We start from the raw sequence: 227533 nt of genomic DNA on the forward strand, positions 1-227533 counted from the left end.
CGACGGCGGCGGGCTCGGTCAGGAGGACGGCCGCGAGCGCGGCGATCGGCGCGAACAGAATGACGCTGTAGCCGCGATAGGCGGCGAACATCAGAAACGCCAGCGCAGCGAGGACGATGACAAAGGACATTGAGTCTCCATTACTGAGTTGCTTTCCATTCACCGGACGGAGGGTGCGCGGGCGCCTGCGGTTGGCCGTATCGGCTCGCGGGCCGCGTCTCGCGTGCGGCGTGTTTCAATGCTTGCTATGTCGAAAGAAATCGCGAGCGATTGTACAGAAACACCCTTTTTCGTGCTCCGCAGCGGGCGTGTGTTCTGTCGGTTTGAATGGGCGAATGAACGTGAACGGCTGGAGGGGGTGTCATGAAGCGTTTTTTTGTCGCGAGTATGCTGGCTGTGTCGAGCGTGGCGTCTTATGCACAGGAGGCGTCGACGGCAGTCGCGCCTGAGCCGGCTGCGCCGGAAATACGGAACTGGTTCAACGATCCGTTCTTCACGCTTTCGCAAGACTTCGCCGGCTGCCCGGTGCCGCTCGGCCCGTTCACGGACCGCGCTGAAATGGAAGACGACGCGCATTACCGAGTCGAGCGCGGCACCACCTGCTGGCTCGCGCACAAGTGCACGAAACCGAATTCGTATATGTACGACGCGGATATCGCCGGCGCAGTGCGCGCTCGCTTCACCGGCGACCCAACGCTGCACGGCGCGAGTATCTGGATTACCGTGCAGCGGCGTTTCATCTACGCGGAAGGCTGCGTGCCGGCCGCGTTCGACCGTGGTGCGCTCGAAAAGCAATTGGAGGCCATTCCGGATGTCGAACAGGTTTTCATTCGCTTGAGCACCGATCCGCACGCGCCGCTGCCTTATAAGCCGTTTCCGGCACGGAAGTAACGGCGAGTCACGCACACATGGCATACTCCGGCAGACCAAAATAAGAACACTGAAGGGGTGATTCGATGAAGCACACGCAATTTTTTACGGTTCGCTTTAGCGTCGCAGCGCGCGCGATGGCGGTTGTCGCATTCGCGGCGGCGCTCGGCGGTTGCGGCGGCAGCGCGCCGCTCTTTACCGGCGACGGCCGGGTGACGACGCAAGTCCAATGTTCGTCCGCCGGCCCGTGGGATACCTGTCTGCAGAATGCGCGCGGCATATGTCAGGGTGATTTCGACGTCATTCAGCAATCGAGCAGCGGCGACACGCGTACTTTGCTGTTTGCCTGCCGGGCGAAATAACGCGCGTTTTTTTGCGCGACAAGTGGACTGGACCAGAAAGCCATAAATCGGTTAAATCGCCAAACCAGATTTACCGGATGCACAAAACTTTCATCGTGTTTCGCCAATAATCGATTGAAAGCCCGTCTTGCCGGCAGCGCCGGCGGGACGCCAAACGTCGAGGCAGCATGTGCAATCCGGGGGCGGTAAATGGATCATTGCCACGTCGAACTAGATCTTGAGCATTTAGAGCGGATCGTCGCCCGCATTTCTGCCGGCGACCGGATTCCGTTGTCATATTGGCGCAAGCGCGTGAATTCCGTTTTGGCGGCGGCGCGCTTGCCTTCGCAAATCGAGCGCGCAAAGAGATTAAGCGGCGCGCTGGAATCGCTTGAATTGAGCGCTCACTAAAGTCTGTTACTAGCGCCAACTGATCCTGGCGAGTAGTCAGTTGCGCTAATTGCCTATCATTCCGGCAATCGCATTTGCGCGGCTTGCCGAGTCGAGGCGCACCCATACCGGCACGAGCGGACCAAGTTGCGCACCCCGTGCGGCACTTTTTGTTCATGGAGCAGTCACATTGCTGTAACCAATCACGATGATCGGAGGCAGTGCTCCATGGCGACGTACAAACAGCTCACCCTGCAACTTGAAAAGCTTCAGGTCCAGGTCTCCGCGGCCCGCGAGAAGGAAATAGAGGCCACGATTGCAGAGATCAAAGAAAAGATTGCGGAATATGGCATTACGGCCGAAGAACTTGGCTTTTCCAGCAAACGCCCGGCAGCGCGCAAATCCGCGTTGCCCGCTAAATACCTCAATCCGAAAACTGGCCAGACTTGGAGCGGCCGCGGCCGCGTGCCGGCCTGGATCGGCAAGAATCGCGAGCGGTTCCTGATCGAAGGTTGAGGGCGAAGTGGCTCCCGAATCCGCTCACCTTTGGCATGACGGCTCAGTCGAGTGAGCGCGAGAGAGAGGTGCGTGTCACCGGTTCGGCAAGCATTGCTTAACGTGCTCAACCCGTCGTCGTGACGGATGCGGCGAGTCGCGCAACGTACTTCGGCAGCGCAGTGGCGCATTCAGGGCGATTCTCGGAAAGCCTTATCTGACAACGGTTTTCAGCGGATTGATCGAGCGCTTCACGCTATTTCCGGCACCGCCGGCAGCGGCTCGACGCGCAAATTCGTAGCGCTATCCATTGTCGAAGTCCTGGTCGCTACCGGTGCGTCGCCGTCCGTCGACATCCATCACCGATCACCTCTCGCGAGCCATTTTGTCCCCGCTCCCGAATTTCCTCACCTTTCCCGCCGCCGCACCCGCTTCCGCCCGTTAAAACTCCGTAAAAACCCGAACTTGAGTCGGCCTCATACCCCAGATCAAAAAACATCGCTTCATCCGCTATTCGGCCCGATAGCACAATCGTCTCACCCTCTTTAACCTCCAACGGGTTCACACACATGAGCGCAGCAACGGACAAGCAACTCTATATCGGCGAAGGCTTCGAAGGCCCGGGCGTCAATCTCGCCCACATCAACGTGCTGGTCGGTCCGCGCAACGGCCCGGCGGGTCAGGCGTTCGCCACGGCGCTCTCCACGCCGTCGGCGGGTCACGCGCCGTTCGTCGTCATCGCGCGCCCTGGCGTGCCGACCAAGCCGCTCACGCTCTATGTGAACAAGGCGCAGATCGAGGGCGATTTCCACGGCAACGCGACGTGGGGCGCATCGCAGGCGGGCATCGCGAAGGCCGTGGCCGAGTCGCTCGAAAACGGCACGCTGCCGCCCGAAGCGGAAAACGACTGGGTCGTCGTGTCGGCGAACTGGGTCAATCCGAAGACCGACGATCTCGACGCCGTCTTCGAGAACAACTACCGCGCTTGCAAGAACGCGATCCTCGCCGCGATGAAGGGCCTGCCGCACAAGGAAGAAGTCTTTGCCGCCGCGCGCGAAGTGTCGAACCCGTTCTATACCCCCAAACAACGCTAATACGAACACTGCGGCTTGGGCGTCGTTCGAACCGCCGCCGCCTTGTCTTAGGAGACATCAATGGAATACGTCCGCCTCGGCCAATCCGGTCTGAAGGTTTCGCGCCTCTGCCTCGGCACGATGAACATGGGCACGCCGCAGTGGAAGCCCTGGATTTTCGACGAAGCGCAAAGCGAGCCGATCGTGCGCCATGCGCTCGAAGCCGGCGTGAACTTCATCGACCTCGCCGACTTCTATTCGACCGGCGTGGGCGAGGAAGTGGTCGGCCGCATCTTGAAGCGCCTCGCGCGGCGTGAGGAGATCGTGGTGACGACGAAAGTCGGCTACGACATGGGCGCTTATCAGAATGCAGGCGGCCATTCGCGCAAGCACGTGATGGACGGCATCGACGGATCGCTGAAGCGCCTCGACATGGATTACGTCGACATCTTCATGCTGCACTTCTTCGACGTGAATACGCCCGTTGAAGAAACGATGGGTGCGCTCAACGATATCGTGCGCGCGGGCAAGGCGCGCTATGTCGGCGTGTCGACGATGTACACGTGGCAGCTCGCGAAGATCATGCAAGTCTGCGATCGCAACGGCTGGGCCAAGCCGATCAACATGCAGCTGCAATACAACCTCGCGTACCGCGAGGAAGAGCGCGAGATGATTCCGTACTGCCTCGATCAAGGCATCGGCGTTTCGGTGTTCAGCCCGCTCGCGCGCGGCCTGTTGACGTCCGACCCGAACTCCACGCGCAATCAGACCGACTTCTTCACCGCGCAAATGTACGGCGATAAGGCGTCGATCGAGATCGCGGCATCGGTCGCGCGTGTCGCGAAGCGGCGCGGCGTGAGCCCGGCGCAAATCGCGCAGGCGTGGGTGCTGAATCAACAGAGTGTGTCGAGCATGCTGGTCGGCGCGGATACGCCTGCGCAATTCGACAGCGCGCTCGCCGCGCTGGATACGAAACTCGACGCCGACGAGCTGTATGAGCTGGAACGCAATTACACACCGTGCGATCTAATCAACGATTACACGGCAGGCAAACGTATTGCTCGCGATGCGCGTCCCGCGCAGGGCGTGTTTGCCGACAACTTGGAAAAAGCAGCATGAGCGATTTTCTCCGTACTGGGCATTACATCAACGGCGAATGGCTTCCAGCCAAGGGCCAGGGCGAGGGCACCTACCCGGTGCTCAACCCGGCTACCGGCGAAGTCATTACCCACGTGGCGAAGGGCGGCGCAGCCGAAACGGCGCAAGCGATCGCCGCCGCCGAACGCGCATTCCCGGCCTGGCGCAAGCTGACCGCCAAGGAACGCGGCGCGCGCGTCAAGCGCTGGGGCGAGCTGATGCTCGAACACCGTGAAGCGCTCGCCGAATTGATGGTGCGCGAACAAGGCAAGCCGCTTGCCGAAGCGCGCGGCGAAGTCGGCTACGCGGCGAGCTTCCTCGAATGGTTCGCCGAGGAAGCGAAGCGCATGTACGGCGACGTGATTCCGAGCCCGAAGCCGGATTCGAAGATCATCGTCACGCGTGAGCCGATCGGTGTGGTCGCCGCGATCACGCCGTGGAATTTCCCGCTCGCGATGATCACGCGCAAGGCGGGCCCCGCGCTCGCGGCCGGTTGCACGATGGTGCTCAAACCCTCAGAGGAAACGCCGCTGTCCGCGTTTGCGCTCGCCGTGCTGGCCGAGCAAGCGGGCATCCCGGCCGGCGTGTTCAACGTCGTGTCCGGCGATGCGGTCGCGATCGGCAACGTGCTGACCGCGTCGTCCGTCGTGCGCAAGCTGTCGTTCACGGGTTCGACGCGCGTCGGCAAGCTGCTCGCGAAGCAGTCGGCCGATACGCTCAAAAAGCTCTCGCTCGAACTCGGCGGCAACGCGCCGTTCATCGTGTTCGACGATGCCGATATCGACGCCGCCGTGCAAGGCGCGATGGCGTCTAAGTTCCGCAACACCGGGCAGACCTGCGTGTGCGTGAACCGCTTCTACGTGCAGGACGGCATCTACGACGCGTTCATGCAGGCGCTCACTGTCGCTGTGAAGAAAATGCGCGTCGGCAATGGGCTCGAAGGCGAGACCGAGCAGGGACCGCTGATCAACGAAGCGGCGCTTAGGAAGGTGGAGCTCCACGTCGATGACGCGCTGAAAAAGGGCGCGCAACTGTTGACGGGCGGCAAGCGCCACGCGCTCGGCGGCACGTTCTACGAACCGACGGTGCTCGTGAATGCGTCGAAGTCGATGCTGCTCGCCGATGAAGAGACGTTCGGCCCGGTCGCGGCCGCGTTCCGCTTCAAGACCGAGGAAGAAGCGATCGCAGCGGCCAACGACTCGCCGTTCGGCTTGTCCGCGTACTTTTATACGCGCGACCTGGGCCGTGCGTGGCGCGTCGGCGAGGCGCTCGAGAGCGGCATGGTCGGCATCAACGAAGGCATCATCTCGACCGAAGTGGCGCCGTTCGGCGGCGTCAAGGAATCGGGCCTCGGCCGCGAAGGCTCGAAGTACGGCCTCGATGAATACGTCGAACTGAAGTACATGATGATGGGCGGTCTCGGCCGCTGACGCGCCAAGCGCGTAGGCCCGCGTCGCGTCGTCCAGCAGTTGGACGCGGCGCGGGCCGTTCGTTTTTTTGCCTGTCTGTTTTTGGGATCGGTTTCAATCGAGGCGTGTTGAAATAAGGCCCGCCTCAATAACAAAAAGGAGACGACTTGAGTCATCCGCCGAATCAAATGGAAGTGGTTGGTCTTTCACCCACGGCGCCACGCGCCGACGCACATTCCCCCCGCCAAGACTCGAAGAGCCACATAGCGCTCGACGATGTTCCCCTCAATTCCTTTCATATCAAGATAGCCGGGCTCACGTTCGGTGCGCACCTGACCGAAGGCTTTGCGCTCGGCACCGTTGGCTATGCGCTGGCATCGATGAACAAGCAGATGCCGCTCGACGCGTTCTGGATGGGCATGATCGGCAGCTCGGCGCTGATGGGCATCTTCTTCGGCAGCCTTGTGTTCGGCTGGCTGTCGGACCGCATGGGACGCCAGAAGATCTTCCTGACGAGCTTTTTGATCATCACCGTCGCTGCGTTTGCGCAGTTCTACGCGACCTCGCCGCTCGTGTTGTGTTTGCTGCGCGTGGCGATCGGCGTCGGCATGGGGGGCGACTTCACCGTCGGCCACGCGATCCTCGCTGAGTTTTCGCCGCGCAAGCATCGCGGCGCGCTGCTCGGTTCGTTCAGCGTCGTGTGGACAGTGGGCTATGTGGCGGCCAACGTGCTCGGCATGCTGTATGCCGACGCGTCGCCCGATGCGTGGCGGTGGCTGCTGGCGTCGGCTGGCGTGCCCGCGTTGATTGTGCTGGTGCTCCGCATCGGCACGCCGGAGTCGCCTCGGTGGTTGCTCGGCAAAGGCCGTGCGGCTGAGGCGCAGGCAATCGTGCACAAGTACTTCGGGCCGAACGTGAAGCTCGAAGTCGAGGGCGCACAGTCGCGAGCGGCTCACGCGATGCACGGCACGCAGGGTTTCGCGCGGCTGTTCGAGAGGGATCTGATTCGCCGCACGATTTTTAATTGCGCATTCTTCGTGTGTCTCGTGATTCCTTACTTCGCGGTGTACACGTTCTTGCCCAGCATCCTTAAGGTGGTCGGTCTTAGCGAAGGATTCGGCACGGATCTGCTGCTTAACGCGTTCCTTGTGCTCGGCGCATTGATCGGCATTTGGCTCACGATCAAACTGCCGCGCCGCACGTTCCTGATCGGTTCGTTCGCGGTGACGTGTGCGTCGCTCGTGGCGTTGAGCGTGTTGCCGCAATCGGCGGCGATCGCGATGATCGTCGCGTTTGGCATCTTTACGTTGACGATGTCGGCGTTCAGCAATCTCGTTGGCGTGTTTCCGCCGGAGTGCTTTCCGACCGAGGTGCGTGCGCTTGGCGTGGGGCTCGCGATTGCGTGCAGCCGGCTGGGATCGGCCGTTGGCACGTTTTTGCTACCGGTGGGAATTGCGAGTTTGGGCTTTCAAGCGACGATGATGGCGCTCGCCTTCGTGCTGTTTGCCGGGATGGTGGTGTCGATTGCGTGGGCCCCTGAAACGCGCAATTTGACGTTGAATGAGGCGAGCGGGCACTAAAGGCGCGCGAGTTTTTAAAGAGTGAGCTTGGGTAGGTTTGGCCTCTCGGTTTCGTTACCGAGAGGCTTTTTTTGCTCATGCGCTTAGGCGAGGTATGCCTGTCAGCCAGCCTCTGATTCGTTGCGCTGAAGCGTGAATCCTTCACGCATCGCCGCGGCCTCATACATCCATTCAAGCGTCTCCGCGAGCGGCGTCACCGGCACGCGTCCAATCGCCCGCTGCAGCTTGCGATTCGACCCAACCAGCCGATGCACCTCATTCGCCCGCAAAAACCGCGGATCGACGAACACCTCGATCTCGTAACCAGCGATGCGCGCAAGCATCGCGAGCACCTCGCCCAGCGAGTGCCCGACGCCTGAGCAGATGTTGAACGTCTCGCCCGCAGGCGCGGCCTCCAGCAGGCTGCCGTAAATCGCCACGACGTTGCGCACGTCGGAGAAATCGCGGCTCACGTTGAGGTTGCCTAGCGAAATCTTCGCCTCACGCCGAGCATGGTGGCCGACGATCTTCGGCAGCAAATAATCCTCGCGCTGCCCCACACCCGTGTAATTGAAAGGCCGCGCGACGATGATCGGCAAGCGGTCCGTCCAAAGCCGTGCGGCGTGTTCCATCGCCAGCTTGCTGACCGCGTAGTCGTTAGCAGGCGAGGGAGCGATGCTTTCGTCGAGCAGCTCGACGGGCGTATTGCCATAGACGTTCGCGCTGCTCGCGAGCAACACGGCGCGCGGCGGCTTATCGAGCGAGGCGAGCGCCGACAGCAAGTTGCGCGTCCCGACGATATTCACGAGGTACGTATTGCCCGCCGTGCCGTTCGCGACGTGCGCCGCGCCCGCGAGATGCACGACCACGTCGGGCCGTGCATCGGCGACCAGTGCTTTCATGCCTTCGGCGTCCAGCAGGTCGACGGAACTCACGAGATGCCGGTTCGAATCGGCATCCGTCAATTCGGGCGACACCGTGCCCCACACTTCATAGCCGGCGTCTTCGAGATAGTCGGCCATGTGCTGGCCGGTGAACCCGGCCAGCCCGGTGACGAGCGCGCGACGCCCTTGGCGCTCAGAAAGTCTCATGGTGCTGATTGCGTTCGAGATCGGCTTTGACCATCAGCTGGCACAGTTGCTCGAGCGTCGTCTCGGGCTGCCAGCCGAGCTTGTCCTTGGCCTTGTCCGCGCAGCCGATCAACAGATCGACTTCGGCGGGCCGGTAGAATTTCGGATTCACTTGCACGAGTACCTTGCCCGTCGACACGTCGAGCCCTTTCTCCTGCTCGCCTTTGCCCGTCCACTCGATCTGATAGCCGGCCGCCGAAAACGCCATGTCGACGAAGTCGCGCACCGTCTCCGTGCGATTGGTGGCGAGCACGTAGGTGTCCGGCTCGTCGGCCTGCAGCATGCGCCACATGCCTTCGACATATTCCTGCGCGAAGCCCCAGTCGCGCTTCGCATCGAGATTGCCGAGCTCGAGCTTGTCCGTTTTGCCGAGCTTGATCTTCGCGACGGTGTCGGTGATCTTGCGCGTGACGAATTCGCGTCCGCGCAGCGGCGACTCGTGATTGAACAGAATGCCGCTGCAGCCGAAGATGTTGTACGACTCTCGGTAATTGATCGTCGTCCAATGCGCGAACAGCTTGGCAACGCCATAGGGGCTGCGCGGGTAGAACGGCGTGGACTCCGATTGCGGAATCGCCTGTACCTTGCCGAACATTTCTGAGGTGGACGCCTGGTAGTAGCGCATGCGCGGATTGAGCAAGCGGATGGCTTCAAGCAGGTTCAGTGCGCCGATGCCGGTGACATCGGCCGTCGTCGCGGGCTGATCGAACGACACGCCGACGAAACTCTGCGCCGCGAGGTTGTAAAGCTCGCTCGCTTGCGCTTTTTCGAGCAGGCGCATGCTGGACCCGAGGTCGGTCAGATCGTGCTCGACGAGCGACAGGTTCGGATGCTGGCTGATGCCAAGTTCATCCATGCGCCAGAAATTCACGGAGCTGGTTCGCCGGTACGTGCCGGTGACGTGGTAGCCCTTTTCAAGCAGCAGCTTGGTGAGATACGCGCCGTCTTGTCCTGAGACACCGGTGATGATCGCTTTGCGTTGCGGGTCCATAGCGTTTCCCTAAGAGTGATGCGAGTGTTTTATTCGACGGTCAGCAGTTGGCGCGCTTCGTGGCGGGGCCCGCCGTGAATGAGCCGCTTTTCGAAGCCAAACCAGGTGAGGCTCGCGTAGGCGAGCGTGATGGCGAGCGCCGCCGCGGCCGCCGCGTAGCGGTTGTGGATGTGCGGCCAGAGCGCGTAAAGAATGCTCAAGTGAATGAGGTAGATCGTGTAGCTGATCGTGCCGATATAGACGAGCACGGGATGGCTCAAGAGGCGCTTCACGATCCCTTTGCTTTGCAGCGCGATCACGACCAGCGAGGTGCACAGAACCAGCGACACGCTATAGAGCCCGGCATTCGACAGCGGCGTATTGGCGGCGCGAAAGCGCGGATAGTGAAGATGCAGCCACGCGAGCACCGCGAGCGCTGCGAGAAAGCCGATATAGGCCACTACTTTCAAACGCGCGAGCGCATTGGCGTCTTGCCGTACCAGCACGGCCAGCAAGGCGCCTGCAGAGAGCAAGTCCATGCGAAACGGCGTGAGGTAGTAAATCGGCCAGAACGTATCGAAGAACGGCGTCGAGACCGCGCGCAGAACCGGCACGATGACGATCAAGGCCGCCGCGACGAAGAGCAGTGCGCGCTCCGACGCAAACAACACGACAAACGGCCAGAACAAATAAAACTGCTCTTCGACGGCAAGCGACCACAACACGTTGAGGCTCGGGTGGCCCGCTTGATCGAGCGCATCGCCGATGTTGGTGGCGAAGAACGTGTACCACTGCCAATGCTCGGCCCAGCCGAGACCAAACAGCAGCGACGAGACGACCATCAACAACAGATAAGGCGGCAGGATGCGGCGCGCACGACGCGCGTAGAAGTAGCTGAAATAGGACTGCCCGCGCGCTTTGCGATCGAGCAGGATGCCGGTGATCAAGAAACCGCTCAGCACGAAAAACAGGTCGACGCCCATCCATAACGGCGCTTTCAGCGCGTGCTGCGCGAATACGGCAAGCACGGCGATGGCGCGCAGGCCGTCCAATTGAACGATGCGTTCACGACGCGTAGCGGTGGGTAGTGCGCTGACAGTCATTGAGCGATCTATACGGTTTCGAGAATAAGCATGTGGCAATGGATTGGCGAAAGGGATTCGCGTATTGCCATGAGCGTGCTTGACGCTTTGCAGGCGCAATCGATTCTAGGGAAAAGAAATTGACGAAAAAACCGCTCAGTAATGAATGGGAATTAGGCCTGGCGGGCGGAATTTTCTACCTGGATGCTGCCTGGCGGGGGCGCGAATCGGTCGATATTGCGCGCAAAAAATCGCCCCGGTATATGCGTTTTTTTGTGCCGGGATCAAAAATTACGCGCATTCGCGAAACAAAATTCATTCGAAATTCTCGGAATTATTTGTCAATTCCTGCAGATATTTTTGCTTGTACTCTGAGTCGCCTTGAAAGGATTCCCCGATCAATCCCGGCTCAACTGGACCAGTGGGCCTCGAATGGAGGAACGCCTTGTTCCGCGCAATATCCTGTTCAACGCTTGCCGCCGTGCTGTGCGTCAGTTTCACGCTCGACGTGGGCGCTGTGCCTACGGAAACCGTGCTGCCTGCGTCGACGTCCTGGATCGGCAACAGCTTTGGCTATGGCGACGGCGCGTGGACGCCGATCAATATTGCCGCGATCGCTGTCGCGCCGGACGGCCGCGTCTATACGAACGCGCCCTGGGATGAAAGCGGCGCTGAAGTCAGCATCGTCAAGGACGGCAAGATGCTCGGCTTCGCGGGCGGCACGCACGGCTGGGGCAACACGGGCGGCAGCGCGATTGCGATCAACAGGCAGTATGCGTATATCGCGACTTCGGTCGGCAACGAGAAGGGTCGCCTCGTCGCGCAAGGCGTGTGGCCCGAATCCGGACAGCAATGGTTTGGTATTTCGCGCCGCGTGATCAGCGACGTCAAAGAGGTCGCGCCGCTGCGCTCCGTGAGCATGGAGCCGCGCGCGCGGCTGGCGGCGAGTTTCCTGATGATGAACCAGGTGCCCGTCGGCACGCGTGCGGAAATCGGCGGCCTGGCGGCGAACGATTCGATGCTTTACGCGGCGAATACGACGCGCGATGAGGTCGATAGCTACGACGCGGCGTCAATGCAGCCGAAGAACAAATGGACCGTGCACGAACCGGGTCGCTTGGCGATCGCTGGCGACGGCACGGTTTGGGTGTTGGCCGGCACGCTGACCGATTCGGCGCCGCATGTCGAGCACTATTCGGCAAGCGGTCAAAAGCTGGACGATACGCTGCCGCTGCCTGCCGATTCGGTTGCCGTGGACATCACCGTCGACGACAAAGGCCGCGTGCTGATCGCCGATAACGGTCCGCGCCAGCAAGTGCTCATTTTCAGCAAGCGGGATGGCCGCTACGCGCTCACCGACACGCTCGGCGAGCGCGGCGGGATCTACGCCGGAGCGCCGAGCCAGGCAGGGCGTCCCGGGCCGCTGCGCTTCAATGGCCTGACCGGCGTGGGCGTGGATGCCGCGGGAAATATCTACGTGTCGAGCAACGGCATCGGGCCGAAACTCGGCACGACAGGCGCGGGCCTCGGCGCGACGCTCGAAAGCTACGCGCCCGGTGGCCGCTTGCGCTGGCAAGTACAGGGGCTCTTGTTCGTCGACGGCGCGTGGGTGGACCCGGGCCGGCCCAACAGCGTCTTCACCGGCAACAAGCGTTTCGAACTCGACCTATCGAAGCCGGCAGGGCAGCAATGGAAGTACGCAGGCTTTCTCACGAACCGCTTCAAGTATCCGCAAGACCCCGTGCTCAGCACGGACCAATGGCCCGGCCTGCCGATGGCGCGCAAGCTCGACGGCCGCACGTTCCTGTATCTGACGGACATGTACGCGGATCACTTGAAGATCTACCGCTTCGATCCGCGGCGCGACGGCGAAACGGCGATTCCGTCGGGCTTCATCGCAGGGCGCGCGCGGCCTGTCGACAAGATTCCAAATCGTCCGCCGGGCGGCGACTGGATCTGGCGCGATACGAACGGCGACGGCAAGTTCGACAGCAGCGAATTCACGCTGAACACGACCAAGACCAAGCTCGCAGGCGGCTGGGGATGGTGGGTCGATGTGAAGGGCGATATCTGGCGCACGAGCGATCAGCGCGGCATTCACCGCTTCCGTTATGGCGGGCTCGATAGCGTCGGCAATCCGATCTATTCGTACGCGGATATGACGACGTACCCGATGCCCGCGCCGTTTTCCGAACTTCGGCGCGCGATCTACGAGCCGCAAACCGACACGCTCTACGTGACCGGCTACACGGCCGATGCGCCCGCAGGCGCGCAAGGCACGTGGAAGGAAGTCGGCCGGCTGCTGGTGCGCTACGACAAGTGGTCGACGGGTTCGCCCGTGCAGCGCTATGCGATCACGCTGCCGTGGGATACGAGCGCGAAGCCGATCCAGACGCTCATCAGCGTGACGGTCGAAGGCAAATACATCTTCGCGGTCGAACCGGCCGGCGACGTCCACGTGTACGACAAGGCGACAGGCGTGGCGATCGGCGTGATCAAGCCGGGGCCGGAAGTGGGCAACGCGTCGGGCTGGATCGACGTGCCCAACGGCATCAGCGCACACCAGCGCGACAACGGCGAATACCTGGTGTTCGTCGAAGAGGACGCGCGCGGCAAGGTGATGATGTACCGCTGGAAACCGCAATGAGCGCAGTGACCGCCATGACGTTGGCTTTCGCACGCATCAATCGATAGGGCATTCGATGGACAAGAGCATTCTCAAGAACGTCTCGATCAATTTTTTGGGGCTGATCCTGCCGACGTTCGTTTCGCTCGTGACGGTGCCGGCTTATATCAAGCTGCTCGGCGTCGAGCGTTACGGCGTGATCGCGCTCGTGTGGACCTTGATCGGCTACTTCGGGTTTCTCGATCTCGGCATGAGCATGGCCGCGCAGAATCAGATTTCGAAGGCGCGCGCGTCGAACGACGAGAGCTTGAGCGCGCGCGTGTTCTGGAGCGCGTTCTGGCTCAATCTGGCGACGGGCATTGCGGGCGGCTTGCTGATCTATTTCGGCGCGTTCATTTATACGGCCTACTTCACGAAGGTGTCGGCCGAGCTTCAGCATGAGGTGTATCGCGCGTTGCCGTGGCTTGCGGTCGCGATTCCGATTGCCAACGTGTCGTGGGTGTTCGCGGGCGCGATCAATGGCGCCGAGCGCTTCGGCGTCTACAACACCAATCAGACGATCGGCACGTTCCTCTTTCAACTGTTGCCGCTCGGCGCCGCGTGGCTGATTGCGCCGACGCTGCAGAGCGTGCTCGCCGCAGCGGTGGTCGCGCGCATTCTCGCGGCCGTGCTGCTCGCGCAGGCGAGCTTGAAAGTGCTCAATATCCGGCACATTGAGATGCCGCAACTCGGCGTCGCCAAGGGGCTCTTCAGCTTCGGCGGCTGGATGCTCATTGCGAGCATGACGAGCATGATCTCGGACACGCTGGATCGCGTGATGCTCGGCGCGGGGCTCGGCGCGCGCTTCGTCACGTACTACACAGTGCCGCAGAATCTCGTCACGCGGCTGAACATGCTGCCGAATGCGCTGATACGTACGCTGTTTCCGCGCTTGTCGGCTGTCGAGCGCGACCATGCCGACGAGCTCGTGCGGCAGTCGCTCGAATTCCTGAACGGCGTGTTCACGCCGGTCGCCATCGTCGCGATCATTGTGCTTGGGCCGTTCCTGCAAGTTTGGGTGGGCAGCGATATCGCGACCGCTTCGTCGCCGGTGGGCCGCATTCTGATCATCAGCGTCTGGCTCGTCGGGCAAGCGAGCGTGACGCGCATTCTGATCCAGTCGCAAGTCAATCCGGCGCGCGCCGCATGCGTAGGCCTCGTCGAGTTGCCGTTCTTTGTCGGGGCATTGTGGTTCGGCATCGCGCATTACGCGCTGGTCGGCGCGGCCGTTGTCGTCGCGAGCCGCGCGCTCGTCGACTATGGCGTGCTGCTGTATCTGTCCGCGATTCGCATGCGCCCGATCGTGCTCGACATGCTCGCGCACCTCGCCTTCTTGCTCGCGAGCCTCTATGCCGCGAATGCCGTGTCGAATCTCGCAACGCTCGCCGCCGTGGGGATCGTGCTGCTCGTGGCGAACGTCGGCTGGTCCATTTCGATGACGCCGGCGCTGCGCAATCTCGCGCGCGATCTGCTGCTTCGGTTGAATCTGAGGAATAGCGCATGAGCGATAACGTCTACGCAGACTATGACGAGGCCGCCGCGCGCGCGGTGGCCGTCGACGTCGATGGCGGCGCGAACCGCGTCGCACTCACCGAAACGAAAGGCCGTCCGCAGGCGGTGCCCGCCGCGCGCGCGTTGCGAGTGGCGATCGTGCACGACTGGCTCGTCACCTACGCGGGCGCGGAGAAGGTGCTCGAGCAGATCATCGCTTGCTTTCCGGACGCCGACGTATTCAGCCTCGTCGATTTTCTCGACGACAGGTCGTTCCTGCGCGGCAAGCGCGCGACGACATCGTTCATCCAAAAGCTGCCGATGGCGCGCAACAAGTACCGCTCGTACTTGCCGTTGATGCCGCTCGCGATCGAGCAGCTCGACGTCAGCGCCTACGATCTCGTCATCTCGAGCAGCCACGCGGTCGCAAAGGGCGTGCTGACCGGGCCGGACCAAGTCCACATCAGCTACGTGCATTCGCCGATTCGCTATGCGTGGGACTTGCAGCATCAATACCTCGTACAGTCGAAGCTGACTAGCGGCCTGAAATCCGCGCTTGCGCGCGTGATTCTTCACTACATCCGCAATTGGGACATTCGGACGTCGAACTCGGTCGATCACTTCGTCGCCAACTCGGCGTTCATCGCGCGCCGCATCAAGAAGGTGTATCAGCGCGACGCGCAGGTGATCTTTCCGCCGGTCGATGTCGAAGCCTTTTCGCTGAATACGCATAAGGAAGATTTCTATCTGACCGCGTCGCGCATGGTGCCGTACAAGAAGATCGATCTGATCGTCGAGGCGTTTGCGCGGATGCCGGGCAAGCGCCTCGTCGTGATCGGCGACGGCCCGGAAATGAACAAGATCCGCGCGAAAGCGGCGGGCAATGTCGAGATCATGGGCTATCAGCCGTTTGCGGTGCTGCACGACTGCATGCGTCGTGCGAAGGCGTTCGTGTTCGCGGCGGAAGAGGACTTCGGTATTTCGGTGGTCGAGGCGCAGGCGTGCGGCACGCCGGTGATCGCATTCGGCAAGGGCGGGGCGCTGGAGACGGTGCGCGATTTATCGCAGCCGCAGCCGACCGGCATGTTCTTCAACGAGCAAAGCGCGGGTGCGATCGAGGCCGCTGTCGATGCGTTCGAGCAAAACGCCGGGCGTTTCTCCGCGCAAGACTGCCGCGCCAATGCGCAGCGTTTCTCCGCGGCGCATTTCCGTCAACGCTTTACCGAGTATGTCGAGCGCGCGATGCCGGCGGTGTCGGCGCGTTCGTGGCCGGTTGCCGCGCCCTCGACGGCACGCGAGACGGTGTCGGGAGTCAAGGTGCTCGCAGTCGATCAAACGGGCTTGCTCGGCGGCGCGGAATTGTCGTTGCTCGAAATCGCGAAGAACCTCAAGGAAACGATGAACGTCGTGCTGTTTAACGACGGGCCGTTCCGGATCGCGTTGGAAGAGGCGGGCGTGAACGTCGACGTGCTCGATGCGCCCGCGTTGCACGGCATCAGCAAGGACGGCAAGGGTCTGCCGAAGATGCGTTCGCTGACCGGACTCGTCTCTTTGGTGCGAGAAACCTGCAAGCGTGCGCGCGATGCCGACATCATCTATGCGAATACGCAGCGCGCGATGGTGATCGGCGCGGTGGCGGGCGTATTTGCGCGCAAGCCGGTGGTGTGGCACTTGAGGGATATCGTCAGCGCCGAGCACTTTGGAGGCGCTCAGCGCACCATCATCAAGTGGGCGAGCAAGCTCGGCGTCGATCATGTGATCGCGAATTCGGACGCGTCGGCGCGGGAGTTCATTGCGTTGACGAAGGCCGATTCGAAGCGCGTCGATGTCGTGTTCAACGGTATCTCCGAGGGGCCGTTTGCGGAGCTCGAAGGTGTCGCGAACGGCGAGCTTCGCGCGCGCTTCAATTTGCCTTTGGACGCGTTTCTGGTCGGCGCCTACAGCCGGCTCGCGAGCTGGAAGGGACAGCACGTCTTGCTCGAAGCGATCGCGGCGAATCCCGGCATGCATGCGGTTCTCGTTGGCGCCGCGTTGTTCGGCGAGGACGAATACGAGGCTCAGCTACACGCCTATGTACAGGAACAGGGAATTGCCGACCGCGTGCATTTCCTCGGGTTCCAGCGCGATATTGCGGCGTGCATGAAGGCCGTCGACGTCGTCGCTCATACGTCGATCACGCCGGAGCCGTTCGGCCGGGTGATCGTCGAGGGCATGCTGGCGAAGCGGCCGGTGGTGGCGTCGCGTGCGGGCGGCGTAGTCGAGATCGTCGATGACGGCGTGAACGGCATGCTGTGCAAGCCGGGCGACGCGCAAGCGCTCGCCAAGACGCTTGCTGAGTTGCAAACGAATGCGCAGCTGCGTGCGCGGCTTGTCGAGAATGGCTATGCGACGGCGCGGCGCAGGTTCGGCACGCGGAACTATGTGCAAAGCGTCGAGCGGGTGCTGAGTGATGTGGCTGGGAAGAGGGGCAAGCTCAAGAAGTAGCCAAAAAACTAAAGGCGTAGCCCCGTGAGGGGTACGCCTTTAAGCGTCTTCAGCCAGCCAGCTAATGCACAGGACCTACTTCAAGACTTAAGGCATTGACGGGCGCGGGCTGATCAAGCGCCACGCCGAGACGACACGCCGCGCGGCTTGATACTCGCCGACCACTGCATCGCAGGCAATTCAACGAGCCGGTAAAACACATAGGCCACGGCGATCGCGACCAGCATGAAGCCGAACGACGGCCAGATCGAAAGTTGCAGCGTCGAACGAAACAGCACCGACGCGAGGCACACGAAAATCGGCAGGTGAATGAGGTACAGCGAATAGCTGAAATCGCCGAAGCGCCCGAGCACGCGCGCCACGAGATTGGGTTTTCCGGCACTGTCCAGCGCCTTGTACAGATAGCATGCAAAACCAAGCGCCCAAAGCTGGAACGCGCCGTATTGTCCAAAGTGGAAGGCGACGCAGCCAAGCGCGATCAGCACCGCTGCGGCGGCGTACCAAAGAAAGGTTTTGTGCGTGTCGGTTTTGGCCGTAGAGCGAATGTCGGCTATATACGCGCCGATCGTCCACGACAGCCAGTAGGACGTGAAGAACTGCAGGTCATGGCGTTCCAGCACAAGGGCCGATACGACATTCACCACCGCCACGGCGCCCAGCACCGCATTGATCCCGAACCGCCGCCGCGCGGCGAAGAGCAGCGGGTAAATGGCGTAGAACTGCACCTCGAGCGACAACGTCCAAAGCGCCCCATTCGAGCCATACGTATACCCCGCCACGCCTTGCAGCGAAAACAGGTTGACGAGAAACGGCATCAGGCCGATCTCGCGAATCTTGTGGCTGACCGGCGGGAAATGGAGGCTGATCGTATCGAGCGCGAACGTGAGCAGCAATGCGGCGAGCAACACCGGATAGATGCGTGCAAAGCGCCGCGCCCAGAAATTCCCTGCGTCGAGCCGGTATTGCGGGTTCGCGGCAAGCCGCGTCGCTGAATTGCGATGAATACAGTAGCCGCTGATGACGAAGAAGATCGGCACGCCCGCCGAGCCCCAGGCAATCGGCAGCGTCAGATAGCCGGCGATGGCGCTGAGATTCAAGGCGTGTCCGACCGTGCGGTGAAACTGCTCCATGCCGACCCACACGACTTGCCGGCAATGAAAGTACGCGACCAGGAGCGCTGCGAAGCCGCGCATCGCGTCGATGACGAAGTCTTTCGGGGCCGCCGCCGCTCTCGCCTCGGGCTGACGGATGGCGGAGAACGCGGGGTTCGCGACGGCAGTCTGCAACGCTTGGGAATCGCTCATTCGAGATCGTCGTCCGTGCTGTTGGGAAGTCTTGGCGCGGCGCGCATACCGGATCGCCAGGGAGCGCAAGCCGCCCTTCATCCTAGCGCAGCGAGAATGCGCGAAATAAGGAAATTAATTCGCAAGCTTTACTCATTTTGATAAGCCAGCTGGAAATGATTTCCGGAAAAAATCGCGCACGGGAAGCGTCAATTATTTGCCGATTTTTTCATGTTAGTTTGACGTTCGGAACGATCAGACAAGGAGTTGCGTCATGGACTTGCATTGGATTGCTGGCGTCGCGGTGCTGTTGGTCCTGGTGGCGATCTCGGCCTATCGAGACGCGCTGAAGAACGAGCCGATCGGTCATTTCGGCATGGCCCACGGCGATCTTCCGCAAATGGAAGAAATCGAATAGCAAATGAATTGTTGAAGCAGGTCAAATTTACTCGATTCATTTTCGTATATCGGTAAATTCGAATTGAAGACATGAATTGGAGACATGAGCGGGTAAAAGCGGCGGCCCGCTCATTTCATCAGCACGTTTTTACAAACCGACCGGGAATTCTCACGATGTTGAAAGTCACCAAAGCCGTGTTCCCTGTGGCGGGCCTCGGCACACGGTTCCTTCCGGCCACTAAGGCAAGCCCCAAGGAGATGCTGCCCATCGTCGACAAGCCGCTCATTCAGTACGCGGTCGAGGAGGCGATCGCGGCGGGGATTACCGAAATGATCTTCGTCACGGGGCGCAGCAAGCGCGCCATCGAAGATCACTTCGACAAGTCGTACGAGATCGAGGCAGAGCTCGAGGCGCGCGGCAAGCAGAAGCTGCTCGATCTCGTGCGCAGCATCAAGCCGAGCCATGTCGACTGCTTCTACGTGCGGCAGCCGGAGGCGCTCGGCCTCGGGCATGCCGTGCTGTGCGCCGAGAAGCTCGTCGCCGACCATCCGTTCGCGGTGATTCTCGCCGACGACTTGCTGCATGGTCCTCAGCCGGTGATGAAGCAGCTCGTCGACGTGTTCAATCACTATCACAGCTCCGTGGTCGGCGTCGAAGCGATCGCGCGCGAAGACAGCCGCTCGTACGGCGTGGTCGAAGGGCGCGAGTGGGAAGAGGACGTCATCAAGCTCTCGGGCATCGTGGAAAAGCCCGCGCCGGAAGTCGCGCCGTCGAATCTCGGCGTGGTGGGGCGCTACGTCTTGATGCCGAGCATCTTCGATCACATCAAGAAGCTGAAGCCAGGTGCGGGCGGCGAGCTGCAATTGACGGACGCGTTGCAATCGCTACTCACCGAGGAGCAAGTGCTCGCCTACCGCTACTACGGCACGCGTTTCGACTGTGGCAGCAAGCTCGGATATCTGAAGGCGACCGTCGAGCTGGCGCTGCGTCACCCTGAAGTCAGCAAAGAATTCGAAGCGTACTTGCGTGGCTGTCTGCCGGCTTTTGCGACTGCCGCCTGAGGCCGCTTCACTTCATTGATCGCGTTCCCCGTTGGCATTGCCGCCGCAACGACGTTGCGGGGCGATGCCTTTTTTCTTTGTCTTGCGTGTTCGAAGATACTCAGAGGAAGGGCCCGCATTCGCGGTCCCTCTTCTATCGCCCGGAAGCGAATCAATATGGCTGCGGCTGCGGGCGTACGCGCACGCGGCTCCTCAGTGCAGCCTCGATCGGCTTCTTGAGCGCGAGCACGCGCTTTTCCAGCAGATGCCACGACAAGTGCGCCAGCAGGAATGACAGCTGAAATTGCAGCACGATGGGCAGCGCGTGCTGGAGCGCGATCGGCACATGCAATCGCGCGTAGAGCGCGGGCGCCTCGCCGAGCTTCGTCGGGATGAGGTTGTGAAACAGATAGAACCCGTAGCTGATCTTGCCGAGGTAGTCGAGGGCGGGTGTTTCCAGTGCGGTAACGAGCGCGCTGTCTTGCCGGCTGACGACGTGAAGAAAGACCGCGCACAGCGAAACCGAAAGGCCGAGATCGACCCATCCGAGCGCCACGGGCCCCAGCGTGGGCGCCCATAGCGGCTGCGAAACGCAGGCGCATGTTCCGGCGAGCGCGATCGCCAGCCACGACGTACGGCGCGCATGTGAGGCAACTTGGACGCCAATTCGCGCATCGTCGCGTGCCATGCCGCACATCCCGCCTAACGCGAGCAGCGCGAAATTCCACGGCGAAAGCGCGTAAATCAACGGCTGGCTTGCGCCGCGCGCGTAGAGCACGAGATGCAGCACCGCGCAGACCAGAACGATCGCCGCGCACATCCGCAAGTGCCGCGATGCGCGCGTGAGGACCAGCGCGAAAGGCGCGACGAGATAGAACTGCTGCTCGATCGCGAGGCTCCAGAAGTGCGAGACGGTCCCGGGCCACTTATCGATGACGAGGGCGATCCAGAAATTCGACAGAAACGCGAAGTGCCATAGGAGCCCAAGATGGACGCCGCGCTGATAGAAGAGGCGATGGGCGATCGTCAACGCGATCAGCAGCAGGTAGTAAACCGGAAAGATGCGCAGCGCGCGCTTGACGAAGAACACCGCAATGACGGTGCGGCCTTGCTGCGTGCCGTGCTCGATGCCGACGCGGTTGCGATGCAGCTCGCCGACGATCAGAAACCCGCTGATGAAGAAGAAGATCCAAACGCCGAGCTTGCCCGCATCGATGGCCTCGAAGTGCGCCTTGTGCGACAGGAAGACCAGTATGACCGCCAGCGCTCTGAGACCGTTCAAGCCCTTCACGTGCTTCGTACTGTTTTCCATGGCTGTTCCAGAGTACGAATGACGCGAAAGTATAGGCAGGCATTTATTCGCGATTAATTCTGAAGACTTCTACAAAGACGACATTCGTCTTTCGCGGTTGGGACGAATATTGGCGATTTGAAAGATTGTGCAAGGTTACGCGGGCCTAAGCCGTGCGGTCTTAATAAGCCGCTCTGTCATCGGCATGACACAAGCATGCGAATGCGCGCAGGCGCGGTAGCGCTTACGGCGAGCAGCAAGCGTAAATTTTCGTAACCCGAATATGCGGCGCTGTAACGTGGATGACAGCAGGTGCGGGTATGCTTCGGGCGCCCCCACCCGGGCCCCACGAACGGATTCAACCCCTACGGCGATGACACGAGACTCCGACTCCGCCAGCGGCGAGCCGCAAGCGGCCCAGCCGCCCGACGCGCTGGTGCGCGCGCTCGCCGCCGCGCCGCGAGACGCCGCGTTGCATCGCTCGATGGCGGACGCGCGGCGCACGCTTGGCGACGAGCTTGGCGCGCTCGCGCACTTGATTGCCGCGCAAACGCTCGATGCTTTTGCGGCGGGGTCGCCCGATGCGTCGGTCAGCGAGTTATGCACGGTCGCCACGGGTTACTTCATGAAGGGCGATAGCGATACGGCTGCTAACTGGTACCGCCTGGTGCTTGCCATCGATCCGCGCGCCGCGATCGCTTATCAGAATCTCGCCGCCATTCATGCGAACGAGGGCCATATTGCGGAAGCCGAAGCGTGCCGCGCCAAAGCCTATGAAATTCAGCGCGTGTTCGTCGAACGCTCGGGCGAGCCGGTTCGCGACGTGCTGATCCTTTGCACGGGCGCGAGTAGCGGCAATGTGCCGTTTGACGCGCTGCTGCCGAGCGCAAAGTGCGGCCGGATCAAATACGCGATCGACTACGCGCACGACGGCGAAGACGCGCATCTGCCGCCATACGATCTCGTCTTCAACGCGATCGGCGATCCGGATATCGCCGCTCCGCTCGCCGACAGGCTCAAGCGCTTCGCGGCGCGCTGCGAGCGCGCCTTGCTCAATCCGCCCGCCGCGATAGAGCGGACGTTTCGCGATCGGCTTCCGGGCTCGCTGAGCGATCTCGAAGGCGTTGCTACGGCCGCTTGCATTCGCTCGGAAACGCCGCCCGCGTCACGCGCCGAACTCTACGCGCGGCTGGCGGCCGGCGGGCTCGCGTTGCCGGTATTGGCGCGTCCCGCCGCGACGCATGGCGGCGAAGGTCTCTCGCGCTGCGATTCGCTCGACGCGCTCGAAGCTGGACTAAAGACGTTTAAAGGCGCGCACTATCTGACGGCGTTCTCCGACTATCGCTCGGCCGACGGCTACTACCGCAAGTACCGGATGATCTTCGTCGACCGCGAGCCTTACCCCTACCATCTCGCGATTTCGCCGCATTGGATGGTGCATTACTTTTCCGCCGAGATGGAACAGCACGCCTGGAAGCTCGCCGAAGAGCGGCGCTTTCTCGAAGACCCGCGTGCCGCGCTCGGCGGCGGCGCGATGGACGCGGTCGCGGCCATCGCGCGCAAGCTCGACTTGGACTACGGCGGCATCGATTTCACCGTGCTGCCTGATGGACGCGTCTTCGTCTTCGAAGCGAACGCGACGATGCTGGCGCACTTCGAACGCGCTGACGGTGTGCTCGCCCATAAGAATCGGCACGTGCAGCGTATCGTCGACGCGTTCGAGCGGATGCTGGCGCGTCGAACCATCACTAAGGACGGCGCGTGAACGAGCAAAAGAATTTCTCGGGCGGCCCCGGCGCACTGCCGCTTGCCGTATTGCGCCAAACGCGCGATGCGATCGAGGCGTTGCCCGAGACGGGGCTGTCCGTGCTCGGCATGAGCCACCGTTCCGCGTGGTTCCGCGCCGTGCTCGACGAAGCCGAACAGAACCTGCGCACGCTGCTCGGCATTCCAAGCCACTATCACGTGCTGTTCATGCAGGGCGGCAGCAGTCTGCAATTCTCAATGCTGCCGATGAATTTTTTGCGCGGCACGAAGCAGCGCGCCGAATACATCGTCTCCGGTTACTGGAGCGCCAAGGCGCCGCCGGAAGCGCGTCACGAAGGGCAGGTGAGCGTCGTCTGGGACGGCTATGACGGTGGCTACACGCGCTTGCCGCATGCGGACGAATTGCCGTTGTCGCGCAATGCCGCGTATCTGCATTACGTGTCGAACGAAACGGTCGAGGGCCTGGAATTTACCGAGGTGCCCGGCTTGCCCGATGTGCCGCTCGTGTGCGATATGTCGTCGAATCTGCTCGCGGGGCCGGTCGATATCGAACGCTACGCAATGATCTACGCGCATGCGCAAAAGAACCTTGGACCGTCCGGCGTCACGGTCGTCATTCTGCGTGACGACTTCGCGCGCCGCGCGCGCGGCTCGTTGCCGACGATGCTCGATTACCGCACGCATATCGACACGCGCTCGCTCTACAACACCCCGCCTGTGTTCGCGATCTACGTGCTGATGCTCGTCACGCGGTGGCTGCGCGATGATATCGGCGGCGTGGGGGCGATGGCGGAAATCAACCACGCAAAAGCGCGCGCGGTGTACGGCGCGCTCGACGCGCATCCCGGCTTTTATCGCGTGCATGCGGAGCGGCCCTACCGCTCTTCGATGAACATTGCGTTTCGCTTGCCCGATGCGGTGACCGAGACGCTCTTCCTCGATGCAGCGAAACGCGACGGCTTGCATGGGCTAGAAGGGCACCGCTCGATTGGCGGCTTGCGTGCTTCGCTGTACAACGCGGTGACGCCGGAAGCCACAGCAACGCTCGCGCAATGGATGACCGAATTCGCGCAGCGATACGGCTAATCGGCATTCGCACGCGCGTCAATCGCGAGCGGTCTATATTCCAAAAGCCACTTCTAAAGTCGCATGGAAAATACCGCTTCGCTATTTTTAAAGTGGTCTACTCCAATTCATCAATTGGACATGATCGCTTTCTATCCTTAAGCGCCAAACCGTATGGCGCCTTTCCAATTCTTGTTGCGCCGACGCTCATTTCGCGTGTGGAGAGAGATCGTGCACATCAGGTCCCGTTTCGTTTGCGTTTGCGCAGCGGCATTCGCTTGCGTAGCCGTGTCCGCTTGCGGCAATGACGACGGCTCGAGCGCGCAAGGCCAGCAGAATGCGGCCGTTCGCTCGCCCCAGTTGCCCGGTGCGTCGCTTGCAGGCGCACGCGTGAACGCGCCACAGGCTCCGCTTCTCGCGCAAGGATTCGATACACCTCAGCCGAGCGCCGCAACAGGCGCCTCGGCAGCGCGCCCGCTTCTTCCGCCCGTCTTCCACACGGCGGATTGAATTAGACGCAGCAGCCTGGTTTTATTCGCTTTGCCGTTGTCCGCTTTTTCGTGCTTTTCGCAGTTCGGTTGTCCCCCCAAAAGGCTGTATTCACCGACGCGTATCGCCCGCTCGCGTGCCGTCTTATTCCATCCTTATCTAAAAGAAACGAATATGACTTCGAATAGCCGACGTGACTTTCTGCGCGCCACCGCTCAAGCGGCTGGCGCTGCAGCCGCGATGGGTGCGTTGCCCGCTGGCATCCGCAACGCACTCGCCATTCCCGCCAACAATGCGACCAAGAGCATCGAGGACGTGCAGCACATCGTCGTCCTGATGCAGGAGAACCGTTCGTTCGACCACTACTTCGGCACGCTGCGTGGCGTGCGCGGATACGGCGACAAGCGCACGATCACGCTGCCCACGGGCAAGCCGGTCTGGTATCAGCCGCTCGCGGGCGACCTCGGGTATGTGCTGCCGTTCCGCCCGAGCGCGCCCGATCTCGGCCTGCAGTTCATCCAGGACTTGCCGCACGACTGGAACACGACGCACACGGCGTGGAACAGCGGCAACTACGACCAGTGGGTGCCGGCCAAGGGCACGACGACGATGGCCTACCTGACGCGTCAGGACATCCCGTTCCACTACCAGCTCGCCGACGCGTTCACGATTTGCGATGCGTACCACTGCTCGGGCATGACCCCGACCGATCCGAACCGCTACTACATGTGGACCGGCTGGGTGGGCAACGACGGCAGCGGCGGCGGCCCCGTGATCGACAATGCGGAAGCGGGCTATGGATGGTCGACCTATCCGGAAGTGCTTCAGAAAGCGGGCATTTCGTGGAAGATCTATCAGGACATCGGCACGGGCCTGAACGCGGCCGGTTCGTGGGGCTGGGGTAGCGACGCGTACATCGGCAACTACGGCGACAACTCGCTCCTGTACTTCAACCAGTATCGCAACGCGCAGCCGGGCAACCCGCTCTACGACAACGCGCGCACGGGCACCAACGTCGCGGTGAGCGGCGGCTATTTCGACATCCTCAAGCAAGACGTGGCGAACGGTACGCTGCCGCAAGTGTCGTGGATCGTCGCGCCGGAAGCCTATTCGGAGCATCCGAACTGGCCCGCGAACTACGGTGCGTGGTACGTCGATCAAGTGCTGCAGATCCTGACGTCGAATCCCGACGTGTGGAGCAAGACGGTGCTGCTCGTCACCTACGACGAGAACGATGGCTTCTTCGATCACGTCGCGCCGCCGTATGCGCCGTGGTCGAGCGCGGCGGGCTTGTCGACGGTCGATACGAACAACGAATACTTCCCAGGCAATTCGACGTATTCAGCGGGCCCCTATGGCCTCGGACCGCGCGTGCCGATGCTCGTGGTGTCGCCGTGGTCCAAGGGCGGCTGGGTGTGTTCGGAAACGTTCGACCACACGTCGATCATCCGCTTCATCGAGCGCCGCTTCGGCCATCATCACAACCTCTCCGAGTCGAACATCACCGCGTGGCGCCGCACGGTGTGCGGCGACCTCACGCGCGCCTTCGACTTCACGAACCCGAACGCCGCGCTTCCGACGTTGCCGAGCACGAGCGGCTACGTGCCGCCCGATCAGAATCGTCACCCGGACTACGTGCCGGTTCCGCCGCTCGTCCAGGCGATTCCACAGCAAGAGCCCGGCGTGCGTCCGGCGCGCGCGCTGCCGTACGAACTCTTCGTGCGTGGTCTGCCGCAAGCGAACCAAGGCAAGTTCAATATCGAGTTCGTCAACTCGGGCGAGGCCGGCGCCGCGTTCTCCGTCTACGCCGCGCACAGCACGGGCGCGCCGCGCGCGTACACGGTCGACGCGGGTCATCGTCTCAAGGATCAGCTCGCGTTGAACTCGGACGGCAGCTACGGCTTCGCCGTGCATGGCCCGAACGGGTTCTTCCGCCGCCTCGCCGGCAAGGCGGTGGCGATGCACTGGTGGAACGGGACGGAGACGGCGATTCCGGATGTCGCGGAAGGCTATGACGTCGCCAACGGCAATATCCAGTTGACGCTCAAGAACATGGGCAACGCGGCGTGCCAGTTCACGATCTTCAACGCGTACGACCGCGGCAATCTGATCCGCCGGTCGGTGGCGGGCGGCGACAGCGTCAACCTGTATATCGATCTGCGTGCGCAATACGGCTGGTACGACCTGCGCGTGACGGTCGATACGGATGCGTCGTTCGAGCGTTGGCTGGCCGGTCACGTCGAAACGGGCAGCGACAGCATGAGCGATCCGTCGCTGGGTCAATCGTGATCGGGTGTTGCGGTTGTTGAACTAACGACGCATCGGACCCGCGCTTGCCGCGGGTTCATGGAAGGGGGCCCGATGGGCCCCCTTCTTTTCGCCGATGCTCAGCTTTTTCTCGTCGTCTGCGCGACAAATGGCGTGGGTACGTGTTGAACCTGCTCGCTTCCGCACTTGGGGCAAGGCGGATGAGCCTTGTCATGTTCGGCGAGGTGTTCGATATGCTCGAACGTTTCGCCGCACTTTTCGCAACGATATTGGTAAGTCGGCATGGCAGTCCTCCGGCACGAGTCCTGCACGTACTTGGCCCCTACGCGCTGCGGGCGGTGTGCGGCACTCTAACGATTCATTGTAGTGCAGGAAAATGACCGGGTCGGACGGCGTCTAGTCTTAGTTAGCAGCGCGCCCGCACGCAAATAAAAGCCGGCGCGTGCGACAACTCCGCATGAAGCCGCGCCGATACGGCCTTCATTTCCGCCAGCGGCCGTGGTTCGACGAACTGGTCGAGTATCCAGCCGCTTTCGGCAAGCCCATTGAGAATGTCCGATATAGGCCGGCGATACGCTTGCACGTACGGCTTGGGCTCGCCGAACCCCGACCAATGCAGCCCGAACCGGGACGTGTCGAAATACGTGCCATGCCCTCGCGTGCGCTCGTCCATCCAGTCGCGCATCGGGTGCGCCATCGAGAACACGAGCGTGGCGCCCATCCGCGCGACTCGCTTGAACTCGCGAAATACGGGGTTCAGGTCTTTGATGTAGTCGAAAGCGAGCGAGCAAAGAATCTTGTCGAAAGAATGGTCCGGCAGCCAATCGAGCGGCGCCGTGAGATCGCCCGTGATCACCTCGACGGGCAGGTCCGCGCATCGCACGCGGGCGAGTTCGACCATCTCGGGCGTAACGTCGAATGCGTGAACGGTTGCGCCGCTGCGCGCCAAGTGCTCGCTGCAGATGCCGGGGCCGCACCCCGCATCGAGAACACGCAGGCCGCTCACATCCCCGAGCAGCGCCATCGTCGCAGGGCGCTCGTACAGCGCGTTGTGCGCCTTGGTCGGCGCAAAAGCCGCGTAGCGCTCCGCGAATTCCGAATACGCCATGCGGCCGATTTGTTCTTTCGGTTCGTTCGAGTGATTGCCGTCCGTCACGCGTCACCTTTCGCTCGAATTGCGGAGCGTGCAGTGTTGCACATTCATGACGGGACGGCAGCGCTTCCTAGTGGCTTAGGGATTGCTCTGCGGCGCGTCTTCCGCGACGCGCAGCGCCGCGTTAGCGGCGACGAGCAACATGGCGTCGTGATCGCGCAGGGAAGCGTCGACGGCGTTCAAAGCCTTATGAAGTTCGTGACGTCCTTCCTCGGTCGAATTGCCGTTGACGAAAACGAGGTCGGCTTCCTTTCTTAACCGTTTAATGAGCTTGGCGGCACAGCGGCTGTCGAGCGTACCGTTATGAACGAATGCACTGATTTGGAGCGTCAGCGCAGCTAGTGTGGCCTCGGTGGTTTGGTTCAGATTTTCTAATTCATCAGACGACGGCCGATTACTCATTGCGCTTCTCCACATTGTGGTGCGTTCGTTTGAAAAAACACGGGACCGACGCCGCCGCATTTGAAACGCCGCGGACGTGCATTGGATAGGAGCGCTCTATTCTAGTAGACGATGCTGTATTTATCGACGTCGGCGTGGGTACGCATCGAAAAGGGCCTTACCTCACTTCATCACGCTTTCGGCCTGCATCTCGCCAGCCTCGTCTTCGAGCGCAGGCACGCCGTGCGCGCACGACACCATCCCGGGCTGCAGCAGCAACGCGACCAGTCCGCTCCAGCCGGTCTGATGCGAAGCGCCGACGCCGCGCCCGTTGTCGCCATGAAAGTATTCGTGGAAGAGTACGAGGTCGTCGCAGCGCCGGTCCGCTTGCAGCTTCGGATACGCGCCCATGACCGGGCGTTTGCCGTCTTCGCCCTTCAAGAACAGCGTCGTGATGCGGCGTGCGAGGAAGAACGCGATCTCGCGCAGCGAATACTTTTGGCCGGACCCGGTCGGGTACTCGACGCGGAAATCGTCGCCGTAATAACGATGGAATTCGAACAGCGATTCGATCAGCAGGAAGTTCACCGGCATCCAGATCGGCCCGCGCCAGTTCGAATTGCCGCCGAACACGTGCGAATCGGATTCGGCAGGAAGGTATTTCACGCGGAAGCTGTCGCCGTTGTGCTGGAAAACGAAGGGATTTTCGCAATGCGCTCGCGATAGCGCACGCACGCCGAACGGCGACAGGAACTCGCTTTCGTCGAGCATGCGTCTTAGCAGGCATTTCATCCGATGGCCGCGCAACAGCGAGAGCAGCCCGCTATTGCCGACGCCCTCTTCATGCCAGCGCGATACGAGCCGCGCGAGATCTGGGCGATGCTCGAGGAACCACAAGAGACGGTCGCGCAAGCCGGGCAGGTTGCCGTGCCGGCGCTGCTCGAGCACGCGCACCGCGAACAGCGGAATCAGGCCGACGATCGAGCGCATTCTCAGCGGAATGCTGCTGCCGTCGGGCAGGCGCAGCTTGTCGTAGTAGAAGCCGTCTTCGTCGTCCCAGAGGCCCGTGTCGCAGGCGTCGTTGCAGCCCACCGCTTCCGCGATGTACAAGAAGTGCTCGAAGAACTTCACCGCGATATCGACGAACACCGCGTTTTCGATCGCCAGTTCGAGCGCGATCTGCATCAGGTCGAGTGCGTAGGCGGCGACCCATGCGGTGCCGTCGGCCTGATCGATGCGCCCGCCGGTCGGCAGGGGCGCCGAGCGGTCGAAGATGCCGACGTTGTCGAGCCCGAGAAAACCGCCTTGGAAAATGTTGTGGCCGGCGGCGTCTTTGCGGTTGACCCACCACGAGAAGTTCAGCAACAGCTTGTGGAAGATGCGCTCGAGAAACACACGGTCGCCGCGGCCCGTGAGCCGCTTGTCCATTTCATAGACACGCCACGCGGCCCACGCGTGGACTGGCGGGTTCGCGTCGGAAAACGCCCACTCGTAAGCGGGCAATTGACCGTTGGGGTGCTGGTAGCGATCCTTGATCAGCAAGACCAATTGATGCTTCGCGAACTCGGGGTCGATCATTGCGAACGCGACCGCATGAAACGCGAGATCCCACGACGCGTACCACGGGTACTCCCATTTATCCGGCATCGAGATCACATCGCAATTCGACAGATGCCGCCAGTCGGCGTTGCGCGCGTTGCGGCGCGTGCGCGGCGGCTTCGGCTGCGCGGGGTCGCCGTCGATCCAGCGCGTCACGTCGAACTGGTAGTACTGCTTGCTCCACAGCATCCCGGCAAGCGCCTGGCGCTGGACGAGCCGCGCGTCGGCATCGTCGAGGTCCTCCTGCAGCGCGGCGTAGAACTCGTCGGCTTCCGCACGGCGCATGGCGATGACGACGTTCGCGTCGACATGCGCGGAGCGTTCGGCCGAATCGGCGCGGACGCGCAGATGCACGACGCGCTTTTCGCCTGCGGCAAGCGCGAGGTGCACACGCGCCGCCGCCCGCGTGCCGTGGTCGCGCCGGATCGCGTGCTTGTCGCCGGCGACGAGGTAGTCGTTGAAGCCGTCCTTGAACGGTCCCGCACTTTCATTGCCGAACAAGCGCCGCACGTTGGTGTCGTTTTCGCAGAAGAGCCATTCGACCGGCGCGTCGGCGCTCGCTGTGACGATGAGCGTTTCGTGGCCGGCATGGCGCGCGACCACGCAGGTCTTGCCGTCGAGCGCTTCGAGCGTGAGCGCCGGTTTCGCCTGATCGGGCCACCACGACCAGAAGTTGCGCGCCCAGAGCTGCGGCAGCACGTCGAGTTCGGCGGGCTCGCTCGCGCGATTCTCGACGGTCACGCGCATCACGATGTCGTTGGGGTCGCCCTTCGCGTATTCGATCAGGATGTCGAAATACCGGTTCGAGTCGAACACGCCGGTATCGAGAATTTCATATTCGGGCTGGTCCGCGCCGCGCCGGGCGTTTTCTGCGACGAGCTCCCCGTAGGGAAACGCAGCCTGAGGATACTTATAGAGCATCCGCATGTAGGAGTGCGTCGGCGTGCCGTCGAGATAGAAATACAGCTCCTTCACGTCTTCGCCATGATTGCCTTCGGCATTGGTCAGGCCAAACAGGCGCTCCTTGAGAATCGAATCGCGTCCGTTCCAAAGCGCGACGCTCATGCACCAGTTGAGTTTTTCGTCGCCGAAGCCGCCGATGCCGTCCTCGCCCCAGCGGTAGGCGCGGCTGCGCGCCTGGTCATGCGGAAAGTAATCCCAGGCGGTGCCGTTCGCGCTGTAATCCTCGCGTACGGTGCCCCACTGGCGTTCGCTTAGATAAGGACCCCAGCGCCGCCAGCGCAGGATTTCGGGCCCATGGAGGCGGCGGCCTTCGACGGTGTCGAGGAGCTTGGAACGGCGCGGACTGAGCATGGCGACTTCCTCGGGTGAGGAGCGGAAGAGGCCAATTTAGCGCATTCGAGACGTGATGTCTTATGTGCCCGCCCGATCCCGCGGCTTACGCGCGGACCCCGGGCCCGCCGTTCGGCTGCACCGACGCCAGCAGCGCCTCGACACGCAGCAATTCGCCGAGCGACCACGCCTGGAACGGCGTGCCGCGCGGCGTGTGCGGCGCGTCGCCGTCGGCGATTTCGCAGATGTGGCCGAGGCCGTCGCGACGCAGATGCGTAAAGAGCGGCGCGAGGAAACGCCGCCGCGCTTCGGCGCGCGTATGGGGCGAGCTGCCGTGCACCTGCAGCCACGCTTCGACGAACGGCCCGATCAGCCAGGGCCAGACGGTGCCTTGGTGATACGCCGCGTCGCGCTGCCGGACGTTGCCCGTGTAAGTGCCTGCATAGTTCGAATCGGACGGCGCAAGCGTACGCAGACCAAGCGGCGTGAGCAGATGCGTTTCGACCTGCTCGACGATATGACGCGCTGTTTCGCCTGTGAGGAGCGTGAACGGCAACCCACCGGCCGCGAAGATTTGATTCGGCCGGATGCTGGCGTCGACGCGGCCCGGCACGTGATCCGCATCGACCACATCGAACAGCGCACCAGTCTCCGGATTGACGAAACGCGCTTGAAAAGCGTGGCTCGCGCGTTCTTCGAGGTTTTGCCACTGCGCGGTCCAGCCGAGCGAAATACGCAGCGCGTTGATCCACAGCGCCTGCACTTCGACCGGTTTGCCGATGCGCGGCGTCACGACCCAGCCGTCCACTTTCGCATCCATCCACGTCAACTGGACGCCAGGCACGCCCGCGCGAACGAGGCCGTCTGTATCGGCGCCGATCGCATAGCGGGTGCCGTGCGCGTAGCCGTCGAGCACTTCATCGACGGCGTTGCGCAACGCCAGGCGGGTGACGTGGCTCGCGTGGTCGGTGCGCAGGTAGTCGTGCACCGCGACGACGAACCACAACGACGCATCGACGGCGTTGTATTCCGGCTCGTTGCCGTCGTCGGGGAAGCGGTTCGGCAGCATGCCTTGCGACACCGTGTGCGACCAGTCGAGCAGAATCGCTTCGGCGTCGGCATAGCGGCGCGTGACGAGCGCGAGACCGCGCATCGCGATGAACGTGTCGCGGCCCCAATCGGTGAACCACGGGTAGCCGGCGACGAGCGTTTGGCCCGTGCCGCGCGCGACGAAATACGCGTCCGCGGATAAACGCGTGCGCGAGCGGAACGCGGCGCGCCGCGCGTGCTCGGCGCGCGCGAGTGCGGCGGCGCGCGTATCCGCGTCATCGGCGAGTTCGCCGTTCGAGCGCAGGATGATGACGGCGTGGCGCGCGCCGATGTCGAACGAAAACACGCCAGGGGTCGCGAGATCCTCGCTGTAATCAAGTCCGCGCTCGCGCTCGCGGACGTACAGGAAGTTCCGGTACCAGTCCGGCGCGTGCAGGTAGACGCCGCTCGTCAGCGCGGTTACGGCAGGCAAATCGCCGTACGGGCGCCACGAAACGTTGCTGCCCGAATTGCTACCTATCGCGCCGGCAGCTTCACGATAGGCGAAGCTGAACGCCGCGTTTTCGTGGTGCAGTGCATGATGGTCGCGGCCGGAAAGCAGCAATCGCACCTTCAACTGAAGGGATCCCGCGATGTCGTGCGCCCCTTCGAGGCGCCAGCGCAGCACCGTTTCGCCATGGCCCTTCGCGACGAACAATTCGTAAACGAGGGTGGCGTCGTCGTCGATACGGAAGCGCCAGGTGGGCCACGGCGCGACGTCGAAAGCGATCAGGCGCGACGCGAGATCGGGGTGGACGACGTCGGGAAGATAGCGCTGCGTAGAAAGCGGAACCGGGCCGTCAGGCGTTTCGAGCCATGCTTCGAGTCCGTTGACGAGCACCACGCGGCCAGTCGGCGGATGCGTGGCGGCAAGCAATAGCGCGTGATAGCGGCGCGTGCGCTCGCCGCCTGCAGTGCCCGACGCAAAGCCGCCAAAGCCGTCCGGCTCGAGCCATTCGGCGTCGGCATCGAACTGCTCGGCCAGGAAATCGGGCGTGCCGCCGGCACCTCGCGCGGTGCTGCTGCCGTCGTCCGGCAGGTGTTCCGAAGGGATCGTTCGTGTCATGTCGGAGCCTTTCCGTATCGCTCGAAACGCGCAATGAGCGCACAAAGAGCGCGCAACGTACGCATCAACGCATCGTATCGCCTCGCCGTGGAATCGGTTCGCCGACTCGGGAAAACACGGTGTCTGCCGAGAGGCTAGCGGCAGGCTGAACTCGCTTTGAACTCACTTTGACACCTGAAATAAGGCTCAAAATGCATCGGACAGTCTGCGCCGCGCAACACATCAAGCGATAAAGCAGCGAGAAAAACACAAAAGAGATGCACGAAACGTTGTGGCGCTTGTAGAATCCGCCGTTGAAGCGCACGCATACCGCGCGCTCTTCGGTTAATCACTGACCACAACAGGTAGGAGAAACATGGCGACTTCCGCAAAAAAGGTAGCCAAGAAGGCTGCCCCCGCACCGGCTAAGAAAGCAGCCGCAACGAAGGCTCCCGCGAAGAAAGTAGCGGCTAAGAAGGTCGCCGTGAAGGCGTCCGGCGCACCGTCGCCGATCAAGGACACCTTCACGAAGGCCTCGCTGGCTGCTCACCTCGCTGAGCGCGCTGCTGTCGAGCCGAAGTCCGTCAAGGCTGTGCTGGCTGCACTCGAAGACACGATCCTCGGTACGGTTCACAAGAAGGGCGCTGGCGAATTCACGCTGTCCGGCCTTCTGAAGATCGTCGTGCAAGCTGTGCCGGCGAAGAAGAAGCGCTTCGGCAAAGATCCGTTCACGGGCGAAGAGCGTTGGTTCCCGGCTAAGCCGGCAAGCGTGCGCATCAAGGCACGTGCACTGAAGAAGCTGAAGGACGCAGCAGCGGCGTAATTGCCGCACGCGTTTGCTTGACGGCGAACGCATTGCTGAGGAATCCCCGCGAGGCGCAAGCCCGCGGGGATTTTTTATTGACTGGCGAGAGGCGCGCGCGTGGGCAGGCGCGCGTAAGTGCCGGGCGTCACGCCATAGGCGCGCTTGAAAAGACGGTTCAAATGGCTTTGATCGTAGAGTCCGGCCTCGGCGGCGGCGACGGCCGGGCTGTGGCCGGCGGCAAGCATCTTCCTCGCCTCGATCAGTCGCCGCTGACTCGCATACGCATGCGGCGGAATGCCGAATTCCTTGCGAAACGCGCGCATCAGATGAAAACGACTGAGCCCGACGAGCGCCGCGAGTGCGTCGATCGAGACGTCTTCGCGGTAGTTCCAGTCTTCCCGCACGCGGCCGCTGTGATATTCGCCCGGCGCGAAAACCAAGATCGTCCCGGGGCCGGAAACGTCGCTGCCGGTGCGCGTTTCGCATCGGCCTGCGCCGCCTTCGGTCATCACGATCACCAGTTCGTCGTGGACGTGGCGCTCGAATTCATGCGCGCCGTAGCGTGCAGTCGCGAGGCAAGCGCCGGTAAGCGCCTGGTCGCGCCAGTACGACAGCTCGTTTTTTGCCGGGCGCTGCATGCTTTCCTCTATGGCTGCTCATCAGCATAGTTCGATTCGCACGCGGCGGTTACGCCGGCCCTTGTTTTCGATCTTGGCGATGCGAACCGGGCGCGATTGCGCCGTGTTGGTCAGATGCGTGCCGCCGCACGCCTGGCGGTCGAGCGCGCCGATTTCGACGATGCGGATCTTGCCGTCGGGCGTCGGCGGCGGCGCAACCGACAAGCTGCGGATCAGCCCCGGCGTGCTGCGCGCGTCGCTCGCGCTGAGGTAGGTTGCGCGCACGTCGAGGCCCTGGCGGATCACGTCGTTGAGCGGGGCCTCCAGCGCGCGCAGCAGGTCGTTGTCGGCGTCGGGCAGATCGAAGTCCATGCGGGCGGTGCCGTCGCCGTTGATCTGCGCGCCGGTGACCAGCGCTCCCGCGAATTGCTGATAGACGAGCGCGTTGAGGACATGGGTATCCGTATGAAGTTGCGCGACGGTCGAGCGCCAATCGGCATCGATCGACACGTGCACGTCGCCGCTCAATTCAAGCGCCGCGTGTTCCGAATCGAGCAGATGCCAGTAGCGCCCGTTTTCGAGCGATACGCCGACGATGCGCGCGACCCCATGCGCGTGCGTGAGCGTCGCGACATCCGACACCTGCCCGCCGCCGCCGGGGTGCAGCGCCGAGCGTGCGAGCACGATCGCGCCGGGGCGCGCGTCGATCACGCCGGTGTCGAATTCGAGCAGGTCGGGGGCTTCATGGCATAAGTAGTGCGGCATCCCGGGTTCCTTGGCGAAGTCAGCGGAAAACGCCAGTGTAGGACTGCCGCGCGGCCGGGGGATTGGTGAAAAGTGCTGTGCCGCGGGGCGGGCGCCGCATGCCCGTCCCGCGGTTTTTTTGCGAACTACTGCTTCTGGTTGGACGCCACCTTCGGATCCGGCTGATAGCCGTCCGTCAGCGTTTTCAGGAACGCGATGATGTCGCGGATATCGTCGTCGCTCATCGAAGGCTTGTCGCCAAACTTGCGGTCGAACGGCGCATCGGCATGATCGATGTTCGCGCGGTAGCGGGCGGGCAGGTCGTTGTACTTGGTGACCTTGCCGTGCGCATCGCGCGGATAGATCTTCGCCGGGTCGATGTCACGCAGGTTGTAGAACGCCATCACCTGATCGAGCGAATGGTAGACGCCGTTATGGAAGAACACCTCGCGCGTCGCCGCATTGCGCAGCGTCGGCGTGAGGAACATGCCGCAGTACTGCGTTTGCGTCTTGAGGTCGGTCCGGTACGGGCCGCAGATCCCCATGTCGTAATACTTCGGGTTCTTGTCCGCGGCGAGGCTCGTATTGCGCGGCACGCCGAGCGCTTCGTACTGGTAGTCGGTAAACATCGGCGGCAGGCCGTCCTTGCCAGGCTTCGACAAGTGGCAGCCGGCGCAATTGGCCTTGTCCGGATCGTTGAAGAGCTGCAGGCCGTGCAGCTCGGCCTGGGTCAGCCGCGCCTTGCCTTCGAGCCAGTAGTCGTACTTGCTCGTGTAAGGATGAAACGCCGAATCCTCGAACTGATAGCGCGCCACCGCGAACATCGCCTCCGACACCAGCATGTTCGGATTGTTGAAGATGCCGGCTCCGAAGAGCTGCGCGAAGGTGTTGTGGTACGCGCTGGTCTTGAGCTTGGCGGCGATCGCGTCGACGCTCGGGTTCGCCATTTCAGTCGGGTTCAGCATCGGGCCGAGCGCCTGCGCTTGCAGCGTGTCCACGCGGCCGTCCCAGAACAGTCCGCCTTGCGGCACCATCGCGGGCGCGGCCGGCGCGACGCCGGCCGTTTTCTGCGCGCGCGCGACGCCGCTCGCGGCGGTCGCGGCTTGCGTCAGGCTGGGCGCTTGTTCGTCGTCGCCCTGGTCTGGTCCGATGCTGAAATTCGGCTGCCGATAGAGATACATCAGCGACGGCGGCGGACGATCGCCCTGCAGCGTCAGATTTGGGCCGCCCATCTGCACGGACAGGCCGTTGGGCGGGCCGTACGCGTGATCGGGGCTATGGCACGAAGCGCACGACATCTTGCCCGAGCCGGATAGCGTCTGGTCATAGAAGATCTGCTTGCCGAGCTGCGCCATCACGGAGAGCTGCGCCGGCGCGGGCGGACGCAGCAGGTGCACGGGATGCGGATTCGCGCCCGTCAGTTGTTCCACCATCTTGCCGACCGTGGCCGGCGCCTGATCCGGCGCGTTCAGCGCCCAGACCGACAGGGCGGCGGCAGCGCACGCGGCGGCGATCGCGCCGCTGACGATCCAATGCGCGCGGCGGCGCGCGACGCGAGGGAAGGCGTCCGCGGACGGAGCGGCGTTCTGCGATTCGTTCATCGAAGTCGTTGTCGTTAGCGAGTATCAGAAACGGCTACAGCCCGTCTCCGGGCTGTGGGCATGCATGCACTGCGGTAGCGGTTCCTGAGCGCTCGGGCTGGTCTAGACGTTGCGCCGCAGGAACCGCGTTGGCTTCAAGCGCTCATCAGCTAGCCGGCGGCGTCGCCACTTGCGTGCCCGAGGTCGGATCCAGATAGATCACCGGGTTGTTGCCGCTGCCGCTGAAGTTGAACATGCTCATGATGCTGCCCGACGTGGAGTCGAACGCACCGCCGCCAAGACGCTGGCCGCCGAGCCAGTTGTCTTCGATGAAGCGCACGACCGACGCTTGCGTGAGCAGCGTGTGGTCGACGTAGTTCTGCTTCGCCCACGGCGAGATCACGAGGAACGGAATGCGCGTGCCCGGACCGCAGCGGCCGTTCACCGGCGTGCCGGAGAGGCCATTCGGCGCGCTACCGGTGCCGCAGATGCCCGAGCCGTTCACCTGGTCGGCGACGGAATCGAACGAAGCGCTGGTCGGCTGCGTGTACTGATGGTCATACCAGCCGTCCGAGTCGTCCCACGCCACGATGACCGCCGTGTTCTTCCAGTCCGGCTGCTGTTGGAGGAAGTTGACGACCTTCGTCACGAACGCCTGCTCGTCGAGCGGATCGGAGTAGCCGGCGTGGCCGTCCTGATACGCCGGCGCCTTCAGGAAGCTCACCGACGGGAAGTTGCCCGCCTTCACCGATGCGAAGAAGTCGTCCGTGTCGTACTGGTGGTTCGCGGGATCGACCGTCTTGTTGTCCGCCTCCAGCGTGAAGCCGATCGCGTTCGTCGAGCTCGGACGCGAGTGTTGCGGGTTGGCCGTCGAGGCGAAGTACTGGAACCAGTTGTGGTGCGGGATGTAGTCGGCCGTGCTTGCGCCCACCACGGTCGAGAGCGTGCTGCGCTTGCAGCCCGTCGTGCCGTTGGTGTTGGTGGTCGACAGGTTGAAGCCGCCCATGAAGCCGCCCCACGTGACGCCCTTGGCGTTCAGCAGGTCGCCGATGTTCTTGCCGGTCATCATCGCCTGGTCGGTCGTGCTCGAGCAGGTGTCGAAGCCCGGGTCGACGTCGTTGATCATCGTGAAGCCGCCTTGACCGTCATTCACGTAGTACGAGCCCGTCACCGACGGCTTCTTCGTGGTCTTGACCACGCTCATGCCGTTGGTCTGGCCCGAGACCACTTCGAGCGCGCCCGGCGTCGACGGACCATAGGTCGACGTGTAGGTGTTGTCGCTCATCGCGAAGTTCTGTGCGTAGTTCCACATGGCCGTGACGGTATTGCCGTCGAAGTAGCCGAGCACCTGCCACGGCGTGCCGAACGCGCCAGCGCCGCCGCTCGTGCCGTTACCCGTGTACTTCGGGAACAGGTCGGCCGCGCCGTTGTTGTAGGCCAGCTGCTCCGCGGTGTACGCGTGGTTCTGGTCGGCCGTCGCTGCCTGCGTGCGGTCTAGACGAAACGGGTTCGTCGCGCCGGTCGTCGGGTTATTCGTGTTCAGCAGGTTCGGATTCGACGTCAGGAGCGTGCCGGATAGACCAGCCGGCGTGGACGTGCCGGCGGCGGCGTTGAACGCCGGCTCGCCGGACGGGTTCGTCGCCACCGGATACGTCGCGAAGTAATGATCGAACGAGACGTTTTCGTTATAGATCACCACCACGTGCTTAATCGGCGTTGCGGTCGTTGCCGCATCTTGAACCGACGCGCCATTCGGAGTCGGACTGCTATTGCTGCCACAGGCAGCGAGTGCGATCAAACCAGCCATCGCAAGAGAAACGGGAACGAGCTTACGGCGGAACATCGACGGAACTCCTTTTGTAATTGAATTACCGAATTCCCTCTGTCCTGAGCGCTTGTCTGTCCTCTCGAGCGGACTTGAACGGGGGGCTTGGTAATGCGGTGGTTGTTTTACGGAATTGCGCGGCATTGGACCATGCGCGTGTTAAGGCTTGGAGGCATGTTGCTTTCGAATGGGTTTCAATCATTTACAGTGCATGATTTGCTAATTCGACGTGAATCTTTTGTGACGGAAAAATCAGACCACGCGATTTGTTTTCAGAATGATCTGAAAATCAGGCGCTTGTCTTAAATAACGGGCGTTCGATTTGTGTTGGGTGAATCTTCAAAATCGAAATCGCACGGAATTAAATTGATAAGGATTTCGTATTAATGAGATGTCGATCGTGTTACCGTGTTCCATCGCAGCGGGATTAATCCCGAATCACAAAATCGGCTGCACCGGCTTGAGCATTCGTGTTGGCGCAGTTCGAGGAACCAACACGTGCGGGGGTGCAAGAGATGCGATGCTTCGACGAAATGCGCGGCATAGACCAAACGGTGAGGCCGCATTACGCCCGGTTCGACCACTGGCTCGGGCAACAGAGTGCGGACGCCATCGCCCGCAAGCGCGCCGAAGCCGATCTGCTGTTCAGGCGGGTCGGCATCACGTTCGCGGTCAACGGCGACCTGTCCGGCACTGAAAGACTCATCCCCTTCGATCTCATTCCCCGCATCATTCCGCGCAGCGAATGGCACACGCTGGAAGCCGGCCTGCACCAGCGGGTGCGCGCACTGAACCTCTTCATCCGCGACGTCTATCACGAAGCCAACATCGTGCGCGCGGGCATTGTGCCGGCCGATCAGGTCTATACCAATGCGCAATATCGTCCTGAGATGCAGGGCGTGAAGGTGCCGCTCGATGTCTACGCGCACATTGCCGGCATCGACGTGGTCCGCGCCGGCGAAGCAGGCGAGTTCTACGTACTGGAAGACAACTTGCGGGTGCCGTCGGGCGTGTCGTACATGCTCGAGAACCGCAAGATGATGATGCGGCTCTTTCCCGAACTCTTCGTGCAGAACCGCATCGCGCCGGTGGCTCACTATCCGGATCTGCTGCTCGATACGCTGCGTTCGGTCGCGCCCGAGGGCGTCGATGATCCGGTCGTCGTCGTGCTCACGCCGGGCATGTACAACTCGGCCTACTTCGAGCACACGTTCCTCGCGCAGCAAATGGGCGTCGAGCTCGTCGAGGGCAAGGATCTCTTCGTCGACGACAACTACGTGTTCATGCGCACGACGCAGGGGCCGAAGCGCGTCGACGTGATCTACCGCCGCGTCGACGACGACTTCCTCGATCCGCTCGCGTTTCGCACCGATTCGGCGCTCGGCGTGCCGGGGCTCCTCACGTCGTATCGCGCGGGACGCGTCGCGCTCGCCAACGCGATGGGCACCGGCATCGCCGACGACAAATCGATCTACCCGTACGTGCCCGACATGATCGAGTTCTATCTCGGCGAGAAGCCGATCCTGAATAACGTGCCTACCTATCAATGCCGCAAGCCCGACGATCTCGCCTACGTGCTCGCGCATTTGCCCGAGCTCGTCGTCAAGGAGGTGCACGGCGCGGGCGGCTACGGCATGCTCGTCGGGCCCGCTTCGACGCGAGCCGAAATCGAAGCGTTTCGCGAGCGGCTCGTCGCGCGGCCTCATGGCTACATCGCGCAACCCACGCTGGCGCTTTCCGCGTGCCCGACGTTCGTCGAATCCGGCATCGCGCCGCGCCATATCGACCTGCGCCCGTTCGTGCTGTCCGGCAAGACCGTCAAGATGGCCTCGGGTGGACTGACGCGGGTGGCGTTGCAGGAAGGCTCGCTCGTCGTCAATTCTTCGCAAGGAGGCGGGACGAAAGACACCTGGATTGAAGAAAGCAAACCGGCGAAGGAGGGCGCGCCATGCTAAGTCGTACTGCCGATCATCTTTTCTGGATGGCTCGCTATATGGAACGCGCGGAAAACACCGCGCGGATGCTCGATATCAACCTCAAGGCGATGCTGTTGCCGCAAAGCGCCGAGCACGAGACGCGCGGGCAGCGGGCGATGCTGCGTATTTCCGAGCTCGAAGGCGCGTTCGCCGAAAAGCACGGCGAGCCGACGCGAGAGAGCGTCATCGAGTTCATGGTTGCCGATCCTTCGAATCCGTCGAGCATTCATTCGTGCCTGCAGGCCGCGCGCGAGAACGCGCGTGCTGTGCGCGGCACGCTCACAACCGAATGGTGGGAGACCATCAACGATACCTGGCTCGAGTTCAACGAGCGCACCGCGCAAGGCCAGCTCGCCGCGAATCCCGGCGCGCTGTTCGAGTGGGTGAAGTTCCGTTCGCACTTGTCGCGCGGTGTGATGATCGGCACCGCGTTGCAGGACGATGCGTTCTTCTTTTCGCGGCTCGGCACGTTTCTCGAACGCGCGGACAACACCGCGCGCATTCTCGACGTGCGCTTCGCCGATGCCGAACCGAACTCGCGTGACGCAGCGCGTCAGCTCGAAGACTTTTACTACTGGACGTCGATCCTGAGTTCGGTGTCGGCGCTCGAAATTTATCGCAAGGTGTATCGCGACGTGGTGTCGCCTTCGCGCGTCGTCGAGCTGATGATCCTCAATCCGCAGATGCCGCGTTCGCTGCTCGCGTCGCTCGAGGGCGTCTGCACGAATCTGACGATGCTGCGCACGCCGGGATCGAACGAGTGCGAGCGGTTCGCCGGCAAATTGCGGGCCGAGTTGCTCTATGCGGATATCCGCCAGATCTTCGAGGCGGGCCTCCATGCTTATCTGACGCAGTTTCTCGCGCGCGTGTTCGAGCTTGGGCAGCTCATCGCACGCACGTATCTGATGTTGCCGGTTGCTTGACTCAAGAGGGTCCCTCCATGTATCTGACGATCCGCCACCAGACCGTCTATGGCTACGAATCCCCGGTCCACTACTCGATCCAGCAATTGCGCCTGACGCCGGGAAGCGGCGGCGCGCAGCTCGTGCGGCGCTGGACCGTCGATGCCCCCGGCAAGCTCCACGCGACGCGCGACGCGTACGGCAACGTGCTCCATACCGTCGTCCTCACGAAACCGCACAGCGAGATTCGCGTGCGCGTGGAGGGCGAAGTGGAGACGACGGCGCTCGTCGACGGCCGCTTGCCCGATGGGCCCGGGCCAATCCCGCTCGAGCACTTTACGTGCGCGACGCCGCTGACCGAAGCCAATGATGCCGTGCGCGAGCTGGCGGCGCGCGTGCCGGCGCTTGAAGCGCCGCGCGATCTCATCTCGCTCGCGGACGAAATCGTGCAGCGTGTGCAGTATCAGCCGGGCGTGACGGAAGTGACGAGCACCGCCGCCGATGCGCTCGCTCTGGGCAAAGGCGTCTGCCAGGATCACGCGCATCTGTTGCTCGCTTGCTGCCGAGCGCGCGGCGTGCCGGCGCGCTATGTAAGCGGCTACCTCGAAGCCGGCGATGCGCCGCATGGCGCGAGCCACGCGTGGGCCGACGTCTGGCTCGCGAGCGAGGGCTGGGTTTCGATCGACGTGACGCACGCGGCGTTTGCGAGCGAGCGCTATTGCCGGCTGGCCGTCGCGCGCGACTACAGCGCCGCGGCGCCGGTGCGCGGCACGCGGATCGGCGGGCGTAAGGAGAGCCTCGAGGTCTCGGTGAGCGTCGCAGAGGCATCCCAGTAGGGCGGCGCGGCGCCGGGTGGGGGTCGACTGTGGTTCGAAAGCGACTCTTGCCCCGCCGAAACCGCACAAAACCCAGCAAAAGAGGCCAATGAGCGCTCAAAAAGTGGCCCAAACCACGCCCGGATATCTATCCCGCATCGCCCGCGGTTTACAATAGCGGCGTTTGGTTGGCTTCCGATTACGAGAAAAATCCATGACTTACTGTGTGGCGATGTCCGTCAACGATGGGCTCGTCTTCTTGTCCGACACGCGGACCAACGCCGGTGTCGATCACATCAGCACCGCGCGCAAGATGACGGTGTTCGAGCAGCCCGGCGAACGCGTGCTGGTTCTGTTGGGTGCAGGCAATCTCGCGCTGACCCAGTCCGTGCTGCACGAGCTGTCCGAGCCGACGAATCCCGAGCGGCCTTCACTGTGGACCGCGCCGACGATGCCCGATGCGGCACGTGTCGTCGGTCAGGCGGTGCGCGACGTGCATCAGCGCGAAGCGCGCGCGTTGCAGGAATTCGGCGTCGACTTCAATTGCAGCTTCATTCTCGGCGGGCAGATCGCCGGCGCGGCGAACGGCCAAGGCGCGAATGCCGAGGGCAACAATGGCCGCGCGCAAAATCGTCCGCGTCTGTTCATGATCTATTCGGCGGGCAACTTCATCGAATCGTCGAGCGTGAGTCCGTATTTCCAGATCGGCGAGTCCAAGTACGGCAAGCCGATCATCGATCGCGTGCTGACGCCGGCCACACCGCTCGGCGAAGCGGCGAAATGCGCGCTGGTGTCGATGGATTCGACGCTGCGCTCGAATTTGTCGGTGGGCTTGCCGCTCGATCTGCTGGTCTACGAGACGGATGCGCTGCGCGTCACGCGTTTCGCCTCGATCGATCAGGACAACGCTTATTTCGACTTGATTCACCGGACTTGGGGTGAGCGGCTGCGTCAGGTGTTTGCCGAGATTCCCGATCCGAATTGGCAGGATGGGGCCGAAGTGCCACTGCAGCGGCCCGAGCGCGCGCCCGTACTGCACCGCTCGCCGTTGGGCGGAACGGAAACGGGTCACAAGTCCGTGCCTGCACAGACGCTTGCGCAGGACGATAAGGCCAAGCCACAGCGCTGAGCGCAGGATAGGCGAGAGCGGTCCACAGCGAAAAAAAGCCCGTCACCGGCGTGAGCCGGGACGGGCTTTTTAACAGCGTGAAGCTTTAGCTGTCGATCAAGTCCAATTAGAACTTGTGACGCAGGCCAAGGGCGACCAGCTCTTGCGTGTTGGTGCCGCCATCGTAGCCGTACGAACCGATCGAAGCGACTGCGTTGACGGTTTGCGTACCGGACGCGTTAAGCGTACTGCCGCTCGCGTGCTGGTAAGCGCCAACCAGATACACGTCGGTGCGCTTCGACAGGCTGTAATCCGCGCCCAGCGAAACCTGGTGGTAGGCCGCGCTCGTGTCGCCGCGCGACTTCGTGTAGCTGTAGCCGAGGCCCAGCAGCAGCGCAGCGTTGGCTTGGTAGTTCAGGAAGCCTTGTCCGGTGTTGAACTTCTCGGTCGAGGCGAACACCGAGTAGCCGTCGTTCTTGTACTGCGAGTTGCTGTAGGCGGCGCCGAACGTGAACGGACCCGCCACGTATTGCGCTGCCACGCGGGCGATGTTGATCGACTTGGCCGACTGGTAGCCCAGGTTGACCAGCGAACCGTCGAACGTGCCGCCCGACGTCGCGCCGCTGCTCCAACCGTCGCCGGCGGCATCCGACTTGCGCGGGCCGTCGTTGTTGTCAGCGACGAAATAGCCGGCTGCCACGGAGATCGGACCATTGTTATACGCCGCAGCGAGCGACCAGGTCTGACCCGAGCCGGTCTGGCCGGCTACGCCGCCCAGCGCGTACATGCCTTCCACTTGCAGGCCGGCGTACGTCGGCGACACGTACTTGATCGCGTTGTTCGTGCGCGAGCTGTTGTCGTAGTTGTCGACGTCGCCGACGGTCGCGAACGGGCTGCCGAAGTAGTTGTCGCCCGTGATGCCTTGGACCATGTCGACGAGCGGGTCGTACTGACGGCCCAGCGTGAGCGTGCCGAACTTGTCGCTGTCGAGGCCGACGAACGCTTGACGGCCGAACTCCCGGCTGCCTTGGAGCAGCTTGCCGGTGCTCGGGTCAAAGCCGTTTTCCAATTGGAAAATCGCCTTCAGGCCACCGCCCAGGTCTTCCGTGCCCTTCAAACCCCAACGCGTGCCGGACAGGTCGCCGCCGCTGGCGTTGCCGAGCGCCCAAAGGTTCTGGCTCTGGCCTTGCGAGTTCTGCGCTGCGTTATGAACATAAGTCAGCGACGTATCGATCGTGCCGTACAGCGTGACGCTGCTTTGAGCGTGCGCTGCGCCAGCGGCGCCGAGCATGGCTAGCGAGAGGGTAGACAGTGCGATTTTTTTCATCATTTCTCCACGCGAATGAATAGTTTCTTTGTTGCGGAGGGGAGAATAGCGCAATGATGTGACCGCTTAGAACTGGAAAAAAACGACTGTCTCGAAAATGAAACATGCGTTCAAGTCGCTGATATATAAGGCAGATAAAGAATTGTTGCCGCAATCGAAATATTGAGTTGTGGCGGTCGAGATGTGTTCGCTTTAACGATGCATTTCGCCACCTTTTTGGGGCGTTTATTAATCTATTTGTAAGAAACGTGCACCGAATAATAAATTCATGTGATTAATTTGGGAGCGCGTGCACGTAAAACGGCGTTTGCATCGCAAAGTCCGGTAAGCCCTGAGCGCTAGACAGAATAGGCGCAGTGTGTTCGACGCGCCTCGGGCGGCCGTCGTCGGTTAGCGTCAACGCTCGTTGCGTGAAGTCTCGCCGTTGCCGCGCCCGACAACCGACGTGAGAAACAGCGCCGCTCCGGCAGCCAACATCACCGCCCGCCACGGGTGCTTGCGTACGTAGCGGTCCGCCGCGGCGGCGTGGCGCTCGGCTTCCAGCAGCGTCGCCGCAGTGGCGCGCGTGGCCTGGCGTTCGGCGCGCGCCACCTTGCGTCCCAATTCCAGCGCCTGTTTGGCCATGTTCAGTCGGGCGGCGTTCCGTCGGGCCGCGTTAGTCCGCGCCAAGGTGGGCGGCGCGGCATCGGCTGCGGACACGGCAGTGTCGCCATCGCGCGCATCGCCCGATCCAACCGACGTCACCGCACCGCTCGCCGCGCCGGACACCGGTGTTCCCGCGGCCCGAGGCGCGCCGGCAGAAACAGTCGAAGCGGCAAGCGCCGACGCCAGCATCGCGCGGCTGCCCGTGGGCGTGTCGTTGTCCTGCAGCCCCCAGGCGCCGCGCGGATCGTGCAAGTGACCGCGGGCCGAGGCGAACTCCGCACCGAGCAGCAGCACCGCCGCCGAGAAGTACAGCCACATCAACAGCACCGCGAGCGACCCCGCAGCGCCGAATGAGTTCGCCATGCCCGCATGGGCGAGGTACAGCGCAAAGAGTTTCTTGCCGACGGAGAACAGCACGGCGGCGACGATGCCGCCCGTGAACGCGTCACGCCAGGCAACCGGCGCATCGGGCAGGAACTTGAGCAGCGCGGCGAACGCGGTGGCGAGCACCAGCAAGCCGACGGCGAACTGCAGCACGTTGCCGATCACGATGTATGGCGTGTTGCCCCACAGCCATTGGCCGACGAACGTGATGGCCGTATCGAGCACTAGCGAGACGATCAGCAGGAACGCGACGCCGAGCACGAGCCCGAACGAAATGAGCCGCACTTTGACGAGCGCAACGACCGTCGACGTGCGTGAGCCGGTCGCGGGCCAGATGATGCTGAGCGCGGTGTTCAGCGATGAGAACGTCGCCGACGCGCCGACGGCAAGCAGTGCAAACGAAATCATCGCGGCGATGCCGCCCGCGCTGCCGCTGCGATGCGCGTTCTGGACGATGGTCTGCACGCCGGCGGCGGCCTCGTTGCCGAGCAGCCCGTGGACGTGGCTGAAGATCTGCCCGCGCGCGGCCTCGTCGCCGAAGAACCAGCCTGCCACGGCGATCACCATCACGAGCATCGGCGCGAGCGAGAACGCGGAGTAGAACGCGATGCTGGCCGCCATCGCGGCGCAGCGGTCCGCGCCGAATTGCTTGAATGCACGAAGGCCCCAGGATGCTTCCCTGCGTATCGATGCGTGCAGTTTCTGGGGGGAGAGTGTGCTCATGGCTCGGCTTTAGTGCTTCAAGAGGCCTAGATGCTACCTGAACTGAGCAAGATGCAGTTGGGTTGCGGGCAGTTGGGCGCCGTTGTTCGCTGATTCGTGTCAATAGGCGTGCCGGCCGCGATATCGCAGAAGTCTGCCGCTCGCTTGGCGCAGAACGAGTGAAGGACCGATGGCTATATCTATTTGGTGTTTTGCCGGCGCGCCCGGCGCTCCGGTCAAGCCAATAAAAAAACGCGGCATGCCCCCGAAATGGAAGCGATGCCGCGTGACAGAGAAAAAATCAGGTCAGGAAACCAGTGCCTGCCGGATGGCGGTAGCCAGATCGCCTGCCGCGAATTTCGCCACATAGCCGGTTGCGCCGGCGTTCTTCACGTGCGCTTCGTTCGCCGCGCCCGTCAGCGACGAATGAATGACGACCGGGATATCGCGTGTGCGCTCGTCGCCCTTGATGAGGCGGGTCAGCATGAAGCCGTCCATCTCGGGCATTTCGAGGTCCGTCAGCACGAGCGCGACCTTGTCGCGGGCGCGCAGGCCCTCGGCCTGCGCGTCGCGGGCGATCTTGTCGAGCATGTCCCAGGCTTCCTGCCCGGTCTTCGCCATCAGGTGATCCGCGCCGATCGCGGTCAGGCTCTGCTCGATCAGCTTGCGCGCGAATCCGGAATCGTCGGCGGCGAGAATCTTCGTGCCGGGCCGCATGCGGATCGACGTGCCGACGTCCTTCGCTTCGACGCTCGGATGCTGCGCCGGGAACACGTCGCGCAGCACTTGCTCGACGTCGACCACTTGCGCGAGGCGCGAGTCGCCGGTGTTGCCGTCGATGCGCGCAATGCTGGTCACCGAGTTGCCGCCCGTCGCCGCGCCTTCGGCGGCGAGCACCTGGTTCCATTCGAGCCGCACGATATCGTCGACTTCCTCGACCGCGAACCCTTGCGTCGTGCGCGCGAACTCGGTGACGAGCAGGATGTTGAGGCCGCGCGTCGGGTTGCAGCCCAAGAGCTTCGGCAGGTCGATGACGGGAATGATCTGGCCGCGGATATCGACCGCGCCGATCAAGTGATCCGAGGCGCCGGCGATCGGCGTGACGGCCGGCATCGTCATGATCTCGCGGACCTTGAAGACGTTGATGCCGTAGAGCTCGTGTTCGTCGCCGTCGCCAACCGTGCCAAGGCGAAACAGCAGCAGTTCGAACTTGTTCGAACTCGTCAAATTGGTGCGTTCGTCGATCGAATGATGATCTGCCATCGAAGTGTTCTGTTCCACCATTGCGCCGCCTGGCCCCGTGCCGGCCCGGCTCGCAAGCGTGCGAAACCGGTGCGCAGTTCTCAATCTCAGATATCGGCGCGGCGGGCGAAAAGTTGAATGGATTCAGGGCTTTCCCGCAATTTTTTACTCAGGGTTTGCTTACTTATGAAATATTGCCCAAGAAATTAGGGCGGGTTAAGTTTGCAGCCTTCAAGCCTTCAAGTTGAGGCATCGATTTGACGTTATCCCGTAGGTGAGACGAACGGGCGCGCTGCGACTAGGCAAGCAGCGCTGCCACTGCGCCCCGCACTTTATCGACTTCATTAAAAAACGCTTTCATGAGCGATGCGCAAAACCCCAGCCTGCCGACCATAGAGAGCGCGTTCCAGCCGATCTTTTCGCTCGCGCATCAAGCGCCCGTGGGCTACGAGGCGTTGCTGCGACCGTCGCATCGCGGCGAGGCGTGCTCGCCCGTCGCCGCGTTCGCCATCGCCCGCCGGCTCGCCTTGAGCGGCGAGTTCGAGCGAGCCTGCGCGCGCAACCACGTCGGCCGTTTTCTTGGCATGGGCGACAGCGATAGCGTGCTGTTCCTCAACGTGCATCCGGACGTGCTCGTTCACCCCGTGCACGGCCAAGGGCTGATCGACGACATCCTCGCCTGCGGGATTGCGCCGTCGCGCATCGTGATCGAGATTCTCGAAGCGCCCGAGGACACCGCGGCTTTGCTCGCGGATGCCGTCGCGCGGTTGCGTCTTGCGGGCTTTCTGATCGCGCTCGACGATTTCGGCGCCGGCCTCACGAACCTGGGCCGCGTGTGGGATTTGCGCCCCGATGTCGTGAAGCTCGACGGCGAACTGATCCGCAAGGCCGTCACCAGTTATCGCACGGCGCGCAGCCTGCTGCGGCTCATCGAATTGCTGCACGACATCGGCACGTTCGTCGTGGTGGAGGGCATCGAGACCGAATCGCAAGCGCTCTTGAGCATGGATTGCGACGCCGATTTCGTGCAGGGCTATTACTTCGGCCGACCCGAAATACTCACCGGCGGCAAACACAGCGCGCTGCCAGTGACGGAGCCGCTCGCGCGCCGCTTCATGGACGCGCGGAAGATTCCGCAGGTCGCCGACATGGAGGAGCTGACGCCCTACCGTCACGCGTTTCGCACCACGATCGAAGCGTTTATCAACGGGCAAAGTCTGAATGAGAGCGCCGCGCATTTTCTGGCGCTCGAATGGTCGATGCGCCTGTTCCTGATCGACGAGCAAGGCGTGCAAGTCGGCAACAACATTGAATCGCTGGCGCACAGCAAGCGCCGGCGCGTCACGTTTCCGTTGCTGTCGCGCCCGGCCGGCGCCAATTGGTCGAAGCGAGCCTACTTCAGGAATGCGCTGGCTCACCCGGGAACGGTCATGGTGAGCGAGCCGTATATGTCGTCGAGTTCGACGAATCTGTGCGTCACGCTTTCCGTCCACATCAAGACCGCGCAGGGCGGGCGCGTCGTGGGCGGGGATGTGTTGTTCGAGGGGTTGAGCCGGTTGCTCGAATAGCGCCTTATCGCTTGTTCGATAAGGGCTGGCAAATCTACGTTTGGTTTTGGGAATAGTCCGATAGTGAATGCTGGGCAGGTGCAGCAAATTCACGCCGGTGAACGATTCTTGTGCTTTTCAAGCAGAGATGGTCGATTGCGTCGGCTGATGACCAGCTGATTTTCCAAAGCATCGATCATTCACTTCAATCATCCAGCGGGTTGATATTTCAATCGGATAGGGGCAGCGCGGGCGAAGCGCAGGGACGACATCACACGGCAAGGCTTGAAGCCGATCCGCTCACTGAATGACGACGTGAGCGGGTTTCCGGCGAGAGCCTCGATTGACGTTGTGTTCCTGGATCCCGAATGAAAAAGAAGCCTCTCGTTTATCCGCGCTCGATCGCGGTCGCGGTTATTGCCATTTTCCTCGCAGCTTGTGGCGGCGGTTCCGTCGACACCACTCCGCCGGCAAAGGAGCCGTCCAAGTCCGATTCCGGTGGCACTGGCTCCAACTCCGATTCATCGTCTTCAGATTCCGAGACGCCACCGCCAGATTCAGGATCGAATACGACGCCCCCCGATTCAGGATCCGACACAACACCTCCCGATTCCGGATCGGACACGACGCCGGGGCTGACGTTGAACGGCGCGTCGTACTCCATCGCCGTAACGGGTGCTCCGTACGACTGGAGCAAGCAGAATGTGGCGTCGCTGGCGAAAGCCGGCGATAACTTCTTCTACCGTTACGGGGCTGCGCCGGAGATGGTGCTCCGCGAAGTACCCGGCAAGGGTTACGCAATTGCATGGAGCGATCCGAGCAACCAGTCGATCAAGGTGACGCAGGTCGATTCGACGTTTGCGAATCCGTCCACTGATGTGCATTCGGTCGCGCCGGGCATATTGGGACCTCACAAATACATGGGCGACGAGGCTTGCAAGGGGCCGGTGGTGAACGGGTTGACCGATACGCCATGCGACGTTCTGGCTGGCTTCGAGGTCGTCGACGCGAACAACTATTACCTCTCCTATTCCGACTACTCAAAGCGGTGGGAAACCGCGCCTGCTGATTCGAACTACAAGACCCGAGGGGGCCAACTGGTCGTCAAGAAAAACAATGGTTCCATTGCGTTTCAGGATGCGATGGTGGACCCGTCAAACGGAAAGGTCGATTTGCCGGTTTCCACGGAGGGTACACTCGTGTCCCCCTTGCAGATGTCGAGCATGCGCATGGTGTACGACGGTCAATATATTGCGTACATCCTCGGCCTCGAGTCGTACCTGAGCGGTAATTTCCATGAGGGCGGGTTCCTCCGGTATATCAAGGACGGCAGCACGCCATCGCTGGTCCCCAATAAAACGGCCGGCTATGTCTCAGACGGCTGGATGGCTAGCCACGACTTGGATCAGCGTGCCGCGCGCGTCGATCGCACGAAGTCCGGCAGTGGATTTGTTTTTGCCGGACTCGGCGACGCCTACCCGCGATCGGTCTTCGCGTACGACGGGCGCACGGGCTCGAGGATCAATGTCTTTGCTATTCCGGGATCGCTGGGCGCCAATTCGACCTACACCATTCTCGGCGGGCTCGACGTTCAGGAAGGGAACACGGTCGCGCTCAGCTTCGTATCCAAATACGTTTCGAACAGCACGAGCGACAACTCCGCCAATGAGCTGAACGTGGCCGTTGCGCTGGTGAGTCTCTCCGACTTCCCGGCGATTGCGAAAGCACAGGACTCGAACGCCAACGACGTTTCGAAAATCAAGTTCGTCTACTTGACGAAGCTGGGTAAGGACACGCTCGCTGTGGATCCCAAGCTGGCCGCCCTTGGCAAGGACAAATTCCTGGTGGCATGGCGTGAAGTGAGCAGCACGGCGACGACCACAGCGAATGCCGTACCGAAGTATGCGGTGATCGATGTCAACGGAAACGTCTTGATTCCGGCCACCGCGATGCCGGCGGGTTTTCAATTCCATCGCACGGATGACTTCCTGGCCGCGAGCGACGGGAACGTCTATTGGGCGGTTGGAGGCGGCGCCGACAAGCTCGTTGTCAATGCCTTGAAGCTCGCTCAGTAACGCTGCAACGAACGTTTCTCCCATCAAGCGATGTCGCGCGGGGCTAACGAGGGAGGCTAGGGCATGCGCGTGTCCGGCCACCGCCCCAGCCTCCGCGACAATCGCTGCACGGCCTCCCGCAGCCGATTCGCCGGTTCGCCGTGCGGATCGCAATCGAAACTCCCCGCCGAGCCCATCAGCGCGATGACCAGGCAAATGTCGCCGGTGTGATCGAACACGGGGGCTGCGAGCGAGTCGATGCCGGGCACCGGCTTGCTCAACGCGGTGTCGATGCCGTCGGCGCGGATTTGCGCCAAGCGAAGCTGTAGCGGCGCGAGCAGTTCGCCCTTCTTTGCCGCGCCATCCTCGAAGATCTCCGCGGGCGCCGCGCCCGCCAGCCGCAGACCATCCTGCGCCAACAGCGGCGCGAGCACGTCCGCGCTCAAATGCGCCGCGTACGTCCTGCCAATCGCGGTGTTGACGAGCGACATCACCGTACCGACCCGCAAGCTCACATGCTGCGGCGTCGACGACTCTTCGAGACGCACGACTGTCGGACCGAGCGGCCCGAGCACGGCCATCGCGACGCTCAATGCCGTGGCCGACGCGAGCTCCATGATTTCGGGTTCAGCTTCGCGCGTCGGCGACAGGCGCTGCAGCGCGATCAGACCCAATTCCAATGCGAGCGGACCGGCTTCGAAACAGCCGTTGTCGTCGCGGCTCAGCAAGCCGATCTTGAGCAAGCTCACGAGATGCGGAAACGCCTTCGCGGGCGGCATGTTCGCGGCAGCGCAGAGATCGCGCAGCGACAACCGCTCGCCCGAACCGACGAGCGCGACGAGCAATTCGCCGGTCGTGTCGAGCGAATGGATGCCGCGTTGCGGCTTCGCGCCGGACGCGGATTCATCGCGCTTGCGCGAGGTGGCGGTTGAGGAGGGCGTGGATGGCATCGCTTGGGTCAGTCAATCGTGGTCAGTCGATCAAGGCGTCGAAACATCGTCAGGACGCGGACGCGAGTTCGCGGCCGATCGCATCGCTGGCCGCTCGCATGGCGCGGGCGATGGCGCCGTCGAAGCCGACGTCGATCGCGCCCGACGAGCCGATGACGGTCAGCGCGGCGCCAAGCTCGCCGTTCGCGTCGAGCACGGGCACGCTCAAGCTGCTGACGCCGGGGCTCGGCGTATCGACCGCGCGGTCGATGCCGCGCTGGCGGATCTCGCCGAGCGTCGCTTCGAAGGCGCGTTGCTCCTCGGCCGAGGCGAACGCGTCGAGCGCTTGCTTGGTTTGTGTCGCCCACATCGCTTGCACGCGCTCGGCGGGAAGGAACGCGCAGAAGACGCGTCCCGTAGCCGTTTTTGTGAGCGACATGACCGTGCCGACGTGCAAGTTCACGTGCAGCGGAAACCCCGAGCGCTCGTAGCGCACGATGGTCGGGCCTTGCGGCCCCGCGATGCAGATCGCGACCGTATGGCCGATCGCTTCGGCGAGCGCCGCCGCATGCGGGATGGCGGCGCGATAGACCGGCTGATGTTCGAGATGCAGGAGGCCCAGGCGCAGCGACAGCGGCCCCGGCTCGTAGCGGCCCGACAGTTCGTCGCGCTTGATGAGGCCGAGGCGGGTGAGGCTGACGAGATAGGTATGCGCCTGGGCAGGCGAGAGTTCGGCGCTTTCGGCGAGATCGGTCAGCGCAAGCGGCTCGCGCGCGCGAGCGAGTGCGTGCAGCAGGCGGCCGCCGACTTCGGCGCTTTGCACGCCGCGTTGCGCTTTCTCCTTCTGCTCGCTGCCGGCGTCGCTCGCTGCCGAATTCTTCATACGCTAAACACCTGGTTGAAAAACGGCGAGTGTAATCGATCGACTTGCGATCGCCCCTGCTCACGGAACTGGCCCTGCCGCAGCCTTGCCGCCGTCGCGCGTCTCACAATATTAGCAAATAGCAACACGATTTGTTATTGACAAATAATTCGGCCACCCGCATGATTGACTCCACCCCGGCATAGCAGCCGCATACTTAGAAACGGGGCGAGACACCTGCCGTTCCCACAACCCGCGCACCTCAGTGTGCCGAGTGTCCCGCCGCCGTCTGCCCAACCTCTTGACGGAGACAACCATGGCGAAGGCATTCGCATCTCAGGCCGATCTCGAAGCGAAAAAAGTCACGTTCACGCAGCTCTCGGAGAACGCGTATGCGTACACGGCCGAGGGCGATCCGAACTCGGGCGTCATCATCGGCGATGACGGCGTGCTGATCGTCGACACCACCGCGACGCCCGCGATGGCGCAAGACCTGATCGCGAAGATCCGCACCGTCACCGACAAGCCGATCAAGTATGTCGTGCTCTCGCACTACCACGCGGTGCGCGTGCTCGGGGCGTCGGCGTATTTCGCCGAAGGCGCGCAGCAGGTGATCGCGAGCCGCGGCACGTACGAAATGATCGTCGAGCGCGGCGAGGCCGACATGAAGTCGGAAATCGAGCGCTTCCCGCGCCTCTTCGCGGGCGTCGAAACGGTGCCGGGCCTCACGTGGCCCACGCTCGTGTTCGAAAAGGAAATCACGCTGTGGCTCGGCAAGCTCGAAGTGAAGATCGCGCATCTGGGCTCGGGCCACACGAAGGGCGATACGGTGGTGTGGCTGCCGTCGCAGAAGGTGCTGTTCTCGGGCGACCTCGTCGAATACGACGCCGCGTGCTACTGCGGCGACGCGCAGCTCGAGCAATGGCCCGCCACGCTCGAAGCGCTGCGCGCGCTCAACGCCGACAAGCTCGTCCCGGGTCGCGGCCCCGCGCTCTTGAATCCAGCCGAAGTAAACCAAGGCCTCGACTACACGAAGGATTTCGTCACGACGCTGCTCGCGCAAGGCCGCAAGGCGGTCGAGCGCAAGCTCGACCTGAAGGCCGCGATGGCGCTCACGCGCGAAGCGATGGACCCGAAGTTCGGCCACGTCTTCATCTACGAGCATTGCCTGCCGTTCGACGTGTCGCGCGCATTTGACGAAGCGAGCGGCATCACGCATCCGCGCATCTGGACCGCCGAGCGGGACAAGGATATGTGGTCGGCGTTGCAGGACTGAGTGCGGCAAGCGTAGGGCGTAGTGCGGACAAAAGCTAGAGACGTTGGACGGAGACAAGGCATGAGCATCAACTACCAGACCGTGTCGTTCGAATACGGCCGCAGTGTGGAGCAGGAAGGCAAGGAGGCGCCGCTGCATCCGGTGATCGTGGTCGGGGCCGGGCCCGTGGGCCTCGCCGCCGCCATCGACGTGGCGCAGCGCGGCGTGCCGGTGGTGCTCGTCGACGACGATTGCACGCTGTCCACAGGTTCGCGCGCGATCTGCTTTTCGAAGCGCTCGCTCGACATCTTCGACCGGCTCGGCTGCGGCGAGCGCATGGTCGAGAAGGGAGTGCGCTGGCACGTCGGCAAGGTGTTCGTGCAGGACGAGCATGTGTATACGTTCGACTTGCTCCCCGAGAGCGGGCATCGCCGCCCAGCGTTCATCAACTTGCAGCAGTACTACGTCGAGGGCTTTCTCGTCGAACGCGCGCAGGAGCTGCCGAATCTGGAGATCCGCTGGAAGAGCAAGGTCACGGGCATTCGCCAGGAAGAGGGCGACGGCGGCGCGTTGGTGACGCTCACGATCGATACGCCCGATGGTTCATACGATTTGCGCGGCCGCTACGTCGTGGCGGCGGACGGTTCGAGAAGCCCGTTGCGCAGCATGCTCGGGCTCGACAGCAAGGGACGGATTTTCAAAGACCGCTTCCTGATCGCCGACGTGAAAATGAAAGCGGACTTCCCGAGCGAACGCTGGTTCTGGTTCGATCCGCCGTTTCATCCGAATCAATCGGTGCTGCTGCATCGCCAGCCCGACAACGTCTGGCGCATCGATTTCCAGCTCGGCTGGGACGCCGATCCGGTGCTCGAAAAAACGCCTGAGCGGATCATTCCACGCGTGCGGGCGCTGCTCGGTCCCGATGCCGAATTCGAGCTGGAGTGGGCGAGCGTTTATACCTTTGCTTGTGTGCGCATGGAAAGCTTTCGCCACGGCAACGTGCTGTTCGCCGGCGATTCCGCGCATGGCGTCTCGCCGTTCGGCGCGCGCGGCGCGAATAGCGGCATTCAGGACGCGGAAAATCTCGCGTGGAAGCTCGAAATGGTGCTCGCCGGCCGTGCGCCGGACGCTTTGCTCGACACCTATGGGAGCGAGCGCGAATATGCGGCCGACGAGAACATCCGCAACTCGTCGCGCTCCACCGATTTCATCACACCGAAAACGCCGGTCTCGCGCGTGTTTCGCGACGCCGTGCTCAAGCTCGCAAAACAGCATCCGTTTGCGCGGCAACTGGTGAATACAGGGCGTTTGTCGGTGCCGGCGGTACTCAGCGAATCGACGCTCAATTCGCCCGATCGCGATCGCTTCGATGGGCAGATGGTGCCGGGCGCGGCGTGCGTCGATGCGCCCATGCGATGCGGCGGCAAGGACGACTGGTTGCTCTCGCAACTGGGCGGCGAGTTCACCGCGCTGGTGTTTAGCGGGGCGGAGGGTGTCGACGCCGCGAGCGTTGCTGTTCTGAGTGCGTTGCGTGATTCGGCGCTGCCGGTGAAGCGAATCGTCGTTAGCGCCGGACCGCTCGACGCCTACCACCAGGCAGGCGCGGCGTTTGCCGATGTCACGCTGCTCGAAGATACGGAAGGCATTGCGGCGCAACGCTATGACGCGCGCCCTGGCACGCTCTATCTGATACGTCCCGATCAGCACGTCTGCGCGCGTTGGCGGCGCGCGGAGGCAGGCGATCTCGAAGCGGCGTTGAAGCGCGCGCTGGGCGTGCGAGGCGTTGCCTAAGCGCTGAAGCGCCAAGTCCGATCACAGGAGACAACCATGCCACTGAACACACAACCCAATCTGACGCGCCCCGACGACTTCTACGAGGCGCTGCTCGACATGCATCGCGATCTCGACGATGCCGCGAGCCAGTCGGCCAACGCGCAGTTGATCCTGCTGCTGGCGAACCATATCGGCGATTACGCGACGCTTGTCGAAGCGATTCGGCACGCGCGCGAAGGCGTCGTCAGCCGGCAGGAGCCGGCGTTGACGCACGCGCTGTAGTCGACGTGCTGACGGCGGCGTGCGCGCAATCCCTCTGATATTTGGCTTGCAGCGCCCGCTGCGCACGATTGAGGTTCGTGGGGTAATCGGGATCTTCCGCAGTCGGGTCGTACCCGACCGACTCCAGCTCGCCAAGCTCCTGTATCAGCTGCGCGTGCGTGACTTCACCGGAAAGGGGCTTGAAAGGGTAACTGTTGCATTCGTGCGGCGTAAGCGGCGCCGCCATGGCGGAAGCGCTGGCGAGCGACAGCGCCAAAAGCGCGATCGCAGTCGGGGTCGATCTCATGTTCGTGCTCCATCCTTCTCGTCGCGTCTTGCCGGATTCGATCCGCCGGTGGACGCGGCATCCGGCGGCAAGCTCACGATAAGCGAGCAGCCCCTCCGGAACGCTGTCATGCAAATGAAGGATGTTTCATCGAAGACTTGGGGAATAGGGCACAGCACACATGCTGCCGCGAAAATTAAAAAATCTTTAATGAAGCGGATATTCGGCGTTTAGCAATAGGCGCGTAGTCTGCATTGAGGCAATGCACGTCATGCGCCGACTACCCCTTTGAACCGCCCGGCCACACGCTGATCGCTCGAGCCAAATATGGCATCATGTCCCCCTGCTGATAACCTGTTGCGCCCGGTAAATCCGCATGCCGGGGCGCTCGACCTGATCATGTCGAGAGTCCTCACGATTGAAGACGACGAAATCACCGCGAACGATATCGTCGGCGAATTGAAAAGTCGTGGCTTCACTGTCGACTGGGTTGCGAACGGCCGCGACGGCATGGCGCGCGCAATGAGCGACGAATACGACGTCATCACGCTTGATCGCATGCTGCCCGGCGTCGATGGTCTGACGATACTCACCACGATGCGCAGCATCGGCATCCAAACCCCCGTATTGATGTTGAGTGCGCTTGGCGACGTCGACGAACGCGTGCGCGGCCTGCGCGCCGGCGGCGACGATTACCTGACCAAGCCGTTCGATCCCGAGGAAATGACCGCGCGGCTCGAAGTGCTCTTGCGCCGCCGCCAGGCCCCCACTGCACAATCCGAAACCACGCTGCGCGTCGGGCCGCTCGAACTCGACCTGATCTCGCGTAAAGTCCAGCGCGACGGCGAAGAAATCGCGCTCCTGCCCACCGAATATCGCGTGCTCGAATTCATGATGCGTCACGCGGGGCAGACCATCACGCGCACGATGCTGTTCGAAGCGGTATGGGGCTATCACTTCGACCCGGGCACGAATCTCATCGATGTCCATATGGGCAGGCTGCGCAAGAAAATCGATCCGCCGGGCGTGACCCAGATGATCCAGACGGTGCGCGGCTCAGGCTATATCCTCGCGTGAGCGCGGCGCCTTGACCGATATCACGACAACAACACCGCCCGCCGAGCTGGGCGGCCGCTGGCATTCGACCACCTTCCGGCTCCTGTCCGTCTACGCGGTCATCTTTTCGTTTTCGGTCATGCTGCTGCTCGGTTTCATCGGCTGGACGGTGACGGGCGACATGGAGCGCGAGACCGACGTCGTGATGGAGTGGCAGCTCATTTACTTCGACTCGCTGACCGACAATCAGCTCAGCGATGCGATTCACCGCCGGCTCGAACACGAGCACATGCATACGAACTACTATGGCCTGTTTGCGCCAGACGGCTCGCATCTCGCGGGCGATGTCGTGGCGCTGCCGGCCGGCGTGCCGGCGACCCGCAAAGGCGTGACGCTGAGCAATACGCTGCCGATCGAAGGCAACGTCGAAGCGCCCGTCGTGCGTGCGATGGCGCAAAAGCGCAAGGACGGCAACACGCTCGTCATCGCGCGCGACCTCACGCATATCCTGCGGATTCGCGAAACCATCATCAACGCGCTGATCGCGGGCGGGCTGCTGTGCTTGGCGGCGGGCGTCGCGGGCGGCCTGGCGCTGAGCCTGCGGCAGATGCAGCGCGCGAAGGAGATACGCCGCGTCACGCAGCGCATCGCGCAAGGCGATCTCGGGCAGCGGCTGCCGGTGGGCGGGCGCGACGAGCTCGACATGCTCGCCCACCTTGTCAATCACATGCTCGAGGAAGTCGAGCGGCTCATGAACGAAGTGAAGGGCGCGTGCGACGGCATCGCGCACGATTTGCGCACGCCGCTCGCTCACGTGCGCACGCTGCTCGCGCGCATTGCGGAGCGCACCGATCGGCTCGATGACGAATCGATCGACCTGCTCGTCGAGCGTGCGCGCACCGAAACCGATGCGCTGCTCGATCGCTTTCGCGCGATGCTGCGCATCTCCGAGATCGGCACGCTGCAGCGGCGCGGCGGCTTCGGCGAAGTCGAGCTTGATTCGCTCGTGCGCGAAGTCGGCGAACTGTATGAGCCGCTGGCGGAGAATCGCGGGATTCAATTTGCGGTGCACGCGGAGCCCACCGAATCGATTCACGGCGACCGCGCGCTGCTCTTCGAGATGTTCAGCAACTTGATCGACAACGCGATCAAGTTCACGCCGGACGGCGGCACCGTCACCATGGAGCTTAGGCAAACGCACGCGGGACCGCGCGTCGACGTCGTCGATAACGGTGCGGGCATTCCGCCGGACGAGCGCGAAGCCGTGCTGCAGCGCTTTTATCGCGGCGAGCGCACGCGCCATCTAAAGGGTTCGGGCCTGGGCTTGAGCATCGTATCGGCCGTGATTCGCGTGCACGACTTCACGATGCGTATCGACGATGCGAGGCCCGGCACTCGCGTGACCATCGAGTGCTGGTCGCGCACGCTCGCTTGATAGAGTAGGTAAAGCATGTCAGACAGCTGGTGCCATTGAATGCGCGTTCTATTCATTGCTCCCCCGCATCCCGAATCCGCGTGGCTCTTCAAGGCGCTGCAGGAAAGCGCGCACAGCCTGCAACGTGCCGATGACATGCGCGACGGCATCTTCCTCGCGGGACAAGAGCCGTTCGACGCGATCGTCGCGATGACACTCGAGCCCGCCGCCTACGGCGCGCTGCTTGGGGTGCTGCCTGAGTTGTCGGCGTCAGCGGGGGGCGCGGCGATCGTCGTCGTGCTGGGTCCCGCGGCCGCGCAGGAGCGCACGCGTGTGCTGCGTGCGGGCGCGGACGCTTGCTTTTGTCAGCCTTACTCGTTCATCGAGTTGCATGAGCGGATGCAGGCGCTGCATCGCACTGCGCAGGCGCGTGCCGTGCAGGACCAGCCTGGAGCGCCTGAGTTGCAGCTCGATGCGTTGACGCGAGAGCTCGTCGACGGCGGCCGGCGGCTTTCGGTGACGCGGCGCGAATACTTGCTGCTCGAATGCCTGATGCGCCAGTTCAACGCGCCGGTGCCGCGCGATCAGTTGATCCGCTACGCGTGGCCGGAGACGGAGGATGTCGATCCGTCGAGCGTCAATCTCGTCGTCTCGCGGCTGCGCCGCAAGCTGGGGCAGCACCTCCCCGAAGTCCGCATCGAGACGGTGAGCCGCTACGGGTATCAGATCAGCGCGTCGGCACGGTAAAGCGTGGAAACCGGCGGCGCAGCAACCCAGTACGCGCTCTAGTCAAAGACTGAAACGCTTCCCGACCGCCGACACTACGACTCGTTCCTTGAACCGTGTTGCCAGTGCGCCCATGGCTTGCCAACCGGTGCAATGCGCAGGAGCGATCAGACTAAGATCGAACTGCTCTAGCGCTTCGACAGTGTCCGGAATGATGCTCTCTGTTGCACCTGACAAATGGAAGCCGCCTAGTACCCCGTAGATCGGGACGTCAGGGAAGCGATTGCGTGCATGAGTCAATACGTTGATGAGACCGGCGTGCGAACAGGCTGTAAAAACAAACAAACCCTTGTTGGCGATATGCACGGCGACATATCGTTCATCTACGAGGAGTTCGTCCAACTCCCATTCGCCGTCAGGACCCAGCCTGTGCTGACCAGGCATGCCTCGCTCGAAGCTTGTCACGCGCGGAATTTCTCCGCTGACGTAGAACGATTTCGACAGAACCGACTGTTCGACTCTCGTAATAACGAGTTCCGCACCGTTGCCGGTAAGCACCTGCTGGCTTGGAATATCCTCCATCGGCATCATGCGGCCTAGTGGATTCTTGACCGCTCGCGAAGCGAACATGTCCGGATGCATATAGGTTGGGACAGGCTTTCCGTCGTTTGCCAACGTCATCATCTGCAGTGCCCGTGGCATCGCTGCGGCATGATCCCAGTGTCCATGTGAAAGCACCATCGCGCCGACCTTGCCGAGGTCGAGGCCGAGCTTGACGATGTTACGTTCGAATACCCACTCGTCAGGTCCCGTATCGAACAGAAGCGAGTGCGACGTGTCGCCAATTCGGGCTGTAATCAGGCAAGACAAGCCGTGAGCGGCGCAACAAAGACATTGCCCGCCAAGCCGTTTCATCCCGCGTCGCCAGGCTCCGGCAATCTCTGTTTCCACATACTTTGGATTGGATGAAAGGCTATCGGTAACATTGTCGACGATGACCGAAATCTCCAGGCTGTCGATAGGCTCGATCATATCTACCTCCCTAGTGCCGCTCAGCCCCGCAGCAAACCTTCCGCCAACAGTGATTCCCGGACTTGCGGGCGACTCGCCGCGCGTTGCTGGAACGCAGTGATAGCGGGTAGCCTCGATAAATCCAGGCCAACGTGCCTTGCCCAATTTGTGACTGTGAAGAGATAAGCGTCGGCTACCGAGAATTGCTCTCCCAGCAACCACGGCTTGGGCGTCAGGGTTCGCTCCAGTATTGCGTAATATTTGAAGAGCACTGCTTGCTTTGCGCTGCGGATCGGTTCGGGCGTCGCGGGATTGAAGAGCGGGGCGTAACCGGTGTGCAAATCAGAGTTGATGAAACCAAGCCATTCCTGCAGACGGTACCGTGCCATCGTCCCATTACGAGGAACGAGATCGCGTTCTGGCTTCAAGTCCGCGAGGTACTGCATGATGGCAGGACCTTCCGTCAGAAAACTCCCGTCGTCCAGTTCGAGCACGGGCACGTTTCCCTTTGGATTGATCGTGAGAAAGTCGATTTCGCCTTGCGTGCGCTTCGACGAAAAGTCCACCTTCTCGAGTTCAATTGCGATACCGGCTTCGCGTGCGACGATATGTGACGCAAGCGAGCACGCTCCCGGCGAGTAATAAAGCTTCATGTTGGATCCTGACAAGGCGTTAGCGCTTTCTACTGGGCGGAGGGGGGATTCAAAAGCTTGCTCAGCGGCTTCAGTGGGCCGATTGGGAGGAGCGAGAATGTCATTAAGTGCGCTTTCCCCAAGGGAAGCGCCTCGAGCATTTCATGCGCTTGATCGACGTCCGTAACGTTCAGGATGAACGCCACCCCGGCCCGGTCTTGCAGTGAATACCACTGGTCAAGCTTGCCCTCGAGGTAGAGCTGCGCCGTCTCGCGAACTTCGGTCGGAAGAATGGTTTGGACACGTTGCATGTCCGTGCCCGGCGGAAAGGTGCCAATCGCCAATATCTTCGTGGTTGGCGTGGCTGGCATCGGAGTGGTTTGCGACATGGAAACTCCAGCAGAAGCGAACAGCACAGAGGCTGTTGTCAATCTAAGAAGAAAGCGTTTCATTCAACGTTCAGCGACGTCGTATTCAGCGCTGCGGCTTCGGGTCCCGTCAGATAGCGATCGCGGAAGCGCTCATCGACGCATTCCCACATCCGCTTCGAAAACAGCAGCGCTGCGTTGAGCGGGCGATGATTGATGACCACGGAATCGGTCTCGCCCTGTTCGTTCAGATGCGCGACGACCACCGTTTCGATCGGCACGCCCTGGATCTGCGACCGATAGGATTCCAGGTACAAACCGTTGCCGATTTCTCCCTTGTAGCTGTGATGCTGGAATTCGTAGAGCGAGACCGCGTGTTTGATCACCGAGAGAATATCGGCGCGTCCCTCGATCGGACGCTTCAGGACGGTGGCTTCGAGCGTCGCGTTTTCGGCGAGCCTCGCGAGCCAAAGCGGCGGACCGCCTGCGGGCGCCAGCACGGGGGCCGTGTCGTTGAATTTCATGCTGGGCGCTCCTGTGACGGATTGCTCGTCATGCCTGCGCTAGCCGCATCGAGCGCGGCTTCGAGTGTGATGCGCGCCTTTTCGCGGCGGCGTCGCGCGAGGCGTTCTTCGCCTTCGGCTCGTTCGGCTTCGCCGGCTAGCAGCGCGTGAATGTCGGGCAGCGTGTAGATCGCGCCGCGGCTGCCCCACGTGCCGTCCGGAATCTCGGTCGGGAAGACCCAGACGCGCGGAGCGACTTCGTCGAACGGCCGGCTCTCGGCACGGGAGACCGCTTCGGTCACGGCTTTGACCAGCGCGCGGCGCGATTCGTCGGTGTATTGCCCTTCGGGCGCGGATGGGATGATCCGGTAGCGTTTGGCCTGCGTACGTTCGCCGCCGACGTAGATGGCCGCCGGGCGATGAAGGTGAAGCACGGTCACGGCGCGTGCGATCGGATTGGCCGGATCATAGCCTTCGGCCTTGATCAAAATGTCGGTGAGTTCGTTGATCAGAACGGCCTCCGCCTCGGGCGTCAAGGCGTCTTCGGGCCACAGCGCATCGATCATTGGCATGGTGCTGCTCCTGCTTACAGATGATTGGATGTGGCGATGATCGGGGTTTACTCGTGCGGCCGGAAGTGGCAGCATCGCCATTATTCAAGGAATTTCAGACACGCTATGACCATCGTCCGCATCTGGGTCTATGACGGGATCCTCGCATCCGGCGTCGCGGGACCGGTTGACGTCTTCAGCGCGGCCAATCAGTTCCAAGCGCGCAAGGCTGCACCGGGCACGACATCTGCGCCCGCGTTTGCATGGCGCGTGGAATCTCTCGACGGGCAACCCGTCACGGCTGCGTCGGGCCAGACTATTCACGTCGACGGCAAGATCGACCCGCGCAAACGGGCAGACGCCGTTCTGCTGACGGCGCCGTTTTTCTCGAACATCGACGAGTTCATCGGGCACCGCGAGCAGTTGAACGCGCTGTCATCCGCGCTGCGGCGTCAACGCAAGGCAGGCGCCGTGCTGGCGGCTTATTGCACGGCCAACTACCTGCTCGCCGAGGCGGGCCTGCTGGATGGACGCGCCGCAACGACGCACTGGGCGAGAGCCGCGGACTTCGCGCGCCGCTATCCGCGTGTCGAAGTTCGCGCACAGGAACTGCTGATCGCGCAAGACGGCATCATCTCGGGCGGTTCCGTGACGTCGTATCTGAATCTCGCGGTGCGGATCGTCGAAACGTTCGCCGGCGAAGAACTCGCCGCGATGACCGCGAAGGCGCTGTTGATCGACATGAACCGGACGTCGCAGGCTTCCTTTGCAACGCTGCTCGACGAACATGGGCATACCGACACGCTCGTCGCGCGCGCTCAGCAGCAGATGGAGGCGACGTTGCAGCAGGGATTCCGGTTGAGCGATCTGGCGGCGTCGCTTGCTGTCAGCGAACGCACGCTCAATCGCCGTTTCAAGGAAGCGGTCGGGCTCGCACCGTTGACCTATCTGCAGAATCTGCGCATCGAGGTCGCGAAAAGGTTGCTGGAAACGCGCCCAATAGGGCTTGAGGCGGTGAGTCAGCGGGTCGGGTATGGCGACATCAGCACATTTCGGCAATTGTTCAAGCGCAAGACCGGGTTGTCGCCGAGTGAATATCAAATGCGGTTCTCGCGCGCCGCGGCGGAGAATATAGAAGGCTAGTCTTTTGTATCTCAACGTATCTGCAACAGATAGAGATACGCGCGCTTACACACAACCGACTTTTCGGACACGAGCGAGATACGTTCATCCGCTCAAATACGCCCATCGCGAGCAAAGCACCGCACCGCAAAAACTGGGCTTACCGAAATAGTGCATATGCATGATTGACCGACGCCTGGTACCCCGCCCCCTCATCTAGGAGTCTGTCGTGAAAGTCGTCAAAGCCGCCGCCGTCCAGTTCAGCCCGGTGCTCTATAGCCGTGAAGCCACCGTCGCCAAGGTCGTGCAGAAGATCCACGAACTCGGCCAGAAAGGCGTGCAGTTCGCCACCTTCCCCGAAACGGTCGTGCCGTATTACCCGTACTTTGCGGCCGTCCAGACGGGTATCGAGCTTCTGTCCGGCGCCGAACATCTGCGCCTGCTCGAACAGGCTGTGACGGTGCCGTCCGCCGCTACCGACGCGATCGGCGAAGCCGCGCGAAAAGCCGGCATGGTCGTTTCCATCGGCGTCAATGAGCGCGATGGCGGCACGCTGTACAACACACAATTGCTCTTCGATGCCGACGGGTCGCTGATCCAGCGCCGCCGCAAGATCACGCCGACGCATTTCGAACGCATGATCTGGGGCCAGGGGGATGGCTCGGGCTTGCGTGCAGTCGACAGCGCAGTCGGCCGCATCGGCCAGCTCGCCTGCTTCGAGCACAACAACCCGCTCGCGCGCTACGCGATGATCGCCGACGGCGAGCAGATCCATTCGGCGATGTACCCGGGTTCCGCTTTTGGCGAAGGCTTTGCCCAGCGCATGGAAATCAACATCCGCCAGCATGCGCTCGAATCCGGCGCGTTCGTCGTCAATGCGACGGCGTGGCTGGACGCGGACCAGCAGGCGCAAATCATGAAAGATACCGGCTGTGGAATCGGTCCGATCTCGGGCGGATGCTTCACCACGATCGTCTCGCCTGACGGCATGCTGATGGCCAAACCGCTGCGCTCGGGTGAAGGCGAAGTGATCGTCGATCTCGACTTCACGCACATCGACCGCCGCAAGATGCTGATGGACTCGGCCGGCCACTACAACCGCCCCGAATTGCTGAGTCTGATGATCGACCGTACGCCGACCGCGCATGTTCACGACCGCGCTTCGCACCCGACGGTCGCGAACAGCCAACTTGCCGACGATCTGCGCCCCCAAGCTGCGTGACCTGCGAACTTCGATTTGTCTCTCTATCGAAGGAGGATTTGTTTTGAAAGCAATGATCAGGACCGGCTGCGCGAGCCTCGCCGTTGCGGCGCTGATGGCGGCCGCCTCGCCCGGCTACACGCAGACGTCCGCTACGGATGCACCCGTCGCAACGCATGCGCGCAAACCCGCGGCCGCAAAGACCGACGTCTCGGACAGTACGCTGGTGAAGTCGCTGCCCGGCTTTAGAAATGGTTATGCAACCGTGAATGGCGTACGGCTGCACTATGTGGCCGGCGGCAAGGGCGAGCCGCTCGTGTTGCTGCCCGGTTGGCCCGAAACGTGGTGGACCTTCCACAAGATCATGCCGGCGCTCGCCGAGCATTACACCGTGATCGTGGTGGATCTGCGCGGCATGGGCGCGTCGTCGAAACCCGCTGACGGCTATGACAAGAAAACGATGGCCGCCGATATCCATGAACTGACGCAATCGCTTGGATACGACAAGGTTGCGATCGCGGGACACGACATCGGCTCGGCTGTGGCGTTCGCCTACGCGGAGAACTATCCGGAAGCCACCGACAAGCTGGTGATGATGGAGTTTCCGCATCCCGACGATAGTCTGCAGACGTTTCCGCTGCTGCCCGCCCAAGGCGCATACGGTGACAAGCTGGGTTCGGCGCGACCGAATCTGTGGTGGTTCGCGTTCAATCAGGTCAGAGGATTGCCGGAGCAGCTGCTGGCAGGCCGCGTCCGGCTTGAACAGGACTGGCTCTTCCACTACTTTCTTGTGAATGAGAATGCAGTCGACGCGCGCGACCGCGCCGTGTACGAGCACGCCTATAACAGCGCCGCCGCGATCCGTGCGGGCAACGCGTGGTATCAGGCCTTCCCTCAGGACATCAGCGACAACAAGAATTACGGCCAGTTGCAAATGCCCGTTCTCGTGATGGGCGGCCCCGCATACAAATGGATGAAAAAGGTCGTCGGAGAAAAGGCGGCCAATATGAGCGCCGTCGACGTCGAGAACAGCGGGCACTTTATCCAGGAGGAGCAGCCCGAACTGGTGACGAAGACGATGCTCGGCTTTCTGCAAGGCGCCCGCGAATGATGATTCGATTGTCGCGTTGATCGACGTATGCACGCGCACATCTTCATTCATAAACGTGTATATGCATGCATAAATAAAGTGAAGTCTCTCCTTGAAAGGTATGTGATATGACAACGAAACCTGCCAATGATGGGCCCATTCTTGTGACGGGCGCCGGAGGCGCGATTGGTGGAATTGGCCGCAACGTGACAACGTCATTGCTTGCGAAGGGCTATAAAGTGCGGGCGCTCGTCCGGACAGAAGACGAACGCGCCGACGAGCTGCGCCGCCTTGGCGCCGAAGTCGTAGTCGGCGATCTGACCGATCTCGCCGCGATGCACCGCGCGATCGAAGGTTGCACGCGCATCTATTTCGGCATGTCCGTCTCCGCGGCCTATCTCGAAGCAACCGTCAATTTTGCTGCCGTGGCGCGTCATCATGGCGTCGACGCCATCGTGAACATGTCGCAGATGACGGTCACGGAAATGAGCATCACGGAGACGACCGACAGCCCCCAGCATAAGCTGCACTGGCTTGCCGAGCAGGTTCTGCAGTGGTCGGGGCTGCCCGTCGTCACGGTACGGCCCACGGCATTTCTCGAGAGCTTCTTCCTGACGCTTGGCGCAGCCGGCGTGCGCGACAACGACGAACTCGCGCTGCCGCTCGGCAACAGCAAGACGTCGCCGATTTCAGCCGTTGACGTTGCGGATGCGGTATCGGTGATTCTCGAAGACCCGGCGCCGCATCTCGGCAAGATCTATAACCTGACGGGCCTCGAATCAACCGATCTGGAGCAGGCCGCGCGCGTCTTTTCGGACGCGCTCGGCCGGCCCATCCGATACCGGAATGTGCCTGTCGCGCCGTGGTCGGACAAATTGCGCGAACTCGGCATTCCCGCTCACGTCGTCGCTCATCTGGCCGTGATGGCCGACCTGCACGTTCAGGGACGATACGACCGCATGACGAACGACCTGTTCGAACTCACGGGCCGCAAACCCATGAGCATGTATGACTTCGTGAAGCTGCACATCGCCGACTTCACGCCCAACGCAACACGCTGATCCAAGGCAGGAGACCCGATCCCATGTCACAAGACACGCCCCAATCCTCATCGCGCCGGAACTTCGTCGGTATCGCCGCCGCGGCGCTCGCGGCAGGCTCGCTGAGCCGGCTCGCCTTCGCGGAAACGAGTCCGGCAATCGGCACGATCACCGAACCCGCGAACGGCGACAAAACGGCGATTCGGCCGTTCCGCGTTCACGTTCCCGAAGCACAGCTCGTCGACATGCGGCGCCGCATCAAGGCCACGCGCTGGCCGGATCGCGAGACAGTGCCCGACGAATCGCAAGGCATTCAGCTCGCCACCATCCAGGGGCTCGCACAATACTGGGCGACCGGCTACGACTGGCGCAAATGCGAAGCGCGGCTGAATTCGTATCCGCAGTTCATCACCGAGGTCGACGGCCTCGACATCCATTTCATCCATGTGCGTTCGAAGCACGAAAACGCGATGCCGTTGATCGTGACGCATGGCTGGCCCGGCTCCGTCATCGAGCAATTCAAGATCATCGACCCGCTCGTCAATCCGACCGCGTACGGCGCACCGGCTTCCGATGCGTTCCATCTCGTGATTCCGTCGTTGCCGGGCTACGGCTTTTCGGCGAGACCGACCACGACAGGCTGGGGACCGGAACGCACCGCGCGCGCGTGGGTCACGTTGATGAAGCGCCTCGGCTACGAGCGCTTTGCTTCGCAGGGCGGCGATCTCGGCGGCATTGTCACGAACATCATGGCCAAACAGGCGCCGCCCGAATTGATCGGCATTCACGTGAACTTCCCTGCGTCGGTTCCGGCCGAGATTCTGAAGTCGCTGGCGGCGGGCGATCCGATGCCTGCCGGTTTATCGGACGAGGAACAGCACGCGTATGACCAATTGAGCGCGAACTTCAAGAAGAAGCGCGGCTACGCTTTCGAAATGGGCACGCGCCCGCAGACGCTGTACGGACTCGCCGACTCGCCCGTCGCCCTTGCATCGTGGCTCCTCGACCACGGCGACGGCTACGGCCAGCCCGCGGCGGCGTTGAGTGCTGCCGTGCTCGGTCATCCCGTCAACGGTCATTCATCAGGCGCGCTGACGCGAGACGACGTGCTCGACGACATCACGCTTTACTGGCTGACCAACACCGGTATCTCGGCGGCGCGCTTCTATTGGGAGTCGCACGCGAATTTCTTCCTCGCGGCCGACGTCAACGTGCCTGCCGCCGTCAGCGCGTTTCCGGGCGAAAACTACCAGGCGCCGAAGAGCTGGACCGAAAAGGCCTATCACAACCTGATTTACTTCAACAAACCCGAAACGGGCGGGCACTTCGCGGCATGGGAAGAGCCGATGATCTTCGCGAACGAAGTGCGCACGGGGTTAAGGCCCTTGCGCGCCTAAAGCGCGAAGCGCTCCGATGCGAATGCGTCGGAGCGTTCCTCGTTCGACGCACACCGGTTCGTATGTCTGATATTCCGCGAAAGATGGCAACATTGCCACTTCCGCCCGCTTCACCAAAGCCCGATGATCAACCGACCTTTTGTTGCTGGAGCCAAAACATGACTGGAAACGCTTACTTCTCGGCCAACCTGTTGCTTGCCTATGCAGCGTATTTCGTTGGCACCGCGAGTCCAGGGCCGAGCAACCTTGCAATTATTTCCATAGCAGCCAGTCATGGCCGGAAAGCAGCGTTGATGTTCGCACTCGGTGTCATCTCTGGGTCGATGTTTTGGGCGACGGTGGCAACGCTGGGCGTGTCGGCTGCTCTGATCGCTTATTCGCAGTTCATCATTGCAGTCAAGATTTTTGGTGGTCTGTATCTCTTGTGGCTGGCCTTCAAATCCGGACGCAATGCGCTTGCGACTACAGCTGCATCTGTATTGAACGTGGAACGAACACCGACATTGACGAGCGTCTACTCCCGTGGATTGATGCTCCATCTCACCAATCCCAAAGCCATCCTCGTGTGGGTTTCAATTGTTGCTCTATCGTCGAACAGCACGGGGCCTGCGCATAGTGCTTTAGTTGCGGGCTGTGCGGCAATCGGATGTCTGGTGTTCGGCAGTTATGCAGTACTGTTTTCGACGGACTCGGCTCGCAGGTTGTACGTGCGGACGCGTCGCGCCATGGAAGGATGCCTGGCCGTAGTCTTCGGGATCGCCGGCATCCGACTTCTGGCGTCGCGTATCTAGCTGGTTTCAGTACCTTCGCTTGTCCAATGTCACCCAGCGGGAGAGTCCTTATTCGTAGAGGCATTTGGAACGACAGCCGGGATCTCGCAAGGGACTTTTGTTTCGTCCGGCTCGATGGCAACGCTGAGGCCGGTTTCCGATCTGGCGTGGCGTTGAAACAAAGCGAGAAGCTCGGGACGCAACCCATCACCGCGTTGGGCTGCAAGAGCATGAAGCGAGAGGAGTGGCAACATGATTCGACTCCATTCAAAGATGGGCCGTCGGGATTCAGCAACGATCAAAAGGTTGGCGTTGGGCGACCCAGCAAGGGTCGCCCGATAGCCGCACTCAGACCGTCTTGATCAATCCCAGTTGCGTGAGAGCCGTCACACCGTCATCGAGACCGAGCTCTTCGACAATTCGGCCGTCCTTCAGGCGTAGCACTGTGGTGCCGGTGAATCGCATCTTGCGTCCCGTCGCCGCCGGCAGCGATCCAGCGAGAAAGTCGCTGAAGGCCGGGCCCGTATGCGTGCCGCCGCCTTCCCATTGACCGACGACATAGTCGCCTTCGGCGATGAGGTCGGCTGCGCCCCAGAAATTGAGGTCCGGGAAAGCTGCGCGGAAATCGGTCATGAACGCCTTGATGTCTTCACGGCCACGGCGCGGCTCGTGCAGCGAATACTTGAGCAGCATGTCCGGCGCGGCGATCTCGTCGACGATACCTAGGTCGCACTTCTCACCCCAGAAATTCGTGAACCACCGACCTACGATCGCCTTGTTGTCTTCTTCCTTCGACATGTTCGACTCCTGCTGATCTTGATCAACGGCAAAGCGGGATTGCTCCGCCTGGAATGAACGATATCGATCGACGTATCGCGCTGCTATCCGTTTCTTGCGGTGAAATTCGGCGACCTGTTTCGCTGCTTCGGCTGGCAGCCGGAATATCTACAGAAAGCGCTACGCATGCCTACACAAAACCGCCTTTCTGACACGAGCGGGATACGCTCATCTGCTCAAATACATCCATCGCGCGCAGAACAGCGCGCCTCAAAAGACTGAGAACGCAAATGAACATGCTGATCAAGACGCTTGCCGCAGTCGCGGCGGGTACCGTGCTCGCCACGAACGCCTTCGCCCAGAGCACAGGGGAGGCCGGTGTCGCCTCGCCGTACGTCGCCATCGACAACGAGCCGCCACCCAAACTGATTGTGGACCCCACGCCGCTTCCCGCAGGACTGGCGCACGGCATCGTCTGGATCCAATATCGGGTGGAGAACGTGCATATCTTGCCGGTGTTTGGGGCAGGCGCGCTCAACATCTCTCCACGAGTCGGGCATCTGCACGTACACATCGATGACTTGCCTTGGGGTTGGGTAGAAGCGAATAACGTCAATACAATCAGCGTGGCGGGTCTGCCACCGGGTCAGCACAAGATGCTGGTCGAGTTGGTCGACGCTCAACACCACGTATTCGCTGGGTGCACAGAGTGCAGGAAGACGGTGACGTTCACGGTCCCAGAGGGCGCGTCTCACACACACTGAAGGTAATGACACGAGCATCTTCGTTAGTTCGTCTTCGTCATGAGCCGAAATACGGTACGCAAAAGTCGGGCGGGCCGACACAACCGTCTGCGGTATTCGTTGGCGTGCCCGCGCAACCGGCGAGCAGCACGCCAACTGCTGTGGCCGCCCCCGCGTACAACGCGGCACGTTTGATCCAGATACGCCATTTCATTGGGTTCGGAACGCTATGAAAGTGAGGAGAGGAGGGGCGGCGGCTTTTGCCGCCACCGCGAGTCTGTCGAGCGCGCGAGAACGCGGCGGAACCGTCGGCGCTCAGTGCGAGTACAGCGTCGAGTTCAGGTAGTCGAGCTGGCCATCCTTCTCGGCTTGAACGAGTTCGTGATAGACCTGAGCGCGCGTCTTTTCCTGCACCGGTTGGCCATACGGCGGGGTCCATTGGCCAACCGCAGCGGCCGGCACATTGGCCGAAGCTACTTGCGCGGTCGAATACGTTTGCGGTTGCTGCGGGGCCGGAGCCGGAGTCGATTGTGCGAATGCCGAAGCGGTTGCGGTGGCGCCGATCATGGCAATGACGATCATTGGGAATTTCATGTTAGCTATCCTCACAATTTCAAGTTTAAGGACCGAGGAACGAATCACGAGGGGAGTGAGCGTTTCGTGGATCGGTTCATGAGTAGGATAGTCAACCGTGGATAGCGGATTGATGGTACGAATATGAAAATAGTTTTAGACGTTTTAAAGAAAGCGATGCGGATTCTATTGGCGCGATTAAACGAATTGCGTCGCTTTTCTAAAGCGCAATTTAAGAAGCGATACGGGACGCTGGCGTTAGCGCGGATTGAGACGCGCAATGAGGTGCTGAATACGAATGGCGGCGTTCAGCGCTGTAGATCGGTGAGAACGCCGCCAACGGGTCGGTTATTGCAGTCGTGAATGCGTATGTGCGGCGGTCTGTGCCGGCCGGCAATCGGCAAGATACTTCGCGCTCAGTAGCTCCTCCGCACTTCTGATGTCGTTCGGATAATCCAGGTCATCGCCTGTGGCTGGGCGGTAGCCAACCGATTCGAGCAAGGAAAGCTCTCTTATCAGATCTTTGTGCGTGACGGGTTCCGTGGTCTGGACGAACGGATAGGCGTTGCACTGCTGCGGGGTCAGCGGGCTCGATGCCAGCGCTGAAGCGCTCGCAAAAAGCAGTGAGCTCGCGAGCAGGCACATTAGTCGAAGATTCATAACAGACTCCTATTGGAAACGCCGTAGCGAAGAGACCGGAATGGCGTTGCCGATCTCGTCGTCTACGTAACCAGCATAGTGAGCCGCAGACACGCTTTCAATGTCACGGACCTGATGATCGATTCACGAAACTTTGCGCGGGGAGATTTAATTAAAGGCCAAACGACATCTGCGGCCAGCAATCGATCGTGACGCGCGCGGCAAGCGCCGCATCATCGACGCGGATCGCGAAATCGTGGCTTCGTGCGACCGCCCACGCAATGCTGAGATGAAGCCCCATATCGTCTTCCGCCGGCGCTGGTGTATCGAGAGCGGCGTGAGCGTGAAAGGCGAAGGTTCTGTCGGCGCTGTTTTCGTGAATCTGGATGCGCGGACCTTGCGGCGTGGTGGCCAATCCTATGCGGACCTCCACCCCCGGTCGCGATACGTTGACGGCGTTGCCGATCAAGATGCCCAGCATCTCGAACAGCAGCGCACGATCCGCGTGAAGCGCGGGAACCGGGCTCGCGGCCACGGTCAGCGCGATGGCGCGGCTTTCCGCCAAGGGCGCGTAGAGATCGGCAACGTCGAGCACGAGCGCTTGCAGGTCGATCGTTTCAAATCCGCCGCGATGCTGTAGTCCCGCGATTTCGGCCACGCGCAACGTGGCCTTGAAGCGCGCGAGCAACGTATCGGTTTCCGAGCGGGCTTGGTCGAGCAATTCGGTCAGCAGCACGTCCCGCTCGACTCGCGGGTGCTCTGACGTTCTTACGATCAGCGAGCGGACATGCGCGAGCGGCGTGCGCAGGTCGTGCGCGATGCCGTCGCACGCGCCTTTGACCTCGAACATCAGCCGCTCGATCTCGCCGAGCATGCGATTGACGAGATGCGACAGCATGTCGATCTCGTCTCTTCCACCGACCGGAAATCGTTGGCTCAGGTCGCCTCGCGCGACGAGTTGCGCGGCTTCGCGGATCGCGCTGATGCGGCGGTGCTGCCGGATGCCGATCGCCACGCCGACAGCGCCGCTCGCCAGCAAGCAAAGCAATCCGCCGCCAAGCAGCGCGGTGGCGATAGCCTCGCGAACCTCCAAGACATGCGTCATGTCCTGCGCGACCAGCAGCGTGCGGCCGTCGCCGCGCATTTCGACCATGACGCGCACGGTGGGCGGATCGGGAGCGATGACCGTCAACGTACGTTTGAGCGTGAGGCCGGTTTGGCGCGGCGGCAAATGCGGCGGCAACGCAAGCATATCGCCTGCCACGGGTACGCCGTTCTTGTCGAAGAGCCCGTAATAGTTCTGGTGCAAGTGCTCGAATTCGCGCCGTCTGTTGATGGCGCGCGCCAAGTCCGCGTCGGGAATGGTCCGAAAAAAACGCAGTTTCCAGGTCAAAACTCTGTCGGTTTCGTTTGTCAGCTCGTTGAACGCCATCCAGCCGATCGACGTCAGCAGCGTCATCAGCAAAGCGGCGAACACGAGGAAATAAACCAAGAGAAGCCGCAGCGACATCATGCGGTAGAGCTGCATCCCCGTCTTTGGTCTTATCGGACGCATGCGTTCTATTGGCTGGCGGTCTCGGCCAGCGCCATACGAATTGCAGGAGACGCCGGCGCGAAGCGCAACTCTGCCTCATGCCGGCGGGGAGACATGCCCAGTGTGGCGCACATGGGCGGAATCAGTGGTGGGCGTAGAGCGTCGAATTCAAATAAGCAAGCTGACCGTCGCGCTGGGCGTGAACGAGGTCGTGATAGACATCCGCGCGAGTCAGGCCTGATGTGGAGGGAGCATCCGGAGAGACCCACTGAGCGCTGCCCACTTGCGCGACGGACAGCGTTTGGTTTTGTTGCGTATCCGCATTCTGCGCGGCGGGCGCCTGGCTCTGCGCGAAAGCCCAGCCCGGAACGGCGGCGACGGCGAGTGCAAAAATGAAAGGCAATGATTTCATATCGAACCTCATATCAACGTAAATGAAAGTGCGGCTGCACGCTTAACGTGTGTTCATCCGCTGAGGCAAACAATAAGGGGCGGCGTTTGGCGTTCCGGCCGCAACAGGATGAAGAAATGTTCACCTTTGCTTCATTCGGCGTTGACGGTTCGCTGTCTGCTTCCGCTTCAGCTGCATTACCGATGCGTTACCGCTACTTAAACAAAACTTCATTTAAAGATCGCCAGTAAGCAACATTTCGGGCCGGCCGCGCGTTCCATAATTTCCACATCGCGATCGAGAGAGGAACAGTGTGATGGCACGCCCAATGAGTATCGAACTGGTCAATGAGTACGGCGCGCATGCGGTGCGCGTCAGTGTCGACAACCGCTCGGTGTTGCTGGAGGCCGACGAGGTCGATGCGATGATCGAGCATCTCAGCTTCATTCGTGCGTCGATGCGGCCCGAGGTGCCCAAAGTGCCGTCACGTACGCATCAATACGTGATCGAGATGGACCCCTGCTGGCATGCGGAAAGAAATCCGTTGTTCGATGGGGCCGTGCTGTTTATGCGGCATACGGGCCTCGGCTGGGCCGGCTTTGCGATTCCGCAGGAGAGTCTCTTGAAGCTCAATGAGGTGCTGGCGAACCATGCCAAGGCGTCGATGGAAGCCGCCGAGCGGGAACATGCGCCGATGCTGCCGAACTGAATCGCTGCTTTAGCGTGAGCCGAACGAATAGCGGCCGGCACGTCGGGATGACGTGCCGGCCGCCTGCGTGTTGCTCCGCGCGCTTTACACGCGCGTCGCATTCACGTTGAAACGTGGCTTAGAAGCGATGCCGCATGCCGATTGCCACAGCCACCTGCTTGTTGGTGGTCGAGGGATCGACCCCGGTGATGTCCGCATTGCCGAGGATGGTGCCGTCGGCGCCGACAGCGCGCTGGAAGGTGCCTTCCAGGTAGACGTCGGTGCGCTTGCTGAGCGCATAGTCGCCTTGCAGGTTGAAGGTGTGGTACTTGAGCGTGGTGTCGCCCGTGGCCGTGCCGGCCTTGCCGTCGGTGAACGTATAGGCTCCCGCAACGCTCAACATCGGCGTCAGGAAGTAGCGTGCGTTGACCTCATAGTTGTCGAAGCGCAGGCTGTTCGCTGTGAGCGATTCGAAGCTGCCGGCTTGGTTCAAGCCCGACAGCTGATCGATCTTCGTGTGCGTCCAGAGCAAGCCGACCGTTGCCGGACCGAACGCATAGTTCGCACCGGCGCCGTACGTGCGTTGACGCTGGCCGAAGAAGGTGCCCTCGCCGTCGGTGCTGCTCACGGCGCCGCCCGTGTTCGTGCCGATCCCGCCGGGGTTGTCGAGCTGCAAGTAAGCCGCCGCAATATTCAGCGGACCGTTGCTATACGAAGCGCCGGCGCTGAACGCGCGGTTATCGGCAAAGGAGCCTGCCGAGTTGGAGAAGCCGTACAAGCCGCCGAAGTGGAAGCCGGCGTAATCGGCGCTTTGGTACTTCAACGCGTTATTGATGGCGAACTGGCCGTTCAGGTTGTCGTTGTCGAACGGATGCGAGGCCAAATTGCCGCCGTACTGCGTGCCGGCCGCGGACAGCGGGCCCAGGTAGTCGACCACGGAATCATATTGCTTGCCGAGCGTAACGGTGCCGTATTGATCGCTTTGCAGCCCGACCCACGCCTGACGCCCGAAGATTTCGTTCGACTGCGTCAGCGCGCCGTTGTTCAGATTGAAGCCGTTTTCCAGCTTGAAGATCGCATGCAGTCCGCCACCCAGATCTTCGCTGCCTTTCAAGCCCCACAGGGTGTTGCTTACAGCCCCGCTGCCCAAACTATAGGATCCACCCGACGTTGCGGAGCCGGGTGCGTGTGCGTTGTTCGCGTAGACGATTCCCGCATCGAGAACGCCGTAGAGCGTGACGCTGCTCTGTGCATGGGCGGCGCCTGCAAACACACTTGAGAGGCCGGCGATAAGAATCAGTTTCTTCATGTTCTACTCCTTGAGGATAGCTTTTGCTAAAGCCACGCTTAGCCATGCGCTGAGTGGCCTTAGCGGCGTGAGTCTAAGAAAGCGTACGAAGAAACCCGATGAGAAAGATCGGAATTCACTTTTTCAGGATCAGAAACAGCGCTCGCATTGACAGGTTTCTCGCTTGTCCAGCATGGCGAAGCGCGAATTTGATCTGCACGTTCGTAATCGAAGGTAAACGGAACGATGTGGCCGTCGAGCAACAAAAATCGTGCGGTGAAATACGCAGTAACGTCGCTAGTTTGTCGTTCTTTATTTCGAAACCGGCACTAATGTATTTCAGAGTGAACCAACGCGCCTAAACGCGTGAACCCTATACTTCTCATGCCGTCGAAAGCGGCACTTTTTCATCCAAATCTCTTTAGCGCGAGCCTGGCTCGCGCTTTTTTTTGGAGAAGTGCCGATAGCTTTCGAACAGAACCCACGCAGCTGACGGTTCATGAACATTGCACAAAATTAAACAAGACTTAATGGTCCTGGCAGAAGGGATTTAATCGCCATCGTCCATGATGCACGCCATTGCGCTTTTCCTTTGTCGGAAACCATATGAATCAGCTACAAGCAATGCGGGTGTTCACGCGCGTGGTGGATCTAGGCAGCTTCAATCTGGCCGCCAAGCAGCTAGGCATGTCGGCGGCAGCAGTGACGCGCAGCGTCGGCATGCTGGAAGCGCATCTGAACATGCGCCTTCTGAATCGTACGACGCGCAGCCTCTCGCTGACCGAAATCGGCAAGGACTATCTGGACGGTTGCCGCACGATCATCGAAAAGCTCGACGAGATGGAGTCCAATCTCGTTCAGGCCACGCGCGACCCGAGCGGTACGCTGCGAATCGCGGCGCCGATGACGTTTGTCGCGTCGGGTCTTGGCGCGTTGCTCGCGTCTTACCGTGCCTTGCACCCGCGCATCGATTTCGATGTGACGACGTACGACACGCATATCGATATCGTCGAAGGCGGCTTCGACGTCTGCTTCTCGGACGACCGGCGTCTTGCCAGCTCCACACTGGTTAGCCGCCGCTTGACGAGCGTCGAGGAAGTGGTGGTCGCCTCGCCCACGTATCTCGCGCGGCACGGCGCACCGCGCGATCCGTCCGCGCTGAGCGGCCATAGTCTGCTGTGCGTGTCGGACGGCTCATCTCGCATGTGGGAGTTCAGCGACGCGAACGGCGTCTACCGCGTCTGCACCGGGCGCGGCGTCAGCGCGACGAGCAGCTCGATGGTTCGCATGGCGGCGCTCAATCATATCGGTATCGCCATGCTGGCCGCGCCGCTCGTCGCGGATGACATTGCGCGCGGCACGCTCGTGCCGTTGCTCGAGCAGTTCGAGGTGAACGGCGGGCCGCGCCAGATTTCAATTCTCTATTCGGGGCGCAGCAACCTGCCGAGAAAAATCCGCAGCTTCATCGATTTCACCGTGAGCCAGTATCGTGCGCCCGACAAGCCGGTCGCGTTGCGTGCGGTCGCCTGAAGAAGCATCGAAGAAACATGGCAAAGGTATTGACGATAGAAGACGACGAGCTGATCGCGCGGGACGTCGTGCGCACGCTCACCGCGAGCGGATTGACGGTCGACGTCGCGCACACGGGCCGTGAGGGCTTGGCGAAAGTCATGGTGGGCGACTACGACGTGGTGACGCTCGACCGCATCCTGCCCGATCTCGACGGTCTGACGATCGTCGCGACGATGCGCGGTGTGGGCATGGAAACGCCGGTGCTGGTGATGAGCGCGATGTCGGAGGTCGAGCAGCGTATTCAGGGCTTGCGCGCCGGCGGCGACGACTATTTGACGAAGCCGTTTTCCTCCGAAGAGATGTCCGCGCGCGTGGAAGTGCTGTTGCGTCGACGTCCGCGCACGCCCAAAGCTGAAACCATCTTGCGCCAAGGCGCGTTGGAACTCGATCTCCTGCGGCGCAAAGTCAAATACCGCGAAAGCGAACTCGACTTGCAGCCGACCGAATTGCGCGTGCTCGAGTTCATGATGCGGCACGCGGGCCAGATCCTGACGCGCACGATGATCTTCGAAGCCGTATGGGGTTGCCGTTTCGATCCCGGTACGAACTTGATCGACGTGCACGTCGGGCGCTTGCGCAAGAAGGTCGATGTGCCCGGCGAGCGGCCGATGATTCGCACGATTCGCGGATCGGGCTATATGTTCGGCTGACGTGTCGCGTAAGCGAAGTCCGCGAAAGACGCGCGCTTGCTAAGGCGCGCGTCTTTGCTTCAATGCGCGAAGTCCTTAAGCATCACGCGCAGCACTAAGAAAAGCTAAAACTTCTTTCATCCATTTAGTCGCCGGCTGTTAGGCCGTGCTCCTCAGAATGCTGACTCAGGTATCGCGCATGAGAGGCGATACCGCAGATCCAAGCCTGCGCTTCCATCGTGAGCGCCCCTGAACGGAGCAGTCGTAGATGTTGAAAATCGTCCGGTTGGCTTTGACCCGGCCCTACACGTTCATCGTGCTTGCGTTGCTGATCTTGCTGGCCGGTCCGCTCGCCGCGTTGCGCACGCCTACCGATATCTTTCCCGACATTCGCATTCCGGTCATCAGCGTGGTCTGGAGCTATGCGGGGCTTCAGCCCGACGACATGGCCGGGCGCATCGTGACTTACTACGAGCGCACGCTCGGCACGACCGTCAATGACGTGGCCCATATCGAATCGCAATCGTTCCGCGGTTACGGCATCGTGAAGATCTTCTTTCAACCGACGGTCGACATTCGCACGGCCACTGCGCAAGTGACGTCGGTTTCGCAGACGGTGCTCAAGCAAATGCCGCCCGGCACGACGCCGCCGCAGATCATCAACTACAACGCGTCGACCGTGCCGGTGCTGCAGCTCGCACTCAGCAGCAACACGCTCGACGAACAGAAGCTCGCCGACTACGCGGTGAACTTCATTCGACCGCAATTGCTGAGCGTGCCGGGCGTAGCGATCCCGAACCCATACGGCGGCAAGACCCGTGAAGTACAGATCGATCTCGATCCGCAGGCGCTGCAAGCGAAGAAGCTCTCGGCGCAGGACGTGGCAACCGCACTCGCCCAGCAGAACCAGATCATTCCGGCCGGCACCGAAAAGATCGGCAAATTCGAATACAACATCAAGCTCAATAACAGTCCGTTGACGATTCAGGAGTTGAACGACTTGCCGATCAAATCGGTCGACGGCACGACGATCTACATGCGCGACGTCGCACACGTGCGCGACGGCTATCCGCCGCAAACCAACGTCGTGCGTGTCGACGGACACCGCGCGGTGCTGATCAGCATCTTGAAGAATGGGTCGGCTTCGACGCTCGACGTCATCGCGGGCATCAAGGCCAAGCTGCCGCGTATCGAAGCGACGCTGCCGCCGGGACTCGAGATCGTCACGATGGGCGACCAGTCGGTGTTCGTCAAAGGCGCGGTGAGCGGTGTGGCGCGCGAAGGCATTATCGCGGCGGCGCTGACGTCGCTGATGATTCTGCTGTTCCTCGGCAGCTGGCGTTCGACGCTGATCATCGCCTCGTCGATTCCGCTGGCGGTGCTCGCGGCGATTGCGGGCTTGTCGGCGATGGGGGAAACGCTCAACGTCATGACACTCGGCGGCTTGGCGCTCGCGGTCGGCATTCTCGTCGACGACGCGACCGTGACGATCGAGAACATCAATTGGCACTTGGAGCAGGGCAAGGACGTCAAGCGCGCGATTCTCGACGGCGCCGCGCAGATCGTCACGCCGGCGTTCGTCTCGCTGCTATGCATCTGCATCGTGTTCGTGCCGATGCTGCTGTTGAACGGCATCGCACGCTATCTGTTCGTGCCGATGGCCGAGGCGGTGATCTTCGCGATGATTGCATCGTTCATTCTGTCGCGCACTTTCGTGCCGATGCTGGCGCAGTATTTGTTGCGCCCGCACGCATCGGGCGGACACGCGTCCGGCGAACTCGCCGCGATCATGTCGCCTTACGGCGCGCATGCACATGGGCACGGGGGAGGCCATCCGACGCCGCCCTCGCGCAATCCGCTCGTGAATTTTCAGCGCGCATTCGAGCGGCGCTTCGAGCGCTTTCGCGCGGTGTACCGGATTCTTCTGGGTCTAGCGCTGACAAATCGCAGGCGCTTCGTGGGCGGCTTTCTCGTGGTGGTCTGCCTATCGTTCCTGCTCGCCCCGTGGCTTGGCAGAAACTTCTTTCCGAATATCGATTCCGGTGAGATCGCGCTGCACGTTCGTGCGCCGATCGGCATGCGCATCGAAGATACCGCCGCGATGTTCGATCACATCGAGACCGCAGTGCGGCAGACGATTCCGCCCGATCAGCTCGGGAGCATCATCGATAACATCGGCCTGCCCAACAGCGGCACCAACCTGACCTACAGCAACAGCGGCACGACGGGCCCGCAAGACGGCGACATCCTGATCGCGCTGAAGGAAGATCACAGCCCGACTGCGGACTACGTCAAGACGCTGCGCGAAAAGCTGCCGCGCGAATTCCCCGGCACGACGTTTTCATTTTTGCCTGCGGACGTCGTCAGCCAGATCCTGAACTTCGGCGCGCCCGCGCCGGTGGATGTGCAAGTTGCCGGTCCCGATCAGGATGCGAACCGCCGCTATGCGACGGAATTGCTGCGCCGCGTGCGGATGATTTCCGGCATCGCAGACCCGCGCATTCAGCAAGACGCGACCTATCCGGAGTTCACGATCCACGTCGACCGCTCGCGCGCCGATCAGCTCGGCATTACGGAGCAGGACGTGACGAACTCTGTGGTCGCGAGCCTTTCGGGCACGAGTCAGGTTTCACCGACTTACTGGCTCAATCCGAAGAATGGCGTGTCGTATCCGATCGTCGCGCAGACGCCGCAGTACCGGATGACATCGCTCTCGAGCCTGAACAACTTGCTGGTGACGGGCAAGAGCGGTTCCGATCAGATCCTCGGTGGCATCGCGACGATTACGCGCGGCGTCGGCGATACGGTCGTCTCGCACTACAACATCGAGCCGCTCTACGACATCTACGCGACGACGCAAGGCCGCGATCTCGGCGCCGTGGCGGCGGACATCAACCACATCGTCAAAGCGACTGCGAAGGACGTGCCCAAGGGTTCAACCGTCACCGTGCGAGGCCAGGTGCAGACGATGAATAGCGCGTTCGTCGGCCTGCTGCTCGGCCTCATGGGCGCGATCCTGCTGATCTATCTCTTGATCGTCGTGAACTTCCATTCGTGGAGCGACGCGTTCGTGATCGTGAGCGCGTTGCCCGCGGCGCTCGCCGGCATCGTCTGGATGTTGTTCACGACGCACACGTCGCTCTCCGTGCCCGCGCTGACGGGCGCGATCCTATGCATGGGCGTGGCGACCGCGAACAGCATTCTCGTGGTGAGCTTTGCGCGCGAGCGTCTGGCGGTGACCGGCAACGCGCTCGTCGCCGCGATGGAAGCGGGCTTCACGCGTTTTCGCCCCGTGCTGATGACGGCGCTCGCGATGATCATCGGCATGCTGCCGATGGCGCTCGGCATGGGCGACGGCGGCGAGCAGAACGCGCCGCTCGGCCGCGCGGTGATCGGCGGCCTGATCTGCGCGACGTTCGCCACCTTGCTCTTCGTTCCCGTCATATTCAGTCTCGTGCATCGGCGCGATGTGGCGATCGGGGCCGTGGGCGAGTCAACTCATTCCGAATCCGAAGACTCTGGAGCCCTCCATGTCAACTGAAATCGACCTCGTCGCATCGCCGAAACGATTGCGCCATTTGAGGCTCGCCGGCCTCGCCGTGTTGCTGGCGGCTGCCGGCATCGTGACGAGCGGCGTCGTGAGCCGCGTGCACGCGAAGCAGGAGATGACCACGTGGTCCGCCGACGAGGCGATCCCGACGGTCACGACCTTCGTGCCGAGCCAGACCGCGCCGACGCAATCGCTCGTGCTGCCGGGCCATCTCGCGGCCTATGTGAACGCGCCGATCTACGCGCGCGTGTCTGGCTATCTGCATGCGTGGTACGCGGATATCGGCACGCACGTGAAGGCGGGGCAGCTGCTCGGCGTGATCGATACGCCCGATCTCGACGAGCAATTGCAACAGGCGAAAGCCGACTTGGCGAACTCGACCGCGACGGAAAAGCTCGCGGAAACCACGGCGCAACGCTGGACGAAGATGTTGCAGCAAGACTCGGTCTCCGAGCAGGCCGCCGATGAGAAGACCGGCGATCTCGCCGCGAAGCAAGCGACGGTCGCAGCCAACGAAGCGAATGTGCGCCGCCTCGAAGCGCTCGAATCGTTCAAGCGGATTACCGCGCCCTTCGACGGCATCGTGACCGCGCGCAAGACCGACGTCGGCCAATTGATCGACGCGGGCAGCGGCACGGGGCCGGAGCTGTTCACGGTATCGGACGCGCATCAATTGCGTGTCTACGTGAGCGTGCCGCAGGACGAAGCGGCCGCGATCAAGCCGGGCATGACCGCCACGCTGACGGTGCCCGAGCGTCCCGGCATGAAGTTCGACGCGAAGCTCGTCGATACCGACGATTCGATTGCTGCGTCGTCGGGCACGCTGCTGGTGCAATTGTCGGTGGACAACAGCAGCGGCTTGCTGATTCCCGGCGAATACACGGAGGTGCATTTCGCGCTGCCGACGAACGCGCATTCGCTGCTGATTCCCGCGAGCGCGCTGATCTTCCGGCAAAACGGCTTGCAGGTCGCCGTCGTCGGCAAGGACAACCGTGCGGTGCTGAAACCCGTGAGCATCGCGACGGACCTCGGCACACAGGTGGAAATCGCATCGGGTCTGAACACGGACGAACGCGTGATCGACAATCCGCCCGATTCGCTGGCGTCGGGCGATCAGGTGCGATTGGCGTCCGGCGCGGCATCGTCCGCGCCGGATACCGCTCTCGCAGATCACCGCGATGCGGAGCAAGCGCATGGTTAAACGCAGTATCTGCATGGCGCTCGCGGCGACGGTATTGACGAGCGCCTGTTCGTTCGCACCGACGTATCAGGTGCCGCCGACCGCCATGCCAACGGCATTCAAGGAAACGGGCAACTGGCAATTGGCGAAACCCGCCGACCGGATTCCGCGCGACGCGTGGTGGAGCGTCTATCGAGATCCCGTGCTCGACAAGCTCGAGACGCAGGTGGCTTTGGCGAACCCGGATGTGGCGGCGGCCGTCGCGCGCCACGACGAGGCCATCGCCTATCTCGACCAGCAGCGCTCGGGCCTGTATCCGACGATCGGCGCAGGCGCGCAAGTGTTGCGCGAGCGCCAATCGGACAACCGTCCGCTGCGCGGCAGCGGTGAGCCGTCGGCATACGACTCGAATACGCTCGATGTGGGCATCAACTACGACCTCGACCTATGGGGCAAGGTGCGCAACGAAGTCGCCGCGGGCAAGGCGGAAGCGCAAGCGAGCGCCGACGATCTCGCGTCGGTTCGCCTCAGCTTGCAGGCGAGCTTAGCGAACGCCTATTTCACTCTGCGCGGTCTCGACGAACAGCAGCGGCTGCTTACCGATACGATCAACACCTATCAGCGTGCGCTGCAGTTGACCGAAAGCCGCCACGCGGGCGGCATTGCATCGGACCTCGATGTGTCGCGCGCGCAGACGCAGCTCGAATCGGCGCAAGCGCAAGCGGAGGACGTGAAGGCGCACCGCGCTCTGTATGAGCACACGATCGCGACACTGACCGGCGTGCCGGCATCGAATTTCTCGCTTGCTCCCGCAGTAGCGGCGACGTATCTGCCATCGGTACCGGCCGGCATTCCGGCCACACTGTTGCAGCGGCGCCCCGATATCGCCGCAGCGGAGCGGCGCGTGGCGGCAGCGAACGCAAGGATCGGCGTGGCTAAGGCGGCGTTCTTCCCCGACCTCTCGCTGGGACTCGATGGAGGTTACCAAAGCGATGCGTTTTCGCCTTGGCTCATGGCGCCGAATGAAATCTGGTCGATCGGACCGACTCTCGTGGCGACGATTTTCGACGGCGGACGGCGCGAGGCGATCACGCAGCAAGCACGTGCCAAGCTCGCGGAGAACGGTGCGCAATACAAGCAGACGGTGCTGCAGGCATTCCAGCAAGTCGAAGACAATCTCGCGCTCGAACATCACTTGGGTGACGAGGCGGCTCGAGAAAACGAAGCGCTCGATTCCGCGCGGCGCACGCTGAAGCTTTCGATGTCGCGCTATCGCGATGGTGTCGTCAGCTACCTCGAAGTCGTGACCGCGCAGACCACGGAGCTTCATACCGAGATCGTCGATCTCAATCTTCATACGCAGCGACTAGCGGCTTCGGTCGGCCTAATTGAGGCGCTGGGCGGGGGATGGGAAGCCGACCAGCCTTCCAGTACAGCGCGGCAGCATGTCAGTCCGATGAACGCGTTGCCCGCCTGAAACGCAAAATCTGAAATTCTGACTTTCATGTTGGCCGCCCTCGGGCGGCCTCTATATTTGTGGAGTTCGAATCATCGGCAGATCGCGAAAGCGGAAGCTGCCGAGCCGTTCAGCCGCGCGTCGCCGGTCTCGTATGGGCGTCGCGCCGCGGCTTCGCGCCACGATTCGACGGTAGGAATGCATGTCAAACATGCTACGAAAACCATCACACACGCCTCGTCAATCCAGCAAGGTAGAAACACCATGAAGAAACAGATTATCGCCACGGCGATTTTCAGCTCGCTCGTCGCCAGCGCCGCGCATGCGCAAAGCAGTGTGACGCTGTTCGGCTTGATCGATACGGGCATTGTCTATAGCAGCGACACCCGCGTGAATGCTGCGAAGCCGTCGGCAGGCGGCGGCAATGCCTGGCAGGAGTTCGCCGGCAACGTCTATACGCCGCGCTGGGGCTTGCGTGGCACCGAGGATCTCGGCGGCGGACTGAGCGCCGTATTCTGGTTGGAAAACGGCTTCAACTCGACTAATGGAACGTTTAAGAACGGCGGCGATCTCTTCGGCCGCCAAGCATGGGTCGGTCTGAGCTCGGCTCAGTACGGCACGCTGACGCTGGGCCGCCAATACGACTTCATGGTCAGCTACCTTGCGCCATTGAGCGCGACGGGTTCGGGTTTCGGCGGCAACCTCGCCGAGCACCCGTACGACAATGACAACCTGAACAACGACATGCGTCTGAACAACTCGGTGAAGTTCAGCAGCGCTTCGTTCGGCGGGCTGAAGGCCGGCGCGATGTACGCGTTCTCGAACCAAGCCGGCAACGTGTCCAACAACAATGCCTACAGCGCGGGCCTCAGCTACGCATTCGGCCCGATCAACCTGGCGGCGGCATATCTGCAGATCAATCGCGACCCGAATGCGCAGAATGCGAGCGGCGCGGTCAGCACGGGCGATGGCGATGCCCTGACGACCGGCGGGTTGCAACGGATGTTCGGCTTGGGCGCGCAGTACATGTTCGGCAAGTCCTCGATCGGCCTCGTCTGGACGCATACGTCGACCGAGAGCGTGTCGAGCCTCTGGTTCGGCGGCAGCACGAGCAACGGCGCGCTGCCCGGCCCGTCGAACGGCGCCGGCAACTACATCAAGTTCGACAACTTCGAGATCAACGGCCGCTATTTCGTGCGACCCGACTTTAGCCTTGGTGGGTCGTACACGTACACGATGGCCTCGTTCGAGTCGTCGACGGGCAATGCCCATCCGCACTGGAACCAGTTGATGGCGCAGGCCGACTATCTGTTCTCACCGCGCACCGATGTGTACCTGGAAGGGGTCTACCAGCGTGTCGGTGGGGGCAACAACATCTCGGCGTTCGACGCGGGTGTCTACACGCTGACCCCGGCCACGGGCAACCGGCAGGTGGTCGTGGCTGTCGGCCTCAAACACCGCTTCTAGCGGACCCGTTGCCTGCGCCGTCGCTTCACGGTGTGACGGCACAGGCAGTGTGGGAAGAAAAAAAGCAGCGCCACGGCGCTGCTTTTTTTTGCGTGGCACATCCGAAGACAAAAGTGGGGAATCTGTTGTTGCGTTGCGCTGAAAGACTGAGTTTCAGGGAAATTCCGCCTCGCGGAAAAGTGACTTCTTACACTCTCAACTCAATCGCGTTTCGTCGTCCGCTGAGGCGAACCGGTACCTGTTCGTAGTCTTCAGTCAAAACCACACAGGCAATATACCCATGAAAATGAAATGGAAGGTTTGGATTCCTGCGCTTCTCGTTTGCAGCGGCGCTCACGCGCAAAGCAGTGTCACACTGTACGGCTTGATCGATGAAGGCTTGAACTTCACAAACAACGCCGGCAACGGGCAGAACTATCAGCTCAAGAGCGGCGACACGGCAGGCAGCCGCTTCGGCATCAAAGGTACGGAAGACTTAGGTGGCGGCCTCAAGGCGATTTTCCAATTGGAAAGCGGCTATAACGTGAGCAACGGCGAGCAAGGCCAGGATCAGCGCATGTTCGGCCGTCAAGCGTTCGTCGGTCTGTCGTCGAACCAATACGGCACGATCACGCTGGGTCGCCAGTACGATCCGACGATCGACATGTTCAGCGACCTGACCGCCGCAGGCAACTGGGCCGGCGACGTCGGCGCGACGCCGTTCGACAACGACAACACGGACTGGGATTTTCGCGCCAATAACTCGGTCAAGTACGTCTCGCCGACGATTGCCGGCTTCACCGGCGAAGCGATGTACGGCTTCAGCAGCACGGCAGGCGGCTTCGCCGACAACCGCCTGATGAGCGCGGCCGGCCAGTACCAGATGGGCGGACTGACGGCGGTGGTGGCGTACATGAAGATCGACAACCCCGGCATGGGCAGCTCGGGCGCGGTGACGAACGACACGGTTTTCACCGCATCATCTCAGCAGAACATCGATGCGGCCGTCGCGTACAAGTTCGACAAGGCGATGCTCGCGTTCGCCTACTCGCATACGAGCATCGACGATCCGACCGCCAACGCCTATCTGAGCGGCTCGATTACGCCGGTCAACGGCGGCGCATGGACGAACTGGAAATTCGACAACTTCCAATTGAACGGCCAGTACTATTTCACGCCGGCCTTCTGGCTCGGCGCGTCGTACACGTACACGCTGGGCAAGCTCGATGCGACCGCCGGCAACTACAGCCCGAAGTGGCACACCGTTGCGCTGATGCTCGACTATGACCTGAGCCGCCGCACGTCGGTGTACGTGCAGGGCGCGTATCAGCATGTCCAAAGCGCGAACACGGGCACGCAATTCGACAATGCGCAGATCCTCGCCAGCTCGGGCCCGTCGTCGACCAACAATCAGATGGTGTATCGCGTCGCGCTGATGCATCGCTTCTGATTTTCGCGACGTAGCGTAGGTTTGTCGCCCCGCATTGGGCCCTTGCCGGCCTGATGCGGGGCGATGTCGTTTTAACGGGCGATGCCAACGAGACACACTGCCGCTTGCTTTCCAAAGCAAATCGCGAACCGGACGCCGCTTCATGAAGTCGTCTTGCGCGGATTTGCCGCACGCGGATACTCGAACTACACAGCCGATGCAGTGCCAGAATTTCATACACCGAGGGCCTTTTTATTTTGTGTCTCATTATTAGGAGTATGGAATGTTTCCTGAATTTCGCGATTTGATTTCTCGTCTCAAAACCGAAGACGCTCACTTTTCGAAGCTTTTTCATCGACACAACGAGCTGGATCAAGAGATCATCAACATGGAGTCGGGTATCAAGCCGGCCACCAGCGTTGCGATCGATACGCTCAAGAAAGAAAAGCTGAAGCTCAAAGACGCGCTGTATGTGCTGCTGAAAAAGGCGGAAACAGCTGCCTAAGCGACATGCGGCGCACACGCCGCTTTCATTCGACATGCGATGGAAGCGGCGCGAACCCTTCGACGTGGGCAACTCGTTACAGGAGACCATGAGCTTTGACATCCGAGCAGCAGAAAAATAATCGTGGCGCGTTCTCCGAACCGCCGGCCCGGCGTACGGCACAAGGCGACGTGATACCGGGCGACTCTCCCCGCTCGGCCGAGTTCAACCAAACGCGCGACGCGATCGATGCCGCCAATGCGCTCATCGCCAACGGCATGGAGGACATTCTGTCCAAGGGCGCCGCGCCCCATGCCGACACCCTGATCGATACCGTCAAGGCCTTGATGGACGGCCTCTCGCCCGACGAAGTCCGCGCGCTGCGCACGCTGCTGCTGCAAGGCGATCCGTCATCGTGGCACGCGCATGAAACCCGTCACCCGGACGCGGAACTCTCGCCGGACTTTCGCGAAGGCGGCTACCCCTATCGCAATCTGATGTCGAGGCGTGCCTACGAGAAGCAGAAGTACCGCCTGCAAGTGGAGTTATTGAAGCTGCAGGCATGGGTGCGGGACACGGGGCAGCGCGTTGTCATTCTGTTCGAGGGGCGTGACGCCGCGGGCAAGGGCGGCACGATCAAGCGCTTCATGGAGCACCTGAACCCGCGCGGCGCGCGTGTCGTGGCGCTCGAAAAGCCCAGCGATTCCGAGCGCGGGCAATGGTATTTTCAGCGCTATGTGCAGCATTTGCCCACCGCCGGCGAGATCGTGTTGTTCGATCGGTCGTGGTACAACCGCGCGGGCGTCGAGCGCGTGATGGGGTTTTGCACGGAGCACGAGTACGACGACTTCATCGAACAGGCTCCGCAGTTCGAGCGGCATCTGGCGCGCAGCGGCATTCACTTGATCAAGTTCTGGTTCTCCGTGAGCCGGGAAGAGCAGCGCCGCCGTTTTCGCGAGCGGGAAGTCCATCCGCTCAAGCACTGGAAGCTGAGTCCAGTCGATCTCGCGTCGCTCGACAAGTGGGACGAGTACACGCAGGCCAAGGAAGCGATGTTCACGCGAACGGATACGGCGGACGCGCCTTGGATCGTGGTCCGTTCCGATTGCAAGAAGCGCGCGCGGCTCAATGCCATGCGCTTCGTGCTGCACAAGCTGCCGTACGCGAACCGTGACCTTGAGAGCATCGGTGTCGTCGATCCGCTGATTGTCGGGCGGGCGATGTAGCGAGCGCGTGCGGCGGATCGCGATTGCGGATCAAGGCGACGCTAAAGCGATTGATTGGCCGCTTCATTGACCAAGCCACGCGTAGCCGTTAGCATCATCTCCATGACCGCCTATCTCCGCTCCCTGATCCTCCTCACGCACGCGTGCTGTCGCCGCCTGCCATGGGAAGCGTGCGTGTTGAGCCGATAGTCTTTCATTTCGCTTCCTAATGGCCGCCCGTTGAAAAACCGGCGGCCATTTTGTTTTTCGAGCCGCTTATTGCGCTGCTTACCGTTTCGCCACCCGAGCGCCACCCGAGGTATCCCGATGACACTCGCCTTGTACGACACATGGACGCGCTCCGTGCGCCCTTTCGAACCGCTCCAGCCAGGCCACGTCGGCCTTTATTGCTGCGGCCCGACCGTGTACGACTACGCGCACATCGGCAACTTGCGCACCTACGTATTCGAAGACGTACTGCGGCGCGTGCTGGCGGAGAACGGCTACGAAGTGCGTCATGTCGTGAACATCACCGACGTCGGCCACCTCGTCTCCGATGCCGACGACGGCGAAGACAAGATGGAAAAGGGCAGCCGCCGCACGGGCGAATCGGCGTGGACGATCGCCGAGCGCTACACAGCCGCGTTCATGGACGACTGGCGCGCGCTGAACCTGCTCGAACCGGCGCTCTGGTGCCGCGCGACCGACCACCTCGCCGAGCAGATCGACTTCATCGCCACGATCGAACGAAACGGCTACGCGTACCGCACCGCCGACGGCATCTACTTCGACACCAGCAAACAGGACGACTACGGCTACCTGGCGCGTCTTGACCACGCCGGCTTGCAAAGCGGCAAGCGCGTGGCCATGGGCGAAAAGCGGCACGCCACCGATTTCGCGCTATGGAAGTTCAGCCCGCCCGATGCCAAGCGGCAGATGGAATGGGAGAGCCCTTGGGGCCGTGGCTTCCCAGGTTGGCATATCGAGTGCTCGGCGATGTCGGCGAAGTACTTGAGCCCTTGGTTCGATATCCATTGCGGCGGCGAGGACCACATCGCCGTGCATCACAGTAACGAGATCGCGCAGACGCAGGCGTGCCACGGCACGCGTCTCGCGAACTTCTGGATGCATGGTCGGTTCTTGACGACTGGGGACGACGCGAAGATGTCCAAATCGGCGGGCGATTTCCTGCGCATGCAGAGCTTGATCGACCGCGGCATTGATCCGCTTGCGTATCGGTATCTGTGCCTGACGGCGCACTATCGCAGCGAGCTGCGCTTTACGTTCGATGCGCTCGACGCGGCACAGGCCGCGCTTAACCGCTTGCGTAGCGCGTATGCGAGTTGGCCGGAAGGTAGCAAGGCCGATGAAGGCTATGTTGCGCGCTTTCGCGTGGAGATCGACCAGGACCTCAACATGCCGCGCGCTTTGGCCGTGCTCTGGGAATTGGTGAGAAGCGATTTGCCGCTCGCCGTGCGGCGCGCGACGGTCGATCGATTCGATGTCGTGCTTGGGTTGCGGCTCGCGGAATGGAAGGCGGACGATGCACCGGTGCCGGTAGAGATCGCCGAGCTGCTCTCCCAACGTGAGGCGGCACGGAGCGCAAAAAACTGGGCGCTTGCGGACGCATTGCGCGAGACCTTGAAGCAATTGGGCTGGCGCGTCGAAGATGGGGCGGATGGGCAGCGCGCTACGCGCGGCGGGGCGTAGCCGCCGCGCGTGCGGCTGATCGAAGCGTAGCGCGTCTAGCTACAGGCGTGGACGCGCCGCAAGCAGCCTGTCCCACTTGGAGGGCGGTATGCTGATGCTCCCATCATTGTCGAGCGCGTCCCCGCTAGAAAACGAAACGGACTTTCCTTCGTAGTCGCTCCAAGAAAGTTCTGGAACGGGAGTTCTTAGCGTAAGTTCGGCAAGCAGCTTGTCATTTTTTGAGTCGAATAGCCTGCCAACATACTCCGAGTTGCCACCACCAGGAGCCCGCTTTAGCAGACACCGCTCGGCGATGTAATTGCCGTCCGGCGAAGTGGAACGCTCGCATTCCGTGCCTTGCGAAGTATGGTTAAACAAGACGAGATAAAGCACCCCGATAGCGGCTAATGTTGCAATCTGCCTTGGGAACCTGAACAGGATCCGGCCCATCCAATCGATCCAGAAACGAGGCATTGTAAGAATGAGAAGCAAGGCAAATATTGGCCCAAAGAAAATCACGAAGGCATCGCCAAATTCGAACCTCATAGATCCACCTTGATAGGTGGGACGACTGGCACGTAACGGCGATCGGTAAATACGGTGAAGTCGCCGCGTCGCGGATTCGGCAGCCTGCTAAGGAAGCCTCGCCGTCATTCGGTCATAAAGTGACGGTGGCAGACTTATCGAGCCCAAGTCTTGGTCTTCCGGATAAAGCAGCACATCTTTCCTCCAATAGAGTTCCACAGGAACGCCAGAAGTATCCCGATAAGTTCGCTCGGCAAGCAATTGCATCTCGTCGTTTTCGTATAGTCGCAGAACGATCGTGTCCTTGAATTGGCAATAGCGGACAAGATAGAGGCCATCCGGGGATCGCTTGTTGTTGCGATCCATTGGATGACAGAGCGACCGCACTCGGGCATCTCGCCAAAAATTCCACGTATAGAATAGGACAATCGAGCTAATTAAAACGACTACTACACGCTTGATCGAAACCCGAGCTATCCGACGTGTACGTTGTTGCCGTCCATCTTTATCAATGAATATGACTCTCAGAGATCGCACTATCGAGATTACAATTATCCCAAGGAGAGCGAATGCAATCAAAAGCACCAATGTTGCAATGCCGACTCCGTCTGCTGAAATGCTCATAGAAATCGAATCTCGATCGGTTGGTGCAATTTTATGAAGCGGTAGTCAGAGTAAGCAACGAAGTCGCCTCCGCGATGATGGCGTCGCTGCCACTCACGGAACGAGCTATTTCTGACTGGATAGTAAACGTTGTCACGTACCCGCACGTCGCCAATCGCAACCGGATAATCTATCCAGCGTATGCCGGCAATACCGGCCGCGCCCGTTGCGGGGACAATAATGACACCCCTGCGGTTCCAGTGTCCGAGATATTGAGAGGGATCTCCTTTCTTATCCGTAAATGTATAGTTATCCTTTACGTAAGTAATTATTGTCGAGATTGTCGCCCGGCTGGCATCACGGTTGAAATTTGCATTGCCAATTGCCGCATAAAAATTGAATGAACCAAGCGCTCCGGTTAGATCGTCGGGTACTCCATTGCTATGAAAATACCGAGTGATATATTGCTCAAATTTTTGAGTGAGGGTGCTTTCAACCCCAGCGAACTGAAACTGGAAATTCTTGTGTAACGCCTTCATATCCCCATTGCAAAGCGTCATTGCATCCACCGTTCCGTATGAAGACCTGTGCGGCGCCAACTTACTCCGCAGTGCCTCGATAGCTCTTGGCGTAGTCAAGCGCTCGATACGTTGTAAAGCGTCGTATTGCGCGCTTGCCCTTTCGTGTCTCAGCACCCAATCGAGTTTGACTGTCGTCATGTCGTACATATCGGGCGGGTACGGCTTGCCCTCCTGATCGATTTCTAAACTTTCTTCATCATCCGTCGGCGAATAGTTCAACCTCCCCGCAAACCACCGCTCCATGAGCTTCGCGGACACCGGCATCAACTCTTTGCGCATGGCCCCCGGGATCTCCTGAATGTCGAACGGCGGCACTGTCTCAACTTTCTTGGCGGGTTTCGGCGGAGGCGGCGGCTTCGGCGGTTCGGGCGTGTTGAGCCATGTCTTGAAGCGCGAGAACGTGTTCGCCATGCTTTCGATGTTATCGAGAACGTTGACGAGAGGATCGGGCTTCGGTGGCGTGGGGTTTGGGGCTTTGGTTACCGGAGGTTCAGGCGGCGCGGGCAAAGGCGGTGGCGCTTTGTCCATGGACAGCGACGCCTCGCGCACGACCCGAGCGCCGTCTTTGCGCTTCCATCGCCACAGCAATTTGTTGATCTTGTGGTACGGGACTGCTTCGTTCCCCGAATCCATTTCAATTGTCTCCCTGTCTTGTCGGCTGAAAATGAATCAACCGACGCCAGGCTAGCCCGGACAGGGAAATCGGGTCAATTGGACGAACGCAAGGATTCGGGGCCTTTTCTATTCTTGTGCCGTTGATTTGACGGACATCAACGCGCCGCGTAGCAGGTGAGACGTTTGAAGGCAGGCGGGTTCAAGCGCGATTTAATTGATCCGCATAGTCGTAAATGCTTCGAAGATCTCTATCGCCGCAGCATCATTTCAAACCGATACGGATCCAATACGCCTTACTTCGCTTCCCCCGCGCTCTGCACAATATGCAATTCCCGCGTGCGAATCGGCAACCCACACTGCGCATCTGCGAGCGTCTGGCGCACCTTGCGCGCGAGATCCCAGCGCATGTTCCAGAACTCGTCGGTGCTGGACCAGACTCGAATGTTGAGCACGGCCGTGCTGTCGTCGAAGCGGATCACCATGACTTGCGGCGCGGGGTCCTTCAACGCGGCGGGCTCGCTCTCGGCGAGCTCGCGCAACGCTTCGAGCGCGCGATTGACATCGTCGCGCACCGACACTTCCACTTCGAGATCGAGGCGGCGAGTGGGGTTGCGCGTGTAGTTGCGAATCGAATTGCTCCATAGCGCGCTGTTCGGCACGTATTCGCAGATGCCGTCGGGTTTCGTGAGGCGAGTCGTAAAGAGGCTGATCTCCTCGACGGTACCTGCCACCGCTCCGCCGCCGCCATCGATGTAATCGCCGACCTTGAACGGACGCAGAAGCAGCAGCATGATGCCGGCCGCGATGTTCTGCATCGTGCCTTGCAGGCCCAGGCCGATTGCCAGGCCGGCCGCGCCGAGCACCGCGACGATGCTGGCGGTCTGGATGCCGAGCTGCGACAGCGCGCCGACAATCGCGACAACGCGGATGGTCCAGATGCTCGTATCGCAGACGATGGGGCGCAGCGTGGTGTCCACGCGTGCGCCGTTGGTCAGCACGCGGTTGAGCCAGCGGCCGACGCGTGTCGAAATCCACCATCCGACGACGAGCACGAGGATAGCGGTACACGCATTGATCGAGAACGTCGAGAGCGCGTTCCAGAGGAATGACCAGTTGTCCGGATGAATATGGGTGAGAAGGTCTTGCACGAAAATCGCCTCCTGGTGCGGTAGCTCCGCGGACGGCAAGCGTCCGCGGAATTCAAGAAAGGCGGGAATTCTAATCGATCTCGCCGGCCTTTTTAGAGACGCCGCCGAACGCGGCCCTATTGGACATCCCTCTCCTTCACAAACGCACGCAACGTCGCATCGCGAATCTCGAAGACATCGAAGAGACCGAGCGCGCGAAGCGCGGGCAGCAAATCGACGATATCGCGTTCGGCAAGCGCGCGCGCTGCGTCGGATACATCGGGGTCGGCGAGGGTCTTCGCATTCGCGAGAAAGGCGCCGACCGAGCCTTTGCGGACGACGACGCCATTGAATTCGCCGGCATTCTTGTCGTCGGGAAGCAGTTCTTCAGCACGCATGGTACGTCTCCGTGAGGGTCAGGGGTGAGACGAGTGTAGCCAGCGTGCGCTGGCTCAGATACGCTATTAAGGCCATTCGATACCGTGTTCAGGCCATGTCAGATCCCCTTATTTCTCCGTCGCGCGCCGAATCCGCCGGTGGGCCGCTCGTCGTCGCAGCCCAAAGGCTCGGCAAGATGGCCCGCTCGACGGCCGCGCACAGCCACGCGCGCGGGCAGTTGCTCGGCGCGTCGCGCGGGCTGCTGACAGTCGGCACGGCGAGCGGCCAATGGGTCGTGCCCGCGATCCACGCGGTTTGGATTCCGCCGCATCACGTTCATTCGCTGCGCTCGCACGGCGCCTTCGCGGGCTGGAGCGTCTATGTCGCGCCGCACGCGTGCGACGCGCTGCCCGACGCGCCTTGCACGATGCGAAGCTCGGGCTTGCTGCGCGAAGCGGTGATGCGCGCGGCGACCTGGAGCGACGCGCCGCACGACGAGGCGCAGACGCGCATTGCCGGCGTGATCCTCGACGAGATCCGCGCGTTGCCGCGCGAGCCGCTCGGCTTGCCGCTGCCGCGCGACCGACGCCTCGTGCGCATCGCGCAGGCGTTCACCGACAATCTCGCGGACAACCGTCGCATCGACGACTGGGCCGAGTGGGCCGCGATACCGGTGCGCACGCTCACACGACGCTTCGCCTCCGAAACGGGCTTCAGCTTCACCGAGTGGCGGCAGCGCGCACGGCTGATGCGCGCGCTCGAAATGCTCGCGGCCGAAACGCCGGTGACCCACATCGCGCTCGACCTCGGCTACGACAGCATCAGCGCGTTCATCGCCATGTTCCGCCGCACGTTCGGCGTGACGCCGACTCAGTACTTCTCTGCTTCGAACGTTTGACGACGCGCAATCTGCACGGGCGCGCGGCGCTCATTGGTGTGCGTATGCACGCCGATTAGAGAAAACCCGCACTCGATGAAAATAATTTTTTCTCAGGAATTTTTTGTGTAAATATATTTTCATTACAAGATGAAAGTTCTTCGTTACCGCTTCAACCGCGACAACCTTTTGATCCACATGTCCCGTCACGCTTCCACGCAGTCGCCGCCCGTCGAACAGACGATCTCCGCGCGCATTTCCGCGGCGATGCCCAGCCTCACGCCGATTCACCGGCGCATGGGCGAGTACGTGCAGGGCAACCTGTTTCGCGCGGCGACGATGCGTATCGACGAACTGGCCAACGCCACCGGCGCGTCGGTCGCGAGCGCCAACCGCTTTGCGCGCTCGCTCGGCTTCGATGGCTATCCCGCCTTTCGCGAAGCGCTCGTGCGCGGCTTCGAGGCCACGCTCGCGCCGGTCGAGCGCTTGCGCAGCGCGCAGGAGTCTCCTGCGGGCGGCGGCGAATTGCTCGACGCGTCGCTCGAGCAGACCATCGCCAACCTGCACGCGACCCAAAGCGCGATCGATGCGGCGAGCGCCGAGGCCGCCGTCGAAGCGATCCTCGCCGCGCGCCGCGTGTTCGTGCTCGGCTACGGCTCGAGCGCGTTCCTGGCGGGGCTGATGGAGCACGGCCTCGCGCCTTATCACCAGAACGTCGAATCGCTCGCGCTCGCTGGCGGTCCCACGCACGCGGCGCGGCGCCTCTTCAATGCGAGCGCCGACGATCTCGTGATCGCGATCGCGTTTCCGCGCTACGTCGACGACACGATCGCACTCGCTTCGCGCGCCGCCGGGCTCGGCGCGCGCGTGCTCGCACTGACCGACAGCGTCGATTCGCCGCTCGCACAGTTCGCTCACCTCGCGCTCTATGTGCGGGCCGAGCGGCGCCTCGCGGCGAACTGCGACGCCTCGGTGCTCGCGGTGATCGAGGCGCTTTGCGATGCGGTCGCGCACCGCACCAAGCGCTCCGCCAAGGCCGCCGCCGAGATGACCGAATTCGTGCTGCCGTGGCTCACGAAACCCCACGCGGCGACCGAACCGATGGCGGCCGGCGCGCCACCGAAAACTCGTCTTTCCAAACGATCGAAAACACCATGACTCGCACCGCCGTTCTCGCCATCCATGGAGGCGCAGGCACGATCCTGCGCGCCGCGATGGACCCCGCAGCCGAACAGTCGTATCACGCGGCGCTGAGCGACGTGCTTGCCGCCGGCCAGCGCGTGCTCGCCGATGGCGGCAGCGCGCTCGACGCGGTCAGCGTTGCCGTGCGCCTGCTCGAAGACTGCCCGCTCTTCAATGCCGGACACGGCGCGGTGTTCACGTCCGACGGCACGCATGAACTCGACGCGTCGATCATGGACGGCCGCACGCTCGAAGCGGGTGCCGTGTGCGGCGTGAAGCGCGTGAAAAATCCGATCCTCGCCGCGCGCCGCGTGATGGAGCAGAGCGAGCACGTGATGTTCGCGGGCGCCGGCGCCGAAGCGTTCGCCGAGAAGCAGGGGCTCGACATCGTCGACCCTTCGTACTTCCATACCGATGCGCGCTACCAGCAGTTGCTGAAGGCGCGTGAAGCCGGCAAGGCGCTGCTCGATCACGATGCTGCCGCGCTTGCCGGCGCGAAAGACATCCCCCATGAACCGATTGATCCGAACCGCAAGTTCGGCACGGTCGGCGCGGTCGCGCTCGATCTGCACGGCCACCTTGCCGCCGCGACCTCGACGGGCGGCATCACGAACAAGGAGCCGGGGCGCGTCGGCGATACGCCGCTGATCGGCGCGGGCTGCTACGCGAACGACGCCACCTGCGCCGTCTCGACCACGGGCAGCGGCGAAATGTTCATGCGGATGGTGGTTGCGTACGACGTCAGCGCGCAGATGGAATATCGCGGTGCCGCGCTGGAAGCCGCCGCGCAAGACGTCGTGATGAACAAGCTGCCGCGCATCGACGGACGCGGCGGCCTCGTCGCCGTCGACAAGCACGGCAACGTCACGCTGCCGTTCAACACCGAAGGGATGTACCGCGGATACGCGCGCGTGGGCGAGGCGCCCGTGACCGCGATCTATCGTTGAGCGCGGCTTTTGCTTCGCGCACCCAACCCAAGCGTCAAATCAGCGCTAAACGACGAGGATTCGATCGTGGTGACTTCATCGAATGCAACGGGGCCGCTTGCCGATTTGCTACCGGAGCCGCGCGTGATCGCGGTGGACGATCTGTCGGTCGCGTTCAGGCGCGATGCGCGCACGTTCGAAGCGGTGCGGCATCTGTCGTTCTCCGTCGATCGCGGCGAGACGCTCGCGATCGTCGGCGAATCGGGGTCGGGCAAATCGGTGACGTCGCTTGCGCTGATGCGTCTCATCGAGAACGGCGGCGGGCGGCTCACGAGCGGACGCATCGCGTTCAAGCGCCGCAACGGACGCGTGCTCGATCTCGCGCAGGCGTCGAACGCGACGATGCGCTCGATTCGCGGCGCGGACATCGCGATGATCTTCCAGGAGCCGATGACGTCGCTGAATCCGGTGTTTACGGTCGGCGATCAGATCGCCGAGGCGATCGCGCTGCATCAACACAAGAGCCGTTCGGAGGCGCGCGCCGAAGCGCTGCGCTTGCTGGACCTGGTGCGCATTCCGCAGTCGCGCCGCGTGTTCGCGCGCTATCCGCACCAGCTTTCGGGCGGGATGCGGCAGCGCGTGATGATCGCGATGGCGCTCTCGTGCAAGCCGTCGCTCCTGATTGCCGACGAGCCGACCACTGCGCTCGACGTCACGATCCAGGCGCAGATTCTGCAATTGATCCGCGGCTTGCAGGACGAGATGAACATGGGCGTGATCTTCATCACGCACGATATGGGTGTGGTCGCGGAGGTCGCCGATCGCGTGCTCGTGATGTATCGCGGCGAGAAGGTGGAAGAAGGGCGCTCGGATAGGATTTTCGCGGCGCCGTCGCATGCCTATACGAAGGCGCTGCTTGCCGCCGTGCCGCGCTTGGGATCGATGCAGGGCACGGAGCGGCCCGCGAAGTTTCCGATTCTCCAGGTGCAGACGGATTTAGCTGCGGGTGCCGCCGCGAATATTGTTGCGGGCGCAACGAACGCGAATTCCAACTCTGAATCGGCAGCGGTTCCCAGCGTGGACGCACAGCAACCGGAAGTGCATGAAAGCACGCCGCCGATCCTGCGCGTGCGCGATCTCGTCACGCGCTTCCCCGTAAAAAGCGGCTTGTTCGGACGCGTGTCGCAGAACGTGCATGCGGTCGAACGCGTGAGCTTCGATCTGCGTCCCGGCGAGACGCTTGCGCTCGTCGGCGAATCGGGCTGCGGCAAGTCGACGACGGGCCGTTCGCTCTTGAGGCTCGTCGAAAGCCAGAGCGGCACGATCGAGTTCGACGGGCGCGATATCAGCTCGCTGACGGGCGCGGACCTGCAAGCACTGCGCCGCAATATCCAGTTCATTTTCCAGGACCCGTTCGCGTCGCTCAATCCGCGCTTGACGGTCGGCTTCTCGATCATGGAGCCGCTGCTCGTGCACGGCGTCATGCGCGGCGAACAAGCGCAAGCGCGCGTCACGTGGCTGCTCGAGAAAGTCGGCTTGCCGGCCGACGCCGCGCGCCGCTATCCGCACGAATTCTCCGGCGGCCAGCGTCAGCGCATCGCCATCGCACGGGCACTCGCGCTGAACCCGAAAGTCGTGATCGCGGACGAATCCGTCTCCGCGCTCGATGTGTCCGTGCAGGCGCAGATCGTCAACCTGATGCTCGATCTGCAGCGCGAGCTGGGCGTCGCGTACCTGTTCATCTCGCACGACATGGCAGTCGTGGAGCGCGTGAGCCATCGCGTGGCGGTGATGTATCTCGGTCAGATCGTCGAGATCGGGCCGCGCCGCGCGGTGTTCGAATCGCCGCGCCATCCGTACACGAAGAAGCTGATGAGCGCGGTGCCGGTCGCCGACCCGGCGCGCCGGCACGCGAAGCGGATGCTCGCCGCCGATGAAATCCCGAACCCGATTCGCGCGATCGGCGACGAGCCGATCGTGGCGCCGCTCGTCGCGGTCGGGCCGGATCACTACGTCGCCGAGCATCGCATCGGCGGCGCGTATTAAGACCTCAAATCTGAGACCTCAATCGGACCACTAAGGAGCCCAAGGCATGACGTCGTCTCTCTTCTCTTCCCAGTTTCGCTTGCGAGCCCTGATCGCCGGCGGCGTGTGCGCGTTCGCGCTGGCAGCGGGCGGCACGGCGCATGCCGAACAGCAGGCCGTGATGGCGGTTGCGTCGACGTTCACGACGCTCGATCCGTACGATGCGAACGATACGCTCTCGATGGCGGTCTCGAAGTCGTTCTATCAGGGCCTGTTCGGCTTCGACAAGGACATGAAGCTCGTCAACGTGCTCGCGACGAGCTACGAGGCGAGCCCCGACGCGCGCGTCTACACGTTCAAGCTGCGCCAAGGCGTCAAGTTCCAGGACGGCACGGATTTCAATGCGGCAGCCGTGAAGGCGAACTTCGACCGCGTCACTGATCCGGCGAACAAGTTGAAGCGCTACAACATGTTCAACCGCATTGACAAGACCGAAGTGGTCGATCCGTACACCGTGCGCGTGACCCTGAAAACGCCGTTCTCGGCGTTCATCAACGTGCTCGCGCATCCGTCGGCGGTGATGATCTCGCCGACCGCGTTGACGAAGTGGGGCAAGGACATCGCGTTCCATCCGGTCGGCACGGGTCCGTTCGAGCTCGTCGAATGGAAGCAGACCGACGACCTGAAAGTGAAGAAGTTCGATGGCTATTGGAAGAAGGGCTACCCGAAGATCGATGCGATCGACTGGAAGCCGGTGGTCGACAACAACACGCGCGCCGCGCTGATGCAGACGGGCGAGGCCGATTTCGCGTTCCAGATTCCGTACGAGCAGGCGGGCGTGCTGAAGGCGAGTCCGAAGGTCGATCTGATTTCGGTGCCCTCGATCATCAATCGCTACGTGAGCCTGAACACGCAGCAAAAGCCGTTCGACAACCCGAAAGTGCGTGAGGCGCTGAACTACGCGATCAACAAGGACGCGCTCGCGAAGGTCGCGTTCTCGGGCTTCGCGACGCCCGAGGACGGTGTCGTGCCGCAGGGCGTCGATTACGCGGTGAAACTCGGACCGTGGCCGTACGATCCCGCGAAGGCGCGCGCGCTGTTGAAGGAAGCGGGCTATCCGAACGGCTTCGAGACGACGCTCTGGTCGGCGTACAACAACACGACATCGCAGAAGGCAATCCAATTCGTCCAGCAGCAGCTCGCGCAAGTGGGCGTGAAGGCGCAGGTGCAGGCGCTCGAAGCGGGGCAGCGCGTCGCCAAGGTCGAGAGCGCGCCGGACCCGGCGACCGCGCCGGTGCGGATGTACTACGCCGGCTGGTCGTCGTCGACCGGTGAAGCCGATTGGGCGATCACGCCGCTGCTCGCGTCCCCGTCGTTCCCGCCGAAGCTCGTGAACACCGCTTACTACAAGAACGCGGATGTGGATCAGGCGTTGTCGAAGGCGCTCGAAACAACCGATCGCACGCAAAAGGCCGCGCTGTACGGCGACGCGCAAAAGCGCATCTGGGCGGACGCCCCGTGGCTCTTCCTCGTGCAGGAGAAGATCGTCTATGCGCGCAGCAAGCGCCTGTCCGGCGCGTATGTGATGCCGGACGGCTCGTTCAACTTCGACGAAATCGCCATCAAGTAAGAGTGGCTTGGCGGTTTGGTTGCGCGCACAACGAGCGTGCAAGCAAACCGCGTTTCGACACGGACCCGCTCGTATGCTGAATTTTCTCGTCAAGCGTCTCTTCGGCCTGCTGCCGACGCTCTTGATCGTCGCCGTGCTGGTGTTTCTGTTCGTGCACATGCTGCCCGGCGACCCGGCCCGTCTTGCCGCTGGCCCCGAGGCCGACGACGCCACGGTCGCGCTCGTGCGCGCCGACCTCGGGCTCGACAAGCCGCTGCCCACGCAGTTCGCGAACTTCTTCGTCCGCATCGCGCACGGCGACTTCGGCGTTTCGACGCGCAGCAAGCGCCCGGTCGCGACGGAGATCGGCGAGCGCTTCATGCCGACGATGATGCTCACGCTCGTGAGCATGGTGTGGGCGACGGTGTTCGGGATGGCGATCGGCATCGTGTCGGCGGTGTGGCGCAACCGCTGGCCGGACCGGATCGGCATGACGCTCGCCGTCTCCGGCATTTCGTTTCCGGCCTTCGCGCTCGGCATGCTGCTGATGGAGATCTTTTCGGTGAAGCTCGGCTGGCTGCCGATCGTCGGCGACGGCACGTGGAAGAGCTACGTGCTGCCGTCGATCACGCTCGGCGCCGCGGTGGCGGCGGTGATGGCGCGCTTTACGCGCGCCTCGTTCGTCGAGGTGATGAACGAAGACTTCGTGCGGACCGCGCGCGCGAAGGGCGTGCGCGAACCGATCGTCGTCGTGAAGCACTGCCTGCGCAACGCGCTGATTCCTGTCGTCACGATGATGGGCCTGCAGTTCGGCTTTCTGCTCGGCGGCTCGATCGTCGTCGAGGCGGTGTTCAATTGGCCGGGGCTCGGGCGGCTGCTCGTCGATGCCGTTTCGATGCGCGACTATCCCGTGATTCAGGCCGAAGTGCTGCTGTTCTCGCTCGAATTCATCGTCATCAATCTGGTCGTCGACGTGCTCTATGCCGTCATCAATCCGACCATCCGCTTCAAGTGAGGTCTTGCATGAATGCGACTGCCAATGAGGACGGCGCAGTGAAGTCCTCGATGCCCACGTCGGCCGCCGTGCCTGAACCGCGCGCGATTCGCACGCCGTGGAGCGAGTTCTGGCGCAAGTTCAAGAAGCAGCCCGTGGCGCTCGCGGCCGGCGTGTTCGTGCTGCTGCTCGTGGTTTGCGCGATCGTGGCGCCGCATCTGGTGCCGTACGATCCCGAGAATTATTTCGACTACGACGCGCTGAACGCAGGCCCTTCCGCCGCGCACTGGTTCGGCGTCGATTCGCTGGGTCGCGATATCTTCAGCCGCATTCTCGCGGGCACGCGCATTTCGCTCGCGGCGGGGTTCTTCTCGGTGGCGATCGGCGCGGTGATCGGCACCTTCTTCGGTCTGCTCGCCGGCTACTACGAAGGCTGGTGGGACCGCATCACGATGCGCGTCGCCGATGTGTTGTTCGCGTTCCCCGGCATTCTGCTCGCGATCGGCGTGGTCGCGATTCTCGGCAACGGCATGGTCAATGTGATTTGCGCGGTGGCTGTGTTCAGCGTCCCGGCCTTCGCGCGGCTCGTGCGCGGCAATACGCTGATGCTCAAGCACCTCACGTATGTGGAGGCGGCGCGCAGCATCGGCGCGTCCGACTGGACGATCATCGTGCGGCACATCCTGCCGGGGACGATCTCGTCGGTGGTCGTGTACTTCACGATGCGCATCGGCACCTCGATCATCACAGCGGCGAGCTTGTCGTTCCTTGGCCTCGGCGCGCAGCCGCCGACCCCCGAGTGGGGCGCGATGCTCAACGAAGCGCGCGCCGACATGGTGACCGCGCCGCATATCGCGCTCTTTCCGAGCCTCGCGATTTTTCTGACCGTGCTGGCGTTTAATCTGCTCGGCGACGGGCTGCGCGATGCGCTCGATCCGAAGCTGGACCGGGCATGAGCGGCACGATCACCGATGTGCAAGGCGTCAGCGTCGGGCATTGCACGCTCGACGAGGGAGCGATTCAAACAGGCGTGACCGTCGTACGCCCGCATGGCGGCAATCTCTATCGCGACAAAGTCCCGGCGGCGGCAACGGTCATCAATGGCTTCGGCAAGAGCATCGGCCTGGTGCAAGTCGATGAACTGGGCGTGCTAGAGACGCCGATCGCGTTGACGAATACGTTCGGCGTCGGCGCGATCGCGCAGGCGCAGATTCGTGCGGCGATCGCGGAGAATCCGCTGATCGGCCGCGAATGGCCGACGGTCAATCCGCTCGTGTTCGAATGCAACGATGGGTATTTGAACGATATTCAAGCGCTGGCCGTTAAGGAGGCGCACTACCAAGCCGCGTTGGCGGCGGCGAGCGAGACGTTCGCGCGCGGCGCCGTTGGCGCGGGACGCGGGATGTCGTGCTTCGATCTGAAAGGCGGGATTGGATCGGCTTCGTGCGTGGCGTCAGTCGCGGGTGCTTCGTACACCGTCGGCGCACTCGTGCTCGCCAACTTCGGACGTCTGCCGATGCTGACGATCGGCGGCGTGCCGGTTGGGCGCGCGCTCGCCGAGCGGGCAGCCTTGGAGCAGGGCGCAAGCGCGCACGTAGCCAAACCCGAGCAAGGCTCGATCATCATGCTGATCGCAACCGATGCGCCACTCGACGCGCGCCAGTTGAAGCGTCTCTCGATGCGCGCAGCGGCAGGGCTCGCCCGCACCGGCTCGACCTATGGCCACGGCAGCGGCGATATCTCGCTGGCGTTCTCGACGGCTTACACGGTGCCGCACGAAGCGGACTTCGTTGCGGTGCCGCCGTGCGTGGCCGATGCGCGGCTCGATCCGCTCTTTCACGCGGCGGCCGACAACGTCGAACAAGCGATCATTGACGCGCTCTTTCAGGCGACGACAGTCACGGGCCGCAACGGTCATCGGCGCATGTCGCTCGCCGACGCGGCGCCCGATCTCACGCAAATCCTCGCTCAACCCACACGATGAAAGTCCTGATTTCAACCGATATCGAAGGCGTCGCCGGCGTCTTTCACGCCGAACAGACACGCGCCGGCAACGGAGAATACGAACGCGCGCGGCGCTGGATGACCGAAGAGGCGAACGCGGCGATCGAAGGCGCGTTCGCGGGCGGGGCGACCGAAGTGTGGGTCAACGATTCGCACGGCGGTTTTCGCAATCTGCTGCCCGATCTGCTGGATGAGCGCGCGCAAGTGGTGCTTGGCAAGCCGCGCACGCTTGGGATGATGGCGGGGGTCGAGTACGGCGCGGAGTTGGTGTTCATGATCGGCTATCACGCGAAGGCGCAAAGCCGCGGGATTCTCGCGCATACGATCAACAGCTTTGCGTTTGCGCGCGTGTCGATGAACGGCGTGGAAGTGGGCGAGGCGGGGTTATATGGAGCGGTGGCTGCGGAATATGGCGCACGTGTAGCGCTTTTGACCGGCGACGATGTGTTCGTCGAGGAGACGCGCGAGACATTTCCGGAGGCGGATTTCGTCGCGGTGAAGACGGCGTCGGGGTATGCGAGCGGCGTCACGCAGACGCCGGCGGCAGCGTGTGCCGCGATTCGTGCGGCGGCGCAAGAGGCGATGGCGCGGCGAGTGGGTGGTGGTGCCAGCCGATCTGTTCGATCAGGCATGACGCAACGGCCCACTCAATGCGAACTCCGCGTCCAATCAACCGCGCTCGCTGACTTGTTCTGCCAATGGCCCACGCTCACGCGTATCGACGGCGTGACGCTGCGCTTCGAAACGCCTTCAGTCGAACACGCGGTAAGGACGCTGAACTGCCTATCGGCGATGTCGTTTATGTTGCGGTGACTTTTCCGCCCAAATCATTGCGGTTATATTTGCCGGTCCTGGCATCCGCAACGAGACGAGGGTATGAAAAAGCAACCCGCAAAGAAAGACAAATCCACCAAGACAGAAAAAAGCACAAAGAAAGAAAAATCCGCAAAGAAAAGCCGATCCGCGACGAATGGCTCGTCCAAAATTCAGACTGCGCTGCCCTATGTCGTGAACGTCGACAACGTCAGGGAAATCGAGCGCTTGAACGGCGAGCACTGGGGCAGCGCCTGGAAGCCGCTGACGCCGACGCTCGACTCGATCCCTGGCCGCCTCGGCGCCAACCTGACACGTTTGCCGCCGGGCCGCACCGCCTGTCCGTTTCATGCGCATGCGCGCGAGGATGAGGTGTTTTTCGTGCTGTCAGGACGCGGGGTGCTGCGTTACGGCAATGCGCTCCAGGAAATTCGCGCGGGGGACTGCATCTCGTGCCCGGCCGGTATGGGCGTCGCTCACCAACTCGCTAATCCGTTCGACGAGGATTTGTTCTTTTTCGCCGTGGGCTTGAACGATCCTCACGAGGTCTGTACGTATCCCGATACCGGCAAGGTCATGATCCGCAGCTTGAACAAGGTTGGCCGGCTGGCAGAGACGCCGTACATGGACGGCGAGCCGGATACGCCGCGCGTGCTGGATATGGCGCGACCGATCGCGGATGTGTCCGTGGGGAAATCGAAAAGCAAAAGTAAGAAGCGCAAGCGCTGAGTCGCGGCGATGTCGTTTATGTTGCGGTGACGAGCGGGGACGACATAAAGCCATCGCGAAACGCGGCGAGAATCATATCGGAGCCATCCGCGAAATCGTCGAGTCTTTGCACGGCGGCGCGTTTCAGCATGTCGCTCCTGAGCGTGTCGTAGGTGCTCTCGTCGGCAAGAATCGCAATGACGGCGTCGAGGGTGGCGGGAAGTGCAATCTGCCTCGCCTGACGTCCGAGCAAGGCCGTCGAGGCGAGATCGACGTCAAAGTCATGTGCTTCGAGCAGATCGACTCCCATCTCCCAGATGCGCGCTTCGTTTCCGGCCTTGAAGTAATTGCGAAGAATTAAGAGCAGGTCGGACGCGTCGGTGTTCTTGCTCGTGCGGCGGTCGCGCCATGCAAGGAGTTTCAGCAGCGCGAGCGCCGGCAGCGAGGTGACCGGCACGGAGAAATTCTCCCCAATGTCGATATCGATAGACGTATCGACGGCCTCCCGGAATCCGAGCACGTTCATCACAAAGTCGCCTTTCGGCGGCCATGCGATGGAACCGTCGGGCGCTTCGAGCGGGCCAAACGGAACCAGATCGAGGGGCACGGACTTGCCGATGTTCGCGCCGTTGAAGATCAGCGACTGCTGCGACTTTCCTACCGTCGTGAAGCGCCCCGTTGCCTCTAGCGCGTCGACGAGATCTCCATGAGCTTCCCAACTGACCGCACACACCGCGACGTCGACGTCTCGCGTGGCACGCTCTGCGCGAATGCCGTGGACGTGCCACAAGACGATATCGCGCGCGGTCGCGCCTGCTACGACAAACTCGCTATTCAAGCTGCGCACGGCATGGCTGACGTGTCTCAACAGTGCGATCGTGTCTGAATCGACAAGGCGATCGTTGCCGACTTTAAGGCTGGAGCGGGGCGAGATGCTTGTCATAGATTTGCTGTGCTGCGGAGAGATTGCGGCTGTCGCCCGAAGCGAGCAGGTCGGCGTAGGTGAGGAGCGGGTGAACCAGCGGCGGATCTTGACTCGGCCACGCCGTCGCGGACTCGGCCGGCCAGAAGGCATCGAGGATCTCGACATCGCCATTTGCATCCGGCCTTAAACGTCCCTTAAGCATGAAATCACTCGTTATCCCAGCCTGAGCGTAGAGCGTGACGTTTGCCGCCTTCAGATCGTGCGTCAGGAGGTCGGCGGCGGCTTCCCCGCCGAGCCGCGCGTCGAATTCGGCGAAGTCGAACGAGCGCCACCAATCGGGCGAGGCGCTGGAATAGCGCCGTGCGCCGAGTTTGACGCGTAGCCGGGACGGATAGAGATTGACCCACTCCTGCACGAGTTTCGACCAGTCGGGCAGTATCCGCTCGCCATTGCGTTTGGTCGCGACCAGTCCGCGTGCGATCAGGTCGTCGACGACTTGATTGACGGTATTCAATGCCACGCCGGAAACGTCGGCGATGGTGCGATAAGCCTGCGCCACCAGTGCGGGCTGGCTCGCGAGGGCGAATGTCACCTGCATGCCCTTGCGGGTCGTGGCTCGCGCGCTTGGCTTGGTCAGATTGACCGATGGCTCCGGGCGGCCGGTGATCATGATCGTGAACCCGGGCTCATTGATGAAGACGTTGCCGGCTGCATCAAGGAACGGCTCGTTTTGCTCGATGAGCATGTCGGCGAGTTTCGACCCGATGTAAGGAGCGACGAATAGGTGCGGCCGACGGGGTCCATCGACTTCGCCGCCGCCGCGGCTAAGACGCGCGCGAATCGACTCGGCCGCCGTGTTGATTTGCGCACGAAGTAAGGCAGAAACCGTGTCGTACACCAGCGCCTGCATCTCGAGGGTCTTGCCGTCTGCTTCGATGCGGATTGCACGGCCCGGTTGCCCGGCGCGCGCGCGAGCGGGCTTCGCCTTGTAGTGGCGAGTGGCACGCTGGAATGCGTCGCATGCTTCGTCGAGAAGCTGCGTTTCCGAGAACGAGAGCGGCATGGAGAGGCCTGTGTACGATTTTATATGAGTGTACGAAAAAAACGTACGGCAGTCAAAAAACGTACAAAATAAACTTAAGCATTTGATTTATATGGATTAATTTTGCGGCGACATCCCGCGACATAATTCCCAAATTGCCTTCCAAGCCTCCGTGGCCAAGAATTCGCCCTGTCGTCGAACGCATCGCAGCACACCGCCAGCGACGCTCGACACCCAACCCACGGAGAACCCCATGAACGCCATCCACAAGATGATCGCCATCCAAGCGCTGTGCCTTGCTTCGACCTGCGCTTTCGCTCAAACCGCGCCGCAACCCGGCATGGGCAACATGAGCCCGCAGAAGATGGAGCGCATGGCTCAGCAGCTGCAGACCCGCTTCGCGAACGCGAACACGACCCACGACGGCAAGCTCACGCGCGAACAGGCGGCGTCCGGCATGCCGATGGTCGCCAAGCACTTCGACGAGATCGATACGCAGAAGCTCGGCTACGTGACGCTGCCGCAGATCGCCGCATTCGTCCAACAACGCGGGGTAGCGAACTGAATCGCGCAAACATCGGAGGGATCGTAGGCGTGTCGCGCGCCGTGCCTCGCCGCGTGCGGGACATTGCGTGTGGAGCGGCTGTCGGCCGCCTGGATCCGTGTATCGACTTGGCCTTAGCGAATCAACGCAATGAAACCTGTCACGTCACGTCGGTTGTGGCTCGCTTGTGCGCTGTGCACGGCGCTCGCCGGCTGCGTGACGGTCGGCCCCGACTTCAAGCAGCCTGACGTCACACTCGAGGATCAATGGTTCGAGAGCTTGCCGCCATCGGCGCAAGCCACGCCCGCCGCCGAAGCAGCCTGGTGGAAAGCGTTCAACGATCCGGTTCTAACCGCGCTCGAACAGCGCGCGTATGAGCGCAACATCTCGATTCAATCCGCAGGGCTTAACGTTCTCAAGGCGCGCGCGCAACTGTCGATCAGCGACGAAAACCTGCTGCCGCAGCAGGGCGGCGTGTCGGTGGGCGCGAACCACATCAACAGCAGCGGCGTCGGCCCGATTCCGCCAGCGCACTTGTGGGCTCAACATGCCAAGTCCAACGTAAGTTGGGAAATCGACTTCTGGGGCAAGTATCGCCGGCAGATCGAGTCGGACACGGCCGCGCTGCGCAGTTCCGAAGCCGCGTATGACAACGCGCTCGTCTCTCTGTTCGGCAACGTGGCCAATGCCTATATCGACCTGCGAGCGCTCGAGCGGCGCATCGTCGTCGCGCAACAGAACCTGGATTCGCAGCAAAAAAGCCTCGATTTGACCAAGGCGCGCTTCAAGTACGGCTCGGCGAGCCAGCTCGATGTCGAGCAGGCCGCGACGCTCGTCGCCGAAACGCAAGCGCAGATTCCGCCACTGATCAAAGGCCGTGCGCAGGATCGCGACACGCTCGCCTTGCTGCTCGCCGATACGCCCGAAGCGATCGAAGCAATGCTCAAAGATTCGAGCGGCATTCCCGTCGCGCCGACTCAGATCGATGCCGGCATTCCCGCCGATCTGCTGCGCCGCCGTCCCGATGTCCGTGAGGCCGCGCTCAATGCGGCGTCGCAATCGGCGCTGATCGGCGTCAACAAGGCGAAGCTGTATCCGTCGCTGTCGTTGACCGGACTCTTGGCGGCGTCCGGGGGCGAGCAGCACGGGCTCGGCTTGACGTCGTGGGGGACCAAGACGATCGGGCTCTTCTCGGCGAGCGTTTCGATGCCGATTTTCAATCGCGGACAACTGAAGAACGCCGTGCGCATTCAAGACGCTTCGTTCCAGGGTGCGGTACTCAATTACCAGAACACCGTGCTGCAGGCGCAAAAGGACGTGGAGGACGCGATCGTCAACCTGCGCACGACGCTCGATGCACTCGACGCCACCGCGCGCGCGGCCGATGCGTCCCAGCGCGCGCTGCGTCTGGCGAACGCGCAGTACCGCGCGGGCAAGGTGACCTACGACACCGTGCTCGATTCGGCCCGCTCGCTGCTGAAAGACGACGATTCGCTCGCGCAGTACCAAGGGCAGGCCTCGCTCGCGGTCGTGCAGCTCTATATCGCGCTCGGCGGCGGATGGGAAGTCGCCAAGGACCAGCCGGTCGTGAGCGAGCGCATAGCAAAGGAAATGGCGCAACGCACCGATTGGGGACGGCTCATCGCGCCGCCCGAAGGCTCGTCGCTTGCGCGTACCAGTGGAGACCCGCGTGAAACCGGAAAATAAATTCGTCGGGGCGCGCTCGCGGACGGCGTTGACGGCCATCGCGTTCGCGTTGCCGTTGCTGGCCGCGCTGAGCGCGTGCAGCGGCCGCGACTCGGCAAGCACCGCGGCGGCAGCCGAGAAGCCGACTGCAGCGGCCCTGGCTCGTGTCACCGTCATCCACCCCATCGCACGCGAAGTGCATCCGCAGATCGATCTGGCGGGCACCGTCGCGCCATCCGCGACCGTCACGCTCGTGGCGCGCGTGCAGGGCGCGCTCAAGGAAATCGGCTTTACCGATGGCTCCAACGTGAAGCAAGGTCAGTTGCTCTTCCGCATCGAGCCCGACTCGTATCGTGCGCAATTGGCTTACGACCAGTCCGTGCTCGACAACGCGGAGCAAAACCTCACGCGCGAAAAGCAGCTGTCAACCGACCAGGCGACCTCCGTATCGTCGCTGCAAAACGCAGAGGCGACACGCGACCAAGCCCGCGCCAAACGCGATATGTCGCGCATCAATCTCGGCTATACCGAGATTCGCGCGCCGTTTGCAGGCCGCATCGGCGCGCGCGCGTTCGATGTCGGCAACGTGGTCGGCGCGTCGGCGGACACGACCAAGCTCGCGACGCTCGATCGCATTCAACCCGTCTACGTGAACTTCACGCTGAACGAACGCGACGCGAACCGGATCGGTCTTTTTACGAAGCCGCCGCGCACGGTGCGCGTCAACGTATTGGGCGCACCGGCGGCGAAAGGCGACGACGCGGCGCTCGAATTCGTCGATACGCGCATCGATTCAGGAAGCGGCACGATCTCGTTGCGCGCGGACGTCGCCAATCTCGATTCGCATTTGATCCCCGGCATGTCCGTCGAAATCCACATTCCCGCAGGCCCGCCGCAAAACGTGCTGCTCGTGCCCGATGCCGCGTTGCTGCGCGATCAAACCGGCGCTTCGGTATACGTCGTGAATGCCGCGGACGAACTCGAAAAGCGCGCGATCGTGACGGCTGGACTCTACGACAAGCTCCGCGCCGTCACCTCCGGCCTCGAGCCCGGCGATCGCGTGGTGACGAGCGGCGCGCTCGCCGTCGCACCCGGCGCCAAGGTGCAAGCGGTGGACGCGCAGGGGCAGTCATGATTCGCTTCTTTGTCGAACGCCCGGTGCTGGCTAACGTCATCGCCGTGATCGTGATGCTGCTCGGCGCGGTCGCGATGATCAACCTGCCGATTTCGCAGTACCCGCCGATCACGCCGCCTACCGTGCAAGTGGTCGCGCGCTATCCGGGCGCGAGCGCGGCGACGCTGATCGACCGCGTCGCGCTGCCGATCGAAACGCAGGTGAACGGTGTCGAGAACGCGCTCTACATGCTGTCGACGAGCACCAACGACGGCACCTATACGCTCACGATCACGTTCGCCGTCGGCACCGATGTCGACAAAGCGCAGGTGCTCGTGCAGAACCGCGTGTCGGCCGCCACCGCGCAACTGCCGCAAGCGGTGCAGCAGCAGGGCGTAACCGTGAAGAAGAAGTCGACTGCGATCCTCCAGCTCTACACGCTGCAATCGAACGACCCGAAATACGATTCGCTGTTTCTCGGCAATTACGCGGTCATCAGTCTCAAGGACGCGCTCGCGCGCATTCCCGGCGTTGGCGACGTGACGGTGTTCGGCACGGGGCAATACAGCATGCGCGTGTGGCTCGATCCGCAGCGCCTCGCTGAGCGCAACCTGACCGCCGCCGACGTGATGAATGCGATCCAGAGTCAGAATCAGGACGTGAGCGCGGGTCAGCTCGGCTCGGAGCCGGGCGCGGGCGGCCAGGCGTTTCAACTGACGCTGACGATGAAAGGCGGCCTCTCCGATCCTCACGAGTTCGACGACATCATCATCAAGGCGGACCCGTCCGGCGGCGGGCGTTTCATCCGCATCCGCGATGTCGGTCATACCGAACTCGGCTCGTCGAGCTACAGCCAGTTCTTCAACATCGACGGCAAGTCGGCGGCCGGCATCGCGATCTATCAATTGCCGGAGGCGAATGCGCTGGAAGTCGGCAACGCGGTGAAGGACACGATGGCGCGCCTTGGTGCGCAGATGCCAAAGGGGATCACGTATTCGTTGCCGTTCGATACGACGACTTTCGTCCGGCAATCGGTGAACGACGTCTACAAGACACTCTTCGAAGCCGCCGCGCTCGTGCTTGTCGTGATCCTGCTGTTTCTGCAGAACTGGCGCGCGATGCTGGTGCCCGCGACGACGATTCCCGTGACGATCCTCGGCACGTTCGGCGCGATCTACGTGATGGGCTTTTCGATCAACCTGCTCACGCTGTTTGCGATCGTGCTGGCGATCGGGATCGTGGTCGACGACGCGATCGTCGTGGTCGAAGGCATTACGCAGCACATCGAGCGAGGCAAATCGCCGAAGCAAGCGGCGATCGACGCGATGCACGAACTGCTCGGGCCGATTATCGGCATCACGCTGGTGCTCGTGGCGGTGTTCCTGCCGTCGGCGTTTCTTGGCGGCGTGACGGGGCAGATGTACCGGCAATTCGCGCTCGTCGTCGTGACGACCACGATCATCAGCGCGATCAACGCCGTCACCTTGAAGCCCGTGCAGAGCGCGAAGTGGCTGAGGCATAAGCCGCCCGGCAGGCCCAATGTGGTGTATCGCGTGTTCGAAGCGGGCTATGGGCGGATGGAACGGTTCTACGTGCGCGTGGTGTCGTGGCTCGTGCATCGCAGCATGCTCGCGCTCGTCGTGGCGCTCGCGCTCGCGGCCGGCTCCGGGTATTTGCTCACGCGCGTGCCGACCAGCTTTATTCCGCTCGAAGACCAGGGCTACATGCTGATCGCCGCGCAACTGCCCGATGCGGCGTCGCTCTCGCGCACCCGCGAGGTGAGCCATGAGATCGAGCAGCGTATCGGGCCGATTCCCGGGGTCGATCATGTGGTGTCGATCGGCGGCATCTCGGCTCTCGACAATAACGCCTCGCTGCCGAACTCGGTGCTCGTGTACGTGACGCTCAAAGATTGGAGCGTGCGCGGCAAGGGCGAGGACTTGCGTTCGCTGTACGAGCGCATGAACGGCGAACTCGCGAAGTTGAGCGACGTGAATTCGATCGTCATCGTGCCGCCACCCATTCAAGGTCTGGGCAACAGCGGCGGCGTGCAGATGCAGGTGTTCCTCACCGATGGCTCACAGGACTATCAACGCCTGCAGGACGCGACCAATGCGCTGATCGCGAACGTCGAAAAGCGCCCCGAGCTGCAGCGCGTGTTCACGCCGTACCGCGCCTCGGTGCCCACTGTCGAGCTGACGCTCGACCGGGCAAAGGCCGAGTCGCTGCAAGTGCAAGTCGGCGACGTGTTCGGGATGCTGCAGGACTATGTCGGGTCGAGCTACGTGAACCAGTTCACGGCGTTCAATCATACGTTCCCGGTCTTCGTGCAGGCCGATGGGCAATACCGCCGCGAGACCGACGACATCCGCCGTCTCAAGATCCGCAACAACAGCGGCAGCATGGTCGAACTCGGCACCTTCATCGACGCGCATCCGAGCATCGGCCCCGCAGTCGCGACGCTGTACAACCTCACGCCGTCGGCGACGGTCAACGGCAATCCGGCGGCCGGCTACAGCACCGGCCAGGCGATCACGGCGTTCGAACAGGAAGCGAAGCGCGTGCTGCCGCCGGGCGTCGGCTACGACTGGACCGCGATGTCGTACCAGGAGAAGCTCGTCGGCAACTCGGCGTACTGGGTGTTCGCGATCGGCGTGCTGCTCGTGTTCTGCGTGCTCGCCGCGCAATACGAAAGCTGGCTGCTGCCGATCGCCGTCGTGCTGGCCGTGCCGCTCGCGCTGCTGGGCACCGCGACGACGCTCGCCGCGCTTGGCGTCGCCAACAACTTGTACACGCAGATCGGCCTCGTGCTGCTGATCGCGCTCTCGGCGAAGAACGCGATCCTGATCGTCGAGTTCGCGCGGCAGCGGCGCAAAGACGGGGTGAGCATCGTCGATGCCGCGATCGAAGCCGCGCGCCTGCGCCTGCGGCCGATCATGATGACCTCGTTTGCGTTCATACTCGGCGTCGTGCCGCTGGTGGTCGCAACGGGCGCCAGTGCGAGTGCGCGCCGCTCGCTCGGGATCGCCGTGTTCTCCGGTATGCTGGCTTCCACCTGCATCGCCGTGCTGTTCATTCCGTCGTTCTATGTGTTGCTGCAGCGGCTCGCCGAGCGCTGGGACAAACGTCACCCGGCGCACGATTGAGCCATGGAGGGACTTGTCATGGACCGCCCCGCAAAGATCATCGTGCTCGACGACGAAGCCGAGCTGCGCAACATGCTGCAGCGCTTTCTGACGCAGCACGGCTTCGAAGTGCGCGTCGTGGAGGACAGCCGGCGACTCGATCGCTATTTGCAGCGCGAGCCGTACGACCTGCTCGTGCTCGATCTGATGATCGGCGAAGAAAACGGCCTCGAAATCTGCGGCCGCTTGCGCGCCGAAGGGCAGACGCTGCCGATCCTGATGCTGACGGCCAAGGGCGATCCGCTCGACAAAGTGGTCGGCCTCGAGACCGGCGCCGACGATTACCTCGCGAAACCGTTTCTGCCGCGCGAACTGGTCGCGCGGATCAAGGCGCTGCTGCGCCGCCAGAAGATCGCGTCGGGCGACCCCACGGTGACGACGCAAACGGTGCGCTTCGGCGATTTCAGTCTCGATGTCGGCAAGCAGGAACTGTCGCGCGCGGGCGAGCCGGTCGAGATGCACTCCGCGCAGATGCAATTGCTCGTCGCGCTGGCGTCGTCGCCGAACCGGCCCGTGAGCCGCGACAACCTGATGGCGCGCGCTCGCGGTCGCGAGCACGAAGCGCTCGACCGCAGCATCGACGTGCAGGTGCTGCGCCTGCGGCAGATGGTGGAAGCCGATCCGTCGAAGCCGCGTTTCATCAAGACCGTCTGGGGCGTGGGCTACATGCTGATCGCGGACGTCGAATCATGAGACGCCGCTTGCTGCCGAAATCGGTGCTCGCGCGCAATATCGCGTTGCTGATCGTGCTCGTGATGCTGAGTCAGGTGTGTTCGCTGGTGGTGCTCGTGCATTACGTGCAAAAGCCGCGCGTGGAGCGTGCGGCGACGGTGTTCGCGACCTACGTCGCGCTGCTCGACTCGCTGCTCGATGTCGTTCCGGACCACGAACGCGATGCGGTGATTGCGCGCTTCGATGGTCGCAAGAACCCGCCGGAAGAGGCCGCATCCGCGCCGACGCCGAATCCCTTGATGCTCTATCACTCGTATCAGCGCGATGTGTTCCTCGACAGCCTGCGCCAGCATCTGCCGGGCGACATGCCCGTGCGCTGGCAAAGCGAAGGCGGCACGCGCTTGTGGATACGCATGCATGCGATGAACTCGTCGTATTGGATTGCGCTGCCGCTGCCCGAGGATGCGCAAGGCGAAGGCCTCGAAGTGGCGATCCTGCTTTCGCTCGGTCTTGCCGCTGTGGCCGCGTTCACGGGCTATTTGCTCCAGCGCCACCTCAACCGGCCGCTGCAAGACCTCGCGAGCGCCGCGCGCCACGTGAGCGCGGGCGACACGCCTGCACCGTTGCCGACCGACGGCCCCACGGAAATCGCCGAAGTCAGCACCGCGTTCAATCAAATGACGGCCGCGCTGCGGGAAGCCGAAGCGACACGCGCCGTGATGCTCGCGGGCATTTCGCACGACATCCGCACGCCGCTCACGAAATTGCGGCTCGCCATGGCGATGGCGCCCACGGATCACGGCGACGACAGCTTCACCATCGCGGCCGAATCCTATCTCGACCAGATCGACACGATCGTGCAGCAGTTCATGGACTTTGCGGGCAGCAGCGAGCGCGAAGCGCCGCAGCTTGGCGACGTGAACGCGCTGGTGAATCGGCTCGCGGGAGACTTTGCCGGGTTGGGCCACGAGTTCGAATTGAAGCTGGGCGACGTACCCCAGTTTCCGTTTCGTCCGATCAGCATCATGCGCTTGCTGATGAATCTGATGCAGAACGCGGTCGTGTACGGGCGCGTCGGCCTTTCAGTGCGGACGTGGTTCGATGCGGGGACGGCTTATGTCGCGGTGGGCGATCGCGGCGAAGGGCTGACGGTGCAGGAACTCGAGGCGCTGAAGGCGCCATTTCAGCGCGGACGCAATGCGCGTACGCACAGCGGCGGGACGGGTCTCGGGCTTGCGATCGTCGAGCGGATCGCGAAGCTGCACGGCGGCGCATTGCAGTTTCATGCGCGCGAAGGCGGAGGGCTGGAAGTCTGGGCCGTGCTGCCTGTAGACCCTGCTGCAAGCGCTGCCAAGCATCGTTGAGCCGGTGACATTGCACGACACAATTCACGAATGGTCATGCGCGGGGCGCGCGAGCATACTTCGTTCCGCGTGCAGGAGCCTTGTTAAAACCACATCAGAGCAGGCGCATCACGCATCGGTGAGATCTGCGATGACTGAAGCAATGGAGCGGTATTTCCAGTCCTCGGCTGATACGTATGAGCTAACGGCGGCACGCCACTGTTGATGACAAGGCTGAACATTGTGCTTACTTCATTCGAATTCGTAGGAAAAAAGGCGGCGCGCTGCGCCACGTTTGCGCTGACGTTCGGTGCGTTGCTGCTGGGCGGTTGCGCCTCCGGCATCACCAACAAGGCGCAATACAGCGCGCAGCCGCAACTGCATCCCGATAGCGTCTACGTCTACACCTTCAGGGTGATGCCCGATCAGGTGAAGATCGATACGAACGGCGTTGCGCAGAAACTCAAGGCGCAAATGAGCGGCGAGTCGCCGGAAGCGGTACAGGCCGAGGCGGCCATGGAAGTGCGCGAAGCCGTGACGAGCGAAGTCGTGGAGAAGCTGCAAGCGATGGGGCTGCGTGTGATTCGCTCCGACTCGCCGCCGCCCGCCGATCAAAACGTCCTGATCGTGCAGGGCAGCGTCGTGAAGGCCGATGAAGGGAATCGGCGGCGCCGCGTCGTGATCGGGCTGGGCGCCGGCAAGAGCGAAGTCACTGCATCGGTGCAGGTGCTCTACAAGCAGGTGGGCGGCGCCCCGATGTTCGTACAGAGCTTCGATGCCAGCGCGGATAGCGGCAAGATGCCGGGCATCGCGGAAACGGCTGGCGTCGGCGCGGCGGCGGGCCATGTGGGGACTTCGGCCGCGGTGGGCGCCGGCTTGCACGGCGTTGGCGAAGTGAAGCACGCCACGCTGGTGGCCGTTTCCAAGAAGCTCGCGGACAACGTCGCCAAGCAAGTCGGCGAGATCGGCGTGAGCCAGGGCTGGATGTCGGCGGATCGGGTCAAGTGATGGGGCGAAGGACGAACGCGAGACGCGGCCCGTCGCAATGTCTGACCCAAGCACATTCGTCTGGCACTTGCCACGCTTCGCTCAATCCACGCAACACGGCTGCTTTACCATGCGAAGTGTGCCGGCCGATGCGCAGGCACGCTTCACAAAATTCGACGATCTTCAATCGAAGCGACGCATCCTGTATCTCTGCCGCGAGTTCGTGAAGCAGGCGCGGTTCCATGCGGCACGCGATCTTCCAGTTCGAATAGGCGGTCGACGCGAGATCGTCGCGCGTCGACTGCATCACCACGAGCAGTTCGCTCGGGCGCAGCGCAAGCAACGCGCACATTCCATCTTTTTCCAGCGTATTGAGTTCTCTGCGGCCGACGTAACCGTCCGCGAGAAGGCAAATCTCGATGATGCGAGCCGCTGCATACGAACTGTCGTTTCGATACTGCCGCATGTTCCCTCCTTTCATGGCACGAACCTGGATGTACCGACCGCGCGGGACTTCGCTCGAATCGGGGAATCCATCGTAGGGATCGAGAATTAGGCGGGAATGAGGTTTAGCGTCTATACCTGAGGAGTGCGTCCACGAAAGAGAAACGAATAAGCACAGGGGGGCAAAGAGGAATCGAGATGTCTCATGAACTCTACGTCCAGGCGCTGAGCGCGATGTTCCTGTTCTGGAACGGCGCGCGTGTTCTTACCTACTTGCCCACCATCGGCAAGCTGCTGGCAAGGGAAACCGATGTGCGCAGCTACAGCCTCCTGAGCTGGGGGAGCTGGGTGCTCAGCAACGGGACGTTCGCGCTCATGCTGCTCGAAATGAGCCGAGGGGTGCCGAATCAGATGTTCTGGATGAATGCCGCGAACACGCTGATGTGCCTCGTGGTGTCCTTCATCATCGTTCGCCGGCGTTACCTGCAATTGCGCGCGTGCGTGAACGGGCAGGGCGAAGCGCAGGTGCAGCGCAGGCGTCTGGCGGTTTGGGGAGCGACGACGGGCATCTTGTCCCTTGGGCTGGCAAGCGCCGTCGCGTATGGGGTATGGGCCGGGCAGGATCAGCGCGGTCTTGTTGTTGAGAGGGTGGACGCGCGCCCAACGCGCGAAGCTGCGGGCCCGGTCGCTGCAACGCCATTGGCTTCGGCGCCTCAGCGTTCGTCGGTCTCATCGACGGCCACGACGGCAGCCGCCGGTGCGCAGCCCGCGTCAAATGCGTCCGTTGTTCAGTCCGACCGCGGCGCGGCGGCACCCGCAAATTCCGCGGCCCCGAAGCTGGCCGCTGTGCAGCCCGTGCATGCAAGCAAAGGCATCGAGCCGAATCGCCGTCGTGTTGCTGCACGCGGCGTCAGAGCGGACGACAACGTGTTCACGCGCGTGAGTTTGCTTTTTCGTCACGTGATCTATCGAGGGCACGGCACGAGAGGCCGCCGCCCTGATTACGATCATCCGTGAGCGGCACCTCCGTAGGCGGCATCCCCGTAAGCGGCATCACACGCTCAACGCATCAAATGATCAATGGTAGCCGGGAGGCATCACAGGGCCGTCCGGCATGTCGGGACCCGGGCCCGCCGGCAACTGCATCGCGCCGGAATCGACGATCGAACGCTGGACCATCGCCTTCGCTTCCGCACTGCTGCTGTCGACCGCGAGCGCTTTGCCCGCGTTGTGCCACGCACAGCGCCATTGATGCTGCGCGGCGCAGCTGCGCGCGGCGATCAGCGCGTCGTCGCGGGCCTGTTCCCGCGACATCAGGTCCTGACGCAGCATGAACGCTTCGCTGTTGTTGGGGTCCGCCGCAAGGGCGCGATCCAGTGACCCCTGAGCGCTTTTCAGATCGTTCTTCTGCATGCTCTGCCATGCGGCAGCGAGTTCATGCGGCACCGCCGCTCTGCGTTGCGAATCACGCAATTCGCGCGACGATGGAGCGGGCGGGGACGGGATTCTTGGGCGTGTGTTCGCGTACATCGGTGGCGAAGGCGCTGGCGCGGAATTGGCCTTCCACATCGAAGAAGGCGGTTGCGGCGCTGGAGCGACGTATGCCTGAGCAGTCGGCGGATGGGGTACCGAAGTCGGTTGCGTCCGCGCGATTGCCGCTTGTGCAGGCGCGGGTGATGGCTCGGTGGGTGCGGGCGCCACCGCAGTCGGTGCCGGAGCGGGCGCTGTTACGGTGGGCGCAGCCGGGACCGGTGCCGTTGCGACTTGTGCCGGCGCGGACGGTGCGGCCGGTGCTGGAGCCGGAGCGGCCGCGACGGGCGCAGGGGCGCTCGGCTTCGGCGCAACCGGAGCCGGTTGTGAGGCACGTGGAGTCACCGCCGGTTGCTGCGAGGGTGCCGGCGAGGTCATGGCCAACGCTTGAGGCGCGGGCAAATTTTTCGCGGCAGGCGGCGTTGCTTGAGCGTGATCCTCGGCTCCGGGTGCCACGGCGCCCACTGTCGTGTGCATCAACACATCGCGCGCGTGTTGTTCGGTTTTATCGCTGTGCTGGCTGAGCAATATCGAGCCGCCGAACAGCACGACGAAAGCCAGCAGCGTGATTCCCGTGCCAGTTTTCAGGCCCCATTGACGCGTGTTGCCATACGCCGCCGTGCTCGAACCGCCACCACCACCGCCACCGCCGTGCGCAGCCGCGCCTGCCGGCATGAAAAGCGGGACGGGACGTGGCGGACGAATCGAATCGCCGAGCGGCGCATCGGCACGCTCGGTTTTTGCCCATGACTTCGCATTGGCGAATGCCAGCATCGCATTGGCGCCGCAATGCGGACAGAACGTGACGGGTCTCGACACGCGGCCGCCGCAGTTGCGGCACGTCGCGGAAAAAGTTGAATTGGTGGCGGTTGGACTACTCATCGCTGATTCTGTCCCTTGAAAAGCTGCGGGCGTTCTTGCTGGCCTAGGCGATGTGTAGATTGCGCAATCGCCGTGCCTCTCAGGTCCTATACCGAAGTAAGCGATTGGTACGCTTTATTGAGCCGTGCGTGACGACAATAGAGCCGAACCAATGACCAATATGTGTCGGTTTACTCGGAGCGTCAAGAAACGTAGCACCTTGAAACGTAGCACTATCGCGCCAGCAAAATCCGCCATAAATGTAAGATTTCGTTAGTTACTTCGGACGCCGGAATAATGTTTCTTGAGAGATGACTTTGTCTTTCGGCTCGAAGTGATTGATGTGCTGCTGGTTTTTTTATCGTCCGAAAAGTGCTCGATCAATGCGATTCTGGCCGGTCTTTGAAGTAGCGGCTCGGCGGTGCGCCGAGCACACGCTGAAATAGCGCCGTGAATGCACTTGGGCTGCTGTAGCCAAGATCCAACGCAACATTGGTGATGCTCTCGCCGTCGCCAAGCCGCGTGATGGCGGCGAGCAGGCACGCTTGCTGACGCCATTCGGCAAAGCCAATGCCGGTTTGCGCCCTGAAAAAGCGGGTAAACGTGCGCCGGCTCATGTTGAGCGCGTGGGCCATGTCGTCGATGTCGACTTGCAAGGAGGGCTGATCGAGCAGTGCGCGGCACAGTTTTGCGAGCGCGGGATCGGCGGGCAGCGGAGCAGTGAGGGACAGCTTCGGCATCACCGCGATTTCTTCGACGAGCAGCCCCATGATCTTGCCTTCCCGTCCATCGATGTCGTAGTGCGCGGGAAGATCGACGGCCTCGGCAATGAGGTTGTGCAAAAGAGGCGATACGCCCATCACGCAGCACTCATCGGGAAGAGCTTTCTCATCGGCGGCCTCTGAGGCGACGAACGTGTTCAGCATGGTCACCGGACCGCGGATACGCATTTCGTGCACGACGCCTGCCGGTATCCAGCACGCGCGCGTCGGCGGAACGACCCAATTGCCCTGCGACGTGTACATGCTGATCGTGCCGGAGGCCGCATAGGCAAATTGTCCCCGGCGGTGCGTGTGGGCGGTAAAAATGGACGATGCGGGGTAGTCGTTTGCGGTAACGACTACGCTTCGCGGAACGTCTTCGTAGGGATTGAGCAGGGTGTCGCGCATGGCCCGAAGTCTACAGAAATTGACCCAGAGCAGAAAGCGGGCCTACGTGGGCCTCTTTACGATGAGCGCAGCCATGGCGTGACGTTGCGGCGCATGGCGTGTTTCTCTCTTCTTACGGAAGGCTAGATGATCAATACGTTTCATCGCGTGGGGACAGGCCCGCATCCTGTCATCGTCCTGCACGGCTGGTTCGGCGATGCGCGCTCGTTTGCGCCCATGGAATACGCGCTCGATCGCGACACATTCACTTACGTCTTCATGGACTACCGCGGCTACGGGCAAATGAAGTCGGCCCACGGCGACTATTCGATCGACGAAATCGCGCACGACGCGTTGGCGCTCGCCGACGCACTCGGCTTCGACACGTTCAGCCTGATCGGCCATTCGATGGGCGGCATGGCGATCGAGCGCGTGGCGATGCTGGCGCCCAAGCGTGTGCGGATGTTGATTCCCGTGGCGCCGGTGCCGTCATGCGGCGTCGAGTTCGACGATACCCGGCGCACGTTGTTCGAATCGGCGGTCGAGAGAATCGAAAGCCGTCAGGCCATCATCGATCGAAGCACGGGGCATCGCCTTCCTGCTGCATGGGTGCAGGCGAAGGCGATGTATTCGTGGACCCATTCATCAAAGCACGCGTACGGCGCGTACCTCGAGGCATGGAGCAGCGCCAACTTCAGCGACGCGATAAAGGGTGCCCCTTACCCGGTGCGCGTGTTGATCGGCGAGAACGATCCAACTTACAACGCGGCGTTGATGAACGCGACCTACCTCGCTTGGTATCCGGACTCGACGCTGGAAGTCCTGCCGAACGCCGGCCACTATCCGATGGATGAAGTGCCGCTCGCGCTGGTTGCGAGTATCGAGCGCTGCTTGCGGAGCGAAAAAGCCTAGCGCGACACGACTGCTCACTTCCCCATCGCTTCGATCAAGGCTGCCGCTACGCAAAAGACGACGACAACCAGCGGCGGCGCCTTCCAACGCGTCAACAAGCAGAACCCAATCGCCGCGATGACGGCATCGATCTTCGTCACGACTGCGCTCGTCCACACTGGCGAGTACAGCGCGGCGCCCAGCAAGCCCACGACGGCGGCGTTCGTGCCGTTGAGGACCGCGGTCAGCGGCGCACTGGCGCGAAGCCGTTGCCAATAGGGCAGCGTGCCGAGCACCAGCAGCAATCCCGGCAGGAAGATGCCTGCCGTCGCGAGCAATGCGCCGGCCCAATAATGGGGCGCAGCGAGCATTCGCCAGCCAAGAAAAGCGGCGAAAGTGAAGAGCGGGCCGGGCACCGCCTGCGCTGCGCCATATCCGGTGAGAAAGTCGCTTGGCGCGACCCAGCCTGTCGCCACGGTTTGCTGTTGAAGCAGCGGCAGGACGACATGCCCGCCGCCGAACACGAGTGCGCCGGAGCGGTAAAACGCATCGAAGACGGCGAGTGCGTGACTCGGGACAATCGCCGCGATCGCCGGCAGCGCGAAGAGAAGCGCGAAGAAGGCGGCCAAGGCGAGCAACGCGACCGTGTGCGAAACCGGAAATTCCTCCGCCCCAATGAAGCGCGAGCGTTCGGCAGTCGCGCTCGCAGGACGGCAGAGCGCGAACCCAAGCGCCGCGCCCAGGACGATGACGATCAACTGCCCATAGGCGCTGCTCGACAGGCTCGCGCACGCAAGCGCAAGGAGTGCGATAGCCGCGCGCGTGCGATCCGGGCAAAGACGCTTTGCCATGTCCCAGACGGCCTGCGCGACGACCGCGACGGCCACGAGCTTCAGACCGTGAATCAGGCCGGCGCCGAGCGTGCCGTTCAAGTCCGGCGCGATGGCGGCAAAGGCCAGCAGCAGCGCGACCGAAGGCAGCGTGAATCCGCACCACGCGGCCAGGCCGCCGAGCCATCCGGCACGCAACAGACCGATGGAGAACCCCACTTGGCTGCTCGCCGGGCCGGGAAGCAACTGACACAGCGCGACCAGATCCGTGAACGCTTCTTCATCGAGCCAGCCGAGCCGCTCGACGAACTGCCGCCGGAAGTAGCCGAGATGCGCGATGGGACCGCCGAAGCTGGTCAGCCCGAGTTTGAGAAAGACGATCAACACCGTGAGTGCCGAGCGTTGATGTTGTCGTTGTGGATACGGTATCAGCTCAGTTTGCATAGCAAGGCGCTGGAGGGCTTCGAAATCTCATCGCCGATCGGCAACGCTCAAGCTTCCGCCGTCGATGTGGTACGAGCCCGCGTCACGGCAGCGGCAGGAAAGGCAATTTCCGCACTGAGCCCCGCACCGCCGATTCCCGCGTCGAACGTCAATTGCGCGCCGAAGTATTCGACGATGCGCGCCACGATCGACAAGCCCAAGCCGCTGCCGCTCGCTTGCGTGCCCGTGCAGCGGAAGAATCGATCGGTGAGGCGCGCGCGATCCTCGGCGCTTACGCCTGGGCCGTTGTCGCGCACCGTCAGCCGCACCGCTTGGGCTTCGCGCCGTATCGCCACTTCGACACGGCCGCCTGCTTCGCCGTACTTGATGGCGTTGTCGATCAGGTTGTCGAGCAAGATGCCCATCAAGAGCGGGTCGGCGACGACTTCGCAAGGCTCGCTGTCGATCAGCTCGACGTGCATGTCCTTGCGTCGCGCGCCGGGCGCCTTGGCGGCGATTGCGTTGCGTGCGAGTGTCTCCAGCCGGACAGGCGCGGTCGGCAGCGTGGCGTCCTCGTCCAGCCGCGCGAGCAGCAGCAATTGCTCGGCGAGATGCGCGCTGCGATCGACGCCTTGCACCACCCGCTGCATCGCCAACTGTTGCGAAGCCGTGTCCGTCGCGCCGAGCGCGACCTGCGCCTGAACCTTGATCGCGGCGAGCGGCGTTTTCAGTTCGTGCGCGGCGTCGGAGGTGAACGCGCGCTCGCGCTTGATCGATGACGCTAGCCGCGAAAGCAATTGATTGAGCGCGTCGACGAGCGGGCGGACTTCCGCCGGCGTCGGTCCCATTTCGACCGGTTCGAGCTTGCTGGCATCGCGTGTGCGGATCGCGTTCGACAGCATCTTCAGCGGCGCAAGACTGTGGCCGATGCTGAGCCAGACCAGGATCGCAAGGACCGGCAGCGCGAACGCGATCGGCCGCGAGATGCGCTTTGCAGCGCCGGTCGCGAGATCGCTGCGCGTGTTGGCGGGCTCGAGCACGCGCACCGTCCGTCCGCTGGCGGTGTCGCGGAACGTGAAGGTGCGCCACAACTTGCCGCCGAGCGTCATCGTGCGCGCGCCGAGGTTGGGAGGTGTCGCTTCGTCCCACCCTTGCAGCGACGCGAGTTCCGGGCTGCTCGCCACGATGCGGCCGTCGGCGTCGTTCACTTGCAGCAGGATGTCGCGCGGCAGAGCATCTTCGTCATCCTTGGCATTGGTGTGCGTGATGTCGAATTCGTCGCGCGCATCGATGTGCGTCTTCGCCAACGTGGCGAGATCGGCGGGATTCAAGACGGCGAGGAATTGCGCGTATTCGACGAGGCGCGCGTCTTCCCATTCTTCGAGTTCGCGCGCCGCGTGCTGATAGCTCGACACCAACGCGACCGTCCATACGAGCGCGATGCTGGCGAGAATCAGACACACCAGACGGCGGCGTATCGAAGCAGCCATCAAACCTTCTCCATCACATAGCCGATACCGCGCACCGTGGTGATCAGATCCGCGCCGAGCTTCTTGCGCAGATTGGAGACGTGCACCTCGATCGCATTGCTTTCGATTTCCTCTTGCCAGCCATACAAGCTTTCTTCAAGACGCGATTTCGATTGAGGCACGCCTTGATGGGTCAGCAATTGAACGAGCACCGCGATCTCGCGCGCCGTGAGCGGCACGCGCGCGTCGTCGCGCAACACGGTTTGCCCCGCCGGGTCGACCACCAGGCCGCGATAGCGGATCAGTTCGACGCTGCGCCCTTGCGAGCGGCGCAATAGCGCGCGGCTGCGCGCGATGAGCTCGGTGAGATCGAACGGCTTGCCGATATAGTCGTCGGCGCCGGCCTCCAGTCCGTCGACGCGATCGGCGACGGTGCCTTTCGCGGTCAGCACGAGCACCGGCACGTCGTTGCCGGCGTCGCGCAGCCATCGCAGCAGCTCGTTGCCGGACATGAGCGGCAAGCCCAAGTCGAGCACGACGAGCGCATAGGCGGTGGTTTCGAGCGCGAGCATGGCCTTGCGGCCGTCGCGGGCCCAATCGACTGTGAAGCCGGCTTGCCGAAGACCCGCTTCGACGCCGCTGCCAATCAAATCATCGTCTTCAACCAGGAGTATGCGCATGAGTAAGAGGAGTAGGGCCTAGAGCTCCACGCGAGCACCAAGCTCGATCACGCGGTTGGCCGGCAGCTTGAGATATTCCGCGACGTTGCCGACGTTATGCAGCATCACCGCGAACATCTTCTCGCGCCACAGCGCCATGCCGACGTTGGAAACGGGGACCACGCTGGCGCGGCTCAGGAAGTACGACGTTTCGGTCGGGTCGAACGCGAGGCCGAGCGGCTTGCACGCTTCGAGCGCGACCGGCAGATTGACCTCGTCCTTGAAGCCGTAGTGGATCGTGACCTGGTAGCACTCGCACTCGTTGTCGAGCCGTTCCACCGTCGCGCGCTGGCTTGGCGGAACCCACGGGATCTCCTTCGTGCTGACGGTCAGGAACACCACGCGCTGATGAAACACGCGATTGTGGATCAGATTGTTCACGAGTGCATGCGGCACTGTATTGGGACTCGGCGTGAGAAAGATCGCCGTGCCGCCGACGCGCGTCGGCGAGTGCGCGAGCAGCGCGCTCAAGTACGACTTCAATGGCGTGGTGCCGGCGCGCACGCGCGCTTCGGCCAGCATCATTTCCCAGCCGCGTCCCCAGGTGGCCATCACCGTGAACATCACGAGGCCGATCGCGAGCGGGAACCAGCCGCCTTGCACGATCTTGAGCAGGTTGGCCGAGAAGAACGTCGCGTCGATGATGAAGAAGAACACGGTCGCGAACACGCACAGGAACCAGTTGTAGTTCCATGCGTAGCGGATGACGAAGAACGTGAGGCAGGTCGTGATGAGCATCGTGCCGGTCACGGCGATGCCGTAGGCGGACCCGAGCGCGGTCGACGAACCGAAGCCGATCACCGCGGCCACCACTGCGCACAGCAACGCCCAGTTGATGCCGGGCACGTAGATCTGGCCGATTTCCTGCGCCGACGTGTAGACGACGGTCATACGCGGCAGGAAGCCGAGCTGCATGGCTTGCTTCGCCATCGAATAGGTGCCGGAAATCACGGCTTGGGACGCGATGATGGTGGCGATCGTCGAGAGCACGATCATCGGAAACAGCGCCCATTGCGGGAACAGCAGATAGAACGGATTCTGCATGGCCTTGGGATTGGCGAGCAGCAGGGCGCCCTGTCCGAGGTAGTTCAAGGCGAGCGCCGGAAACACGAGACCGAACCACGTGAGGCGGATCGGGTTCGCGCCGAAGTGGCCCATGTCGGCATAGAGCGCTTCGGCGCCGGTCAGCGACAGCACCACCGCGCCGAGCGCGACGAACGCGAGCCAGCGGTGATGCAGGCAGAACGCGAGCCCATGGAATGGATCGAGCGCGGAGAGCACACCGGGTGCGTCCGCGATGTTGACGACCCCGACCACGGCGAGTACAGCGAACCAGACCACCATGATTGGCCCGAACACGGCGCCGATGCCGGCCGTGCCGTGCTTCTGCATGATGAACAACGCGATCAGCGCCGCGAGCGTGACCGGTATCACATAGGTCTTGAGCACCGGCGCGGCGACTTCGAGCCCTTCCACCGCGCTCAACACCGAGATCGCCGGGGTAATCACGCTGTCGCCGAAGAAGAGGGCGGCGCCCATGATGCCGACCATGAGCAGGGTATTGCGCAGCCGCTTGCGCGTCGCCACCGACGACGCCGCGAGCGACAGCAGCGCCATGATCCCGCCTTCGCCGTGGTTGTTCGCGCGCAGAATCAGGGCGACGTACTTGAGCGAAACGACCACCATCAGCGACCAGAAGATCAGCGAGACGATGCCGATCAAATTGAACCGGTTCAGCTCGAGGCCGTTGGCGGGGTCGAAGACGGTTTGCAGCGTGTAGAGCGGACTCGTGCCGATGTCGCCGTACACGACGCCCAGCGCGGCGAGCGCCAGGGCGGGCATGGCCGGTTTGTGCGGCCGAGGCTCGCCGACATGGCCGGCGCCGGAAGTTTCGGTTGCAGGTAGGCTCATGTCTCTCTCCAGATTGACGCTCGCGGCGCAACGGAAGACCGCCTCCGTTTGCGCTGCATGTCGGCTCTGAAAGCTGGTTGTATTGTTCGGTGCTTGGCTTTCTATCTGCAGTTGATCGAAGTATAGGGAAGCGTCGGCGTAAGAACCGTGACGCGTTAAAAAAACGTCAATGCGTCGTAAAGCCTGCGTTGGGCAGGGCGGCGCGCACGCGGCGTGCCTGCCTGGGATCGATGGCGTCTCTTGTCTTAGGAATGCGCCAAGCGCACGGAACGGTCCAGGTCCGCTTAGGCGGGCGCCTTGCGCGCGCGCTTGACCTCGTACATCGCGCGGTCCGCCTGGTCCATGAGCGCCGTCATGTCGGTGCCGTCGTCCGGAAGAATCGCGATGCCGACGCTCACGTCGAGATCGAGCGTCTGCCCCTCGAACTCGAACGGCTCGCGCACGTTCTCCGTCAGCCGCCGGCTTTGCAGCTCGGCGTCGCCGCGGCCCGAGATGCCGTGCAGGATCATCGCGAACTCGTCGCCGCCGACGCGCGCCACGGTATCGGCGCGCCGCGCGCTCTGGCTCATGCGGCGCGCCGCTTCGCAGATGGCGGCGTCGCCCGCGCGATGGCCGTAGCGATCGTTGATCGGCTTCAGGCCGTCCATGTCGAGATTGAGAATGCCGAGCGTGGCGGAACCGCGCAGCGCGACGTGGACCGCTTGCCTCAAGCGGTCATAGAACAGCGCGCGATTGGGCAGCCCGGTGAGGGCGTCGTGCGTGGCCTGCAGATAGAGCTCGCTGGTTTCGTGGCGCGCCGCATGGAACATCGCGGCCGCGATCAGTTCGGACATCAGCTCCAGCGCGCGGATGTCGTCATCGGTGAACGCGCTGACTTCGGGCGCGACCACCTTGAGCACGCCGACGGTCGTGTCGAGATGCTTGAGCGGCGTGACGATCATCGAACGCAGGCCGACCGTGCGGCACGCTTCGCGATCGACGCGCGGATCGAGTTCGGAATCGTCGCAGCGCAGGATCGTCCCTTTCTCGACGCACAGCCCCGAGAGGCTGCCCGCGCGCGAGAGCCGCAAGCCGAGCTGGCCGGCCAGGTTACCCGCCGCGGCGCGATACACCATATCGTCGCCTTCCGCGAGTTCGACGACGGCGCCTTTGGCATGGGTGAGCTTCTGGACGCGCTCGGCCACGAAGGCCATGACGCCGCCGAGGTCGAGGCCGAGCTTGGCGATTTCGGTTTGCGTCCGGACGATTTCGAGCAGGGTCTCGCTGCTGGGCAGCGTGTTGCGGGCTTCTTCGTTCACTGCGTAATCCTGGTCCTTGAGCCTGGTCCTGAATGCTCAACAATTCTCATCGGAGACTGATTGCAACGCGGGCCTTCTCGTCAGATACCGAGAAGGCCCGCGCTTTACCTCATTGAAGCCGGCAGACAGCTGCCGCGCTTATACCGCAGCGACCGTCACCGACTTGGTCACCAAGTAGGCTTCCATCGCTTCCGGTCCGCCTTCCGAGCCGTAGCCCGAATCCTTGACGCCGCCGAACGGCATTTCCGGCCAGGGCGTGGCGGGCTGGTTGATCCACAGCATGCCGACTTCGAGCTGTTGCGACAACAGGTGCACGTTCTTGAACGACTTCGTGAACGCGTAGCCCGCGAGGCCAAAGGGCAGGCGGTTGGCTTCGGCGATCGCCTCTTCGAGCGAATCGACGCCGCGCACCGCCGCGACCGGGCCGAACGGCTCGTTGTTGAAGACGTCGGCTTCGAGCGAGACGTTCGACAGCACCGTCGGCGCGAAGAAGTTGCCTTCCGTGCCGACGCGCTCGCCGCCCGTTTCGACCTTGGCGCCCGTGGCGCGCGCGTCGTCGAGCACCTTGCTCATCGCGGTGAGGCGGCGCGCGTTGGCGAGCGGCCCGAGGTTGGTGCCTTCGGCGAGACCGTCGCCGAGCTTGAGGCCTTCCGCGTGCGCGACGAGCGCCCGCACGAATTCTTCGCGGATGCTGTTGTGCACGAGAAAGCGCGTCGGCGAGATGCAGACTTGGCCCGCGTTGCGGAACTTCGCGCCGCCCGCTGCCTTGACCGCGAGCGCAACGTCGGCATCTTCCGCGACGATGACCGGCGCGTGACCGCCCAACTCCATCGTGGCGCGCTTCATGTGCGAGCCGGCGAGCGCGGCGAGCTGCTTGCCGACCGGCGTCGAGCCCGTGAACGTGACCTTGCGGATCACCGGGTGCGGAATCAGGTAGCCGGAGATTTCGGCCGGATCGCCGAACACGAGGCCGACCACGCCGGCGGGCACGCCCGCATCGACGAACGCTTTCAGCAACGCGGCCGGCGACGCCGGTGTTTCCTCGGGCGCTTTCACGAGGAACGAGCAGCCGCTCGCCAGTGCGGCGGAGAGCTTGCGCACGACTTGGTTGACCGGGAAATTCCACGGCGTGAACGCGGCGACGGGGCCGATCGGCTCCTTCTGCACCGTTTGCTGGACCGCGAGATTGCGCGGCGGCACGATGCGGCCATAGACGCGGCGGCCTTCGTCGGCGAACCATTCGATGATGTCGGCGGCCGACAGCACTTCGATGCGCGATTCGGCAAACGGCTTGCCTTGCTCCATCGTCATCAGGCGCGCCACTTCGTCGGCGCGTTCGCGGAACAGGGCGGCGGCTTTGCGCATCGTGGCCGCGCGCTCGTGGGCCGGCACCTTGCGCCACGTTTCGAAGCCGCGCTGCGCGGCGGCGAGCGCCCGGTCGAGATCGGGAATGCCGGCGTGCGCGACCTTGCCGATCGGCTTGCCAGTCGCGGGATTGATGACGTCAATCGTCTTGCCGCTCAAAGCGTCGCACCATTCGCCGTTGATCAAGAGACGGGTATCGGTGTAGCTCGATGTGACCATGCTGATTTCCTGAAAAGTGGGAGACAACAGGCTGCGTTCGCCATGGAAGCAGCCGAGGGGGGCCTGCGAACAGGACGATCTTATCTGATACGCCGGGACCCCGCGAACCAGCGCTCAATACGCGGCGCGCAACGCTTCGTTCGCGACGGCAAGCCGCGAGGCGATGACCTTGACCAGGAAGCGATGGAATTGCTGCGCGGCGACGGGGTCGTCCTGTTCGAGCGCGAGCAGCGCCGCCAGCGACAAACGCCGCACGCGCGCGGAGGTCTCGGCGAGCACGTCCGCGCTGCGCCGCTGCTGCGTGTACACCGCCATTTCGCCGACGACCGTCCCCGGGCCGAACGAGCGCAGCCGCACCGAGCGCCCGTTGTCGAGCGGCAGCGAAATGGCGACTCGTCCGCGCTCGACGATATAGAGCGCGTCACCCGGCTCGCCGCGCCGAAAGAGCGGCTCGCCTGCTGCCAAATCGCGCACCTCCAGCCGGGCGGACAGCGCGTCGAGCGCCGGGGCCGTGAAGTGCGGCGCGAGCATCGCGTGGAAATCGCCGCCGTCCCGATCGAGCCCCGGCGTGCGCGCATTCGATGCGAGCAACTGGTCTTCGACCCATTCCAGTCCGGCATCGAGCGATTCGAACTCGTGAATGCGCAGCTTGAGCGTGCCGGTTTTCACGAGCAGATCGCGCGAGCGCGACGGCAGCGCGGTCAGCACCAGGTCCGCGTCCGCCGCCGCGCAAAGCTGCCGGAGCTTGACGAAGCTGATCGACACCGAAGCGTCCATGCCATTGGTCGAAGCGAAGTCGAGGACGACGAAGCGCACCGGCGTCGAACCGCGCGCAGCGAGCCGCTCGCGGATGCGCTGCAAGATCGAATTGGCCGTGCCGAAGAACAGAAAGCCTTGCAGGCACAGTCCGCACATCTGCGTGCGGAGCCGATGGAGTTGCTGGGTCTCCTCGATGCTGCGCTCGACGGTCGAGGTGCGCGTGCCGGTGTCGAACTCCATGCGTATGCAAGTGACGCGGCCGTATAGCAGTGTGAACATCACGCATGCCGCGACGACGCCCGCCGCGACTCCTGCGATCACGCCATAGCCCGCGATCACGGCCAGGATGACCGGCACGAGCAAATATTCGTACCAATTGAGCTTCGCATAGGCGCGCACCAGCCATTCCATCAAGAGGCGCAGCCCCATGTAGACCTGCAGCCCGACCAGCACCGGCACCGGAAACAGGGCAGCCAGATCCGGCGAGACGGCCAGCACCACCAGACACGCGAGCGAGGCGAACACCCCCGCGACGCGGGTCGTCGCGCCGGCGCGCGCGTTGAGCATCGAGCGGTTGAACGATTGATAGCCGACCATGCCGCCGAGCAATCCGCTTGCGACGTTGGCGATACCCGCCGCGCGCATCTCGCGATTCAGGTCGATATCCTCGCCGGTCGCCGCGCCGATTGCCGTCGAGTTCATCAGGATCGTGATGGCCGACGCCGAGGTCACCACGAGCGTTTCCGGAAGGTGCGCGCCGATGGCCAGCCAGTCGATGCTCGCCTGCGCGAGCGGCGCCGACAGATGCCATTCGGGAAGGCGAGGCAGATGCATGGCGACGCGCGGCAGCAGCAGTCCCATGCTGCGCGCGTCGTCGGTCGAGAGGCCCGCTGCGTGAAGCAGGACATAGAAGAGCGCAATGCCAAGGGCGAGCACGAGCGGCAAGGCGGCGGCGTGCTTCCAAGTGCGCACCAGGATCGTCGCCAGCGCGCCTACCAGCAGCGCGGGCACCCAGGCGAGCCAGTGCAGATGAACCAGCAGCGCGAGCGTGCGCCAATGCGGCGACTCGCCCGTCAAGACGCGAAACGCCCCGGCCAGCAGCAGGTAGCCCGTGCCGGCCAGAAATCCGCCGACCACGGGGTAGGGGAGAAACTGCAGCGAGCGGCTGCGTTTGGTCGAACCGATCGCATACAGGACGACGCCCGTCACGATCGAGCACAGCGCGATCGCGATCAGCACGGTCAGCAGGAGAGTCTGCGGGGAGCCGCCGTCGGCGCGCACGCTGCTGGCCACGCCCGCCGCGACGCCCGCGAGAAACGCGGTGGCATTGCTGTCGGGCCCGCCGATGTTCAGGCGCATCGAGCTCGTCAAGGCGATCACGAGCGCGGTCACGACGCAGCTGACGAGCGCGGTGGGCACGCCGAGCACGGCATAGCGGGCGAGATCCGCGCTGAAGATCATCGTGCCCAGGCTCATCGCATAGCAGAGCATGACGAGCGTCGAGACCGCGCCGCCCGTCAGATCGCCGAGCAAACCGGAGAAGCGGGAGCTCGAGGGAACCTCGGAGACGGAACCGGTGGTGCCGGGCTTCATGGCGATCTCCGGTGAGAGGAGACGGCGGACGGGGGGCGCGTTTCAGTATCCGTCCGCACTTTTCAGTCTGTCAATTTCCATACGGCGGGCTTGGCGAGGTCCTACACTGGGTAGCACTGGGTGGGCGAAGGGCGTGCCGCGCGGCACCGGAGACAGGCGACGGCGATGGACATCGGGCAATGGCTGGCGGGATTGGGCCTCGAGCAATACGCACAGGCGTTCGGCGAGAACGACATCGACCTGTCGATGCTGCCGCAACTGACCGATGCGGATCTGAAAGAGCTCGGGGTCCAGTCGCTCGGCCATCGCAAGCGGATCCTCGCCGCCGCCGCGCAACGTTCGGCATTATCACCCGCCGCTACGGCTTCCGTGCCCGCCGCCGGAGTGCCGGCCACCGGAGCGCCGGCCGCCGCATCCGCTCCGCCGGTGGACGAGCGCCGGCAAGTCACCATCCTCTTTGCCGACCTCTGCGGCTACACCGCGCTTTCGCAATCGCTCGACCCGGAAGAATTGCGCGAGCTGATCGGCCGCTATACCGCGCTGGTCGACGGCATCGTGCTCGCGTATGGCGGCACCGTCGACAAGCACATCGGCGACGCCGTGATGGCGCTGTTCGGCGCGCCTCGCGCGCACGACACCGACCCGCTGCGCGCCGCGCGCGCCGCGCTCGATATCCACGAGGCGCTCGCCCAACTGAGCGCGCGCACGGAGCGGCAATTGCAGGCGCACGTGGGCATCGCGAGCGGCGAAGTGGTCGCGGGGTCGCTCGGCCGCGCCGACGCTCAGGACTACACGGTGCACGGCGATCCGGTCAATCTGGCCGCGCGGCTCGTGGCCGCCGCGCGCGGCGGAGAGACGCTGCTTTCCGACGACGTGCGGCGCGCGATCGGCGAGAGCGCGCTGTGCGAGCCAGCCGGCGACATGCGCTTCAAGGGCATCGATGAACCGGTGCACTGCTGGCGGCTTTCCAGCATTGCGACCGATGCGGCAGCGGTGAGCCGCAGCCGCTTCATCGGCCGCCATGCCGAGCTTGATCAATTCCGCGGCATCGTCCACGCGTGTCTCGAGCAGCGGGCCGGCCACGTCGTCTATGTGCGCGGCGAGGCGGGCATCGGCAAGACGCGGCTCGTCGACGAGATGCGCGGCCATGTCGAGGCGCAGGGCTTCGAAGTCCATCGCGGCCTGGTGCTGGACTTCGGCGTCGGCAAGGGGCAGGGGCCCGTGCACGCGATCGTCGAGAGTCTGCTCGGCCTGCCGCGCGCCGCGCCGAGCGAGACGCGGCAAGCGGCGGCCGAGCGCGTCGCCGCGGAGGGCGTCATCAAGCCCGAACAGCTGGTATTCCTGCACGACCTGCTCGGCCTGCCGCAAACGAGCGAATGGCGGACCCTTTACGACGCGATGGATCACGGCGCGCGCAAGCGCGGCAAGGAGGCGCTCGTCGCGCGGCTCACCGAGGACGCCTGCCGGCGCGCGGCCATCATGATCGTGGTCGAAGACGTGCATTGGGCCGACCAGCAGGTGCTCGACTTTCTGGCCGCGTTCGCCGCGGGCGTCGGCAACGGGCCGGGCCTCGTCGTCATGACCTCGCGCGTCGAAGGCGATCCGCTCGATGCGGCATGGCGCGCGCGCTGCCGCGACATCCCGTTTGCCACCCTCGATCTCGGGCCGTTGCGCAAGGAGGAGGCGCTCTCGCTCGCGGGCAACTTCATCGATGCGACCCAGCGCGTCGCGCTGGCGTGCATCGAGCGCGCGGGCGGCAATCCGCTCTTTCTCGAGCAACTGTTGCGCAATGCCGAGGAGGGCAGCGGCAAGACCGTCCCGGCTTCGATCCAGAGTCTCGTGCTCGCGCGCATGGACAGGCTGTCGCCGCGCGACCGCCTGGCATTTCAGGCAGCAGCCGTGATTGGCCAGCGCTTCGACCTTGCCTTGCTGCGGCAGCTCATTGTCGAACCGGATTACGTCTGCGATGGGCTGCTCGCCAACGCGCTCGTGTTGCCGGAGGGGGACGATTACCTGTTCGCGCACGCCTTGATTCAGGAGGGCGCGTATTCGACGCTCTTGCGAACCCGCCGGCGCGAATTGCATCTGCGCGCGGCCGACTGGTTCGCCGCGAGCGACCCGACGCTTCACGCCCAGCATCTCGACCGCGCGGAGGACGCGCGCGCCCCGCAGGCATATCTCGACGCCGCTGTCGCGCAGCGCGCGGCGCATCTTGCCGAGGCCGCTCTGCGTCTGACTGAACGGGGCCTGGAGATTGCGAAAACGGATGCGGACCGCCACGCGCTGAGCTGCTTGATGGGCGACCTGCAGCGGGACTTGGGCGCCATCGAGGCATCGATCGCCACGTATCGCGCGGCGCTTGCCGCCGCTGCCGATGACGTGAGCCGCTGTCGCTGCCAGCTCGGACTCGCGGAGGGCTTGCGCGTGAACGAGGGGCTCGACGAAGCGCTCACGCTGTTGGACGCCTCGCAACAGGTCGCCGAGCGCGAGGATCAGGTGGCGGAACTCGCGCGCCTGCATCATCTGCGCGGCAACATTCTGTTTCCCCTCGGCAGGATCGAGGATTGCGTCGCCGAGCACGAACGGGGCCTAGCTTACGCCCGGCGCCTGGGCTTGCCCGAAGCGGAGGCGCGCGCGCTCGGCGGACTCGGGGATGCCGCCTATGCGCAAGGACGCATGCGGACCGCTTTCGAGCACTTCAGCCGCTGCGTCGCCTTGAGCCGGGAACACGGCTTCGGACGGATCGAGGTCGCCAATCGTTCGATGCAAGGCTTCAGCCGCATCTATCTGAACGAGGCGCGGCAGGCGCGCGAGGACACCGCCGCGGCCTCACGCGCCGCCGAACTGATTGGCCAGCCGCGGGCGCAAATGCTGTGCGAAACGCTCGGCGTGTTCTCGTGTCACGAACTGGGGGACAGCGAGGCGACCCAAATCCATCTCGAACAGGAAATGCGTCTGATCCGGCAGCTTGGCGCGCGCCGTTTCGAGGCGCAGAACCTGGAGCTGCGAGCGCGGATGCTGCTCGATTGCGGGCGGCGGCGCGAGGCCGTTCATCTGTTGCAGGGATCGCTCGACATCTGCCGCGAAGTGGGTACGCAGTTCACCGGGCCGAAAGCCGTGGGCGCGCTTTGCCGTGCCGTCGAGGACGATGCCGAGCGCGTCCGGCTTCTTGCCGAAGGCACGGATCTGCTGCGGCGCGGCGCGGTTGGCCACAACCACCTCTGGTTCTACCGCGACGCCATCGAGGCGTCGCTATCGATGGGCGATGTGGACGGTGTGGCGCGCTACGCGCAAGGTCTCGAAGACTACACGCGCGGCGAACCGCTGCCTTGGGCGGCGCTGTTCGTGGCCCGCGGGCGCGCTCTCGCCCGCGCGCTAGAGAGGCCCGGCGACGCGGACGCGCGGTGCGAACTCGAGCGCGTGCGCGAGGCGGTGCTCGCGGCTGGATTCAAGAGCTACCTTGCTTCGATGGATGCGGCGCTCGCTGCCTGACTTCGGCTTGCCGCTGAAGGCGGGTATCCGGTCCGCGCAAAAAAAGACGGCGTAACTCGGAGAGCACCGAGTCACGCCGATCAAATCAAATGAAACACTTTTCTGCTTGGCTCAGAACGGCAGCATGCCGACCGGGCCATTGCCCCATTTAGTTGCCCTGGTCGCCCTGGTCATCCTGATCGCCCTTGCCGTGGTGACCGGACGACGCGAAGCGGAACGCGTCGAACAGATCGTCGAGCGCCGGCGAGTTGGTCGGCACATACGGATTCGACGGCAACTGCTTCGGATTCGGCAGATTGTCCCGGCTGCGCGAGGTGATCGGACCCAGCGACCAGTTGCGCTCGATGAACTTGACGAGCGAAACGTGATCCGCGTAGTCGTGCACGACACGCCCGCCGCGCGAATACGGCGACACGACGATCAGCGGGATGCGCGGGCCGTCGCCGAAGAAGTCGACCGGCTGGATGTAGCCCGAATCGTAGTAGCCGCCGCCCTCGTCGGTCGTGATGAAGATCGCCGTCGACTCCCACAGTTTCGGGTTCGACTGCACGAGATCGATGATCTGATGCACGAAGCCTTCATACAGGCCGAACTTCGACGACGACGGGTGCCCGTCGAGCAATCCGCCCGGCTTCACGAACGAAACCGCGGGCAGCGTGCCGTTCTTGATGTCCGAGTACAGGTTGGGCGTGTCCTGCAGGTGCTGCGAAACGATCGTCGGATTCGTCATGATCGCCGTTTCGTACAGGAACGGATTGCAGATATTGCAGTAGACGCTCGTCGACGGACTCGTGATGAAGGTGCCCCAGCCTTCGCCGTAGTACTTCCACGAGACGTTCTTCGCGAGCAGCGTGTCGGCGATCGTCTTCACCGGCGAAGGCGGAATCGTGAACGTGCTCGTGTTCACGGTGCCGTCGCCGTTGTAGCCCGGGTTGTAGTTGTTGAGGAGGTAGTACGTGCCCGCTGCGCAGTTCGCGTTCGGGTGATAAGGCAGCGAATCGAGGTAATGCCGAAGTGCGCCGACCCCCGGCTGGCTCGTGTCCGAGCAGTTGCTGTAGGTGCCGCCCGAATAGCCGTCCTGCGTGTACCAGTTATTCGTGCCCTTCAGCGGATGCGGATTTTCGATTTCGTTGCTCGGCGGCGTGGCCACGTGGCCGTTGCCGTCGGTGTAGTAGAGCGCGTCAGCGGTGCCGATCATGATGCTGTTGGCCCCCGTGCCGCCCATCACCGGCTGGTGATAGTTGTCGCTGATCGTGTAGTGACGCGCGAGGTCCGTGAAGTACGGCATGTCGCCGGTGTTCACGTTGTAGAAGCCGAGCGCGGTGGCCCCTTCATGGGTCGTCTCGTCGTTGAAGTTCGCCGGCAGCGGGTTGCCGTTCGAGCCCGCGCCGATCGTCGTCTCGACCCACGCGAACAAGTCCATCTTGCAGCCGCTCGGGTTGTCGAAGGTCGCATCGTTGACGTTGCAGTCCGATTGCTGCCAGTTCTGGTAGAAGCGGTGCACCGGGCTGTTCATGTACTGGTCGTAGTTGGGGCCGACCTTCGAGATTTGATACGGGCCGTTCGCCAGGTTGTGCGTGTTCGAGCCGAAGCGCGTATCGACGGAGTCGGGCGCCAGGCCCGTCGCGCCGGTCGTCAAGTGGAAGAGGTCCGGCGTTTCGAGGGCGTAGCCCTCGGCGGCTTGCGCAGCGGCAAGCGTCGCGAACGGCGGCGGGTTGGTGTCGCTTGCCGCTTGCGGCGCGCCGCCCGTGTTCGGCGCGGGCAGGTTGGGATAGGGCTTCTTGTGTCCCGGGCTCAAGTCGAAGCGCGACGGGTTCGTCGCTTCGGCCGTGTTTTGCGCGGCGAGCCAGAAGTTGGGACCCTGCGAGCCGTCGGCGTTGATGATGCCCTTCGACAGCAGGTTCGACACGGTCTGGCCATGACGCGGCTGATAGGCGCCGAAGACATGATCGAACGTGCGATTTTCGCCGACGATCACGATGACGTGCTTGATCGGCGAAACGGTGTTGGCCGATGCGTCGGCGGGCGATTGCGTCTGGGGTTGCGATTGGCTTTCCGCAAGCGATGGAAAGACGGCGCTGCTAATCGCCAGGACGGCAGCACCGCATAGCAATGCGGCATGCCTTAAAGGCACGCTGAATTGGCGTTCTCGCTTCATGAACTTCTCCGTTGACGTGGTGCGCTTGGGGGGGCACTGCGTATGCAAGCACCATTGCGGTGCCTGAGATTTCTTACGGCTTGTTACCACGGAGAAAGTTAGAGGCCGGCTGTGACGATGCGGAGACGGAAACGTGTCGAGTTCGTGGTGGTCTTGTGACGCAACTGACGATTGGCTTGGGGGTGGCTTACAGGGGGGCGTCTTGGGCGGCCGATCGTGGCGTGACTGGCGGGGTGTACAAAACGATGGGCGCAAGTGCGCATCACGTCTGACGGGGTAAAACAAATGTGCGTGAGCAATCCTGCTCAGGGGCGGCCAAGCAGAATTCGCCGGACTCCGTTAGACACTTCGCGTCCAATGGCGGCTAGTTGCGTGGCTATGAAAGGGCTTTCGGAAATGAAAAAGGCTACAGTATTTTGCCGTAGCCCTTTAATTCTTCGGGAAATTCACTGAAAAAATCTGGAGAGAGTGCTGGGATCGAATCAGTGACTCTTGCCGCGTGAAGGCTTTTATTTTAACTTGTCGTATAGGTAGTTTGCAGCCAAGCCGAGGATTAATGTCAAAACCATTGACCCAAGAATGCCAATCATTCGACGATTCAGCTTTTTCTCGACCTCAACTTTATTTTTCTCGCTTGCCTTCGAAATCAAAATGAACGATGGCGCCGGTTGAGCTATGTTAATGCCAAGGAAGGCCACAAATGCGCCAATTCCCAGGGAAATCAGAAATGAAGAGAGGAAGCCAAAGCGTTGGTCATCAATTTGGGACTCTGCGTGCATTAAAAGCATATTTAATTTTTCGTTCAAAATATCTGGACTAACCGCCTTAGAGCTCATCAGGGCAGCGGCCTTTTTAAGTATTATGGAGTCTGGGCTCGAAGTCCTCCAATTGCTGATGAACATCGATATCGCAAAGCAAAGCGGAAATAGCAGACTAGTAAACGGTAGAAATATGGATCTCAGTGTTTTCTTGATCTTGTTTTCGGCGGTTTGAACTAGTTCGAATTCTTTCGCTAGCAAATTGAGAATGTCATCTCCCCACGTCCGCTCAGTATGTCTTATTTCTAGATTTAACTCCCCAATTGGCATTTTTGTGAAGAAGCTTTCAATAAAGGAAAGCTTATTTTCGTTTGTTTTAAATACGATTGTTACTTGTTGTTTTTCTGGTGAGTTTTTGCCTGGAAACTGAATAAGCAAAGAAATATCAAGTTTCACGCTGACGCATACGACGTTTTGCGTTTCAGAGAAGTGCTCGAAGGATTTTAATGTTGAAATCTTCCGAGTCAAGCCGCCTCGATAGTCTATTGTTGCCTCAAAGGTTAGTGGCTCCGCTACATTTTGTTGTGCCACTCTTTGCGTAATAAGTGAAGTTAAATGAATTAGCCACGCATGATCAATCGAGAATGCCGACTCCGTCTTCTTTTCGAGCGTCTGCGGTTGGCCGAGTAAGCCAGAAATAAAATCACCAAGAGACTTTTTGGTCGCTTGTAGGTTGATATCCTGATTTTCCACCGAAATTTTAAGAATGTCGGTCATGATTCTTATGGTTGAGATTGAAAACGCCGCGACGGTTGCGGCCCCCTGTCTTGAGGCTATTATCGATTGGCGCTGACATAGTCGGCAACTTTCTTTTACCTGCCCTCGGCAAACAGGGCCAGTCGGAGCCTAGTAAAGTTCAAAAAGGACTTTGCTAGAAGCTGACGGACCCGAACGAAAGGGGCAGGTGAAGGATCCTCGCCTGTAATTCAGCTGGCCAAAGAGGGGTTGAATGCAAGGCGCAGACTATTGTCCGGCGTTGCTTTTGGAGTCTGGGTCCAGCTTCTAGCAACGTGTCGTGAATACGTGCTTGCGCGTGTGCTATCTGCTGTTCGCCGCTATTCCTTAGAGGACGGATCGTCGTTGTTCAGTTCGTTCGTAGCTTGACGGTGAATCCAGATGTCTTTGCAATGCACGGCCACTTCAGCTCCACATGAGGGTTCAAGTACAAACAGCGCTTCTAGCCCCTTGCCAAAGCCTTGCGCATGCCCAAGTGCGGCTTTGTCATCGATCGCCGTAGCGGTGGCGTCATCCCTGCTGCTGACCCATTGGAGCCACGAGCGGGTCTCGGTAGGCGAAAAGCGATAGAGAGGCGAAATCAATAGCCTCGAAACAACGTTCTGTTCGGCAAAGTCCACGATGCGTTGCGCCATAACGCCAGTAAAAGAAAGCGATCCGATTTCCCCATTCACTCGTCGAAAATGCAGCGTGAGTGTGTAGTCGTCTGGGCGATGTTCAATGCCGATAAGTTCTGCGTCATGAAAGCTGGGCAGGCTGGTAATGTCTTTAACGTTGGTGCGTTCGCTATGCGTCATGTTTGTTAGCTCCTGAATCACGGAAGGATCGACATCGGCAACCCTGGTCCACGCCGTGGCTTTCCGGTGAACGGATCAATGGCCCAGTTGTGAGCGTGTGGAATGCCTTGTCCGTGGTCATGATCGAAGTCGAAATCGACAACCGGTTTCCCATTGCCCCCGTAAAGCCGCATTTGGCCGCTGCCAGGGTTTGTGTACCAGGTGCCCGGTGCCCCCTCGTTGGGTGTTTTCGCTAGAGTGAACGAATCACCTAATCCGGAGGTATCTAGCGGTTGGTACTCAAACGGTTGCGCACCGCCCAGCGGCGTTTCCGAATCAATGGCCGCATTGTCTGGACCAATATCCGATAGATCCGGCACGCCGTACTTGCTGATCCAGCCCGCTTTCGAAAACAAGATCGAACTGGCGAGCGGCACGGCGCGAAACATCGCTTGCATGAAGCCGGCATTGATACCGTCCATCATGGCTTGAATCTCGGCCGAGGTGGATCGCTCGGCGTGCAGCCGCTCAAGCTGCGCAAGGTAGCGATCCTTGAGCGATACGAACGGCGTGTCGTCGTAGTTCTCCACACCCCAGAACGACGATTGCGCTGATGCTGCGGGTGCTCCAATACTACCGCCGCGAGGCGCGTCTTCGGGAATCACGATCACGCTGCCGCCGCGTACCATCTCGAACAACGTATCGACAACCTCGAGGTCGGTGCCGGATTTCGACAGCCGGTCGTGCCAGTGGAAATTCTCACCAAGGAAGGCGCGAATGCGCTTCACCAGATCTACATCGCCGGCCCACACCTCGGGATAGGCGGACATGACGAATTTCTTGCCCGAGTCCGCCGCTTGCTTGCGATCTTCCTCGGTTTCGAACCTCATGTAGCGTTCGTCGCTCTGGTACAGCATGTAGCGATGCCAGGAGTCTGTCTTGAGTTCAGTTGCCATGTGATTGCTCGCTGTAGACAACAAGCGAACCAGCCTAGCGCACGGGTGGAATCGTCAATCTCAAAATGACGGCCGCCGAGCCATCGAGCGAAATTGCTCGACTTCCTCTTCCAAGCTTCCACAGCACGTGACGCGCGACAACCTCCCTCACCCCGCCAACATCCTCTCCAACAACCAAGCCCCCGCAGCCCCCAACGGCCGCTTGCGCGACCACACCGCATCCACCAGCACACGCCTCGGCCAGCCGCGCGCACGCACCTCATGCAGCCGGCCGGCCGCGAAATGTTCGACCAGCCAGCGCGGCAGTTCAGCCCAACCGAAGCCCAGCCTGGCCATTTCAAGCAGCATCAGATAGCTTGGCGCGGACCAGCGGCGCGCACTTCCCACTCGGTGCGCGTCGCTGTTTGTGCCGCTCGGGTTGACGAAGGTGTTGAGCCGCAGCTCGCGCACGTCGCGCAGCGCGGCGTGCGGCACCTCGGCATCGCCATAGGCCGCGAGCGGATGCTGCAGGCCGACGAAGACGCCAATCTCCGATTGCTCGGCAATCGCCGCCGTGCCGATGTCAGGCGGGTAGTCCGCGCGCGCCGTCATCAGCCCGAGTTGGGCCCGGTCCTGCTGGATCAGGTCCAGCACGTCCTCATGCTCGGCGATCAGGTATTCGAGTTCGAGATCGGGAAAGCGCTGCTCGAGTGCGACCAGCGTGTCTTCGTAACGGTCGGAGTAATAGGTGTCGGAGACGGCCACGGTGAGCCGCACCTCCTGCCCGCCGGCGATCTGCGCGGCGAGGCGGTCCATCTGCTCGCTGGCGTCGAGAATGCGTCGCGCCTGGGACAGCATGGCGCGCCCGGCCTCGGTCAGGGTGGGCTGGCGCGTGGCGCGGTCGAACAGCGTCAGGCCGAGGTCGATTTCCAGCGAGGCGATCGCTTCGCTGATCGTCGATTGTCGTTTGCCGAGCTTGCGCGCCGCTGCGGAAAACGAACCGAGCGCGGCGGCCTCGGCAAAGGCCAGCAAGGCTTCGGGCGAATGGCGCATGACCCGCTCCTTCGATATATCGGAAAAACCGATGATATCGAACTGGATTGTGCCGATCAAACCGATAACATGGCACCCATTGGTTTGATGGAGCTTGTGTCATGAGTGCTTTGAGAAAATCCCCGGCCGAACGTGTCGTCCACGCGCTGGCTTTTGAAGCGATCGCGACCGTGATTTGCGCGCCCGCGCTCTCGTTGATCATGGATAAGCCGCTCGCCCAAGCGGGCGCGATGACGATCATGTTTGCGCTGGTGGCGATGACTTGGAACATCGTGTTCAACGCGGGCTTCGATCGCCTCGAAAAGCGCTTTGGTTTCCGGCGCACGATCGCCGTGCGCATCGCACACGCGTGCGCGTTCGAAGGCGGATTGATCGTGTTCCTGGTGCCGGTCGCTGCGTGGTGGATGAACGTCGGTCTGCTGGAGGCGCTGATGCTCGACATCGGCATCATGCTGTTCTTCCTGCCGTACACGTTCTTCTACAACCTGGCCTATGACCATCTGCGCGCGCGTTGGATGGCGCGGCGCATGCAAACGGTCGCTTGATGTTCGTGCGTGAGAACGCGCCGCTTGGCGGTCAGCGCGTGCGCGATGCCGAGCGGCGCCGCACGTAGAGATTGTGAAGAGCGCTGATCAGCAATTGAAATAAGACATCCTGAATGAGTCGATAGCCCGACATTCGAGCTGCCCCGGGCTGATCTGTCGCCACTCGCCGGGTTTCGATTGCAGTTAGACTATTCGTTATGAACAAGTGCCGTTACTGCGGAAAAGTCCGTGACGAATGGGACTGCCATGGGCAGGAATGCCGCACGGCCATCGCCAAGGCATTGCGGCGTCAGCGCTCGGGCCTGCCGATGGTGCACGATGTCATCCGCAACGAAATTCGTCCTGGCGCGACGACGGGCGAGGTGATCGTCGTCTTGTCGCGCCAACGCATGCGCGCTCGCCGCGGCAACGAAGAGCGGCGCGAACGCAAAGCCATCGAAGACGGCGACGGCGAGTAATTCGCGCGTCGGCCGCCCTGGCGCATGCGTGCCGCATCCACGAATAACGTATCGATCGATTCATTCCGCTTTCATTGACGGACGGAACGGTCATGTTCATTGCGTCCGCGCATTGCATCCGCTCATTGCATCGGATTAACGGCGATTTAAATAATCCGCATATCGACCGCATTGCGCATGATGCGTCGAATCTGAATATTCGCCCGTATTGCCGCGAATTCCGCGATTAGAATCATTCCAATTCATTTCCGGAGACAACGGCATGATGGTCCGATTCGCTATTTCGCCGGCTAATTGCCGCCGCATGTTGGGCGTGATCGCGAGCGCAGCGCTTTCGCTCACGTTGGTCGGCTGCGGTGTGACTCATGTGACCGGCACACAGCCCGCGACGCCGTTGCCTTGCAGCCAACTGGCGGGTGTCGCGGTGCCCGCGTCCGCGATCGGACTGCCGACCTCCGGTGCGCTCGTTACCGCCGCTACCACGGTGGCCGCTTCCGGCGTCGGCGCGAGCAAGACCCCGGAATATTGCAAAGTGCTAGGAAGCATCAAGCCAGTGGACCCAGCGGCCCCGCCGATCAACTTCGAGATCGACATGCCGACGAATTGGAACAAGAAGGTCATGATGTTCGGCGGCGGTGGCTATGACGGCGCGATTCCGGCGACTGCGGTCAACGTTCCGGCCGGGCCGCTTGATCAGCCGACACCGCTTGGCCGAGGCTACGCGGTGTTCGCAAGCGATTCGGGGCATCAATCGGCGAGCAAACTCAACATCGAAGACGGCTCGTTCGGCGTCAACGACGAGGCGCTGCGCAACTTTTCGGGCGACGCGCTCAAGAAAACGCGCGACGCCGCGATCTATCTGATCGACGCGCGCTACGCGGTCAACAAGCCGGACCGGGCCTACTTCGCCGGCGGATCGTCCGGCGGGCGCGAGGCGCTCGCGGTCGTGCAGCGCTGGCCGCAGGATTGGGATGGTGCGATCGCGCTGTATCCCGCCTGGAACGCGGCATCGCTCGATCTTCAGTTCGGGCGCATCACGCGCGCGTTTGCGGCGTCGGGCGCCTACTTGAACCCGGCCAAGCGCAAGACGCTCTACGACGCCGTGATGGCCACATGCGACGGCCTCGATGGCGTCAAGGACGGCATCATCAGCAACGTTGCCGCTTGCCGTGCGAAGTTCAATCCGCGCAAGGCGACATTGCATGGCAAGCCGCTGCGCTGTCGTGGCGGTGCGGATACCGGCGATACGTGTTTGTCCGACGCGCAGATCGCGGCATTGAACGTCTACAACACGCCGATCACGTTCGACTATCCGCTCGCGAGCGGCGAGACCCAGTATCCCGGTTTCAACGTGTACGGCGCCGATCTGGGGATGGCGGGCACGACGCCCGAGCAGACAAGAATGCGATTGCTCACGATGGGTGTCTCACAACCGGCGCATCCGATGCCGGCCGATGCGCCGTTCCTGAGCGTGTTCTGGGACCAGTGGATTCGCTACTTCGTCACGCGCGATCTGGGCTATGACTCGCTGAGCGTCGATCCTCAGCGTCCCGGTCCGCTGCAAGCGCGCATCAGCGAACTGACGGCATTGCAGGACGTGAACCAGACCGATCTGTCGGCGTTCGCCGCGAAAGGCGGCAAGCTCTTGATCGCACACGGCACGTCCGACGTGGTGGTGAGCACGCGCGCGACCGAGCAGTATTTCCAGCGTTTGCAGACGACGATGGGGGCGGCGAAGGTCCGCGAGTTCGCGCGTTACTACGAGATTCCCGGCTACGGTCACGCGGTCGGCACGGCGTTCAACGCCGCGTGGGACTCGCTGACGACGCTCGAGAACTGGGTGGAGAAAGGCGTCGCGCCGCCGCCGCAGATCGTCGCCGACACCTACGGCGTGCCGGGCCGCGCGCGGCCTCTGTGCGAATACCCGGCTTGGCCGAAATACGCAGGCTCGGGCGACGTCGACGCCGCGTCGAGCTTTGCGTGCGCGCTGCGTTGAACGAGGGGTATCAGCCTTTCGCGACGACGCCCACCGGCAGCACCGTGCGGCCATGCGCTTCGTTGATGACTTCGGCCGCCGACAGATAGAACGCGAGCACCGCGGTCACGAGACCGGCATAGCCGCCTGCGCAGTGCAGCGCGGCGAGGCCGGTCCATTCGCCCGCGGCGAGCAGGAAGAACGTGATCCACAGAGCGAGGAACACGAACTGCAATGCGCGCGGCGAGCGGAACGTCGCGACCCACATATAGAGCGTGAACACGCCCCACATGAACAGATACCAGCCTACGAACGCGGCGGGCACCTTGTCGTGAAGGAACAGCACGAAGAGCGCGAACGACCACCAGAACGCGCCATAGCTCACGAATGCCGTGGTGCCGAAGGTATTGCCGCGCGGGATTTCCGCGATCCCGGCAATCACTTGCGCGGAGCCGCCGAACGCGAGCGCGACGGCGAGCACCATGTTCATCGAGTCGCCGCTGAACCAGCCGGCGTTGATCATGCTGAGCAGCCACGTCGTCAGCGCGAAAGCGGCGAGACCTAGCGCGGCGGGGTTGGACGTCTTGGTGTTCATGAACGAAACTCTCCAAAGGAATGGGGGTGACGCAGAGTTTTGCGACACGAACGCGGAGCGGCTTAAGCCGCTATCACAAAACGCTTGATGCACATCTTGAAATGCCGTTTTGCGAATCGCTTTGGAGGTTTGTTGATGCGGATCACGGCGGGTGTCGCTGATTCTTGACGCAGGTAGGCGTGTTGGATGCGCACGCATGTTTTCCAACCGTCTCGCAGCGCGTTGCGCAATATCGTTAACGGTCCACCGAAAACCCTAGTTTGCCTGTCCACCCGCGTGAACTAAGCTCCGGCTATCAGCCCGCGGAGCGCTTCTATGAATAAGTCCCTTAACAGTGGATTGCGCCGCAAATTACTGGTCGGAGCCGGCTCCCTTGCGGCGCTCAGACCGCTGCGGATTTTGGCTGCCGATGTAGGCAGCTCGGCGGCATTGGGTTTCGCAGAGATTCCCGAAGGTGCGCTTGCCGAACAGCATCTGTACGCACTGCCGGACAAGATGCCGCTGATCAAGAAGACTTATCGGCCGCCCAACTTCGAGACGCCGATAGGCTATTTCCACACACCAATTACACCGAACGACGCGTTCTTTGTGCGCTATCACTTGGCCGGGATTGCGGAGGTGCAAGCCGCCGATTGGAGGCTCAATGTCGGCGGCGAAAGTGCCGAACGCGAACTCGCATTCACGCTGGATCAACTCAAGAAGGATTTCGAGCCGGCCGAGATTACAGCGGTGTGCCAGTGCTCGGGCAACCGCCGTGGCCTGTTCGACCCGCACGTCGCCGGTGTGCAGTGGGGCGTGGGCGCCATGGGCAACGCGGTCTGGCGCGGTGTGCGCCTGAAGGACATCCTCGCCAAGGCGGGCGTAAAGAGCGATGCGCTCGAAGTCGTGTTTGGCCCGGCAGATCATGCGGTTATCGATAAGACCCCCGCCTTCGTCAAATCGCTGCCGGTGGACGTTGCGCTCGACGAGAACACGCTGGTCGCGTTCGAAATGAACGGCAAGCCGCTGCCGCACTGGAACGGCTTCCCCGCGCGTCTCGTCGTGCCGGGGTGGACCGGCACCTACTGGGTCAAGCAATTGATGAGCGTCAGGGTGGTGTCCAAACCCGAGCAGAGCTTCTGGATGAGCACCGCGTATCGGCTGCCGCGCGGCAAGTTCAAGACGCCGAGTTTCAAATCGCAAGTGACGAGTGCAACTGAGCCGATCACCACCGTGGTAGTGAACTCGCTGATCACTTCGCTCAAGAACGGGCAGCAGATTCCGCACGGCAAGCCGATCGACGTGAGAGGAATTGCCTGGGATAGCGGTGCGGGCATCGACAGCGTCGAGGTGTCGACCGATTTTGGCGCGAGTTGGCAGCGCGCAAAACTGGGCCGAGACCTTGGCCGATTCTCGTTCCGTGAATTCACGCTCGCCGTTCCGACACGCGAGCGCGGTTCGATTGTGGTGATGGCGCGCGCCACCAGTCGCTCCGGGGAAACACAGGTCGAGCAACTCATTCAGAATCCCGGGGGCTATCACCACAATGTGATCCAGCGCTTGTATGTGGAGGTGATATGAACACGCTCACGCACGTGATTCCCGTCGCGTTGTCGCTTGTGTTCCTTTTTGTCGATGTCGCCGCGGCACAGGAATCGCAGGTTGTGCTGAAAGAAGGACCGGGCAAAGATAAAGTGATGCAATGTGCCGCCTGTCACAGCCTCGACTATATTCCGATGAACTCGCCCTTTCTGAACAAGGCGGGCTGGAGCGCGACGGTCGCCAAGATGATCAACATATATGGTGCGGCGATTCCTAAGGAAGACGTGGAGACCATCGTGAACTACCTGGCTCAGAACTACGGCAAGCCATCAACAAAAAAGGAATAACTCATGCAGGAAAAGCACACAGCGCAGCCAGACAGCACAGCGGTACGCGTTGCGCTATGGCGCGCCATGCACGTTCAAATCGATTCACAGCCGCATGTGCTCGAAGACGAGATCGGCCTGCGGCTGGCCGCGCCGGACGAAGGCTGGCGCAATCGTCCGGACATGCACCCGCAAGGCACCATGGGGTATCGGGCGGCCATCGTGGGAAGGGCGCGCGTGATCGAGGACTTGGTCGCCGAGCAAGTGGACAAGGGCGTTGCACAGTACGTCATTCTCGGCGCCGGCCTCGACAGCTTCGCTCAGCGCAAGCCGGAGATCGCATCGCGCATGCGCGTATTCGAGGTGGATCAGCCCGGCGCGCAAGCATGGAAGCGGCAACGCCTGATCGAAACGGGTTTCGCCATTCCCGATTGGCTGCGGCTCGTGCCTGTCGATTTCGAAGCGGGGCAGTCGTGGTGGGAGCAGATCGCGGCCGCCGGCTTCGATGCCGCGCAGCCGGCGGTGGTGGTGTCCACTGGCGTCTCGATGTACCTCACGCGGGACGCCAACCTCGCGACGCTGCGTCAGATCGCGAAGCTCGCGCCGGGCTCCACGCTGGCGATGACGTTCTTGCTGCCGCTGGAACTCATCGATCCGGACGACCGGGCGCAGCATCAGATGGTCTATGAACGCGCGAAAGCGGCCGGGACGCCGTTCGTCAGTTTCTTCAGCCCGCCGGAGATGCTGGCATTGGCCCGAGAGGCGGGTTTCCGCGAGGCCCAGCATGTCTCCACTAACGATCTCATTCAACGGTACTTCGCGAATCGAACCGATGGCCTTCGGCCGTCGAGCGGCGAGTCGTTTCTGATCGCGACTACCTAGAGGCATCGCAGCGCGCCGCCGCTTCGGCGGCGCGTGACGCGTATTACCGGCTAGCGATCCGAGCGTGCATCGCCTCGCAATGCCGAACGAGGTTCGGCCGCGACAGCACGTAGGCCTTCAGCGGCGTATTGATGTCGTAGTAGTAGATGTTCGCGACACAGCCATAGATCGCGGCATCGATCGTGGCCGGCTCGGGTCCGAAGACAAACCCGCTGTCGCCGAGCAGATCGGCCACGACGCGCAGATCGCCGATGCCGCGCTCATACACCTGATCCGGCTCGTAGCGGCCAATGCCCTGATAGTGATACCGCATCCGGTTGTACTCGCTTGCAGCTTCGAGCGCGCTCGCGGGGACTTCGGGATGCGCCGCCATGAACGCATGGCAGAACGCCGGGCGAAAGCGCTCGTCGCGCCAGCGCGAAAAGCTCATCGGCCAATACAGGTCGTCGAGCGTGCGCCGCACCAGGAAGTCGAGATTCGATTGTCCCGGGGATAGCTTGCTGTCGATGCGCAGATCGTACTTGCGCTTCAGGTAGGCGATGATCGTATCGCTGTCGCCGATCGATGTTTTGCCGTCGACCAGATACGGCAACTGTCCGCGCGGCGCGTCTTTCGGATCGAGGATGTGCTTGTGCTCGAAGTCGAGATCGCACAAGCGCATGAACGCATAGACCTTCAGACCAAACGGATTGTTGTCGGCGACGCCGAACAGGTCCGGATAGGAATAGAGCGTAGGCATGGGGCTCTCCCGTGATGGCGACACGATGCGGCCGGCGTCGAGAGTGTCCGGCCGGCCGCAGTGCGTGATCGTGACATATCGATGGGCGACTCGACTGTGACCCAGCGAACGCAGCCAATCATCTGAACCTTCCAACGTCCGCAACGGACGTTTCCGCCGACCGACCCCGCAAGCACATCGAAGAAGAAAGCCCGCGAGCAGGCATTCAAGCGGCGCAGCGTGTCCGCCTGCCGGACGAATCCGGAATTCGTCTTGATGGGCCATTCACCCGCTCATAGAGTGAACTCACACCACAGCCGGCGCATACGACATGACGCCAGGCGTTAAAAAAACGATCGGAGACACTCAATGAAGAAGTCCCTCGCAATTGCGATTGCGCTGGCGTTGCCGTGCCTTGCTCACGCACAAAGTGCGGTGACGCTGTACGGATTGATCGACACAGGGATCAGCTATGTGTCGAATGTCGGCGGCAAAAGCGAGGTGCTTGCGAACGACGGCATTATCCAGCCGAGTCGCTTCGGGTTTCTGGGCAAGGAGGATCTCGGCGGCGGCAACAAGGCGATTTTCCAGCTCGAAAACGGCTTCTCGCTGAATACGGGAGCCGATTCGCAAAGCGGGCTGATGTTCGGACGGCAGGCGTTCGTGGGCTTGAGCAACCCCAAGTGGGGCACGCTCACGTTCGGCCGGCAATATGACTTCGTGTGGGACTACATCACGCAGTATTCGATCGGCGCCCGAATCGGCGCCTACGCGTTCCATCCCGGCGACTACGACCACCTCGGCGGCTCGCTGCGGATCAACAACTCCGTGAAGTACGCGGTGTCGCCGTTGCCGGGCTTCAGCATGGGGGCGCTGTACGCGTTCGGCGCCGATCCGTCGAGCGCCGGCAACGGCAGAGTGATCGCGGCAGGCGCGCAATACACCGGCGGGATCGTGGCGCTGGCGTTCGCGTATAACAACGTCCACGACATGACGCTCTCGCCGGTGGCGCAAATCGGCACCTCATTGGGCTCGTCGTTTCCGTCGGGCACCTTCGTGGCGAGCAACATGCGCAACATCGAAGCGGTGGCCAGCGTGACGTTCGGCCAGTCTTCGACACGCGCGATCTTTACCGATACGACGATCTCGACGCCGAGCGCGTCGGCGACGATGCGCAGCTATGAGATGAGCGAGGTTGTCCTGATCACGCCGACCTTGGCGGCAAGCGCCGGTTATTCGCTGACGCGGATGTCGCCGTCGACCTGGCACGACGTCGCCGTCATTCTCGATTACTTCCTGTCGAAGAGAACGGATGTGTACGTCAGCGCATCGTTCCAGAGCGTCAACGGCGGCGCGCACGCCATGTTCCTCACGCTGCCCGCTTCGTCGAACGGACACGAAGCGGCGGCGCGAGTCGGCATCAGGACGTTGTTCTAAGCGGCGAAGTCGTCGTTGCTGTCGGGGATCGCGGCCAGCAACTGTTCCAGGCTATGCCATCCCATCCGCTCGGCCACGCTCGTTGCGAAACCGTAGAGCGTGCGCGTGGCGTCGCGGCGTGCAGGATCGCGTTCGCGCCGAGCGTCCAGCGTGATGCGCAGCAAAGGACACGTATGCATGCGATGGTCCCTCTCAACGGGTAACGAGGGCCGGCGTCAGCGCGGCGAACACTTCACGCGGCGTCGTCGCGCCGAAACGCCGCTCGCCGACACCCGTTTCGATATCGATTCGTCCCGCGTTCGTCGCGTCGTAGAGATCGGTGATGAGCTGCGCGTGATTCGCGTTGAGCCCTGCGCGCAGCAGCGTCGGCGTCCATTGGTCGCGTGGCAGCGCACGCGCGACGACATCGCGCTGGCTCGCTTCGCTCAACGCGTGGGCGATATCGTTCGGGCTGTAGCGCTGAGCGCTCTCGATACTCACCACGCGGGCCGCATCGGCCACATTGCGTTCGAGCAGCAATTGCGCCGCGACGACGCCGACGTCATGAGCCGACACCATGGGAAACGTCCGCTCGACAGGATGATGAAAGCTCGGCAGCACGCCCGTTGCGAGCGCGACCGGCATGACGCGCGCGAAGTTCTGCATATGTTCGGCCGAACGCAGCAGCGTGAGGTGCGGCACCACGCGCTTGAGCTGCGCTTCGAGATGGTGAAAGACCATCGTGATGCCCGTGTCCGCATCAAGTTCGGCGCCATAGTCGGATAGTGCGACGACATGCAGATGGGGATGCGCGCTCAACGCCTTGGCTGCCGTGTCGACCATGCGCTTCATCGCTTCGGCGGGTTCGGCGTCGCCGCGCACTACGGGGCACAGCATCTGCGCACTGTGCGCGCCGTCGAGTGCACGCGAGACCGAATCGCTATCGATCAGATCGCCTAGCACGACTTCACAACCGATACCCGCAAGCGGCTCGCCTTGCTCTGCATTGCGCACGACAGCACGCACCGGCTGACCTGCCTGCCGCAGCGCCGCTGCGGAGGTGCGTCCCACTTTCCCGGAAGCTCCAAAAATCACAAACATCACTCGACTCCTCGATTCATGACACGGAGCCAAGCGTAAGCCTCGCCGGAGGCGGATACGCACAGGCAAGGATGCTCGAAAGCAGATTCGGATGACGACCTACGCATGGCGGCGCATGGCGAGCGCTAAATGGCCCTCAGCAGGAAAACGTAAACCGCAGCACAATGCGCAATCCGATGATCGAAAGGCGCAAGCGATGAATGCCGTCACCTCCTCCTTGATCCCTCATTCCGCCGCCCGCGTGAGCCTGCGCTCGAGCGCATCGCTTGGCTGGTCAGGCTTTGGCGCGCAAATGCTGGGCATCGCGTCTGGTTTGCATCGCATTCCGGCGCTGCCTGTGCATCGCGTTGGCGTGCACGTGGGTGCGCCGGTCAGGGCGGACTGCCGGTGCGACGGCAAGCGCTATGTGCGCATCCAGGCGCATGGCGATACCGATGTGATTCCCGCGGGCCTCGAGGGCGAATGGAGCGATGACGCGAGCTGCACGGTGCTGCACATCTGGATGACGGACGAGTTCGTCCGCAACACCTTCGATCAACTCGGCCTGCGCGCCTCCGACGCGCAAATCCGGCATCAGTATCAGATTCGCGATCCGCGCCTCCAGCATCTGGCTTGGGCCATGCGCGCGGAACTCGAAGCCGAGGACGCATCCGATCCGCTGTATGCCGAGAGCCTGTGCACGGCGATGGTCGTGCGGCTCGCGGGCGCGTCGGTGTCACGCGATGAGCGGCGCCGCACGCTGAGCCCGCGCGCGGCGGCGCGCGTCATCGACTACATCGAAGCGCATCTCGACGAACGCTTGACGCTCACCGAGCTTGCCGCGCTCGTCGAACTGAGCGTGCCGCATTTCAAGGTGCTGTTTCGCGAGACCGTCGGTGTGCCCGTGCATCGGCATGTCGTGCAGAGGCGCGTCGAGCGCGCGAAGGCGCTCTTGATGCAAGGCCGCCTGAGCGCGAGCCAGGTCGCGCTCGAAGTCGGCTTCGCGCATCAGAGCCACATGGCGCACTGGATGAAGCGGCTGCTCGGCGTGACGCCGCGCGATATCGCACGCGAAGGCGGGGCGCCAACCGAGATGCGGCTGATCGTGTCGCGCTAGCCGTGCGCTGTCCGCTCATCGGACAAAGCGGAAATTGCCGTTGATGGGCCCCTGGCGGCCTCGTACAGTGAAATCAATTCGACGCGCTGCGCGTCAATCGATTTCAGGAATACGGCCGCTATGGAATTTGCACTCGCCAATCTTTGTACCGTGGACGGAGAACGCGCGGCCATCGCGCTGCCGCACGGCTACTTTCGGCTGGACCGGCTCGCAGCCGGCTTCGACACGAGCCTGCGCGAAGTCGTGAACCGCTGGGACACGGCTTACCCATCGATCGTCGACGCGGCGCTGCGTTGCGAAACGATGAATCCATCGTCCGACGGCTACGTATCGCACGCCGATGCCGAGCTCACCACGCCGATCCGTTTTCCGAACAAGCTCATCTGCGTCGGCGCCGTCTACAAAGACCATCTTCGCGAATTCAATTTGCCCGCAGAGCGTTGGCCGAATATGCCGATGTTTCTGCGCCCGCCGACGACCTCGATCGTCGGACCCGGCGCGAAGGTCGCGATTCCGCCCGGCACCGCGCAATTCGATTGGGAGATCGAACTGGCGGTCGTGATGGGCGCGCGGCTCACCGACGCCGATCTCGACTCGGCAAAGGCTGCCATCGCGGGCTATACGGTCGGCGTCGACCTGACCTGCCGCGATTTGTTCGACCGCGGCTCGGCCGTGGGCATCGATCTCGTGCGCGCAAAAGCGCAAGACGAGATGGCGCCCGTGGGGCCCGTGCTGGTGCCGGCTGCGTTCGTCGGCGATCCGCAGCAATTGGGCTTGCGTCTCTACGTCAACGGCGAAATCAAGCAAAGCGGCACCACGTCCGACATGCTCTATTCCGTGTACGAGCAAGTCGCCACGATCAGCCGCTTCATCACGCTCGAACCCGGCGACATCGTCTTTACCGGTTCGTGCGCGGGCTCCGGCGCTTCGATCGGCCAATTCCTGAAGCCGGGCGACCGCATTCGCGCGGAGATCGACAAGGTCGGTTATCTGGAGGTGGAAATCGCCGAAGCACGAAGGCGCCCGGCAGATTACCGGGAAGCGCTGCTCGGCTGACGCTGCACGCCTGATTGAGAGGCTGAACGACGACAGGCACGGACGAACGAACCAACAAAGCTCGTTCTGCTTCGAGCCGAATGACGAAGATGGGTGGAGACGAAGATGACTGAGCAGACAGTTTCGAGCGAGGCCGCCAAGACGGTCCCGCTGGTCGACGCGCGAGGTCGCGGCACGAAGATCGAATTTCGCGGCGCGGACGAGTTTCATCAATGCTGGTATCCGGTCGCGTTGTCGTCCGAGGTGCCTAGGGGCAGCCTGATCGGCGCGCCGTTTCTCGATGGACGCGTGATCGTCTATCGCACGTCCGACGGTGTGGCGCACGTCAAGAGCGCGTACTGCCGGCACCTCGGCGCGGACCTTTCGGTGGGGCGCCTCGTCGACGACAGAATTCAATGCCCGTTCCACTTCTGGCGCTACGACACGACCGGCGCATGCGTCGAAGTGCCGGCCGGCGACCCGCCGCCGCCCTACGCCAAGCTGTTCAGCTATCCGACGGCGGAGTCGCTCGGGATCATCTGGGCGTTCAACGGCGACACGCCGCTGCACGCGGCGCCGCACTTCGAACAAGACGAAGGCGAAACCGAGCTTGTGATCGACGCGTTTCGCAATCCGCTGCCGATGCGTGTCGACAGCTCCATCGTCTTCTTGAACAGCTTCGATCTTCAGCACTTCCGCGTCGTGCACGGCATGCCGATCGAGGTCGACCACGACTGCGTGCGCGAGCGCGAACACACGCTGTCTTACGAAGCGCGAGTCACCGCGCCGGAGTTCGGCGACGTGATGCAAAAGCGCAGGCTGTGGGGCGTCAACACCGTGACGATCGCGAGCGAGACCAAGGGACGAAAGCTCTATCTGATGCACAGCCTGTGTCCGGTCGGGCAGAACGCCACACAGGGATTCCTCGTCAACGCGACGCCTGCGGCTTCGACTGTGGAAGGCGGCAGGGAGCTGAAAGCGCTGCTCGCGCAGTCGCGCGACTACTCGCTGCGCCTCGTGAACGAAGACGCGCCGATCTTCGATACGCTGAGCTTCCGCCGCGACAACCTGACCGCGTCCGATCGTTTCCTCGCTTACGGCATTCGTTATATCCGGCAATATCCGCGCGCTCATCCGGGCCGCGAGATGATCCGCTAGCCGACGGAGAGGGGCCATGTACACGCTTAACCGCGAACAACCCGCGTGCGAGAATGATCCGGCGCAGTCAACCGTGCTGTCATCCGGATGGATAGCCATGAACTCAGACGCGAAGCCGAAGCGCTCCACCCGCTCCAACGACGAAGCGAGCCTGATGCGCGGGCCGCTCAGGACGATCGCCGTGTTGAGGGCGCTGAATGTGCGCAACGGCGCGACGGTCGCCGAACTGTCTGCCGCGACCGGCATCTCGCGGCCCGCGCTCTACCGGATTCTCGAAACGCTGCGCTCGGCGGGCTACGTGTCCATCAATCTGCGTCAGCAGCGCTATTGCCTGACGATGCTCGTGCGCACGCTCGCGCAGGGCTTTTCTGACGAAGACTGGGTGACGCAAGTCGCACGGCCGGTGTTGAGCGCGCTGCAGCGCAAGGTGCTGTGGCCGGTCGATCTCGGCACCTTCATGAACAACGCGATGTGGATTCGCGAGACGACACGTCAATCGAGTCCGCTCACGATCGATCGCGGCGTGGTCGGCCTGCGCTTTCCGATGCTGCAGGGGGCCACGGGCAGGGCGTATCTGGCGTTTTGCCCGGACAACGAACGCGAGCAGATCCTCGCCAATCTTTCGCGCCTGCCGGAGCCGGGCAACGAAATGCTCGAACGTCCCGCCGAGGTCGAAGCGCTGCTTCAGCGCACAAGAGAGCAGGGATATGGTCTGCGATACGGCGAGGCGCCCACCGAAACCGGGGCGATCGCAGTACCCATCGTCTTGGAAGACCGCGTGATCGGCTGCATCAACATGACGTTCATCGCAAGCGCGTTGAGGCCGGAAGAAGCCGCGCGGCAACACCTTGCTGCGATGCTCAAGAGCGCAAAAAAGATCGCAGCAGGCGTGCAGCAACTGGAGACAGACGTGGACGATTCATCGCCGCTGTCTGGCAAGGATCAGGCATGAGCGCATTCCTCGACGAACTCAAGAGCGGCTGGCGCGACTTGCTCGGCGCGATGATCGGCCTAGGGCTCGGCATCGGCGTCTACAACCCCGTTTCGAGTTTCTTCTTTCGTGCGCTCGAACACGAGTTCGGCTGGTCGAAGGCGGCCGCCGCGGTTTCGCTGATCGCGCTTCCTGTCACCGCCGTGGTGCTGCCTTTCGCGGGACTGTTGCTCGACCGGTTCGGGGTGCGCCGCGTGGCCGTGCTTTCGGCGCTCTGCATGTCGGCGTGCTTCGTCTGGCTCTCGGCGATGAACGGCCAGTTGTGGATGTTCTATGCGGCGTTCATCGCGCTCAATGTGCTCGGCTGTGCGACCGGGCCCGTGAGCTATACGCGGACCATCTCGACGCGCTTCAGGAAGTCGCGCGGCACCGCGCTGGCGTTTTCGCTGCTGGGTATCGGTTTGACCGCGATGATCCTGCCTCCCGTCATCGCCGCCGTTTTGAGGCATTGGGGCTGGCGAGGCGGCTATCAGTTCTTCGCCGCAGCGGTGCTCGTCGGCGGCTTGCTGGCGTTTGCACTGAGCCGTGGGCCGGTGCGCAAGCGTACAAGCGTGCCGGATACGTTGGCGGGCGACCGCCTAGTCGCCGCTGCCGCCAAGCGCGCGTTCTGGCTGCTCGGCGCGGCGATTTTCGGTTTGAGCGTCGCGTCGCTCGGGTTTGTGTCGCAGTTCCAGTCCATCGTCATCGAGAAAGGGCTCGCGCCGCACACGGCCCCCTTCTTGTTGTCAGCGCTTGCCGCATCGGTGTTGGTGAGCCGGCTGGTTATCGGCGGCGCGCTCGATGCGTTCCGTCCGGAGCGAGTCGCCGCGACCGCGCTTTGTCTTGCCGCGCTCGGCATGCTGCTCTGGATGTTCGGCGGTTCGCACGTCGCGATGGCGTTGATCGCGGTCCTGCTGATCGGATTGAGCATCGGGGCCGAGCTCGATTTCCTCTCGTTCTTCTGTGCGCGTCTCTTCGGGCTCAGGCATTACGGCGCGGTGTATGGAGGGCTCGCGGCGTTCTTCTATACGGGCATCGCGGCGGGAGGCATTGCGTACGGCGTGGTCCATGACCGCAGCGGTGCGTATGCGATGGCATTGGCGATGTCGGCGGTGTTATTCGTCGTCGCGGCCGCGATTTTTCTCATGCTCGGGCCGGCTATGCGCGACGCCGAAAACGCGGAGGGCTCGGTAAGGGCCCAAAAAGGTCCGGTGTTGTTCGCGCGGCTGAGGCAGGCACTGCACATGCGTTCGGCGCAGGCACGCATTCTCGAAAGCAACTGTTCTTGTGTAAAAGGCAAAAACCCATGAACCGCCCGTCTATCGCTGGAATTCATCACCTCAAGTTCAATGTGTCGGATTTGGACCGTAGCCTTGCTTTCTATTCGATGGCATTGGGGGCGAAGCGTATTCCCGAGCTCGACCATCGGCTTCCGAGCGGCGAGCTCTTCGCCTATATCCTCGAAGTCGAAAGCCTCGGCACGTACCTCGAATTGCGGGCGTCGCCTGAAAAAGCCGCGCGCGAGGCGGGGCTCGACCCGGTGACGTTTGCTGTCGAGACGCACGACGAACTGGTTGCGTGGCACGACTATCTGGAGTCGATGGGCGTTCCTCATTCGCCGGTCTTCACGGGTGTCACCGGCTGGCTGTTGGCGGCGGAAGACCTGGACGGGCGGCATCTGCGTTTCTATACGTTGGAAACGCATCCCGTTACGACGGAGTTTTCGTCCGACAAGTATTGGCTTGGGGTGTGAAGCCTGGAGGTTCCGCAGATATCGGTCAAAGCGGAAATTGGCGTTGATGGGCACGAAGCGAACTGTCATTTACACGCTTAGGCGTGTAAATGACAGCGAAACACCCTGACAGCATCCTCAGCGAGCTTCAGCTTCGCTTAGCGTCGGATAGTCGGTGTAAAACTTCTCTGTGCCGCCAAAGAAGCCTTCCCTGTGCGGCTCGTTCATCGGGGCATCGTTCTTGAGGCGTTCGACGAAGTCCGGGTTTGCCAACACCATGGAACCGTAGGCTTCCAAGTCGGCGATGCCCGCAGCGGTGTCGGCGCCCACCTGTTCGCGCGCTCGCCCGGGACGGTTCAGAATGAGCTTGCCTGTCCAGAGCTTGCGGATGTCCTCCAGAAGCGCCTCGTTGCCTTGGTGCATGACGTGCAGATAGGCCAGCCCCAGCTTGTCGAGTTCGCCGACGAGGTAACGGTAGAGTGCCGGTCCTTCGATGCCTTCATCGATACCCCACATCGTCGTGCCGGGCGACAGGCGGATGGCCGTTCGATCAGCGCCGATCTCCTGGGCAATCGCCTTCGCTACCTCGATGGCGAAGCGCGCGCGATTTTCAATGGAGCCGCCATATTCGTCTGTGCGCGTGTTGGCGCTTGGGGCGAAAAACTGCTGAATCAGATACGCATTCGCGCCATGAATTTCGACGCCGTCCGCACCGGCTTCAATCGCGCGGCGTGCCGCGAAGGCGAAGTCGGCGACCGTCTGGTGGATTTCCTCGGTTGTCAGCGCGCGCGGCACGGGAATGTCCTGCATGCCCTTGACGGTAAACATGCCCGTGCCCGGCGCGATCGCGGACGGCGCGACACCCGGGCGATGGTGAGGCGTGTTGTCCGGGTGGGACATGCGCCCGGCGTGCATGAGCTGAATGAACATATGGCCGCCTTTCCCGTGCACGGCGTCTGCGATGCGCTTCCAGCCGGCCACGTGCCCATCGGTGTAAATGCCAGGCGTAGTCAGGTAGCCCTGACCGTCGGCCGAGGGCTGCGTCCCTTCCGTAACGATCAGGCCGACACTGGCGCGCTGCGCGTAATACTCGACGGCCAGCTCGCCCGGCGTGCCGTCGAACATGGCGCGCGACCGCGTCATCGGCGCCATGACCAGGCGGTTTTGCAGGGTGTAGCGGCCGACACGAATGGAATCGAATAGTTTGTTCACGGTTGAATCCTTGGTTGAATTGATGGAATCGGTGACGGACGAATCATCGACTGCTTCGCATGGAAGATAAAGACGGTCTTTCGGATATCATTGCTCCATTGATGGAGCAATGCGAATGGACGATTACCTCAATGACATGGCCTTGTTCGTCGAGGTCGTCAAAGCCAAAGGCTTTCGGAACGCGGCGCAAGCGCTGGACATACCGAATTCGACGGTGTCGAGGCGAATCAGCGCACTCGAGAAAACCGTCGGGCTGCGCCTGCTGCATCGTACGACCCGCAAGATCGAGCTGACCGAGGCCGGCCTGATTTACTTTGAGCGGTGCAAGCGCATCGTCGACGAAGCCCGCCTCGCCCACGAACAGCTCGGCGACATGCTCGTCCAGCCCAGCGGTGTACTGCGAGTGTCGCTGCCGGTCGATTTCGCTGTGACCTACTTGGCGCCGCTCGTCGTGGAGTTCGCCGAACTTTATCCCGGCATCAGCTTCGATTTCGATCTCACGTCGAGGCGGATCGATCTTGTCAGTGAGCCCTACGACGTTGCGATCCGGATAGGCGAGTCCGAGGACTCTCAGTTGATAGCGCGGCCGCTGGCGTCGTTGACCCCGTACCTGTATGCGTCACCTGGCTATCTCGAACGAGCGGGGGAACCGAACAAGCCCGCCGATCTCACGCGGCACGAATGCCTGACGATCCTGAAGGCGGCCACGTGGACATTGCATGATGGAAAGCGGACGACTTCGGTGCCGGTACGCGGGCGGTTCGCGATCAACAACGTCGGCATGATTCGACGTCTCGCAGCGCTGGATAGGGGCATTGTGCTGATGCCGCAAGAAGTCGTCGCAGATGAGCTGGCCAGCGGGACGTTGCGTCCGGTTCTGCCAGGCTGGCGCGGCACGACCGTTTCGATCTATGCCATCACGGAAACCCGGCTGCTGCCCGCGAAAACGCAGCGCTTTATTGAATTCCTTCAGGGGCGGTTGGCGCGGTAGAGCGCTGAATGTCGACGTTGGCGGCGTGCGACGGATCCGTGCTTCCTTCGAACACCACGCGGTTCCGGCCACCGCGCTTCGCGGTGTACAAAGCGGCATCGGCGAGGCCGTATGCGGTGTCGAAATCGGTGCCGGCTGAATTGTCGCTGACGCCGAAACTCGCCGTGATGCAGCGGGTCACCGGCGCCGGGAACGCGTGACTGGCGATGGCCGCTCGCATGTTCTCGGCCAATTGCAACGCGCCGGTGATGTCGGAGCCCGGCAATACGACCGTAAACTCTTCACCGCCGACGCGTCCGATGATGCCCCGGTCGCCCAGAATTCCCCGAAGACAGTTCACGATGCCGAGAATCACGGCGTCACCGGCGGGATGGCCAAAATCGTCGTTGATCTTCTTGAAGTCGTCGATGTCGAGCAGGATCATCACCGCTCGATCGACGCGCAACGTCTTGACTGTCCACTCGATCACGGCGCTTCGATTGAACGCGCCGGTGAGTGCGTCGTGCGTCGCGCGATGCTGCAGTTCCTGCGTGAGCGCATGCATTTCGCGCTCGGCTCGATCGCTACGCCCGATCAGGCGGCGCGTCTCGCGCATCAGGCGCTCGTAGTGCCGGACGAGTTCGACCAGCGCCTGGCGATAACTGTCGGCGTGCGCGTTCGGATCGGCACCCATCGCCCGTGCTCGTTCCAGTGCTTCGCTTTCGTTGCGGAACAGGTCCGGAGCAGTGTCGTTCGATGGGTCCCGCTGAGAAGTTTCCACGCCCTCAGTCCTCAAGTTGCAACCGGGCAATCATTGAACCTGATCGCCGTGAAGTCGGTTTGCAACTCCTCGCCGAATTCCATAATCGTTTCATCTTGCTCGTCGCGATACCAGTTCACCTGCACGTGATTGCCTGACGAAGCGGCCCGATCCAAAGCGTCGAACACGCTGAACAGCATCTTCGTGCTGGAACTGTTGAAGTACGTGAGCGTTACCTCGACCGTAATCGAGGCAGCCTCGCAGCTCCCCAACCAGGCGTTGAGCCGCTCGATGACGGGGGCATAGAACGCGGCGGCGTTCTCGGGATATGACTCGCCTCGAAGCGAAAGTACATTCTGGTCGAAGCGGAAATCGACTTCCGGCGACGTTGCCGTGGCGGCGATAAAAAAGTTTTCCATTCTGTACGCGGACCTTGATCAGATGATGGTCTTGAGGCAAAAGAGCGTGGTGTCAGGGTCGTCTTCGCGCGGATGAAAGGCGAATTCGAGCGGCGCGCTTGCGTCGCGCGCCATCGTCAGAAATCCCAGTCCCGCGCCTTTGCTCTCGACAGGCGTTTCCGCGCGCAACGACATCTTGTAGGCCTGCTTGATCTCTTCGATCGACATGTTGCGCAACGGCTCGAGTTTCTCGCGCAAATCGTTCACGGCAACCGTAGCGATGGGATTCATGCATACCATCAGGTGACGCTCGCCATCGGAGCAAATGCACATCGCGCCTTCGCGTATTGCGCCGCCTTGGCCGCCATCTTGCGGGAGTGAGTCGGACGAGTAGTGAACGATGTTCTGCGAGAGCTCGATAAACGACGAGAAGATCTTTCTTCGCGTCGATGCGCTGAGCCCCGCCACTTCCAGCTGCAGCTTCACAACCTCGCTCATCGCGGCGACGATGCTGTGAGAAAAGTAGCCCTTATGATAAAAAATCAAATTGCGCTGCTGTGCGATTTCAAAAAAGCAGCTATTTTGCTCGAGCATTCCAGACATTTTCGTGGACGACCTTAAACGCGTGCAAAGAAAAACGTGACGTCGTCGCGGCGCGATTGCGCGCCTTGCCATTCGACGAGTGCATCGAGAAGATTGGCGGAGATCGATGAGGGGGCGCTCTCGCGCTGCGCGAGAATCAGATCGAGCGCGCGGCGTTTTCCGAAGGCGATCTTGCGCGGACCGCCAATCTGATCGGTCAGGCCATCCGTCGAAATGAACAACAAGCTGCCGCGTGGCACGTCGATCGTGTGCAGGGTCCAAATATAGTCAGCGAGGCTGTCGACATAGCCCGCGCCCTTGCGGTCGCCGGCAATGCTTTCGAACTGCGCGGCATCGGGCCGAAGCACATGCAACGCGACCCGCGCGCCGGCAAACCGCAGTTGCTGACTGCCGGCATCGAACCAGAAGAATGCGGCGTCGAGCCCGTCGTTGGACTGCGGGGCATCGCCCGCACCGTTGATCTGGCCAAGCAGGCTTTTGACGTTTCGGTTGATTGCCGCAAGCAGTGCCGATGGGTCGCGCGGACCGATTTGCTCGAGCGCCTGTGATAGCGAAGACGATGCGAGCAGCGTCATGAACGCGCCGGGCACGCCGTGCCCTGTGCAATCGGCGACCGCGCCGAACCAGCCATCAGAAAACGTTGCGAAGTGATAGAAGTCGCCTCCGACCACATCGCGCGGCTCCCAGACCAGCGTCGAATCGTGCAGCGTGTTCGACAGCGCGTCGCGCGACGCGCGCAACATGGCTTGCTGGATCACGCTCGCATATTCGATGCTCTGCATGATCTGGCGATTCTTCTCCGCCTGCAGTTCGGCCACGATGCTCAGCAGCCGCAGGCCGTTCCCCACGCCGACGAACCGGCCTTCCCGCGTCACGATGAATCCATCGACCAGCGCTTTCTCGCCCACTTCGACCGTTTTGAACGTGAGCGCTTCGATGCTGGTGTCCACATCGACGATCAATGGCTCTTTGTCCATGAAGGCGATGCAGCTCTTCTTGTCGTAGAGCTCGCGATGAAACGGCTTGCTCATTTGCGACAGGAAAATATCGCGATTGATCAAGCCGATGGGACGATCGTCTTCGATGACAGCCAGACTGACCATGTCGCGCCTCGAATAGAAAATCTCCATGACAAGAGAATTCGAATCTGAGGCGTCAACGGCCGGCACGTCCTGCGCCAATTCCCCGGCGTTACGCGGGCCCGCGGAAAGTCCCGGACGACGAAATTGCGCGAGGGCGGGATGCATGGCAATCCGTTCCGGCTGTTAGGGAACTCAGCACGCTAAGGACTATTCATGTCATTTTGTTACATGGCCTAGAGAAAACGCATAAGGTGGACGGTTTAATACGCTATAGCGATCGATGCATTGCGCGCTAACGTTTGCGATATATCTTGGGTTGGCGCGCACCGAACTTTGTGTCAGCCGTCCGTCGAGACCGTAACGGTCTCCCACGCGCGAATCTCATCCTCCAATGCCGACAATTTGTTTCGCACGAGCCCCAGTGCATCGCTACCGAGCAAAAGATGCGCGGGCGGGCGATCCGCGGCAATGGCGGCAAACATTGCGCGCGCCGCTTTCCTCGGATCTCCTAACTGCTTGCCGCTTTTCTCCTCACGGGCTTTGCGGACAGGGTCGAAGATAGCGTCGTAATCCGCAATCGAGCGGGGCGTTCGCCTCATCGAACGGCCCGCCCAGTCGGTGCGAAACGAGCCCGGCGCCACGGCTGTCACGGCAATGCCGAAAGGCTTGACTTCTTTGCCGAGTGCCTCGGAGATGCCCTCCAGCGCGAATTTGCTCCCGCAGTAATAAGCGATTCCCGGCATCGTGATGTAGCCGCCCATCGACGTGATATTCAGAATGTGGCCGCGTCGGCGCTTACGCATGAAGGGCAGGACGGCCTTCATCATGGCGACCGCGCCAAACACGTTCACGTCGAACTGTCTGCGCATCTCCGCCAAAGGCGATTCTTCCAGGATGCCTTCGTGACCGTAGCCGGCATTGTTGACCAGGACATCGACAGGTCCCACGGTCGCTTCAATTTCCGCCACGACGCCGTCGATGGCGTCGAAGTCGGTCACGTCGAGCACACGTCCAAAAGCAGCATTCGCAGACAGTGACTCGAAATCACGCTTTGCCTGCGGATTTCTTACAGTCCCGACGACCGTGTGCCCCTCCGCGAGGGCCTCTTGTGCGAGCGCGCGGCCAAAGCCGCTGCTGACGCCTGTGACGAGAAGAATTTTGCTGGATGCCATCGAAGCATCTCCCGAATGTCGATTGGAGAGTGCATCCTAGACTTATGAGCGAGGCCGGATAAGCACATTTCGCTGTTTTTCTTGCATAAAACTATGCTTAAGCTAGCCGGCCAGAATGGCGTTCGCGCCTGAGCCGGCTGCCCTGAAATATCCAGACGAGGCACTATGCACATCGAGCCATTTCAGATTTCCGTGTCCGACGGTGAGATTGACGACTTGCGCCGCCGTTTGCGCGCGAGCCGGTGGGCGCCTATGACTCCGTCCGAGTCGTGGCAACAAGGTGCAGACGCCGTATGGCTGCGTGAATTGGTGGAGTACTGGGCCGACAGTTTCGATTGGCGGGCTGCGGAACGCGGTCTGAACCAGCAACCTCAATTCCTGGCCGACGTGAACGGTCGACGCGTGCATTTTGTTCATCGGCGTGGCGTTGGATCCAGGCCCTATCCGATAGTGATCACGCACGGTTGGCCGGGATCGTTCTTCGAGTTTCATGCGTTGGTTGATCGGTTGTGCGACCCCGCTGCATTTGGGGCGGACCCGAACGATGCTTTCGACGTCGTTGTTCCGTCACTGCCGGGCTTTACGTTTTCGCCGGCTCCTGCTGAGCCGGGCACTTCGTCGTTTCAGGTGGCGGATCTGTGGGCATCGCTGATGCAGGGCCTCGGGTACGAACGATTCGGCGCTCAGGGTGGTGACCTGGGTGCGGGGGTGTCTATCGCGCTCGCCTTGCAATATCAGCAGGTGGTCGATGGCATACATCTCAACTTCCTGCCGGGCTCGTACGAACCCACGATCGACCCCGCGATTGAGCCGCTTACGGCCGCCGAACAAAATTTTCTTCGCGAGAAGAGTGACTGGGTCGCGCTCGAGGGCGGATATGCGCATATGCACGGCACGAAGCCGCTGACGCTGGCCGCATCGCTTAACGACTCACCAGCCGGCTTGGCTGCGTGGATCGGCGAGAAGTTTCGGGCATGGAGTGATTGCGGGGGCGTTATCGAGCGTAGGTTTTCGAAAGATGAGCTACTCACGAACTTGTCGCTCTACTGGTACACGCAGAGCATCGGTACCGCAATTCAAATGTACTGGGAAAACCGGTTGCAACCCATGCGTTTCGCCGCCGGACAACGTGTCTTGCCGCCGGTGGGTTTCGCAAGTTTTCCGAAAGAAATTAACCACCCGCCGCGCACATGGCTAGAGCGAGTCTTCAATGTCGTGCAGTGGACCGACATGCCCCGAGGTGGGCATTTCGCGGCAATGGAAGAGCCCGAACTTCTCGCGGCCGACATTCGCAGCTTTTTCAGGCGATTTCGGTAGTGCGTTCGTTTAAGAGCGCACTACGCGATTGAAGCGCTTAAGCGCCTGGCGCTTGCTTGCGCCAGGCTGTCAGCCTTAATTGCTGTTTGTTATTGGCCGGACACCGGCGACTTTACGGTCGGGGTCGCCAGCGTGTTGTTAGCCCCGTAAGAACCGGTGGCGGCCGTCGCGTTAGCGTTCGTGCTATTCGGCGACGCGGCGCCCGTGCCGCTGTCAGTGTTGGTGGTGCCAGCCGTGCCGTAGCCGCTCGATGCTTCGGCTGGTGACTTGACGGTCGGAGTCGCCAGCGTGTTGTTGGCCTGTGCATAAGCACCGCCCGACAGCGCGAGTGCGGCGGCGGCCGCGATGAATGTGCTGGTTGCCTTGTTCATGATCTGTTCCTCTGTAATTGGATTGGAATATCCACGCGAGCGATCCATTTGTGCTTCTTCATAGCGGTCGCTGTGCGCTTGTCTCCTGGCGATCAAACTCGACGAAAAACGGCGCGCCAATAGCGCGAGATCGAGCCTGTGCAGTTCATGACAAGTCTAGGAAAACCGTCGCGGATAATTAAGCGCGTTATTCGCAACAGTCAATTTCGATTTTCGGGATGCGCCTAATGTCACACGATTGCCGCTGCACGCGAATGTGGGATGGCCGCGTGGTTCGACATCGATTCGCGCACATAGCGCGCGAATTCCAGCGCGGCCGGCCGTGCCGTCGAGGGTAATCGCAGGCAGATTGCGAACGGCGGCAGTGCAGGCAAGCCGGCCTCGTGCGGCACGATCGTTTCCAGATCGGACGGCACCGTCGAGACGAGCCAGGCCGTGATCGCAAGGCCCGCGCGCACCGTTGCGGCGGTCGCCTCGATGTTCCCGCTCTCGAACACTGTGCGCCACGGAATGTCTTTGTCAGCAAGCGCGCCGAGCACCACAGGACGGAACGCGCAGCGTTCGTCCACCATCGACAGCGGCAAGGGCCGCTTCTGCCACACCTCACTGCCGCGACCCGTCACCCATACCAGCGGCTCGGTGCGGATCACCTCGCCTTCGGCTTCACTCGCGACGTATTCGACCAACGACAGGTCCACGCGTCCGTCATTCACCGCTTCGCTGAGTTCCGGCGATGTCGCGCAAACAAGCGAGATCTCCACGAGCGGATGCGCTTCGGCGAAGGCTTTCATCGCGGGCGCGAGCGGTGTCACCAGATCGTAAGGTACGCCGACACGCAGGCCGCCGCGCAACGACTGATCGGCCATGTCGGCCCAGATTTCGTCGTTCAGCCGCAGCATCTGTCGCGCCTTGGCAAGCAGCTGCTCACCTTGGCGCGACAATTCCAATTTGCGCGCCTTGCGCACGAACAGCAGACAGTCCAGCCCATCTTCGAGGCGTTTGATCTGCTGGCTGACGGCGCCTTGCGTCATGTGCAGCAGATTCGCGGCGACCGTCATGCTGCCGCTGTCGGCGACGGTGACGAAGGTGCGGATCAGATCGATATCGAGGTTTCGGATCATTGACGCATTAGATACCGTAATGGATTGCATCAATATTATTGCCTTTTCTGATGCGTCGCTAATCCGTACAGTGCAACGCACGTTCCCCCGAACATGCACCGATGACATCGATCCTGCCGCTGCTCCTGTTCGTCGCCGTCGCCACGCTGACGCCCGGCGGTGCGACGATGCTCGCCACTGCGTCAGGCGGGCGCTTCGGCTTTGCGCGTTCGATCCCTCTGATGCTTGGCATCGCGATCGCACTCGCGTCGCTCGCCGCCGTCGCAGCTCTTGGTCTCGGCAAGCTGCTGCTTGCGCTGCCCGCGCTGCAGACGACCGTGAAGGCTCTCGGTTCCGCGTATCTGCTATGGCTCGCATGGCGCATCGCGCGAAGCGGTCCGCCAACCGCCGGCAGCGGGCCCGCGCGGCCAATTACGCTCGCGAGCGGTTTCCTGCTGCTCTGGCTCAATCCGAAAAGCTGGGCGATGACGGTGGGCGCCGCGGCGTCTTTCGCTCTGCTCGCGAGCAGCCCGAATCGGCTCGCGCTGCTGCTCGGCGCCGCGTTTGGTCTTGCCGCATGCGTCTCTCTCGCGCTATGGTGCGCGCTCGGCATGCTGCTCGCGCGGCTTCTGCGCACGCCGCTTCATTGGCGCATCCTCAACCTTGCGATGGGTGCGCTGCTCGCCGCATCCATCATTCCGACCTGGAGGTAATCATGTCAGTCCATCCATTTGCCGAATCGTTCGACATAGAAGCCGCGTTCAGCGATGTGTCGGAATATTGGTCGCCGAAAGTGGTCGCGCAGGTCAACGATCAATACGTGAAGGTCGCGAAAGTGCGAGGCCAGCTCGTGTGGCACGACCATGCACAGGAGGACGAACTGTTTTTCATCGTGCGAGGGCATCTGAAGATCGAATACGAAGGCGGGCGCGTTGTCGATTTGCCAGCAGGCTCGATGCACGTGGTGCCGCGCGGCACGCTGCACAATCCCGTTGCCGAGGATGAATGCTGGGTCGTGCTGATCGAGCCCGTGCAGACGAAACACACGGGCGACGTCGAATCGCCGTTGACGCGAACAATCGAGGACCAGTTGCGCTGACCACGCAATACTCGGGTGACTTACCACCCGTACTTAAGCTCGATGCCGGCATAGTCCGCGTTGTGCCCGCCGGCCTGACGGACCGCGTTTCCCACCTGAAAATGCACGGCTTCGATCGACCCGATGAGGTTCGCCGCAATCGTCCAGTCCGCCCGCAACTGCACATACATTCCCGTCCACAGGCTGCCCTTGCCCGCCGTGCCGGGCACGACTTGGCTTCCCTGCTGATACACGGCGTCACCGGTCGTCTCGCGCCACTGGAATCCCAGCGCGCCGAGCAGCACAAGATTCGCTGTTGGCTCGAGCGTGATGGACGGTTTGATATGAATGAGGTTCGTGTAGCCCGTATAGCTCGCGAGCGTGAAGTAGTAGCCGTTCGGAAACAGCGGATTGAAGGTGCCGACGTGACCATCGCCGGGATGCCGGTCACCCGAAGCCGCGTCCATCTGCAGCGCGACGCGCGGCGACCATGGCAGGTCGAGCTTGTAGCCCGCGATCGATCCGATTGCCCACGCAAGGACTGAGCTGTCGCCGACCGATCCCGTCTGCAGCATCCCTTCGAAGTCCCAATCGAAGTGACCTTGCGTGCCGAAGTAGCGCATGTCCCAAACGTCGCGCCGCTCATAGCCGCTTGCACCCAGGAAGCGTGCATTGCTTCGGGTATACAGCGACCAGTAGCCGGACAGATCGCCGGGCCCCACCGACTTGCGCTCGAAGCGCACGCCGCTGAACGTGAGGCCGCGGTTCGATACGTCGTCGAACACGGTCGCGTCGCGGTACTGCACGGGTTGTGTCGCGTACGCAATAAAGCGCCACTTCTGGTATTCGTAGTCGGCCCAGATCGCGTCGAAAGCCTGGCGCACATTCGGGCCGTCGCGCACGGCGATGAAACGCTGCAGGTCGAACGCCATTTCCTGGCGGCCGACGCGAAACTTGAATGTGCCGCCGCCAAGCGAATCGGTGTAGGTGACGAATGCCTGCTCGAGATCGAGCGGGTTCTTGTCGACCGGCGTGACGTTGTCCTTGCCGTACGGACGTGCATCCTCGACTTGCACGAAGAACTGCCAGTGGTCGGCGAGATGCGCATCGGCATGGACCTCGATGCGCTGGATCAGATACGTATTCGACTGCGTGCCGATGCCGAACAGCGGCGCGTTGTTGGTTTCGATGCGCTCGCGCAGATTCATGCCGAGCGACAGATACGATGCGGGGTCGGCGCCAAGGGGGATGTACTTGAGGCTGTCGAGCGGCTCGCGCGGCACGCACGGATTCGCGAGCACCGACCAGTCTTCTTGCCAGCGGTTGAATAGCACGACGGGCCGCTTGCAAGCGCTCGTCGAAGCGCTCCCGCTCGCGGGCGCTGCCGTCGCGGCGGCAGCCGTATCGCCGGCATCGGCCGCGACGCTCATCCCGGTTGCGGATTGCGTGAGCGGATCCGCAAAGACCGCGCCCGCCCCCGTCAGCAGCAGACCCGCGAAGCCCAGGACACGGGTGGCCTTTTCGAATCGACGCCCGCGCATTGCAGTCGACACCATGGTTCCCCTCGCCATTGTTCGCTGGTGCTTTTCCTCGCCCGCCGGTCGGCGCGGCGGGCGAGCTCGAGGCCATTCTCGCTGTCCTGCAACGTCACGCGTGCCCAGGCGTGGCCGCGCGCTCGTGTTCTCCCGTGGTCAAGGCGAGCGCCACCAGCGCGCACGCCGGCGCGAGCAGCGCCCAGAATCCGGTGTAGCGGTAACTCAATGCCCCAGCTACGGCCCCGATCGCGAATGCGACGATGGCCGGCATCATCATCGCGAATCGTGCGCGCGCCGCTTCGCGCACGCTCTCGGACGTGTCGGCTGAAAGTATGTCGACCACGTCGAGGATCGCTTGCGTGACGTTGCCGGTCATCACGGTATTGGGCACGCCGGGGCGCTTGATGAGCCTCGGATGCGCGTTTTGCACGCCCATCGCGAACGCGCCGACGATACCGGCCACCGTCACCGAGAGGCTGTCGGGCTGGCTGACCGGCGTCGCCCACACGCCGGCGAGGCAGTAGCCGAACATGAGCACGGCCTGCACCGCATGGAGCAGGCGCGCGCCCTGGCGCGCATGCTGCTCGGACAACGAGCGCACGAGCAGGGCGCTTACGACCACCCCGCCGATGAACGCGGGAAACACGATCAGCTTCAGGAGCACGCCGCGTCCGAAGCCCGCCACGCCCGCCCCGATCAGCACGAAGTTGCCCGTCACGTGCGCGGTGAACAGCCCGAACAGCGCGACGAAACTCAGCGTATCGACGAAGCCGGCGATCGCGGCGAGGATCGTGTCTTCGGACTTCATCAGGCCGACTTCGAATGAATCTCGGCGATGTAGCCGCCCGGGAATTCGACGATCGCCGCATCGCGGCCGTCCGAGGAGAACGGCGGCACCAGCACCTTCACGCCCGCGGCCTTAGCTTTCTCCAGCGTCGCGGCAAGATTCGGCACTTCGTAGCCCGTGACTTCGCGCCCGAACGGATAGGGCAGATGCCCATCGGTCACGAGCACGGTCATCTTGCCGAAGCCCGACTCGATCCGAATGCGGCGATAGGTGTCGTTCGGCCGGCCGATTTCGACGCCGGGCGCGTTGGCCACATCGGACACCACCTTGCCGTGCGAGAACTTCACGAAAGCGTGAACCAGCTTGTGCAGATTTTGTTCCGACACGTAGACCCGGTTCTCGGGAATGGTCTGCAGCGCGTCGTAGTGCGGCGCCTGGGTATGCCAGTAGAGCTGCATCTTGAGGCCGCCCGGCCATTCGATGACGGCGTCGCGGCCGATCGGGTCGGGGAACGTGTCGACGATCACGTCCGCGCCGAGCGCGCGCGCCGACTTCATCGCCGCGTCCATGTCGGTCACGAGGTAGCCCGTGCGCTCCTGGCCGAACGGATACGGAATGGGCGTCTTGAAGCCGAACACGGAGATCGTGCCCGACGGCGTGAACACGAGCTGCGACATCGTCTGGCTCGGCGTCGGCGTGACCTGGAACACGCCTTGTTTCGACTTGCTGCCGCCGAACGTGGCGACGAAGCTGTCGGTGAAGCGGTCGAAGTCGTCTGCCGCGACGTACACGTGCGTCGTGTCGTACTGCGGACCGACGGCGACCCACGGCGGCTCGACTGCCTGTGCAGGCGGCTTCGCGAACGCAACCGGCGCGGCGAGAAAGCCGCTCGCGATCGTCACGGCAAGCAATAGGGAGCGAATCGATTTCATGACGGTATTTCCTTATTGTTTAATCGTAGTGTCTGATCAATCAGGTGCGACGCCCTTCGGCCGCACTTTCCGCATCGCCGAGCATTGTCGCGAGCACGAGCGCCGCGATCAATCCCAAATGCTCGAAAAAGCTGTTGAGCGCCATGAAGCGCGCCGTGCCGGTCTGGTTCCAGAAGTCGTTGGCAACCAGCATCGCGACGACGGTCAGTACGCCGAGGCCGCCGGCGCCGATCCACATGAAGCGGCGAAATATGACGCAAAGCGAGCCGACGATCTCGACTGCGACCGCCAGCGCTGCCCAGAGCGCGGGCGGACTCAGGCCGAAATGCGCCTGCTCCGCGATCGCGCTGTCGAAATGCAGCGCCTTGTTGAAGCCGCCGATCAGCCAGGCGGACACGAGCGCGAGGCGCACGAGCGGCCCGACCCACGGCTGCGCAAGCAGCGCGTGGACCCAGGCCGGGCTGCTGTGGCCGGACAACGGCGTCACGTCAGATGGCCCAGCAGGAGCAGCCGAGCGCGCCCCAGAAGCGCTTCGCATCCGAGGTCGGCAAGGCGCGGGCCCATGCGAGCGCGTGCGCATGGCCGTGTACGTTGCACGCATTCGCGCACCCGCACATCGCCGCGGCGGCAGCGCGCTGAAGCGGTGCGCCTTCACGCTGCGTCGCGCCCCAAGCACCGTAACCGCCGTACTTGCGCACCGGCGACCAGTCGGGCATCGCGGGCGGGACCGGCGCGTCATGCTGCGAGAACGGGCCCGCGCCCCACACGGTCTTGCCGCCGACCACCGTGAGCAACGAGGTGGTGCCGGCAATGTCGTCCTCGGCGCACGCGAAGAAATCACGGTCAGGCACCATCAGATCGGCGAGCTGTCCGACCGCGATGCGGCCTTTCTTGCCTTCTTCGTTCGAGAACCAGGTGACGTATTCGGTCCACATGCGCAGCGCGGTCTCCCGATCGAGCAAGTTGCGTTGCGGATACATCCGCAGACCGGCGACCGTCTTGCCGGTCACGAGCCACGCGAGCGATACCCACGGGTTGTATGAGGCCACGCGCGTCGCGTCGGTGCCGGCGGAAGCCTTGATGCCCTTCTCGAGCATCTTGGCGACGGGCGGCGTGGCTTGCGCCGCCTCGGCGCCATAGCGCTCGACGAAGTACTCGCCCTGATAAGCCATCCGATGCTGCACGGCGATGCCGCCACCCAGCGCCGCGATGCGGTCGATCGAACGCTCGGAGATGGTCTCCGCGTGATCGAAGAACCAGTTGAGGCCCGCGAGCGGGATGTCCTTGTCGACCTTCTCGAACACGTCGAGCGCGCGGCTGATGGTCTCGTCGTAGGTCGCATGCATACGCCACGGCCAGCGGTTCTGCGCAAGCACACGCACCACGGCTTCGAGATCGCCTTCCATCTCGGGCCCCATCTCCGGGCGCGCCACGCGGAAGTCCTCGAAGTCGGCGGCCGAATACACGAGCATTTCGCCTCCGCCGTTGTGGCGGAAATAGTCGGTGCCGTCTTGATACTTGGACGTGCTGGTCCAATTCACGAAGTCTTCCTTCTCGGCCTTCGGCTTCTGCGTAAAGAGGTTGTACGCGATGCGCACCGTCATCTCGCCCGCGTCGTGCAGCTTGCGGATGACCTCGTAATCCTCAGGGAAGTTTTGCGAGCCGCCGCCCGCGTCGATCGCACTCGTCACGCCAAGGCGATTGAGATCGCGCATGAAATGGCGCGTCGAGTTGTACTGATACTCGGGCGGCAGCTTCGGCCCTTTGCCAAGCGTCGCGTAGAGAATCGATGCATTCGGATTCGCGAGCAGCAGGCCCGTGGGATTGCCCGCGCCGTCGCGCACAATCGTGCCTCCCGGCGGCTCCGGCGTGTCCTTCGTATAGCCGACCACGCGCAGCGCGGCTGCGTTGAGCAGCGCCCGATCGTACAGATGCAGGATGAACACGGGCGTATCGGGCGCCACCGCGTTGAGCTCCTCGATCGTCGGCAGGCGCTTCTCCTCGAACTGATGCTCGGTGAAGCCGCCGACCACGCGCACCCATTGCGGCGCGGGTGTGATCGCGATCTGCTGCTTGAGCATCTCCATGGCAACGGCGAGCGAGCGCACACCGTCCCATCGCAGCTCCATGTTGTAGTTGAGCCCGCCGCGGATCACGTGCAAATGGTTGTCGATCAGGCCGGGGAGGACCGGCCGGCCACCAAGATCGATCACCTTGGTCGCGCCGCCGGCGAGCGGCATGACGTCGGCATCGCTGCCGACCGCCACGAAGCGGCCGTCGGCGATTGCCGCTGCCGTGGCGGTCGGATTCGAGCGATCCAGCGTGGTGAATCGTCCGTTATGAAGAATCAAGTCGGGTTGATTGCCGGTTGTGCTCATGTGCGCTCCTTGCTTCGCTCATTGCGCTCAATTCAATCAAAGTCCGAACAGCTGTTTGAGGACCGGGACGGCCTGTACGCCGATCACCATGCCCAGCAAGCCGATGAGGGCAACGAGCGGCGGCGCGGGCGAGCGGACCTTGATCACGCTGTAAATCACGCCTATCAACACGCCTGCACCCAGCGACACGAGATAAGGTTCCATACGATCGATCTCTCTGCGTACACGCCGCATCCGCTGCGAGCATCAAGACGCGCGCTCACTTCGCCGGCACAGCCGGCAGCGCCTCATGCGGTGTGGCCGTGCGCTGCGGCGCCTTGTGGACCATCGTGTACGCGTAGTCGACGCCCATGCCGTACGCGCCCGAGTGCTCTCTTACGATCGCCATGACTTCATCGTAAGTTTCGCGGCGTGCCCAGTCGCGCTGCCATTCGAGCATGACCTGCTGCCATGTGACCGGCACGCAGCCCGCCTGAACCATGCGCTGCATGGCAAAGTCGTGCGCGTCCTTCGACGTGCCACCCGAAGCGTCGGCGACCATGTAGATCTCGTAGTCGCCTTCGAGCATCGCGCAGAGCGCGAATGTCGTATTGCAGACTTCCGTCCACAAGCCTGACACGACCACTTTCTTGCGACCATTCGCGGCGAGCGCGTCGCGAACCTTCTGGTCGTCCCATGAGTTCATCGACGTGCGCTCAAGCAGCTTCTGACCCGGAAATACGTCGAGCAATTCTGGATACGAGAACCCTGAGAAGCTCTCTGACTCGACGGTCGTGATCGTGGTTGGAATCTTGAACACCTTGGCTGCCTTGGCCAGCCCGATGACGTTGTTCTTGAGCGCCTGACGGTCGATCGACTGCACGCCGAATGCCATCTGAGGCTGCTGATCGATGATGATGAGTTGACTGTTCTGCGGAGTGAGGACTTCAAGCTTCGGATTGCTCATGACGTACATCTCCCTTTGACACGGATAAACGAGGCCCGCCTCACCGGCATGACCGGGAGGAATTCGATGTTCATCTCGCTGGGGTATGCGGCATCCAGCCCTAGACATATATTAGGCAAACTAGCCGAAAGAACAGAGACTCGCACCATGAAACCGTACATTTATTCCTTCCTCGCCGGCGTGCTTGCGGGTGTCGTCTATTACGTGATCGGCGTGCAGTCGCCGGCCCCGCCCGCCATCGCGCTCATGGGCCTGCTCGGGATTCTGGCTGGCGAGCAGATTCTTCCCCTCGTGCGCAGCATGCTCTCGGGCCTCAAGCTAAAAGGGGCATGGCGAGAAGCGAAATGCAGCCAGCACATGTTCGGCTCTCTGCCGGGCGCTCACGTACCCGACGCGGCCACGAAGGAACAGCGGCCTTCGTGATGCTTCGTCGTTCACACGCTTGCGTGGTCATCTGTCTGCTGAATGCGCCGGCGCCGCGAAGTGGTCCGGCTCGAACAGGCTACCCCTCGGAGATGTCGGGATAGTGTTCAAACGTCTCTTTGATGAGGTGACGCAGCCAGACGTTGGCAGGGTCGGCATTGAAGCGGGCATGCCAGTGCTGGCGAAGCGCATAGGGCGGTAGCGGGACCGGCGGCGGCACGATCCTGACCGTGCCGAGCTTCGAAAAGACCCTCCCGAGTTCAAGCGGCACGGTTGCAATCAGGTCGGGATGCGCATCGATCAAATGGGGCACTGCAAGGAAGTGCGGGGTCGTGAGATAAATATTCCGCTTAATGCCATAGGCGTCGAATGCGTTGTCGTACGCTGCAGTGGCCCGCCCCGTCAGTGACACGGTGATCTGCGGCATCTTCTCGAACTGCGCGCGGGTCAACGTCTTCCCGACCTTCCGGTTGCGTACGCTGACGAGCGTCACGAACGAATGCATGAATAGCTGCTGCTGGAAGAGGCCTTCGGGAGCCGCATGGAACGAACCGAGCGCGAGATCCGCGTCGCCTGACGACAACATGCCCTCGATCTGTTCCAGCGGAACTTGCACCGAGCGCATCGTGCAGTGAGGAGCGAGCTTTCGCAGCCGGCTGATCAACGGGGGCAAAAAGACCAGCTCGCCCATGTCGGTCATGCAAAGCACAAACGTGCGTTGCGCTGTCAGCGGATCGAAGCGAGCCTCCGCCACGACGTTCTGCCGGATCGCCGCAATCACCTCGGCGATCGTCGCGCCGAGCTGTTCGCCCTTCGGCGTCGGCGTCATGCCTTCCGGCGTCTTCACGAACAGCGGGTCGTCGAAGAACGCGCGCAGCCGGTTGAGCGCGTGACTCATCGCGCCCTGCGTCAGGCCGACATCCTGCGCTGCACGCGTCACGCTCCGCTCACGCAGCAGCGCATCGAAAACCACCAGCAAGTTCAGATCGAGATCTCGGATATGCATCATGTGCATTGCCTGTATTAATGGCATTAGCTTGACGCATGATCTCGGCAAACCTATCTTGCCGTCAAGCGCTCGACGACAAGCGCAAAAAACAGCTAAACAAGGAGACAAGCCATGTTCATCGCGAACACCTGGTACGTGGCCGCGTGGTCGCATGAAGTCGCGCCCGATGCGTTGTTTTCGCGGGTCATCACGAGCAAGCCTGTCGTGATGTTTCGCAAGGACGATGGGACGCTCGTTGCACTCGAAGACCGTTGCTGTCATCGAGGTGCGCCGCTTTCGGCCGGGCGTCGTGAAGGCGATTGCGTGCGATGCATGTATCACGGATTGAAGTTCGACAGTGCGGGCGCGTGCGTCGAAGCGCCGGCGCAGCAGCGGATTCCGCCACGCGCCAGAGTCAAGAGCTATCCCGTTGTCGAACGCCATCGGTGGATCTGGATCTGGATGGGCGATCCGGCGCTGGCCGACCCGGACGCTATTCCTGACACTCACTGGCTCGACGATCCGGCATGGCGCAGTCTTCCCGGATACATTCACTATGACGTGAACTACCTGCTGATTTGCGACAACCTGCTCGACTTCTCGCATCTCCCGTTCGTTCATCCGACGACGCTCGGCGGCTCCGAAGACTACGCCAGCGTTCAGCCAAAAGTCGAACGTATCGACAACGGCGTGCGGGTCACGCGCTGGACGATCAACACCGATGCGCCTGCCTACGCCGCCGCAGTGAAAGCGTGGCCCGGCAAGGTCGATCGATGGAACATCTACGATTTCACCTTGCCCGCTATTCTTCGCATGGACTCCGGAATGGCGCCTACGGGCACGGGCGCTCGCGAGGGCACGCGAGTCGATGCAGCCGAGTTTCGCGGATGTCAGGCGCTGACGCCTGAAACCGAAAACTCGACGCATTACTTCTTCGCTCACCCCCACAATTTCGCAATCGACCAACCGGACGTGACCCGATCGATTCACCAGTCCGTGGTGAGCGCGTTCGACGAAGACCGCGACATCATCACTGCGCAGCAAAAGAATCTCGCGCTCGACCCCGCGTTCGAGATGACACCGTTCGGTATCGATTCGGCGCTTTCGCAGTTCCGCTGGGCGGTGAATCAACGGCTCGAGGAAGAGAGGCAAGCGCGGCAGCAAACGGTCAACGAGGGCTGACATGATCAAGACACGGGTCGCCGCTCTGAGACACGAAGCTGAAGGGGTCATTGGAGTGGAACTGCGCGCCGCCGACGCTTCACGTCTGCCGCCTTTCGAACCCGGCGCGCACGTCGACGTCTACTTGCCCGACGGAATGACGCGCCAATATTCGCTCTGCAATGACTCGGCTGATGCTTCGCGCTACTGTCTCGGCGTCGGTCGTTCCGCGACGTCGCGAGGCGGATCAGCCTATATCCACGAAGAGCTGAAGATAGGAGACGTGTTGACGATCAGCGAGCCGCGCACGCTGTTCCGCTTGTCTCCCGAAGCATCGCGGCATCGGTTCATTGCGGGTGGCATCGGCATCACGCCGATACTTGCAATGATTCGTTGGTGCGTTCGACATGAACTCCCTTGGGAGCTGCACTACTGCGTCCGTTCGCGTTCGCATGCCGCCTACCTTGATGAGCTTGGCTCGCTAAGCGGGCGTGTGCACGTGCATGCGGACGAGGAAAGTACAACGCACCTTCCGCACGACGTGAGCGCAATGATGTGCGATATCGACGCACGGGAGCACGTCTATTGTTGTGGCCCAGCGGGGCTGATGGACGCCGTTCTGGCGTGCGGCAAGCAAGCGTCTGTCTCACCCGAACGCATTCACTTCGAGCGGTTCGCCGTTCCCGCGAACGAAGCGCAGGACAGTGGGGCGGCGGCCACTGAGAACAAACCGTTCACCGTAGTCCTCGCGAAGCAAGGTTTGCGCTGCATCGTCGAACCCGGCGAATCGATCCTGGAAAGCCTTGAACGACATGGCGTGCGTGCCGCGTTTTCATGCCGGGAGGGGCTGTGTCGAAGTTGCGAGGTCACACTTCTGTCGGGCGAGGCAGATCATCGCGACTACGTTCTGAGCGACGACGAACAGTCGGCGAACGGGTCATTGATGATCTGCGTCTCTCGGGCAAGATCGAACGAGCTGGTCATTGACTTGTAGAGTGGCGGGTTGTCATCTATCGCGTGTCCAAAGCACAGCTCGCCATACGGAGTTACTCGGCGCGGAGTAACCCGCGATTTCGCCGCGATTGTTGATCGACCGAGCCATGCTTTGATTGTCGCCGGGGAGCATGCCCAGATCGATCATCACCCCGTGCTCAAAGAGAAAGGCATGCTGCTCCCACCCGCTTGCCGTGGACGATGAGCCGACCACTTGGCCGCGTTCGTTGATCCCGTAAGCGTAGCTGTTGGTGCCGCCGGGAAGCGTGCCCAGGTCGATCATCCTTCCGTGTTCATACAGAAAGGCGTGGGTGTTCCCGCTTGCCGTCGACGACGAGCCGACCACCTGGCCGCGATTGTTGATCCCGTACGCGGCGCTGCTGTTGCCGCCAGGGAGTGTGCCCAGGTCGTTCATCACCCCCTTGGCAAACAGAAAGGCGTGCTCGTTGTTCGTGCTTAGCGTGGACCAGCCGACGACCTCGCCGCGCTCGTTGATCCCGAAAGCGGAACTGAAGTAGCCGCCAGGGAGCGTGCCAAGATCGGTCATCACCCCGTTGTCATACAAAAAGGCTTGCGATGCCCGGCTTGCGTTGAACGACCAGCCGACGATTTGGCCGCGATTGTTGATCGCGTTAGCGGCACTGTTGTCGCCGCCCGGGAGCAGGCCCAGGTCGGTCACGACGCCGTTCTCGAACAGCGTCGCATGCGGATAACCCTTCGAGTTGAACGAGTAGCCGACCGCCTGGCCGCTCTCGTTGATTCCGTAAGCGCTGGCGCTTCGCTCGCCACCGGGAAGCGTGCCCAGGTCGGTTATCACGCCGTTATCAAACAGCGCGGCGTGCGGGTAATTTTGCGAGTTGTACGAGCCGCCGGCGATTTGGCCGCGCTCATTGATCGCGATAGCTTCGCTGCTCTTGCCGCCTGGCAGCGTGCCGAGGTCCTTGATGGTGTGACGTTGGTTTGCGTCGTCAGGACTTTGGCCTGCGGCGGGCTGAAATGCGGCGACCATGAGCAGGGTGAAAAGAAGCAGGGCGCTACGAATGTAGTTCGTATTGCCAATTAGCCTGCGTACAGATTGCATGATGATCCCCTTGCGCGGGACATAACCTGGATCGCAATCGGCAACCTGTCGGTAGGCGTGCCGAAGCCTGCTAAAGCTAGCTCAACGTTCGACAACTCATGGCGTGACAGTCTGGGGCTTGGTCCAACAACGGAATGCACGGCGGCAGGACTTCGATTCATGTGGCGTACAAAGCGCGGCACCGTGCGTCTCAATGTAGGCAAAGGTCGGAGGAAAGTCGAGTTTTTTATCAATAAAAAATTCAGTAAATTTGCCATCTGCAATCGTATGTGTCGGAATAAATTTCATTGCAATGTATGCGAGTTATCTGGCAATCCGATCTATGGTGTGATCTCTTAAATTTGATAAGTAATGAGGCAAATTAATGACACTGCAAAAGAGGGACCTCACTCCTTAAACGCCGGATCGCTTCGCTCGACCAACCGAAGCAGCGGATGCCAATCCCTCTGCTTGAGGGTCGCCCTCATCGTCACGGGAAAATATACAGTCTATCTGTACAGTTTGTCTGTATACATGCTATGGTTGCGCCATGACCAAACAATCATCGCCTCCCAAATCCACCGACTTGACCGCCCTTGCTGGCGAACTACGGGTTGCCGTGGGCAAATTGGTTCGCCGCGTGCGAGAACATTCGCAGGCTGGCGACTTTACGTCGGCCCAGAAATCGGTACTCATCCACCTGGACCGTGACGGCCCAGCCACCGTTTCTGCTTTGGCACGGGCAGAGAGCGTGAAACCGCAGTCCATGCGGATGACGGTTGCCGGCTTGGAAGCGCTGGGCGTTGTCAAAGGCGAGGCCGACCCAAGCGACGGACGCAAAACCCTGATTGACCTGACCCCCACGTTCAAACGAAAGGTCCAAGCGAGCCGGGCGGCTAAAGAAGACTGGCTGCTTCGCGCCATCGAAGCGCAGTTGTCTGCGCAAGAGCAGGCTGCGCTCGCCACGGCAGTGAAACTGCTGCAGCGGCTGGCGGACTTCTAAACATTCTCTGGGACTACATGGAAAACCATGTCATACACTGCGCTTGACCCAAACACCGCCCTAATCGTCGTTGACCTGCAGAAAGGCATCGCCGGCTTGCCCCTCATTCATTCCATTGAATCGGTCGTCGAGCGATCCTGCGCGTTGCTTCAGGCATTTCGCCAATACGGACTACCGGTCGTATTGGTCAACGTCGACGGCATGGCGCCCGGCCGCACAGAGCGGCCCCGCCACAATTACGCATTTCCTGAAGGATGGACGGACTTCATTCCAGAGCTTGACCAGCAGCCCAGCGACATCGTCATCACGAAACGGACATGGGGTGCGTTCGCCAATACCACCCTCGAGAAACAATTGAAGGCACTGGGTGTGACGCAGGTCGTTGTCACCGGGGTATCCACCGGCACAGGTGTCGAGGCGACCGCGCGTCAAGCCTATGAGCACGGGTTCAATGTCAGCTTGGTTCTTGATGCCATGACGGACATGCATGAAGAGGCTCACGACTACAGCATCAAGAACGTATTCCCTAAATTGGGCGAAACCGGCACAGCCCAGGACATCATCGATTTACTCGCTACGAGGAGTGCCTGAAATGGATTGGCTACATGCCGTTTCTTATTTCTTCGGTGGTGCCTTCTTTGCAAATGCCGTGCCTCATTTCGTCAGTGGTGTGATGGGTGAACCCTTTCAGAGCCCGTTTGCGAAGCCGCCGGGAAAAGGGCTGTCGTCATCGACCGTCAATGTGGTCTGGGGTTTCTTCAATCTCGTCGCCGGTTATCTTCTCATTTGTCGCGTGGGTGATTTTGGGCTCAGGGTGACGAGCGATGTCGTGCCGTTCGGCATGGGAATCCTGGTGATGGGGCTGCTCAGCGCTCGGCATTTCGGCAGTTTGCATGGCGGTAACACTCCCGAAAGTACATGAACGCAACGGCCACCGGTACCTTCAGGTCACTCAAGCACTTCAATTACCGGTTGTGGGCTATCGGCGCTCTGGTATCCAACGTGGGAACGTGGATGCAACGGACCGCTCAGGACTGGCTCGTGCTGACCCAGCTCACTCACCACAATGCCTCCGCGGTGGGTACGGTCATGGCCCTGCAATTTGGGCCGCAGCTTTTGCTGTTACCTTGGACGGGCTTCGCCGCGGACCATTTCAATCAGCGAAGACTGCTGATTGCAACCCAAGCGGCTATGGGTGGTCTTGCACTGGCGCTCGGTCTTCTGACCGTCAGCGGCATGGTTCAGCTTTGGCACGTTTATGTATTCGCCTTTTTGTTCGGCTGCGCGGCGGCGTTTGACGCGCCCGTGCGTCAGACGTTCGTGACGGAGTTGGTCGGCAGCGGGGATTTGCCGAACGCCGTCGCGCTCAATTCGATGTCGTTCAACGCGGCGCGGATGATTGGGCCCGCAGCCGCCGGTGTGATCATCGCGTCGATCGGCACAGGGTGGGCGTTCGTGATCAATGGCCTGAGTTTCGTCGCGGTGTTGGCGTCCTTGTCGCTATTTCGAATGACCGAGTTGCAACCGAACGCGCGGGCATCCCGCTCAAAGGGAAATCTCACCGAGGGATTCCGCTACGTTTGGTCTCGCCCCGAGCTCAAGGCGATCCTGGTGATGCTGTTCCTGATTGGCACATTCGGACTGAATTTCCCGATTTTCATCTCGACGATGGCCGTCGGGGTGCTTCACACCGATGCGCGTGGTTACGGTCTTCTGTCATCCATCATGGCGGTGGGCACCGTGTCCGGTGCGCTTATCGCTGCGGGACGCGACCGGCCGCAGTTCATGTCGCTCCTTATCGGCGCCGCGACGTTCGGGTTGGGTTGTGCGATGGCTGCGGTCGCTCCGAATTACGGGTTGTTCGCGGCGGCGTTGGTCGTCATAGGCGTGGCGGCCCTGACCTTTACCAATGCCACCAACAGCGCGATGCAACTCTCGACAGAACCCGCCATGCGGGGGAGGGTGATGGCTTTGCGTGTTGGCATCGCGCTTCGCGGGACGCCCATCGGGGCGCCCATCGTAGGCTGGGTTGCCATGCATGCCGGCCCTCGTTGGGCTTTGGGCATCGGTGCGGCATCGGGCTTCGCTGCTGCTATCGTGGCGGCTTTTGCTCTGAGATCGAAGGCCCGCCTATTTCGGCAATGACGACTTCAAGGGCATGACAGCATTGAAAGGCGATTGAGGCATCGGAACGAAGCTATTGCTCCAAGGCGGAGGAGTAGACTGCGCAATCCCATACGAGCCAAATCCATTCATGCAGCGCGTCGACTTCAACAATCTCCGGGCTTTCATCGCGGTCGCGCGTGAGCGCAGCTTTACCCGCGCTGCGGCGCAGCTTGGCGTGTCGCAATCGGCGCTCAGCCACACGATTCGCGGGCTGGAAGAAAAACTCGGCATTCGCCTCCTCACGCGCACGACGCGCGGCGTCTCGCCGACCGAGGCGGGCGAGCGGCTGCTCTTGAGCGTGGGGCCGCACTACGAGGGAATCGAGGCCGAGCTGACCGCGTTGAACGAGCTGCGGGAAAAGCCTGCCGGCACGATACGCATCACGGCGCACGATCATGCGATCGATACCGTGCTTTGGCCGAAGCTCGTGAAGTTCATGGCGGACTACCCGGATATCACGATCGAACTCAACGTCAACTATGCGCTGACCGACATCGTCGCCGAGCGCTACGACGCCGGCGTACGCAACGGCGATCAGGTGGCCAAGGATATGATCGCCGTGCGCATCGGTCCGGACGTTCGCATGACGGTGGTCGGCGCTCCGGCGTACTGCTCAAGCAAGCCGCTGCCGCAAACACCTCGAGACCTGGCTGCGCACGTCTGCATCAATCTTCGGCTGCCTACTTATGGCGGGCTCTACGCTTGGGAACTCACCAAGGACGGCCAAAAGCTGCCAGTCCAAGTTCGCGGCCAATTCATCGTCAACACCACGCCGCAGATTCTCACGGCTGCGCTTGCGGGCTTTGGCCTCGCGTTCTTGCCGGAGGATCAGGTGACGGCCCATGTCGAAGCGGGCCGCCTCGTTCGCATGCTCGACGATTGGTGTCCGGCGTTTCCCGGCTATCACCTGTACTATCCGAGCCGCCGGCAAGCGTCGCCGGCGTTTGCGTTGCTGGTGAATGCGTTGCGCTATTGACGTCTAAGCTGACGGCGACCTGAGCAGGGTCGTGGAGGCGAGTCCCACCAAGCCCTTTCTCGGTGTCGTGATCGAATTCGATCTCGCGGTCATGCGCGAAGTCATGGAGGCTCTCATCGCGCCGCCACGGAGTGGCATCGACACCTTGAAAAGGTCGGCAACGGCCTGGCGCCTGTAATCGACGCCAACGTCAGACGTCAATGCAACAAGGCGTGCGCCAGTACGCGCAGCTCGTCGAACTGCGTCGTCAGCTCGAAACTGAGTACGAACGCCCCGGCGTAAAACACGCCCGGAAAGCGCTGGGCAAGCGCGAGCATCGGTGCGGCGACGCGCGTGCGTATCGCGTTCACGTTCATCAAGGATGCGATGCCGATGCCGAGCACTGCGCCTGCGAGCACGTCGGTCGGGAAGTGCAGGCCGAGAAGGATGCGCGGCACGCCGATCAGCACGATCGCGTGCAATAGCGCGTAAATGCCCAGGGGCCGCGAGACCAGAAAAATGCCCATGGCGACCGCGGACCAGAGCATGACGTGGTCGCTCGGAAACGCACTCCATGTTCGCAGCACGGGGTCGTCGATATTGGTTTCTGGAAAGTACGCGCGTAATGACGGTTCATACATCGGCCGCAGGCGGAACGGCAGATAATGCGCAAGCAGCCGGCCGGCCGCCAACGCGAGAAACCCGCTCACAATCGCGATCACGACGATTTCGCACTCGCGCCGCCTCAAGGCCGCGCCGTCGGGGCCGTCCGCGCGCTCGGATCTGAACCAGATCCACCATAGCAGCGCCGTCAATACCACGCCTTTGAACAAATACATGCTCACTATGGTTTCGATGGCGCGGTCGAAACGCGGAGAGTTCATGATCACCGGACTCATGAACTCGATAAGCCATGTGTCGAAGTGGGTCATTCGCTTACGTCTCCTCCTCGGCAGGTAAGAGCAAGGATTCGATATACGGTAGCAACGATTGGAAATACCGTATGTGCGTTAACGCAAGCAGCATGCCTAATCGGTCGCGGCATCGGGCGGCACGCCGGACCGCCGGATCGCCATGCCGGCGCTGAGATCTCTGACGCCGGCACCGATGACATTCATGGACGCGGGTGCAACGAAGTTTCGTCTGTCGAAAGTATCGGTTGTCGAAGCCTTGGGTGCAGGCGGCGGGCGTGGAGGTGCTGAACCAGCCGTTCTATGCGCGCGGCAACGTAGCGACGGCGGGTGGGTGCCTCGCTTCGCCTTATATCGCGGCGTGGATCATCGCGCGTACGGAAGGCGTCGAGGCGGCGCCTGCCGCGTAGCGCTTTCACTAATACCGCGCGTCGGCGGGTTTGCCGCCCTTGGGCCAGTCTTGTGCTTTCGCCGCGTAATCCGGACGCGGCTGCTGCGTGACATAGGCGGCGACGTCGATGGCTTCCTGGTCCGTCAGCGTGGCGTTGCCAAGCGGCATGTTGTGCCGGATGAATGCCGCCGCCGGTCCGATTCGCGCCATGCTCGCGCCGATGTTGTACGACGCGTCGCCCCACAGCGGCGGTATCGAATACGTCCCGCCGCTTTGCATGCCTTCGCCACTCGCGCCGTGGCACGACGCGCACTTGTCGGCGTAGATCGCCTGGCCGTGCGCGTGATCGGGCGAGAGGCTCCCCGCGTTGGCGATCGTGCCCATCCCGCGCCCTGGGCCGAACTGTCCGCCCGGGACGCCGCGCGACAGGAACGTCATATAGGCAAGCAGCGCATTCATCTCGCGCGAGTCGAGCGCTAGCGGCACGCCGTTTTCGGAACGCTGGAAGCAGTTGTTGATGCGTTGCGCGAGCGATTCGAGGTGCCCGCTGCGCGCGGTGTAAACCGGCGTCACGCCGCTGATGCCGGCCCAGGGAGAACTGAGGGGCTGGGTGCCGCCGCCGATATGGCAGCTCGCGCACGACATGGCGCCGCCCGGCACATGGCCCGCCGCGAAGCGAGGGGTGTCCATCGTGAGGTTGCGGCCGAGTTCGACCGCGTCCTTGTCCGGTCCGGATGGGAGCGCGGCGATGCGGGCGTCGACGTCGGCTGCGGCTGGCGCGGTCGCCTCGTCGGCGAGGCCCGTCCCGATCCCGCCAATCGACAAAACGAGCGCACACGTTAAGACAGGTGAATGAATTCGCAGCATGGTCGGCCCCCGCCCGATGAATCCATGAAGAGTCGTTCATCTGCGCTCGCCTCGCAATAGGGTTGTTCGCGAGGATTGATTCAGGCATACGGACTCGATTCCGTCGCCGCCTCTCTCAACCGCGCCATATCCAAGATCGTAAGCTGACCAAACTTAAGGCTTACGATCCCTTTGCGCTCGAGCTCCTTGAGCATCTGATTGGTCGTCTGCCGCGACAGCGACACCATCGAGGCAAGGCTGTCTTGCGAAAGCTTGATCGTGCTCTGCGTCTCGTTCAAGCCGCCATAGCCTTCGGCGATCAACAACAGACGGCTCGCGACGCGCTGCGCCGCGGACAACACGCTCAGCGCTTCCGCAGTCTTGAACGACACCCTCAAGCGCTGCGCCATCAACAGCGCGATATCGCGCCAGTAAAGAGGCGTGGCATCGAGCAGGCTTCGTAGCGCCGTCTCCGGCACATGCAGCAGCAGCGCCCGGCTGGCAGCGGTGGCGTCGTGCGGGCGCGCCAGACCATCGACCAAGGAGATCTCCCCGATCCACGCGGTCGGCCCGAGCACGGCGGCCAAGGCTTCCTTGCCGTCGACGCCGACCGTCCCGATCGCGATAGCGCCGTCCAACAACGCATACAAGCCACACGAGGGATCGCCGCACCGGTATAGCGCTTCCCCCTTGTTGAGCCGTAGCAGCGTGGCGTTGTTCAGCAAATGGTCTTGGAACTCAACGGAAATGCCACGGAACCAAGGCGTCGATTCGAGTTGCTGGCGATAGCGTTGCGGATTGGATTCCATGGATGGGCCCACCTGTCGGCTTTCCGACAGATTCTACGCACGATTGCCCACATCATCGCTCCACGCTTTAGCGTTAGTGGCTTGCGACGAACCGTTCCCCGATCCCCACCCAACCTGTGGAAGCTGACCATGACCCAATTCGGTGACTACCAGAACGAAATCTATTTCAACGGCTTGAACGGCATCCGGCCGAATCTCCCAGTCGATTTCAAACGGCTCGAGGCACGGGCGAGCGAAGCGCTGCCGCAGTCGGTGCTGACCTATGTGCAAGGCGGTTGCGGCGACGAGTTCACGCAGCGCCGCAACGCCGAAGCGTTCTCGGAGTGGGGGCTGGTGCCGCGCATGCTGGTCGATACCCGTGTGCGGGATCTGTCGGTCGATGTCTTTGGAAAGCGGTACGCGTCGCCGCTGATGTTGTCTCCGATCGGCGTGATCGGCATTTGCGCACAAGACGGCCACGGCGATATCGCCACGGCGAAGGCGGCGGCAGCGGCCGGTGTGCCGATGATCGCGTCCACGCTGATGAATGATCCGCTCGAAACCGTTGCCGAAGCCTTGGGTGACGGTGACGCCTTCTTCCAGCTCTATACGCCGAAGGATCGCGAACTTGCCGAGAGTTTCGTGCGCCGCGCCGAGGCGGCCGGCTACCGAGGCATCGTCGTGACGCTGGACACTTGGCTCACGGGCTGGCGTCCGAGAGATCTCAACGACAGCAACTTTCCGCAGCTGCGCGGCGTCGCACTGGCCAACTATTTTTCCGATCCGCATTTCCGCGCCAAGCTCGCGAAACCGCCGCAAGAGGATCTCGCCGCAGCCGTGCGGCTGTGGGCATCGATCTTCGGGTTGACCGTGACCTGGGACGATCTGGCCTGGCTGCGCTCGATCGCCAAGCTGCCGTTGATCGTCAAGGGCATCCAGCATCCCGACGATGCGAAGCGCGCGATCGACATCGGTGTCGACGCCATCTACTGTTCGAATCACGGCGGCCGCCAGGCCAATGGCGGCGTCGCGTCGATCGATCTGCTGCCGGCGCTCGTCGCCGCGTGCGGCGAGATTCCGGTCTGGTTCGATTCCGGCATCCGCTCGGGGACCGATGTGGTCAAAGCGCTTGCGATGGGGGCCAGCGTGGTCGGCGTCGGCAGGCCCTATGCCTACGGCTTGGCGCTGGGGGGAACGGCGGGCATTGTGCATGTCGTCCGGTCGATCTTGGCCGAAGCGGATTTGCTCATGGCGGTCGATGGATTTCCCGACATCGCGGCACTGCGCGCGGCCGGCGTGCGCCGGACGCGCGCGTAGCGCCACCGGCGTAACGTCACGTCACGGCTTGCGCGCCGTGCTATCAAGTGCCGCTATGCCCTCTTTCGCGCGCGAGCAACTCTTGTTTCAGCGCGAGCGCCTCGCTGTTGTCACGATCGATCGAAAGCGCCCAAAACACGCCCGAGCGGGCTTTGCGCAGATCGTTTTTGTCGAGGCCGTCATGCGCTCGCGCCAGCGCAAGCGACATCAGCTTGCTGTGTCGATCGCCATGCGGCGCTTCGCTCGGCGCGGAGCTGGGCGGCTGCGCAGCCACTGCCGTTGACGGCGCGTGGGCGGGAGTGGGAGCGGGAGCGGGAGCCGCCGGCGTCTGCGGTAACGCCAGATGAGGCGCGGTTTGCGTGCTTGGCGCCGGCATCGAATTGCGGGCTAGCGTGGTTCCTGGCGACGTCGGCGCTGCAGGCGAACTAGTAGCGTGGCTTGCGCCTTCCGGAATGACGCTGCCTTGCACGACCGTTTGCATCGTTTCCATGTCGTGCCGATCGAGCGCGGCAGCACTCTCATACCGCTGCAAAGCCGTCGATACGCCGAACAGAACGAGAAACGCCAGCGATGTGACCGCTGTGTTCGGCTTCATATTCCAGAAGCGGAAAGCGCTATGCAATGGCGAGCGCAGGTTCCCATCGAGATAGCGGTCGGGCGACTCGAACAAGAGCGTCGGTCGCGGGAGCCCTTGCAGTTCGTTGAGCGAAAGCGCGGCACTTCCACCGGCGGTGCTTGCGTGAGCGAATGCCGTTGGCCTCTCGGGCCGCTTCGTGCGCGTGCGTTCGAGCTCACTGAGGGCTTGGCGAACATTCACGCCGCAGTGCGGACAATAGGCGACCGGCTCGAGCAATCTGCCGCCGCAACGGGCGCAAGCCGTCGGAAAAGCGCGGTCGTGAGCGAGCGGATCGCTTCCTGTAAAAAATTCCGTTCTGGTTTCAAACATGAAGACGGGAGTCATGCGTTGGGGTCGGATGGCGTGCTCGGCAAGCGAGCATGAGCCATGGCACGATCCGTTAAAGAGGGTCTGCTTTCGTCGTGAGGGCGATACCCATTAGACGAACGACTCGGCCAATATCGAACAGCAGCGGCCTAGCGTCAACCCACGAAAACCGCGTCCATCGGGACTCATCCGACAAACATCAGAGGCTGTCCGCCAGAGGGGGCGCGGCGCTTCATTGATCAGATCAGCAGAATTCGTGCCGGGTCGTTAATCGCATTAAGCGCTAGTTCAGCGGTCGCGCCATTCAAGCGCTAAAATCCGCCGCCTGAGCATCAACTGAGCATCCACAGCGAGCGTGCGTTTTGACGGAGTTCGAGCAGGGTTTCATCCTCACCCGCCATTGGCGGGATACCCCGGACGGCATCGAGATCGAGTTCTGGCTGGCAACCGAACGCGGTCCGCGCCGGGTACGGTTGCGCCCGCAGGACGCCGTCGCGTTCATTCCGGCCGAACAGCGTGACGAGGCCGAGCGCGTGCTCGCTGGCGAAAGCGGCGTCGAGTTGCGCCCGCTCGCGCTGCGCGACTTCCGTCAACGGCCGGTCGTCGGTCTTTATTGCAAGCGGTATCGTCATCTCGTCGCGTTGCAGAAGCGTTTGACCCGAGAGGGCGTCGACGTCTACGAATCCGACGTCCAGCCGCCGGACCGCTACGCGATGGAGCGATTCATCACGGCGCCGGTGATGTTCCGCGGCGTGCCGGCCGCCGATGGCGTCGTGTCCGACGCCGAGCTGAAGACCGCCGACGACTATCGTCCCGCGTTGCGATGCGTGTCGCTCGACATCGAGACCAGCGCGCGTGGCGAGCTCTATTCGATTGCGCTGGAAGGCTGCGGACAGCGACACGTGTTCATGCTGGGCCCGGCCAACGGCGACGCCCGCGACCTCGACTTCGATTTCGAGTACTGCGACAGCCGGCCCGCGCTGCTCGAGCGCCTGAACGACTGGTTCGAGCAACACGACCCGGATGTGGTCATCGGCTGGAACCTCGTCCAGTTCGATTTGCGCGTGCTGCACGCGCACGCCGAGCAGTATCGCGTTCCGTTGCGGCTCGGGCGCGGCGGCAGCGTGCTCGACTGGCGCGCGCACGGCCAGCAGCCCGATCATTTCTTCGCGGGCGCGGCCGGACGTCTCGTGATCGACGGCATCGACGCGTTGAAGTCCGCGACGTGGACCTTTCCGTCATTCAGCCTCGAATACGTCGCGCAGTCGCTGTTGGGCGAAGGCAAGGCGATCGACGACCCGTATGGGCGCATGGACGAAATCCAGCGCCGCTTCGATCACGACAAGCCCGCGCTCGCGCACTACAACTTGAAGGATTGCGAGCTCGTCACGCGCATCTTCGAGAAGACGGACCTGCTCTCGTTCATGCTCGAACGCGCGAAGGTCACCGGCCTCGCGGCGGATCGCATGGGCGGCTCGGTCGCGGCCTTCACGCATCTCTATCTGCCGAAAATGCATCGGCTCGGCTACGTCGCGCCGAATCTCGGCGACGTGACTGGGCAGACGAGCCCCGGCGGCTTCGTCATGGATTCGCGGCCTGGCCTCTACGATTCGGTGCTCGTGCTCGACTACAAGAGCCTGTACCCGTCGATCATCCGCTCGTTTCTGATCGATCCGGTCGGGCTGATCGAAGGCCTCGCGCACCCCGGCGATGATGAGTCCGTGGCCGGCTTTCTCGGCGCGCGTTTCTCGCGTACGCGCCATTGCCTGCCGGACATCGTGCGGCGCGTCTGGGACGGCCGCGACGTCGCGAAACGCGAGCGCAACCAGCCGCTGTCGCAGGCCCTGAAAATCATCATGAATGCGTTCTACGGCGTGCTCGGTTCGACCGGCTGCCGCTTCTTCGATCCGCGGCTCGCGTCGTCGATCACGATGCGCGGCCACGAAATCATGCACAGAACGCGCGAGCTCATCGAATCGCACGGCTACGAGGTGATTTACGGCGACACGGATTCGACGTTCGTCTGGCTGAAGGAGCCGCATACCGACGACGAAGCCGCGCGCAAAGGGCGCGCGATCGTCGAGCACGTGAATCGCTGGTGGAAGACGCACTTGCACGAGCGCTTCGGTTTGGAGAGTGCGCTGGAGCTGCAGTACGAGCGCCACTACCGGCGTTTCCTGATGCCGACCATTCGCGGTGCGGAGGAGGGCAGCAAGAAGCGCTATGCGGGCCTCGCGGTCACGCCGGACGGCAGCGAAGAGGTCGTGTTCAAGGGCCTTGAGACGGTCCGCACCGATTGGACGCCGCTCGCCCAGCAGTTCCAGCGTGAGCTATACCGGCTCGTCTTCAAGCGTGAACCGTATCAGGACTTTGTCCGCGACTATGTGCGCCGCACGCTGGCCGGCAAGCTCGACGAACTGCTCGTCTATCGCAAGCGCGTGCGCCGTCCGCTCGCCGAGTATGCGCGCAACGTGCCGCCGCATGTGCGGGCGGCGCGCATGGCCGATGCGTTCAACGAGGCGCACGGCCGTCCGCTTCAGTACCAGCGCGGCGGGTGGATCAGCTACATGATGACGACGGCCGGCCCGGAGCCGCTCGAAACCCGGCGCTCGCCGATCGATTACGCGTTCTATGTGAGCCGCCAGCTTCAGCCCGTTGCGGATGCCATCCTGCCGTTTCTGCGCGACGACTTCGAGTCGGTGATTTCCGGGCAGGAGCGGTTGTTCGAGGGGTAGCGATTCGATCGCATGATGATCGACTGCTAATAATAAAACGGCGATTATCAAGTCAATCGACGGAATCTAAGATGCCTCCACGGTTCAGGCCCAGCCCGAATCGATCCACTACCCCCGTGCCGCTGACGCACGAGATCAAGGAGCATCGCAATGGATATCCGCACACGCGGCACGAGAATTCACGTTCGAGAACAAGGGGACGGCGAACTGGCACTCGTGTTTCTTCACTACTACGGCGGTTCGTCGCGCACATGGAGCGGCGTGGTCAGCGAACTATCGAGCCAGTACCGGACCATCGCCACCGACCATCGCGGCTGGGGCGACTCGGACGCGCCCGAGCACGGCTACTCGATTGCCGATTTGGCGAACGATGCACAGGACGTCATCGAAGCGCTGAATCTGAAGCGCTACGTGTTGGTCGGTCACTCGATGGGCGGAAAAACGGCGCAGTTGCTTGCGTCGCGCCGTCCTGCCGGACTCGCGGGCGTCGTGCTCGTCGCTCCGTCGCCGCCGTCACCGATGGCCCTTCCGCAAGAGCAGCGCGCGGCGATGGCCTCGGCCTACGATACGCGCGAGTCCATCGGTTGGGTGCTCGACAACGTGCTCACCGCGAACCCGCTGATGCCTGCGCTTCGCGAGCAGGTCATCGCCGACAGCCTGCGCGGCGCGCCGCAAGCCAAGGCTGCATGGCCCAACGCGGCAGCGCTTGAAGACATCACGGGCGAGGTCGGGGCCATCAATGTGCCCGTCATGGTGATTTCGGGCGAACTGGACCAGGTCGATCGCGTCGAGACCTTGCGGAAGGAACTGCTGCCTCGGATCGCGGGCGCGCGCCTGCATGTCTTGCCCGGTACCGGACACCTTTCGCCGCTCGAGGCGCCGTCCGCCGTCGCGACGCTGATCCGGCAGTTTGCCGGCGAACTGCAATCGCATGGCAAGAGCAGTGCGCCCAAGACGCCCGAGCAGGTTCCCGTCGCGTTCGATGCCGCATTCAACGCTGGCGATGTCGACGGCGTACTCGCGGTGTTCACCGAGAACGCGACGATGCGCATGGCGGATGGCGTCAACGTGGCGAGCGGTCATGAGGCACTGCGCCGTCAACTCACGGAAGTCTTGAAGGCAGTGCCGCACATCCGCAACCAAGTGCGGCTTTCCCTCGTCAGCGACGACATCGCGCTCGTACTGATCGACTGGACCGTGAAGGTAGCGCTGCCCGACGGCAAGCAGGCCACGAGTCGCGGCACGGCTACGCAGGTGATGGTGCGCGGCGACGACGGGGTATGGAAGCTGCGAATCTCCAACCCGCTCGGGATCAGCCAGGACGCCGGCGTTGTCGTCGAGTAGCCTTTGCTTGGATGTGATCCCACGGCGGCTCGTCGCCGAACGCAGCGACCAGATAGTCGAGGAAGTGGCGCACTTTGAGCGGCATGTGACGCGCGCTCGGATAGACCGCCTGAATCGTCAGTTCCGACGCGTGGTAGTCCGGCAGTAGCGCGACGAGATTGCCACGCGCGATTTGCTCGCCGAACACGAAGGTCGGCCCATAGACGATGCCGGCTCCGGCGAGTGCCGCGGCCAGCAGCATCTGGGTATTGTTGGCCGCCATCCGGCATGGACCGCTGATGACGTGCGCGCGGCGTTTCGCATCGACCAGCGTCCAGTCTCCAACCGACACCGCTTCGCTAAACGTAAGCCGCGGTGCTTGCCGCAGATCGTCCGGAGTGCGCGGCGTGCCGTGACGTTCGAGGTAGTCCGGCGACGCGCAAATGACCATTCGACACGGAGCGAGCCGGCGCGCGACCAACCCCGAATCGGCTAGGCGCCCGATACGTATCGCGACGTCCACGCCGGCTTCGAGCAGGTCGACGTAGCGGTCGCTCAACGAGACTTCGATGTTGACGCGCGGGTGTGCTTCCAGGTATTTCGCGAGCACGTCACCGAGATGCATCGCGCCGAACGTGACGGGTGCCGCGATTCGCAGCACGCCACGGGCGGTGCCATGAGCATCGCTCGCTTCGCGATTGGCCTCGTCGAAGGCTTCGAGAATCTGTTTGCATCGCGCGTAATAGACCTGGCCGATATCGGTCAGGCTGAGACGGCGCGTCGTGCGCTGGAGCAGCCTCGCATTCAACTCGGTTTCGATGGCGCTCACGTACTTGCCCGCCATCGCAGGGGATAAGCCGAAGCGTCGCGCAGCGGCGGCGAAACTGCCTTCGTCGACGGTAGCGACGAATACGCTAATGCCGGTTAGTCGGTCCATTGGTTCCTCGATTTGATTACGTGATTATCGGGGAGAGCGTTGGCATGCCGGACTACCGCTCGATGTCGATGGGTGTTCCCTCGCATCGCCCGCCAAAACACAGGTTCCATCTGGCGAGAGTTCGTTCAGCCTCCGCCTGGCGTCTATTCTTGATTGGTGCATTCGCACAATATGAACACGGAGGCGTGTCATGAAACCCGCGCTATGTGTCGCCGTCTTCAGTATGGTGTTCGGGGTCCAACTGGTGCACGCCGCCTGCCCCAACGACGCCGTTTTCCTGTCCCTTAACGATCAGATTCGCGGCTACTCCTTGCGCGCCAACGGAGCAACTGAACCCTGCCAGATAATTCAGGGACCGCTGACCACTCTTACGACTGGCGAGGCGATCGCGCTGGACAAGCACAGCAACTTTCACATCGCACAGTTTCTCAGCAATGCCACCGTGGATATTTTTGCGCGGAACGCTCGAGGTAATGAGGCGCCATATCGCACATTCACGTTTCAGACGAACGATCTGTCTGGTATCGGTGTGGACTCGCGGCTCAATGACTTCGTCCTGAACTTTCGTCCATCAACTGCAGGAGTGCTGGTTGTTCTTGCCAACACGACTGGAATCGTGACCCATCCGATTGTCATTACCGATTCGAACATTAGCGAATACCAAGGTATTGCAGTCGATAGTGACGACAATCTGCTGATTGCAGGTTATGACACGCGGGGAGCAGCAGTCATCGATGTGTTTGATACCAGCAAGAGCCTTACCTCGCCGCCGCTTCTGCGTAGCATCACAGGTACCAACACCGGGCTGTTTCCGTCGAGTGGAGGACTTCCGAGGCACAACATCTCGCTTGCTAGTGATCCAGTTACAGAAGAACTGTATGCCTACAACGTCAGCACAGACCTGACACAGTTCCAGGTTAGTGTTTTTGCCCGCCAGGCGAATGGCAACGTCGCGCCGGTACGGACGATCAGTGGCCCAGCCACGGGAATCACCGGACCCAGCATGGACGCAGGCGCAAACAAGATCGCCATCTCTTCGGACGGGCGGCTCCTGGTTGCGGAGCCGAACCTGCGCATTCTCGCGTTCGCGCCGGGAGCAAGGGGCAACGTGGCGCCATCTCAGGTCATCGAGGACTCCACCCCGGGTCCGACCACTCAAGGAGGGATCGCGGCCCGGTCAAGAGGAGGCGGACGGCAGAATGAAAACGACGATGCTCAATGAAACGGACGACGCCGGTGGCAAATAGTCCGATAGAAAGCAACGCTGATCGCGTCTCGGCATGGAGTCCCGCATACGCCGTTCATGCGGCGCTGCCGTCTGGCTCACTCCGAACCACAAGCTCCATGAATCCGGTACCGGAATCGACCTCACGGGAGAAGCGATGTTCGGGAAGCAGTAAGAGAAGTATTTCAGCGGTTGTGCGAATCGCGCATCCACGTGCCACATGACCGCCGAACACTTGACCGCCTGCGTCGGAAACGGCCATATGCAGGTGCGCGCCATCAGGTGATACCGAGCCGGCCAAAGTCAATATCTCGAGGTCGCCGCGTAGCGTGACGGGTGCTTCGGCGCCAGCGAATCGTAATTGGGCGACGCTAAGGCTGCCGATGCCCTGGAGGACGAACGCCGCGTGCAAGTCGCGCTGACGTAGCGCGTCTTCGACCGAAGCGCGCAAATCATCGCCAGGAGAAAGGCGCAAAGGATGGGGCTGCATGTTTGCCAACCTGTTCGAGGGCCGAGATTCCGACAAAGTTAAGGCCTAAAAGGGGACCCGGCAAGCGGCCGTTGTACTGAGCTGAAGATTGCATCTGAGCGACGGCTAAAAAGACCGGCGAGACGCGCCGGTTTCCCCCAAACCAAGTGCGAGTGCGGCCGTGGATCTTGCCGCCAAATGTTAAATCCCCTATAAATTGGCGTGGAGACCATGGACCGAAGATGCGTCGACAACTCATCGTCGCGACTGCCAGAACGAACGGGACACCCCAAGCAAACATAACGTCAACTCAGCCGATCGAGCCGCCGCCCATGACGCTCATTCCCGAGAAGGGCGCAACGAAAGCGTTCGCCATTGGACTCCTGATAGCAGTGTGCGTGATTGCCGCGCCGATGATCATCGGCGCCATCGGCGGCAACCACTGGGTGCGCATGCTCGACTTCGCAATGCTGTACGTGATGCTCGCGCTGGGCCTGAACGTCGTGGTCGGCTTCGCCGGCCTGCTGGACCTGGGCTACATCGCGTTCTACGCGGTGGGCGCCTACACGGCGGCGCTGCTGTCCTCGCCGCACCTGTCGACGCACTTCGCGTGGATCGCGCATCTCGCGCCGAATGGCCTGCATCTGTCGATCTGGCTGATCGCGCCGCTCGCGATGGCGCTCGCAGCCGGCTTCGGCGTGCTGCTCGGCGCACCGACGTTGCGTCTGCGCGGCGACTACCTCGCGATCGTGACCCTGGGCTTCGGGGAAATCACGCGGATCTTCGCGAACAATCTCTTTCGCCCGGTGAACATCACCAACGGTGCGAAGGGGATCATGCTGATCGACCCGGTGACGGTCGGCGGCTTCAACCTGTCGCAGACGCATTGGCTGTTCGGCCTCGTATTCCCGCCGGTGTACTTGTACTACTACCTGTTCCTGCTGTGCGCGCTGCTGGTGATCTGGATCTGTACACGTCTGCAACGCTCGCGCATCGGCCGCGCCTGGGCCGCGATCCGCGAGGACGAAGTCGCAGCGAAGGCAATGGGCATCAATACACGAGACGTGAAGCTGCTGGCATTCGCGATGGGCGCGTCATTCGGCGGCCTGTCGGGTGCGATGTTCGCCGCGTTCCAGGGCTACGTGTCGCCGGAATCGTTCACGCTGCCGGAGTCGATCATCGTGCTTGCGTGCGTCGTGCTGGGCGGCATGGGCCACATCCCGGGCGTGATTCTTGGCGCCGTGCTGCTCGCCGTGCTGCCGGAATGCTTGCGTACGACGATGGGGCCGCTCCAGAACCGGATTTTCGGTCATGAAATCGTCGATACGGAAGTGATCCGCCAATTCGTGTACGCACTCGCGATGTTGCTGATCATGCTGTATCGCCCGGAAGGCCTGTGGCCGTCAGCGAAGCACGAAGACAAGGTCGCGAAACTCGTCAAGCGCAAGGGCAAGAAGCTGATACGTGCCTGACATACGGCGAGAGATCGGAAGCGCGGTGTATTGCATCCCGTGCTACACGCTGTTGCGCTCCGCATGCAGTGGCTCCACATCTTATGCGCTCCTTAGCGAAGTGCAGCCGCCACCGCCTCGTCAATCTGCAGCGCAAAGCGCGCTTCGACATCGGGCACCGTGTAGCCAACTGACAGTTCCAAATACGCGTCGCCTAGCACCAAATTAATGAATGTCGCCGCCCGCAATGCCGCAGTCGATTCGTCGAATCGCTTTCGCAGAATTTTTGCGGCGAAGGCACGCACGACCTTTGCACCATTTTCGTAAAACACCTGGCCGAGTTCCGGAAGACGCTCGGCCTCAGCGACGATGGCCCGGTAAAGCCGCAGATAATCCGGCGCGATAAGGGCTTGTGCCAACACCCATCCCAACTCGCGCAACTCGACTTCGGGTGATCGATCGGATTGCTCGTCCTGAGCGCTGGCAAGAAATCCACCCGCCTCAGCGCACATCGAGCTCACCAGACCAACGAAGAGCGCCTCCTTCGACTTGAAGTGGCGGTAGACCGTCTGTTTGCCGACGCCAGCGGCTGCGGCGACATCGTCCATCGTTGCCAGGACGAAACCCTGGCTTAAAAAAACGGTTTTCGCGCCATCGAGGATGTCGGATCGCTTACGGCGTTGCAGCGGGCTCAGGTCGGGGAGAGAAGAAGTATCCATGCGAGATAAATAACAGATCGTCGAATAGTTGACAAGACTGGCCAGTCTCGTTTAGATTTGCTGAAACGAGACTGATGGGTCTCGTTTGTGTGACTAATCAACGTCACAACCAATCATTGGAGAACGCTTTGAAACTGTTCATTACAGGTGGTACGGGCTTCATCGGGCAAGCGGTCGCGCGCAAGGCAATCAGCCTCGGCCATCAGGTGACGGCGCTGGTGCGCGAGGAGAGCTCGGCGGCCGCCAGCGCGCTGGCACGTCTCGGTGTGACACTGCATTCCGGCGACCTGCGCGAGCCACAGTCTTTCGCTGCGAGCGCCGGTGCCGCTGACGGTGTGGTGCACACCGCGTCGACCAACGATGCTTCCGCCGCTGCTGCTGATGAGGCCGCGGCGGTAGCGATGCTTTCGCATTTGCATCCGGGCGCGGCGTTTGTCTACACGTCGGGCACCTGGGTCTACGGCAATACGGAGGGGGAGCCAGCGACTGAAGCATCGGCGCTGAACCCGACGCCGCTCATCGCCTGGCGGCCCGCAGTGGAGCAACAGGTGCTGTCGCTAGCAGCACGCCGCTCGATTGCAGCAGTGATCCTCAGGCCGGCGATGGTGCACGGCTACGGCGGCGGCGTCTTCGGCATGCTCGCAGGCATGGCCCGTCAGGCCGGCAGTGTGAGGGTCGTCGGCGATGGTCGCAACCACTGGCCTGCCGTTCACGTCGATGATCTCGCCACGGCCTACCTGAGCGCGGTGGAGCGGGCGGCAAGTGGGGACGGTCGAGTCGCGGGACAGATCTTCAACGTGGTCGCGGAAGATGCCGTTGCCGTTGCCGAAATGGGTGAAGCGATTCGGGCCTCGATCGGCGCCGAGCGCGTCGAATTTTGGCCGCTCGACGATGCTCGCAAATCGTTTGGGCCATTTGCCGACGCACTGGCGCTCGATCAGAAAGTAAGCGGCGAGCACGCCCGGCGAGTTCTTGCGTGGGAACCCCACGGCCCCGGGCTGATTGCGTACCTCTCTGCACAGAAGCACTTTCAGCAAAGCAACGGAGCATGACGATGGCGTTGAACACTGCATCTTTCGAATCGATTCTCGCGATGATCGTAGCGGTTCTGTTCGCGGTTGCTGGGGTGGTCAATCTCGCAGGACTCGGCGCGGTGAAGCGCAACTTCGCACGCTGGGGTTACCCGGCATGGTTTCGTTTGCTCTGTGGCGCTCTTGAGCTGTTGAGTGCGGCACTTCTTTTTGGACAACAAACCAGAGTTTTGGGCCTAGCGTTGGCCGGTGCGATCATGATTGGCGCGCTCTTCACGTTGCTACGAAACCGGGAGCCGTTCGGGCATATCGCCCCGGCGCTGGTCTTCTCGGCTCTCGTTGTGGGTACTGTGGCGCTCCGCTGTTGAGGCTTGCTCGCCACCATGCGAGTGAGTTCGGGACGCTAACAGGCCGCGCGGGCAATCCGTGCTGCAGGTACTAGAAATGCGCACACGGATAGCGGTATTGGAGCAACTCCAGTTCGATCACGTGCGTCATGCATCCGCTTTTTGTAGCGATCGCTGGGCGCGCCAGGTCGCCTGCCGCAGATCATCGCTTTACGTGCCGTGGGAAAGGGTCCCTCATTCGTGTCGATTGGTGCGCGACCAATTCGATGCTCTCGCTCTCGCGCCTATCGAACACACGGGGCGCACTAGGGCTTGCAGAAGCTCGTTGACTTGAGCGGATGCGGTACGGTGGAGGTGCCATTTGCACTTGAGACAAGTTCGCGCGCAAAGATCACGTCAGGGCCATCATTGTCTTGCACCAAGATCTCATAGTCATGTCCATGCTCAGGGACGAAGGTGCTAGCTACCGCCGCGTCGGTCATCGAAATGGATCGATCAGTGCAGGTCGAACAGAACGCCAACTTTCCGCCCCCCTTTCAGAACGCATCGGTCATTTGACCGATGCCGGCAACGCAGGGCGAGTGCCATGATCTCTACCAATACAGATTTCTTGTCTCGATGACGCTCACACGGTTCTGCCGACAGGTCATTGGAGCAAGAGCTTGGCGCATCGCATCAGGCGACGCGACAGGCAAAATTTTTAAGGAGTTTCAATGGCTACTCATCTTTCGGAAACCACTCGCCTTCAGGATGAGCGGTGGCTCAAATTCTTTTACTTTACCCGTGCCGCGTTCTCTGTCGTCTGGGTCGCGCTTGCGTTCAGTATCGGGCAGCACGTCACGGCGATCGGAGCCGCACTGCTGATTGTCTATCCCCTATGGGATGCGCTGGCCAATTACGTCGACATGTCGCGTAGCGGTGGAATGCGCGGAAATTTTACTCAGGCTTTCAATGTCGTCGCTAGCTCGGTTATAGCGATTGCGGTGATTGTTGTGTTGCAGGTCAACACAAGCTCGGTGCTTGATGTATTCGGAGTCTGGGCCATTTTGTCCGGATTACTTCAGCTCGCCACTGCTGTCCGCCGCAGGAAGCGCTTTGGTGCGCAATGGGCAATGATTCTGAGTGGAGGCCAGTCAGCGCTGGCGGGTGCGTTTTTCATCGCGCAGGCCCATGCATCGGTGCCTCCGGCGATTGTCAAAGTGGCCGGCTACGCAGGTGTAGGGGCGATCTATTTTCTTGTCTCTGCGTTGTGGCTGTCTGTTGGCCAACTGCGGCGCAAGTTCGCATCGATGCCTTGAAGAACTGGACTAACGTGACCGCTTTGTCGTGTGGATTCAACCGGTCGATGCCACATCGGTGACAATCGCGTTTGGCGTACGACATACACCGCTCGCACCGCAGCGAGGTTTTGTCGTGTGCCGTTACGGAAAGGAGAGACTTCATGCCGAGCCTCGAGCGAGCGCGATCGACCATGCTTATCGACTTTGTCTGGCGTCTGGCGCTTCGCCTCGGATTTCGGCTCGCTCGCGTCTGGTGGCACGTTCGACGGCCTCACCATGAGGGCGCGCTAGTCGCAATCTACGTCGGCCAGGCGCTGTTGCTGTTGAAGTCATCGTACCGGGCCGAGTGGAGTTTTCCCGGCGGAAGTCTGCAGCCCGGTGAGACGCCCGATGCAGCGGCGCAACGCGAAATGGAGGAGGAGATTGGTCTCCCGTCGTACCCATTACGCCCCGCCGGCAGCGTCTGTGGCATTTGGGACGGGCGAAGGGACCGGGTGCATTTCTTTGAACTGCATCTCGATCGCCTGCCCGAGCTGCGACTTGATAATCGCGAGATTATCGCCGCGTGTCTGGCATCGCCCGAGGAATTGCACGGCATCGCGTTGACTGAGGCAGTCACTGCGTATCTCCGCAGAGAATTCCGTTGATAGTTGGCCCTTTTTCTGCGCCGCCCGCCTCACCCCACAGGTAGTGCGATGCCCTCCTGCGCGAGCACGTCGTCGATCGCATTGCGCAGCAGCTGCGCGGGCCCCGTCAGCCGTCCCGGCAGCGAGCCGTGGATGAACCACACGGTGAGGCCGGCGCGAAAGTCGACGGTGTCGACGACATCGAGCTCGTCACGATGCGGCGAGCGCGCGAGCTTGTCGGGCGACACGAGCCCGATCCCGAGCCCGCGTGCGACGAGCGACAACTGCAGGTCCGCGCCGAACGCCTCGACGGCGACATTGAACGGCAGCCCGGCCGCACCGAGCGCCCGGCTCAGCGCCGAGCGGAACCCACAGCCGTCCTGGTTCAGCACCCAGTCATAGCGCGCAAGCTCCGCCAGCGTGAAGGGCTTGCCCGATAGCCCGAGCGAGTGCGCGGCGACGACCACGGTCGGCCGGAATGCGAGCGACGTCGCATCCAGCGCGTCCGGCATGGAGAACGTGTCAGGCATCAGCACGACCGCCGCGTCCAGGGCGCCGCGCTCGACGCCCTGGATGAGGCCCGGCGACCAGCCGGACGTGACGCGCAGCGTCAGCTTCGGAAACGCGGCGCGCAACCGGTCGATTGGCTTCTCGAGCGCGAGCTCGGACAGGAACGGCGGCACGCCGATCCGGAATTCGCCGGCCGACACGATGTCGGACGACGCGATCGCGAGCAGGTCGTCGACGGCTCGCAGCGCGGTTCGCGCAAGCGTGTAGACCTCGTCGCCGGCGCGGGTCGGCTTGAGCGGCTTGCTTTGCCGATCGAGCAATTCGACGCCGAGCAACGTCTCCAGGCTTTGCACCCGGCGCGTCAGGCCGGGCTGCGTCAGGTGCAGCTTCTGCGCCGCGCGGACCATCGAACCGCTCTCGACCACCGCGACATACGCTTCAAGATCCCGAGTGTTCAAAACAATCTCGCATATTGACTATCATCATATTTCAATTGTGGCATAGTTCGCGCGCCACTACGCTTGGCTCAATGAATTCGATATTCGACCGAGAGCCAGCCTAATGAGCAGTCCCGTGAACACGCGCCCGTGCGAGACCGACGCCCCTGAACACTCCGTTGCCCCAGCCGACGCGCCGCCCGCGCTGACCGGCCCGATGACCGTGTTCTTTGCGGCCGCGGTCGGCGTGATCGTGATGAACCTCTTTGCCGCGCAGCCGCTGACCGGGCCGATCAGCCGCAGCCTGCATCTCGCGCCGGGCCTCACGGGGCTCGCGGCGACGCTCCCCCAGCTCGGCTATGCGGCCGGCCTCGTGCTGCTCGTGCCGCTATGCGACCTCGTCGAAAACCGGCGGCTGATCGTCTGCGTGCTCGGATGCTGTGCGGCGTGTCTCGCGACCGCGGCGCTCGCGCATTCGGGCGCTGTCTTTTTGCTTGCATCGTTTCTCGCCGGCGCCACCTCGAGCGTCATTCAGATGCTGGTGCCGATGGCGGCGTCGATGGCGCCCGAGCATCGTCGCGGGCGCGCGGTCGGCAACGTGATGAGCGGACTGATGTTCGGGATCCTGCTCTCGCGTCCAGCGGCCAGCCTGGTCGCGGGATCGGTCGGGTGGCGGTCGTTTTACGGAATCGCAGCGCTCGTCGACGCGATCCTCATGATCGTGCTGCAGGCACGCTTGCCAAGGCGCAAGCCTGCCGTTGTGACGACCTACCCGGCGCTGTTGCGCTCGCTCGTGACGCTGCTGCGCGTCGAACCGATGTTGCAGCAGAACGCACTGTCGGCCTCGCTCGTGATGGGCGCATTCAGCGCTTTCTGGACGGCTATTGGTCTGCGGCTTGGCCAGCCGCCGTTCGGCTTCGGGATGAACGACCTCGCGTTGTTCGCGCTGGCAGGGGCGGGCGGGGTGATAGTGACGCCGTTCGCGGGCCGCGCCGGCGACCGCGGAATCGGGCGCAAGGTCTTGTTCGCCGGGCACGTGACGATGCTTGCGGCTTGGCTCGTGATCGGGGCCGCCGGTGCCGGCTGGCTGGGATTCTCGCCGGGCGCGCACCGGACGTTCGCCATCTGCCTGCTCGCTGCAGGCGCCGTTGCGCTGGATGCCGGTGTCGTGACGGACCAGACACTCGGCCGGCGCGCGATCAATCTGTTGAGCGCGAGTGCGCGCGGCAGGCTCAACGGGCTTTTCGTCGGGGCGTTCTTCGTCGGCGGCGCGCTGGGCGCGATGCTCGCCGGGCTGGCATGGACGTCCGCTGGATGGCCCGGCGTGTGCGCGATCGGACTCGGCTTCACCGGCGCCGCGTTCGCGCTGCGGCGCGTGGGGCCGCAAACGCATGATGATGCGCGGCTGTGATGTCGACGGCCTCGTGTGACATGCGACCGACGACCGTAGCCTGCCTCCGCGCTCTCGCGCTTACTGAGGCGGAAGACGGCACGTGTTCAACCGCGGCACGCTTCCGTTTAGCCGCCGGGCCAGGAATCTGGCCGTTCCGGTCGGGGCGCCGACCTTGACCGTCGAGCCCGTTCTGGTGTTGGCGAACTGGCTCTTGCAGAAGCGGAAATACGAATAGTCGCAAGGAAAGGGGCCTGCGATCTGGAAGCCGACTTGGGAGTCCGGGGTCACGCTAATCGGGCACGCGCAGATGATTTCTGCGCTGCCGAGCTGCTCGCCGAACCCGGGAAACACGCTGCCCTCGCTGCTGGTGAAGCACATGCCGCCGTCGCATTGCGCGTAGCCGCCGTCGGACCCCGCCGGGCAATTGTAGAGCGCGCTATCGCCGTCTGGCGCGACAACGGACTCCGGCAAGCTGAATGTGCTCACCATGTACCCATTGTCGACGCCGTTGGCGTTTATCGAGCAGACGTCCTGACCGTCGACGCGTAGCGGCAAGCTGATGCTGTCCCCCTGTTCGACGTCGCAATTGCAGTAGGCCACCTGGTTTATCACCGTGCAGCTGGCGGTCGCGCAGAGCGCGTACGTCTGACCCTTGCAGATCTTGAAGAATCCAGAGGGAGTCGAGCTGGTGAGGATCTCAGGCGGAAGCGTACTCGCGGAAGGCGGGGGCGCCACCGCGTTCCCCCCACAGCCGGTCAACGCATCAAGCACCCCGACAGACATCATCGCCAAGATGAGAAATTTCGCGAGCCTGGCGAGCGCGACGGTCAACCAGGCGGAGCGTAGACTCGGCATGGTCATCTCCTGGCGTTAGAGCGACCTGTTCAAACTTCTTCTTGATTGCAGCAAGACCGGTGTTGGCCATCGCATGGCGATGCTGCCCTTCGCTCACAGGATAAGCCGGCGACACCGCCGCGGCGGTGGGCTTCCGTGCGATAGCGTACCAATGGGGAATGGATGCAGCAGGCCGCATCCGGGCGGCCCTTCGGAGGCGCAGGGCCGAAAGCCGCAGCCAGCGTCGCCGGCGCCTCATGCATTTGGCGCCGGCCAACGAGGTGTCAGCGCATGCCGCCGGAGGCGAGCAGATGCTCGCCGGTCAACCAGCGCGCGTCGTCCGACGCAAGGAATGCGGCGACGTCGCCGATGTCGTTCGGCTGGCCGGCGCGGCCGAGCGGCGTTCTAGCGACGAAGCTCGCCTCCATCTCCGAGCCCGCTACGCCGGCGGTATGCGTGCCCTCAGTCTCCACATAGCCCGGATTAATGGCATTGACGCGAATCTTGCGCGGCGCCAGCTCAAGCGCGAGTACGCCGGTAATCGCATCGACGGCGCCTTTCGTGCCTGTGTAGATCGCGGTGGCAGGCGGCGTAATTCGCGTTGCACCGGAACTGATATTGATGATGCTCGCGCCTTCGCCGAGGTGCTTGACTGCCGCTTGTGTCACCAGCAGTAAGCCAAGAACGTTGGTATTGAACTGACGATGGAACTCTTGTTCCGTGATGTCTTCGATCGTCTGGAATGCGTAGACGCCTGAATTATTCACCAGGATATCGAGGCGGCCGAATTGATCGATTGCGGCCTGCACGAGTTTTGCGGCGTCTGCCGCGTTCGACACATCTCCGCCCGCCGCCGCAGCCTTGCCGCCTGCCTCCTTGATCGACGCGACCACCGCATCCGCGCCGGATTTGCTGCTTGCGTACGTGACGACCACCGCAGCGCCCTGCGCGGCGAGCGCTTTGGCGATTGCGGCGCCAATCCCTTTAGATGCACCCGTGACGAGTGCGACTTTCCCTTCAAGCTTAGCCATGCGTTCCTCGCAAATGGTTTCACCAACGCGGGCATCGAATCCGGGTGAACACCCGCACGAACTTTCAATGTAGTCGCGGCGAGCTCGACGAAAAAGTGTCGCCAGCCGAATGGACCTGACGCATTAGACGAACAATGGCGGCCGGGGGAACGCTAGGAACGGCCAGTCGACAGCATCGCGTGGATCATCGACAATCCATCCGACTTCCACGGGTATCCTCGATCCTTGCTAATCCGAATGAAACACCTCGATGAAGTGGTACTTGCAGCAGATCTCGCGGGCACCGCGGTGTTCGCAATCGAAGGCGCCAATGCGGCGATTCGTGCCGGGCTTGATCTGCTGGGAGTCTTGGTGTTGTCGTCCATCGTCGCACTGGGTGGGGGCATCATCCGCGACCTGCTGATCGGCGCGCTGCCACCTAGCGCGGTGCGCGACTGGCGCTACCCAACGCTTGCATGTGTCTCGGGGCTTTTCGCTTTCCTCTTTCATACGCAGGTCGCCACGCTGTCGACACCGCTCCTGACGACGCTCGACGCGGCAGGCCTTGCGCTATTCGCGGTTGCAGGCGCGCAGAAGGCTCTCGAATTTCGAATCAATCCGTTCATCGCCACGTTGATGGGCACGGTCACCGGCTGCGGCGGAGGGCTCGTGCGCGATGTTCTGCTCGTACGGGTGCCGGCGGTATTGATCACGGATATCTACGCCAGCGCGGCGTTACTCGGCGCGGCGCTGGTAGTCGTCGGCAGGCGGCTCGGGTGCCCGCCTGTCGTTACGGCGGTAATCGGTGGTAGCGCATGCTTTGTACTGCGGATGGCAGCCGTACGGTTCGGTTGGCAATTGCCAAAGATCAAGATGGCGTGAGTGTTGCCCCGTTTATCACTGGACGCGCGGGCGAGCGATCCGTCAGAGCGCGATGCCGGAGGCAATCGGCTTCTCGGTTGTCGGCAGATCGAAGCAGAACGTCGTGCCGTGGCCTGCATCCTCGAGCAGGCGTATCTGGCTGTGATGCAATTGCAGCATGCGCTGCACGATCAGCAGTCCGAGTCCGCCGCCGCGATGCGTGCCGCCCGAGCTGAACGGGCGCTCGAACAGGCCTTCGCGCTGCGCCGCTGGAATGCCGGGACCGGTGTCGCTGACCGTGACCGATACCTTGCCGCCCTTGTGCGCGAGATCGACGTTGATCTCGCCGTCGGCGGGAGTGTGTCGAATCGCATTGTCGAGCAGGTTCGTCAGCACGCGCTCGATCATCCCCAGATCGGCGCAGACGGTCGGCAGGCGAGGGGGAATGTCCGCCCGCAGCCGGATGTGACGCGCCTCGGCCGGCAGCTCGAATTTCTGGAAAACGTCCTGCACCAGATCGACCAGCGAGAATTGCTCGAGCGCCGGTTGCACGTTGCCGTGTTCGAGCCGGGCCAGTTCGAATAGCGCCTGCGCGAGCCGCCCGACCTTGACGCTTTGCGCCAGTGCGATCGCCAGGTAGCGTTTGCGTTCCGTTTCGCTGAGCGTGTCGGACTTGAGCGAGAGGGTCTCGAGGTAGCCGTGCAACGAGGTGAGCGGCGTGCGCAGATCGTGCGAAATATTGGCGATCAACTCGCGCCGTTGCTGGTCCTGTCTCGTCAGCGCCCGCCACTGGTCGCCGATGCGCTTGGCCATCTGTGCGAACGTGGCTTCGAGCACGGCGATTTCATCGCGCTGTCCGGGCGGCGCCGAGCGCGGCACGGCCGGCTGGGTGTCCGGCTCGCCGTCGGCGTCGAAGCGGCGCATGGCTTCGGTGAGGCGGCGCAAAGGCCGCGTGATCAGACCGAATGCCATCAATCCCGCGAGCAGACCGAGCAGCGCGACCAGCGCCATCGACCACAACGTGGTGCGCAGAACGGAGCTGGCGGCCACGCGGGCGGCGAGCGCGTCGTGCGCCTCGCCGAGCAGGACGACGTAGATATAGCCCGAGGGTTGCTGGCCGTTCAGCTGCAGCGGTGCGGCACTGAACACCTTTTTCCCGTCGACGCTGCGCGGGTCGTCGCCGAGGATCGGCAACGCATCGCCGGCGATGAATTGCCGGATCGGCGCGAGATCCACTTGCGTGCGCTTGACGTGGCCCGCCGGGGCGTCGTCGCCCTTGATGCGCCCTTGATTGTCGAGCAGGTACACCTCGACGCTCGGGTTCACCATCATCAACTGGCCGAACAGTTGGCGCACCGCGTCGGGCCGCAGGCCGTTCGCGTCCATCAGGGTGGTGCCGTGCGCGATATGGTCGGCGAGGCCCCGCGACAGGCTTTGCACGACTTCCTTTTCGTGCAGGTCGCTCGAACGGATCTGCAGCCACGCCGACGCACCGCAGCACGCCAGCAACAGCGCGGAGAACACGAGCGAGAGCCGCTGGGTCAGCGTCAGCTTCACGGCGCCTCCTGAGGCGTACCCGCGCGCGCCGGCGAGTCGCCCGGCACGGCCAGCTTGTAGCCGCGCCCCCAGACCGTCAGGATGCGCTCGGGCTCGGCCGGGTCGGCCTCGATTTTCGTGCGCAGACGGTTGATATGGGTGTTCACGGTGTGCTCATAGCCCTCGTGCTGATAGCCCCACACGGCGTTGAGCAGGTCCATTCGCGAGAACACCTTGCCGGGATGCTGCGCGAAGTAATAGAGCAGGTCGAATTCGCGCGGCGTCAGTTCGATGGGCTTGCCGTCGACGGTCGCCTCGCGCGTCAGCGGATCGATCGTCAGGCCGGCGATGCGCAGACTGCCCGCGTCGATTCGCGAGTCTTTCGCCATGGCTTCCACGCGTCGCAGCAGCGCCTTGACGCGAGCCACCAGTTCGAGGACCGAGAACGGCTTGGCGAGGTAGTCGTCGGCGCCGAGTTCGAGGCCGAGAATCCGGTGCACTTCGCTCGAACGTGCGCTGGTGATGATGATCGGCGTATAGCGCGTCATCGCGCGGGCGCGCCGGCAGATTTCCAGACCGTCGACGCCGGGCAGCATCAGATCGAGGATCAGCGCGTCCCAGCCGCCTTGCTCGAGCAGGCGCAGGCCTTCGTTGCCGTCGGCGCTGTGCACGACTTCGTAGCGCTCGTCGCGCAGATGAAGACTCAGCACGTTGGCGATGTCGACGTCGTCTTCGACGATCAGGATGCGCTTGGGGTGGTCCATGGAGGGCTTCAGACGCGAGTGAGAGCGAGGTTCAGGGCGTTGGAAACAATGGACGCGAGCAAAAGCGGCCCGTTGCGCCATTGTGCAAAATTTCCGGCCGGTGAGTTATCACAATTAATTTAACTTTTCGTGAGGACTTCGACATCCCCGGCGCTCTAGGATGGGGCCACTTTCCGCAGATTCGCGTCAAGGAGCTCATCATGCAAAGCAGAAGGCGCTTCCTGTTTTCAGGCGGGGCAGCGGTGGCCGCGCTGGCGGCGGTCAGCCGTTGGCGCCCGCTGGCTGCCGCACAGGTGGAGGATGGCAAGCAGGCCGGCGGTTTCGAAGTCGTGCATACGGACGCGCAATGGCGCCAGATGCTGACGCCGACCCAGTATGCGGTGCTGCGTCAGGAAGGTACGGAGCGGCCTTATAGCAGCCCGCTGAACGACGAGCATCGCGCGGGCGTGTTCAGTTGCGCGGGCTGCCGGCTCGATCTGTTTGCGTCGCGCACGAAATTCGACAGCCACACCGGCTGGCCGAGTTTCTGGGCGCCGCTCGAGCATGCCGTGGCGACGCGTGAAGACAGTTCATTCGGCATGTCGCGCACCGAGGTCCACTGCCGGCGCTGCGGCGGCCATCTCGGACACGTGTTCGACGACGGTCCGAAACCGACGGGGCTGCGCTATTGCATGAACGGCGTGGCGATGATTTTCACGCCCGCTGCCGCCTGAGCGGGCGTCCCGAGCCAGCGCCGTCAACGCGCCTTTCGTTCATCGACAACCATAAGACCGGCGCCCACGCCCGGAACCGACATGCTACTCATCGTTCTCGCCTATCTCGGCGGCGCCCTCACGATACTCAGTCCGTGCATCCTGCCGGTGCTGCCGTTTGTCTTTGCGCGCGCCGATCAACCGTTCGTGCGCAGCGGGCTGCCGTTGCTCGCAGGCATGGCGCTGACGTTCGCCCTCGTCGCGACCTTGGCCGCGGTGGGCGGCGGCTGGGTCACCCAGGCTAACCAGTATGGCCGCTGGCTCGCGATCGCGTTGCTCGCCGTCTTCGGATTGACGCTGTTGCTGCCACGCTTCGCGGACCATCTGATGCGTCCGTTGGTGAGCGCCGGCAATCGCCTGTCGAACTTCGCCCAGGGCGACGGCCAACAGGTTCGCGCAGGTTCGTCGTTTCGCTCATCGTTTCTATTGGGCATCGCGACCGGCTTGCTGTGGGCGCCGTGCGCCGGTCCGATTCTCGGCCTGGTTCTGACCGGCGCGGCGCTGCGGGGCGCGAGCGCCGGCACGACGCTGCTGCTGCTGGCCTATGCGGCCGGCGCCGCGACCTCGCTCGCGCTGGCGCTGCTGATTGGCGGGCGGTTGTTCACGGCGATGAAGCGCTCGCTCGGAGCGGGCGAATGGATCCGCCGCGGAATCGGTGCGGCGATGCTGTGCGGTGTGGTGGCGATTGCGTTCGGCCTCGACACCGGCGTGCTGACGCGTGTATCGACCGTCGCTACCGCCGGCATCGAACAGAAACTGGTGGATCGGCTTTCGCCGGGGGCGACACCGGCCAACCCCGCCGCCAAGGCAAGTGTCTCCGTCGATTCCGGCGCGATGATGCGCGCCGCCGCGCAGGTCATCCCGGCAGACGCGGCCCCGTTGCCCGTCGAAGGCGTGTTGCCGCCGCTGAACGGCGCCGTCCAATGGCTGAATTTACCGCCGCTCACGGCTCAGGACCTGCGAGGCAAAGTCGTGCTGATCGACTTCTGGACGTACTCGTGCATCAACTGCCTGCGTTCGCTGCCGTACGTCAAAGCATGGGCGCAGAAATACAAGGATCAGGGCCTCGTCGTGATCGGCGTGCACGCGCCGGAATTCGCCTTTGAGCGCAATATCGACAACGTGAAGCAGGCCACCCGCGATCTCGGCGTCGACTATCCCGTCGCCATCGACAACAACTACGCAATCTGGCGCGCGCTGAACAATCAGTACTGGCCGGCGCACTATTTCGTCGATGCGCAAGGGCGGATTCGCCATCACCATTTTGGCGAAGGCGACTATGCGGAATCGGAAAAGGTGATTCAGCAGCTGTTGGCCGAAGCGGGCCATACAGGCGCGTCGAAGGTCGCGCTCGGCATCGTGGGCACGAGCGCGCAAGGCGTGGAGGCCGCGGCCGACAGCGCTGATATGCGCTCGCCGGAAACTTATATCGGCTACGCGCGCGCGGAGAATTTCGCGTCGCCCGGCGGCGAGGCTGAGGACAAGGTGCACACGTATTCGGCGCCGTCACAGCCCGCCGTCAACGACTGGGGGCTGGCAGGCGCATGGACGGTGGGCGCCGAGCACGCCACGCTCGCGGCCGCGTCCGGGCGCATCGTCTATCGCTTTCATGCACGCGATCTGCACCTCGTGCTGGGTCCGGGCCAGGACGGCAAGCCGGTTCGCTTCCGCGTGAGCGTGGATGGCGCGGCGCCCGGCGCCGCGCACGGGTCGGACGTCGCCGCCGACGGCAGCGGCACCGTGACAGAACAGCGTCTTTATCAGCTCGTTCGACAAAGCGGCGATGTTGCGGATCACACGTTCTCGATCGAGTTTCTGGATCCCGGCGTGCAAGCGTATGCATTTACGTTCGGCTAATCCAGGCCGGGCGAAGTCAATCAACCACTCTTTGCAGGACTGACATCATGCACACGACCTCTACTCGCCGGGCTCCCCGAAGCAAGCTTTCGGCCTTTGCCAGACTCGCTGGTTGCGTCGCGATTGCGGCGGGCGTCTTCGCCGCGCAGCGCATTGCGAATTCGGCTGAAGCCGCGACCAAGATTCCACCGCCTGCCCAGGACGAAAAAGTCGGCGCGACGCATAGCGAAACGGCCGTGTTCGCAGGGGGTTGCTTCTGGGGTGTCCAGGGCGTATTCGAACACGTGCGGGGTGTGAAGCAGGTCGCCGCGGGCTACTCAGGCGGTGCGGCCAACACTGCGCAGTACGAAACCGTCAGCGACGGCAACACGGGACACGCGGAGTCCGTGCAGATCACTTACGATCCGACGCAGATCACCTACGGACGGTTGCTGCAGATTTTCTTCTCGGTTGCGCACGACCCCACCGAGCTGGACTACCAGGGACCCGATCACGGTACGCAATATCGCTCGGCAATTTTCCCGGCCAATCCTGAGCAACGCAGCGTCGCACAGTCCTACATCGCGCAACTGGAAAAGGCGCATGTGTTTTCGGGGCCGATCGTCACGCGCGTGGAGAACTTCAAGGGGTTCTATCCGGCGGAGGCGTACCACCAGAATTTCCTCGTCAACCACCCCGACTACCCGTACATCGTGATCAACGATCTGCCGAAGGTGGGCGAACTGAAGCGGATGTTTCCCGACCTGTATCGCAACGATCCGGTGCTGATAAAAGTGAGCGACCAGTAAGCGGTTTCTTCGACGGTTGCTGGATTGACTACACCAGTCCGATAACGAACGGCTTAGGTCTGGAAACGAAACAGATCCGCCGCCGACGTCGTGAGAATCGTCCGCCTGGTTGCCTCGTCGGGAATCCACTGTTGCAGCGCGTTCGCGGTTGCGGCGTAGTCGATCAGGTGACGATGCTGGGTATGCGGCCAGTCGCTGCCCCATACGAGCCGTTGCGCACTGAATGCGTCGAGCAGTGCTGCGGCGAGCGCGATCCCGCTCTCCGTGCCGCATGATCCTTCCACGCTGCGATAGGCTGCGGAGAGCTTGACCCACACGTCACCCGACGACGCCTTCGACAACAAATAGCGAAAACCGGGATCGTTTGCGCCGAGCGTGGCATCGGGACGGCCGAAGTGATCGACCACGACCGTGCAGCGCTGTGCGAGCAACGCGTCGAGCACATAGGGCAGATCGGCCGCGTGCGCCTGCACTTCGACATGCCAGCGCAGCGCGTTGAGCCGCGAAAGTAGCGCCGACCATCGGCGCTCTTGAAAGTCGGGCAGCGGCAGGCCGATCAGATTCAAGCGCGCCCCGACGACATGGGCGTCATTCAGGGCTTCGAGTTCCGCATCGCCGACCTCCGGGTCCACGACGGCGACACCGCGAAAGCGCTGCGGATATCGCTTCGACACCGCTGCGAGAAACGAGTTGTCGACGCCAAGAAAGCTCGGCTGCACGAGCACGCTCTGAGACATGCCGTGCGCGTCGAGCTGGCCGATGTATTGATCGAGCGTCGCGTCGTAGTCGGGCGCGTGACGGCGCTGCGCGGCGAGGGGCAGCCCCTGCACGAAGATGTGCGCATGCGAGTCGATGCCGGTGATGCGCGGTTCTTCCGCGGCGAGCCATGCGGCGCTCTTCGTGGAGAGCGCAGTGAAAGGATCGGTCCCGGTTGCGGGCGCAGTGAGATCCATCGTGCGATTAGCCTGAGAGTCGATTGAACATGAGCGGGCGGCGACGAGCATGCGCGAACTCAGCTGCGCGAAGCGGCAGGGGCGTTGGCCACCGTGCCGTTTTGCGCCGAGGCCGCGATGCGACTGCCGCGTGTTTCGGGCAGCATCAGCGCAGCGATGACGACGAGGCCATAAGCCACGCCCGCGTCGATGCCGAGCGCCGCGCCCAGCGACATCGAGCTGCTCATGTGGCCGATCAGCACCGGAAAGCCGGCGGATGCGATGCGGCCGAAGTTGTAGCAGAACCCGACACCCGTGCCGCGCACGCCTTGCGGATACAGTTCGTTGAAGAGCGCGCCGAGCGTCGCGGGAATGCCCGCCGAGAACAGCCCGAGCGGAAAGCTCAGGAACAGCATGGTGGTGTCGCTGAGCGGCAGGAACGTATAGATATTGACCATCACCGCGCAACACACCGCGAAAAGGATCACATTCCAGCGACGCCCGATGCGGTCCTGCAGCCAGGCGCTCACGAAGCATCCGACGATGAACGCGACGATGACGACGGCCAGATAACCGCCCGTACCGAGCACCGACAGGTGGCGCTCGGTCTTGAGGTAAGTCGGCAGCCAGGTGGTGATGGCGTGATAGCCGCCGTGCGCACCGAGGCCGATCAGAGCGCCGACGAGGGTCGTACGAATCACGGCAGGATCGAAAATACCGGCGGCAATGCTGAAGACGCCGCGCTGCGCACTTTCATCGCGCGCAGTCTGCGCCTCGCGCACCGGCTCGACGATGTTGCGGCGCAAGTACAGCACGAGCACGGCGGGCAAGAGACCGATCGCGAACAGCACACGCCAGGCCCATTGCGGCGACACGAACGAAAACACCAGCATATAAAGCAGCACCGCGCCGCCCCATCCGAAGCCCCACGCGCTCTGCACGATACCCATCGCCTTGCCGCGATGCTTCGGGTTCATCGTCTCGCTGAGGAGCACGGCGCCAGCCGTCCACTCGCCGCCGAAGCCGATGCCTTGCAGCGTCTTCAACGCCAGCAACTGGTCGAAGCTTTGCGCGAACGCGCTGAGAAAGGTGAACAGCGAGAACCAGATGACGGTGATTTGCAGGGCCCGCACCCGGCCCACGCGGTCAGCCAGAACGCCCGCGAGCAGGCCGCCGAGCGCACCGGCGACGAGCGTCGCGCCGCCGATCAATCCGGCTTGGCCTTTGCTGATGCTCCAGGTCGCCAGCAGCGACGGAATGACGAGGGAAAAGACCTGCGTGTCGACGGCGTCGAGCGCCCAGCCCGCGAAACAGCTCCACATCGTTCGCTTTTCGACGGACGTGATGTCCCGATACCAGCGCATGATCGTCTCCTTGTACGCGCCGCTGGGCGCGGCGGCCGATGGTGAGTCAGGACGGCCGCTGTTGATTGGTGAAGGTCATTCTAGAAAAGGCAATAGTGCGCGCATACTATGGAAATGTTGTTCTTTCATAGCGCTTTGATATGGAATCCGTCCGCACGCTTAGGTATTTTCTCGCTGTCGTCGATGCCGGCAGCGTCACCGGCGCGGCCAGCCAGCTCGGCATGGCGCAACCGGCGCTCAGTCAGGCCATCACGCGGCTGGAGCAGGATCTTGGCGTGAAGCTCCTCGCGAGAACGCGCCGCGGCGCGGCGCTCACGCCAGCCGGCGAGGCGATCGTCGAGGACATCCGGCTGAGCGTGTCGCGGATCGAGGCGGCCGAAAGGCGTGCTCGCGATATCGGCGCGCAGCGTGGCGGGAGACTGACGATTGGCTTCGCGTCGGCGGCGCTGTTCGAGGTGATGCCCAAGGCGATCGCGGCACTGCGCCGCGAGGTGCCCAACGTCGAACTGACGCTGCGCGAGATGAGCAACGCGGAGCAGGCCAGCGCGCTTGAATCTGGAGAGATCGACATTGGCCTGCTCCATACGCCGGTTGCCGTGAGCGGGCGAATGCGCGAGAAGCTGATCGTGCGAGAGCGGCTGCAGGCGGTCGTGCACGAATCGCATCCGCTCGGTCCCGACGGCAAGCTGGGCCTCGCGGATCTTGCGCGCATCGGGCTCGTTTGGTTTCCGCAAGGCCAGTTGCCGGTGGTGCGCGCTGGCATTCTTAGCGCGTTTCGCAAATTCGGCTGCGAGGCCAATATCGTGCAGGACGCGAATCGATCGCTGACGGTGCTCGCTTGTGTGGCGGCAGGCTGTGGCGCGTCATTGCTGCCGCAATCGGTGAAGGCGATTCAGTTCGCCGGCGTGCGCGTGTGCGAAGTGCGCGAGGGCGACGCGCTGCCGTTTTTCGAGCTCAGCGCAATTTGGCCGCACCGGTCCCGCCCAACGCTCGCTGACAAGTTCGCGGCGCTGCTGAGTCCGCGTTGAGTCGTTCGTGATCGGTCGGCTCAAAGGTCCGGAACCAGAGTGACCCGTCACTCTGGTTCCGGACTTTCACGACTCGATTACTGCCCGATTCCGATCAGTTCGACTTCGAATGTGAGGTCGCTGTTCGGCGGGATTGGGCCGACAGCGCGATCGCCATAAGCGGTCGCCGCCGGGCAGGTCAGCTTCGCCTTGCCGCCAACCTTTATTTTCTGCAGTCCTTGCGTCCAGCACGGGATCACTTGGCCAAGAGGGAACGTCGCCGGGCCGCCATGCTTGGCGGAACTGTCGAATTCGGTGCCGTTCGCCAGCGTGCCACGATAGCTGACGCGCACTACGTCGCTTGCTGTCGGTTGCGGGCCTGTGCCCTCCTTGATGTGCTCGACTACGACGCCCGACGGCAACTTTTCTATGGTGTTGGCGGCGAACGCGGTGGATGCAACGGTGGCAGCGGCTAGTACGGCAATCAGTGATTTCATTCGATATCCTCGTTGGTTAGCACACCAATTATATCGGGAGCCTCGCTGGGTTCCCGATTGTCGCGGGTCAACTTCTTCCGACCCTCTGTCATTGAAAGAAATTTGAAGGTTATGCGCAGCGGCGCGACGCTTCGTTAAGATAGGCGCGCTACGCGTTGGCTTTGACCATCGCCATCGCATTCACCGGTAACGATGAGGGCTTGATCTGTGATTAAAGAAACTGCTGTCATTCATCCCAGTGCGATTATCGAAGAAGGTGCGGTGATCGGCGCCCGCGTCCGCATTGGACCGTATTGCTGCATAGAAGGCAACGTCGAGATTGGCGAGGGAACGGTTCTTAAGGCGCATGTCGTCGTGAGCGGTCACACGCGCATCGGCCGAGACAACACGGTCTATCCATTTGCCACGATCGGGGAAGAGAATCAGGATCTCAAGTACGCCGGCGAGGCTACCTTCGTCGAAATAGGCGATCGCAACAGAATACGCGAGAGCGTCACGATCCACCGGGGAACGGTTCAAGGCGGCGGGGTCACGAAGGTCGGCAGCGACAACCTCCTGATGGTCAACGCTCACGTCGCGCACGATTGCGTGGTTGGCAATCATTGCATCTTGGCGAATAACGCGACGCTCGCCGGCCATGTCACGCTGGATGACTATGTGATCGTTGGCGGCATGTGCGCGGTTCACCAATTCTGTTCCATTGGCGCTCATGTCATGGTGGGCGGTTGCTCGGGCATCGCGCAAGATGTCCCGCCCTATGTCATCGCACAAGGCAATCATGCTTCGCCAAAGGGTGTGAATACCATCGGGCTGGAGCGTCGCGGCTTCGGCAAGGAAGCGATTCAAGCGATTCGCGAAGCCTACAAGGTGCTATATCGGAGCGGAAAGACGCTGGAGGAAGCCAAGCCGGAAATCGCCCGTCTTGCTGCCGCTCAATCCGAAGTTCAACCCTTCTACGATTTCCTATCGCGTTCGACGCGGGGCCTGATCCGCTAAACGTGGATCAAGTGCCGCTCGTGTTCAGGCGTGGCCGGAATGTCTAACGGTGTAGCTCCTGATCCAGCTGCGCAAGAAAAGCGGAAATGGTCGCAGTGCGGGGCTTGTCGTTTCTCGTGATGGCGACCAGCGCGCCAAGGTGTAGCGGCAATGGGCAAGGCACCGGTCGAAGACGATACGTATCGTGGAGCTCGCTCAGAATGCACTGGGGCACCAGGATCAGCGTATCGCTCTGACTGGCGAGCCGAAGCATCATGTGCGATAGCTGCGCCGAAATGATTTCGGACATCGGGCGCATGCCGGCGTTCTGCACCGCAAACTCGAGCTGCTGGCGAACGATGTTGGGCTGCGCCGGCAATATCCAGGGAAAGCCAAGCAAGTCGTCGAGTTCAACCGGGCCTTCGGTAAGGCGATGCCCTTCGCGCGCCACGAAGATCGGATGGTCTTCGCAAAGCGTTTCCACCGTATAGGCGTCGCTTCCGAAGCCGCTTGCCAGGCGGCCGATCACGACATCCACGAGATCCTGATCGAGACGCTGCAGCAGCGTCTCCATGGAGTCCTCTTGGACAGCGAGGCGAACACGAGGGAACTCTGCACGGAACGAACCGATGCAAGCTGCCAGGCTGCCCCACCAGCCGAGCGGCCGGAACACGCCCACAGAAAGATGGCCCGCTTCTCCGCTCTGTAGCGCGTCGATCTCGGCTTCGGCGCGTAGCACGTCGCCGAGGATCAGGTGGCCGTGCCGAACCAACGTTTCGCCGAGTACGGTTGGCCGCATGCCAGACGGGGTTCTCTCGAACAGTTGCGCGCCGACGATGGACTCCACTTCGGCCAGCGCCTTGGAAACGGCGGATTGGCTGACCATCAGGACATCCGCGGCTTTTTGCAGGCTTCCTTGCCGGGCGACCTCGATCACGACGCTGATATGGCGGAGTTTCAATCGTTGACGGAACGGGGTCATGGCTCGAGCTTTGAATTCCGAATGGCGTAGTGTACCGGCCAACAAACCATCCCGTGACGGGGTGTAGTTTTCTTCAAGGCGCCCATCGTTTTTTTCCGTTTTGTTTTCTCCCGTTCCATAAGAGCATCTGTCCGGTCTCGGGTGACGCCCGATAGCACGGTATCGAACATCAACGACTGGACGGTGGAAAGGAGATCGGCGTGGGAATCGTGGGATTGGGAAAGGACGCAAGACGGTTGGGCGGGGTGGGCTTTCTTCTGCTCGGATGTTCGTCGGGGGCATTGGCGCAAAGCAGTGTCAATCTATCGGGCCTGCTTGGCGCAGGGATCGGTTATACGAGCAACGTGGGCGGGCACTCGAACGTCTATGAGGACTCCGGCATATTGCGTCCGAACACGATTTCGTTTCAGGGCAAGGAGGATCTGGGCGACGGGGTCAAGGCGCTTTTCTATTTGGGCACCTTGTTCTCGATGAATACGGGGGCGGTTCTGGGTGCGCCCGGCAGCCTGTTCTCCCGTGAGTCATACGTGGGGCTGTCCAATCAGTACGGCACGCTGACTTTCGGTCAGCAGCGCGATTTCGCATTCGATACCCTGACCGTGCAGCAGTATGCGGGCATCTTCTATCAAGGAATTTACGGTGCTCACCAAGGGCCGTTTCCGAAGTTTGGCGTGCCGTACGTGATAGGCGGCTCTTACGATTTCGACCGGCTCAACGGCGAGGCGCTCAATAACGCAGTCAAGTTCAAGAGCGCGAATTTCAGCGGGCTGACCTTTGGAGCGATGTACGGCTTTGGCGGTGTGGCCGGTCAATTCGGGAACTCGAATTCGTCGAGTTTCAGCGTCAACTATGAGTTCGCTTCGGGCGGCGTGGGCGCCGTGTACACCATGGCGAAGTCGCCGTCGATCGACAACGGCAATGCGGGGATTCGAAATATCGGCTTGGGTGGGCGGTATCGCGTCGGGGCGGTTCAGTTTGCGATGTTGGGAACGATCTCTCGCAATACGGCGAGCGGCGCACAGATCGATGCCGCTGATGCCACCGTGAGTTACGACTTCTCGCCGTTCTGGAATCTCGCCACGACTTATACGTATATGGGCGGCAACGGCGTGCTCGACAACGCGCACGCGAACCAACTGGATGCCACGCTGACGTACCGCCTCTCCAAGCGCACATCGATTTACGGGACTCTGGTCTGGCAGAGGGCATCGGGACAGGGCGCGCTCGCGCGCATCAACTCGACGCAAACGAGCCCGTCGAGTTCCAGCGTTCAGACGATGGCGGGAATCAGCATCCTGCATCTCTTCTAGCCGCCATGCGAAGACACCGTGCGGCAGCAAAACAGAACGATGAACTGGAGAGAGAACTGACATGAGCATTGAATCGGGAAATGGCGCGCGAATTGTGGAAACGCGCTGCGAACAGGGAAAGCTGGTAGGGCTGCGCGCGGAAGGCGTCATGAGCTTTTTCGACATCCCATACGCATCCGATGGCGGGCGATTTCGCGACGCGCTTCCACCGTTGCCGTGGTCGGGGCTGCGCGACTGCACGAGGCCGGGTCCTGTTTTTCCTCAACTGCCGAGCCGGCTCGATTTCGTCATGGGCCCGACGTCGCGCGGCGTGGCGCAGTCGGAAGACGCGTTCCGCGTCAACGTCTTCACGCCGTCCGTGAGCGGCCGTTTGCCTGTTCTGTTTTGGATTCACGGCGGCGGGTTCATGACGGGGGGCGGCGCGCTGCCTTGCTATAGCGGCGCCGAACTCGCCCAGAGTGGCCATGCAGTGGTCGTGACGATCAACTACCGGCTGGGCGTGCTTGGCAACCTTTACCTTCCCGGCGTATCCGAGGGAAACCATTCGGTACGGGATATTCAGGCCGCCCTCACATGGGTTAGAGACAACATCGAACACTTCGGAGGAGACCCTGACGCGATCGTGATCGCAGGGCAGTCCGCCGGCGCGTGGTACACGCAATTGCTGATGGCCATGGAGTCCACCTCGTCGATGGCGCGGGCCGCCGTCATGCTCAGCTATCCAGGCCTTGAACCGCAGAAGCCGGACGTGGCGCACGCGCTTGCGGAGGAATATTGCGCGCTTGGCGGGATAGACGCGCCCGAGCGGACACTGCCTGAAATGCCGCTCGACGCGCTGCTCGCCGTTCAGGAGAAACTGCTCGCCTCGAAGATCGGGTTCGCGTCGGTGCCCATCGGATTCATGCCTGTCTGCGACGCGCAGGTGCCCGAAAATCCGACGCAGGCGGCCGCGCGGTTCGCGCCGAAGCCACTGATGATCGGGTGGACACGCGAGGAAACCGGCAGCTTCTTCGCGGGCAATCCCGTGGTGGTGAATGCGACTGCGGACGATGCGCGGAAGAGGTTTGAACAGATGCTGGGCGCGGACGGCGCGGTCCGCTACGAGCAGCTGGTGAACCGGCGCTTGGAGGGAAGCCCCTATACAGCGCTGCTCGATCTCACATCGGACGCGCTATTCAGGTTGCCGTCGATCAGACTGGCAGAGCGGTTACGCGAAAGTGGCGGCGCGGTCTTCGTCTACCAGTTCGACTTCAATTCGCCGCAGTCGCGGGTCGGCGCGGGCCACTGTTTTGAGCTGCCGTTCTTGTTCGGCAATTTCAACAGATGGACAGATGCACCGATGCTCGAAGGATTGGATGCAGCGAAGGCACGGGCTCTTTCAAGTCTCCTGCAATCTTATCTTCTCGAGTTTATGCGGGTGGGCGATCCCAACGGCGCAGCCTTGCCTGTCTGGCGTCAATATGAAAGCAAACGGCTTCATTGTTTGCATTTCGACGACGTGGTGTCGTGCACTTGCGATACGACAGTGCTCGGTCAATAGTTCACTCAGTCCAAACCCACCAATCGTGCCGCCGACGCGAGGTACAGCGGCGATGGTTCGCGACGATCCTCGCAAAGACAGGTGTATGTCATCTTGATCACGTGATCGTCGTTCGAAACGATTGCTCGCTGGCATACCTCCTTCCACACGGCACCGACGTACGGCTTAGCCGCTTCGACGTCCAACGGCTTTCGCACGGTTGCGTAAGCCGCGCAAAGCGCAACCCACAAGCCAGGCAGCAATTGTTCGACGAGCGAATCGTCTAACCGGGCGAACAGGGTGCGCGCCGCGTGCGTAGCGGTCACCGTGTGGAGCACGGTGAAATCCGGCGTGCGCCAGTACGCGGCAATCGCAGCGCGCGCGATATCGTCGAGCAACGACGAGGAAACCGGCGGCGCCGGGATGGCTCGCCTAAACCGCACATCGCTTGCAACAGCCCGCAAGCGTGCGGTGATCGAGTTGCCTCGCGCGACATCGTCGCCCATCGCGGTGGCGACACGGACAAACGCAGTATCGACGCTTTCCGCTGCCGGGCTCTCGCTCAATGAGACATCAATGGGAAGATGCGACGAAATCAACGCCGCCAGGCCCGAGGCGATCTCGCCGCGATGTGCGGCCTCGATACCGTACGCCAGGCGAATCAGTGCATGAAAAGCCCCCGTTGCCGGCGCGAAAGGTACGTTCTTGAGTACCGCGATGATGACCGTAATGACGTCGTCGTCGGCCATCCAATCCAGAAAGCAGAGACGTAAAGCACCGAATGCAGCGCTATTGCCTAAATAGGTCTGCCACTCGCGGCGGTCGATGATGGTGTCGACAGGCGGGGCACTCAACGCGTACTCGCGCTCCCACATGTCGAAGAATTCCTGAAGCCGAGCCGGCGATGCCCCCATTTCAGCCAACGCGACAAGCGCCATTGGACAATGGTTCGTTGTTCCGCGAGCCGCCAGATTGAAGCGTGCATTGGCGTCCAGCAGTTCGTGCAACTTGAGAGCAGCGTCGTTCTTTAGCATTTCTCCATTCCCGAGTCCGAAAGCAGGAACGCATTGTAAAAGTTCAAGTAAGCTTGAAGGCAAGTGAAGATTATGGGGTGCACCATGAACGATGCCGTCATTTCCATCGGAGAACTCGCGAAGCGCTCAGGCGTAGCGGCGAGTGCGATTCGCTTCTATGAGGAAGAGGGGTTGATCAGCAGCACCCGGACTGAGGGCGGTCAACGTCAGTACCGAAGAGACGCTCTCCGCCGGGTCGGGTTCATTCGTGCCGCGCAGGCTGTCGGGCTGAATCTGGCGGAAATTCGCTCTGCGCTTGAAACATTGCCTGGGCAGCGCACGCCTACGAAGCAGGATTGGCAACGTCTCTCGCGCGCGTGGCAGCCGCTGCTTCAAGAGCGTATTGACGGTCTTATCGCGTTGCGCGATCAGCTTGCTTCGTGCGTGGGATGTGGTTGTTTATCGTTGAAGTCGTGCTCTCTCTACAATCCTGGCGATATTGCCCAGCGGCGCGGGAGTGGTGCTCGATACTTGCTCGGCGACACGTCGCGTGCGGTGTTGGGGGATGCCAAGCGGGAAAAGCCAAACAACTGATCGGTGAGCGCTGGAGAGTCATCGTGGGACACGCGGCTAAGTCGTTTGAGAGGAGGCCACCGGCGCTGGCGCGGCCCCGGCTCGCCCGCGGCTTTGCAGCAGATAAACCCCGCCGAGTATCGTCGCCATCGCCACCAGATCGAGCGGCCGCATCGGTTCATGACCGATCGTCAAGCCCATAAGCAAGGCGACCACCGGCGGGATATACGTCACGCTCGAAGCCGCGAGCGCGCCGAGCCGCCCGACGATGAAGTAATAGAGGATGTAGGCCAAGCCCGTACCCGACAAACCCAGCCCCAGCACGAGGCCGACAAAGGCGCGCGTATCGCCGGTCACGCGCGTCATGCCGTGGAAATCGGTGACGCAAGTCAGCACGACAAGCCCAAATCCGATTTGCCAGGTCGACAAGGCGAGCGGCGAGAGATCGAGTCCGGACAGGAAGCGACGCGCATAGACGAACGAGCATCCGAGGCTCAGCGAGCCGGCGATCATATACAACACCCCGAGCAGATTGATTCCCGCGCCGTGCGCATTCCACGGCTGCGCGATCATCATCACGCCGACGAACCCGACGAGGATGCCGGCAATCATCCGCGTGGTCGGTCGTTCCTGCCGCAACAGCGCCCACGCGCAAACGAACGAAAACAACGGAATCGCGCCACTCAACATGCCGGCTACGCTGGACAGCAGCAGCGCCGTGCCCTTTGCAAACGCGTAGTAGTAGACGGCGGTCGCGAGCAGCGACATCACGAAGAAATGATGCGCATGCTTCAGATGGCGCCACTTGAGCGCCCGGGTGAACAGCGCGAACGCCAATAGCGGCACGAAGCCGAACAGCACGCGGAGAAAGACGATCTGGCTGGCGGAGATATCGACGCTCGCCCACTTCATGAACATGAAGTTGGTGCCCCAGATGAGGCCGAGCGCGGCGAAGGCGAGGTAGGCGGGATTCACGGCGATGACTCTGAAGAAAGTTTCGTGGCTTCATTGTCGCGACGGCGCCGATGCGGTACAAATGATTTAATGTCCCTCGATGCTATAGAAAACCTACGTCATGCGACCGATTCCGCCCTTGAAAGCCCTGGTTTCGTTGGAGGCCGCCATGCGGCTCGGTAGTTTTACTCTAGCTGCTGATGAGCTGAGCGTGACCCCCGGCGCGGTCGGCCAACAGATCCAGAAGCTCGAAGAGTGGCTCGGTGTCGCGCTGTTCGTGCGGCAGGTCAGGCAGGTGGCCCCGACTCCCGAAGGCCGCGCGTATTTCGCGCGAATTCAGCCTGCGCTCGCCGAGATCATTCACGCAAGCCGCCGCTTGCGGGAACGCCAGAACAAGGGCTTGCGGCTTTCGATGCCGCCGAGCTTCGCCGCCAAGTGGTTTGCTCCGCGTATGGCGGACTTGCTGCAGACGCACCCGGGGATCGCGCTGAGCCTCTCCACGTCGACCACGCTCGTCGATTTCGAACTCGATGCGGTCGATCTCGCCGTGCGGTATTTCAATGGCGTCGACGCACAGCTTGCGGTGCAACGGCTTTGCGCCGACGAGGCGCGCGTGTATTGCAGCCCGGCTTACGCGAAGAAATGGAAATTGAAGCGGCCCGAAGACCTTCAATCGGCGACGCTGCTCCACAACACGTTGCATCCTCACTGGCCGGCCTGGCTCGCGCGCTTCAGCAGTCTCGCCGAGGCGCGGATCGAAGCGATTGCCGGCATTCAATTCGACCAGTCGCTGATGGCGATCGAAGCGGCCGTGAGCGCGCAAGGGGCGGTGTTGACGAGCGCCATTCTGGTCGAAGCCGAACTCGCGGACGGCTCGCTCGTCGAGCCGTTCGGCAAGGCGCTTCCTTTGCCGACGGGCTACTACCTCGTCCACCTCGATACCGATGAGTTGCCGCCAGGCGTGCAATCGCTGAAAGCATGGTTCGCCGATAAGATCGCTGCCGACCGCAAGGCTGTCGAATGAATCAATGGCATCGGGCGGCCGTGCTAAACCGATGCGCCACCTCCAATCGGATAAGATGCCGCTCGCCAAGCAACTTCCCTCAAGACTGGAGTGTTTTCAATGATTCAACCGAGCAACGTATTCAAGGACAACCTCGCTCAACTGCCGGGTATTGACGGCATCGAACGCATCGATCTGGTCGACGGCAGCGGCGCCGTGGTGGCGAGCATCGAGAACAAGCCGGGCAAGCAGGGCTCGGTCGCGGTGTATCACTATTTGCGCGAGGCATTCGGCACGCTCGACGCCAAGGCCGCCGAACATGGCCTCGCGGTGTTCGCCGAGCACACGGCCGATGCGCGCAACCGTCCGGGCGCGCATCCGAACGTCGACCGTTTGCTCGCGATTGTCGCCGGCGGCGAGGCGTTGCGCATCGACGTCGTCAAATAGATGGACCAAAGTCCTATTTCGATTTCCACGCATACCCATTAGCCTGAATCTGCGGGATTGCGGTTGCCGTCAGTGCAGCCCTGGATACCGGAGCGCAGGCTATGGGCAAAATCAGTTTCGTCGGGCTGGCCGACGCACACAAGACGACGAGTGTTCGCCAAGCGCGTGCAGCAGAGGCGCTGATGGCGGGACTTGTCTCGCTGATGCTGGTCGTTGCGCCGAGCCGGGCGCATGCGCAGGACCCTGAACCTCCGGCCGGCGGCATTTGCCTGCCGGCCGGCACCTACCCGGTTCCAGGCAGCGCGGACCTCGTGCTGAGCGCGCCTCGTTGCTTCAGCCCGCCGGCGCAACAGGCGCTGGGTGGCAAAGGCAGCGTGGGCCGCCGGGTCAAGCGCGATTCATTCAGCGGTACCGCGGTAGGCGGCTATACCTACGGCGAGGGCGTTCACTATTGCCTCGATCACCACATGCGCTTGCCGTCGAGCGACGAACTGAAAGCGCTGGTCGGCTACGCCAATGGCGCCGATCATCCCAACGGCGGCAACGCGCTCGTCGCGTCCAAGGACAACACGCGCTATCCCGGTGGGGTGTACGGCTGGGGAGGACAACTCGGTTACTGGACTTCGACTTCCGCCGGGAACCGGATTCACCATGTCGTGCAATTGACCGACGGCCGAGGCGGTCCCTATCACGACTCGCATCTCGCCTACGTCACTTGCGTGCGATAGGGGACGCGCATTCGGCGATCGTCGCTAAGAATTAAGCAAAAATATAGTCTTACTGATGATCTGAATCGTCTAATTAGAAAAAACGACGATGGCGCAAATAATGTCGTGCAGGCGGTAGAAAAGTGACTAACATCAAGTAGCAACTACCGCACCGTCGTATAAATGGCTGCGGAGTCGAAGCACGATGAGCGCTGTTCCTTCTCAACATAGCGGCTAGCCAAATTTGCCGCGGTTTGCGAACACGAATAAAGCCATGTTTGAGAGGTTGGTGAGCACGCAGGCGCTGCGATGCCCACCCGCTTAGCTCTTCCCGAGTGCGACTGCCACTTCGGCGCGATTTGGAATACTTTGGCCAGTTTTATGCCTCGCGCGATGGCAGGGAGAGATTTGCCATGCCTATTGCCATGCCGGGCTACGAGGCTGTTATGGCTGCGATCGGACAAGCTGTCCGCGTCGTGGCGGATATGGCTGAACGGCTGCCGTCGATCATCAAGCGTATCAAGCCTCGCTATACAGTCCGGCGCGCAACGGCCCCCATGCGCGATGCTCTTGAATGCGTGCCGGTTGCGATCATCGGCATCAGCCGTTCCGGAACCATCGGATTCGCAAATGCTAAAGCCGCGGAATTGTTTGGCTACGGTTGCGATCAGTTGATCGGAGCGCAACCCGGCCTTTTGATTCCGGAATTGGGGCTGACCGACTCGCTTGCCGTTGCCGACAACCCTCTCTTGGGACACGAGGCGAAGGCGGTACCCGCGCTGGATGCCTTCACCGCAAAGCGCCGCGACGGCACGGAGTTTCCCGCCGAGGTGACGACGAGCCAATGCGACGTCGACGGCGCGCCGACGCGGCTTGCCGTGATCGTCGACCGAAGCGAGCGATACGAGCTCCACCGCAATCGCCAGGAGCTGGCGCATCTGACGCGCATTTCCGCGCTAGGCGAGCTGGCCGGCTCGCTCGCGCACGAACTGAACCAGCCGCTCACGGCGATTCTGAGCAACTCGCAAGCGGCGCAGCGCTTCATGGAAGCGGACCCGATCAACGTCTCCGAGGTGCGGGACACCCTGCGAGACATCGTTGCGGACAATTGCCGGGCCAGCGAAATCATTCGCAAGATGCGCGCGCTCGTCAGGAAGGGCGATGTGGAACTGCAGCCGCTCGATATCGGCAGCGTGGTTCGCGATGTGGTGTTGCTCGTGCATAGCGATGCGGTCATGCGCGGGATTCGAACGCGGCTTGAGATCCCAGCTGTGTTGCCGCCGGTGCGCGGCGACAAAGTGCAGTTGCAGCAAGTCGTGCTCAATCTCTTGCTCAATGCGTTCGATGCCATGCACGAGTGTCGTCCCGCCGATCGCGTGGTCGTCGTTCAGGTTGCGTTGAAGCCGGGGGAGAGGGTGTTGATCGCCGTTCGGGACCGTGGGCAGGGCCTGACCGTGGACCAGATGGACAAGATATTCAAGCCGTTTTTCACATCGAAGCCGCATGGCCTAGGGCTCGGCCTATCGATTAGCCGCACCATCGTCGCGGCGCACGGGGGGCGCCTTTGGGCGGAGAACAACGACAAACGAGGCGCCTCGTTTTATGTGTCGTTGCCGGTCGAAGGCATGGAGGGACCGAACCGGACGTGAGGGCGACTATGAATGAATCTGCTTCCCGAGTGTTTGTCGTCGACGATGACGTCGGCGTTTGCCGCGCGTTCGCACGGCTCTTGCGTTCGGCCGGATATCAGGCCGAAATCTTCGAATCCGCGCAGTCGTTCTTGAAGGGCGCCGACCTGTCGAGCGGCCCCGCGTGCGTCGTGCTGGACCTGCAGTTGCCGGATTTGAGCGGGCTCGAGGTGCAGCGCGAATTGAACATGAGCCTGCCGATCATCTTCGTCACGGGGCACGGCGATATCGGCACGACCGTCGATGCCATGAAGGCGGGCGCAGCCGATTTCCTCACCAAACCGGTATGCGACACCGTTCTGCTCGAAGTGGTCGAGCGCGCGCTCGAACGCGCTTGCGAGACATTCGAGCGACGGCGGGAACTCGCGGAGATTCGATTGCGGCTTGATCGCCTGACGCCGCGCGAGCACGAAGTCATGGCGCGCGTCGTCGTCGGCCGGCTGAATAAGCAGATCGCGGGCGAGCTCGGCATCGCCGAAAAGACCATCAAGATTCATCGCGCCCGCGTGATGGAGAAAATGGGCGCGCAAACGCTTGCCGATCTGATCCACCTTGCCGGCAGGGCCGGCATCGGTGCTGCCGAGTCAGTACGGCTGCTGCATTGACGCTAGGCGTGCCG

The 227533-nt window shown here is 62.4% G+C and carries 210 protein-coding genes and 1 pseudogene (1 of these 211 running past the window's edge); 119 read left to right on the plus strand and 92 right to left on the minus strand.

Annotation, left to right across the window (positions count from 1 at the left end):
- Positions 1 to 130: the beginning of a GntP family permease gene (locus tag AAHK20_RS13665; protein ID WP_449181998.1), read on the minus strand. The gene continues 1274 nt to the left of window position 1, outside the view; the window shows 130 of its 1404 coding nt (coding positions 1–130); its start codon is at positions 128 to 130; its stop codon lies off the left edge, out of view.
- A gap of 233 nt (positions 131 to 363) precedes the next feature.
- Between AAHK20_RS13665 and AAHK20_RS13670 the strand changes: the two genes are divergently transcribed.
- The 8 genes from AAHK20_RS13670 (at position 364) to AAHK20_RS13705 (ending at position 7295) form a co-directional block, all read left to right on the plus strand.
- On the plus strand, positions 364 to 891 hold the full coding sequence (locus tag AAHK20_RS13670; RefSeq protein WP_449181999.1) for a BON domain-containing protein: 528 nt from the start codon (positions 364 to 366) through the stop codon (positions 889 to 891).
- A 116-nt stretch (positions 892 to 1007) separates the two neighbouring features.
- Positions 1008 to 1232, plus strand: a complete 225-nt coding sequence (locus tag AAHK20_RS13675; protein WP_449182224.1) for a hypothetical protein — start codon at positions 1008 to 1010, stop codon at positions 1230 to 1232.
- Positions 1233 to 1421: 189 nt separating this feature from the next.
- Positions 1422 to 1622 carry a hypothetical protein gene (locus AAHK20_RS13680; RefSeq protein WP_449182000.1) on the plus strand — a complete coding sequence of 67 codons (201 nt, stop codon included), beginning with the start codon at positions 1422 to 1424 and terminating at the stop codon, positions 1620 to 1622.
- A gap of 207 nt (positions 1623 to 1829) precedes the next feature.
- Positions 1830 to 2117 carry an H-NS histone family protein gene (locus AAHK20_RS13685; RefSeq protein ID WP_449182001.1) on the plus strand — a complete coding sequence of 96 codons (288 nt, stop codon included), beginning with the start codon at positions 1830 to 1832 and terminating at the stop codon, positions 2115 to 2117.
- 548 nt (positions 2118 to 2665) lie between these two features.
- A complete protein-coding gene (gene fae, locus AAHK20_RS13690; RefSeq protein ID WP_137335247.1) occupies positions 2666 to 3190 on the plus strand; it encodes a formaldehyde-activating enzyme in 525 nt (174 codons plus the stop codon).
- Positions 3191 to 3250: 60 nt separating this feature from the next.
- Positions 3251 to 4288, plus strand: a complete 1038-nt coding sequence (locus AAHK20_RS13695; protein ID WP_449182002.1) for an aldo/keto reductase — start codon at positions 3251 to 3253, stop codon at positions 4286 to 4288.
- Positions 4285 to 5736 (plus strand): NAD-dependent succinate-semialdehyde dehydrogenase, encoded by a 1452-nt coding sequence (locus AAHK20_RS13700; protein WP_449182003.1) that lies wholly within the window; start codon positions 4285 to 4287, stop codon positions 5734 to 5736. Before AAHK20_RS13695 ends, AAHK20_RS13700 begins: the two co-directional genes overlap by 4 nt.
- Before the next feature lie 167 nt (positions 5737 to 5903).
- Positions 5904 to 7295: an MFS transporter gene (locus AAHK20_RS13705; RefSeq protein WP_449182225.1), complete on the plus strand. Its 1392-nt coding sequence runs from the start codon at positions 5904 to 5906 to the stop codon at positions 7293 to 7295.
- Positions 7296 to 7396: 101 nt separating this feature from the next.
- Here AAHK20_RS13705 and AAHK20_RS13710 read toward each other — a convergent pair whose 3' ends face one another.
- Genes AAHK20_RS13710 through AAHK20_RS13720 form a run of 3 tightly spaced genes read right to left on the minus strand, consistent with a single transcriptional unit; the run spans position 7397 to position 10477 of the window.
- Positions 7397 to 8365, minus strand: a complete 969-nt coding sequence (locus tag AAHK20_RS13710; protein ID WP_449182004.1) for a GDP-mannose 4,6-dehydratase — start codon at positions 8363 to 8365, stop codon at positions 7397 to 7399.
- Positions 8352 to 9395, minus strand: coding sequence for a GDP-mannose 4,6-dehydratase (gene gmd, locus AAHK20_RS13715; RefSeq protein WP_449182005.1), 1044 nt, complete (start codon positions 9393 to 9395; stop codon positions 8352 to 8354). Before gmd ends, AAHK20_RS13710 begins: the two co-directional genes overlap by 14 nt.
- A gap of 29 nt (positions 9396 to 9424) precedes the next feature.
- Entirely contained in the window at positions 9425 to 10477 is a 1053-nt protein-coding gene (locus tag AAHK20_RS13720) for an acyltransferase family protein (protein WP_449182006.1), read from the minus strand.
- Between the two features lie 460 nt (positions 10478 to 10937).
- On the opposite strand from AAHK20_RS13720, the gene AAHK20_RS13725 reads away from it, so the two are divergent.
- The 3 genes from AAHK20_RS13725 to AAHK20_RS13735 are packed head-to-tail and all read left to right on the plus strand — an operon-like array spanning position 10938 to position 17096.
- The gene (locus AAHK20_RS13725) at positions 10938 to 13103 is read left to right on the plus strand and encodes an NHL repeat-containing protein (protein WP_449182226.1); all 2166 of its coding nucleotides are present in this window, start codon (positions 10938 to 10940) and stop codon (positions 13101 to 13103) included.
- A 55-nt stretch (positions 13104 to 13158) separates the two neighbouring features.
- On the plus strand, positions 13159 to 14625 hold the full coding sequence (locus tag AAHK20_RS13730; protein WP_449182007.1) for an oligosaccharide flippase family protein: 1467 nt from the start codon (positions 13159 to 13161) through the stop codon (positions 14623 to 14625).
- Positions 14622 to 17096 carry a glycosyltransferase family 4 protein gene (locus AAHK20_RS13735; RefSeq protein WP_449182008.1) on the plus strand — a complete coding sequence of 825 codons (2475 nt, stop codon included), beginning with the start codon at positions 14622 to 14624 and terminating at the stop codon, positions 17094 to 17096. The genes AAHK20_RS13730 and AAHK20_RS13735 overlap by 4 nt, the downstream gene beginning before the upstream one ends.
- Positions 17097 to 17209: 113 nt before the next feature.
- On the opposite strand, the gene AAHK20_RS13740 is transcribed toward AAHK20_RS13735, so the two are convergent.
- Positions 17210 to 18400 carry an acyltransferase family protein gene (locus AAHK20_RS13740; RefSeq protein ID WP_449182009.1) on the minus strand — a complete coding sequence of 397 codons (1191 nt, stop codon included), beginning with the start codon at positions 18398 to 18400 and terminating at the stop codon, positions 17210 to 17212.
- 253 nt (positions 18401 to 18653) lie between these two features.
- Here AAHK20_RS13740 and AAHK20_RS13745 point away from each other — a divergent pair, with 253 nt between their 5' ends.
- On the plus strand, positions 18654 to 18797 hold the full coding sequence (locus AAHK20_RS13745) for a hypothetical protein (RefSeq protein ID WP_449182010.1): 144 nt from the start codon (positions 18654 to 18656) through the stop codon (positions 18795 to 18797).
- 155 nt (positions 18798 to 18952) lie between these two features.
- A complete protein-coding gene (gene galU / locus AAHK20_RS13750; protein ID WP_449182011.1) occupies positions 18953 to 19840 on the plus strand; it encodes a UTP--glucose-1-phosphate uridylyltransferase GalU in 888 nt (295 codons plus the stop codon).
- Positions 19841 to 19991: 151 nt separating this feature from the next.
- Here the strand turns inward: galU and AAHK20_RS13755 are convergent, their stop codons facing one another.
- Entirely contained in the window at positions 19992 to 21131 is a 1140-nt protein-coding gene (locus AAHK20_RS13755; RefSeq protein WP_449182012.1) for an acyltransferase family protein, read from the minus strand.
- A gap of 352 nt (positions 21132 to 21483) precedes the next feature.
- On the opposite strand from AAHK20_RS13755, the gene AAHK20_RS13760 reads away from it, so the two are divergent.
- The 3 genes from AAHK20_RS13760 (at position 21484) to AAHK20_RS13770 (ending at position 26720) form a co-directional block, all read left to right on the plus strand.
- The gene (locus AAHK20_RS13760) at positions 21484 to 22875 is read left to right on the plus strand and encodes an ATP-grasp domain-containing protein (RefSeq protein WP_449182013.1); all 1392 of its coding nucleotides are present in this window, start codon (positions 21484 to 21486) and stop codon (positions 22873 to 22875) included.
- Positions 22872 to 23963 carry a 3-phosphoserine/phosphohydroxythreonine transaminase gene (serC, locus tag AAHK20_RS13765; RefSeq protein WP_449182014.1) on the plus strand — a complete coding sequence of 364 codons (1092 nt, stop codon included), beginning with the start codon at positions 22872 to 22874 and terminating at the stop codon, positions 23961 to 23963. The genes AAHK20_RS13760 and serC overlap by 4 nt, the downstream gene beginning before the upstream one ends.
- A 642-nt stretch (positions 23964 to 24605) precedes the next feature.
- Positions 24606 to 26720 (plus strand): phosphocholine-specific phospholipase C, encoded by a 2115-nt coding sequence (locus tag AAHK20_RS13770; RefSeq protein WP_449182015.1) that lies wholly within the window; start codon positions 24606 to 24608, stop codon positions 26718 to 26720.
- A 98-nt stretch (positions 26721 to 26818) separates the two neighbouring features.
- Here the strand turns inward: AAHK20_RS13770 and AAHK20_RS13775 are convergent, their stop codons facing one another.
- The 5 genes from AAHK20_RS13775 to AAHK20_RS13795 all read right to left on the minus strand — a co-directional run bounded on the left by AAHK20_RS13775 (position 26819) and on the right by AAHK20_RS13795 (position 33280).
- Positions 26819 to 26983 carry an FmdB family zinc ribbon protein gene (locus tag AAHK20_RS13775; protein ID WP_449182016.1) on the minus strand — a complete coding sequence of 55 codons (165 nt, stop codon included), beginning with the start codon at positions 26981 to 26983 and terminating at the stop codon, positions 26819 to 26821.
- Positions 26984 to 27105: 122 nt separating this feature from the next.
- On the minus strand, positions 27106 to 27807 hold the full coding sequence (locus AAHK20_RS13780; RefSeq protein ID WP_449182227.1) for a class I SAM-dependent methyltransferase: 702 nt from the start codon (positions 27805 to 27807) through the stop codon (positions 27106 to 27108).
- Between the two features lie 123 nt (positions 27808 to 27930).
- Positions 27931 to 28254 (minus strand): hypothetical protein, encoded by a 324-nt coding sequence (locus tag AAHK20_RS13785; RefSeq protein ID WP_449182017.1) that lies wholly within the window; start codon positions 28252 to 28254, stop codon positions 27931 to 27933.
- Between the two features lie 162 nt (positions 28255 to 28416).
- The gene (locus AAHK20_RS13790) at positions 28417 to 31146 is read right to left on the minus strand and encodes an MGH1-like glycoside hydrolase domain-containing protein (protein ID WP_449182018.1); all 2730 of its coding nucleotides are present in this window, start codon (positions 31144 to 31146) and stop codon (positions 28417 to 28419) included.
- An 85-nt stretch (positions 31147 to 31231) separates the two neighbouring features.
- Positions 31232 to 33280: an amylo-alpha-1,6-glucosidase gene (locus AAHK20_RS13795; protein ID WP_449182019.1), complete on the minus strand. Its 2049-nt coding sequence runs from the start codon at positions 33278 to 33280 to the stop codon at positions 31232 to 31234.
- 355 nt (positions 33281 to 33635) lie between these two features.
- On the opposite strand from AAHK20_RS13795, the gene AAHK20_RS13800 reads away from it, so the two are divergent.
- Positions 33636 to 34082, plus strand: coding sequence for an HU family DNA-binding protein (locus AAHK20_RS13800; RefSeq protein WP_136896086.1), 447 nt, complete (start codon positions 33636 to 33638; stop codon positions 34080 to 34082).
- A gap of 74 nt (positions 34083 to 34156) precedes the next feature.
- Here the strand turns inward: AAHK20_RS13800 and AAHK20_RS13805 are convergent, their stop codons facing one another.
- The 4 genes from AAHK20_RS13805 to AAHK20_RS13820 all read right to left on the minus strand — a co-directional run bounded on the left by AAHK20_RS13805 (position 34157) and on the right by AAHK20_RS13820 (position 38848).
- Positions 34157 to 34702, minus strand: coding sequence for an AraC family transcriptional regulator (locus AAHK20_RS13805; protein WP_449182020.1), 546 nt, complete (start codon positions 34700 to 34702; stop codon positions 34157 to 34159).
- Between the two features lie 21 nt (positions 34703 to 34723).
- Positions 34724 to 35446 carry an alanyl-tRNA editing protein gene (locus AAHK20_RS13810; RefSeq protein ID WP_449182021.1) on the minus strand — a complete coding sequence of 241 codons (723 nt, stop codon included), beginning with the start codon at positions 35444 to 35446 and terminating at the stop codon, positions 34724 to 34726.
- A 125-nt stretch (positions 35447 to 35571) separates the two neighbouring features.
- Entirely contained in the window at positions 35572 to 37026 is a 1455-nt protein-coding gene (locus AAHK20_RS13815) for a cytochrome-c peroxidase (protein WP_449182022.1), read from the minus strand.
- A 145-nt stretch (positions 37027 to 37171) separates the two neighbouring features.
- Positions 37172 to 38848, minus strand: coding sequence for a phospholipase C (locus AAHK20_RS13820; RefSeq protein WP_449182023.1), 1677 nt, complete (start codon positions 38846 to 38848; stop codon positions 37172 to 37174).
- A 497-nt stretch (positions 38849 to 39345) separates the two neighbouring features.
- On the opposite strand from AAHK20_RS13820, the gene AAHK20_RS13825 reads away from it, so the two are divergent.
- The 4 genes from AAHK20_RS13825 to AAHK20_RS13840 all read left to right on the plus strand — a co-directional run bounded on the left by AAHK20_RS13825 (position 39346) and on the right by AAHK20_RS13840 (position 43652).
- The gene (locus AAHK20_RS13825) at positions 39346 to 40785 is read left to right on the plus strand and encodes a circularly permuted type 2 ATP-grasp protein (RefSeq protein WP_449182024.1); all 1440 of its coding nucleotides are present in this window, start codon (positions 39346 to 39348) and stop codon (positions 40783 to 40785) included.
- Complete coding sequence (locus AAHK20_RS13830) at positions 40779 to 41729, plus strand: alpha-E domain-containing protein (protein ID WP_449182025.1); 951 nt, start codon at positions 40779 to 40781, stop codon at positions 41727 to 41729. The genes AAHK20_RS13825 and AAHK20_RS13830 overlap by 7 nt, the downstream gene beginning before the upstream one ends.
- Before the next feature lie 17 nt (positions 41730 to 41746).
- Positions 41747 to 42544, plus strand: a complete 798-nt coding sequence (locus tag AAHK20_RS13835) for a transglutaminase family protein (RefSeq protein ID WP_449182026.1) — start codon at positions 41747 to 41749, stop codon at positions 42542 to 42544.
- A 193-nt stretch (positions 42545 to 42737) separates the two neighbouring features.
- Entirely contained in the window at positions 42738 to 43652 is a 915-nt protein-coding gene (locus AAHK20_RS13840) for a proteasome-type protease (protein WP_449182027.1), read from the plus strand.
- Between the two features lie 106 nt (positions 43653 to 43758).
- On the opposite strand, the gene AAHK20_RS13845 is transcribed toward AAHK20_RS13840, so the two are convergent.
- From AAHK20_RS13845 to AAHK20_RS13855, 3 genes are all read right to left on the minus strand, one after another.
- Complete coding sequence (locus tag AAHK20_RS13845) at positions 43759 to 44958, minus strand: porin (RefSeq protein WP_449182028.1); 1200 nt, start codon at positions 44956 to 44958, stop codon at positions 43759 to 43761.
- Positions 44959 to 45354: 396 nt separating this feature from the next.
- Positions 45355 to 46710 (minus strand): YhjD/YihY/BrkB family envelope integrity protein, encoded by a 1356-nt coding sequence (locus AAHK20_RS13850; RefSeq protein ID WP_449182029.1) that lies wholly within the window; start codon positions 46708 to 46710, stop codon positions 45355 to 45357.
- Between the two features lie 285 nt (positions 46711 to 46995).
- Positions 46996 to 47952: a chemotaxis protein CheV gene (locus AAHK20_RS13855; protein WP_449182030.1), complete on the minus strand. Its 957-nt coding sequence runs from the start codon at positions 47950 to 47952 to the stop codon at positions 46996 to 46998.
- Positions 47953 to 48290: 338 nt separating this feature from the next.
- Between AAHK20_RS13855 and AAHK20_RS13860 the strand changes: the two genes are divergently transcribed.
- On the plus strand, positions 48291 to 49499 hold the full coding sequence (locus AAHK20_RS13860; RefSeq protein WP_449182031.1) for a sensor domain-containing phosphodiesterase: 1209 nt from the start codon (positions 48291 to 48293) through the stop codon (positions 49497 to 49499).
- A gap of 347 nt (positions 49500 to 49846) precedes the next feature.
- Positions 49847 to 51553, plus strand: a complete 1707-nt coding sequence (locus AAHK20_RS13865; protein ID WP_449182032.1) for a hypothetical protein — start codon at positions 49847 to 49849, stop codon at positions 51551 to 51553.
- A gap of 56 nt (positions 51554 to 51609) precedes the next feature.
- Here the strand turns inward: AAHK20_RS13865 and AAHK20_RS13870 are convergent, their stop codons facing one another.
- Both AAHK20_RS13870 and AAHK20_RS13875 read right to left on the minus strand, forming a co-directional pair.
- Positions 51610 to 52482 carry an IclR family transcriptional regulator gene (locus AAHK20_RS13870; RefSeq protein WP_449182033.1) on the minus strand — a complete coding sequence of 291 codons (873 nt, stop codon included), beginning with the start codon at positions 52480 to 52482 and terminating at the stop codon, positions 51610 to 51612.
- A gap of 49 nt (positions 52483 to 52531) precedes the next feature.
- Positions 52532 to 53344 (minus strand): IclR family transcriptional regulator, encoded by an 813-nt coding sequence (locus tag AAHK20_RS13875; protein ID WP_449182034.1) that lies wholly within the window; start codon positions 53342 to 53344, stop codon positions 52532 to 52534.
- 295 nt (positions 53345 to 53639) lie between these two features.
- Here AAHK20_RS13875 and AAHK20_RS13880 point away from each other — a divergent pair, with 295 nt between their 5' ends.
- The 3 genes from AAHK20_RS13880 to AAHK20_RS13890 are packed head-to-tail and all read left to right on the plus strand — an operon-like array spanning position 53640 to position 56633.
- Positions 53640 to 54599, plus strand: a complete 960-nt coding sequence (locus tag AAHK20_RS13880) for an MBL fold metallo-hydrolase (protein ID WP_449182035.1) — start codon at positions 53640 to 53642, stop codon at positions 54597 to 54599.
- Between the two features lie 60 nt (positions 54600 to 54659).
- A complete protein-coding gene (locus AAHK20_RS13885; RefSeq protein ID WP_449182036.1) occupies positions 54660 to 56369 on the plus strand; it encodes an FAD-dependent oxidoreductase in 1710 nt (569 codons plus the stop codon).
- A 36-nt stretch (positions 56370 to 56405) separates the two neighbouring features.
- A complete protein-coding gene (locus tag AAHK20_RS13890; protein WP_449182037.1) occupies positions 56406 to 56633 on the plus strand; it encodes a DUF2783 domain-containing protein in 228 nt (75 codons plus the stop codon).
- Here AAHK20_RS13890 and AAHK20_RS13895 read toward each other — a convergent pair.
- Entirely contained in the window at positions 56596 to 56919 is a 324-nt protein-coding gene (locus AAHK20_RS13895) for a DUF4148 domain-containing protein (RefSeq protein ID WP_449182038.1), read from the minus strand. The genes AAHK20_RS13890 and AAHK20_RS13895 overlap by 38 nt on opposite strands.
- A 378-nt stretch (positions 56920 to 57297) precedes the next feature.
- Here AAHK20_RS13895 and AAHK20_RS13900 point away from each other — a divergent pair, with 378 nt between their 5' ends.
- The 3 genes from AAHK20_RS13900 to AAHK20_RS13910 are packed head-to-tail and all read left to right on the plus strand — an operon-like array spanning position 57298 to position 60115.
- Positions 57298 to 57975 carry a response regulator transcription factor gene (locus AAHK20_RS13900; protein WP_449182039.1) on the plus strand — a complete coding sequence of 226 codons (678 nt, stop codon included), beginning with the start codon at positions 57298 to 57300 and terminating at the stop codon, positions 57973 to 57975.
- A gap of 10 nt (positions 57976 to 57985) precedes the next feature.
- On the plus strand, positions 57986 to 59389 hold the full coding sequence (locus AAHK20_RS13905) for a sensor histidine kinase (RefSeq protein WP_449182040.1): 1404 nt from the start codon (positions 57986 to 57988) through the stop codon (positions 59387 to 59389).
- A gap of 39 nt (positions 59390 to 59428) precedes the next feature.
- A complete protein-coding gene (locus AAHK20_RS13910) occupies positions 59429 to 60115 on the plus strand; it encodes a response regulator transcription factor (RefSeq protein ID WP_449182041.1) in 687 nt (228 codons plus the stop codon).
- A 42-nt stretch (positions 60116 to 60157) separates the two neighbouring features.
- Here the strand turns inward: AAHK20_RS13910 and AAHK20_RS13915 are convergent, their stop codons facing one another.
- The 5 genes from AAHK20_RS13915 to AAHK20_RS13935 are packed head-to-tail and all read right to left on the minus strand — an operon-like array spanning position 60158 to position 63180.
- Complete coding sequence (locus AAHK20_RS13915) at positions 60158 to 61126, minus strand: MBL fold metallo-hydrolase (RefSeq protein ID WP_449182042.1); 969 nt, start codon at positions 61124 to 61126, stop codon at positions 60158 to 60160.
- Between the two features lie 20 nt (positions 61127 to 61146).
- The gene (gene gstA / locus AAHK20_RS13920) at positions 61147 to 61758 is read right to left on the minus strand and encodes a glutathione transferase GstA (protein ID WP_449182043.1); all 612 of its coding nucleotides are present in this window, start codon (positions 61756 to 61758) and stop codon (positions 61147 to 61149) included.
- A gap of 29 nt (positions 61759 to 61787) precedes the next feature.
- A complete protein-coding gene (locus AAHK20_RS13925) occupies positions 61788 to 62189 on the minus strand; it encodes a muconolactone Delta-isomerase family protein (RefSeq protein ID WP_449182044.1) in 402 nt (133 codons plus the stop codon).
- Positions 62186 to 62629 (minus strand): hypothetical protein, encoded by a 444-nt coding sequence (locus AAHK20_RS13930; protein WP_449182045.1) that lies wholly within the window; start codon positions 62627 to 62629, stop codon positions 62186 to 62188. Before AAHK20_RS13930 ends, AAHK20_RS13925 begins: the two co-directional genes overlap by 4 nt.
- A complete protein-coding gene (locus tag AAHK20_RS13935; protein ID WP_449182046.1) occupies positions 62626 to 63180 on the minus strand; it encodes a tautomerase family protein in 555 nt (184 codons plus the stop codon). The genes AAHK20_RS13930 and AAHK20_RS13935 overlap by 4 nt, the downstream gene beginning before the upstream one ends.
- Before the next feature lie 105 nt (positions 63181 to 63285).
- Between AAHK20_RS13935 and AAHK20_RS13940 the strand changes: the two genes are divergently transcribed.
- The 6 genes from AAHK20_RS13940 (at position 63286) to AAHK20_RS13965 (ending at position 69800) form a co-directional block, all read left to right on the plus strand.
- On the plus strand, positions 63286 to 64302 hold the full coding sequence (locus tag AAHK20_RS13940) for a GlxA family transcriptional regulator (protein ID WP_449182047.1): 1017 nt from the start codon (positions 63286 to 63288) through the stop codon (positions 64300 to 64302).
- Positions 64303 to 64510: 208 nt separating this feature from the next.
- Positions 64511 to 65503 carry a carbon-nitrogen hydrolase family protein gene (locus AAHK20_RS13945; RefSeq protein ID WP_449182048.1) on the plus strand — a complete coding sequence of 331 codons (993 nt, stop codon included), beginning with the start codon at positions 64511 to 64513 and terminating at the stop codon, positions 65501 to 65503.
- Between the two features lie 52 nt (positions 65504 to 65555).
- A complete protein-coding gene (locus AAHK20_RS13950; RefSeq protein WP_449182228.1) occupies positions 65556 to 66593 on the plus strand; it encodes an alpha/beta fold hydrolase in 1038 nt (345 codons plus the stop codon).
- A gap of 107 nt (positions 66594 to 66700) precedes the next feature.
- Positions 66701 to 67633 (plus strand): NmrA family NAD(P)-binding protein, encoded by a 933-nt coding sequence (locus AAHK20_RS13955; protein ID WP_449182049.1) that lies wholly within the window; start codon positions 66701 to 66703, stop codon positions 67631 to 67633.
- Positions 67634 to 67656: 23 nt separating this feature from the next.
- Positions 67657 to 69009, plus strand: a complete 1353-nt coding sequence (locus AAHK20_RS13960) for an epoxide hydrolase family protein (protein WP_449182050.1) — start codon at positions 67657 to 67659, stop codon at positions 69007 to 69009.
- Positions 69010 to 69167: 158 nt separating this feature from the next.
- Positions 69168 to 69800, plus strand: a complete 633-nt coding sequence (locus tag AAHK20_RS13965; protein WP_449182051.1) for a LysE family translocator — start codon at positions 69168 to 69170, stop codon at positions 69798 to 69800.
- Positions 69801 to 70127: 327 nt separating this feature from the next.
- On the opposite strand, the gene AAHK20_RS13970 is transcribed toward AAHK20_RS13965, so the two are convergent.
- Positions 70128 to 70577, minus strand: coding sequence for an ester cyclase (locus tag AAHK20_RS13970; RefSeq protein WP_449182052.1), 450 nt, complete (start codon positions 70575 to 70577; stop codon positions 70128 to 70130).
- A gap of 269 nt (positions 70578 to 70846) precedes the next feature.
- On the opposite strand from AAHK20_RS13970, the gene AAHK20_RS13975 reads away from it, so the two are divergent.
- Complete coding sequence (locus AAHK20_RS13975; protein ID WP_449182053.1) at positions 70847 to 71320, plus strand: DUF6130 family protein; 474 nt, start codon at positions 70847 to 70849, stop codon at positions 71318 to 71320.
- 294 nt (positions 71321 to 71614) lie between these two features.
- On the opposite strand, the gene AAHK20_RS13980 is transcribed toward AAHK20_RS13975, so the two are convergent.
- The 4 genes from AAHK20_RS13980 to AAHK20_RS13995 form a co-directional block, all read right to left on the minus strand.
- Positions 71615 to 71893: a DUF4148 domain-containing protein gene (locus AAHK20_RS13980; protein WP_449182054.1), complete on the minus strand. Its 279-nt coding sequence runs from the start codon at positions 71891 to 71893 to the stop codon at positions 71615 to 71617.
- 327 nt (positions 71894 to 72220) lie between these two features.
- A complete protein-coding gene (locus AAHK20_RS13985; protein ID WP_449182055.1) occupies positions 72221 to 72532 on the minus strand; it encodes a DUF4148 domain-containing protein in 312 nt (103 codons plus the stop codon).
- Between the two features lie 151 nt (positions 72533 to 72683).
- Complete coding sequence (locus AAHK20_RS13990) at positions 72684 to 74039, minus strand: HAMP domain-containing protein (RefSeq protein WP_449182056.1); 1356 nt, start codon at positions 74037 to 74039, stop codon at positions 72684 to 72686.
- 148 nt (positions 74040 to 74187) lie between these two features.
- Positions 74188 to 74457, minus strand: a complete 270-nt coding sequence (locus AAHK20_RS13995) for a DUF4148 domain-containing protein (protein ID WP_449182057.1) — start codon at positions 74455 to 74457, stop codon at positions 74188 to 74190.
- Between the two features lie 295 nt (positions 74458 to 74752).
- Here AAHK20_RS13995 and AAHK20_RS14000 point away from each other — a divergent pair, with 295 nt between their 5' ends.
- Entirely contained in the window at positions 74753 to 75145 is a 393-nt protein-coding gene (locus tag AAHK20_RS14000; RefSeq protein WP_449182058.1) for a hypothetical protein, read from the plus strand.
- A gap of 118 nt (positions 75146 to 75263) precedes the next feature.
- On the opposite strand, the gene AAHK20_RS14005 is transcribed toward AAHK20_RS14000, so the two are convergent.
- Complete coding sequence (locus tag AAHK20_RS14005; RefSeq protein WP_449182059.1) at positions 75264 to 76433, minus strand: porin; 1170 nt, start codon at positions 76431 to 76433, stop codon at positions 75264 to 75266.
- 585 nt (positions 76434 to 77018) lie between these two features.
- Here AAHK20_RS14005 and AAHK20_RS14010 point away from each other — a divergent pair.
- The 10 genes from AAHK20_RS14010 (at position 77019) to cysS (ending at position 91073) form a co-directional block, all read left to right on the plus strand.
- Positions 77019 to 77942, plus strand: a complete 924-nt coding sequence (locus tag AAHK20_RS14010) for a LysR family transcriptional regulator (RefSeq protein WP_449182060.1) — start codon at positions 77019 to 77021, stop codon at positions 77940 to 77942.
- Between the two features lie 17 nt (positions 77943 to 77959).
- Positions 77960 to 78634, plus strand: coding sequence for a response regulator transcription factor (locus AAHK20_RS14015; protein ID WP_449182061.1), 675 nt, complete (start codon positions 77960 to 77962; stop codon positions 78632 to 78634).
- A 247-nt stretch (positions 78635 to 78881) separates the two neighbouring features.
- Positions 78882 to 82154, plus strand: coding sequence for an efflux RND transporter permease subunit (locus tag AAHK20_RS14020; protein WP_449182062.1), 3273 nt, complete (start codon positions 78882 to 78884; stop codon positions 82152 to 82154).
- The gene (locus AAHK20_RS14025) at positions 82144 to 83364 is read left to right on the plus strand and encodes an efflux RND transporter periplasmic adaptor subunit (protein ID WP_449182063.1); all 1221 of its coding nucleotides are present in this window, start codon (positions 82144 to 82146) and stop codon (positions 83362 to 83364) included. The genes AAHK20_RS14020 and AAHK20_RS14025 overlap by 11 nt, the downstream gene beginning before the upstream one ends.
- Positions 83357 to 84820 (plus strand): efflux transporter outer membrane subunit, encoded by a 1464-nt coding sequence (locus AAHK20_RS14030; RefSeq protein WP_449182064.1) that lies wholly within the window; start codon positions 83357 to 83359, stop codon positions 84818 to 84820. Before AAHK20_RS14025 ends, AAHK20_RS14030 begins: the two co-directional genes overlap by 8 nt.
- A 243-nt stretch (positions 84821 to 85063) precedes the next feature.
- Positions 85064 to 86266, plus strand: a complete 1203-nt coding sequence (locus AAHK20_RS14035) for a porin (protein WP_449182065.1) — start codon at positions 85064 to 85066, stop codon at positions 86264 to 86266.
- Between the two features lie 280 nt (positions 86267 to 86546).
- Positions 86547 to 87695, plus strand: a complete 1149-nt coding sequence (locus tag AAHK20_RS14040) for a porin (protein WP_449182066.1) — start codon at positions 86547 to 86549, stop codon at positions 87693 to 87695.
- 262 nt (positions 87696 to 87957) lie between these two features.
- Positions 87958 to 88179: an HP1242/YdcH family protein gene (locus tag AAHK20_RS14045; protein WP_449182067.1), complete on the plus strand. Its 222-nt coding sequence runs from the start codon at positions 87958 to 87960 to the stop codon at positions 88177 to 88179.
- A 95-nt stretch (positions 88180 to 88274) separates the two neighbouring features.
- Positions 88275 to 89384 carry a polyphosphate kinase 2 gene (gene ppk2 / locus AAHK20_RS14050; RefSeq protein ID WP_449182068.1) on the plus strand — a complete coding sequence of 370 codons (1110 nt, stop codon included), beginning with the start codon at positions 88275 to 88277 and terminating at the stop codon, positions 89382 to 89384.
- A 306-nt stretch (positions 89385 to 89690) separates the two neighbouring features.
- Entirely contained in the window at positions 89691 to 91073 is a 1383-nt protein-coding gene (gene cysS / locus AAHK20_RS14055) for a cysteine--tRNA ligase (protein ID WP_449182069.1), read from the plus strand.
- Positions 91074 to 91112: 39 nt separating this feature from the next.
- Here the strand turns inward: cysS and AAHK20_RS14060 are convergent, their stop codons facing one another.
- The 4 genes from AAHK20_RS14060 to AAHK20_RS14075 all read right to left on the minus strand — a co-directional run bounded on the left by AAHK20_RS14060 (position 91113) and on the right by AAHK20_RS14075 (position 94901).
- Positions 91113 to 91598, minus strand: coding sequence for a CBS domain-containing protein (locus AAHK20_RS14060; RefSeq protein WP_449182070.1), 486 nt, complete (start codon positions 91596 to 91598; stop codon positions 91113 to 91115).
- 599 nt (positions 91599 to 92197) lie between these two features.
- Positions 92198 to 93394, minus strand: coding sequence for a DUF6402 family protein (locus tag AAHK20_RS14065; protein WP_449182071.1), 1197 nt, complete (start codon positions 93392 to 93394; stop codon positions 92198 to 92200).
- A 275-nt stretch (positions 93395 to 93669) separates the two neighbouring features.
- Positions 93670 to 94524 carry a mechanosensitive ion channel family protein gene (locus AAHK20_RS14070; RefSeq protein ID WP_449182072.1) on the minus strand — a complete coding sequence of 285 codons (855 nt, stop codon included), beginning with the start codon at positions 94522 to 94524 and terminating at the stop codon, positions 93670 to 93672.
- Between the two features lie 116 nt (positions 94525 to 94640).
- Complete coding sequence (locus AAHK20_RS14075) at positions 94641 to 94901, minus strand: hypothetical protein (protein ID WP_449182073.1); 261 nt, start codon at positions 94899 to 94901, stop codon at positions 94641 to 94643.
- Between the two features lie 95 nt (positions 94902 to 94996).
- Between AAHK20_RS14075 and AAHK20_RS14080 the strand changes: the two genes are divergently transcribed.
- From AAHK20_RS14080 to AAHK20_RS14125, 10 genes are all read left to right on the plus strand, one after another.
- A complete protein-coding gene (locus tag AAHK20_RS14080; protein WP_449182074.1) occupies positions 94997 to 95779 on the plus strand; it encodes an AraC family transcriptional regulator in 783 nt (260 codons plus the stop codon).
- Positions 95780 to 95956: 177 nt separating this feature from the next.
- Positions 95957 to 96916: a MurR/RpiR family transcriptional regulator gene (locus AAHK20_RS14085; RefSeq protein ID WP_449182229.1), complete on the plus strand. Its 960-nt coding sequence runs from the start codon at positions 95957 to 95959 to the stop codon at positions 96914 to 96916.
- On the plus strand, positions 96913 to 97887 hold the full coding sequence (locus tag AAHK20_RS14090; RefSeq protein WP_449182075.1) for an isoaspartyl peptidase/L-asparaginase family protein: 975 nt from the start codon (positions 96913 to 96915) through the stop codon (positions 97885 to 97887). The genes AAHK20_RS14085 and AAHK20_RS14090 overlap by 4 nt, the downstream gene beginning before the upstream one ends.
- A 69-nt stretch (positions 97888 to 97956) precedes the next feature.
- Complete coding sequence (locus AAHK20_RS14095) at positions 97957 to 99912, plus strand: dipeptide ABC transporter ATP-binding protein (RefSeq protein ID WP_449182230.1); 1956 nt, start codon at positions 97957 to 97959, stop codon at positions 99910 to 99912.
- A 46-nt stretch (positions 99913 to 99958) separates the two neighbouring features.
- Complete coding sequence (gene gsiB, locus AAHK20_RS14100) at positions 99959 to 101521, plus strand: glutathione ABC transporter substrate-binding protein GsiB (protein ID WP_449182076.1); 1563 nt, start codon at positions 99959 to 99961, stop codon at positions 101519 to 101521.
- A 73-nt stretch (positions 101522 to 101594) separates the two neighbouring features.
- Positions 101595 to 102515: a glutathione ABC transporter permease GsiC gene (gene gsiC / locus AAHK20_RS14105; protein WP_449182077.1), complete on the plus strand. Its 921-nt coding sequence runs from the start codon at positions 101595 to 101597 to the stop codon at positions 102513 to 102515.
- An 8-nt stretch (positions 102516 to 102523) separates the two neighbouring features.
- The gene (gene gsiD, locus AAHK20_RS14110; protein WP_449182078.1) at positions 102524 to 103450 is read left to right on the plus strand and encodes a glutathione ABC transporter permease GsiD; all 927 of its coding nucleotides are present in this window, start codon (positions 102524 to 102526) and stop codon (positions 103448 to 103450) included.
- Positions 103447 to 104478, plus strand: a complete 1032-nt coding sequence (locus AAHK20_RS14115) for a DmpA family aminopeptidase (protein ID WP_449182079.1) — start codon at positions 103447 to 103449, stop codon at positions 104476 to 104478. The genes gsiD and AAHK20_RS14115 overlap by 4 nt, the downstream gene beginning before the upstream one ends.
- Positions 104475 to 105311, plus strand: a complete 837-nt coding sequence (locus tag AAHK20_RS14120) for a M55 family metallopeptidase (protein ID WP_449182080.1) — start codon at positions 104475 to 104477, stop codon at positions 105309 to 105311. Before AAHK20_RS14115 ends, AAHK20_RS14120 begins: the two co-directional genes overlap by 4 nt.
- Positions 105312 to 105374: 63 nt before the next feature.
- Positions 105375 to 106040 (plus strand): cupin domain-containing protein, encoded by a 666-nt coding sequence (locus AAHK20_RS14125; protein WP_449182081.1) that lies wholly within the window; start codon positions 105375 to 105377, stop codon positions 106038 to 106040.
- 16 nt (positions 106041 to 106056) lie between these two features.
- Here AAHK20_RS14125 and AAHK20_RS14130 read toward each other — a convergent pair whose 3' ends face one another.
- Both AAHK20_RS14130 and AAHK20_RS14135 read right to left on the minus strand, forming a co-directional pair.
- Positions 106057 to 106962: a nucleotidyl transferase AbiEii/AbiGii toxin family protein gene (locus AAHK20_RS14130; RefSeq protein ID WP_449182082.1), complete on the minus strand. Its 906-nt coding sequence runs from the start codon at positions 106960 to 106962 to the stop codon at positions 106057 to 106059.
- Positions 106931 to 107854, minus strand: coding sequence for a type IV toxin-antitoxin system AbiEi family antitoxin (locus AAHK20_RS14135; RefSeq protein WP_449182084.1), 924 nt, complete (start codon positions 107852 to 107854; stop codon positions 106931 to 106933). Before AAHK20_RS14135 ends, AAHK20_RS14130 begins: the two co-directional genes overlap by 32 nt.
- A gap of 394 nt (positions 107855 to 108248) precedes the next feature.
- On the opposite strand from AAHK20_RS14135, the gene AAHK20_RS14140 reads away from it, so the two are divergent.
- The 7 genes from AAHK20_RS14140 to AAHK20_RS14170 all read left to right on the plus strand — a co-directional run bounded on the left by AAHK20_RS14140 (position 108249) and on the right by AAHK20_RS14170 (position 117538).
- On the plus strand, positions 108249 to 108551 hold the full coding sequence (locus tag AAHK20_RS14140) for an EF-hand domain-containing protein (RefSeq protein WP_137337589.1): 303 nt from the start codon (positions 108249 to 108251) through the stop codon (positions 108549 to 108551).
- Positions 108552 to 108680: 129 nt separating this feature from the next.
- Positions 108681 to 110237: an efflux transporter outer membrane subunit gene (locus tag AAHK20_RS14145; RefSeq protein WP_449182085.1), complete on the plus strand. Its 1557-nt coding sequence runs from the start codon at positions 108681 to 108683 to the stop codon at positions 110235 to 110237.
- Complete coding sequence (locus AAHK20_RS14150; RefSeq protein ID WP_449182086.1) at positions 110221 to 111351, plus strand: efflux RND transporter periplasmic adaptor subunit; 1131 nt, start codon at positions 110221 to 110223, stop codon at positions 111349 to 111351. Before AAHK20_RS14145 ends, AAHK20_RS14150 begins: the two co-directional genes overlap by 17 nt.
- Positions 111348 to 114476 carry an efflux RND transporter permease subunit gene (locus tag AAHK20_RS14155; protein WP_449182088.1) on the plus strand — a complete coding sequence of 1043 codons (3129 nt, stop codon included), beginning with the start codon at positions 111348 to 111350 and terminating at the stop codon, positions 114474 to 114476. The genes AAHK20_RS14150 and AAHK20_RS14155 overlap by 4 nt, the downstream gene beginning before the upstream one ends.
- An 18-nt stretch (positions 114477 to 114494) precedes the next feature.
- A complete protein-coding gene (locus AAHK20_RS14160; RefSeq protein ID WP_449182089.1) occupies positions 114495 to 115208 on the plus strand; it encodes a response regulator in 714 nt (237 codons plus the stop codon).
- Positions 115205 to 116551, plus strand: coding sequence for an ATP-binding protein (locus tag AAHK20_RS14165; protein WP_449182090.1), 1347 nt, complete (start codon positions 115205 to 115207; stop codon positions 116549 to 116551). The genes AAHK20_RS14160 and AAHK20_RS14165 overlap by 4 nt, the downstream gene beginning before the upstream one ends.
- 222 nt (positions 116552 to 116773) lie before the next feature.
- On the plus strand, positions 116774 to 117538 hold the full coding sequence (locus AAHK20_RS14170) for a DUF4410 domain-containing protein (protein WP_449182231.1): 765 nt from the start codon (positions 116774 to 116776) through the stop codon (positions 117536 to 117538).
- Here AAHK20_RS14170 and AAHK20_RS14175 read toward each other — a convergent pair.
- On the minus strand, positions 117531 to 117983 hold the full coding sequence (locus AAHK20_RS14175) for a TerB family tellurite resistance protein (RefSeq protein WP_449182091.1): 453 nt from the start codon (positions 117981 to 117983) through the stop codon (positions 117531 to 117533). The two genes, AAHK20_RS14170 and AAHK20_RS14175, sit on opposite strands and share 8 nt — an antisense overlap.
- A 176-nt stretch (positions 117984 to 118159) precedes the next feature.
- On the opposite strand from AAHK20_RS14175, the gene AAHK20_RS14180 reads away from it, so the two are divergent.
- The gene (locus AAHK20_RS14180) at positions 118160 to 118978 is read left to right on the plus strand and encodes a hypothetical protein (RefSeq protein ID WP_449182092.1); all 819 of its coding nucleotides are present in this window, start codon (positions 118160 to 118162) and stop codon (positions 118976 to 118978) included.
- A gap of 60 nt (positions 118979 to 119038) precedes the next feature.
- On the opposite strand, the gene AAHK20_RS14185 is transcribed toward AAHK20_RS14180, so the two are convergent.
- Positions 119039 to 119407 (minus strand): tetratricopeptide repeat protein, encoded by a 369-nt coding sequence (locus AAHK20_RS14185; protein ID WP_449182093.1) that lies wholly within the window; start codon positions 119405 to 119407, stop codon positions 119039 to 119041.
- Positions 119408 to 119917: 510 nt separating this feature from the next.
- On the opposite strand from AAHK20_RS14185, the gene AAHK20_RS14190 reads away from it, so the two are divergent.
- Complete coding sequence (locus AAHK20_RS14190) at positions 119918 to 120241, plus strand: hypothetical protein (RefSeq protein WP_449182094.1); 324 nt, start codon at positions 119918 to 119920, stop codon at positions 120239 to 120241.
- Positions 120242 to 120732: 491 nt separating this feature from the next.
- On the opposite strand, the gene AAHK20_RS14195 is transcribed toward AAHK20_RS14190, so the two are convergent.
- Entirely contained in the window at positions 120733 to 121521 is a 789-nt protein-coding gene (locus AAHK20_RS14195) for an AraC family transcriptional regulator (RefSeq protein WP_449182095.1), read from the minus strand.
- Positions 121522 to 121647: 126 nt separating this feature from the next.
- Between AAHK20_RS14195 and AAHK20_RS14200 the strand changes: the two genes are divergently transcribed.
- Positions 121648 to 122412 carry an alpha/beta fold hydrolase gene (locus AAHK20_RS14200; protein WP_449182096.1) on the plus strand — a complete coding sequence of 255 codons (765 nt, stop codon included), beginning with the start codon at positions 121648 to 121650 and terminating at the stop codon, positions 122410 to 122412.
- Positions 122413 to 122426: 14 nt separating this feature from the next.
- Here the strand turns inward: AAHK20_RS14200 and chrA are convergent, their stop codons facing one another.
- From chrA to AAHK20_RS14235, 7 genes are all read right to left on the minus strand, one after another.
- Positions 122427 to 123665, minus strand: coding sequence for a chromate efflux transporter (gene chrA / locus AAHK20_RS14205; protein ID WP_449182097.1), 1239 nt, complete (start codon positions 123663 to 123665; stop codon positions 122427 to 122429).
- A gap of 47 nt (positions 123666 to 123712) precedes the next feature.
- On the minus strand, positions 123713 to 125137 hold the full coding sequence (locus AAHK20_RS14210) for an ATP-binding protein (protein WP_449182098.1): 1425 nt from the start codon (positions 125135 to 125137) through the stop codon (positions 123713 to 123715).
- A complete protein-coding gene (locus tag AAHK20_RS14215) occupies positions 125134 to 125793 on the minus strand; it encodes a response regulator (RefSeq protein WP_449182099.1) in 660 nt (219 codons plus the stop codon). The genes AAHK20_RS14210 and AAHK20_RS14215 overlap by 4 nt, the downstream gene beginning before the upstream one ends.
- A gap of 18 nt (positions 125794 to 125811) precedes the next feature.
- The gene (locus AAHK20_RS14220; RefSeq protein WP_449182100.1) at positions 125812 to 127743 is read right to left on the minus strand and encodes a potassium transporter Kup; all 1932 of its coding nucleotides are present in this window, start codon (positions 127741 to 127743) and stop codon (positions 125812 to 125814) included.
- A gap of 284 nt (positions 127744 to 128027) precedes the next feature.
- Positions 128028 to 129041, minus strand: coding sequence for a diguanylate cyclase domain-containing protein (locus AAHK20_RS14225; protein WP_449182101.1), 1014 nt, complete (start codon positions 129039 to 129041; stop codon positions 128028 to 128030).
- Between the two features lie 138 nt (positions 129042 to 129179).
- Positions 129180 to 130625 carry an NAD-dependent succinate-semialdehyde dehydrogenase gene (locus AAHK20_RS14230; RefSeq protein ID WP_449182102.1) on the minus strand — a complete coding sequence of 482 codons (1446 nt, stop codon included), beginning with the start codon at positions 130623 to 130625 and terminating at the stop codon, positions 129180 to 129182.
- Between the two features lie 114 nt (positions 130626 to 130739).
- Positions 130740 to 132977 carry an SLC26A/SulP transporter family protein gene (locus AAHK20_RS14235; RefSeq protein WP_449182103.1) on the minus strand — a complete coding sequence of 746 codons (2238 nt, stop codon included), beginning with the start codon at positions 132975 to 132977 and terminating at the stop codon, positions 130740 to 130742.
- A gap of 165 nt (positions 132978 to 133142) precedes the next feature.
- On the opposite strand from AAHK20_RS14235, the gene AAHK20_RS14240 reads away from it, so the two are divergent.
- Positions 133143 to 136469 carry an adenylate/guanylate cyclase domain-containing protein gene (locus AAHK20_RS14240; RefSeq protein WP_449182104.1) on the plus strand — a complete coding sequence of 1109 codons (3327 nt, stop codon included), beginning with the start codon at positions 133143 to 133145 and terminating at the stop codon, positions 136467 to 136469.
- A gap of 148 nt (positions 136470 to 136617) precedes the next feature.
- Here the strand turns inward: AAHK20_RS14240 and AAHK20_RS14245 are convergent, their stop codons facing one another.
- From AAHK20_RS14245 to AAHK20_RS14265, 5 genes are all read right to left on the minus strand, one after another.
- Entirely contained in the window at positions 136618 to 138627 is a 2010-nt protein-coding gene (locus tag AAHK20_RS14245; RefSeq protein ID WP_449182105.1) for an alkaline phosphatase family protein, read from the minus strand.
- Between the two features lie 509 nt (positions 138628 to 139136).
- The gene (locus AAHK20_RS14250) at positions 139137 to 140162 is read right to left on the minus strand and encodes a hypothetical protein (protein ID WP_449182106.1); all 1026 of its coding nucleotides are present in this window, start codon (positions 140160 to 140162) and stop codon (positions 139137 to 139139) included.
- Between the two features lie 338 nt (positions 140163 to 140500).
- The gene (locus tag AAHK20_RS14255; protein ID WP_449182107.1) at positions 140501 to 140977 is read right to left on the minus strand and encodes a hypothetical protein; all 477 of its coding nucleotides are present in this window, start codon (positions 140975 to 140977) and stop codon (positions 140501 to 140503) included.
- A 17-nt stretch (positions 140978 to 140994) separates the two neighbouring features.
- Positions 140995 to 141912: a hypothetical protein gene (locus AAHK20_RS14260; RefSeq protein ID WP_449182108.1), complete on the minus strand. Its 918-nt coding sequence runs from the start codon at positions 141910 to 141912 to the stop codon at positions 140995 to 140997.
- A 147-nt stretch (positions 141913 to 142059) separates the two neighbouring features.
- Positions 142060 to 142944, minus strand: coding sequence for a LysR family transcriptional regulator (locus AAHK20_RS14265; protein ID WP_449182232.1), 885 nt, complete (start codon positions 142942 to 142944; stop codon positions 142060 to 142062).
- Positions 142945 to 143045: 101 nt separating this feature from the next.
- Between AAHK20_RS14265 and AAHK20_RS14270 the strand changes: the two genes are divergently transcribed.
- The 3 genes from AAHK20_RS14270 to AAHK20_RS14280 all read left to right on the plus strand — a co-directional run bounded on the left by AAHK20_RS14270 (position 143046) and on the right by AAHK20_RS14280 (position 145943).
- Complete coding sequence (locus AAHK20_RS14270; protein WP_449182109.1) at positions 143046 to 143489, plus strand: multidrug/biocide efflux PACE transporter; 444 nt, start codon at positions 143046 to 143048, stop codon at positions 143487 to 143489.
- A gap of 197 nt (positions 143490 to 143686) precedes the next feature.
- Entirely contained in the window at positions 143687 to 143947 is a 261-nt protein-coding gene (locus tag AAHK20_RS14275) for a hypothetical protein (RefSeq protein ID WP_449182110.1), read from the plus strand.
- Positions 143948 to 144212: 265 nt separating this feature from the next.
- Complete coding sequence (locus tag AAHK20_RS14280) at positions 144213 to 145943, plus strand: tannase/feruloyl esterase family alpha/beta hydrolase (protein WP_449182233.1); 1731 nt, start codon at positions 144213 to 144215, stop codon at positions 145941 to 145943.
- Positions 145944 to 145953: 10 nt separating this feature from the next.
- Here AAHK20_RS14280 and AAHK20_RS14285 read toward each other — a convergent pair whose 3' ends face one another.
- A complete protein-coding gene (locus tag AAHK20_RS14285) occupies positions 145954 to 146517 on the minus strand; it encodes an acetate uptake transporter (RefSeq protein WP_449182111.1) in 564 nt (187 codons plus the stop codon).
- A gap of 315 nt (positions 146518 to 146832) precedes the next feature.
- On the opposite strand from AAHK20_RS14285, the gene AAHK20_RS14290 reads away from it, so the two are divergent.
- From AAHK20_RS14290 to AAHK20_RS14300, 3 genes are read left to right on the plus strand one after another with little or no spacing between them, the layout of a single operon-like run.
- A complete protein-coding gene (locus AAHK20_RS14290; RefSeq protein WP_449182112.1) occupies positions 146833 to 148077 on the plus strand; it encodes a molybdopterin-dependent oxidoreductase in 1245 nt (414 codons plus the stop codon).
- The gene (locus tag AAHK20_RS14295; protein ID WP_449182113.1) at positions 148074 to 148385 is read left to right on the plus strand and encodes a cytochrome c; all 312 of its coding nucleotides are present in this window, start codon (positions 148074 to 148076) and stop codon (positions 148383 to 148385) included. The genes AAHK20_RS14290 and AAHK20_RS14295 overlap by 4 nt, the downstream gene beginning before the upstream one ends.
- Before the next feature lie 3 nt (positions 148386 to 148388).
- Positions 148389 to 149246, plus strand: a complete 858-nt coding sequence (locus AAHK20_RS14300; protein WP_449182114.1) for a class I SAM-dependent methyltransferase — start codon at positions 148389 to 148391, stop codon at positions 149244 to 149246.
- Positions 149247 to 149289: 43 nt separating this feature from the next.
- Here AAHK20_RS14300 and AAHK20_RS14305 read toward each other — a convergent pair whose 3' ends face one another.
- The gene (locus tag AAHK20_RS14305) at positions 149290 to 149985 is read right to left on the minus strand and encodes a glutathione S-transferase C-terminal domain-containing protein (protein ID WP_449182115.1); all 696 of its coding nucleotides are present in this window, start codon (positions 149983 to 149985) and stop codon (positions 149290 to 149292) included.
- Between the two features lie 348 nt (positions 149986 to 150333).
- Between AAHK20_RS14305 and AAHK20_RS14310 the strand changes: the two genes are divergently transcribed.
- The gene (locus AAHK20_RS14310) at positions 150334 to 151401 is read left to right on the plus strand and encodes a porin (protein ID WP_449182116.1); all 1068 of its coding nucleotides are present in this window, start codon (positions 150334 to 150336) and stop codon (positions 151399 to 151401) included.
- On the opposite strand, the gene AAHK20_RS14315 is transcribed toward AAHK20_RS14310, so the two are convergent.
- Positions 151398 to 151580, minus strand: a complete 183-nt coding sequence (locus AAHK20_RS14315; protein WP_449182117.1) for a hypothetical protein — start codon at positions 151578 to 151580, stop codon at positions 151398 to 151400. The two genes, AAHK20_RS14310 and AAHK20_RS14315, sit on opposite strands and share 4 nt — an antisense overlap.
- Before the next feature lie 13 nt (positions 151581 to 151593).
- Positions 151594 to 152481 (minus strand): NmrA family NAD(P)-binding protein, encoded by an 888-nt coding sequence (locus tag AAHK20_RS14320; protein WP_449182118.1) that lies wholly within the window; start codon positions 152479 to 152481, stop codon positions 151594 to 151596.
- Between the two features lie 196 nt (positions 152482 to 152677).
- On the opposite strand from AAHK20_RS14320, the gene AAHK20_RS14325 reads away from it, so the two are divergent.
- From AAHK20_RS14325 to AAHK20_RS14350, 6 genes are all read left to right on the plus strand, one after another.
- A complete protein-coding gene (locus AAHK20_RS14325; protein ID WP_449182119.1) occupies positions 152678 to 153577 on the plus strand; it encodes a helix-turn-helix domain-containing protein in 900 nt (299 codons plus the stop codon).
- 120 nt (positions 153578 to 153697) lie between these two features.
- Entirely contained in the window at positions 153698 to 154633 is a 936-nt protein-coding gene (locus AAHK20_RS14330; protein ID WP_449182120.1) for a fumarylacetoacetate hydrolase family protein, read from the plus strand.
- A 105-nt stretch (positions 154634 to 154738) separates the two neighbouring features.
- Complete coding sequence (locus tag AAHK20_RS14335) at positions 154739 to 155770, plus strand: Rieske 2Fe-2S domain-containing protein (protein WP_449182121.1); 1032 nt, start codon at positions 154739 to 154741, stop codon at positions 155768 to 155770.
- Positions 155771 to 155867: 97 nt separating this feature from the next.
- The gene (locus AAHK20_RS14340) at positions 155868 to 156722 is read left to right on the plus strand and encodes an IclR family transcriptional regulator domain-containing protein (RefSeq protein ID WP_449182122.1); all 855 of its coding nucleotides are present in this window, start codon (positions 155868 to 155870) and stop codon (positions 156720 to 156722) included.
- Positions 156719 to 158050, plus strand: coding sequence for an MFS transporter (locus AAHK20_RS14345; RefSeq protein ID WP_449182123.1), 1332 nt, complete (start codon positions 156719 to 156721; stop codon positions 158048 to 158050). Before AAHK20_RS14340 ends, AAHK20_RS14345 begins: the two co-directional genes overlap by 4 nt.
- Positions 158047 to 158493 carry a VOC family protein gene (locus AAHK20_RS14350; RefSeq protein ID WP_449182124.1) on the plus strand — a complete coding sequence of 149 codons (447 nt, stop codon included), beginning with the start codon at positions 158047 to 158049 and terminating at the stop codon, positions 158491 to 158493. Before AAHK20_RS14345 ends, AAHK20_RS14350 begins: the two co-directional genes overlap by 4 nt.
- Before the next feature lie 117 nt (positions 158494 to 158610).
- On the opposite strand, the gene AAHK20_RS14355 is transcribed toward AAHK20_RS14350, so the two are convergent.
- Positions 158611 to 159684 (minus strand): alkene reductase, encoded by a 1074-nt coding sequence (locus AAHK20_RS14355; RefSeq protein ID WP_449182125.1) that lies wholly within the window; start codon positions 159682 to 159684, stop codon positions 158611 to 158613.
- A gap of 115 nt (positions 159685 to 159799) precedes the next feature.
- Here AAHK20_RS14355 and AAHK20_RS14360 point away from each other — a divergent pair, with 115 nt between their 5' ends.
- A complete protein-coding gene (locus AAHK20_RS14360; protein WP_449182126.1) occupies positions 159800 to 160675 on the plus strand; it encodes a LysR family transcriptional regulator in 876 nt (291 codons plus the stop codon).
- On the opposite strand, the gene AAHK20_RS14365 is transcribed toward AAHK20_RS14360, so the two are convergent.
- The 5 genes from AAHK20_RS14365 to AAHK20_RS14385 all read right to left on the minus strand — a co-directional run bounded on the left by AAHK20_RS14365 (position 160641) and on the right by AAHK20_RS14385 (position 164669).
- Positions 160641 to 161348, minus strand: coding sequence for a GGDEF domain-containing protein (locus AAHK20_RS14365; protein WP_449182234.1), 708 nt, complete (start codon positions 161346 to 161348; stop codon positions 160641 to 160643). The genes AAHK20_RS14360 and AAHK20_RS14365 overlap by 35 nt on opposite strands.
- A 98-nt stretch (positions 161349 to 161446) precedes the next feature.
- Positions 161447 to 161833: a DUF1987 domain-containing protein gene (locus AAHK20_RS14370; RefSeq protein WP_449182127.1), complete on the minus strand. Its 387-nt coding sequence runs from the start codon at positions 161831 to 161833 to the stop codon at positions 161447 to 161449.
- An 18-nt stretch (positions 161834 to 161851) separates the two neighbouring features.
- A complete protein-coding gene (locus AAHK20_RS14375; protein ID WP_449182128.1) occupies positions 161852 to 162415 on the minus strand; it encodes a SiaB family protein kinase in 564 nt (187 codons plus the stop codon).
- A 14-nt stretch (positions 162416 to 162429) separates the two neighbouring features.
- Positions 162430 to 163545 (minus strand): SpoIIE family protein phosphatase, encoded by a 1116-nt coding sequence (locus tag AAHK20_RS14380; protein WP_449182129.1) that lies wholly within the window; start codon positions 163543 to 163545, stop codon positions 162430 to 162432.
- Between the two features lie 290 nt (positions 163546 to 163835).
- Complete coding sequence (locus AAHK20_RS14385; RefSeq protein WP_449182130.1) at positions 163836 to 164669, minus strand: oxidoreductase; 834 nt, start codon at positions 164667 to 164669, stop codon at positions 163836 to 163838.
- 165 nt (positions 164670 to 164834) lie between these two features.
- Here AAHK20_RS14385 and AAHK20_RS14390 point away from each other — a divergent pair, with 165 nt between their 5' ends.
- On the plus strand, positions 164835 to 165986 hold the full coding sequence (locus AAHK20_RS14390; protein ID WP_449182131.1) for an epoxide hydrolase family protein: 1152 nt from the start codon (positions 164835 to 164837) through the stop codon (positions 165984 to 165986).
- Positions 165987 to 166075: 89 nt separating this feature from the next.
- Here AAHK20_RS14390 and AAHK20_RS14395 read toward each other — a convergent pair whose 3' ends face one another.
- Both AAHK20_RS14395 and AAHK20_RS14400 read right to left on the minus strand, forming a co-directional pair.
- A complete protein-coding gene (locus tag AAHK20_RS14395; RefSeq protein ID WP_449182132.1) occupies positions 166076 to 166357 on the minus strand; it encodes a hypothetical protein in 282 nt (93 codons plus the stop codon).
- Between the two features lie 230 nt (positions 166358 to 166587).
- The gene (locus tag AAHK20_RS14400) at positions 166588 to 167478 is read right to left on the minus strand and encodes a LysR substrate-binding domain-containing protein (protein WP_449182133.1); all 891 of its coding nucleotides are present in this window, start codon (positions 167476 to 167478) and stop codon (positions 166588 to 166590) included.
- 101 nt (positions 167479 to 167579) lie between these two features.
- Here AAHK20_RS14400 and AAHK20_RS14405 point away from each other — a divergent pair, with 101 nt between their 5' ends.
- Positions 167580 to 168170 carry a LysE family translocator gene (locus AAHK20_RS14405; RefSeq protein WP_449182134.1) on the plus strand — a complete coding sequence of 197 codons (591 nt, stop codon included), beginning with the start codon at positions 167580 to 167582 and terminating at the stop codon, positions 168168 to 168170.
- Between the two features lie 2 nt (positions 168171 to 168172).
- Complete coding sequence (locus AAHK20_RS14410; RefSeq protein WP_449182135.1) at positions 168173 to 168556, plus strand: cupin domain-containing protein; 384 nt, start codon at positions 168173 to 168175, stop codon at positions 168554 to 168556.
- Between the two features lie 20 nt (positions 168557 to 168576).
- Here AAHK20_RS14410 and AAHK20_RS14415 read toward each other — a convergent pair whose 3' ends face one another.
- From AAHK20_RS14415 to AAHK20_RS14445, 7 genes are all read right to left on the minus strand, one after another.
- Complete coding sequence (locus tag AAHK20_RS14415; protein ID WP_449182136.1) at positions 168577 to 170091, minus strand: alginate export family protein; 1515 nt, start codon at positions 170089 to 170091, stop codon at positions 168577 to 168579.
- A gap of 91 nt (positions 170092 to 170182) precedes the next feature.
- Entirely contained in the window at positions 170183 to 170878 is a 696-nt protein-coding gene (locus AAHK20_RS14420; protein ID WP_449182137.1) for a YoaK family protein, read from the minus strand.
- Positions 170878 to 171789 (minus strand): VOC family protein, encoded by a 912-nt coding sequence (locus AAHK20_RS14425; protein ID WP_449182138.1) that lies wholly within the window; start codon positions 171787 to 171789, stop codon positions 170878 to 170880. Before AAHK20_RS14425 ends, AAHK20_RS14420 begins: the two co-directional genes overlap by 1 nt.
- Positions 171790 to 171829: 40 nt before the next feature.
- On the minus strand, positions 171830 to 172276 hold the full coding sequence (locus tag AAHK20_RS14430) for a DoxX family protein (RefSeq protein ID WP_449182139.1): 447 nt from the start codon (positions 172274 to 172276) through the stop codon (positions 171830 to 171832).
- 1 nt (position 172277) lies between these two features.
- Complete coding sequence (locus tag AAHK20_RS14435; protein ID WP_449182140.1) at positions 172278 to 174167, minus strand: amidohydrolase; 1890 nt, start codon at positions 174165 to 174167, stop codon at positions 172278 to 172280.
- A gap of 36 nt (positions 174168 to 174203) precedes the next feature.
- Positions 174204 to 174371, minus strand: coding sequence for a DUF1427 family protein (locus AAHK20_RS14440; protein WP_449182141.1), 168 nt, complete (start codon positions 174369 to 174371; stop codon positions 174204 to 174206).
- A 55-nt stretch (positions 174372 to 174426) separates the two neighbouring features.
- Positions 174427 to 175113 carry a hydrolase gene (locus tag AAHK20_RS14445; protein WP_449182142.1) on the minus strand — a complete coding sequence of 229 codons (687 nt, stop codon included), beginning with the start codon at positions 175111 to 175113 and terminating at the stop codon, positions 174427 to 174429.
- Between the two features lie 147 nt (positions 175114 to 175260).
- Here AAHK20_RS14445 and AAHK20_RS14450 point away from each other — a divergent pair, with 147 nt between their 5' ends.
- Positions 175261 to 175536 carry a DUF1427 family protein gene (locus AAHK20_RS14450; protein ID WP_449182143.1) on the plus strand — a complete coding sequence of 92 codons (276 nt, stop codon included), beginning with the start codon at positions 175261 to 175263 and terminating at the stop codon, positions 175534 to 175536.
- Positions 175537 to 175615: 79 nt separating this feature from the next.
- Here the strand turns inward: AAHK20_RS14450 and AAHK20_RS14455 are convergent, their stop codons facing one another.
- Positions 175616 to 176653, minus strand: a complete 1038-nt coding sequence (locus tag AAHK20_RS14455; RefSeq protein WP_449182144.1) for a LysR family transcriptional regulator — start codon at positions 176651 to 176653, stop codon at positions 175616 to 175618.
- A 3-nt stretch (positions 176654 to 176656) separates the two neighbouring features.
- On the opposite strand from AAHK20_RS14455, the gene AAHK20_RS14460 reads away from it, so the two are divergent.
- A complete protein-coding gene (locus AAHK20_RS14460) occupies positions 176657 to 177706 on the plus strand; it encodes an aromatic ring-hydroxylating dioxygenase subunit alpha (protein WP_449182145.1) in 1050 nt (349 codons plus the stop codon).
- A gap of 1 nt (position 177707) precedes the next feature.
- A complete protein-coding gene (locus tag AAHK20_RS14465; protein WP_449182146.1) occupies positions 177708 to 178679 on the plus strand; it encodes a PDR/VanB family oxidoreductase in 972 nt (323 codons plus the stop codon).
- Positions 178680 to 178691: 12 nt separating this feature from the next.
- Here the strand turns inward: AAHK20_RS14465 and AAHK20_RS14470 are convergent, their stop codons facing one another.
- Positions 178692 to 179759: a DUF3466 family protein gene (locus tag AAHK20_RS14470; RefSeq protein WP_449182147.1), complete on the minus strand. Its 1068-nt coding sequence runs from the start codon at positions 179757 to 179759 to the stop codon at positions 178692 to 178694.
- A 529-nt stretch (positions 179760 to 180288) separates the two neighbouring features.
- On the opposite strand from AAHK20_RS14470, the gene AAHK20_RS14475 reads away from it, so the two are divergent.
- The 6 genes from AAHK20_RS14475 (at position 180289) to AAHK20_RS14500 (ending at position 184061) form a co-directional block, all read left to right on the plus strand.
- Entirely contained in the window at positions 180289 to 180741 is a 453-nt protein-coding gene (locus tag AAHK20_RS14475; protein ID WP_449182148.1) for a MarR family winged helix-turn-helix transcriptional regulator, read from the plus strand.
- 27 nt (positions 180742 to 180768) lie between these two features.
- Entirely contained in the window at positions 180769 to 181332 is a 564-nt protein-coding gene (locus AAHK20_RS14480) for an isochorismatase family protein (RefSeq protein ID WP_449182149.1), read from the plus strand.
- A 1-nt stretch (position 181333) separates the two neighbouring features.
- On the plus strand, positions 181334 to 181663 hold the full coding sequence (locus tag AAHK20_RS14485) for a hypothetical protein (protein WP_449182150.1): 330 nt from the start codon (positions 181334 to 181336) through the stop codon (positions 181661 to 181663).
- Positions 181660 to 182886 (plus strand): MFS transporter, encoded by a 1227-nt coding sequence (locus tag AAHK20_RS14490; protein ID WP_449182151.1) that lies wholly within the window; start codon positions 181660 to 181662, stop codon positions 182884 to 182886. The genes AAHK20_RS14485 and AAHK20_RS14490 overlap by 4 nt, the downstream gene beginning before the upstream one ends.
- Before the next feature lie 109 nt (positions 182887 to 182995).
- Positions 182996 to 183883 carry a LysR family transcriptional regulator gene (locus AAHK20_RS14495; RefSeq protein WP_449182152.1) on the plus strand — a complete coding sequence of 296 codons (888 nt, stop codon included), beginning with the start codon at positions 182996 to 182998 and terminating at the stop codon, positions 183881 to 183883.
- A 31-nt stretch (positions 183884 to 183914) separates the two neighbouring features.
- Complete coding sequence (locus tag AAHK20_RS14500; protein ID WP_449182153.1) at positions 183915 to 184061, plus strand: AraC family transcriptional regulator N-terminal domain-containing protein; 147 nt, start codon at positions 183915 to 183917, stop codon at positions 184059 to 184061.
- A 19-nt stretch (positions 184062 to 184080) separates the two neighbouring features.
- Here AAHK20_RS14500 and AAHK20_RS14505 read toward each other — a convergent pair whose 3' ends face one another.
- Positions 184081 to 184794 carry a phosphatase PAP2 family protein gene (locus AAHK20_RS14505; protein WP_449182154.1) on the minus strand — a complete coding sequence of 238 codons (714 nt, stop codon included), beginning with the start codon at positions 184792 to 184794 and terminating at the stop codon, positions 184081 to 184083.
- A 230-nt stretch (positions 184795 to 185024) separates the two neighbouring features.
- Between AAHK20_RS14505 and AAHK20_RS14510 the strand changes: the two are divergent.
- Positions 185025 to 185180: pseudogene (locus AAHK20_RS14510) on the plus strand (AraC family transcriptional regulator); the annotation flags it as partial.
- An 11-nt stretch (positions 185181 to 185191) separates the two neighbouring features.
- On the opposite strand, the gene AAHK20_RS14515 reads toward AAHK20_RS14510, so the two are convergent.
- Positions 185192 to 186031, minus strand: a complete 840-nt coding sequence (locus AAHK20_RS14515; RefSeq protein ID WP_449182155.1) for a c-type cytochrome — start codon at positions 186029 to 186031, stop codon at positions 185192 to 185194.
- 80 nt (positions 186032 to 186111) lie between these two features.
- Entirely contained in the window at positions 186112 to 186819 is a 708-nt protein-coding gene (locus AAHK20_RS14520) for a Crp/Fnr family transcriptional regulator (protein WP_449182156.1), read from the minus strand.
- Between the two features lie 129 nt (positions 186820 to 186948).
- On the opposite strand from AAHK20_RS14520, the gene AAHK20_RS14525 reads away from it, so the two are divergent.
- Positions 186949 to 188115, plus strand: coding sequence for an alpha-hydroxy-acid oxidizing protein (locus AAHK20_RS14525; protein ID WP_449182157.1), 1167 nt, complete (start codon positions 186949 to 186951; stop codon positions 188113 to 188115).
- A gap of 43 nt (positions 188116 to 188158) precedes the next feature.
- Here the strand turns inward: AAHK20_RS14525 and AAHK20_RS14530 are convergent, their stop codons facing one another.
- Entirely contained in the window at positions 188159 to 188932 is a 774-nt protein-coding gene (locus tag AAHK20_RS14530; RefSeq protein WP_449182158.1) for a hypothetical protein, read from the minus strand.
- Between the two features lie 488 nt (positions 188933 to 189420).
- Here AAHK20_RS14530 and AAHK20_RS14535 point away from each other — a divergent pair, with 488 nt between their 5' ends.
- Together AAHK20_RS14535 and AAHK20_RS14540 are read left to right on the plus strand one after the other, a co-directional pair.
- A complete protein-coding gene (locus AAHK20_RS14535) occupies positions 189421 to 191793 on the plus strand; it encodes a DNA polymerase II (RefSeq protein ID WP_449182159.1) in 2373 nt (790 codons plus the stop codon).
- Between the two features lie 150 nt (positions 191794 to 191943).
- A complete protein-coding gene (locus AAHK20_RS14540) occupies positions 191944 to 193137 on the plus strand; it encodes an alpha/beta fold hydrolase (RefSeq protein ID WP_449182160.1) in 1194 nt (397 codons plus the stop codon).
- Here AAHK20_RS14540 and AAHK20_RS14545 read toward each other — a convergent pair.
- Positions 193106 to 194053: a LysR family transcriptional regulator gene (locus AAHK20_RS14545; protein ID WP_449182161.1), complete on the minus strand. Its 948-nt coding sequence runs from the start codon at positions 194051 to 194053 to the stop codon at positions 193106 to 193108. The genes AAHK20_RS14540 and AAHK20_RS14545 overlap by 32 nt on opposite strands.
- Positions 194054 to 194243: 190 nt before the next feature.
- Here AAHK20_RS14545 and AAHK20_RS14550 point away from each other — a divergent pair, with 190 nt between their 5' ends.
- Positions 194244 to 195275 (plus strand): NHL repeat-containing protein, encoded by a 1032-nt coding sequence (locus AAHK20_RS14550; RefSeq protein ID WP_449182162.1) that lies wholly within the window; start codon positions 194244 to 194246, stop codon positions 195273 to 195275.
- A gap of 79 nt (positions 195276 to 195354) precedes the next feature.
- On the opposite strand, the gene AAHK20_RS14555 is transcribed toward AAHK20_RS14550, so the two are convergent.
- Entirely contained in the window at positions 195355 to 195768 is a 414-nt protein-coding gene (locus tag AAHK20_RS14555; protein WP_449182163.1) for a PPC domain-containing DNA-binding protein, read from the minus strand.
- 278 nt (positions 195769 to 196046) lie between these two features.
- On the opposite strand from AAHK20_RS14555, the gene AAHK20_RS14560 reads away from it, so the two are divergent.
- A complete protein-coding gene (locus AAHK20_RS14560) occupies positions 196047 to 197219 on the plus strand; it encodes an ABC transporter permease subunit (protein ID WP_449182235.1) in 1173 nt (390 codons plus the stop codon).
- Between the two features lie 92 nt (positions 197220 to 197311).
- Here AAHK20_RS14560 and AAHK20_RS14565 read toward each other — a convergent pair whose 3' ends face one another.
- Positions 197312 to 197917, minus strand: coding sequence for a TetR/AcrR family transcriptional regulator (locus AAHK20_RS14565; RefSeq protein WP_449182164.1), 606 nt, complete (start codon positions 197915 to 197917; stop codon positions 197312 to 197314).
- Between the two features lie 128 nt (positions 197918 to 198045).
- Between AAHK20_RS14565 and AAHK20_RS14570 the strand changes: the two genes are divergently transcribed.
- The 4 genes from AAHK20_RS14570 (at position 198046) to AAHK20_RS14585 (ending at position 201222) form a co-directional block, all read left to right on the plus strand.
- On the plus strand, positions 198046 to 198969 hold the full coding sequence (locus tag AAHK20_RS14570; RefSeq protein WP_449182165.1) for an NAD-dependent epimerase/dehydratase family protein: 924 nt from the start codon (positions 198046 to 198048) through the stop codon (positions 198967 to 198969).
- A gap of 2 nt (positions 198970 to 198971) precedes the next feature.
- Positions 198972 to 199316, plus strand: a complete 345-nt coding sequence (locus AAHK20_RS14575) for a DoxX family protein (RefSeq protein ID WP_449182166.1) — start codon at positions 198972 to 198974, stop codon at positions 199314 to 199316.
- Positions 199317 to 200008: 692 nt separating this feature from the next.
- A complete protein-coding gene (locus tag AAHK20_RS14580; protein WP_449182167.1) occupies positions 200009 to 200593 on the plus strand; it encodes a DUF308 domain-containing protein in 585 nt (194 codons plus the stop codon).
- Between the two features lie 143 nt (positions 200594 to 200736).
- Positions 200737 to 201222: an NUDIX domain-containing protein gene (locus AAHK20_RS14585; RefSeq protein WP_449182168.1), complete on the plus strand. Its 486-nt coding sequence runs from the start codon at positions 200737 to 200739 to the stop codon at positions 201220 to 201222.
- Between the two features lie 29 nt (positions 201223 to 201251).
- Here the strand turns inward: AAHK20_RS14585 and AAHK20_RS14590 are convergent, their stop codons facing one another.
- Positions 201252 to 202169, minus strand: a complete 918-nt coding sequence (locus AAHK20_RS14590; protein WP_449182169.1) for a LysR family transcriptional regulator — start codon at positions 202167 to 202169, stop codon at positions 201252 to 201254.
- Positions 202170 to 202272: 103 nt separating this feature from the next.
- Between AAHK20_RS14590 and AAHK20_RS14595 the strand changes: the two genes are divergently transcribed.
- Positions 202273 to 203559, plus strand: a complete 1287-nt coding sequence (locus AAHK20_RS14595) for an MFS transporter (protein ID WP_449182170.1) — start codon at positions 202273 to 202275, stop codon at positions 203557 to 203559.
- A 60-nt stretch (positions 203560 to 203619) separates the two neighbouring features.
- On the opposite strand, the gene AAHK20_RS14600 is transcribed toward AAHK20_RS14595, so the two are convergent.
- Entirely contained in the window at positions 203620 to 204396 is a 777-nt protein-coding gene (locus AAHK20_RS14600) for a hypothetical protein (protein ID WP_449182171.1), read from the minus strand.
- A gap of 263 nt (positions 204397 to 204659) precedes the next feature.
- A complete protein-coding gene (locus AAHK20_RS14605; RefSeq protein WP_449182172.1) occupies positions 204660 to 205406 on the minus strand; it encodes a glucose 1-dehydrogenase in 747 nt (248 codons plus the stop codon).
- A gap of 237 nt (positions 205407 to 205643) precedes the next feature.
- On the opposite strand from AAHK20_RS14605, the gene AAHK20_RS14610 reads away from it, so the two are divergent.
- On the plus strand, positions 205644 to 206267 hold the full coding sequence (locus AAHK20_RS14610) for a trimeric intracellular cation channel family protein (RefSeq protein WP_449182173.1): 624 nt from the start codon (positions 205644 to 205646) through the stop codon (positions 206265 to 206267).
- A gap of 42 nt (positions 206268 to 206309) precedes the next feature.
- Here the strand turns inward: AAHK20_RS14610 and AAHK20_RS14615 are convergent, their stop codons facing one another.
- Together AAHK20_RS14615 and AAHK20_RS14620 are read right to left on the minus strand one after the other, a co-directional pair.
- Positions 206310 to 207803, minus strand: coding sequence for a sensor histidine kinase (locus AAHK20_RS14615; RefSeq protein WP_449182174.1), 1494 nt, complete (start codon positions 207801 to 207803; stop codon positions 206310 to 206312).
- Positions 207800 to 208546 carry a response regulator transcription factor gene (locus AAHK20_RS14620; RefSeq protein WP_449182175.1) on the minus strand — a complete coding sequence of 249 codons (747 nt, stop codon included), beginning with the start codon at positions 208544 to 208546 and terminating at the stop codon, positions 207800 to 207802. The genes AAHK20_RS14615 and AAHK20_RS14620 overlap by 4 nt, the downstream gene beginning before the upstream one ends.
- Before the next feature lie 200 nt (positions 208547 to 208746).
- Between AAHK20_RS14620 and msrB the strand changes: the two genes are divergently transcribed.
- From msrB to msrA, 3 genes are all read left to right on the plus strand, one after another.
- The gene (gene msrB / locus AAHK20_RS14625; RefSeq protein WP_449182176.1) at positions 208747 to 209259 is read left to right on the plus strand and encodes a peptide-methionine (R)-S-oxide reductase MsrB; all 513 of its coding nucleotides are present in this window, start codon (positions 208747 to 208749) and stop codon (positions 209257 to 209259) included.
- An 81-nt stretch (positions 209260 to 209340) separates the two neighbouring features.
- The gene (locus AAHK20_RS14630; RefSeq protein WP_449182177.1) at positions 209341 to 211155 is read left to right on the plus strand and encodes a cytochrome c biogenesis protein DipZ; all 1815 of its coding nucleotides are present in this window, start codon (positions 209341 to 209343) and stop codon (positions 211153 to 211155) included.
- Positions 211156 to 211202: 47 nt separating this feature from the next.
- A complete protein-coding gene (gene msrA / locus AAHK20_RS14635; protein ID WP_449182179.1) occupies positions 211203 to 211943 on the plus strand; it encodes a peptide-methionine (S)-S-oxide reductase MsrA in 741 nt (246 codons plus the stop codon).
- A 53-nt stretch (positions 211944 to 211996) separates the two neighbouring features.
- On the opposite strand, the gene AAHK20_RS14640 is transcribed toward msrA, so the two are convergent.
- The gene (locus AAHK20_RS14640; RefSeq protein WP_449182180.1) at positions 211997 to 212896 is read right to left on the minus strand and encodes an amidohydrolase family protein; all 900 of its coding nucleotides are present in this window, start codon (positions 212894 to 212896) and stop codon (positions 211997 to 211999) included.
- A gap of 59 nt (positions 212897 to 212955) precedes the next feature.
- Positions 212956 to 214239 carry an MFS transporter gene (locus AAHK20_RS14645; RefSeq protein ID WP_449182181.1) on the minus strand — a complete coding sequence of 428 codons (1284 nt, stop codon included), beginning with the start codon at positions 214237 to 214239 and terminating at the stop codon, positions 212956 to 212958.
- A gap of 140 nt (positions 214240 to 214379) precedes the next feature.
- Here AAHK20_RS14645 and AAHK20_RS14650 point away from each other — a divergent pair, with 140 nt between their 5' ends.
- Complete coding sequence (locus AAHK20_RS14650; RefSeq protein WP_449182182.1) at positions 214380 to 215267, plus strand: LysR family transcriptional regulator; 888 nt, start codon at positions 214380 to 214382, stop codon at positions 215265 to 215267.
- A 77-nt stretch (positions 215268 to 215344) separates the two neighbouring features.
- Here the strand turns inward: AAHK20_RS14650 and AAHK20_RS14655 are convergent, their stop codons facing one another.
- Entirely contained in the window at positions 215345 to 215743 is a 399-nt protein-coding gene (locus AAHK20_RS14655) for an FKBP-type peptidyl-prolyl cis-trans isomerase (RefSeq protein ID WP_449182183.1), read from the minus strand.
- A gap of 210 nt (positions 215744 to 215953) precedes the next feature.
- Here AAHK20_RS14655 and lpxA point away from each other — a divergent pair, with 210 nt between their 5' ends.
- Positions 215954 to 216739: an acyl-ACP--UDP-N-acetylglucosamine O-acyltransferase gene (gene lpxA / locus AAHK20_RS14660; protein WP_449182236.1), complete on the plus strand. Its 786-nt coding sequence runs from the start codon at positions 215954 to 215956 to the stop codon at positions 216737 to 216739.
- 43 nt (positions 216740 to 216782) lie between these two features.
- On the opposite strand, the gene AAHK20_RS14665 is transcribed toward lpxA, so the two are convergent.
- A complete protein-coding gene (locus tag AAHK20_RS14665; protein ID WP_449182184.1) occupies positions 216783 to 217700 on the minus strand; it encodes a LysR family transcriptional regulator in 918 nt (305 codons plus the stop codon).
- Positions 217701 to 217900: 200 nt separating this feature from the next.
- Between AAHK20_RS14665 and AAHK20_RS14670 the strand changes: the two genes are divergently transcribed.
- A complete protein-coding gene (locus tag AAHK20_RS14670) occupies positions 217901 to 219010 on the plus strand; it encodes a porin (RefSeq protein ID WP_449182185.1) in 1110 nt (369 codons plus the stop codon).
- Positions 219011 to 219071: 61 nt separating this feature from the next.
- Positions 219072 to 220550: a carboxylesterase family protein gene (locus tag AAHK20_RS14675; protein WP_449182186.1), complete on the plus strand. Its 1479-nt coding sequence runs from the start codon at positions 219072 to 219074 to the stop codon at positions 220548 to 220550.
- Positions 220551 to 220555: 5 nt separating this feature from the next.
- Here the strand turns inward: AAHK20_RS14675 and AAHK20_RS14680 are convergent, their stop codons facing one another.
- Positions 220556 to 221563, minus strand: a complete 1008-nt coding sequence (locus AAHK20_RS14680; protein WP_449182187.1) for a questin oxidase family protein — start codon at positions 221561 to 221563, stop codon at positions 220556 to 220558.
- Positions 221564 to 221647: 84 nt separating this feature from the next.
- On the opposite strand from AAHK20_RS14680, the gene soxR reads away from it, so the two are divergent.
- Positions 221648 to 222136: a redox-sensitive transcriptional activator SoxR gene (soxR, locus tag AAHK20_RS14685; RefSeq protein WP_449182188.1), complete on the plus strand. Its 489-nt coding sequence runs from the start codon at positions 221648 to 221650 to the stop codon at positions 222134 to 222136.
- Between the two features lie 36 nt (positions 222137 to 222172).
- Here soxR and AAHK20_RS14690 read toward each other — a convergent pair whose 3' ends face one another.
- A complete protein-coding gene (locus AAHK20_RS14690) occupies positions 222173 to 223090 on the minus strand; it encodes a DMT family transporter (RefSeq protein ID WP_449182189.1) in 918 nt (305 codons plus the stop codon).
- A 100-nt stretch (positions 223091 to 223190) separates the two neighbouring features.
- On the opposite strand from AAHK20_RS14690, the gene AAHK20_RS14695 reads away from it, so the two are divergent.
- The 5 genes from AAHK20_RS14695 to AAHK20_RS14715 all read left to right on the plus strand — a co-directional run bounded on the left by AAHK20_RS14695 (position 223191) and on the right by AAHK20_RS14715 (position 227519).
- Positions 223191 to 224093 carry a LysR substrate-binding domain-containing protein gene (locus AAHK20_RS14695; protein ID WP_449182190.1) on the plus strand — a complete coding sequence of 301 codons (903 nt, stop codon included), beginning with the start codon at positions 223191 to 223193 and terminating at the stop codon, positions 224091 to 224093.
- A 99-nt stretch (positions 224094 to 224192) separates the two neighbouring features.
- The gene (locus tag AAHK20_RS14700) at positions 224193 to 224519 is read left to right on the plus strand and encodes a DUF2322 family protein (protein ID WP_449182191.1); all 327 of its coding nucleotides are present in this window, start codon (positions 224193 to 224195) and stop codon (positions 224517 to 224519) included.
- Between the two features lie 101 nt (positions 224520 to 224620).
- Positions 224621 to 225247, plus strand: a complete 627-nt coding sequence (locus AAHK20_RS14705; RefSeq protein ID WP_449182192.1) for an Lcl C-terminal domain-containing protein — start codon at positions 224621 to 224623, stop codon at positions 225245 to 225247.
- A gap of 392 nt (positions 225248 to 225639) precedes the next feature.
- Complete coding sequence (locus tag AAHK20_RS14710; protein WP_449182193.1) at positions 225640 to 226875, plus strand: PAS domain-containing sensor histidine kinase; 1236 nt, start codon at positions 225640 to 225642, stop codon at positions 226873 to 226875.
- A gap of 8 nt (positions 226876 to 226883) precedes the next feature.
- A complete protein-coding gene (locus AAHK20_RS14715; RefSeq protein WP_449182194.1) occupies positions 226884 to 227519 on the plus strand; it encodes a response regulator transcription factor in 636 nt (211 codons plus the stop codon).
- The last annotated feature ends 14 nt before the right edge of the window (positions 227520 to 227533 follow it).

This window comes from Trinickia camelliae, from assembly GCF_053525655.1.

Excerpts from the sequence above, each read along its gene's own strand:
- AAHK20_RS13890 (WP_449182037.1), top strand. The coding sequence starts at position 56,406 with ATGCCACTGAACACACAACCCAATCTGACGCGCCCCGACGACTTCTAC.
- AAHK20_RS13835 (WP_449182026.1), top strand. The coding sequence starts at position 41,747 with ATGTATCTGACGATCCGCCACCAGACCGTCTATGGCTACGAATCCCCG.
- AAHK20_RS14270 (WP_449182109.1), top strand. The coding sequence starts at position 143,046 with ATGAGTGCTTTGAGAAAATCCCCGGCCGAACGTGTCGTCCACGCGCTG.
- AAHK20_RS13845 (WP_449182028.1), bottom strand. The coding sequence starts at position 44,958 with ATGAAAAAAATCGCACTGTCTACCCTCTCGCTAGCCATGCTCGGCGCC.
- AAHK20_RS14650 (WP_449182182.1), top strand. The coding sequence starts at position 214,380 with ATGGAATCCGTCCGCACGCTTAGGTATTTTCTCGCTGTCGTCGATGCC.
- AAHK20_RS14220 (WP_449182100.1), bottom strand. The coding sequence starts at position 127,743 with ATGAGCCTACCTGCAACCGAAACTTCCGGCGCCGGCCATGTCGGCGAG.
- AAHK20_RS14555 (WP_449182163.1), bottom strand. The coding sequence starts at position 195,768 with ATGCAGCCCCATCCTTTGCGCCTTTCTCCTGGCGATGATTTGCGCGCT.
- AAHK20_RS13700 (WP_449182003.1), top strand. The coding sequence starts at position 4,285 with ATGAGCGATTTTCTCCGTACTGGGCATTACATCAACGGCGAATGGCTT.
- AAHK20_RS14200 (WP_449182096.1), top strand. The coding sequence starts at position 121,648 with ATGATCAATACGTTTCATCGCGTGGGGACAGGCCCGCATCCTGTCATC.
- AAHK20_RS13895 (WP_449182038.1), bottom strand. The coding sequence starts at position 56,919 with ATGAGATCGACCCCGACTGCGATCGCGCTTTTGGCGCTGTCGCTCGCC.
- AAHK20_RS13915 (WP_449182042.1), bottom strand. The coding sequence starts at position 61,126 with ATGATCGAGCCTATCGACAGCCTGGAGATTTCGGTCATCGTCGACAAT.
- AAHK20_RS14245 (WP_449182105.1), bottom strand. The coding sequence starts at position 138,627 with ATGAAGCGAGAACGCCAATTCAGCGTGCCTTTAAGGCATGCCGCATTG.
- AAHK20_RS14240 (WP_449182104.1), top strand. The coding sequence starts at position 133,143 with ATGGACATCGGGCAATGGCTGGCGGGATTGGGCCTCGAGCAATACGCA.
- AAHK20_RS14155 (WP_449182088.1), top strand. The coding sequence starts at position 111,348 with ATGATTCGCTTCTTTGTCGAACGCCCGGTGCTGGCTAACGTCATCGCC.
- AAHK20_RS14395 (WP_449182132.1), bottom strand. The coding sequence starts at position 166,357 with ATGAACAAGGCAACCAGCACATTCATCGCGGCCGCCGCCGCACTCGCG.
- AAHK20_RS14320 (WP_449182118.1), bottom strand. The coding sequence starts at position 152,481 with ATGTTTGTGATTTTTGGAGCTTCCGGGAAAGTGGGACGCACCTCCGCA.
- AAHK20_RS14545 (WP_449182161.1), bottom strand. The coding sequence starts at position 194,053 with ATGGACCGACTAACCGGCATTAGCGTATTCGTCGCTACCGTCGACGAA.
- AAHK20_RS14045 (WP_449182067.1), top strand. The coding sequence starts at position 87,958 with ATGTTTCCTGAATTTCGCGATTTGATTTCTCGTCTCAAAACCGAAGAC.
- AAHK20_RS13670 (WP_449181999.1), top strand. The coding sequence starts at position 364 with ATGAAGCGTTTTTTTGTCGCGAGTATGCTGGCTGTGTCGAGCGTGGCG.
- AAHK20_RS14400 (WP_449182133.1), bottom strand. The coding sequence starts at position 167,478 with ATGATCCGAAACCTCGATATCGATCTGATCCGCACCTTCGTCACCGTC.
- AAHK20_RS14470 (WP_449182147.1), bottom strand. The coding sequence starts at position 179,759 with ATGCAATCTGTACGCAGGCTAATTGGCAATACGAACTACATTCGTAGC.
- AAHK20_RS14460 (WP_449182145.1), top strand. The coding sequence starts at position 176,657 with ATGTTCATCGCGAACACCTGGTACGTGGCCGCGTGGTCGCATGAAGTC.
- AAHK20_RS14525 (WP_449182157.1), top strand. The coding sequence starts at position 186,949 with ATGACCCAATTCGGTGACTACCAGAACGAAATCTATTTCAACGGCTTG.
- AAHK20_RS14645 (WP_449182181.1), bottom strand. The coding sequence starts at position 214,239 with ATGCGCTGGTATCGGGACATCACGTCCGTCGAAAAGCGAACGATGTGG.
- AAHK20_RS14385 (WP_449182130.1), bottom strand. The coding sequence starts at position 164,669 with ATGGCATCCAGCAAAATTCTTCTCGTCACAGGCGTCAGCAGCGGCTTT.
- AAHK20_RS14335 (WP_449182121.1), top strand. The coding sequence starts at position 154,739 with ATGACTGAGCAGACAGTTTCGAGCGAGGCCGCCAAGACGGTCCCGCTG.
- AAHK20_RS14330 (WP_449182120.1), top strand. The coding sequence starts at position 153,698 with ATGGAATTTGCACTCGCCAATCTTTGTACCGTGGACGGAGAACGCGCG.
- AAHK20_RS14065 (WP_449182071.1), bottom strand. The coding sequence starts at position 93,394 with ATGGATTCGGGGAACGAAGCAGTCCCGTACCACAAGATCAACAAATTG.
- gsiC (WP_449182077.1), top strand. The coding sequence starts at position 101,595 with ATGCTGAATTTTCTCGTCAAGCGTCTCTTCGGCCTGCTGCCGACGCTC.
- AAHK20_RS14620 (WP_449182175.1), bottom strand. The coding sequence starts at position 208,546 with ATGGACCACCCCAAGCGCATCCTGATCGTCGAAGACGACGTCGACATC.
- AAHK20_RS14490 (WP_449182151.1), top strand. The coding sequence starts at position 181,660 with ATGAACGCAACGGCCACCGGTACCTTCAGGTCACTCAAGCACTTCAAT.
- AAHK20_RS14580 (WP_449182167.1), top strand. The coding sequence starts at position 200,009 with ATGGCTACTCATCTTTCGGAAACCACTCGCCTTCAGGATGAGCGGTGG.
- AAHK20_RS13880 (WP_449182035.1), top strand. The coding sequence starts at position 53,640 with ATGGCGAAGGCATTCGCATCTCAGGCCGATCTCGAAGCGAAAAAAGTC.
- AAHK20_RS14495 (WP_449182152.1), top strand. The coding sequence starts at position 182,996 with ATGCAGCGCGTCGACTTCAACAATCTCCGGGCTTTCATCGCGGTCGCG.
- AAHK20_RS14135 (WP_449182084.1), bottom strand. The coding sequence starts at position 107,854 with ATGCAGGCGCTGGTGTACGACACGGTTTCTGCCTTACTTCGTGCGCAA.
- AAHK20_RS14585 (WP_449182168.1), top strand. The coding sequence starts at position 200,737 with ATGCCGAGCCTCGAGCGAGCGCGATCGACCATGCTTATCGACTTTGTC.
- AAHK20_RS13795 (WP_449182019.1), bottom strand. The coding sequence starts at position 33,280 with ATGACACGAACGATCCCTTCGGAACACCTGCCGGACGACGGCAGCAGC.
- AAHK20_RS14610 (WP_449182173.1), top strand. The coding sequence starts at position 205,644 with ATGAAACACCTCGATGAAGTGGTACTTGCAGCAGATCTCGCGGGCACC.
- AAHK20_RS13855 (WP_449182030.1), bottom strand. The coding sequence starts at position 47,952 with ATGGCAGATCATCATTCGATCGACGAACGCACCAATTTGACGAGTTCG.
- msrB (WP_449182176.1), top strand. The coding sequence starts at position 208,747 with ATGCAAAGCAGAAGGCGCTTCCTGTTTTCAGGCGGGGCAGCGGTGGCC.
- AAHK20_RS13745 (WP_449182010.1), top strand. The coding sequence starts at position 18,654 with ATGGACTTGCATTGGATTGCTGGCGTCGCGGTGCTGTTGGTCCTGGTG.
- msrA (WP_449182179.1), top strand. The coding sequence starts at position 211,203 with ATGCACACGACCTCTACTCGCCGGGCTCCCCGAAGCAAGCTTTCGGCC.
- AAHK20_RS13680 (WP_449182000.1), top strand. The coding sequence starts at position 1,422 with ATGGATCATTGCCACGTCGAACTAGATCTTGAGCATTTAGAGCGGATC.
- AAHK20_RS14600 (WP_449182171.1), bottom strand. The coding sequence starts at position 204,396 with ATGCCGAGTCTACGCTCCGCCTGGTTGACCGTCGCGCTCGCCAGGCTC.
- gmd (WP_449182005.1), bottom strand. The coding sequence starts at position 9,395 with ATGGACCCGCAACGCAAAGCGATCATCACCGGTGTCTCAGGACAAGAC.
- AAHK20_RS14705 (WP_449182192.1), top strand. The coding sequence starts at position 224,621 with ATGGGCAAAATCAGTTTCGTCGGGCTGGCCGACGCACACAAGACGACG.
- AAHK20_RS14375 (WP_449182128.1), bottom strand. The coding sequence starts at position 162,415 with ATGTCTGGAATGCTCGAGCAAAATAGCTGCTTTTTTGAAATCGCACAG.
- AAHK20_RS14285 (WP_449182111.1), bottom strand. The coding sequence starts at position 146,517 with ATGAACACCAAGACGTCCAACCCCGCCGCGCTAGGTCTCGCCGCTTTC.
- AAHK20_RS14595 (WP_449182170.1), top strand. The coding sequence starts at position 202,273 with ATGAGCAGTCCCGTGAACACGCGCCCGTGCGAGACCGACGCCCCTGAA.
- AAHK20_RS14000 (WP_449182058.1), top strand. The coding sequence starts at position 74,753 with ATGGCACGCCCAATGAGTATCGAACTGGTCAATGAGTACGGCGCGCAT.
- AAHK20_RS14145 (WP_449182085.1), top strand. The coding sequence starts at position 108,681 with ATGAAACCTGTCACGTCACGTCGGTTGTGGCTCGCTTGTGCGCTGTGC.
- AAHK20_RS14415 (WP_449182136.1), bottom strand. The coding sequence starts at position 170,091 with ATGGTGTCGACTGCAATGCGCGGGCGTCGATTCGAAAAGGCCACCCGT.
- AAHK20_RS14115 (WP_449182079.1), top strand. The coding sequence starts at position 103,447 with ATGAGCGGCACGATCACCGATGTGCAAGGCGTCAGCGTCGGGCATTGC.
- gsiB (WP_449182076.1), top strand. The coding sequence starts at position 99,959 with ATGACGTCGTCTCTCTTCTCTTCCCAGTTTCGCTTGCGAGCCCTGATC.
- AAHK20_RS14005 (WP_449182059.1), bottom strand. The coding sequence starts at position 76,433 with ATGAAGAAACTGATTCTTATCGCCGGCCTCTCAAGTGTGTTTGCAGGC.
- AAHK20_RS14540 (WP_449182160.1), top strand. The coding sequence starts at position 191,944 with ATGGATATCCGCACACGCGGCACGAGAATTCACGTTCGAGAACAAGGG.
- AAHK20_RS14680 (WP_449182187.1), bottom strand. The coding sequence starts at position 221,563 with ATGCTAAAGAACGACGCTGCTCTCAAGTTGCACGAACTGCTGGACGCC.
- AAHK20_RS14265 (WP_449182232.1), bottom strand. The coding sequence starts at position 142,944 with ATGCGCCATTCGCCCGAAGCCTTGCTGGCCTTTGCCGAGGCCGCCGCG.
- AAHK20_RS14485 (WP_449182150.1), top strand. The coding sequence starts at position 181,334 with ATGGATTGGCTACATGCCGTTTCTTATTTCTTCGGTGGTGCCTTCTTT.
- AAHK20_RS14640 (WP_449182180.1), bottom strand. The coding sequence starts at position 212,896 with ATGGATCTCACTGCGCCCGCAACCGGGACCGATCCTTTCACTGCGCTC.
- AAHK20_RS14380 (WP_449182129.1), bottom strand. The coding sequence starts at position 163,545 with ATGGAGATTTTCTATTCGAGGCGCGACATGGTCAGTCTGGCTGTCATC.
- AAHK20_RS14405 (WP_449182134.1), top strand. The coding sequence starts at position 167,580 with ATGACATCGATCCTGCCGCTGCTCCTGTTCGTCGCCGTCGCCACGCTG.
- AAHK20_RS14655 (WP_449182183.1), bottom strand. The coding sequence starts at position 215,743 with ATGAAATCACTGATTGCCGTACTAGCCGCTGCCACCGTTGCATCCACC.
- AAHK20_RS13925 (WP_449182044.1), bottom strand. The coding sequence starts at position 62,189 with ATGAAACGCTTTCTTCTTAGATTGACAACAGCCTCTGTGCTGTTCGCT.
- AAHK20_RS13965 (WP_449182051.1), top strand. The coding sequence starts at position 69,168 with ATGACTGGAAACGCTTACTTCTCGGCCAACCTGTTGCTTGCCTATGCA.
- AAHK20_RS14630 (WP_449182177.1), top strand. The coding sequence starts at position 209,341 with ATGCTACTCATCGTTCTCGCCTATCTCGGCGGCGCCCTCACGATACTC.
- AAHK20_RS14020 (WP_449182062.1), top strand. The coding sequence starts at position 78,882 with ATGTTGAAAATCGTCCGGTTGGCTTTGACCCGGCCCTACACGTTCATC.
- AAHK20_RS14300 (WP_449182114.1), top strand. The coding sequence starts at position 148,389 with ATGCAGGAAAAGCACACAGCGCAGCCAGACAGCACAGCGGTACGCGTT.
- AAHK20_RS14275 (WP_449182110.1), top strand. The coding sequence starts at position 143,687 with ATGAACAAGTGCCGTTACTGCGGAAAAGTCCGTGACGAATGGGACTGC.
- AAHK20_RS14060 (WP_449182070.1), bottom strand. The coding sequence starts at position 91,598 with ATGAGGTTCGAATTTGGCGATGCCTTCGTGATTTTCTTTGGGCCAATA.
- fae (WP_137335247.1), top strand. The coding sequence starts at position 2,666 with ATGAGCGCAGCAACGGACAAGCAACTCTATATCGGCGAAGGCTTCGAA.
- AAHK20_RS13740 (WP_449182009.1), bottom strand. The coding sequence starts at position 18,400 with ATGAGCGATTCCCAAGCGTTGCAGACTGCCGTCGCGAACCCCGCGTTC.
- AAHK20_RS14015 (WP_449182061.1), top strand. The coding sequence starts at position 77,960 with ATGGCAAAGGTATTGACGATAGAAGACGACGAGCTGATCGCGCGGGAC.
- AAHK20_RS13775 (WP_449182016.1), bottom strand. The coding sequence starts at position 26,983 with ATGCCGACTTACCAATATCGTTGCGAAAAGTGCGGCGAAACGTTCGAG.
- AAHK20_RS14425 (WP_449182138.1), bottom strand. The coding sequence starts at position 171,789 with ATGAAATCGATTCGCTCCCTATTGCTTGCCGTGACGATCGCGAGCGGC.
- AAHK20_RS14295 (WP_449182113.1), top strand. The coding sequence starts at position 148,074 with ATGAACACGCTCACGCACGTGATTCCCGTCGCGTTGTCGCTTGTGTTC.
- AAHK20_RS14465 (WP_449182146.1), top strand. The coding sequence starts at position 177,708 with ATGATCAAGACACGGGTCGCCGCTCTGAGACACGAAGCTGAAGGGGTC.
- AAHK20_RS13705 (WP_449182225.1), top strand. The coding sequence starts at position 5,904 with ATGGAAGTGGTTGGTCTTTCACCCACGGCGCCACGCGCCGACGCACAT.
- AAHK20_RS13785 (WP_449182017.1), bottom strand. The coding sequence starts at position 28,254 with ATGAGTAATCGGCCGTCGTCTGATGAATTAGAAAATCTGAACCAAACC.
- AAHK20_RS14035 (WP_449182065.1), top strand. The coding sequence starts at position 85,064 with ATGAAGAAACAGATTATCGCCACGGCGATTTTCAGCTCGCTCGTCGCC.
- AAHK20_RS14310 (WP_449182116.1), top strand. The coding sequence starts at position 150,334 with ATGAAGAAGTCCCTCGCAATTGCGATTGCGCTGGCGTTGCCGTGCCTT.
- AAHK20_RS14365 (WP_449182234.1), bottom strand. The coding sequence starts at position 161,348 with ATGGGTGCCGATCCGAACGCGCACGCCGACAGTTATCGCCAGGCGCTG.
- AAHK20_RS14280 (WP_449182233.1), top strand. The coding sequence starts at position 144,213 with ATGGTCCGATTCGCTATTTCGCCGGCTAATTGCCGCCGCATGTTGGGC.
- AAHK20_RS14260 (WP_449182108.1), bottom strand. The coding sequence starts at position 141,912 with ATGGCAACTGAACTCAAGACAGACTCCTGGCATCGCTACATGCTGTAC.
- AAHK20_RS14340 (WP_449182122.1), top strand. The coding sequence starts at position 155,868 with ATGAACTCAGACGCGAAGCCGAAGCGCTCCACCCGCTCCAACGACGAA.
- AAHK20_RS14290 (WP_449182112.1), top strand. The coding sequence starts at position 146,833 with ATGAATAAGTCCCTTAACAGTGGATTGCGCCGCAAATTACTGGTCGGA.
- AAHK20_RS13935 (WP_449182046.1), bottom strand. The coding sequence starts at position 63,180 with ATGCCAATGATCGATGCGCTGTGGCCCGAAGACGCCTTGACGCCCGAG.
- AAHK20_RS13730 (WP_449182007.1), top strand. The coding sequence starts at position 13,159 with ATGGACAAGAGCATTCTCAAGAACGTCTCGATCAATTTTTTGGGGCTG.
- AAHK20_RS14420 (WP_449182137.1), bottom strand. The coding sequence starts at position 170,878 with ATGAAGTCCGAAGACACGATCCTCGCCGCGATCGCCGGCTTCGTCGAT.
- AAHK20_RS13825 (WP_449182024.1), top strand. The coding sequence starts at position 39,346 with ATGCGATGCTTCGACGAAATGCGCGGCATAGACCAAACGGTGAGGCCG.
- AAHK20_RS13995 (WP_449182057.1), bottom strand. The coding sequence starts at position 74,457 with ATGAAATCATTGCCTTTCATTTTTGCACTCGCCGTCGCCGCCGTTCCG.
- AAHK20_RS14080 (WP_449182074.1), top strand. The coding sequence starts at position 94,997 with ATGTCAGATCCCCTTATTTCTCCGTCGCGCGCCGAATCCGCCGGTGGG.
- chrA (WP_449182097.1), bottom strand. The coding sequence starts at position 123,665 with ATGCAAACTGAGCTGATACCGTATCCACAACGACAACATCAACGCTCG.
- AAHK20_RS14010 (WP_449182060.1), top strand. The coding sequence starts at position 77,019 with ATGAATCAGCTACAAGCAATGCGGGTGTTCACGCGCGTGGTGGATCTA.
- AAHK20_RS13830 (WP_449182025.1), top strand. The coding sequence starts at position 40,779 with ATGCTAAGTCGTACTGCCGATCATCTTTTCTGGATGGCTCGCTATATG.
- AAHK20_RS14665 (WP_449182184.1), bottom strand. The coding sequence starts at position 217,700 with ATGACCCCGTTCCGTCAACGATTGAAACTCCGCCATATCAGCGTCGTG.
- AAHK20_RS14520 (WP_449182156.1), bottom strand. The coding sequence starts at position 186,819 with ATGGAATCCAATCCGCAACGCTATCGCCAGCAACTCGAATCGACGCCT.
- AAHK20_RS13820 (WP_449182023.1), bottom strand. The coding sequence starts at position 38,848 with ATGTTCCGCCGTAAGCTCGTTCCCGTTTCTCTTGCGATGGCTGGTTTG.
- AAHK20_RS13955 (WP_449182049.1), top strand. The coding sequence starts at position 66,701 with ATGACAACGAAACCTGCCAATGATGGGCCCATTCTTGTGACGGGCGCC.
- AAHK20_RS13990 (WP_449182056.1), bottom strand. The coding sequence starts at position 74,039 with ATGCAGCTCTACCGCATGATGTCGCTGCGGCTTCTCTTGGTTTATTTC.
- AAHK20_RS14215 (WP_449182099.1), bottom strand. The coding sequence starts at position 125,793 with ATGCGCATACTCCTGGTTGAAGACGATGATTTGATTGGCAGCGGCGTC.
- AAHK20_RS14160 (WP_449182089.1), top strand. The coding sequence starts at position 114,495 with ATGGACCGCCCCGCAAAGATCATCGTGCTCGACGACGAAGCCGAGCTG.
- AAHK20_RS14030 (WP_449182064.1), top strand. The coding sequence starts at position 83,357 with ATGGTTAAACGCAGTATCTGCATGGCGCTCGCGGCGACGGTATTGACG.
- AAHK20_RS14345 (WP_449182123.1), top strand. The coding sequence starts at position 156,719 with ATGAGCGCATTCCTCGACGAACTCAAGAGCGGCTGGCGCGACTTGCTC.
- AAHK20_RS13885 (WP_449182036.1), top strand. The coding sequence starts at position 54,660 with ATGAGCATCAACTACCAGACCGTGTCGTTCGAATACGGCCGCAGTGTG.
- AAHK20_RS14505 (WP_449182154.1), bottom strand. The coding sequence starts at position 184,794 with ATGACCCACTTCGACACATGGCTTATCGAGTTCATGAGTCCGGTGATC.
- AAHK20_RS13675 (WP_449182224.1), top strand. The coding sequence starts at position 1,008 with ATGGCGGTTGTCGCATTCGCGGCGGCGCTCGGCGGTTGCGGCGGCAGC.
- AAHK20_RS14715 (WP_449182194.1), top strand. The coding sequence starts at position 226,884 with ATGAATGAATCTGCTTCCCGAGTGTTTGTCGTCGACGATGACGTCGGC.
- AAHK20_RS14695 (WP_449182190.1), top strand. The coding sequence starts at position 223,191 with ATGCGACCGATTCCGCCCTTGAAAGCCCTGGTTTCGTTGGAGGCCGCC.
- AAHK20_RS13840 (WP_449182027.1), top strand. The coding sequence starts at position 42,738 with ATGACTTACTGTGTGGCGATGTCCGTCAACGATGGGCTCGTCTTCTTG.
- AAHK20_RS14165 (WP_449182090.1), top strand. The coding sequence starts at position 115,205 with ATGAGACGCCGCTTGCTGCCGAAATCGGTGCTCGCGCGCAATATCGCG.
- AAHK20_RS14325 (WP_449182119.1), top strand. The coding sequence starts at position 152,678 with ATGAATGCCGTCACCTCCTCCTTGATCCCTCATTCCGCCGCCCGCGTG.
- gstA (WP_449182043.1), bottom strand. The coding sequence starts at position 61,758 with ATGAAGCTTTATTACTCGCCGGGAGCGTGCTCGCTTGCGTCACATATC.
- AAHK20_RS13975 (WP_449182053.1), top strand. The coding sequence starts at position 70,847 with ATGAACATGCTGATCAAGACGCTTGCCGCAGTCGCGGCGGGTACCGTG.
- AAHK20_RS14090 (WP_449182075.1), top strand. The coding sequence starts at position 96,913 with ATGACTCGCACCGCCGTTCTCGCCATCCATGGAGGCGCAGGCACGATC.
- AAHK20_RS13970 (WP_449182052.1), bottom strand. The coding sequence starts at position 70,577 with ATGTCGAAGGAAGAAGACAACAAGGCGATCGTAGGTCGGTGGTTCACG.
- AAHK20_RS13720 (WP_449182006.1), bottom strand. The coding sequence starts at position 10,477 with ATGACTGTCAGCGCACTACCCACCGCTACGCGTCGTGAACGCATCGTT.
- AAHK20_RS14180 (WP_449182092.1), top strand. The coding sequence starts at position 118,160 with ATGTCTCATGAACTCTACGTCCAGGCGCTGAGCGCGATGTTCCTGTTC.
- AAHK20_RS14435 (WP_449182140.1), bottom strand. The coding sequence starts at position 174,167 with ATGAGCACAACCGGCAATCAACCCGACTTGATTCTTCATAACGGACGA.
- AAHK20_RS14410 (WP_449182135.1), top strand. The coding sequence starts at position 168,173 with ATGTCAGTCCATCCATTTGCCGAATCGTTCGACATAGAAGCCGCGTTC.
- AAHK20_RS14175 (WP_449182091.1), bottom strand. The coding sequence starts at position 117,983 with ATGCGGCAGTATCGAAACGACAGTTCGTATGCAGCGGCTCGCATCATC.
- AAHK20_RS13865 (WP_449182032.1), top strand. The coding sequence starts at position 49,847 with ATGAAAAAGAAGCCTCTCGTTTATCCGCGCTCGATCGCGGTCGCGGTT.
- AAHK20_RS14305 (WP_449182115.1), bottom strand. The coding sequence starts at position 149,985 with ATGCCTACGCTCTATTCCTATCCGGACCTGTTCGGCGTCGCCGACAAC.
- AAHK20_RS13760 (WP_449182013.1), top strand. The coding sequence starts at position 21,484 with ATGACACGAGACTCCGACTCCGCCAGCGGCGAGCCGCAAGCGGCCCAG.
- AAHK20_RS14710 (WP_449182193.1), top strand. The coding sequence starts at position 225,640 with ATGCCTATTGCCATGCCGGGCTACGAGGCTGTTATGGCTGCGATCGGA.
- AAHK20_RS14350 (WP_449182124.1), top strand. The coding sequence starts at position 158,047 with ATGAACCGCCCGTCTATCGCTGGAATTCATCACCTCAAGTTCAATGTG.
- AAHK20_RS14390 (WP_449182131.1), top strand. The coding sequence starts at position 164,835 with ATGCACATCGAGCCATTTCAGATTTCCGTGTCCGACGGTGAGATTGAC.
- AAHK20_RS14445 (WP_449182142.1), bottom strand. The coding sequence starts at position 175,113 with ATGAGCAATCCGAAGCTTGAAGTCCTCACTCCGCAGAACAGTCAACTC.
- AAHK20_RS13805 (WP_449182020.1), bottom strand. The coding sequence starts at position 34,702 with ATGCAGCGCCCGGCAAAAAACGAGCTGTCGTACTGGCGCGACCAGGCG.
- AAHK20_RS14450 (WP_449182143.1), top strand. The coding sequence starts at position 175,261 with ATGAAACCGTACATTTATTCCTTCCTCGCCGGCGTGCTTGCGGGTGTC.
- AAHK20_RS13685 (WP_449182001.1), top strand. The coding sequence starts at position 1,830 with ATGGCGACGTACAAACAGCTCACCCTGCAACTTGAAAAGCTTCAGGTC.
- AAHK20_RS13950 (WP_449182228.1), top strand. The coding sequence starts at position 65,556 with ATGATCAGGACCGGCTGCGCGAGCCTCGCCGTTGCGGCGCTGATGGCG.
- AAHK20_RS13810 (WP_449182021.1), bottom strand. The coding sequence starts at position 35,446 with ATGCCGCACTACTTATGCCATGAAGCCCCCGACCTGCTCGAATTCGAC.
- AAHK20_RS13940 (WP_449182047.1), top strand. The coding sequence starts at position 63,286 with ATGACCATCGTCCGCATCTGGGTCTATGACGGGATCCTCGCATCCGGC.
- AAHK20_RS14370 (WP_449182127.1), bottom strand. The coding sequence starts at position 161,833 with ATGGAAAACTTTTTTATCGCCGCCACGGCAACGTCGCCGGAAGTCGAT.
- AAHK20_RS14700 (WP_449182191.1), top strand. The coding sequence starts at position 224,193 with ATGATTCAACCGAGCAACGTATTCAAGGACAACCTCGCTCAACTGCCG.
- AAHK20_RS13980 (WP_449182054.1), bottom strand. The coding sequence starts at position 71,893 with ATGAAATTCCCAATGATCGTCATTGCCATGATCGGCGCCACCGCAACC.
- gsiD (WP_449182078.1), top strand. The coding sequence starts at position 102,524 with ATGAATGCGACTGCCAATGAGGACGGCGCAGTGAAGTCCTCGATGCCC.
- AAHK20_RS13985 (WP_449182055.1), bottom strand. The coding sequence starts at position 72,532 with ATGAATCTTCGACTAATGTGCCTGCTCGCGAGCTCACTGCTTTTTGCG.
- AAHK20_RS14440 (WP_449182141.1), bottom strand. The coding sequence starts at position 174,371 with ATGGAACCTTATCTCGTGTCGCTGGGTGCAGGCGTGTTGATAGGCGTG.
- AAHK20_RS14125 (WP_449182081.1), top strand. The coding sequence starts at position 105,375 with ATGAAAAAGCAACCCGCAAAGAAAGACAAATCCACCAAGACAGAAAAA.
- AAHK20_RS14575 (WP_449182166.1), top strand. The coding sequence starts at position 198,972 with ATGGCGTTGAACACTGCATCTTTCGAATCGATTCTCGCGATGATCGTA.
- AAHK20_RS14040 (WP_449182066.1), top strand. The coding sequence starts at position 86,547 with ATGAAAATGAAATGGAAGGTTTGGATTCCTGCGCTTCTCGTTTGCAGC.
- AAHK20_RS14250 (WP_449182106.1), bottom strand. The coding sequence starts at position 140,162 with ATGACCGACATTCTTAAAATTTCGGTGGAAAATCAGGATATCAACCTA.
- AAHK20_RS14475 (WP_449182148.1), top strand. The coding sequence starts at position 180,289 with ATGACCAAACAATCATCGCCTCCCAAATCCACCGACTTGACCGCCCTT.
- AAHK20_RS13900 (WP_449182039.1), top strand. The coding sequence starts at position 57,298 with ATGTCGAGAGTCCTCACGATTGAAGACGACGAAATCACCGCGAACGAT.
- AAHK20_RS14565 (WP_449182164.1), bottom strand. The coding sequence starts at position 197,917 with ATGGATACTTCTTCTCTCCCCGACCTGAGCCCGCTGCAACGCCGTAAG.
- AAHK20_RS13870 (WP_449182033.1), bottom strand. The coding sequence starts at position 52,482 with ATGCCATCCACGCCCTCCTCAACCGCCACCTCGCGCAAGCGCGATGAA.
- AAHK20_RS14255 (WP_449182107.1), bottom strand. The coding sequence starts at position 140,977 with ATGACGCATAGCGAACGCACCAACGTTAAAGACATTACCAGCCTGCCC.
- AAHK20_RS13790 (WP_449182018.1), bottom strand. The coding sequence starts at position 31,146 with ATGCTCAGTCCGCGCCGTTCCAAGCTCCTCGACACCGTCGAAGGCCGC.
- AAHK20_RS14025 (WP_449182063.1), top strand. The coding sequence starts at position 82,144 with ATGTCAACTGAAATCGACCTCGTCGCATCGCCGAAACGATTGCGCCAT.
- AAHK20_RS14480 (WP_449182149.1), top strand. The coding sequence starts at position 180,769 with ATGTCATACACTGCGCTTGACCCAAACACCGCCCTAATCGTCGTTGAC.
- AAHK20_RS13800 (WP_136896086.1), top strand. The coding sequence starts at position 33,636 with ATGGCGACTTCCGCAAAAAAGGTAGCCAAGAAGGCTGCCCCCGCACCG.
- AAHK20_RS14085 (WP_449182229.1), top strand. The coding sequence starts at position 95,957 with ATGTCCCGTCACGCTTCCACGCAGTCGCCGCCCGTCGAACAGACGATC.
- AAHK20_RS14130 (WP_449182082.1), bottom strand. The coding sequence starts at position 106,962 with ATGACAAGCATCTCGCCCCGCTCCAGCCTTAAAGTCGGCAACGATCGC.
- soxR (WP_449182188.1), top strand. The coding sequence starts at position 221,648 with ATGAACGATGCCGTCATTTCCATCGGAGAACTCGCGAAGCGCTCAGGC.
- AAHK20_RS13770 (WP_449182015.1), top strand. The coding sequence starts at position 24,606 with ATGACTTCGAATAGCCGACGTGACTTTCTGCGCGCCACCGCTCAAGCG.
- AAHK20_RS14360 (WP_449182126.1), top strand. The coding sequence starts at position 159,800 with ATGGACGATTACCTCAATGACATGGCCTTGTTCGTCGAGGTCGTCAAA.
- AAHK20_RS14675 (WP_449182186.1), top strand. The coding sequence starts at position 219,072 with ATGAGCATTGAATCGGGAAATGGCGCGCGAATTGTGGAAACGCGCTGC.
- AAHK20_RS13695 (WP_449182002.1), top strand. The coding sequence starts at position 3,251 with ATGGAATACGTCCGCCTCGGCCAATCCGGTCTGAAGGTTTCGCGCCTC.
- AAHK20_RS14235 (WP_449182103.1), bottom strand. The coding sequence starts at position 132,977 with ATGAAGCCCGGCACCACCGGTTCCGTCTCCGAGGTTCCCTCGAGCTCC.
- AAHK20_RS13875 (WP_449182034.1), bottom strand. The coding sequence starts at position 53,344 with ATGAAGAATTCGGCAGCGAGCGACGCCGGCAGCGAGCAGAAGGAGAAA.
- AAHK20_RS14605 (WP_449182172.1), bottom strand. The coding sequence starts at position 205,406 with ATGGCTAAGCTTGAAGGGAAAGTCGCACTCGTCACGGGTGCATCTAAA.
- galU (WP_449182011.1), top strand. The coding sequence starts at position 18,953 with ATGTTGAAAGTCACCAAAGCCGTGTTCCCTGTGGCGGGCCTCGGCACA.
- AAHK20_RS13755 (WP_449182012.1), bottom strand. The coding sequence starts at position 21,131 with ATGGAAAACAGTACGAAGCACGTGAAGGGCTTGAACGGTCTCAGAGCG.
- AAHK20_RS14230 (WP_449182102.1), bottom strand. The coding sequence starts at position 130,625 with ATGGTCACATCGAGCTACACCGATACCCGTCTCTTGATCAACGGCGAA.
- AAHK20_RS13780 (WP_449182227.1), bottom strand. The coding sequence starts at position 27,807 with ATGGCGTATTCGGAATTCGCGGAGCGCTACGCGGCTTTTGCGCCGACC.
- AAHK20_RS13960 (WP_449182050.1), top strand. The coding sequence starts at position 67,657 with ATGTCACAAGACACGCCCCAATCCTCATCGCGCCGGAACTTCGTCGGT.
- AAHK20_RS14075 (WP_449182073.1), bottom strand. The coding sequence starts at position 94,901 with ATGCGTGCTGAAGAACTGCTTCCCGACGACAAGAATGCCGGCGAATTC.
- AAHK20_RS13930 (WP_449182045.1), bottom strand. The coding sequence starts at position 62,629 with ATGAAATTCAACGACACGGCCCCCGTGCTGGCGCCCGCAGGCGGTCCG.
- AAHK20_RS13815 (WP_449182022.1), bottom strand. The coding sequence starts at position 37,026 with ATGAACGAATCGCAGAACGCCGCTCCGTCCGCGGACGCCTTCCCTCGC.
- cysS (WP_449182069.1), top strand. The coding sequence starts at position 89,691 with ATGACACTCGCCTTGTACGACACATGGACGCGCTCCGTGCGCCCTTTC.
- AAHK20_RS14550 (WP_449182162.1), top strand. The coding sequence starts at position 194,244 with ATGAAACCCGCGCTATGTGTCGCCGTCTTCAGTATGGTGTTCGGGGTC.
- AAHK20_RS13710 (WP_449182004.1), bottom strand. The coding sequence starts at position 8,365 with ATGAGACTTTCTGAGCGCCAAGGGCGTCGCGCGCTCGTCACCGGGCTG.
- AAHK20_RS14120 (WP_449182080.1), top strand. The coding sequence starts at position 104,475 with ATGAAAGTCCTGATTTCAACCGATATCGAAGGCGTCGCCGGCGTCTTT.
- AAHK20_RS13910 (WP_449182041.1), top strand. The coding sequence starts at position 59,429 with ATGCGCGTTCTATTCATTGCTCCCCCGCATCCCGAATCCGCGTGGCTC.
- AAHK20_RS13735 (WP_449182008.1), top strand. The coding sequence starts at position 14,622 with ATGAGCGATAACGTCTACGCAGACTATGACGAGGCCGCCGCGCGCGCG.
- AAHK20_RS14515 (WP_449182155.1), bottom strand. The coding sequence starts at position 186,031 with ATGCTGCGAATTCATTCACCTGTCTTAACGTGTGCGCTCGTTTTGTCG.
- AAHK20_RS13850 (WP_449182029.1), bottom strand. The coding sequence starts at position 46,710 with ATGAGCACACTCTCCCCCCAGAAACTGCACGCATCGATACGCAGGGAA.
- AAHK20_RS14315 (WP_449182117.1), bottom strand. The coding sequence starts at position 151,580 with ATGCATACGTGTCCTTTGCTGCGCATCACGCTGGACGCTCGGCGCGAA.
- AAHK20_RS13860 (WP_449182031.1), top strand. The coding sequence starts at position 48,291 with ATGAGCGATGCGCAAAACCCCAGCCTGCCGACCATAGAGAGCGCGTTC.
- AAHK20_RS14195 (WP_449182095.1), bottom strand. The coding sequence starts at position 121,521 with ATGCGCGACACCCTGCTCAATCCCTACGAAGACGTTCCGCGAAGCGTA.